Origin of the sequence: Pseudomonas sp. 21615526 (assembly GCF_013386245.1) — a bacterium.
Classification (GTDB): domain Bacteria; phylum Pseudomonadota; class Gammaproteobacteria; order Pseudomonadales; family Pseudomonadaceae; genus Aquipseudomonas.
In genome coordinates, this window is sequence record NZ_JACAOM010000029.1 from 1 (window position 1) to 230,686 (window position 230,686).

General features: G+C 61.9%; 211 protein-coding genes, 1 other RNA gene and 1 pseudogene (1 of these 213 cut by a window edge). 107 read left to right on the plus strand and 106 right to left on the minus strand.

Going from position 1 to position 230,686, the window contains the following annotated elements; translation table 11 throughout:
- The first annotated feature begins 90 nt into the window (after positions 1–90).
- The 7 genes from HX786_RS09730 to HX786_RS09760 all read left to right on the plus strand — a co-directional run bounded on the left by HX786_RS09730 (position 91) and on the right by HX786_RS09760 (position 6,168).
- On the plus strand, positions 91–429 hold the full coding sequence (locus HX786_RS09730) for a hypothetical protein (RefSeq protein ID WP_178912001.1): 339 nt from the start codon (positions 91–93) through the stop codon (positions 427–429).
- Between the two features lie 84 nt (positions 430–513).
- Positions 514–2,217: a GspE/PulE family protein gene (locus HX786_RS09735; RefSeq protein ID WP_177035320.1), complete on the plus strand. Its 1,704-nt coding sequence runs from the start codon at positions 514–516 to the stop codon at positions 2,215–2,217.
- 56 nt (positions 2,218–2,273) lie between these two features.
- On the plus strand, positions 2,274–3,194 hold the full coding sequence (locus tag HX786_RS09740) for an SPFH domain-containing protein (protein ID WP_003213925.1): 921 nt from the start codon (positions 2,274–2,276) through the stop codon (positions 3,192–3,194).
- A gap of 10 nt (positions 3,195–3,204) precedes the next feature.
- Positions 3,205–3,651, plus strand: coding sequence for an NfeD family protein (locus tag HX786_RS09745; protein WP_008438897.1), 447 nt, complete (start codon positions 3,205–3,207; stop codon positions 3,649–3,651).
- Between the two features lie 69 nt (positions 3,652–3,720).
- A complete protein-coding gene (locus HX786_RS09750) occupies positions 3,721–4,038 on the plus strand; it encodes a DUF2388 domain-containing protein (RefSeq protein ID WP_008438896.1) in 318 nt (105 codons plus the stop codon).
- Between the two features lie 160 nt (positions 4,039–4,198).
- A complete protein-coding gene (locus HX786_RS09755) occupies positions 4,199–4,870 on the plus strand; it encodes an outer membrane protein (RefSeq protein ID WP_008438895.1) in 672 nt (223 codons plus the stop codon).
- A 158-nt stretch (positions 4,871–5,028) separates the two neighbouring features.
- Positions 5,029–6,168 (plus strand): DegT/DnrJ/EryC1/StrS aminotransferase family protein, encoded by a 1,140-nt coding sequence (locus HX786_RS09760; RefSeq protein ID WP_178912002.1) that lies wholly within the window; start codon positions 5,029–5,031, stop codon positions 6,166–6,168.
- 42 nt (positions 6,169–6,210) lie between these two features.
- Here HX786_RS09760 and gcvH read toward each other — a convergent pair whose 3' ends face one another.
- From gcvH to HX786_RS09805, 9 genes are all read right to left on the minus strand, one after another.
- A complete protein-coding gene (gcvH, locus tag HX786_RS09765; protein WP_087693282.1) occupies positions 6,211–6,594 on the minus strand; it encodes a glycine cleavage system protein GcvH in 384 nt (127 codons plus the stop codon).
- 51 nt (positions 6,595–6,645) lie between these two features.
- A complete protein-coding gene (gene gcvT / locus HX786_RS09770) occupies positions 6,646–7,728 on the minus strand; it encodes a glycine cleavage system aminomethyltransferase GcvT (protein WP_003213938.1) in 1,083 nt (360 codons plus the stop codon).
- A 156-nt stretch (positions 7,729–7,884) separates the two neighbouring features.
- Entirely contained in the window at positions 7,885–9,501 is a 1,617-nt protein-coding gene (locus HX786_RS09775; protein WP_178912003.1) for an iron ABC transporter permease, read from the minus strand.
- Between the two features lie 197 nt (positions 9,502–9,698).
- Entirely contained in the window at positions 9,699–10,703 is a 1,005-nt protein-coding gene (locus HX786_RS09780) for an extracellular solute-binding protein (protein ID WP_008438892.1), read from the minus strand.
- A 95-nt stretch (positions 10,704–10,798) separates the two neighbouring features.
- Complete coding sequence (locus HX786_RS09785; RefSeq protein WP_177409842.1) at positions 10,799–12,016, minus strand: 2-octaprenyl-3-methyl-6-methoxy-1,4-benzoquinol hydroxylase; 1,218 nt, start codon at positions 12,014–12,016, stop codon at positions 10,799–10,801.
- A gap of 9 nt (positions 12,017–12,025) precedes the next feature.
- A complete protein-coding gene (locus HX786_RS09790; protein WP_003213946.1) occupies positions 12,026–12,511 on the minus strand; it encodes a DUF4442 domain-containing protein in 486 nt (161 codons plus the stop codon).
- Entirely contained in the window at positions 12,504–13,691 is a 1,188-nt protein-coding gene (gene ubiH, locus HX786_RS09795; protein WP_003213948.1) for a 2-octaprenyl-6-methoxyphenyl hydroxylase, read from the minus strand. Before ubiH ends, HX786_RS09790 begins: the two co-directional genes overlap by 8 nt.
- A complete protein-coding gene (gene pepP / locus HX786_RS09800) occupies positions 13,688–15,010 on the minus strand; it encodes a Xaa-Pro aminopeptidase (RefSeq protein ID WP_102370134.1) in 1,323 nt (440 codons plus the stop codon). The genes ubiH and pepP overlap by 4 nt, the downstream gene beginning before the upstream one ends.
- 20 nt (positions 15,011–15,030) lie before the next feature.
- Positions 15,031–15,588, minus strand: coding sequence for a YecA family protein (locus HX786_RS09805; RefSeq protein ID WP_003213952.1), 558 nt, complete (start codon positions 15,586–15,588; stop codon positions 15,031–15,033).
- 139 nt (positions 15,589–15,727) lie between these two features.
- Between HX786_RS09805 and HX786_RS09810 the strand changes: the two genes are divergently transcribed.
- The 4 genes from HX786_RS09810 to HX786_RS09825 all read left to right on the plus strand — a co-directional run bounded on the left by HX786_RS09810 (position 15,728) and on the right by HX786_RS09825 (position 17,146).
- The gene (locus tag HX786_RS09810; RefSeq protein ID WP_003213954.1) at positions 15,728–15,937 is read left to right on the plus strand and encodes a TIGR02449 family protein; all 210 of its coding nucleotides are present in this window, start codon (positions 15,728–15,730) and stop codon (positions 15,935–15,937) included.
- Entirely contained in the window at positions 15,934–16,251 is a 318-nt protein-coding gene (locus HX786_RS09815) for a cell division protein ZapA (protein ID WP_003213956.1), read from the plus strand. The genes HX786_RS09810 and HX786_RS09815 overlap by 4 nt, the downstream gene beginning before the upstream one ends.
- Positions 16,252–16,281: 30 nt before the next feature.
- Positions 16,282–16,460, plus strand: a non-coding RNA gene (ssrS, locus tag HX786_RS09820) — 6S RNA.
- Between the two features lie 56 nt (positions 16,461–16,516).
- Positions 16,517–17,146: a 5-formyltetrahydrofolate cyclo-ligase gene (locus HX786_RS09825; protein WP_102604083.1), complete on the plus strand. Its 630-nt coding sequence runs from the start codon at positions 16,517–16,519 to the stop codon at positions 17,144–17,146.
- Positions 17,147–17,153: 7 nt separating this feature from the next.
- Here HX786_RS09825 and HX786_RS09830 read toward each other — a convergent pair whose 3' ends face one another.
- Positions 17,154–17,303: a hypothetical protein gene (locus HX786_RS09830; protein ID WP_003213959.1), complete on the minus strand. Its 150-nt coding sequence runs from the start codon at positions 17,301–17,303 to the stop codon at positions 17,154–17,156.
- A 196-nt stretch (positions 17,304–17,499) separates the two neighbouring features.
- Here HX786_RS09830 and HX786_RS09835 point away from each other — a divergent pair, with 196 nt between their 5' ends.
- From HX786_RS09835 to HX786_RS09850, 4 genes are all read left to right on the plus strand, one after another.
- Positions 17,500–17,949 carry an EVE domain-containing protein gene (locus HX786_RS09835; RefSeq protein WP_178912004.1) on the plus strand — a complete coding sequence of 150 codons (450 nt, stop codon included), beginning with the start codon at positions 17,500–17,502 and terminating at the stop codon, positions 17,947–17,949.
- Positions 17,950–18,089: 140 nt separating this feature from the next.
- Complete coding sequence (locus HX786_RS09840; RefSeq protein WP_003213963.1) at positions 18,090–19,055, plus strand: HlyD family secretion protein; 966 nt, start codon at positions 18,090–18,092, stop codon at positions 19,053–19,055.
- Entirely contained in the window at positions 19,052–21,772 is a 2,721-nt protein-coding gene (gene rbbA / locus HX786_RS09845; RefSeq protein ID WP_178912005.1) for a ribosome-associated ATPase/putative transporter RbbA, read from the plus strand. Before HX786_RS09840 ends, rbbA begins: the two co-directional genes overlap by 4 nt.
- A gap of 1 nt (position 21,773) precedes the next feature.
- Complete coding sequence (locus HX786_RS09850; RefSeq protein WP_003213965.1) at positions 21,774–22,892, plus strand: ABC transporter permease; 1,119 nt, start codon at positions 21,774–21,776, stop codon at positions 22,890–22,892.
- Positions 22,893–23,010: 118 nt separating this feature from the next.
- On the opposite strand, the gene HX786_RS09855 is transcribed toward HX786_RS09850, so the two are convergent.
- Positions 23,011–23,418: a flagellar basal body-associated protein FliL gene (locus HX786_RS09855; RefSeq protein WP_003213967.1), complete on the minus strand. Its 408-nt coding sequence runs from the start codon at positions 23,416–23,418 to the stop codon at positions 23,011–23,013.
- Positions 23,419–23,567: 149 nt separating this feature from the next.
- Here HX786_RS09855 and HX786_RS09860 point away from each other — a divergent pair, with 149 nt between their 5' ends.
- The 3 genes from HX786_RS09860 (at position 23,568) to glpT (ending at position 26,797) form a co-directional block, all read left to right on the plus strand.
- Complete coding sequence (locus HX786_RS09860; protein ID WP_003213968.1) at positions 23,568–24,545, plus strand: NADPH:quinone oxidoreductase family protein; 978 nt, start codon at positions 23,568–23,570, stop codon at positions 24,543–24,545.
- Between the two features lie 76 nt (positions 24,546–24,621).
- Entirely contained in the window at positions 24,622–25,239 is a 618-nt protein-coding gene (locus tag HX786_RS09865; protein ID WP_178912006.1) for a flagellar basal body-associated protein FliL, read from the plus strand.
- 220 nt (positions 25,240–25,459) lie between these two features.
- Positions 25,460–26,797 (plus strand): glycerol-3-phosphate transporter, encoded by a 1,338-nt coding sequence (gene glpT, locus HX786_RS09870; RefSeq protein ID WP_003213972.1) that lies wholly within the window; start codon positions 25,460–25,462, stop codon positions 26,795–26,797.
- On the opposite strand, the gene HX786_RS09875 is transcribed toward glpT, so the two are convergent.
- Both HX786_RS09875 and HX786_RS09880 read right to left on the minus strand, forming a co-directional pair.
- A complete protein-coding gene (locus HX786_RS09875) occupies positions 26,794–27,447 on the minus strand; it encodes a gamma-glutamylcyclotransferase (protein ID WP_003213974.1) in 654 nt (217 codons plus the stop codon). The genes glpT and HX786_RS09875 overlap by 4 nt on opposite strands.
- Positions 27,448–27,487: 40 nt before the next feature.
- The gene (locus HX786_RS09880; RefSeq protein ID WP_178912007.1) at positions 27,488–29,881 is read right to left on the minus strand and encodes a TonB-dependent siderophore receptor; all 2,394 of its coding nucleotides are present in this window, start codon (positions 29,879–29,881) and stop codon (positions 27,488–27,490) included.
- 329 nt (positions 29,882–30,210) lie between these two features.
- On the opposite strand from HX786_RS09880, the gene HX786_RS09885 reads away from it, so the two are divergent.
- The gene (locus HX786_RS09885) at positions 30,211–30,687 is read left to right on the plus strand and encodes a sn-glycerol-3-phosphate transporter (protein ID WP_177009072.1); all 477 of its coding nucleotides are present in this window, start codon (positions 30,211–30,213) and stop codon (positions 30,685–30,687) included.
- A 150-nt stretch (positions 30,688–30,837) separates the two neighbouring features.
- On the opposite strand, the gene HX786_RS09890 is transcribed toward HX786_RS09885, so the two are convergent.
- The 6 genes from HX786_RS09890 to HX786_RS09915 all read right to left on the minus strand — a co-directional run bounded on the left by HX786_RS09890 (position 30,838) and on the right by HX786_RS09915 (position 38,144).
- Positions 30,838–31,806: a CDP-6-deoxy-delta-3,4-glucoseen reductase gene (locus HX786_RS09890; RefSeq protein ID WP_003213981.1), complete on the minus strand. Its 969-nt coding sequence runs from the start codon at positions 31,804–31,806 to the stop codon at positions 30,838–30,840.
- Positions 31,806–33,272 (minus strand): 4-hydroxy-3-polyprenylbenzoate decarboxylase, encoded by a 1,467-nt coding sequence (ubiD, locus tag HX786_RS09895; protein ID WP_134327510.1) that lies wholly within the window; start codon positions 33,270–33,272, stop codon positions 31,806–31,808. The genes HX786_RS09890 and ubiD overlap by 1 nt, the downstream gene beginning before the upstream one ends.
- Positions 33,273–33,361: 89 nt before the next feature.
- A complete protein-coding gene (locus HX786_RS09900) occupies positions 33,362–35,347 on the minus strand; it encodes an acyltransferase family protein (RefSeq protein WP_177035325.1) in 1,986 nt (661 codons plus the stop codon).
- Between the two features lie 156 nt (positions 35,348–35,503).
- Positions 35,504–36,763, minus strand: a complete 1,260-nt coding sequence (gene rho, locus HX786_RS09905; RefSeq protein ID WP_008438874.1) for a transcription termination factor Rho — start codon at positions 36,761–36,763, stop codon at positions 35,504–35,506.
- 234 nt (positions 36,764–36,997) lie between these two features.
- On the minus strand, positions 36,998–37,327 hold the full coding sequence (gene trxA / locus HX786_RS09910; protein ID WP_003213989.1) for a thioredoxin TrxA: 330 nt from the start codon (positions 37,325–37,327) through the stop codon (positions 36,998–37,000).
- A 121-nt stretch (positions 37,328–37,448) separates the two neighbouring features.
- Positions 37,449–38,144: a FadR/GntR family transcriptional regulator gene (locus HX786_RS09915; protein WP_003213991.1), complete on the minus strand. Its 696-nt coding sequence runs from the start codon at positions 38,142–38,144 to the stop codon at positions 37,449–37,451.
- Positions 38,145–38,399: 255 nt separating this feature from the next.
- Here HX786_RS09915 and HX786_RS09920 point away from each other — a divergent pair, with 255 nt between their 5' ends.
- The 4 genes from HX786_RS09920 to HX786_RS09935 are packed head-to-tail and all read left to right on the plus strand — an operon-like array spanning position 38,400 to position 41,247.
- Positions 38,400–39,185: a transporter substrate-binding domain-containing protein gene (locus tag HX786_RS09920; protein ID WP_178912008.1), complete on the plus strand. Its 786-nt coding sequence runs from the start codon at positions 38,400–38,402 to the stop codon at positions 39,183–39,185.
- 22 nt (positions 39,186–39,207) lie between these two features.
- A complete protein-coding gene (locus tag HX786_RS09925) occupies positions 39,208–39,876 on the plus strand; it encodes an amino acid ABC transporter permease (RefSeq protein ID WP_003213995.1) in 669 nt (222 codons plus the stop codon).
- Complete coding sequence (locus HX786_RS09930) at positions 39,873–40,523, plus strand: amino acid ABC transporter permease (RefSeq protein WP_003213996.1); 651 nt, start codon at positions 39,873–39,875, stop codon at positions 40,521–40,523. Before HX786_RS09925 ends, HX786_RS09930 begins: the two co-directional genes overlap by 4 nt.
- On the plus strand, positions 40,510–41,247 hold the full coding sequence (locus HX786_RS09935; protein WP_003213999.1) for an amino acid ABC transporter ATP-binding protein: 738 nt from the start codon (positions 40,510–40,512) through the stop codon (positions 41,245–41,247). The genes HX786_RS09930 and HX786_RS09935 overlap by 14 nt, the downstream gene beginning before the upstream one ends.
- 4 nt (positions 41,248–41,251) lie before the next feature.
- On the opposite strand, the gene HX786_RS09940 is transcribed toward HX786_RS09935, so the two are convergent.
- From HX786_RS09940 to HX786_RS09955, 4 genes are all read right to left on the minus strand, one after another.
- Entirely contained in the window at positions 41,252–41,842 is a 591-nt protein-coding gene (locus HX786_RS09940; protein ID WP_134327511.1) for a hypothetical protein, read from the minus strand.
- A complete protein-coding gene (locus tag HX786_RS09945; RefSeq protein ID WP_256735280.1) occupies positions 41,808–44,312 on the minus strand; it encodes a fimbria/pilus outer membrane usher protein in 2,505 nt (834 codons plus the stop codon). The genes HX786_RS09940 and HX786_RS09945 overlap by 35 nt, the downstream gene beginning before the upstream one ends.
- Before the next feature lie 7 nt (positions 44,313–44,319).
- A complete protein-coding gene (locus tag HX786_RS09950; RefSeq protein WP_207241471.1) occupies positions 44,320–45,036 on the minus strand; it encodes a fimbria/pilus chaperone family protein in 717 nt (238 codons plus the stop codon).
- A 123-nt stretch (positions 45,037–45,159) separates the two neighbouring features.
- A complete protein-coding gene (locus tag HX786_RS09955) occupies positions 45,160–45,819 on the minus strand; it encodes a DUF1120 domain-containing protein (protein WP_102604076.1) in 660 nt (219 codons plus the stop codon).
- A 472-nt stretch (positions 45,820–46,291) separates the two neighbouring features.
- Between HX786_RS09955 and ppx the strand changes: the two genes are divergently transcribed.
- Positions 46,292–47,794: an exopolyphosphatase gene (ppx, locus tag HX786_RS09960; protein ID WP_003214007.1), complete on the plus strand. Its 1,503-nt coding sequence runs from the start codon at positions 46,292–46,294 to the stop codon at positions 47,792–47,794.
- Between the two features lie 186 nt (positions 47,795–47,980).
- Here ppx and ppk1 read toward each other — a convergent pair whose 3' ends face one another.
- On the minus strand, positions 47,981–50,209 hold the full coding sequence (ppk1, locus tag HX786_RS09965) for a polyphosphate kinase 1 (protein ID WP_003214009.1): 2,229 nt from the start codon (positions 50,207–50,209) through the stop codon (positions 47,981–47,983).
- 18 nt (positions 50,210–50,227) lie between these two features.
- On the minus strand, positions 50,228–51,241 hold the full coding sequence (gene hemB / locus HX786_RS09970) for a porphobilinogen synthase (protein ID WP_003214011.1): 1,014 nt from the start codon (positions 51,239–51,241) through the stop codon (positions 50,228–50,230).
- 229 nt (positions 51,242–51,470) lie between these two features.
- Between hemB and HX786_RS09975 the strand changes: the two genes are divergently transcribed.
- Positions 51,471–52,109, plus strand: coding sequence for a DedA family protein (locus HX786_RS09975; protein ID WP_003214015.1), 639 nt, complete (start codon positions 51,471–51,473; stop codon positions 52,107–52,109).
- On the opposite strand, the gene HX786_RS09980 is transcribed toward HX786_RS09975, so the two are convergent.
- Positions 52,090–53,325 carry a sterol desaturase family protein gene (locus tag HX786_RS09980; RefSeq protein WP_008439297.1) on the minus strand — a complete coding sequence of 412 codons (1,236 nt, stop codon included), beginning with the start codon at positions 53,323–53,325 and terminating at the stop codon, positions 52,090–52,092. The two genes, HX786_RS09975 and HX786_RS09980, sit on opposite strands and share 20 nt — an antisense overlap.
- Before the next feature lie 115 nt (positions 53,326–53,440).
- Here HX786_RS09980 and elbB point away from each other — a divergent pair, with 115 nt between their 5' ends.
- A complete protein-coding gene (gene elbB, locus HX786_RS09985) occupies positions 53,441–54,106 on the plus strand; it encodes an isoprenoid biosynthesis glyoxalase ElbB (protein ID WP_003214018.1) in 666 nt (221 codons plus the stop codon).
- Here the strand turns inward: elbB and HX786_RS09990 are convergent.
- Both HX786_RS09990 and HX786_RS09995 read right to left on the minus strand, forming a co-directional pair.
- A complete protein-coding gene (locus tag HX786_RS09990; RefSeq protein ID WP_003214020.1) occupies positions 54,103–54,555 on the minus strand; it encodes a YaiI/YqxD family protein in 453 nt (150 codons plus the stop codon). The two genes, elbB and HX786_RS09990, sit on opposite strands and share 4 nt — an antisense overlap.
- A 2-nt stretch (positions 54,556–54,557) precedes the next feature.
- A complete protein-coding gene (locus HX786_RS09995) occupies positions 54,558–56,453 on the minus strand; it encodes a cytochrome c/FTR1 family iron permease (RefSeq protein ID WP_178912010.1) in 1,896 nt (631 codons plus the stop codon).
- A gap of 307 nt (positions 56,454–56,760) precedes the next feature.
- On the opposite strand from HX786_RS09995, the gene HX786_RS10000 reads away from it, so the two are divergent.
- Genes HX786_RS10000 through HX786_RS10015 form a run of 4 tightly spaced genes read left to right on the plus strand, consistent with a single transcriptional unit; the run spans position 56,761 to position 59,910 of the window.
- Positions 56,761–58,158: a COG3014 family protein gene (locus HX786_RS10000; RefSeq protein ID WP_003214023.1), complete on the plus strand. Its 1,398-nt coding sequence runs from the start codon at positions 56,761–56,763 to the stop codon at positions 58,156–58,158.
- A gap of 10 nt (positions 58,159–58,168) precedes the next feature.
- Positions 58,169–58,540, plus strand: coding sequence for a YcfL family protein (locus tag HX786_RS10005; protein WP_003214024.1), 372 nt, complete (start codon positions 58,169–58,171; stop codon positions 58,538–58,540).
- Positions 58,541–58,575: 35 nt separating this feature from the next.
- Positions 58,576–59,163: a penicillin-binding protein activator LpoB gene (gene lpoB / locus HX786_RS10010; protein WP_003214026.1), complete on the plus strand. Its 588-nt coding sequence runs from the start codon at positions 58,576–58,578 to the stop codon at positions 59,161–59,163.
- A gap of 3 nt (positions 59,164–59,166) precedes the next feature.
- A complete protein-coding gene (locus HX786_RS10015) occupies positions 59,167–59,910 on the plus strand; it encodes a penicillin-binding protein activator LpoB (RefSeq protein WP_087693297.1) in 744 nt (247 codons plus the stop codon).
- Between the two features lie 142 nt (positions 59,911–60,052).
- Here HX786_RS10015 and HX786_RS10020 read toward each other — a convergent pair whose 3' ends face one another.
- The 3 genes from HX786_RS10020 to HX786_RS10030 all read right to left on the minus strand — a co-directional run bounded on the left by HX786_RS10020 (position 60,053) and on the right by HX786_RS10030 (position 63,344).
- Positions 60,053–60,685 carry a LysE family transporter gene (locus tag HX786_RS10020; RefSeq protein WP_003208844.1) on the minus strand — a complete coding sequence of 211 codons (633 nt, stop codon included), beginning with the start codon at positions 60,683–60,685 and terminating at the stop codon, positions 60,053–60,055.
- A gap of 185 nt (positions 60,686–60,870) precedes the next feature.
- Positions 60,871–61,434: a mechanosensitive ion channel family protein gene (locus tag HX786_RS10025; RefSeq protein ID WP_178912011.1), complete on the minus strand. Its 564-nt coding sequence runs from the start codon at positions 61,432–61,434 to the stop codon at positions 60,871–60,873.
- Positions 61,434–63,344 carry an ATP-binding cassette domain-containing protein gene (locus tag HX786_RS10030; protein WP_003208841.1) on the minus strand — a complete coding sequence of 637 codons (1,911 nt, stop codon included), beginning with the start codon at positions 63,342–63,344 and terminating at the stop codon, positions 61,434–61,436. The genes HX786_RS10025 and HX786_RS10030 overlap by 1 nt, the downstream gene beginning before the upstream one ends.
- A gap of 50 nt (positions 63,345–63,394) precedes the next feature.
- Here HX786_RS10030 and HX786_RS10035 point away from each other — a divergent pair, with 50 nt between their 5' ends.
- Entirely contained in the window at positions 63,395–63,856 is a 462-nt protein-coding gene (locus HX786_RS10035) for a TIGR02444 family protein (RefSeq protein ID WP_178902704.1), read from the plus strand.
- Here the strand turns inward: HX786_RS10035 and HX786_RS10040 are convergent.
- Complete coding sequence (locus HX786_RS10040) at positions 63,853–65,148, minus strand: AlgP family protein (RefSeq protein ID WP_178912012.1); 1,296 nt, start codon at positions 65,146–65,148, stop codon at positions 63,853–63,855. The two genes, HX786_RS10035 and HX786_RS10040, sit on opposite strands and share 4 nt — an antisense overlap.
- Positions 65,149–65,340: 192 nt before the next feature.
- On the opposite strand from HX786_RS10040, the gene HX786_RS10045 reads away from it, so the two are divergent.
- On the plus strand, positions 65,341–66,006 hold the full coding sequence (locus HX786_RS10045) for an FKBP-type peptidyl-prolyl cis-trans isomerase (protein ID WP_177046819.1): 666 nt from the start codon (positions 65,341–65,343) through the stop codon (positions 66,004–66,006).
- A gap of 53 nt (positions 66,007–66,059) precedes the next feature.
- On the opposite strand, the gene HX786_RS10050 is transcribed toward HX786_RS10045, so the two are convergent.
- The 7 genes from HX786_RS10050 to HX786_RS10075 form a co-directional block, all read right to left on the minus strand.
- Complete coding sequence (locus HX786_RS10050; RefSeq protein WP_003208832.1) at positions 66,060–66,518, minus strand: Rsd/AlgQ family anti-sigma factor; 459 nt, start codon at positions 66,516–66,518, stop codon at positions 66,060–66,062.
- Between the two features lie 206 nt (positions 66,519–66,724).
- A complete protein-coding gene (locus HX786_RS10055) occupies positions 66,725–67,246 on the minus strand; it encodes a disulfide bond formation protein B (protein ID WP_003208831.1) in 522 nt (173 codons plus the stop codon).
- A 237-nt stretch (positions 67,247–67,483) separates the two neighbouring features.
- Complete coding sequence (locus HX786_RS10060) at positions 67,484–68,725, minus strand: heme biosynthesis protein HemY (RefSeq protein WP_003208828.1); 1,242 nt, start codon at positions 68,723–68,725, stop codon at positions 67,484–67,486.
- Between the two features lie 5 nt (positions 68,726–68,730).
- A complete protein-coding gene (locus HX786_RS31870) occupies positions 68,731–69,849 on the minus strand; it encodes a uroporphyrinogen-III C-methyltransferase (RefSeq protein WP_372846607.1) in 1,119 nt (372 codons plus the stop codon).
- An 18-nt stretch (positions 69,850–69,867) separates the two neighbouring features.
- On the minus strand, positions 69,868–70,635 hold the full coding sequence (locus HX786_RS31875; RefSeq protein WP_371132450.1) for a uroporphyrinogen-III synthase: 768 nt from the start codon (positions 70,633–70,635) through the stop codon (positions 69,868–69,870).
- Positions 70,632–71,573, minus strand: coding sequence for a hydroxymethylbilane synthase (gene hemC / locus HX786_RS10070; protein WP_008439333.1), 942 nt, complete (start codon positions 71,571–71,573; stop codon positions 70,632–70,634). The genes HX786_RS31875 and hemC overlap by 4 nt, the downstream gene beginning before the upstream one ends.
- Before the next feature lie 138 nt (positions 71,574–71,711).
- Complete coding sequence (locus tag HX786_RS10075) at positions 71,712–72,458, minus strand: LytTR family DNA-binding domain-containing protein (RefSeq protein WP_003208820.1); 747 nt, start codon at positions 72,456–72,458, stop codon at positions 71,712–71,714.
- Positions 72,459–73,020: 562 nt separating this feature from the next.
- Between HX786_RS10075 and argH the strand changes: the two genes are divergently transcribed.
- Positions 73,021–74,415, plus strand: coding sequence for an argininosuccinate lyase (argH, locus tag HX786_RS10080; RefSeq protein ID WP_008439335.1), 1,395 nt, complete (start codon positions 73,021–73,023; stop codon positions 74,413–74,415).
- 110 nt (positions 74,416–74,525) lie between these two features.
- Here argH and HX786_RS10085 read toward each other — a convergent pair whose 3' ends face one another.
- Entirely contained in the window at positions 74,526–75,185 is a 660-nt protein-coding gene (locus HX786_RS10085; RefSeq protein WP_178912013.1) for a glutathione S-transferase family protein, read from the minus strand.
- 125 nt (positions 75,186–75,310) lie between these two features.
- Here HX786_RS10085 and HX786_RS10090 point away from each other — a divergent pair, with 125 nt between their 5' ends.
- The 3 genes from HX786_RS10090 to HX786_RS10100 all read left to right on the plus strand — a co-directional run bounded on the left by HX786_RS10090 (position 75,311) and on the right by HX786_RS10100 (position 78,998).
- On the plus strand, positions 75,311–75,595 hold the full coding sequence (locus HX786_RS10090; RefSeq protein WP_003208814.1) for a hypothetical protein: 285 nt from the start codon (positions 75,311–75,313) through the stop codon (positions 75,593–75,595).
- Between the two features lie 148 nt (positions 75,596–75,743).
- The gene (locus HX786_RS10095; RefSeq protein ID WP_003208812.1) at positions 75,744–75,992 is read left to right on the plus strand and encodes a TIGR02647 family protein; all 249 of its coding nucleotides are present in this window, start codon (positions 75,744–75,746) and stop codon (positions 75,990–75,992) included.
- 168 nt (positions 75,993–76,160) lie between these two features.
- On the plus strand, positions 76,161–78,998 hold the full coding sequence (locus tag HX786_RS10100; protein ID WP_178912014.1) for a class I adenylate cyclase: 2,838 nt from the start codon (positions 76,161–76,163) through the stop codon (positions 78,996–78,998).
- On the opposite strand, the gene rnk is transcribed toward HX786_RS10100, so the two are convergent.
- The 3 genes from rnk to cyaY all read right to left on the minus strand — a co-directional run bounded on the left by rnk (position 78,995) and on the right by cyaY (position 80,090).
- Positions 78,995–79,405: a nucleoside diphosphate kinase regulator gene (gene rnk / locus HX786_RS10105; protein WP_003208808.1), complete on the minus strand. Its 411-nt coding sequence runs from the start codon at positions 79,403–79,405 to the stop codon at positions 78,995–78,997. The genes HX786_RS10100 and rnk overlap by 4 nt on opposite strands.
- A gap of 131 nt (positions 79,406–79,536) precedes the next feature.
- A complete protein-coding gene (locus HX786_RS10110) occupies positions 79,537–79,755 on the minus strand; it encodes a DUF1289 domain-containing protein (RefSeq protein ID WP_003208805.1) in 219 nt (72 codons plus the stop codon).
- Between the two features lie 2 nt (positions 79,756–79,757).
- Positions 79,758–80,090 carry an iron donor protein CyaY gene (gene cyaY, locus HX786_RS10115; protein ID WP_003208803.1) on the minus strand — a complete coding sequence of 111 codons (333 nt, stop codon included), beginning with the start codon at positions 80,088–80,090 and terminating at the stop codon, positions 79,758–79,760.
- Between the two features lie 239 nt (positions 80,091–80,329).
- On the opposite strand from cyaY, the gene HX786_RS10120 reads away from it, so the two are divergent.
- From HX786_RS10120 to HX786_RS10145, 6 genes are read left to right on the plus strand one after another with little or no spacing between them, the layout of a single operon-like run.
- Positions 80,330–80,491, plus strand: a complete 162-nt coding sequence (locus tag HX786_RS10120; protein WP_003208801.1) for a lipoprotein — start codon at positions 80,330–80,332, stop codon at positions 80,489–80,491.
- Between the two features lie 9 nt (positions 80,492–80,500).
- Complete coding sequence (gene lysA / locus HX786_RS10125; RefSeq protein ID WP_008439346.1) at positions 80,501–81,748, plus strand: diaminopimelate decarboxylase; 1,248 nt, start codon at positions 80,501–80,503, stop codon at positions 81,746–81,748.
- Positions 81,749–81,752: 4 nt separating this feature from the next.
- Entirely contained in the window at positions 81,753–82,583 is an 831-nt protein-coding gene (gene dapF, locus HX786_RS10130; protein ID WP_003208798.1) for a diaminopimelate epimerase, read from the plus strand.
- A gap of 13 nt (positions 82,584–82,596) precedes the next feature.
- Positions 82,597–83,313, plus strand: a complete 717-nt coding sequence (locus HX786_RS10135; protein WP_003208796.1) for a DUF484 family protein — start codon at positions 82,597–82,599, stop codon at positions 83,311–83,313.
- Between the two features lie 2 nt (positions 83,314–83,315).
- Complete coding sequence (xerC, locus tag HX786_RS10140; protein ID WP_003208794.1) at positions 83,316–84,215, plus strand: tyrosine recombinase XerC; 900 nt, start codon at positions 83,316–83,318, stop codon at positions 84,213–84,215.
- A complete protein-coding gene (locus HX786_RS10145; protein WP_008439351.1) occupies positions 84,212–84,910 on the plus strand; it encodes an HAD family hydrolase in 699 nt (232 codons plus the stop codon). Before xerC ends, HX786_RS10145 begins: the two co-directional genes overlap by 4 nt.
- 255 nt (positions 84,911–85,165) lie before the next feature.
- On the opposite strand, the gene sutA is transcribed toward HX786_RS10145, so the two are convergent.
- From sutA to glnK, 4 genes are all read right to left on the minus strand, one after another.
- Positions 85,166–85,492 (minus strand): transcriptional regulator SutA, encoded by a 327-nt coding sequence (sutA, locus tag HX786_RS10150; protein WP_003208791.1) that lies wholly within the window; start codon positions 85,490–85,492, stop codon positions 85,166–85,168.
- A gap of 103 nt (positions 85,493–85,595) precedes the next feature.
- Complete coding sequence (locus tag HX786_RS10155) at positions 85,596–86,021, minus strand: secondary thiamine-phosphate synthase enzyme YjbQ (RefSeq protein ID WP_003208787.1); 426 nt, start codon at positions 86,019–86,021, stop codon at positions 85,596–85,598.
- A gap of 209 nt (positions 86,022–86,230) precedes the next feature.
- Positions 86,231–87,571, minus strand: a complete 1,341-nt coding sequence (locus HX786_RS10160) for an ammonium transporter (RefSeq protein WP_008439352.1) — start codon at positions 87,569–87,571, stop codon at positions 86,231–86,233.
- A 34-nt stretch (positions 87,572–87,605) separates the two neighbouring features.
- Positions 87,606–87,944 (minus strand): P-II family nitrogen regulator, encoded by a 339-nt coding sequence (gene glnK, locus HX786_RS10165; protein ID WP_002555808.1) that lies wholly within the window; start codon positions 87,942–87,944, stop codon positions 87,606–87,608.
- Positions 87,945–88,417: 473 nt separating this feature from the next.
- Here glnK and HX786_RS10170 point away from each other — a divergent pair, with 473 nt between their 5' ends.
- Complete coding sequence (locus HX786_RS10170) at positions 88,418–88,627, plus strand: accessory factor UbiK family protein (RefSeq protein WP_371103568.1); 210 nt, start codon at positions 88,418–88,420, stop codon at positions 88,625–88,627.
- Positions 88,628–88,679: 52 nt separating this feature from the next.
- Here the strand turns inward: HX786_RS10170 and cfa are convergent, their stop codons facing one another.
- Positions 88,680–89,762: a cyclopropane fatty acyl phospholipid synthase gene (cfa, locus tag HX786_RS10175; RefSeq protein WP_003208781.1), complete on the minus strand. Its 1,083-nt coding sequence runs from the start codon at positions 89,760–89,762 to the stop codon at positions 88,680–88,682.
- Positions 89,763–90,025: 263 nt separating this feature from the next.
- Between cfa and HX786_RS10180 the strand changes: the two genes are divergently transcribed.
- Together HX786_RS10180 and HX786_RS10185 are read left to right on the plus strand one after the other, a co-directional pair.
- A complete protein-coding gene (locus HX786_RS10180) occupies positions 90,026–90,934 on the plus strand; it encodes a LysR family transcriptional regulator (protein ID WP_177122534.1) in 909 nt (302 codons plus the stop codon).
- A gap of 97 nt (positions 90,935–91,031) precedes the next feature.
- The gene (locus tag HX786_RS10185) at positions 91,032–92,528 is read left to right on the plus strand and encodes a YifB family Mg chelatase-like AAA ATPase (RefSeq protein WP_087693705.1); all 1,497 of its coding nucleotides are present in this window, start codon (positions 91,032–91,034) and stop codon (positions 92,526–92,528) included.
- On the opposite strand, the gene HX786_RS10190 is transcribed toward HX786_RS10185, so the two are convergent.
- Positions 92,515–93,099 carry a TetR/AcrR family transcriptional regulator gene (locus tag HX786_RS10190; RefSeq protein WP_178912015.1) on the minus strand — a complete coding sequence of 195 codons (585 nt, stop codon included), beginning with the start codon at positions 93,097–93,099 and terminating at the stop codon, positions 92,515–92,517. The two genes, HX786_RS10185 and HX786_RS10190, sit on opposite strands and share 14 nt — an antisense overlap.
- A 115-nt stretch (positions 93,100–93,214) precedes the next feature.
- Between HX786_RS10190 and HX786_RS10195 the strand changes: the two genes are divergently transcribed.
- Entirely contained in the window at positions 93,215–94,138 is a 924-nt protein-coding gene (locus HX786_RS10195) for an ABC transporter six-transmembrane domain-containing protein (protein WP_008439408.1), read from the plus strand.
- A gap of 117 nt (positions 94,139–94,255) precedes the next feature.
- Here the strand turns inward: HX786_RS10195 and HX786_RS10200 are convergent, their stop codons facing one another.
- The gene (locus HX786_RS10200; RefSeq protein ID WP_178912016.1) at positions 94,256–96,232 is read right to left on the minus strand and encodes a methyl-accepting chemotaxis protein; all 1,977 of its coding nucleotides are present in this window, start codon (positions 96,230–96,232) and stop codon (positions 94,256–94,258) included.
- A 178-nt stretch (positions 96,233–96,410) separates the two neighbouring features.
- Entirely contained in the window at positions 96,411–97,331 is a 921-nt protein-coding gene (locus HX786_RS10205) for a LysR substrate-binding domain-containing protein (RefSeq protein WP_178912017.1), read from the minus strand.
- A 152-nt stretch (positions 97,332–97,483) separates the two neighbouring features.
- Here HX786_RS10205 and HX786_RS10210 point away from each other — a divergent pair, with 152 nt between their 5' ends.
- Positions 97,484–98,887, plus strand: a complete 1,404-nt coding sequence (locus HX786_RS10210) for a NorM family multidrug efflux MATE transporter (protein WP_003208767.1) — start codon at positions 97,484–97,486, stop codon at positions 98,885–98,887.
- A 128-nt stretch (positions 98,888–99,015) separates the two neighbouring features.
- Here HX786_RS10210 and HX786_RS10215 read toward each other — a convergent pair whose 3' ends face one another.
- Positions 99,016–100,686 (minus strand): bifunctional diguanylate cyclase/phosphodiesterase, encoded by a 1,671-nt coding sequence (locus HX786_RS10215; protein ID WP_008439412.1) that lies wholly within the window; start codon positions 100,684–100,686, stop codon positions 99,016–99,018.
- Positions 100,687–100,953: 267 nt separating this feature from the next.
- On the opposite strand from HX786_RS10215, the gene rep reads away from it, so the two are divergent.
- Together rep and HX786_RS10225 are read left to right on the plus strand one after the other, a co-directional pair.
- Positions 100,954–102,963, plus strand: coding sequence for a DNA helicase Rep (rep, locus tag HX786_RS10220; protein WP_008439414.1), 2,010 nt, complete (start codon positions 100,954–100,956; stop codon positions 102,961–102,963).
- A gap of 57 nt (positions 102,964–103,020) precedes the next feature.
- Positions 103,021–103,593 carry a xanthine phosphoribosyltransferase gene (locus HX786_RS10225; protein ID WP_008439415.1) on the plus strand — a complete coding sequence of 191 codons (573 nt, stop codon included), beginning with the start codon at positions 103,021–103,023 and terminating at the stop codon, positions 103,591–103,593.
- A 130-nt stretch (positions 103,594–103,723) separates the two neighbouring features.
- Here the strand turns inward: HX786_RS10225 and HX786_RS10230 are convergent, their stop codons facing one another.
- From HX786_RS10230 to dadA, 6 genes are all read right to left on the minus strand, one after another.
- The gene (locus HX786_RS10230) at positions 103,724–105,646 is read right to left on the minus strand and encodes an acetyl-CoA hydrolase/transferase C-terminal domain-containing protein (RefSeq protein WP_003208758.1); all 1,923 of its coding nucleotides are present in this window, start codon (positions 105,644–105,646) and stop codon (positions 103,724–103,726) included.
- A 135-nt stretch (positions 105,647–105,781) separates the two neighbouring features.
- Positions 105,782–106,198 (minus strand): cytochrome c5 family protein, encoded by a 417-nt coding sequence (locus HX786_RS10235; RefSeq protein WP_003208757.1) that lies wholly within the window; start codon positions 106,196–106,198, stop codon positions 105,782–105,784.
- Positions 106,199–106,380: 182 nt separating this feature from the next.
- Positions 106,381–106,929, minus strand: coding sequence for a cupin domain-containing protein (locus HX786_RS10240; RefSeq protein WP_003208755.1), 549 nt, complete (start codon positions 106,927–106,929; stop codon positions 106,381–106,383).
- Between the two features lie 116 nt (positions 106,930–107,045).
- Positions 107,046–108,122, minus strand: a complete 1,077-nt coding sequence (gene alr / locus HX786_RS10245; protein WP_003208753.1) for an alanine racemase — start codon at positions 108,120–108,122, stop codon at positions 107,046–107,048.
- Between the two features lie 80 nt (positions 108,123–108,202).
- On the minus strand, positions 108,203–108,556 hold the full coding sequence (locus tag HX786_RS10250; protein ID WP_003208752.1) for a RidA family protein: 354 nt from the start codon (positions 108,554–108,556) through the stop codon (positions 108,203–108,205).
- Positions 108,528–109,829 (minus strand): D-amino acid dehydrogenase, encoded by a 1,302-nt coding sequence (gene dadA, locus HX786_RS10255; RefSeq protein ID WP_003208750.1) that lies wholly within the window; start codon positions 109,827–109,829, stop codon positions 108,528–108,530. Before dadA ends, HX786_RS10250 begins: the two co-directional genes overlap by 29 nt.
- A gap of 156 nt (positions 109,830–109,985) precedes the next feature.
- On the opposite strand from dadA, the gene HX786_RS10260 reads away from it, so the two are divergent.
- Complete coding sequence (locus HX786_RS10260) at positions 109,986–110,474, plus strand: Lrp/AsnC ligand binding domain-containing protein (protein ID WP_003206849.1); 489 nt, start codon at positions 109,986–109,988, stop codon at positions 110,472–110,474.
- 38 nt (positions 110,475–110,512) lie between these two features.
- On the opposite strand, the gene HX786_RS10265 is transcribed toward HX786_RS10260, so the two are convergent.
- Positions 110,513–110,866 (minus strand): YkgJ family cysteine cluster protein, encoded by a 354-nt coding sequence (locus HX786_RS10265; protein ID WP_003208747.1) that lies wholly within the window; start codon positions 110,864–110,866, stop codon positions 110,513–110,515.
- 115 nt (positions 110,867–110,981) lie between these two features.
- Here HX786_RS10265 and HX786_RS10270 point away from each other — a divergent pair, with 115 nt between their 5' ends.
- Positions 110,982–112,274, plus strand: coding sequence for an FAD-binding oxidoreductase (locus HX786_RS10270; protein ID WP_178912018.1), 1,293 nt, complete (start codon positions 110,982–110,984; stop codon positions 112,272–112,274).
- Between the two features lies 1 nt (position 112,275).
- Here HX786_RS10270 and HX786_RS10275 read toward each other — a convergent pair whose 3' ends face one another.
- A complete protein-coding gene (locus HX786_RS10275) occupies positions 112,276–112,512 on the minus strand; it encodes a DUF1127 domain-containing protein (protein WP_023659297.1) in 237 nt (78 codons plus the stop codon).
- 165 nt (positions 112,513–112,677) lie between these two features.
- Here HX786_RS10275 and HX786_RS10280 point away from each other — a divergent pair, with 165 nt between their 5' ends.
- Together HX786_RS10280 and HX786_RS10285 are read left to right on the plus strand one after the other, a co-directional pair.
- A complete protein-coding gene (locus tag HX786_RS10280; RefSeq protein WP_008439421.1) occupies positions 112,678–114,102 on the plus strand; it encodes a PLP-dependent aminotransferase family protein in 1,425 nt (474 codons plus the stop codon).
- 62 nt (positions 114,103–114,164) lie between these two features.
- Entirely contained in the window at positions 114,165–115,727 is a 1,563-nt protein-coding gene (locus HX786_RS10285; protein ID WP_003208738.1) for a phospholipase D family protein, read from the plus strand.
- 124 nt (positions 115,728–115,851) lie between these two features.
- On the opposite strand, the gene HX786_RS10290 is transcribed toward HX786_RS10285, so the two are convergent.
- The gene (locus HX786_RS10290; RefSeq protein WP_178912019.1) at positions 115,852–116,994 is read right to left on the minus strand and encodes an MFS transporter; all 1,143 of its coding nucleotides are present in this window, start codon (positions 116,992–116,994) and stop codon (positions 115,852–115,854) included.
- A gap of 156 nt (positions 116,995–117,150) precedes the next feature.
- Positions 117,151–118,644, minus strand: coding sequence for an aldehyde dehydrogenase (locus tag HX786_RS10295; protein ID WP_003213259.1), 1,494 nt, complete (start codon positions 118,642–118,644; stop codon positions 117,151–117,153).
- A gap of 230 nt (positions 118,645–118,874) precedes the next feature.
- Here HX786_RS10295 and HX786_RS10300 point away from each other — a divergent pair, with 230 nt between their 5' ends.
- Positions 118,875–119,237, plus strand: a complete 363-nt coding sequence (locus HX786_RS10300; protein WP_178912020.1) for a cupin domain-containing protein — start codon at positions 118,875–118,877, stop codon at positions 119,235–119,237.
- Positions 119,238–119,307: 70 nt separating this feature from the next.
- Here HX786_RS10300 and rpmG read toward each other — a convergent pair whose 3' ends face one another.
- On the minus strand, positions 119,308–119,463 hold the full coding sequence (gene rpmG / locus HX786_RS10305) for a 50S ribosomal protein L33 (RefSeq protein WP_003176906.1): 156 nt from the start codon (positions 119,461–119,463) through the stop codon (positions 119,308–119,310).
- Positions 119,464–119,474: 11 nt separating this feature from the next.
- On the minus strand, positions 119,475–119,708 hold the full coding sequence (rpmB, locus tag HX786_RS10310) for a 50S ribosomal protein L28 (RefSeq protein WP_003213263.1): 234 nt from the start codon (positions 119,706–119,708) through the stop codon (positions 119,475–119,477).
- A gap of 458 nt (positions 119,709–120,166) precedes the next feature.
- Here rpmB and HX786_RS10315 point away from each other — a divergent pair, with 458 nt between their 5' ends.
- Positions 120,167–121,759, plus strand: coding sequence for an ABC transporter substrate-binding protein (locus tag HX786_RS10315; protein WP_003213265.1), 1,593 nt, complete (start codon positions 120,167–120,169; stop codon positions 121,757–121,759).
- A gap of 28 nt (positions 121,760–121,787) precedes the next feature.
- Here HX786_RS10315 and radC read toward each other — a convergent pair whose 3' ends face one another.
- A complete protein-coding gene (radC, locus tag HX786_RS10320; protein WP_087693709.1) occupies positions 121,788–122,462 on the minus strand; it encodes a DNA repair protein RadC in 675 nt (224 codons plus the stop codon).
- A 130-nt stretch (positions 122,463–122,592) separates the two neighbouring features.
- Between radC and coaBC the strand changes: the two genes are divergently transcribed.
- The 4 genes and pseudogenes from coaBC to argB all read left to right on the plus strand — a co-directional run bounded on the left by coaBC (position 122,593) and on the right by argB (position 126,861).
- Entirely contained in the window at positions 122,593–123,801 is a 1,209-nt protein-coding gene (gene coaBC / locus HX786_RS10325) for a bifunctional phosphopantothenoylcysteine decarboxylase/phosphopantothenate--cysteine ligase CoaBC (RefSeq protein WP_008439425.1), read from the plus strand.
- A gap of 5 nt (positions 123,802–123,806) precedes the next feature.
- Complete coding sequence (gene dut / locus HX786_RS10330) at positions 123,807–124,262, plus strand: dUTP diphosphatase (protein ID WP_003213270.1); 456 nt, start codon at positions 123,807–123,809, stop codon at positions 124,260–124,262.
- 252 nt (positions 124,263–124,514) lie between these two features.
- Positions 124,515–125,936 (plus strand): annotated as a pseudogene (locus HX786_RS10335) (phosphomannomutase/phosphoglucomutase); the annotation flags it as partial.
- A 19-nt stretch (positions 125,937–125,955) separates the two neighbouring features.
- On the plus strand, positions 125,956–126,861 hold the full coding sequence (argB, locus tag HX786_RS10340) for an acetylglutamate kinase (protein ID WP_003213275.1): 906 nt from the start codon (positions 125,956–125,958) through the stop codon (positions 126,859–126,861).
- 168 nt (positions 126,862–127,029) lie between these two features.
- Here argB and pyrE read toward each other — a convergent pair whose 3' ends face one another.
- Complete coding sequence (pyrE, locus tag HX786_RS10345) at positions 127,030–127,674, minus strand: orotate phosphoribosyltransferase (RefSeq protein ID WP_003213276.1); 645 nt, start codon at positions 127,672–127,674, stop codon at positions 127,030–127,032.
- 82 nt (positions 127,675–127,756) lie between these two features.
- Here pyrE and HX786_RS10350 point away from each other — a divergent pair, with 82 nt between their 5' ends.
- On the plus strand, positions 127,757–128,536 hold the full coding sequence (locus tag HX786_RS10350) for an exodeoxyribonuclease III (protein ID WP_003176915.1): 780 nt from the start codon (positions 127,757–127,759) through the stop codon (positions 128,534–128,536).
- Positions 128,537–128,594: 58 nt separating this feature from the next.
- Here HX786_RS10350 and HX786_RS10355 read toward each other — a convergent pair whose 3' ends face one another.
- Both HX786_RS10355 and rph read right to left on the minus strand, forming a co-directional pair.
- On the minus strand, positions 128,595–128,963 hold the full coding sequence (locus tag HX786_RS10355) for a DUF4870 domain-containing protein (RefSeq protein ID WP_003213278.1): 369 nt from the start codon (positions 128,961–128,963) through the stop codon (positions 128,595–128,597).
- Between the two features lie 22 nt (positions 128,964–128,985).
- Positions 128,986–129,708, minus strand: a complete 723-nt coding sequence (gene rph, locus HX786_RS10360) for a ribonuclease PH (protein WP_003213280.1) — start codon at positions 129,706–129,708, stop codon at positions 128,986–128,988.
- A gap of 217 nt (positions 129,709–129,925) precedes the next feature.
- Here rph and HX786_RS10365 point away from each other — a divergent pair, with 217 nt between their 5' ends.
- The 6 genes from HX786_RS10365 (at position 129,926) to HX786_RS10390 (ending at position 135,230) form a co-directional block, all read left to right on the plus strand.
- The gene (locus tag HX786_RS10365; protein ID WP_008439430.1) at positions 129,926–130,789 is read left to right on the plus strand and encodes a YicC/YloC family endoribonuclease; all 864 of its coding nucleotides are present in this window, start codon (positions 129,926–129,928) and stop codon (positions 130,787–130,789) included.
- A gap of 11 nt (positions 130,790–130,800) precedes the next feature.
- Complete coding sequence (gene gmk / locus HX786_RS10370; protein WP_003213284.1) at positions 130,801–131,421, plus strand: guanylate kinase; 621 nt, start codon at positions 130,801–130,803, stop codon at positions 131,419–131,421.
- A 167-nt stretch (positions 131,422–131,588) separates the two neighbouring features.
- Positions 131,589–131,852 carry a DNA-directed RNA polymerase subunit omega gene (gene rpoZ / locus HX786_RS10375; RefSeq protein ID WP_003176920.1) on the plus strand — a complete coding sequence of 88 codons (264 nt, stop codon included), beginning with the start codon at positions 131,589–131,591 and terminating at the stop codon, positions 131,850–131,852.
- A 60-nt stretch (positions 131,853–131,912) separates the two neighbouring features.
- Positions 131,913–134,018 (plus strand): bifunctional GTP diphosphokinase/guanosine-3',5'-bis pyrophosphate 3'-pyrophosphohydrolase, encoded by a 2,106-nt coding sequence (gene spoT, locus HX786_RS10380; RefSeq protein WP_008439435.1) that lies wholly within the window; start codon positions 131,913–131,915, stop codon positions 134,016–134,018.
- A gap of 24 nt (positions 134,019–134,042) precedes the next feature.
- Positions 134,043–134,423, plus strand: a complete 381-nt coding sequence (locus HX786_RS10385; protein WP_003213288.1) for a RidA family protein — start codon at positions 134,043–134,045, stop codon at positions 134,421–134,423.
- A gap of 63 nt (positions 134,424–134,486) precedes the next feature.
- The gene (locus HX786_RS10390; RefSeq protein ID WP_003213290.1) at positions 134,487–135,230 is read left to right on the plus strand and encodes a hypothetical protein; all 744 of its coding nucleotides are present in this window, start codon (positions 134,487–134,489) and stop codon (positions 135,228–135,230) included.
- A gap of 43 nt (positions 135,231–135,273) precedes the next feature.
- Here HX786_RS10390 and HX786_RS10395 read toward each other — a convergent pair whose 3' ends face one another.
- Positions 135,274–136,125: an SDR family oxidoreductase gene (locus tag HX786_RS10395; protein WP_178912021.1), complete on the minus strand. Its 852-nt coding sequence runs from the start codon at positions 136,123–136,125 to the stop codon at positions 135,274–135,276.
- Positions 136,126–136,314: 189 nt separating this feature from the next.
- On the opposite strand from HX786_RS10395, the gene exbB reads away from it, so the two are divergent.
- The 9 genes from exbB (at position 136,315) to HX786_RS10440 (ending at position 144,952) form a co-directional block, all read left to right on the plus strand.
- On the plus strand, positions 136,315–137,301 hold the full coding sequence (exbB, locus tag HX786_RS10400; RefSeq protein WP_087693713.1) for a tonB-system energizer ExbB: 987 nt from the start codon (positions 136,315–136,317) through the stop codon (positions 137,299–137,301).
- 6 nt (positions 137,302–137,307) lie between these two features.
- The gene (gene exbD / locus HX786_RS10405; RefSeq protein ID WP_003213296.1) at positions 137,308–137,733 is read left to right on the plus strand and encodes a TonB system transport protein ExbD; all 426 of its coding nucleotides are present in this window, start codon (positions 137,308–137,310) and stop codon (positions 137,731–137,733) included.
- On the plus strand, positions 137,730–138,479 hold the full coding sequence (locus tag HX786_RS10410) for an energy transducer TonB (protein ID WP_003213297.1): 750 nt from the start codon (positions 137,730–137,732) through the stop codon (positions 138,477–138,479). The genes exbD and HX786_RS10410 overlap by 4 nt, the downstream gene beginning before the upstream one ends.
- Before the next feature lie 167 nt (positions 138,480–138,646).
- A complete protein-coding gene (locus HX786_RS10415) occupies positions 138,647–138,982 on the plus strand; it encodes a cupredoxin domain-containing protein (protein WP_178912022.1) in 336 nt (111 codons plus the stop codon).
- A gap of 3 nt (positions 138,983–138,985) precedes the next feature.
- Positions 138,986–139,804 (plus strand): FTR1 family protein, encoded by an 819-nt coding sequence (locus tag HX786_RS10420; RefSeq protein ID WP_008439439.1) that lies wholly within the window; start codon positions 138,986–138,988, stop codon positions 139,802–139,804.
- Positions 139,805–139,823: 19 nt separating this feature from the next.
- Positions 139,824–140,354, plus strand: a complete 531-nt coding sequence (locus tag HX786_RS10425) for an iron transporter (RefSeq protein WP_177054881.1) — start codon at positions 139,824–139,826, stop codon at positions 140,352–140,354.
- Between the two features lie 114 nt (positions 140,355–140,468).
- Positions 140,469–141,389, plus strand: a complete 921-nt coding sequence (locus HX786_RS10430) for a hydrogen peroxide-inducible genes activator (RefSeq protein WP_003213305.1) — start codon at positions 140,469–140,471, stop codon at positions 141,387–141,389.
- Positions 141,390–141,397: 8 nt separating this feature from the next.
- Complete coding sequence (gene recG, locus HX786_RS10435) at positions 141,398–143,473, plus strand: ATP-dependent DNA helicase RecG (protein ID WP_003213306.1); 2,076 nt, start codon at positions 141,398–141,400, stop codon at positions 143,471–143,473.
- A 78-nt stretch (positions 143,474–143,551) separates the two neighbouring features.
- Positions 143,552–144,952: an aminoacyl-tRNA deacylase and HDOD domain-containing protein gene (locus tag HX786_RS10440; RefSeq protein ID WP_003213308.1), complete on the plus strand. Its 1,401-nt coding sequence runs from the start codon at positions 143,552–143,554 to the stop codon at positions 144,950–144,952.
- Positions 144,953–145,086: 134 nt separating this feature from the next.
- Here the strand turns inward: HX786_RS10440 and HX786_RS10445 are convergent, their stop codons facing one another.
- From HX786_RS10445 to tagH, 13 genes are all read right to left on the minus strand, one after another.
- The gene (locus tag HX786_RS10445; RefSeq protein WP_008439448.1) at positions 145,087–145,467 is read right to left on the minus strand and encodes a hypothetical protein; all 381 of its coding nucleotides are present in this window, start codon (positions 145,465–145,467) and stop codon (positions 145,087–145,089) included.
- 125 nt (positions 145,468–145,592) lie between these two features.
- The gene (tagQ, locus tag HX786_RS10450; RefSeq protein ID WP_003213311.1) at positions 145,593–146,516 is read right to left on the minus strand and encodes a type VI secretion system-associated lipoprotein TagQ; all 924 of its coding nucleotides are present in this window, start codon (positions 146,514–146,516) and stop codon (positions 145,593–145,595) included.
- Between the two features lie 84 nt (positions 146,517–146,600).
- A complete protein-coding gene (locus tag HX786_RS10455) occupies positions 146,601–148,313 on the minus strand; it encodes an SUMF1/EgtB/PvdO family nonheme iron enzyme (protein ID WP_003213313.1) in 1,713 nt (570 codons plus the stop codon).
- On the minus strand, positions 148,306–149,490 hold the full coding sequence (locus HX786_RS10460) for an ABC transporter permease (protein WP_178912023.1): 1,185 nt from the start codon (positions 149,488–149,490) through the stop codon (positions 148,306–148,308). The genes HX786_RS10455 and HX786_RS10460 overlap by 8 nt, the downstream gene beginning before the upstream one ends.
- Complete coding sequence (locus tag HX786_RS10465) at positions 149,490–150,194, minus strand: ABC transporter ATP-binding protein (protein WP_178912024.1); 705 nt, start codon at positions 150,192–150,194, stop codon at positions 149,490–149,492. Before HX786_RS10465 ends, HX786_RS10460 begins: the two co-directional genes overlap by 1 nt.
- Complete coding sequence (locus HX786_RS10470) at positions 150,194–153,202, minus strand: serine/threonine-protein kinase (RefSeq protein WP_178912025.1); 3,009 nt, start codon at positions 153,200–153,202, stop codon at positions 150,194–150,196. The genes HX786_RS10465 and HX786_RS10470 overlap by 1 nt, the downstream gene beginning before the upstream one ends.
- A complete protein-coding gene (locus tag HX786_RS10475) occupies positions 153,199–153,918 on the minus strand; it encodes a PP2C family serine/threonine-protein phosphatase (protein WP_178912026.1) in 720 nt (239 codons plus the stop codon). Before HX786_RS10475 ends, HX786_RS10470 begins: the two co-directional genes overlap by 4 nt.
- Positions 153,919–154,572 carry a type VI secretion system-associated protein TagF gene (tagF, locus tag HX786_RS10480; protein WP_102370167.1) on the minus strand — a complete coding sequence of 218 codons (654 nt, stop codon included), beginning with the start codon at positions 154,570–154,572 and terminating at the stop codon, positions 153,919–153,921.
- Positions 154,569–158,069: a type VI secretion system membrane subunit TssM gene (gene tssM, locus HX786_RS10485; protein WP_178912027.1), complete on the minus strand. Its 3,501-nt coding sequence runs from the start codon at positions 158,067–158,069 to the stop codon at positions 154,569–154,571. The genes tagF and tssM overlap by 4 nt, the downstream gene beginning before the upstream one ends.
- Positions 158,066–159,355 (minus strand): DotU family type VI secretion system protein, encoded by a 1,290-nt coding sequence (locus HX786_RS10490; protein ID WP_178912028.1) that lies wholly within the window; start codon positions 159,353–159,355, stop codon positions 158,066–158,068. The genes tssM and HX786_RS10490 overlap by 4 nt, the downstream gene beginning before the upstream one ends.
- 6 nt (positions 159,356–159,361) lie before the next feature.
- Positions 159,362–160,696, minus strand: coding sequence for a type VI secretion system baseplate subunit TssK (gene tssK, locus HX786_RS10495; protein WP_003213330.1), 1,335 nt, complete (start codon positions 160,694–160,696; stop codon positions 159,362–159,364).
- A gap of 14 nt (positions 160,697–160,710) precedes the next feature.
- A complete protein-coding gene (gene tssJ, locus HX786_RS10500) occupies positions 160,711–161,217 on the minus strand; it encodes a type VI secretion system lipoprotein TssJ (RefSeq protein WP_003213332.1) in 507 nt (168 codons plus the stop codon).
- Positions 161,218–161,269: 52 nt separating this feature from the next.
- On the minus strand, positions 161,270–162,601 hold the full coding sequence (tagH, locus tag HX786_RS10505; protein WP_178912029.1) for a type VI secretion system-associated FHA domain protein TagH: 1,332 nt from the start codon (positions 162,599–162,601) through the stop codon (positions 161,270–161,272).
- A 403-nt stretch (positions 162,602–163,004) separates the two neighbouring features.
- Here tagH and tssA point away from each other — a divergent pair, with 403 nt between their 5' ends.
- The 12 genes from tssA (at position 163,005) to HX786_RS10565 (ending at position 180,125) form a co-directional block, all read left to right on the plus strand.
- Positions 163,005–164,024, plus strand: coding sequence for a type VI secretion system protein TssA (tssA, locus tag HX786_RS10510; RefSeq protein WP_087693721.1), 1,020 nt, complete (start codon positions 163,005–163,007; stop codon positions 164,022–164,024).
- A 54-nt stretch (positions 164,025–164,078) separates the two neighbouring features.
- Positions 164,079–164,585, plus strand: coding sequence for a type VI secretion system contractile sheath small subunit (gene tssB / locus HX786_RS10515; protein ID WP_003213340.1), 507 nt, complete (start codon positions 164,079–164,081; stop codon positions 164,583–164,585).
- 2 nt (positions 164,586–164,587) lie between these two features.
- Positions 164,588–166,084 carry a type VI secretion system contractile sheath large subunit gene (gene tssC, locus HX786_RS10520; RefSeq protein ID WP_003213343.1) on the plus strand — a complete coding sequence of 499 codons (1,497 nt, stop codon included), beginning with the start codon at positions 164,588–164,590 and terminating at the stop codon, positions 166,082–166,084.
- Positions 166,085–166,237: 153 nt separating this feature from the next.
- Positions 166,238–166,726, plus strand: coding sequence for a type VI secretion system tube protein Hcp (locus tag HX786_RS10525; protein WP_003213345.1), 489 nt, complete (start codon positions 166,238–166,240; stop codon positions 166,724–166,726).
- Positions 166,727–166,804: 78 nt separating this feature from the next.
- On the plus strand, positions 166,805–167,320 hold the full coding sequence (gene tssE / locus HX786_RS10530) for a type VI secretion system baseplate subunit TssE (protein ID WP_003213348.1): 516 nt from the start codon (positions 166,805–166,807) through the stop codon (positions 167,318–167,320).
- A complete protein-coding gene (gene tssF / locus HX786_RS10535; protein WP_063033828.1) occupies positions 167,317–169,176 on the plus strand; it encodes a type VI secretion system baseplate subunit TssF in 1,860 nt (619 codons plus the stop codon). Before tssE ends, tssF begins: the two co-directional genes overlap by 4 nt.
- Positions 169,140–170,183, plus strand: a complete 1,044-nt coding sequence (gene tssG, locus HX786_RS10540; RefSeq protein ID WP_008439466.1) for a type VI secretion system baseplate subunit TssG — start codon at positions 169,140–169,142, stop codon at positions 170,181–170,183. The genes tssF and tssG overlap by 37 nt, the downstream gene beginning before the upstream one ends.
- Entirely contained in the window at positions 170,176–172,833 is a 2,658-nt protein-coding gene (tssH, locus tag HX786_RS10545; protein WP_087693722.1) for a type VI secretion system ATPase TssH, read from the plus strand. Before tssG ends, tssH begins: the two co-directional genes overlap by 8 nt.
- 158 nt (positions 172,834–172,991) lie before the next feature.
- Positions 172,992–174,932, plus strand: coding sequence for a type VI secretion system Vgr family protein (locus HX786_RS10550; RefSeq protein ID WP_003213354.1), 1,941 nt, complete (start codon positions 172,992–172,994; stop codon positions 174,930–174,932).
- Positions 174,933–174,947: 15 nt separating this feature from the next.
- Positions 174,948–175,382, plus strand: a complete 435-nt coding sequence (locus HX786_RS10555) for a DcrB-related protein (protein WP_003213356.1) — start codon at positions 174,948–174,950, stop codon at positions 175,380–175,382.
- A gap of 12 nt (positions 175,383–175,394) precedes the next feature.
- Positions 175,395–179,702, plus strand: a complete 4,308-nt coding sequence (locus HX786_RS10560) for an RHS repeat-associated core domain-containing protein (RefSeq protein WP_178912030.1) — start codon at positions 175,395–175,397, stop codon at positions 179,700–179,702.
- A 15-nt stretch (positions 179,703–179,717) separates the two neighbouring features.
- Positions 179,718–180,125 (plus strand): hypothetical protein, encoded by a 408-nt coding sequence (locus HX786_RS10565; protein ID WP_003213360.1) that lies wholly within the window; start codon positions 179,718–179,720, stop codon positions 180,123–180,125.
- A 117-nt stretch (positions 180,126–180,242) separates the two neighbouring features.
- Here HX786_RS10565 and HX786_RS10570 read toward each other — a convergent pair whose 3' ends face one another.
- From HX786_RS10570 to HX786_RS10580, 3 genes are all read right to left on the minus strand, one after another.
- A complete protein-coding gene (locus HX786_RS10570) occupies positions 180,243–180,518 on the minus strand; it encodes an HU family DNA-binding protein (RefSeq protein WP_003213368.1) in 276 nt (91 codons plus the stop codon).
- Between the two features lie 191 nt (positions 180,519–180,709).
- Positions 180,710–181,858, minus strand: coding sequence for an NAD(P)/FAD-dependent oxidoreductase (locus tag HX786_RS10575; protein WP_178912031.1), 1,149 nt, complete (start codon positions 181,856–181,858; stop codon positions 180,710–180,712).
- A 48-nt stretch (positions 181,859–181,906) separates the two neighbouring features.
- Positions 181,907–182,074, minus strand: coding sequence for a rubredoxin (locus HX786_RS10580; RefSeq protein ID WP_003213373.1), 168 nt, complete (start codon positions 182,072–182,074; stop codon positions 181,907–181,909).
- A 195-nt stretch (positions 182,075–182,269) separates the two neighbouring features.
- Between HX786_RS10580 and HX786_RS10585 the strand changes: the two genes are divergently transcribed.
- Together HX786_RS10585 and ubiA are read left to right on the plus strand one after the other, a co-directional pair.
- The gene (locus HX786_RS10585; RefSeq protein WP_008439472.1) at positions 182,270–182,833 is read left to right on the plus strand and encodes a chorismate lyase; all 564 of its coding nucleotides are present in this window, start codon (positions 182,270–182,272) and stop codon (positions 182,831–182,833) included.
- Complete coding sequence (gene ubiA, locus HX786_RS10590; protein ID WP_177009045.1) at positions 182,833–183,723, plus strand: 4-hydroxybenzoate octaprenyltransferase; 891 nt, start codon at positions 182,833–182,835, stop codon at positions 183,721–183,723. Before HX786_RS10585 ends, ubiA begins: the two co-directional genes overlap by 1 nt.
- A 33-nt stretch (positions 183,724–183,756) precedes the next feature.
- Here the strand turns inward: ubiA and HX786_RS10595 are convergent, their stop codons facing one another.
- On the minus strand, positions 183,757–184,137 hold the full coding sequence (locus tag HX786_RS10595) for a hypothetical protein (protein WP_087693726.1): 381 nt from the start codon (positions 184,135–184,137) through the stop codon (positions 183,757–183,759).
- 152 nt (positions 184,138–184,289) lie between these two features.
- Between HX786_RS10595 and phoB the strand changes: the two genes are divergently transcribed.
- The 3 genes from phoB (at position 184,290) to HX786_RS10610 (ending at position 187,810) form a co-directional block, all read left to right on the plus strand.
- Positions 184,290–184,979, plus strand: a complete 690-nt coding sequence (phoB, locus tag HX786_RS10600; protein ID WP_003195617.1) for a phosphate regulon transcriptional regulator PhoB — start codon at positions 184,290–184,292, stop codon at positions 184,977–184,979.
- A gap of 43 nt (positions 184,980–185,022) precedes the next feature.
- Positions 185,023–186,345: a phosphate regulon sensor histidine kinase PhoR gene (gene phoR / locus HX786_RS10605; protein ID WP_008439473.1), complete on the plus strand. Its 1,323-nt coding sequence runs from the start codon at positions 185,023–185,025 to the stop codon at positions 186,343–186,345.
- Positions 186,346–186,469: 124 nt separating this feature from the next.
- Entirely contained in the window at positions 186,470–187,810 is a 1,341-nt protein-coding gene (locus HX786_RS10610; protein WP_003213385.1) for a hemolysin family protein, read from the plus strand.
- A gap of 117 nt (positions 187,811–187,927) precedes the next feature.
- Here HX786_RS10610 and HX786_RS10615 read toward each other — a convergent pair whose 3' ends face one another.
- The 8 genes from HX786_RS10615 to HX786_RS10650 all read right to left on the minus strand — a co-directional run bounded on the left by HX786_RS10615 (position 187,928) and on the right by HX786_RS10650 (position 198,403).
- Entirely contained in the window at positions 187,928–188,578 is a 651-nt protein-coding gene (locus HX786_RS10615) for a M23 family metallopeptidase (protein WP_008439474.1), read from the minus strand.
- Between the two features lie 236 nt (positions 188,579–188,814).
- Positions 188,815–189,714 (minus strand): response regulator, encoded by a 900-nt coding sequence (locus tag HX786_RS10620; RefSeq protein ID WP_003213389.1) that lies wholly within the window; start codon positions 189,712–189,714, stop codon positions 188,815–188,817.
- A gap of 124 nt (positions 189,715–189,838) precedes the next feature.
- Positions 189,839–190,600, minus strand: coding sequence for a phosphate signaling complex protein PhoU (gene phoU / locus HX786_RS10625; RefSeq protein WP_003213392.1), 762 nt, complete (start codon positions 190,598–190,600; stop codon positions 189,839–189,841).
- Between the two features lie 72 nt (positions 190,601–190,672).
- On the minus strand, positions 190,673–191,506 hold the full coding sequence (gene pstB, locus HX786_RS10630; RefSeq protein ID WP_003213395.1) for a phosphate ABC transporter ATP-binding protein PstB: 834 nt from the start codon (positions 191,504–191,506) through the stop codon (positions 190,673–190,675).
- A 139-nt stretch (positions 191,507–191,645) separates the two neighbouring features.
- Positions 191,646–193,316: a phosphate ABC transporter permease PstA gene (gene pstA / locus HX786_RS10635; protein WP_178912032.1), complete on the minus strand. Its 1,671-nt coding sequence runs from the start codon at positions 193,314–193,316 to the stop codon at positions 191,646–191,648.
- Positions 193,317–193,331: 15 nt separating this feature from the next.
- On the minus strand, positions 193,332–195,365 hold the full coding sequence (locus HX786_RS10640; RefSeq protein ID WP_372846657.1) for an ABC transporter permease subunit: 2,034 nt from the start codon (positions 195,363–195,365) through the stop codon (positions 193,332–193,334).
- Between the two features lie 429 nt (positions 195,366–195,794).
- Positions 195,795–196,784, minus strand: coding sequence for a phosphate ABC transporter substrate-binding protein PstS (locus HX786_RS10645; RefSeq protein ID WP_003213401.1), 990 nt, complete (start codon positions 196,782–196,784; stop codon positions 195,795–195,797).
- Between the two features lie 329 nt (positions 196,785–197,113).
- A complete protein-coding gene (locus HX786_RS10650) occupies positions 197,114–198,403 on the minus strand; it encodes an MFS transporter (protein WP_003213403.1) in 1,290 nt (429 codons plus the stop codon).
- 457 nt (positions 198,404–198,860) lie between these two features.
- Here HX786_RS10650 and HX786_RS10655 point away from each other — a divergent pair, with 457 nt between their 5' ends.
- Positions 198,861–199,265, plus strand: coding sequence for an acyl-CoA thioesterase (locus HX786_RS10655; protein WP_003176975.1), 405 nt, complete (start codon positions 198,861–198,863; stop codon positions 199,263–199,265).
- A 58-nt stretch (positions 199,266–199,323) separates the two neighbouring features.
- Positions 199,324–200,223, plus strand: a complete 900-nt coding sequence (locus HX786_RS10660) for a D-hexose-6-phosphate mutarotase (RefSeq protein ID WP_178912034.1) — start codon at positions 199,324–199,326, stop codon at positions 200,221–200,223.
- A 120-nt stretch (positions 200,224–200,343) separates the two neighbouring features.
- Here HX786_RS10660 and HX786_RS10665 read toward each other — a convergent pair whose 3' ends face one another.
- The 5 genes from HX786_RS10665 to HX786_RS10685 form a co-directional block, all read right to left on the minus strand.
- Positions 200,344–200,877 (minus strand): DUF3299 domain-containing protein, encoded by a 534-nt coding sequence (locus tag HX786_RS10665; RefSeq protein ID WP_023659290.1) that lies wholly within the window; start codon positions 200,875–200,877, stop codon positions 200,344–200,346.
- Between the two features lie 78 nt (positions 200,878–200,955).
- Entirely contained in the window at positions 200,956–201,201 is a 246-nt protein-coding gene (locus tag HX786_RS10670; protein WP_003213408.1) for a GlsB/YeaQ/YmgE family stress response membrane protein, read from the minus strand.
- A 103-nt stretch (positions 201,202–201,304) separates the two neighbouring features.
- Positions 201,305–202,390, minus strand: a complete 1,086-nt coding sequence (locus tag HX786_RS10675; protein WP_102370181.1) for a 5-(carboxyamino)imidazole ribonucleotide synthase — start codon at positions 202,388–202,390, stop codon at positions 201,305–201,307.
- Between the two features lie 12 nt (positions 202,391–202,402).
- Positions 202,403–202,894: a 5-(carboxyamino)imidazole ribonucleotide mutase gene (purE, locus tag HX786_RS10680; RefSeq protein WP_003213411.1), complete on the minus strand. Its 492-nt coding sequence runs from the start codon at positions 202,892–202,894 to the stop codon at positions 202,403–202,405.
- Positions 202,895–203,226: 332 nt separating this feature from the next.
- Positions 203,227–204,135, minus strand: coding sequence for a LysR substrate-binding domain-containing protein (locus tag HX786_RS10685; protein ID WP_003213413.1), 909 nt, complete (start codon positions 204,133–204,135; stop codon positions 203,227–203,229).
- A gap of 181 nt (positions 204,136–204,316) precedes the next feature.
- Here HX786_RS10685 and aspA point away from each other — a divergent pair, with 181 nt between their 5' ends.
- The 6 genes from aspA (at position 204,317) to HX786_RS10715 (ending at position 211,960) form a co-directional block, all read left to right on the plus strand.
- Complete coding sequence (aspA, locus tag HX786_RS10690) at positions 204,317–205,741, plus strand: aspartate ammonia-lyase (RefSeq protein WP_003213415.1); 1,425 nt, start codon at positions 204,317–204,319, stop codon at positions 205,739–205,741.
- Between the two features lie 392 nt (positions 205,742–206,133).
- Positions 206,134–207,585, plus strand: coding sequence for a sodium:alanine symporter family protein (locus HX786_RS10695; RefSeq protein ID WP_003213417.1), 1,452 nt, complete (start codon positions 206,134–206,136; stop codon positions 207,583–207,585).
- A gap of 77 nt (positions 207,586–207,662) precedes the next feature.
- A complete protein-coding gene (locus tag HX786_RS10700; protein ID WP_177022395.1) occupies positions 207,663–208,640 on the plus strand; it encodes an asparaginase in 978 nt (325 codons plus the stop codon).
- A gap of 50 nt (positions 208,641–208,690) precedes the next feature.
- The gene (locus tag HX786_RS10705; protein WP_178912035.1) at positions 208,691–209,683 is read left to right on the plus strand and encodes an AraC family transcriptional regulator; all 993 of its coding nucleotides are present in this window, start codon (positions 208,691–208,693) and stop codon (positions 209,681–209,683) included.
- Positions 209,684–209,837: 154 nt separating this feature from the next.
- Positions 209,838–210,872 (plus strand): histone deacetylase family protein, encoded by a 1,035-nt coding sequence (locus tag HX786_RS10710; RefSeq protein ID WP_003213423.1) that lies wholly within the window; start codon positions 209,838–209,840, stop codon positions 210,870–210,872.
- Positions 210,869–211,960, plus strand: a complete 1,092-nt coding sequence (locus tag HX786_RS10715; RefSeq protein WP_008439486.1) for a polyamine ABC transporter substrate-binding protein — start codon at positions 210,869–210,871, stop codon at positions 211,958–211,960. The genes HX786_RS10710 and HX786_RS10715 overlap by 4 nt, the downstream gene beginning before the upstream one ends.
- Positions 211,961–211,981: 21 nt before the next feature.
- Here the strand turns inward: HX786_RS10715 and HX786_RS10720 are convergent, their stop codons facing one another.
- A complete protein-coding gene (locus tag HX786_RS10720) occupies positions 211,982–213,544 on the minus strand; it encodes a PLP-dependent aminotransferase family protein (protein ID WP_023659291.1) in 1,563 nt (520 codons plus the stop codon).
- A gap of 90 nt (positions 213,545–213,634) precedes the next feature.
- On the opposite strand from HX786_RS10720, the gene HX786_RS10725 reads away from it, so the two are divergent.
- Genes HX786_RS10725 through HX786_RS10735 form a run of 3 tightly spaced genes read left to right on the plus strand, consistent with a single transcriptional unit; the run spans position 213,635 to position 215,398 of the window.
- Complete coding sequence (locus HX786_RS10725; RefSeq protein WP_003213431.1) at positions 213,635–214,270, plus strand: FMN-binding negative transcriptional regulator; 636 nt, start codon at positions 213,635–213,637, stop codon at positions 214,268–214,270.
- Positions 214,267–214,713 carry a GNAT family N-acetyltransferase gene (locus HX786_RS10730; RefSeq protein ID WP_087694598.1) on the plus strand — a complete coding sequence of 149 codons (447 nt, stop codon included), beginning with the start codon at positions 214,267–214,269 and terminating at the stop codon, positions 214,711–214,713. Before HX786_RS10725 ends, HX786_RS10730 begins: the two co-directional genes overlap by 4 nt.
- Positions 214,714–214,726: 13 nt before the next feature.
- Entirely contained in the window at positions 214,727–215,398 is a 672-nt protein-coding gene (locus tag HX786_RS10735) for a GNAT family N-acetyltransferase (protein WP_178912036.1), read from the plus strand.
- Positions 215,399–215,599: 201 nt separating this feature from the next.
- On the opposite strand, the gene HX786_RS10740 is transcribed toward HX786_RS10735, so the two are convergent.
- On the minus strand, positions 215,600–215,875 hold the full coding sequence (locus HX786_RS10740) for a helix-turn-helix domain-containing protein (protein WP_087694596.1): 276 nt from the start codon (positions 215,873–215,875) through the stop codon (positions 215,600–215,602).
- A gap of 87 nt (positions 215,876–215,962) precedes the next feature.
- Here HX786_RS10740 and HX786_RS10745 point away from each other — a divergent pair, with 87 nt between their 5' ends.
- Positions 215,963–218,935: an autotransporter domain-containing protein gene (locus tag HX786_RS10745; protein WP_178912037.1), complete on the plus strand. Its 2,973-nt coding sequence runs from the start codon at positions 215,963–215,965 to the stop codon at positions 218,933–218,935.
- 111 nt (positions 218,936–219,046) lie between these two features.
- Complete coding sequence (locus HX786_RS10750; RefSeq protein WP_178912038.1) at positions 219,047–220,375, plus strand: autotransporter domain-containing protein; 1,329 nt, start codon at positions 219,047–219,049, stop codon at positions 220,373–220,375.
- Between the two features lie 69 nt (positions 220,376–220,444).
- Here the strand turns inward: HX786_RS10750 and oadA are convergent, their stop codons facing one another.
- Together oadA and HX786_RS10760 are read right to left on the minus strand one after the other, a co-directional pair.
- Positions 220,445–222,253, minus strand: a complete 1,809-nt coding sequence (gene oadA, locus HX786_RS10755) for a sodium-extruding oxaloacetate decarboxylase subunit alpha (protein ID WP_003213440.1) — start codon at positions 222,251–222,253, stop codon at positions 220,445–220,447.
- Between the two features lie 11 nt (positions 222,254–222,264).
- Positions 222,265–223,680 carry an acetyl-CoA carboxylase biotin carboxylase subunit gene (locus tag HX786_RS10760; RefSeq protein ID WP_178912039.1) on the minus strand — a complete coding sequence of 472 codons (1,416 nt, stop codon included), beginning with the start codon at positions 223,678–223,680 and terminating at the stop codon, positions 222,265–222,267.
- A gap of 194 nt (positions 223,681–223,874) precedes the next feature.
- Between HX786_RS10760 and HX786_RS10765 the strand changes: the two genes are divergently transcribed.
- Entirely contained in the window at positions 223,875–224,849 is a 975-nt protein-coding gene (locus tag HX786_RS10765) for a LysR family transcriptional regulator (protein ID WP_003213443.1), read from the plus strand.
- On the opposite strand, the gene HX786_RS31885 is transcribed toward HX786_RS10765, so the two are convergent.
- From HX786_RS31885 to HX786_RS10775, 3 genes are all read right to left on the minus strand, one after another.
- On the minus strand, positions 224,779–224,976 hold the full coding sequence (locus tag HX786_RS31885; RefSeq protein WP_003213445.1) for a PA3496 family putative envelope integrity protein: 198 nt from the start codon (positions 224,974–224,976) through the stop codon (positions 224,779–224,781). The genes HX786_RS10765 and HX786_RS31885 overlap by 71 nt on opposite strands.
- Positions 224,977–225,198: 222 nt before the next feature.
- Positions 225,199–226,065, minus strand: a complete 867-nt coding sequence (hexR, locus tag HX786_RS10770; RefSeq protein WP_003213447.1) for a transcriptional regulator HexR — start codon at positions 226,063–226,065, stop codon at positions 225,199–225,201.
- 162 nt (positions 226,066–226,227) lie between these two features.
- Positions 226,228–229,101, minus strand: coding sequence for a GGDEF domain-containing phosphodiesterase (locus HX786_RS10775; protein WP_177022400.1), 2,874 nt, complete (start codon positions 229,099–229,101; stop codon positions 226,228–226,230).
- A gap of 279 nt (positions 229,102–229,380) precedes the next feature.
- Between HX786_RS10775 and uvrD the strand changes: the two genes are divergently transcribed.
- On the plus strand, positions 229,381–230,686 hold the 5' portion of the coding sequence (uvrD, locus tag HX786_RS10780) for a DNA helicase II (protein ID WP_003213452.1). 878 nt of this gene lie beyond the right edge of the window; the window shows 1,306 of its 2,184 coding nt (coding positions 1–1,306); its start codon is at positions 229,381–229,383; its stop codon lies beyond the right edge, outside the window.

A 230,686-nucleotide genomic window follows, 5' to 3' on the forward strand; every position in this document is an offset into this window, starting at 1 on the left:
ATTCTCTTATAAGCCAATACAGGCTGTTTTAGATAAGAAATCTCCCGCGACGAATGCAAAAATTTCTCCAGTCGAATCCGGAGAATCATCATGCACGTCGTCGAAGCCTCCCACCCCGCCCAACGCGTTGACGCCTGGGCCGTCGGCAATGCCCACTGCCAGGCGCACTATCAAATCCTCGCCGAGGCTGAACCCGACGTGTTGTGCCGGGTGCTCAACTATTTTGCCCTGCAGTTCCTGGTGCCACGTCAGGTGAGCGTGCAGCGTGAAGACGACCTGCTGGCGATCGATATCGTGATGGATGGCCTGAGCTGGCACCGGGCCCAGGTGATCGGCGAAAAACTTCGTAACCTGATCAGTGTGTGCTCGCTGGAGCTGCGCCCGGCAGATGCTGCGCGGCCTCTGGCGGTCCAGGCGGCCGCTCAGTAAAAGCCTGCAATAAACCCCGGAGGCCGAAGCGCAAAGGGTGACTAGCCTGAGGACTACGCCTAATCGTTGCCCAGGAACGTCACCATGTCCGTTGCGCCAAATCCGCAGGATCGCTGGCTGGAAATCCATCAGTTGTTGCCTGCCCTGATCGACCAGGGCCTGGTGCCCGCCGACCTGGCCCTACCGGCGAACAGTGGGCTGCATCCCCTGGAATGCATTGCCAGCCAGGGGCCGTCTCTGGAAATGCTGACCGAATGGCTCGCCCGCCACTGCGGCCAGCCCTACCTGCGTATCGACCCGTTGAAAATCGACGTCGCGGCGGTGGTGCCGCTGATGTCCTATGCCTTTGCCCAGCGCCACAAGATCCTGGCCGTTGCGGTCGACGCCCACAGCGTTACCGTCGCCAGTGCCCAGCCTTACGTGTGCAGTTGGGAAGCCGGTCTGGCTCAGGTGTTGAAGCGCTCCATCAAGCGGGTGCTGGCCAATCCCCAGGAGATCCAGCGCTGCACCGTGGAGTTTTACCGACTGGCGAAATCGGTCAGCGGCGCCATTGATCAAAAAACCTCCGGCGCGCCGAATATCGAACAACTGCTCAATCTCGGCGCCAGCGACCAGGAGCCCGACGCCAACGACGCGCACATCGTCAACATCGTCGACTGGCTGTTGCAGTACGCCTTTGGCCAGCGGGCCAGTGATATCCATATCGAACCCGGACGCGATCAGGGGCGCGTGCGTTTTCGCATCGACGGGCTGCTGCATGATGTCTATCAATTCCCGTCCCAGGTGACGATGGCGGTGGTCAGCCGCCTGAAAAGCCTGGGCCGGATGAACGTGGCGGAAAAACGCAAACCCCAGGACGGCCGGGTGAAGACCAAAAGCCCCACGGGCGGGGAAGTGGAACTGCGCCTGTCGACCTTGCCCATAGCCTTCGGCGAAAAGCTGGTGATGCGAATTTTTGACCCGCAGGTGCTGCACAAGGATTTCCAGCAACTGGGACTTTCCAGCGACGACCTGCAACGCTGGCAATCCATGACCGGCCAGGCCAACGGCATCATCCTGGTCACCGGCCCTACCGGTTCCGGCAAGACCAGCACGCTGTACACCACGCTCAAGCAATTGGCCACTCGCGAGGTCAACCTGTGCACCGTCGAAGACCCGATCGAGATGGTGGAGCCGGCCTTCAACCAGATGCAGGTGCAGCACAACATCGACCTGACCTTCGCCAGCGGCATCCGCGCCCTGATGCGCCAGGACCCTGACATCATCATGATCGGCGAGATTCGCGACCTGGAAACCGCAGAAATGGCGATCCAGGCCGCCCTGACCGGGCATCTGGTGCTGTCGACGCTGCACACCAACGATGCGCCCGGCGCCATCAGCCGCTTGCTGGAACTGGGCATTCCCCATTACCTGATCAATGCCACGCTGCTGGGGGTGATGGCCCAGCGCCTGGTCAGGCTGTTGTGCCCACACTGCAAGCGGCAAGCCGGGCAGGTCCATCAGGCAGTGGGTTGCGGCGAGTGCCGGGAAAGTGGCTATCGGGGCCGAGCCGGGGTCTACGAGATCATGCTGATGAACGATCGCCTCAAGGCCCTGGTCAGCCCGGGCACCGACCTCCAGGCCCTGCGTCTGGCGGCCCTTGACCAAGGAATGTGCAGCTTGCGGTCCGCCGGTATGCGCAAGGTAATGGCAGGACTGACAACACTTGAAGAGGTACTGCGAGTGACGCCTGGGGATTCAGAAACAAATCCTTTGATCGATGGCGCGGTAATCCGTCCTTATCCGTGACAACACCGTTACAATCGGAAAAACCTCGCTTCACCGTCACCAGACAAGGAATCGTTATGCAGATCGGAACCGTACTGCTTCTTTTTGTAGGCTTGGCCGTCGCCATCCTCTTCATGGGTTTCAAGGTGGTCCCGCAGGGTTACCAGTGGACAGTCGAGCGCTTCGGCCGCTACACCAACACCCTCAAGCCCGGCCTGAACATCATCATTCCGGTCATGGACCGCATCGGTCGCAAGATCAACGTGATGGAAAGCGTGCTGGATATCCCACCCCAGGAAGTCATCACCGCTGACAACGCCACGGTGCAGATCGACGCCGTGTGCTTCTTCCAGGTGGTCAATACCGCCCAGGCTGCCTACGAGGTGAACAACCTCGAACACGCCATCCGCAACCTGCTGCAAACCAACATCCGTACCGTGCTCGGCTCCATGGAGCTGGATGCGATGCTCAGCCAGCGTGACGGCATCAACGAAAAACTGCTGCGCACCGTCGACGAAGCCACCGCACCGTGGGGCATCAAGATCACCCGGATCGAGATCAAGGACATCAGCCCGCCTGCCGACCTGATGGCCGCCATGTCCGGCCAGATGAAGGCCGAGCGGATCAAGCGTGCGCAGATCCTCGAGGCCGAAGGCCTGCGAGCCTCCGCGATCCTGACCGCCGAAGGCAAGAAGCAGGCGCAGATCCTGGAGGCCGAAGGTGGTCGTCAGGCCGCCTTCCTGGAATCCGAAGCCCGCGAACGTCAGGCCGAGGCCGAAGCCCGCGCCACTCAAGTGGTATCGGAAGCCATCGCCACCGGTAACGTGCAGGCCATCAACTACTTCGTCGCCCAGAAATACATCGACGCACTGGGCAAGCTGGCCTCGGCCAACAACAGCAAGGTGATCCTGATGCCGCTGGAAGCCAGCCAGGTGATTGGCGCAGTCGGCGGCATCGGCGAAATCGTCAAGGCAACCTTCGACAACAAGAAAGCCTGAGGCACGCACCATGTGGGAATTCCTGCAGCACCTGTCGTTTTGGGACTGGCTGGCACTGGGCACGGTGCTGTTGATCCTTGAAGTGTTCGGTGCCGGTGGTTATCTGCTGTGGATGGGCATCGCCGCGGCAGCCGTGGGCGTGATCAAGTTCCTGGTGCCGAGCCTGGGGCTGGAGTGGCAACTGCTGCTGTTCGCCGTGTTGTCGATCCTCACGGCGGTGTACTGGTGGCGACGCCAGCGCAGCAGCGCCAAGGTCAGCGACCAGCCGGGGCTGAACATGCGCGGCTCCGAGTTGATCGGTCGCACCTTTGTGGTGCATCAGGCCATCGTCGAGGGCCGTGGCAAGATCAAGGTGGGTGACGGTGTGTGGATGGCATCCGGGCCGGACGCGCCGGCTGGGGCACACGTACGTGTCATTGGTCAGGAAGGCGTGATTTTGCAGGTTGAAACTGTTTAGTCATCCATGGAACTCGGCTGGGCTATCTACAATCAAACTGTTCAGATAACCCAGTCGGAGTCACCCATCATGCGTCTAAAATATGCTGTCGCAACCCTCGCTGTGCTCTCCCTTCCTGTCGGTTCAGCCATGGCCGACAGCTTCTGGCGTAATGTCATCTCATCGGGTGCCACGACCGGCTCGACGTACCTGACCTTCAAGGACCACAAAATGGTAGTCGCCGCCCAGGACGACGCCGGTAGCTTCGTCGCCAGTGACGGCAACATCCGTGGCCCATACCTGGAAGCTGCGATGCAGAAAGTCCGCGCCGATAACCCTGGCCTCAAGGCCACGGATATGGACCTGGCGAACGCAATCCTGGCAAAAAACGCCATTGCTTCCGAGTAATACCGCCGCATAAAAAATGCCGTTCCTCGAGAGCGGCATTTTTTTGCCCTGATTTCCTACGCCAGACGCTGGCGATTCCGCATCTGAACAGGAAAAGTCCTGTCGAGTTGCAGGCGCGCCCGGCAACAAGCTATCGATTCCCTTCAGACTGAGTGAATCGATGACCATGCAAAAACTCTCCTACGCCCTGCTGCTCGCCGCGGTTGCCACGCCTTATGCCCAGGCAGAAAGCTGGTACGGGTCGGCAAAGCTCAACAGCGCCCGGCAGAATCTCTCAAGCTCACTGCTGACCAGCCCACGCGTAACCCACCGGGTAGAAGCCCCCGACAGCAGCAAGACGTTCACCGGCTCATTCGCCGTGGGCTATGCCTTTGCCGATGGCTGGCGCCTGGAGGGGGAATACACGATGCCCAGCCACTCGACCTTCAAATCCCATTGGGCACCGTTCAATGCCAACGTCAACAGCCTGCGCACCGACAGCCAGCGCCTGATGCTCAACGGTTATAAAAACATCCCGATCAATGAATGGCTGTCGTTCTACGGTATGGCGGGAGTCGGCGTGGCCCAGGTTGACGCCGAGGGTTACCAGACCAACGACACCCGCCGTTTCGCCAGCAATCGCCAATACAACTTCGCCTACAGCGTTGGCCTGGGGCTGGATGCCAAGGTCAGCGAAACCCTGACCCTGGGTACCGGCTGGCGTTACGTGGACATGGGCGGGATCGAGACCGGCTACAACACGTTCGCCAATCGGATAAACGCCCGGGACGAACAGCTCAAAGGCAAGCTCAAAGAGCAGAACGTGTTTCTTGAGGCACGCGTTGCCTTCTGACACCGATGCTGAAATGCCGCTCCCGAGGCGGCATTTTTTGTTTCAGGCGGGACGATTCATTCACAGACGACAGGCTATATTCAGTCGAGCCGTGCAACCATGCCCGGCATTGATATGCTTTTTTCTCATCGCCTTCTGAAACGGATGCCTTCAACGTCATGAGCCAACTGCCCTTTCTGCCGTTCTCCAAGCCCACCATTGATGAAGCCACCATCTCGGCGGTAGGCGACGTACTGCGCTCCGGCTGGATCACCAGCGGGCCGAAAGTGCAGGCGTTCGAGGCGCAGTTGTCGGAATATTTTGGGGGGCGCCCGGTGCGTACCTTCAACTCGGGCACCTGCACCATGGAGATTGCCTTGCGCATCGCCGGTATCGGGCCTGGTGACGAAGTCATCACCACCCCGATTTCGTGGGTAGCCACGGCCAACGTGATTCTGGAAGTCGGTGCCACGCCGGTGTTCGCCGACATCGACCCGGTGACCCGCAATATCGACCTGGCCAAGGTGGAAGCCGCGATCACACCGCGCACCAAGGCAATCATCCCGGTATACCTGGCGGGCCTGCCGTTGGACATGCCATTGCTCTACGCGCTGGCCAACAAGTACAACCTGCGCATCGTCGAAGATGCAGCCCAGGCCCTGGGTTCCAGCTGGGATGGCCAACGCATTGGCGCTACCGGCGATTTCGTATCGTTCAGCTTCCAGGCGAACAAGAACATCACCTCGTCCGAAGGCGGCTGCCTGGTATTGAACAACGCTGAAGAAGCACGCCTGGCCGAGAAATATCGCCTGCAGGGCGTGACCCGCACCGGCTTCGATGGCCTGGACGTGGATGTGTTGGGCGGCAAGTTCAACATGACCGACATCGCAGCAGCCATCGGCCTGGGCCAGTTTGCCCATATCGAGAAGATCACTGCCCACCGCCAGGAACTGGCACGGCACTATTTCGAATGCTTCGGCAGTGATTTCGAAGAAAAGTACGGCGCGCAATTGCCACCGGCAGACTTCGAAAACAGCAACTGGCACCTGTTCCAGCTGGTACTGCCGGAGCGTCAGGACGGCCTGCCCGCACGCGCCACGTTCATGGAGCAGATGCAGGCCCATGGCGTCGGCATTGGCTATCACTACCCACCGATCCACCTGCTGAGCTTGTACAAGGCACAGGGATTCAAGGAAGGCATGTTCCCGGTAGCGGAAAAAGTGGGGCGTTTGATTGTGTCGTTGCCGATGTTCACGGCGATGACGAAAGCGGACGTAGAGCGTTCGGTAGCGGCGGTAAAAGCGGTGTTGAAGCGCTGACAAAACCTTTGCGGGAGCCGGTTGCCGGCTCCCGCAGCGGGATCACTCGCCGATGGCAGCCTTGTAGCCGGCAGCGTCCAGCAATTTTTTCAGTTCATCCGGGTTGCTTGGCTTGAGCTTGAAGATCCAGGCGCCGTAAGGGTCGGAGTTCAACAGCTCTGGCTCACCGCTCAAGGCGTCGTTCACCGCGATCACTTCGCCAGCAATTGGCGAGTAGATATCCGAAGCGGCCTTCACCGATTCAACCACGCCGGCCTGGTCAGCCGCCTTGAACACGTTGCCGACTTCGGTCAACTCAACGAACACTACATCCCCCAATGCTTCCTGGGCATGGTCCGAGATCCCGACGGTCACGGTGCCGTCAGCTTCCAGACGGGCCCATTCGTGACTTTCGGCAAAACGCAGGTCGGCAGGGATATCGCTCATAGTCTGTGTCCTCAAGGAAAAATGTCAGCGGCCATTGGCCCGCCGGAAAAGTTAGATCAATGTTTTGCCATGGCGCACGAACGTCGGTTTGACCACCCGAACCGGGTACCACTTGCCGCGGATTTCCACCTCGGCCCGGTCAGCAGTCGCCGACGGCACACGCGCCAGGGCAATGGATTTGCTTAGCGTAGGAGAGAAACTACCACTGGTGATCTCTCCTTCGCCAACATTGGCGATACGAACCACCTGGTGAGCGCGTAAAACCCCGCGCTCTTCCAGCACCAGGCCGACCAGCTTGGACTTCACACCCGCAGCCTTTTCGGCTTCCAGGGCGGCGCGGCCGATGAAATCCCGCTCGGCCGGCTCCCAGGCGATGCTCCAGGCCATGTTGGCTGCCAGGGGCGAAACGTCCTGATGAATATCCTGACCGTAGAGGTTCATGCCGGCCTCAAGGCGCAGCGTGTCGCGGGCGCCGAGGCCGATGGGCGAAATGCCTGCGCCTACCAGGTCGTTGAAGAACGCCGGGGCCTGATCGGCCGGCAGGACAATTTCAAGACCGTCTTCGCCGGTGTAACCGGTGCGCGCGATAAACCAGTCGCCGTCAGCCAGGCCTTCAAAGGGCTTGAGCTGATGGATCAGGGTGGCGCGGGACTGGGTCACCAGTTCAGCGATCTTTTGCCGGGCATGGGGGCCTTGAATGGCGAGCATGGCCAATTCGGGCCGCTCGCGGAGCTGGGCCTGATAGCTGCCGAGCCGAGCCTGCATCCAGGCCATGTCCTGGTCACGGGTGGCGGCGTTGACCACCAGCCGGTAACCGCCCTCGGTACGGTAGACGATCATGTCGTCCACCACGCCGCCCTGCTCGTTGAGCATGGCGCTGTATAACGCGCGGCCGCAGCCGTGCAATCGGTCAACATCATTGGCCAGCAAATGCTGGAGCCATTCCTTGGCCTGGGGGCCTGTGATATCGATCACGGTCATATGGGATACATCGAACACCCCGCAGTCGCGTCGCACCTGATGGTGCTCCTCAACCTGCGAGCCGTAGTGCAAAGGCATATCCCAACCGCCAAAATCGACCATTTTCGCGCCAAGGGCGAGATGCAGGTCATACAGAGGCGTGCGCTGTCCCATGGGTTTCTCCTTCCGGGCGTGGCGAAGGTGCGGACGGTCGCCGTTCGGGCCGCACGCCTTGAAATACAAGGCCTGTAGCCGCGTTCAGCAACCCGATCTGAAAGATCGACCGCACCGAATGCCGCGCATTGTAGCCTCAAGCCGTAGGACTGGCACCTAACCGATTCGTCGCGCCGAACGTCGGATCAACCCGATGACCGGTAACAGCCCCACCAATACCAGGGTCAGGGCCGGCAGCGAAGCCCGCGCCCACTCCCCTTCGCTGGTCATCTCGAAAATCCGCACCGCCAGCGTGTCCCAGCCGAACGGGCGCATCAGCAGGGTCGCCGGCATTTCCTTGAGCACATCGACAAACACCAGCAGCGCCGCGCTCAGGGTGCCCGGCAGCAAAAGTGGCAGATACACTTTGCAAAACAGTCGCGGCCCGCTGACCCCAAGACTGCGGGCGGCTTCCGGCAAGGACGGACGGATTCGCGCCAGGCTGTTTTCCAGCGGCCCGAAGGCCACTGCGATGAAGCGCACCAGATACGCCAGCAGCAAGGCCGACAAACTGCCCAGTAACAGCGGTTTGCCGGCGCCCCCCAGCCAGCCTGACACCGGAATCACCAGTTCCCGATCCAGGTAGCTGAACGCCAACATGATCGACACCGCCAGTACCGAGCCCGGCAGCGCGTAACCCACGTTGGCCAGGCTGATGCCGGAGCGGATGGCGCGGGTGGGCGCCAGGCGATGGGCGAACGCCAGCACCAGGGCCACGCTGACGGTGATCAGGGCAGCCATACCGCCCAGGTAGAGGGTATGGACGATCAAACCGGCGTAGCGCTCGTCCAGGTCGAAACGGCCACGCTGCCAGAACCAGGCCACCAGTTGCAGCATCGGTATCACGAACGCGCAGGCGAACACCAATCCGCACCAACCACTGGCCGCCGCCGCCTTGAACCCGCGCAGATGGTAAAGCGCCTTGCCGCGAGGCCGCTCGTTGCTCGGCCGGCTGGCGCCCCGGGCGCGGCGCTCGCCGTACAGCACCAGCATCACCACCAACAGCAACAGGCTGGCCAGTTGCGCGGCACTGGAGAGGCTGAAAAAGCCGTACCAGGTCTTGTAGATGGCGGTGGTAAAGGTGTCGAAGTTGAACACCGAGACGGCACCGAAATCCGCCAGGGTTTCCATCAGCGCGAGGGCCACGCCCGCACCGATGGCGGGACGCGCCATGGGCAGGGCCACCCGCCAGAACGCTTGCCACGGCGACTGCCCCAAGACACGCGCCGCTTCCATCAGGCCTTTGCCCTGGGCGAGAAACGCGGTGCGCGCCAGCAGATAAACGTAGGGGTAGAACACCAGCACCAGCACGATGATCACACCGCTGGTCGAGCGCACACGCGGCAGGCGCAGGCCTGTACCAAACCATTCGCGCAGCAGGGTTTGCACCGGGCCGGAGAAATCCAGCAGGCCGACGAAGACGAAGGCGAGCACATAGGCGGGAATCGCGAAGGGCAGCATCAACGCCCAGTCCAGCCAGCGCCGGCCGGGGAATTCGCAGAGGCTGGTCAGCCAGGCCAGGCTGACGCCCAGCAGCGTAACGCCCACACCGACGCCCAGCACCAGGGTCAAGGTGTTGCCCAGCAGACGTGGCATCTGGGTTTCCCACAGGTGGGACCAGATTTGATGGTCGATGGTCTGCCACGACAGCAACAGCACGCTCAACGGCAGCAGCACCAGGGCGGCGACGGTGAAGACCGGCAGGTACCAGCGGCGTTGGGCGGGATGGGCCAAAGGTTAATTCTCAGAGAATGAATAGCTTGAAGCCAGCGCTAACCAATGTGGGAGCGGGCTTGTGTGGGAGCGGGCTTGCTCGCGAAAGCGGCGTGTCAGTCAACGCCTATGTGACTGATACACCCTCTTCGCGAGCAAGCCCGCTCCCACACAAACCCGCCCCCACATTTAGATCGGCGGCGCCTTGCAAATTGTATCTAGTTCCAGCCAGCGCGATCCATCAAGCGAATAGCCTCAGCCTGGCGCTTGCCCGCCACTTCCACCGGCAATGTATCGGCCACAAACTTGCCCCAGGTCGCCACTTCCGCCGACGGCGGCACCGCCGGGTTGGCCGGGAACTCCTGATTCACATCCGCAAAGATCTTCTGCGCTTCCGGCGTGGTCATCCACTCCACCAGCGCCTTGGCTGCTTCCGGGTGCGGTGCATGCTTGGTCAGGCCGATGCCCGACAGGTTGACGTGCACCCCGCGGTCGCCCTGGTTCGGCCAGAACAACTTCACCGCCAGGTCCGGCTTCTGCTTATGCAGGCGGCCGTAGTAGTAGGTGTTCACGATGCCCACGTCACACTGCCCGGCGTTGATCGCTTCCAGCACGGCAATGTCATCGGAGAACACGTCGGTGGACAGGTTGTTGACCCAGCCCTTGACGATTTCCTCGGTCTTGGCCGCGCCGTGGGTTTCGATCAGGGTGGCGGTCAGCGACTGGTTGTAGACCTTCTTCGCGGTGCGCAGGCACAGGCGGCCTTCCCACTGTTTGTCGGCCAGGGCTTCGTAGGTGGTCAGGTCGCCCGGCTTCACGCGATCCGTCGAGTAGGCGATGGTCCGCGCTCGCAGGCTCAGGCCGGTCCAGGCATGGGCCGAAGAACGGTATTGAAGGGGAATATTCTTGTCGATCACCGCAGAGGTGAACGGCTGCAGGATGCCCATCTGCTCGGCCTGCCAGAGGTTGCCGGCGTCGACGGTGAGCAGCAGGTCGGCGGTGGCGTTTTCACCTTCCGCCTTGATGCGCTGCATCAGCGGCGCTTCCTTGTCGGTGATGAACTTCACCTGCACGCCGGTCTTCTTGGTGTAGGCGTCGAACACCGGCTTGATCAGTTCGTCGATGCGCGAGGAGTAGACCACGACCTCATCGGCCGCCTGCACGGTGGTGCTGCCGATAAGAGTGAGTGCCAGGGCAGTCAGGAGGCGCTTGGGTGCCAACATGGGTGCGGTCTCTCATTTGCAAAAAGAGCGCAAATGATAAGGACTCACATTTGGTAACGCTCAACGGAGCCGTTACCAGATGTTGCACAGCACCCTCAGGCCTTGGCCAGCTCCGGCAAATCCCCGGTCAAACCCAATGCCTGACGCACAAACAACGCCTTGGCCTCCGGCATCTGCTCAACCACCTTCAGCCCTGCATTACGCAGCCAGCGCAACGGCAGTTGATCGGCCTGGAACAACCGCTCAAAGCCTTCCATCGCCGCCATCAGCGCCAGGTTGTGCGGCATGCGCCGACGCTCGTAACGGCTGAGCACCTTCACATCCGCCAGGCGCTCGCCGCGCTCGTTGGCCGCCAGCAGGACTTCGGCGAGCACCGCCGCATCGAGGAAGCCCAGGTTCACACCCTGCCCCGCCAGCGGATGAATGACGTGGGCCGCGTCGCCAATCAATGCCAGGCCTTCGGCCACGTAACGTTTGGCGTGGCGCTGACGCAACGGCACGCACAGCCGTGGATCGGCGCTTATCACGCTGCCCAGGCGGCCTTCGAAGGCATTTTCCAGTTCACGGCAGAAGCTTTCATCGTCCAGCGCCATCAAGCGCTCGGACTCACTCGGGGTGGTCGACCAGACGATCGAACACCAGTCTTCCTGCTCGTCCCGCACCAGCGGCAGGAACGCCAGCGGGCCATTGTCGGTAAAACGCTGCCAGGCCGTCTTTTGATGCACCTGGCTGCTGCGCACACTGGTGACGATGGCGTTGTGCAAATAATCCCACTCACGGGTAGCGGTGCCGGTCAGGCGACGTACTGCCGAGTTGGCACCGTCCGCCGCGACCACCAGTGGCGCGCGCAAGGTGCGGCCATCGGCCAGGGTCAGCAGCCAGTCATCGCCGGAGCGGCGCATCTGTTCCAGGCGCGCATTGGCCAGCAGGCCGAGGTCGCAGTCGTGCAGGCGGTCGAGCAAGGCGTCCTGGACCACACGGTTTTCAACGATATGCCCCAGCACCTCGGCATGCACGCTGGCCGCCGAGAAGTGGATCTGCCCGGTGCCGCTGCCGTCCCACACCTGCATCTCGCCGTACGGGCTGGCACGTCGCTCGACAATCCCGTCCCACACGCCAAGGCGCTCGAGGATGCGCTGGCTGGCGGCCGACAAGGCGCTCACCCGCGGTTCGAACGCAGCATGAGGGTCGAACGGCTTGACGCTCAGCGGGCTGCCGTCGAGCAGCAGCACCTGCAGGCCACTGCCCTGCAACGCCAGCGCCAGGGCGCTTCCGACCATTCCGGCCCCGACAATCAGCACATCTGCGCGCATGTCCATGCTTTAAGCCTGTCTCGATTGCAGCTTGCGCCGCACGTAAAGGGTTTTGTCGACCCGCGCCACCAGGGTGCCGGAGCCGTCATGAATCTGTACCTTGAGCTGCGGTAAATACTTGTCGCCGCTGGCGGTGTGCTGGCGAATCTCGTCCAGCAACGCTTGGTCGATGGAAAATTCGGCGAACACCGGGCCTTTGCCCGGCGAGATAAAGTCGATAGCGGCAGCCTTGTCCCAGACAATGTAGTCGCGGCCCAGGTTCTCCATCAGCATCAGCATGTAGAACGGGTCGACCATCGAATACAGGCTGCCGCCAAACTGCGTGCCGACGTAGTTGCGGTTGTACCAGCCCAGGCCCATGCGCACCTTGACCTCGCGGAAATCGCTGCCGATGTGCAACACCCGAACTCCGGCCCCGAGGTACGGCGGGTACAGGGTCATGATCCAGCGCAACAGCCGCGCCTTGCCCAGGCGTCGGGTCAGCCACTCACGCATCGGGACGGGTACCCAGGCCCATGGCCTGGCGCGCGAACCAGCGCTTGGCCGGCGGCAGCAAGTCGAGGCCCAGCAAGCCCATGTTGCGGCCCAGCGCGACCAACGGTTGCGCACTGCCAAACAGGCGGGTGACCTGATCGGAGAAGCCGACGGTGAGTTTCTGGTCCATGCGCTGACGCTCGCGGTACGCCTGCAGTGTCGCCAGGTCGCCCGGAATCGCCGGCCCGGCCAGCAGCGCCTCGGCCAACGCGTAGGCATCCCGCAGGGACAGGTTGAAGCCCTGACCGGCAATCGGGTGCAGGCTGTGGGCGGCATTGCCAAGTACGGCCAGATGAGAGCGCACTTGTTCTTCCGCTTCCACGAGCGTCAGCGGGTACAGGTGGCGCGCACCGACTTGCTTGAGGGTGCCCAGGCGGTAGCCGAACACGCCCTGCAGTTCACTCAGGAAGCTGCGTTCGTCCAGCTCGGCCAGGCGCTTGGCGTCCATGCCGATGCGGGTCCAGACCAGCGCGCAACGGTTGTCCGGCAACGGCAGCAAGGCCATCGGGCCTTCGTCGGTGAACCGCTCGAACGCCTCGCCGTTGTGGGCCTCGCTTGGGGTGATGTTGGCGATCAGGGCGCTCTGGTTGTACGGCCGCTTTTTAACGCCGATGCCCAGTTGCTCGCGCAAACCTGAGCGACCGCCATCGGCCAGCACCGCGAGGTCGCACTCCAGCACGGTTTCGTCATTGAGGGTCAGGCGGTAGCCATCGGCAAGCGGCTCCATGCGCGTAACTTCCGCCGGGCAACGCCAACTGACCACGTCCTTGTCCAGGCCTTGCCACAGGCATTGGCCCAGCCAGGCGTTTTCCACCACGTAGCCAAGCGCCGGCACACCCTCTTCCATGGCCGACAGGCGCGCGGTAGAGAAGCGGCCACGGTCCGACACATGAATCTGTTTGATCGGCTCGGCGCGGCGAGAGATTTCCTGCCACACGCCCAACCGTTGATAGATCTGCCGCGCGCCAAAGGACAGCGCTGAAGAACGCGCGTCATAGCTCGGCTGGTAGCTGTCGCCGGGGGCAAACGGCTCGATCAGCACGATCTTCCAGCCCCGGGCCTTGGCTCCGGCCTGCAAGGCCAATGCGAGGCTGGCACCCACCAGGCCGCCGCCGATAATCGCCAGGTTGACCCGGCTCATCGGGCGCTCGCCATCAATGCTTCGATCTCGGCGACGGACTTGGGCACGCCACCGGTCAGAATTTCACAGCCTTGCTTGGTCACCACCACGTCGTCCTCGATGCGTACGCCAATGCCACGCCATTTCTTCGCCACGTTCTGGTTGTCCGGCGAGATGTAAATCCCCGGCTCCACGGTCAGTGCCATGCCGACTTCCAGCACCCGCCACTCGCCGCCGACCTTGTATTCGCCGACATCGTGCACATCCATCCCCAGCCAGTGGCCGGCGCGGTGCATGTAGAAGGCTTTATAGGCTTCACTGGCGATCAGTTCGTCGACATCACCCTGCAACAATCCCAGCTTCACCAGCCCGGCAGTGATCACTTGCACCGTCGCCTCGTGGGCCTGGTTCCAATGCTTGTTCGGGGCGATTTCAGCAAAGGCGGCCTCCTGGGAAGCCAGCACGATTTCATAAATCGCCTTCTGCTCGGCGGAAAACTTGCCGCTCACCGGCCAAGTGCGGGTGATGTCGCTGGCGTAGCAGTCGATCTCGCAACCGGCGTCGATCAGCACCAGGTCACCATCCTTGAGCACCGCGTCATTCTGCTGGTAGTGCAGGATGCAGCTGTTGCGCCCGGAGGCGACGATGGAACCATAGGCCGGCATCTTCGCCCCGCCCTTGCGAAACTCGTAGTCGAGCTCCGCTTCCAGGCTGAACTCATGCAACCCGGCGCGGCTGGCCTGCATCGCCCGTACATGGGCCGCGCAGGAAATCCGTGCCGCCTCGCGCATCACCTTCACTTCTGCCGCCGATTTATACAGGCGCATGTCGTGAAGCAGATGATCCAGGGCAACAAATTCGTTCGGTGGCTGGGCGCCGAGGTGCGCTTTGGAGCGGATCACGTTGATCCACTCCATCAGGTGCCGGTCGAATTCGGCATTGCTGCCCATGGCCGAATACACCCGGTCGCGGCCTTCGATCAGGCCGGGCAGGATGTCGTCGATATCGGTAATCGGGAAGGCGTCATCCGCGCCAAAATCGCGAATCGCGCCTTCGGTGCCCGCTCGCAGGCCGTCCCACAGTTCGCGCTCGGCATTGCGCTCGCGGCAGAACAGCACGTACTCGCCGTGCTGGCGGCCGGGCATCAGCACGATCACCGCTTCCGGTTCCGGGAAGCCGCTCAGGTACTGGAAGTCGCTGTCCTGGCGGTAGACGTGCTCGACGTCACGGTTGCGGATGGCTACCGCGGCCGCCGGCAGGATGGCGATGCTGTTGGGTTCCATCTGCGCCATGAGCGCCTTGCGGCGCCGGGTGTATTCCGCTTTGGGGATATGGATCATGGGCAGATGGGCTTCCTTTCTTAGTGCAGCGACGGCTTGGGTGCAGCGGGCTCAGCCGATTTACGGGTCTCGGTGAACAGCAGCAGCGGCGCGACGCGCAGGTATTCCATGACTTCCATGTAGTCGCTTTCGCCGTCTTCGGACTCTTCCAGGGCGTCTTGCACCTGGGAGATGGCGGCCAGGTCCTGCAGCACTTCCTGGGCATCGGTGCTCAGGTCGAGGCCGCCGGCGTTCACGCCGAAACCGTGGAGGAAGCCTTGGCACCATTGGCCCAACGCGGCGGCGCGCTCGGTGAGCGGCGCGTCATCGGTAGGCAGCAGCAAGACGACGGTGACGTCATCACCGGTCAGCTCGCCTTTAACCATCTCTTGCAGGCCGATGAGCGCATTGCGCACGTTTTCGGTAGGCTCGGTTTCCAGCAGCTCGGCGACGTCGGCCAGCCAGTTGTCGGCATCAAAGCCGACACCGGTGCAGCTGCGGCCCAGCAGCACGCCGTGCAGTTCGGCAGGCGAGCAAGGATGACCGCTGGAACTCAGCAGTTTGGAAAAAGCATCGTACGGGGAGTTCTGAATGGGCATGGTGAGCTAGGCGCCAGACGGCGCAATGTCTAGAATGAAGCGCTGTATCCTAGCATCGGCAGACGCACCAAGACTATCGAGGGCGTCAGATCGTTTATCCAGCAGTTGCCATTCATCAGACAAAATCCAGTGGAACCCAATGGAAGACACCGACCTGCAAGCGCTGATGGCCAGACTCGAGCTGCTAATTAACCGGGTCGAGCAACTTAAGAGCCAAAACGGACTCCTATTAGCTCAGGAAAAGACCTGGCGCGAGGAACGCGCTCACCTCATTGAAAAAAACGAAATCGCCCGGCGTAAGGTCGAATCGATGATTTCGCGCCTGAAGGCCCTGGAGCAAGACTCATGAGTTCAAGCAATAGCGTCACCGTGCAGATTCTCGACAAAGAATATTCGATCATCTGCCCCCAGGAAGAACGCAGCAACCTGGTGAGCGCTGCCCGCTACCTGGACGGCAAGATGCGCGAAATCCGCAGCAGCGGCAAAGTCATCGGCGCCGATCGCATCGCCGTGATGGCCGCCCTGAACATTACCCACGATCTGCTGCATAAGCAGGAACGGCCTGACGTGCAGGCCAGCGGCTCGACGCGCGAGCAGGTGCGCGACCTGCTGGAGCGGGTCGATCTGGTACTTTCTACCGATCCAGAGCCACCCAAGGGCTGATTGCGGCGTCGGTTTCGGGTATACTCGCCCCACTCCCTGGCGTGCTTGCCAGTCGGCGATGTCCCTGAGCCGATTCGCACTACCCTGGAAGTTACACGTTGGGCTGGTGTGCATGTCCGCTAGACGGAAAGCCTTAAAGCCTACTGTTTCTTCCACCTTGAACTTTCGGGTTCAAGGGCTAAGTCGACAGCGGTTCTGTCGGGGAGCCTGATTCCCAAATCCAATGCCAGTCCCAGGACTGGCATTGTTTTATGAGCCGAAAACCATGACCGAACCTGCGCCGCTTTCCCGCCCGCAACTTCGACGCATGCTGCGCAAAGCCCGCCGCGCCCTGACGCCAAGCGAGCAACGCCAGGCCGCCCTGGGCCTGTATCGGCAACTGGCACAGCACCCGCTGTTTCGCCGGGCCAAACACCTATCCTTATATCTACCGACGGACGGTGAAATCGATCCGCGCCTGCTGCTGCGCGCTGCACAGCGCCGGGGCAAGGCGACGTACCTGCCGGTGCTCAGTGCATGGCCGCGAACCAAGATGGTATTCCAGCGAGTGCGCCCCGGCGAAAAGCTGAGGCCCAACCGTTTTCGCATCCTCGAGCCCCAGGTAAATGCCAGCCGGCAACGCAAGGTCTGGGCGCTGGACCTGGTGCTGCTGCCACTGGTTGGTTTTGATGATGTGGGCGGACGGTTGGGCATGGGCGGCGGGTTTTATGACCGCAGCCTGGCCTACATGGCCCGCCGGAAATCCTGGCGCAAGCCGACGCTGTTGGGCCTGGCCCATGAATGCCAGAAGGTCGAACGATTGGCACAGGCAAGCTGGGATGTACCGCTTGAGGGCACAGTCACCGATAAGGATTGGTATATAGCAGAGACGCTACTGGAATCAGCAGCGCCTTGAAGACGGGTCAGCGTTTGAACGGTTGCGGCTGTTGCTGTGCGAGTTCAATCGGTGCGTCAGTCTTGTTCGACCACAAGCTCTGCGCATAGCCGGTGGTCACAACGCCCAGGCCGAACAAAATAACCAAAATCCATAGTAAATCCGGTTTGCGTTTCATCGATTGCCCCCCTTCAGGCATCTTGCACACGATGACAGCAACGTTCCATTAGTAGTCCGTGCCAGCTGCGTCAAGCTCAAAACCCCGGCATTCTGCGTTAACGTGAACCAACACGCAAACCTTGACGCCAACCGACTGTCGGTTTGTCATAAAATTGCAGGACAACTTTCCCAATCGACTTTTGAGGAGCGAAAACATGGCCTATTGGCTGATGAAATCCGAGCCCGATGAACTGTCCATCAAGGGCCTGGAAAAGCTCGGCGAGGCCCGGTGGGACGGGGTGCGCAACTACCAGGCGCGGAACTTCCTGCGGGCGATGGCGGTGGGTGACCAGTTCTTCTTCTACCACTCCAGCTGCCCGGAACCGGGGATTGCCGGCATCGGTAAAATCGTCGAGACAGCCTACCCGGACCCGACCGCGCTGGAGCCCGACAGTCATTATTTCGACGCCAAGGCCAGCCCTGAAAAAAACCCGTGGAGCGCGATCAATGTTGCCCACGTCGAGACCTTTGCGAAGGTCCTGGGGCTGGGCTATCTGAAACAGCAAACCGCCCTCGCCGAGTTGCCCCTGGTGCAAAAAGGCAGCCGCCTTTCGGTGATGCCGGTCACCGCCGAGCAATGGGCCGCCGTACTCGGCCTGCGCTGAAACAGCAGAACCCTGCGGTCACGCCCATGGCGCATGCATCTGCGCGCCAACCGGGTTAGGCTGGCGCTTCATTTGACCCGCATCAAGGGCCTCCGGGCAGGATCGGTCAAACTAGGACGCTAACGCCGCAGGATGCACCCATGTCGACGAACCACCGTACCTCCCATCTTTTCGCCATTCCATTGATTGTCTTGCTGCTGGCCGCCGGCGGCTTCGGCTATTGGCAATCCACCCAGGACCGCCTGCCCGAAGGCTTGAGCATGGGCAATGGCCGGCTGGAATCGACTGAAGTGCAGATCGCCGCCAAGATCCCCGGGCGCCTCGCCGAAGTGCGGGTGGACGAAGGCGACAAGGTGCTCAAGGGCCAACTGCTGGCGCGCATGGACACCCGCACCCTGGAAGCCCAGCGCGCCCAGGCCGAAGCTGAAGTGCTGCGGGCCAGGGAGAATTTCGCTGCTGCCGAAGCCAATGTGCAACTGCGCCGGAGCGAACAACTGCTGGCCAGCCAGGAACTCAAGCGCACCCAGGAGCTGTACAAGCGCGGCTTCGCCAGCGGCCAGCTGATCGACCAGCAGCAGGCCCGGCAAAACACCGGCAACGCTGCCGTGGTCGCCGCCCAGGCCCAGGTCAATTCGGTAAAGGCCGCCATCGGCGCCGCCCAGGCTCAGGTCGCCCAGCTCACCAGTGAAATCGAAGACAGCAGCCTGCGGGCGCCTATCGACGGCATCATCCAGCTACGCCTGGCCGAACCCGGCGAAGTGCTCGGCGCGGGTGGTCGCGTGTTACTGCTGATCGACCCCAACGACCAATACATGAACCTGTATCTGCCCGCTTCAGTCACAGGCGCTTTGACCGTGGGCAGCGAAGCGCGGATCGTCCTCGACGCCCTGCCGAAGCAACCGCTGCCGGCGAAAATCAGCTTCGTCGCCGCCAAGTCGCAGTTCACCCCCAAGGAAGTGGAAACCCGCGACGAACGCCAGAAGCTGGTGTTCCGGGTCAAGCTGCGCCTGACCCAACCAAGCGCCGTGCCCCAAGCCAAACCGGGCATGCCCGGCGCCGGCTATGTGCGCACCGCTGACCTGGACTGGCCGGCCAACCTGCAATGAACGGCCTGGCGCTGCACGCCACGGGGATCAACCATCGCTACGGCAAGCAACAGGCGCTGATCGACATCGCCTTCAGCCTGCCCGCCGGCACACGCTGCGGCCTGATCGGCCCGGACGGCGCCGGCAAGTCGAGCCTGCTGGGCTTGATCGCCGGGGTCAAAAAGCTTCAACAAGGCGAACTGCAAGTACTCGGCGGCTCCATCGAAGACCGCCGCCACCGCAACAGCCTGTACCCGCGCATCGCCTTCATGCCTCAAGGCCTGGGCGGTAACCTCTACCCCGAGCTGTCCATCAGCGAAAACATCCGGTTCTTTGCCACGCTGTTCGGCCTGTCAAAAGCCGATTGCGACCAGCGCATGCACAACCTGCTGCTGGCCACCGACCTCGCACGCTTCGCCGAGCGCCCTGCCGGCAAGCTCTCCGGCGGCATGAAGCAGAAACTCGGCCTGTGCTGTGCACTGATCCACGACCCGGACCTGTTGATCCTCGACGAACCCACCACCGGCGTCGACCCGCTGTCCCGTCGACGCTTCTGGGAACTGGTGGAAACCGTACGCAGCGAACGCCCGCAGCTCACACTGCTGGTGGCCACCGCCTACATGGAAGAAGCCGAGCAGTTTGAACACTGCCTGATGCTCGACCGCGGCAAGCTGATCGCCGACGGCCTGAGCAGCGAACTCGCCGCCGCGACGCCCAGCGGCAAACTGGATGAAGCCTTCACCCATTTCCAGGGCGACAGTGCCCATAACAATGAACCGCTGGTGATTCCGCCCCGGCAAAGCGACAACACCGACATCGCCATCGAAGCCCACGACCTGACCTTGCGATTCGGCGACTTCACGGCAGTCAACAAGGTCAGCTTCGCCATAGGCCGGGGCGAGATCTTTGGTTTCCTCGGCTCCAACGGCTGCGGCAAGACCACCACCATGAAAGTCCTCACCGGGTTGATGCCCGCCACCGAGGGCACCGCCACGCTGCTGGGCAACCCGGTCAACGCCAAGGACCTGGCCACCCGCAAGCGCGTGGGTTTCATGTCGCAAAGCTTCTCGCTGTACGGCGAACTCAGCGTGCGCCAGAACCTGGTGCTGCATGCGCAGTTGTTCGACCTGCCCAAGGCCGAGAGCGGCCAGCGCATCGACGAATTGATCAAGCGTTTTGACCTGGGCGACGTTGCCGAGCAGCCGTCCGGCGCGTTGCCGCTGGGCCTGCGCCAGCGCTTGTCCCTGGCGGTGGCGGTGCTGCACCGCCCGGAAGTGCTGATCCTCGATGAGCCGACCTCGGGCGTCGACCCGGCCGCGCGGGATGACTTCTGGCGGCTGCTGATCGAACTGTCCCGGGAACAGGGCGTGACGATCTTCCTGTCCACCCACTTCATGAACGAAGCCCAGCGCTGCGACCGCATCTCGCTGATGCACGCGGGCAAGGTGCTGGCCTGCGACACGCCGGACGCGCTGCAACAGCAGTTCCACGGCGAAACCCTGGAAGCGGCGTTCGTCACCTGCCTCGAACAGGCCCAAGGCGCGCCCGAAGCGACCACCGCGCCCACCGAAACCGTCAGCGAACCCATGGCCCCACCCGTCAGCAAACGCGGGTTCAGCGTCGCCCGCCTGTTGGCCGTCGCCAGCCGCGAAGGCAAGGAACTGCTGAGGGACAAAGTGCGCATGGCCTTCGCCCTGTTGGGGGCGATTTTCATGATGGTGATCTTCGGCTACGGCATTTCCCTGGACGTGGAGAAGCTCGCCTTCGCCGTCTACGACCAGGACCAGACGCCGCAAAGCCGCGCCTATCTGGAGGCCTTTCGCAGTTCGCGCTATTTCGCCGAACAGTCGCCGATCACTGACTCCAACGAACTGCACAAACGCCTGCAGCGCTCGGAGATCAAACTGGCGCTGGAGATTCCGCCAGGATTCGGCCGCGATCTCTACGCCGGCCGCCAACCCGCCGTGGCCGCCTGGCTCGATGGCGGCATGCCGTTCCGTGCGGAAACCAGCCGCAATTATGTCGAGGCCGTGCACCAGGCCAACCTCCAACAACTGGCCGAACTGAACAGCACACCATTGAATCAGCAAGCCGCCGTCAAACTGGAAACCCGCTTTCGCTACAACCAGGACGTGATCAGCGTGAACGCTATCGGCCCCGGCGTGATGGCGCTGATCCTCGCCTTCATCCCGGCAATGCTCACGGCCCTGGGGATTGTGCGCGAGAAGGAACTGGGCTCCATCACCAACTTCTACGCCACCCCCCTGACCCGCCTGGAATTCCTGTTAGGCAAGCAGGCGCCGTACCTGGCCGTGAGCCTGATCAACCTGGGCCTGCTGGTGGCGATGAACCGCTGGCTGTTCGGCGTGCCGTTCAAGGGCAGCGGCGTGACCCTGGCTTTCGGCGGCCTGCTGTATGTGCTGGCCACCACCAGCATGGGCCTGCTGATTTCCGCGTTCACCCGCACCCAGATCGCAGCGATCCTCGGCACCATGATCATCACCAGCCTGCCGACCATCCAGTTCTCCGGGCTGATCGTGCCGCGCTCGTCCCTGGAAGGCGCCGCCGCGTTGATGGGCATGTTGTTTCCGGCGGGCTACTTCCTCGACATTGCGGTGGGCACCTTTACCAAGGCCCTGGACCTGCGTCAGCTATGGCCACAGTGCCTGGCGCTGTTCGGGTTTTTCCTGGGGTTCACCGGGCTGAGCCTGATCATGCTCAAGAAGCAGGAGGCCTGAGATGCACAAGTTCGCCCATATCCTGCGCCTCGGCATCAAGGAACTGACCAGCCTGCGCCACGACAGCGTGTTGCTGCTGTTCCTGTTCTACGCCTTTACCGTCGCCATCTATATGCCCGCCGCCGGCTCGGTGATCGGCGTGCACAACGCCAGCGTGGCCTTTGTGGATGAAGACCACAGCGCGCTTTCCCGGCAACTGGCCGAAGCGCTGCAACCGCCGGAATTCCAGGCGGCGGTGCCGTTGCCGTACGACCAACTGGACAAGGTGATGGACAGCGGCCAGTACACCTTCGTGATCAACGTGCCGGCGAATTTCCAGGCCGACCTGTTGGCCGGGCGCCAGCCGGGGGTGCAGGTCAACGTCGATGCCACGGCCATGAGCCAGGCATTCATGGGTGCCGGGTATATCGGGCGGATTTTCCAGCGGGAATTGCTGACCTATGGCAACCAGGCCGATGCCGCCCAAAAGGCGCCGGCGCTGCTGACCACCCGGGCGCTGTTCAATACCAACCTGGAAGGCGGCTGGTTTCTGGCGGTGATCCAGATCGTCAACAACATCACCATCCTCGCCATCGTGCTGACCGGCACCGCGCTGCTGCGTGAGCGCGAACACGGCACCCTCGACCATTTGCTGGTGCTGCCGCTGACTGCGCTGGAAATCATGCTGGCGAAAATCTGGAGCAACATGCTGGTGGTGGTGCTGTGCACCTGGCTGTCGCTGGAAGTGGTGGTGAAAGGCTTGCTCGGCGTGCCGCTGGCCGGGTCGCTGACTTTGTTTTTGCTGGTGACGGCGCTGTACCTGTTTGCCAGTACTGCCCTCGGCATCTTCCTCGCCACCCTCGCCCGCTCGACGCCGCAGTTTGGCCTGCTGGCGATCCCGGTGATTATCCCGATGCTGCTGTTGTCCGGCGGCAGCACGCCGCTGGACAGCATGCCGCAGTGGTTGCAATGGGTGATGCAGGGCTCGCCGTCGACGCACTTTGTGAGCCTGAGTGCGGCGATTCTGTTCCGGGATGCGGGTGTGAATGTGGTGTGGCCGGACTTGCTGGCGCTGGCGGGGATCGGGTTGCTGTTCTTTGCGGTGGCGTTGGCGCGGTTCAGGAAGAGCCTGGCTTCCTGAGGTGTCTGTCAGGGCCTCTTCGCGAGCAAGCCCGCTCCCACACTTGACCGAGTTCTAACATGAGAATGCGGTTAAATGTGGGAGCGGGCTTGCTCGCGAAGGGCGCGAAGCGACCGGCTTACTGGATGATCAGGTTGTTGAACAACAGATCCTCAACCTGCGGCTTGCCGGTTTCGTCGTTCATCACTTGCTGGGTCTGCTTCAGGGCTTCCTGGCGCAGTTTTTCCTTCCCATCAACGCTGCTCATGGTGTCGTTGGTCTGCTGGGTAAACAGCGCCACCAACTGGTTGCGAATCAGCGCGTCGTTGGCTTTCACAGCAGCGGCTGCCTCGGGACCGGTGACCCGCAGGGCGATATCCGCCTTGAACACCCGCAGCTTCGCGGTGCCATCCAGGCCGTAGTTACCGACAAACGGCGGGCTCAGGCTGATATAGCTGACCTTCGGCGCTTCGCCTTCTTTGGCTTCTTCGGCCAGGGCTGCCGTCGGCAGTGTCAGGGCCAGCATCAACAGGATCCACGCTTTCACAGTTCATTCCTCAATTCGGTTGCCCAGTAGCATAACGCTAGCAGCCCTGAGCACAAGCTTATGGCGACTTATCAGGCCGGGGCATGCTCGTTGACCCGTCGCCCTGCCCACCTACACTTATCGGCCAACACGCCAAAAGGAATAGTCCGATGAAAGCTGTGCTGTGCAAAGCCTTCGGCCCCGCCGAAAACCTGGTGCTGGAAGACGTCGAAAGCCCGGCGATCAAGAAGAACGAAATCCTGTTGGACGTGCATGCGGCCGGGGTCAATTTCCCGGACACCCTGATCATCGAGGGCAAGTACCAGTTCAAGCCGCCCTTCCCGTTTTCGCCGGGCGGTGAAGCGGCAGGCGTGATCAGCCAAGTCGGTGAGAACGTCAGCCACCTGAAGGTCGGTGACCGGGTGATGGCCCTGACCGGCTGGGGCAGCTTCGCCGAGCAGGTCGCGGTGCCGGGCTACAACGTGCTGCCGATCCCGCCGAGCATGGACTTCAACACCGCCGCCGCCTTCAGCATGACCTACGGCACGTCGATGCACGCCCTGAAGCAGCGGGCCAACCTGCAACCCGGGGAAACCCTGCTGGTGCTCGGTGCCTCCGGCGGCGTCGGCCTGGCTGCGGTGGAAATCGGCAAGGCCATGGGCGCCCGAGTGATCGCCGCGGCCAGCAGCGCCGACAAGCTGGCGGTGGCCAAGGCTGCCGGTGCCGATGAGTTGATCAACTACAGCGAAGCCAGCCTCAAGGACGAGATCAAACGCCTTACCGGCGGCAACGGCGTGGATGTGATCTACGATCCGGTGGGCGGCGACCTGTTTGACCAGGCCATTCGCGGCATCGCCTGGAATGGCCGGCTGCTGGTGGTGGGCTTTGCCAGCGGGCGCATTCCCGAGTTGCCGGTGAACCTGGCGCTGCTCAAGGGCGCGGCGGTGGTCGGGGTGTTCTGGGGGTCGTTCGCCCAGCGCCAGCCGCAGGACAATGCCGCCAACTTCCAGCAACTGTTCGGCTGGTTCGCCGAGGGCAAGTTGAAGCCGCTGGTGTCCCAGGTGTACCCGCTGGAGCAGGCGGCGCAGGCGATCAACGACCTCGGCCAGCGCAAGGCTGTGGGCAAGGTCGTGGTGCAGCTACGCTGACTATTGTTTCATTTTGTCCGCGGAGTGCCTGGGCCCATGATCGGCCGAGGCACTCACTCACTGGCAGGAATGAATAATGGTCACACCGCTGCGCGCGCTGTTTCTGGGGTTGTTGATGATGGTGTCGGCTCACGCCTTTGCCCATAAAGAGGGCAAGGATGTACGCGGGCTGAACAACGTGACGGTGCTGATCGTGCGCCATGCGGAAAAACCCGATGAAGGTCCGTTGCTGAGCCCCAACGGCGAACAGCGGGCGGCGGCCTACGCCAGCTATTTCGACCCGCTGCTGTTGAACGGCATCTCCGTGGTGCCCCAGCGGCTGATCGCTACCAGCGACAGCAAGGAAAGCTCTCGCCCGCGCCTGACCCTGACACCTCTGGCCCAGCGCCTGCAGCTCCCGCTTGAAACCCCCTACTCAGATGATCAAGTCGGCAAGCTGGTGAAGTCCCTGCGCAAGTCCAACCAGGCGCAGACCGTGTTGATCGCCTGGCATCACGGGCATATCGACAAGTTGATCGAGGCCTTCGGCGGTGACGGCGCGGCGCTGACCGGCATGAAGAAATGGCCGGAAAATGTGTATGACTGGCTGATCGTGTTGCGCTTCGACGACCAGGGTCAACTGGTGGAATCCCGCAGCCAGAAGATCCAGGAACACCTGCTTCCAGGTGATATCGCAGCCGCCAACGGCAACTGAACCGAATCACTGCCTGTGGTAAGGGAGCTTGCTCCCTCACCACAGCTTCTTGGCATCCCCTCCTGAAAACGTCCCTCACTTGCCTCTAAGCGACATGTTCGTAAAAGAACATGCAATTGCACTCAATTCCTATGCCCGCAGATAAGAGGCGGTGCTATTTTCGGTAACGAAACTGTAACATTCGCATCCGCAGTCAAAACAAGAAATCTGGAGCTCTTGAATGTTTGCTTTCTTCCGTCCTGCCGCACATCAGGCGCCCCTGCCTGAAGAAAAAATAGACAGCACGTACCGACGCCTGCGCTGGCAGATCTTCGCCGGTATTTTCTTCGGTTACGCCGGGTACTACCTGCTGCGCAAGAACTTCTCCCTGGCCATGCCGTACCTGATCGACGAGGGTTACACCCGTGGCCAGCTGGGCCTGGCAATGTCGGCGATCGCAATTGCCTACGGCCTGTCCAAGTTCCTCATGGGCCTGGTGTCCGACCGCTCCAACCCGCGCTACTTCCTGCCCTTCGGCCTGTTGGTGTCCGCCGGGGTGATGTTCATTTTCGGTTTCGCACCTTGGGCTACCTCCAGCGTGACCATGATGTTCATTCTGCTGTTCATCAACGGTTGGGCCCAGGGCATGGGCTGGCCGCCAAGTGGGCGAACCATGGTGCACTGGTGGTCGCAGAAAGAACGTGGCGGTGTGGTTTCCGTATGGAACGTGGCGCATAACGTCGGCGGCGGCTTGATCGGCCCGCTGTTCCTGCTGGGCATGGCCTGGTTCAACGACTGGCACGCGGCGTTCTACGTCCCGGCCACCGTGGCCCTGCTGGTGGCGGCGTTTGCCTTCATCACCATGCGCGACACCCCGCAATCGGTGGGCCTGCCGCCCATCGAGCAATACAAGAACGATTACCCGGAAGGCTACGACGCCAGCCACGAGGACGAATTCAGCGCCAAGGAAATCTTCGTCAAGTACGTGCTGCGCAACAAAATGCTCTGGTACATCGCCTTCGCCAACGTCTTCGTCTACCTGCTGCGCTACGGCGTGCTGGACTGGGCACCGACGTACCTCAAGGAAGCCAAGCACTTTGACGTGGATAAAACCTCGTGGGCGTACTTCTTCTACGAGTGGGCGGGCATTCCGGGCACGCTGCTGTGCGGCTGGATGTCGGACAAGATCTTCCGTGGCAACCGTGGCCTGACGGGCATCGTGTTCATGGGCCTGGTCACCGTGGCGACCCTGGTTTACTGGCTCAACCCGCCGGGCAACCCGATGATCGACATGATCGCGCTGTTCTCCATCGGCTTCCTGATCTACGGCCCGGTGATGCTGATCGGCCTGCAGGCGCTGGAGCTGGCACCGAAGAAAGCCGCCGGCACTGCAGCGGGCTTCACGGGCCTGTTCGGTTACCTGGGTGGTTCAGTGGCAGCGAGTGCGGCCATGGGCTACACCGTTGACCATTTCGGTTGGGACGGTGGTTTCGTGCTGCTGATCGGCGCGTGCCTGCTGGCCATCGCGTTCCTGATCCCCACCTTGTGGCACACCAATAGCGTCAGTGCCGCACGTTAATCGTCGGAACAGCCTTTGGAACACCGCTTGAGCCGCGCCTCCAGATTCTTGTCTGGCATGGCGTGGCTACGCAGGGCGTTGACGGTCTGCTCGACATAATCGCGCGTAGTGCCGTAACGCCCGCAAGCGCTTTGCAACACGTGATTCAGCACGATGTCGGGCAAATTGCCGGCATAACTGGGCAGGTGCCGCTCCAGGACAAATCCCAACGCCTGCACCTGGCTGCCATCTTCCAGACGACAGCTGAGCCAGTGCGGCCGGTACGAGGGATACGGCATCTCGCGCTGCCACAGGGCATACAGCGAGGCCTCCAGTTGATCTTCCGGCAAGCGGTAGGCAAACCCGCTGCACGAGCCGCCGCGATCCAGGCCAAACACCAGCCCCGGTATTTCCGGCGTGCCCCGGTGCTCATGGGACCACAGGTACAAGCCCCGGTGATAACCGTGGACCCGCGCCCGCATCCGCTGTGTCGACGAACATTCAGGCCGCCAGATCAGCGAACCGTAAGCGAATAGCCAGACCGGCCCACCCTTGTGCAGCGCCATGGTGGCTTGCATCGAGCTCATCAACTGTTCGTGAGTGAGTTGCGGCCCCAGATCGAGCCGCGGAGGGTAAGCCAATTGCAAAAGATCAGATTCAATGGCGGTCATGGCAGATCGCTTAGGTCTCCTTTGTTGTTACGAGAAGCTGTTACCAGTTGTAAGCAACTTTACCGTAATAGAACGCGCCGCTGTAACCGTACGGCGAAAAAGTGCTATAGGCCAAATTGCCACCACTGCTGGCGTAGGCATTGAGTTTTTCCGGGTATTTGTCGGTGACGTTGTCGCCGCCAACGGTGAAGGTCCAGTTTTTCAGCTTGTAGTCGGCTGACAGATCCAACAGCCAGGCGGCCTTGAAGCGCTGGTCGTTGGTCGGGTCGGCCTGGTAGCTGGTGAATGAACCATAGCGCACCAAATTACTGTGCAGCGCCCAGTTGCCGAAACTCAGGTCGTTGCCCAGGCTCAGCTTGTGCTGTGGCGTGGTATCGCCCAGCAGGCCGATGCGCTCGCGACGGTCCACCCGAACCAGGCTCGCGCCCAGGCTATCCAGTACGGACGGGTTGGCTTTTACGTCGGTGACCTTGGTGTGGTTGTAGTTGTAGCCCACGGTGCTGTTCCAGCGCACACCGTTGTCCAGTTGGTAGCGATAGTTGGCCACCAGGTCGACGCCATTGGTGGTGGTGTCGGTGGCGTTGGTGAAGTAGCGCACCGTGGTGTAGTTGATGTTGCCGACGCCATTGGCCTGCAGATACGCGAGCGCAGCCGGGTTCTTGCTCAGGTCCAGGTTGGAGGACAGGCTGATGCGGTCGCTGATGTCGATACGGTAGACATCGGCGGTCACGGTCAGGTTGTCGGTCGGCTCCAGCACCAGGCCGAGACTGTAGTTGCGGGACTTCTCGGCTTTCAGGTCTTCAGCGCCGAGCAGGCGCGCCACCTGGCTGTTGGCCGGGAAGGTGCCGGCTTCCTGGATGGTGTTGCCGATCAGTTGCGACGAGGTGTAGGCGAAGTTTTGCTGTGCCAGGGACGGCGCACGGAAACCGTTGGAAACACTGCCGCGCAAGGCCACTTGCGGGGTGAAGTCGTAACGGGCGGAGAGCGAGCCGCTGACGTTGGAGCCAAAATCACTGTAGTCCTCGTGGCGCACGGCGGCGGAGGCACTGAGTTTTTCGGTGAAGTTGGTTTCCAGGTCCAGGTACTGCGCCCAGTTGTGGCGCGTGCTGGTGCCGGCGTCGGAATCACGGAAGCCGCCCAGGCCCGAGCTGCCGGTCTGGTAGTAGGACGCCGGGTCGCCCGCCTTGATCTGGTGACCCTGGTCCAGGTATTCGCCGCCAAACGCCACCGACACTGGATACGGCAACCAGCCCAGGCTGAATTCCCGCGACAGGTCCAGGCTGAGTTGCTTCTGGTCATTGACCAACGTGCCGTTGTCGAACTTGCGCGGCGTGGCCAGGCCCAGCGAGGTGTTGATGGTTTCGGTACCGATCTGGTACTGGTTCTTGCCGTAGTTGACCGACACATCGTAGTGCCAGTCATAGGCCAACAACCCGCGCAGGCCGACCGCCAGGGACGTGTCTTCCACGTCACCGCGAATCAACGGCAGGTAACCATTGGGGTTGAGCGCAGGAATGTTGTTGCTCGCGTTGCTGGCCCGGTAGAACGCCGCCGTCTCGCCGCGGGTCTTGCTGTAGCCGCCAAACGCATAGAACTCGGCCGCATCGCCGAAGGAATATTCCGAGTTGAGAAACAGCTTGCCCTGGTCAGTGGCCGGCTCGCCCTGGCGGAACACCCGCTGGCCGTAGGTCGTCGAACCAACGCTGCCCGGACGCAGGTCCTTGCCGGCGCGGTTGGTGTAATCGTTGTCGGCGCCTTCGGCAGAGATGTTGATAAACCCGTTATCGCCCAGCGCCACACCGGTGTTGCCGCTGAGGTTGCGCTGGATACCGTCGCCCTTCTTGTACTCACCAAACTTGCTGGTGATCGAGCCGCCGTGGTCGTCATGCTTGAGGATCACGTTGATCACCCCGGCAATCGCATCGGAGCCGTAGCGGGCCGATGCGCCGTCACGCAGCACCTCGATATGGTCGACCGCCGACAACGGGATCGCATTCAAATCCGCCGGCGCCGAGCCACGCCCAACCGTACCGCCGAGATTGACGAAGGCACTGGTGTGGCGGCGCTTGCCGTTGACCAGCACCAACACCTGGTCCGGTGACAGGCCACGCAGCTGCGCCGGGCGCACCAGTTCGGCACCGTCTACCAGGCTCGGGCGTGGAAAGTTGATGGAAGGAATCAATCGGGCCAACACCGCGCCCAACTCATCAGAGCCGGTGCTGCGCAAGGTGTCGCCGGAAATCACATCGATAGGTGACAACGAGGCACTGGCGGTGCGCTCTTGGGCGCGGGTGCCGGTGACAATGACTGTATCGAGTTTGGGTACATCGGCAGTGGCCGTTTCGGCGGATGCCACTGGACTGAATCCCACAGCGGTCAGCAAATTAGCCGACAAAATCGCCGTGTACAGCAGGTGCTGCTTGTTGCTCCCCATACCGCTCCCCTTGGAATCAAAAGCCAGAACGTCAATGCTCTGAGCTCGTACGATCGATCCGTGTGGCGGACGGTGGCGGTCATTTATTGGTTATTGGCAGAAAGTCGGTAGTCCGTTGGCATATAGCTTAATGATATTTATGTAACAAATTAAATACCTTTAAAGAATAAGCGAATGCATAAGCCCAGGCCGCTCCGCTCATCAGGATTGGCTGCCTCAATCCCTGTAGTTTCAGCGCAGGTTCAGCCTGGGGGCACGCTGAGCCTTCAAAATAGGCGCCTGTCACGACCCACCTGGCCGCCAACCGAATCGACTACCGAGGTCACTCCATGAAATACCGACTGCCCAGCCTGTTGTTCCTGGCACAGGCCACCACCGCCCTGGCGGCGGAAGTGCCGACCCAGGACGAAAAAGGCTTCTGGTATGCCCAGACGAGCGTCTACACCCGGCATTTTGCGCCGGACAAGGACCACAACAACAACCAGGACCTGATCGGCCTGGAGCGCAATGAAGCGTCAGGCCTGGTGTATGGCGGGGCGACGTTTCGCAACTCGTTCAGCCAGCGTTCGTACTACGCCTATGCCGGCAAACGCTACGACATGCCCGATTACCCGGTGTACTTGAAGCTGACAGGGGGTTTGATCCAGGGCTATCGCGGCAAGTACCGCGACAAGATTCCGCTGAATGGACTGGGGGTAGCGCCGGTGATCATCCCCTCGGTGGGCACCCACTACGGGCCGGTCGCCGCCGAGCTGGTGTTGCTCGGGTTCAATGCGGCGATGGTGACCACGGGCGTTCGTTTCTGATCAAGCCGCTGAAAGGCTTCTGTGGCGAGGGAGCTTGCTCCCGCTGGGTCGCGAAGCGGCCCTGAAGTTCATGCGATCTTAAAGATAGAACCCAGCGACTGTTTCGGGGCTGCTGCGCAGCCCAGCGGGAGCAAGCTCCCTCGCCACATGTTACGGGCGGGGTGCGTAGGCAAATACGTCAGCACGCATCTGGTGTGCATCCATGCCGGCCTCGACAAGCGCATCCAGGGTGCCGTAGATCATCGCCGGTGAACCACTGGCGTAGACATGCACGGCCTTGAGGTCGCTGATGTCTTCGCACACCGCTTCATGCAACAGCCCGCAGCGCCCTTCCCAGCCACACAGGTCGCTGACCACTTTGTGCAGGAACAGGTTGGGCAGTTGCAGCCACTGGTCCCAGTGCTCGATGTCGTAGAAGTCTTCCGGTCGACGTACCCCCCAATACAGATGCACCGGGTGCTTGAAGCCACTGGCGCGACAGTGTTCGATCAGGCTATGCATCTGGGCCATGCCGGTGCCGGCGGCGATCAGCACCAGCGGCCCGTCGGGCAGTTCCGCCAGGTGGGTGTCGCCAAACGGCATTTCGATGCGGGCCATCTGGTTGCGCTGCAACTGCTCCAGCAGGCTGCGGGCGCTGTCTTCCCGGGCCAGCACGTGCAATTCCAGCTCGCGCCCGGCGTGGGGCGCCGAGGCCAGGGAGAATGCCGACTTCTCGCCGTTTTCCCGCTCGATCATCAGGTATTGCCCGGCGTGGTAGCGTACCGCCTTGCCGGCCGGAGCCCGCAGGCGCACGCGCCAGACGTCACCGCCCACCTCGACGCATTCACTCAGTTGGCAAGACAGTTTGCGCACCGGCAATTCTCCCGGCGCCAGCACGCCATCCCACAACACAATGCAATCTTCCAGCGGTTCGGCAATGCAGGTATAGAACTCGCCATGGTCACGCACCTCACCGGCTTGCTGCACCCGGCCTTCCACCAGCAGCGCCGCGCACACGTGGCACACGCCATTGCGGCAGGCCTGGGGGCAATCGTAGCCCAGGCGGCGCGCGCCCTCGAGGATCCGCTCGCCGGGCGTCAGTTCAAGTACCGCACCGGAAGGCTGCAGGGTTACACGCATCAATCTATTCCTAATTCTTTCCAGAGCGCATCGACACGGGCAGTGACCGCTTCGTCCTTGACGATCACGCGGCCCCATTCGCGGGTGGTTTCACCCGGCCATTTATGGGTGGCGTCCAGGCCCATTTTCGAGCCGAGGCCCGATACCGGGGAAGCAAAGTCGAGGTAGTCGATCGGCGTGTTGTCGATCATCACCGTGTCGCGCTTGGGGTCCATACGCGTGGTGATGGCCCAGATCACGTCGTTCCAGTCCCGGGCGTTGATGTCGTCGTCGGTGACAATAACGAACTTGGTGTACATGAACTGTCGCAAAAACGACCACACACCCAGCATTACCCGCTTGGCGTGGCCGGGGTACGACTTCTTCATCGTCACGATGGCCATGCGGTACGAGCAGCCTTCGGGCGGCAGGTAGAAATCAGTGATTTCCGGAAACTGCTTTTGCAGGATCGGCACAAACACTTCGTTCAACGCCACGCCGAGGATCGCCGGCTCATCCGGCGGGCGGCCGGTGTAGGTGCTGTGGTAGATCGGCTTGACCCGGTGGGTGATGCGCTCGACGGTGAACACCGGGAAGCTGTCGACTTCGTTGTAGTAGCCGGTGTGGTCGCCGTAGGGGCCTTCATCGGCCATCTCGCCCGGGTGAATCACGCCTTCGAGGATGATTTCGGCGGTGGCCGGCACTTGCAGGTCGTTACCGCGGCATTTCACCAGCTCAGTGCGATTGCCGCGCAACAGGCCCGCGAAAGCGTACTCGGACAGGCTGTCGGGCACCGGAGTGACGGCGCCGAGGATGGTCGCCGGGTCGGCGCCCAGGGCCACGGAAACAGGGAATGGCTGGCCGGGGTGCTTTTCGCACCACTCACGGAAATCCAGGGCGCCGCCACGGTGGCTCAGCCAGCGCATGATGACCTTGTTGCGGCCGATCACTTGCTGACGGTAGATGCCGAGGTTCTGGCGGTCCTTGTTCGGGCCCTTGGTGACGGTCAGGCCCCAGGTGATCAGCGGGCCGACGTCGCCAGGCCAGCAGGTCTGCACGGGGAGCATGCCGAGGTCGACATCCTCGCCTTCGATCACCACTTCCTGGCAAACCGCGTCTTTCACGACCTTGGGGGCCATGGCGATGATCTTGCGGAAGATGGGCAGCTTCGACCAGGCGTCCTTGAGCCCCTTGGGTGGCTCGGGTTCCTTGAGGAAGGCCAGCAGCTTGCCGATCTCGCGCAGTTCGCTGACCGACTCGGCGCCCATGCCAAACGCCACGCGGTCGGGGGTGCCGAACAGGTTGCCGAGCACCGGAATATCAAAGCCCACCGGGTTTTCGAACAGCAGCGCCGGGCCCTTGTTGCGCAAGGTGCGGTCGCAAATCTCAGTCATCTCCAGGACCGGGGAAATCGGCACCTGGATACGTTTCAACTCTCCGCGCTGCTCAAGTTGCTGCACGAAATCCCGAAGATCCTTGAATTTCATTAACCATGCCACCCGTAAAATAGGCGTACATCCTACCTGCTCTTACGGTCGCTGGCAGCTTATTGAGCAGCATTGCCGACGACACAGACTCAAAGAGCCGATGCCTGGGTTTCATCGCGCAAGGCTTTGAACAAGGGTTCAAGAAACGCCTCGACATACCGCGAACCAACCGCCGAGAGGTGATTGTCGTCGGTGTACAGCGACTGACCGTCCAGTTCCACCCGGCACCAGTCATTCGCACTGCATAACTTGGGCGCCGGATCCATTACCTTTACCCCGGGATCAGCCGCCGCCATGCGCTCGAATACGCTGCTGATATAGGCCTGGCGCTGGAGGTGCTCATCCAGGGGCATGCCTTCTTTGTCGGTGGGCCGGCCGAGCATCGCCAGGCGACTCAGGCGGTAAGGCGGACTGAATTCCTGCAGGGGGACTTCCTTGACCAGCCACACCCGATGACCGCTGGCGCGCAATTGCTGCACAAGGGCGCCCAGACTTTCAGCGAAGCGCCGCTCGGCGAAGGCGCGGTCATAGGTTCCGGTCGCCGGGTCCAGCAACGAAGCCTCGGTATCACCATCGCGCTGCCCATAGACATACAGGCTCCAGCGCGCCACCAGCACCACGTCGCTAAAGGTTTCCTTGCCGAGCAGTTGCGTGACCTGCTGGTTAAAGGTCAAGCAGCCCGGAACGCTTTCCTTGCGATTAAACGGCAGGCAACCGGCATAACCTGCCTGGGTGACGCTGACACCGTACTTGCTGGCGCCGTCTCGCAACGCCGGAACCAGCGCCGTGGCATGGCTATCGCCCCAGACCAGCGCGCGCGTCGGCGCGGACTGAGGCCCGAAATGACAAAATCCATGGTGGCGATTTTTCCCACCATCCACCAGGCAGGCCATAAGGTCCGGGCTCCACTCGCGCGCCTGGGCAAATTGCAGCGCCTCGGGCGACAGGCGCCAAGGCAAGCCCTTCGTCATGACCAGGCCTTTGCCGAGCAGTCCCACCCCAAGCAGCGCGATACCCGCCGCCACCAGGATTTGCTTGCGCCCTGCCAACAGCCGACGTTCACGGAACGGCGCCTCGACAAACCGCCAGGACGCATAACCCAGCACCAGGCTCAACACAAACAGTGCACCAAGCTCCCACGGGCCCAGCCCGTCGACACTGGCGTACTTGCCAAACACGTACACCGGCCAGTGCCACAGGTACCAGGAGTAGGAGATCAGGCCAATCCCCACCAGCAAGCGGCTACCCAGCAGCTTGCTGGTCAGGGTAGTTTGCTGGCCGTTGGCCCAAATCAGGCAGACCACGCCCACCACCGGCAACAGCGCTGCGGCGCCGGGAAACGGCGTGCTCGGGTCATACGCGAAGACCGCCAGCAGGATCAGGCCGAGGCCGGCAAGGCTGACGGCCTGCGCCAACGCCGGGCTGGCGCGGTACTCGCGTACCGGCATTACCGCCAGCATTGCGCCCGCCAACAGCTCCCAGGCACGCATCTGCAGCAGGAAAAAGGCTCTTTCCGGAGCGTGGGCCACCGCCCATGTACTCATGCCGAATGACACCAGCAACAATACGAACAGCGCCGTGCGCCAATATTTGAGCCGGCTCGACAGCAGTGTCAGCAGCAGTGGGAAGAGGATGTAGAACTGTTCTTCAACCGACAATGACCAGGTATGCAGCAACGGTTTGATATCGGAGGCCACATCAAAGTAACCGTCCTGACGCATGAAAAACAGGTTGGAGATAAACACCACCTGGTTATGTATCGAGCGCCCCAACTCGCTGTAATCCTTGGGCGCCAGCAGGAACCAGCCCACCACCAGCGCGCCGAGCATCATCACGAACAGTGCCGGCAGGATACGCCGCGCTCGCCTGGCCCAGAAGCTGACAAAACTGAAACGGCCGGCCTCACGCTCGCGCCAGATGATCGAGGTGATCAAGTAGCCGGAGATCACGAAAAACACGTCGACGCCGACAAAGCCGCCGGTAAAGCCCGGTACACCAAAATGAAACAGCACAACAGCGAGCACAGCTATGGCACGCAGGCCGTCAATGTCCCTGCGATAAGCGAGAATGGTCATAAAATCTTGTAATTTGCCTGATCGGATGGACAGCGAGTGTAGTCACACACGCGAATTTGTTTCTAAACAGACACACACTAAAGCCAAAACTCCTTTTCCAGAAACAAAAAAAATGGCGCCCCATGGGGCGCCATCCTTTTTGACCGAAGCGTCGTGTTACTTGCGCTTCATCGACAGGAAGAACTCGTCGTTGGTCTTGGTGGTTTTCAGCTTGTCGATCAGGAACTCGATGGCCGCAACTTCGTCCATCGGGTGCAGCAGCTTGCGCAGGATCCACATGCGCTGCAGTTCGTCATCGGCGGTCAGCAACTCTTCGCGGCGCGTGCCGGAACGGTTGATGTTGATGGCCGGGAACACCCGCTTCTCGGCGATACGACGGTCCAAAGGCAGTTCCATGTTGCCGGTACCTTTGAACTCTTCGTAGATCACTTCATCCATCTTCGAACCGGTTTCAACCAGTGCGGTGGCGATGATGGTCAGCGAGCCGCCTTCTTCGATGTTCCGCGCAGCGCCGAAGAAACGTTTCGGCTTCTCCAGGGCGTGGGCATCGACACCACCGGTGAGCACCTTGCCGGAGCTTGGGATCACGGTGTTGTAGGCACGGGCCAGACGGGTGATGGAGTCGAGCAGGATCACCACGTCTTTCTTGTGTTCGACCAGGCGCTTGGCCTTCTCGATCACCATTTCGGCAACCTGCACGTGGCGGGTTGGCGGCTCATCGAACGTCGAGGCAACCACTTCGCCGCGCACGGTGCGCTGCATTTCGGTTACTTCTTCCGGACGCTCATCGATCAGCAACACGATCAGGTGAACTTCAGGGTTATTACGGGCGATGTTCGCTGCGATGTTCTGCAGCATGATGGTCTTGCCGGCTTTCGGCGGGGCCACGATCAGGCCGCGCTGGCCTTTGCCGATCGGGGCACACAGGTCGATGACACGACCGGTCAAGTCTTCGGTGGAACCGTTGCCGGCTTCCATCTTCATGCGCACGGTCGGGAACAGCGGCGTCAGGTTCTCGAAGAGAATCTTGTTTTTCGCGTTCTCGGGACGATCGTAGTTGATCGTGTCGACCTTGAGCAGGGCGAAATAACGCTCGCCTTCCTTTGGAGGGCGGATCTTGCCAACGATGGTGTCACCGGTGCGCAAGTTGAAGCGACGGATCTGGCTCGGCGAGACGTAGATATCGTCTGGGCCGGCGAGATAGGAAGCGTCTGCAGAGCGGAGGAAGCCGAAGCCGTCCTGGAGAATCTCCAGCACGCCATCACCGGAGATTTCCTCGCCGCTTTTCGCGTGCTTTTTCAGCAGGGAGAAAATCACGTCCTGCTTGCGCGAACGGGCCATATTTTCTATGCCCATCTGTTCGGCCAATTCGAGCAGTTCGGTAATCGGCTTTTGCTTGAGTTCAGTCAGATTCATATAGGAATGACGTAATCATTTATGGAGGGGGGGAAATTAAGCTTTTGGCTTAATGAGGCCGCGCCGCAGAGAAGGCGACAGGATCGCGTACTAATCGAAAAGGAGAGCGTCGGCGACGGCTTGCAGGGGGCAGTGGAGAAACCAGTGCGGGGCCGAATGTACCACCTGAGTTTCAGAGCGTCTAGCCCTGTTTCACGAAAAAGCCCCGCAAATTGCGGGGCTTTTTGAGGACGCTTAGATATTGGCGTCGAGGAAAGCCTGCAGCTGGGACTTCGACAGCGCGCCGACCTTGGTGGCCTCGACGTTGCCGTTCTTGAACAGCATCAGGGTCGGGATACCACGCACGCCGTGCTTGGCCGGAGTTTCCTGGTTGTCGTCGATGTTCAGCTTGGCAATGGTCAACTTGCCTTCGTAAGTGGTGGCAATGTCGTCCAGGACCGGAGCGATCATTTTGCAAGGACCGCACCACTCAGCCCAGTAGTCAACCAGCACCGGGCCCTGGGCCTTCAGTACTTCGGCCTCGAAGGTCGCGTCGGTGACGTGCTTGATAAGATCGTTGCTCATGGATGTCTCCGGGTTGTAAGCAAAAAAAACGTTGCCCATCATAGCCGCCCTTCCCGCGTTCAGGAAGCTGCAGCTGATTGACTCTTCCTATGATGGCGCATGAGTTTGGGTATAGCCCAACTCATGGGGTTACGGGAGTGATGAAGGCAATCCCTGTACGCAACGCCGCGTTACGCACATGTTCCTGCATGCTTTTCTGCGCCGCCCCGCTGGCGCGTCGGGCCAGGGCACGGAGGACCTTGCGGTGCTCCTGCCAGGTCTCCATGGCCCGCTCCGGCCGGATGAACGGTAGTTTCTGGCTCTCCAGGAACACCTCGGCACTGGCGCTGAGGATGCTCACCATCGCCTGATTGCCGCTGGCCAGCAGGATGCGCCGGTGGAATTCGAAGTCCAGCCGGGCGGCTGCCTCGAAATCACCGGCCTTCAGCTCCTTGCGCATCGCCTCGACGTTATCTTCCAGGATGTCCAACTCCCCGGTGGTCAGCGTCACCGCCGCCAGCCCCGCCGCAAAACCTTCCAGGGCGTAGCGCAGTTGAAAGATATCCAGCGGCGTCGCCTGTGCCGTAAACGGCCAGGCCAACCCCGGCAGCTCTTCGGCCGCTTGCACGAACACGCCTTTGCCCGGCTGCACACTTACCACGCCCAAGGCACTGAGGGACGACAAGGCTTCACGCAAAGAGGCCCGGCTCACGCCCAATTGCAGCGCCAGGTCGCGCTGGGAGGGCAACGCATCACCCGGCCCGAAGCCCTCGTCAGCGATCAATTTGCGGATGGCCTGTAGCGCCACTTCCGGTACGGCTTGGGCGATGGAATTCATAAGAAACTCAGGTTTCCAGTCAACTGAGCGGCTAGTTGTAAAGCTATTCGCAGCGCCCGGCAAGCCACGCCCCAAAGGGGCTCGCGCGGTTTTGACGGCGCTCGAAAAGGGTGCAGAAAACCCAGTAACTGTTCAGACCAGTAAGACCGCCAAGACTCAACAGCCACCGGCTCTGGCGCGAAATACGGCGGTGCTGGCATGGGCTGTGCACTGGCAAAAACCGGAAAATCCTTTCGTCCTTTTCGGAGAGTCGCCATGACCAAGCGTTGCAGCGCCCTGCTCACTGCCCTGTTTGCCAGCCTGATGCTGAGCCAGGCGCCCGCCCAGGCCAACGGTCTGGACGATATCGTCGCCCGTGGCACCCTCAAGGTGGCCGTGCCCCAGGATTTCCCGCCGTTCGGCTCGGTCGGCCCGGACATGAAGCCCCGCGGCCTGGACATCGACACCGCAAAGCTTTTGGCCGACCAGCTCAAGGTCAAGCTTGAACTGACCCCAGTCAACAGCACCAACCGCATCCCGTTCCTCACCACCGGCAAGGTCGACCTGGTGATTTCCAGCCTGGGCAAGAACGCCGAGCGCGAGAAGGTCATCGACTTCTCCAAGGCTTACGCGCCCTTCTACCTCGCCGTATTCGGCCCTCCCGATGCGCCGATCAGCACCGTTGACGACCTCAAGGGCAAAACCATCAGCGTGACCCGTGGCGCCATCGAAGACATCGAGCTGACCGCCGTGGCGCCAAAAGAGGCGACGATCAAGCGCTTTGAAGACAACAACTCGACCATCGCCGCCTACCTCGCCGGCCAGGTGGACCTGATCGCCAGCGGCAACGTGGTGATGGTGGCCATCAGCGAACGCAACCCCAAGCGCGTGCCGGGACTGAAAGTGAAGCTCAAGGACTCGCCGGTGTACGTGGGCGTGAACAAGAACGAGCCGGCGCTGCTGGACAAGGTGAACCAGATCCTGGTCGCGGCCAAGGCCGACGGCAGCCTGGAAAAGAATGCATTGCAGTGGCTCAAAGAGCCGCTGCCGGCTGATCTCTGAGCGCGGTAACGAGGGTTAGCCTATGGCCTATCAATTCGACTTTGTGCCGGTCCTGGCCAATACCGATCTGCTGCTGCGCGGCGCGCTGTTCACACTTGAACTGACCGCCATCGGTGCAGTACTGGGCGTGGCGCTGGGAATCGTCGGCGCCGTGGTGCGGGCGTGGAAGATCCAGCCGTTCAGTTGGATCTTCGGCGTGTACGTCGAGTTGATCCGCAACACGCCGTTCCTGGTGCAGTTGTTTTTCATCTTCTTCGGCCTGCCGTCCCTCGGCCTGAAAATCACCGAATGGCAGGCGGCAGTGCTGGCGATGGTGATCAACCTGGGGGCGTACTCCACCGAGATCATCCGCGCCGGGATCCAGGCGATCCCCCGCGGGCAACTGGAAGCGGCGGCCGCGCTGGCGATGACACGTTTCGAGGCGTTCCGCCATGTGGTGTTGCTGCCCGCGCTGGGCAAGGTCTGGCCGGCCCTGAGCAGCCAGATCATCATCGTGATGCTCGGCTCGGCGGTCTGCTCGCAGATCGCCACCGAGGAACTGAGCTTTGCCGCCAATTTTATCCAGTCGCGCAACTTCCGCGCCTTTGAAACCTATGCGCTGACAACCCTGGTCTACCTGTGCATGGCGTTGATGATCCGCCAATTGCTGAACTGGATCGGCCGGCGCTATGTCATGAGGAACGCCCGATGAGTGATTTTTCGTTCTGGGACATCGTGCGCAACCTGCTCACCGGTTTGCAGTGGACCTTGCTGCTGTCGCTGGTGGCGTTCATCGGCGGCGGCGTGATCGGCTTGCTGGTGATGACTATGCGCATCAGCACCAAGGCGTTCCCGCGCAATGTCGCCCGCACCTATATCGAACTGTTCCAGGGCACGCCGCTGTTGATGCAACTGTTCCTGGTGTTCTTCGGCATCGCCTTGCTCGGCGTGGACATTTCGCCCTGGCTGGCGGCGGCGATTGCCTTGACCCTGTTCACCAGCGCCTACCTGGCCGAAATCTGGCGTGGCTGCGTCGACTCCATCGCCCACGGCCAATGGGAGGCGTCCGCGAGCCTGGCCCTGAACCCGCTGGAGCAATTGCGCTACGTGATCCTGCCCCAGGCCCTGCGCATTGCCGTGGCGCCAACCGTGGGTTTCTCGGTGCAAGTGGTCAAGGGCACCGCCGTGACCTCGATCATCGGTTTCACCGAGCTGACCAAGACCGGCGGCATGCTCGCCAACGCTACCTTCGAACCCTTCATGGTCTATGGCCTGGTGGCGCTGGGTTACTTCCTGCTCTGCTACCCCTTGTCCCTCAGTGCGCGCTACCTGGAAAGGAGACTGCATGCCTCTGCTTAGAATTTCCGCCCTGCATAAATATTACGGCGATCACCACGTACTCAAGGGCATCGACCTGAGTGTCGAAGAAGGCCAGGTGGTGGCGATCATCGGTCGCAGCGGCTCGGGCAAATCCACCCTGCTGCGCACCCTCAATGGCCTGGAGTCGATCAACGACGGCGTGATTGAAGTCGACGGCGAATACCTCGACGCCGCCCGCGCCGACCTGCGCACCCTGCGGCAGAAAGTCGGCATGGTGTTCCAGCAGTTCAACCTGTTCCCACACCTGACGGTGGGCGAAAACGTCATGCTTGCGCCGCAAGTGGTGCAGAAAGTGCCGAAAGCCAAGGCCGCACAATTGGCGCGACAGATGCTCGAGCGCGTTGGGCTGGGGGAGAAGTTCGACGCGTTCCCCGATCGTTTGTCCGGCGGCCAGCAGCAGCGGGTAGCAATCGCCCGGGCTCTGGCGATGTCGCCCAAAGTGCTGCTGTGCGATGAAATCACCTCGGCCCTGGACCCGGAGCTGGTCAACGAAGTGCTCAGCGTAGTGCGCCAACTGGCCAAGGATGGCATGACACTGATCATGGTCACCCATGAGATGCGTTTTGCCCGGGAAGTGGGTGACAAGCTGGTGTTCATGCACCAGGGCAAGGTGCATGAAGTGGGCGACCCGAAAATCCTGTTTGCCAATCCGCAGACCGCCGAGCTGGCCAACTTCATCGGTTCGGTGGAGCGCACGGACTGAGGCATCAGGCCCCGGGCGCCCACTCAAAACCGCCCTGCCCCTCAAATGTCGTTTCATCCCTGACGGCCAGCAAAGCCGCAGGCAGGAAGGTCTCGACGTTGACCAGGGCGGTGAAGCGGCGCCCATGCACCGGCATACCCGCTACGTGTGCAACAAGCCTATGGCCCGGCAGCAATCGTCCGGTCGCCGGCTCTTCAGACAGGTGCGGCATTACCAGCTCAACGGATTTTCCATCGACTTGAGCGGACTGCAGGCTCAGGGTGAAATGCCCCTGGCGCCCAAACCGAAAGCCCTCCAGGCCTGCGGGTACGCCCGTAAAGCGCAGCGCCATGGATACAGGCGCCTCACAGGCCATGTTCAGGCGAAGCGTGCGCTTGCCCAGCGCGATCTGTGGGTGGCCCCGCTCGGCTTGGCGAACCAAACCGTAATCAACCCGGGGCTGGCTCAAGGACACCTGGCAGTTATCTGCCCGCGCCTCATTGGCCAACACCACGACAAACAGCAGCAGGTAAAGGATAAGCCCATGACGCAGGCGTACACCGTCAAAAGGCCCCACCGGCTCAGAGGGTACGGCAGACCGCCGAACCTGTTTCATAGAATTTGTCGTCATTGGATTCTGGCTCAAGGTTCAGTTGCAACAAGCAGGTGCTTGAATCTGGCAAGGAGATGTTCAGCGCTCGCGACTCATCCAGGCTGTTAAGGAAGACCATGCCCTCGCCCACGACGCTGGTCAGGAAAGCATTGTTGCTGTCGAAAACCGAGGCTCCCTGGGGCAAGGGTTGGCCGTGCGCGTCACGGACCTCAAGCAATACACGGCGCACTTTCACTACTTCGAAATCGATCGTGTTGAAAGAACCGCGTCCGGCCGCAAGGACCTTGGTGCCGTTTTTCAGATCGATGCGCTTGGGCAGGGATTGGGTTTGCACCTCGACATTGCTGCTGCGGTAGGCAGGCAGGCTGGCGATCACCGCCTGCCCGCGGTAGTCAGTCCAGACCGGCCCCTGCGGCGTCGAAACCTTGGCTGCCCCGACATTACCCACCGAGACAATTCCAAAGGTGTCCTGGACGGCATAGGGCGAGAACGTCATGCCTCTGTCGTGGGCCACCACGCCGCCCTGCAATTGGCCGGTATACCCGGTGCTCAATGAATCATGTCGCACACCCAACCCTATCTGGGTGTAACGCGGCATGGCATTCACGCGGGCGTGAACAGCCTGTGTACGGCTCGCCTGCTCACGCGCAACCCCCACTTCATAGTTCACATAGTCGTTGACCCGATCGCTGAAGGCGGTCCCAAGATCGAACCTGTCGCCCCGCCGACTGGCATACGAGGTGACGCGGCGATCCCCACCGAACGGCACGGTGACCTGCAACCGAAGCGAAAGCCCCTTATCCGACACATCGCTGCGCTCGTCTCGAACGGTGTTCTTGACCTTGCGCGGTCGAGAGCCGCCCACCCGGGAATCCGCAATCAAAGCCACCTGGGTGCCATTGAACTGCTGGTTCCATGAGGCAAAGACGTGTTCGGCGGAGCGATCATCAAATTGCGAGCTGCGGGAATAACTGACGGAAAAGCCTCCCAGGGACGGGGCGACCCAACTCAAACCTACCGTGTATTGGTCCTTGAAGCGGGCATCCCGCTGGTCACGCCGCGTCGACTGCCCCACTTCCAGTACTTCGCGATAATCCCGCGTCTGGGTAGTGGCACTCGACGTCATTTCAATGCCGGCGAACAGCGGACTTCCCACGGTGACTGAGCTGCGAGCCCCGGTAACTTCGTCCCGGCCATCGCGAGACAGGTTCTGGCGCACGCCAACCGAAAGGTGCTGGAAAAAAACACTGCTCCACACGCCACCCGCCGCCTGGTATTCGTCGGTACTCAACAGGCCGAATCCCAGTGACGAGTTGCGCCCCAATCCCCAGGTCCCACTGCCCATCGCCACGACCGGAGGCTCCCCGGCACCCGGATTTGCCCCGCGCACCTTGCCCAGGGAGAAGTAATAACCGGGCTCTATCGGTACCGCCCCCGCAAAGGACGCGGCAGGGACGGTGAACCCATGCCTGCCACCGCGAGTGCCAATGACACTGACCTCAAGATCGCTGGTGCCATTGAGTATGGGTAATCCGGTCAACGTGAACGGGCCTTCCGGTACCAGTGTGGTATGGATCAACACCCCGGCCTGGCGCACCTCGACCCGGGATGGGCTCTGGGCCAAACCTTCGACCACCACGCTGCTGCCACCCGGGCTGCGCGATTGGCCATCCGGCGAAAGCTGGAAACCCGACAGCTGTAACCCACCGAACACCGGGTTGTTGCTGGAAATCTGCCCGACCTGGAAGGTCGACTTCAGGGGCGCGAAATCGCGCTGGGCGTAGGCATTCACATGCTCGCTGCTGCGCTTGCCGTTATCGGAGACAAAGAATTGGCGGCTTCGGACGATCCAGTTGCCGATATTGAATCCCGCCTCGGTGTAGGCCGAAACCGAGCGGGAAGAGCCGCTGTTGAAGCGCTCTTCGAATCCCTGCACATCGTAATTGAACAAGGCTGCCGTGCCGCCCTGGGAGAAACTGCCGACATCCCATTCGGCCTCGCGCATTGACTGAGTAGGCACCACCAGCGATACCTCATCGCTGCCGGGGCGCAACTTGACGATGGTCGCGGGGTAAGCACCGAGAAAGTCATGACACGCCTGGTCGGGCGCGATACCCGGCCGAATAATCGCGGCTGGCAACCGCAACCCGGCCTTGTCCAGCAGGACCGGGGTAAAACACAACTGCCCCTGGTAGTCGAAGCGTGCCTCCACCAGGCCCAATGAGGTGCCGTTGACCTGCAGCCCCACCACGTGCACGCCCTCGCGGAATCGCGCAGCACTGCGAAAATAATGGGCAACCTTCGGGTCGATCCCGTTCGCCGACAAGACCGCCAGATCAAAACCCGATCCGAGCTCCAGCGCGTAGGCGGGAAGGCTCCACAGCGTTGCCAGGCCGATACAAGTCCGGGAAACCGAGGTTCGAATGGGTCGTACAGAGAGGCTCCAATCGTTTGCATGGGTAGCATTTCTCATAGACCGCTCAACCCGCCTCGACAACAACGGAGGCTTCGTAGGCGGTTGCCGAATACCCGTAGACCGTCGCCGGTTGAATCTCGACACCACTGACCTGGGCCACCGCCTCTTCGATGCGGGTCGATAACACTTCGCCAGGCAGGATATAGGTGCGCGGCAATATCGCCGGGTGCCTCGACGGCAGCAAGTGTACCTCCAGCCCCATCCGGACCACGTAGGCACTGTCGTTATGAACCGTCAGCCGATTTCCCCGCAGCTTCCACTTCAGCAACTTCCATGGCTCCTGATGCCGCGGCAAGCCCTGGGGATGCAGGATCAGCGGTAAGTCCTGTCGAATGGTCACTCCAATGGTCGAGCGCCCTTCGGCGCGCGCCTGCGGAATACCTTCAAAGGTGACACGCTTCAATCGCTGGGTCTTGAGCGGCTGCTTCAAGGTACTGATAAACCGCACAAGTTGTGTTTCGCCCGGTTCGACACGGGCGATAGGAGGCGTAACGATCAAGAGTGTCTCCGGATCTTCCGGGACGTTTTGAATGACTGTGTGAAGTAAAGCAGGGCCAGCGTCCGTATTTTTTACGTTGATCGTCGCTTCACCGTTCTCTTCATAAAGAATAACAACGGATGTTTCCGGCTCCATTCCATCCGCTCTTACACTGCCAGAAACTAAAAAATAAAGATTCGCACACCAGAACAGAGCATTAACTGTATTTAAAAGACGACTCATCGAACTCTACCCGCAACCAGATAACGCACCGTTGACAATCACGAAATACCTATACGCATATAAAGAGCCAGCACGAAGCCACGGTGCGCGACCGCCTGCTAAATGCTGGCCATGTTTATAGAGTTAGATTCGAGTTACTACCAAAGTAGCAGCTCCATTCAATTGAATATCCCTGCTGAGATCCAGTGCATCGCCGCGATTGATCACAGCCTTGACTACGAGAGTGCCGGTAACGGAAGAGACCGCGGCTGGAGTTGTGTTGTTATTACGGCTCCAGGAGTGCTGGTAAGGAGATTTTTCGACCTTGCCGTCACTGGTGCTCCAGGCACCGCCGGAGCTTGTCCTTCTAAGCGGGTACAGCGTAGCGCCGACAGTGGTCAAGGTGGCGAGCCTGATCGAATAGCCACCGGTATTCCTGGTTCCGACCGCGCCAAGGCCAAAGTTGTGGTTGTCGGTGAAGCCGGTTCCCAGGATCCCCCTTACGACACTGTTTGTTTGTGAGTCAGTAACGGACAGTGCCATCTGGGCAGCCGCCGCACCACAGTTGACGTTTAACGGCAGCGACTTTTCCGGCAGAGGATAGAAAGAGGTCAGCGGAATGCTCGACGCATTGATCGTACCGTAATCAACGGTGCCGCCTGTGGCGCCGAGGTTTACCGTGCATGCAGCTGGTTTAATGGTTCCGGTGACTCTCAGGTTCCCGGCACCACTTGTATTTGCTTGAGCACCCATGCTTACCGCCAGGCCAACGACCACTATTGCCAAACCAAATGTTCTGTTCATGTTCATCCTGTCACTGAAGTTCTCAGGTGCATGTGGTTCGCCGGGCTATTCCATGCCCAACTGCTATCAACCTTGATAGGCAAACTACAAATAGTTAACACCACGGCTTAATTGCCGAGTGACAGTCTCTCTCGTAAACACCCGAAGAAAGAATGAGACGACGCCTGAACTAGTGTCAGAGCGGTAAAAAAACAATGTCCCCTTAGATCATCCTTGCAGTAGTCCTGACTTAATTATCGACTGGAACAAATAACCCAGCCATGTAGGCATATTCAGGAAGCCTATTAAAGCTGGAGATTTCCGTTACTCCACTTGCCCTACGGAACAATCGCCAGGCGCATCAAGAATCCCCCTACATATCCTGCAGATTTTCCTCCAAGACACCGATGAGCGAATTCCGGAAGCACTACGCGTTGGCGTCAGCGGTTGATCGTGGCACGATGGCGAGGTTATCGACCGAGACCCCTTAACCATGCCGCAATCCCAAGCCAAGAATCTGTCCCTGATCGCCGCCATCGACCTGGGCTCCAACAGCTTTCACATGGTCGTGGCCAAGGCCCAGAACGGCGAAATCCGCATCCTTGAGCGGCTCGGCGAGAAAGTGCAACTGGCTGCCGGGATCGACGACGAGCGTCAGCTCAATGAAGAATCCATGCAGCGCGGGCTCGATTGCCTGAAGCGCTTTGCCCAACTGATCAACGGCATGCCCCCGGGCGCCGTGCGGATCGTCGGCACCAACGCCCTGCGCGAAGCCCGCAACCGGGGCGAGTTCATCCGCCGCGCCGAGGAGATCCTCGGGCACCCGGTAGAGGTCATCTCCGGCCGCGAGGAAGCGCGCCTGATCTACCTCGGCGTGTCCCACACCCTGGCCGACACTCCGGGCAAGCGCCTGGTGGCCGACATCGGCGGTGGCAGTACCGAATTCATTATTGGCCAGCGCTTCGAGCCGCTGCTGCGCGAAAGCCTGCAAATGGGCTGCGTCAGCTACACCCAGCGCTATTTCAAGGACGGCAAGATCACCCCGGCCCGCTACGCCCAGGCTTATACGGCGGCGCGGCTGGAGATCATGAGCATCGAGCACGCCCTGCACCGCCTGACCTGGGATGAGGCCATCGGTTCGTCCGGCACCATCCGCGCCATCGGCCTGGCCCTCAAGGCCGGCGGCCATGGCACTGGCGAGGTCAACGCCGAAGGCCTGGCCTGGCTCAAGCGCAAGCTGTTCAAGCTGGGGGATGCCGAGAAGATCGACTTCGAAGGCATCAAGCCTGATCGCCGCACCATTTTCCCGGCGGGCCTGGCGATTCTCGAAGCGATTTTCGACGCCCTCGAACTGCAACGCATGGACCACTGCGATGGCGCCCTGCGTGAAGGGGTGCTCTACGACCTGCTGGGCCGTCATCATCATGAAGACGTCCGTGAGCGCACCCTCAGCTCGTTGATGGAGCGTTACCACGTCGACCTGGAACAGGCGGCGCGGGTTGAACGCAAGGCGCTGCATGCTTTCGACCAGGTCGCAGCGGATTGGGACCTGGAAGACGGCGTGTGGCGTGAACTGCTGGGCTGGGCGGCCAAGGTCCATGAAGTGGGGCTGGACATCGCCCACTACCATTACCACAAGCACGGCGCCTACCTGATTGAGCACTCGGACCTGGCGGGTTTCTCCCGTGAAGACCAGCAGATGCTCGCGCTGCTGGTACGCGGCCACCGCCGCAACATCCCCCGGGACAAGTTTGCCGAGTTCGGTGCCGAGGGCATCAAGCTGATTCGCCTGTGCGCGCTGCTGCGGTTTGCGATCCTGTTCCACCACATCCGTGGTACCCAGGAAATGCCGCAAGTGGTCCTGCGGGCCAATGCCGACAGCCTGGACGTGGTATTCCCGAAGAACTGGCTGGATGAAAACCAGCTGACCCAGGCGGATTTCGCCCAGGAAGCCGAGTGGCTGACGCGGGTTGGGTTCACGCTGAACGTGCGCTGATATGAGTGAGTGACGCGGAGCGTCACAGGATGTATTCCCACGCAGAGCGTGGGAACAATCCAACGCCACAAAACAAATGTGGGAGCGGGCTTGCTCGCGAAGGCGGAGTGTCAGTCAACAGATTCATCGACTGATCCACCGCTTTCGCGAGCAAGCCCGCTCCCACATTTTTGACCGCGTCGGTTTTTAGTTCACCGTCAGAATCGGGCTGCCCAGCTTCTCCAGCAACGTCGCCTGGGCGCTGCGCGGGTTCTGGTTGCCGGTCGGGGTGTTGCGCACGTAGCGCCCGTCCGACTGCAGGCTCCAGCTGTGGGTGTTATCGGTGAGATAACTTTCCAGCTCCTTCTTGACCCGCATGATCAGTTTCTTGCCTTCCACCGGGAAGCAGGTCTCCACGCGTTTGTCGAGGTTGCGCTCCATCCAGTCGGCACTGGAGAGGAACATCTGCTCCTCGCCGCCATTGAGGAAGTAGAACACCCGCGTGTGCTCCAGGAAGCGCCCGATGATCGAACGCACGTGGATGTTATGGGATACCCCGGCGATGCCCGGCCGCAGGCAGCACATGCCACGCACCACCAAATCGATACGCACACCCGACTGGCTGGCCTTGTACAGCGCGCGGATGATCTTCGGATCGGTCAGCGAGTTGAACTTGGCGATGATGTGCGCCGGCTTGCCTTCGAGGGCGAACTGGGTCTCGCGGGCAATCATGTCGAGCATGCCCTTCTTCAGGGTGAACGGCGCGTGCAGCAGTTTCTTCATGCGCAGGGTCTTGCCCATGCCGATCAACTGGCTGAACAGCTTGCCGACGTCTTCACACAAGGCGTCGTCGGAGGTCAGGAGGCTGTAGTCGGTGTAGAGCTTGGCGTTGCCGGCGTGGTAGTTGCCGGTGCCCAAGTGGGCGTAGCGCACGATCTCACCGGCTTCGCGGCGCAGAATCAGCATCATCTTGGCGTGGGTCTTGAAGCCGACCACGCCGTAGATCACCACCGCACCGGCCGCCTGCAGGCGGCTGGCCAGTTGCAGGTTGGACTCTTCGTCGAACCGCGCCCGCAGTTCGATCACCGCCGTCACTTCCTTGCCGTTACGCGCGGCGTCTACCAGCGCATCGACGATTTCGGAGTTGGCGCCGGAGCGGTACAGGGTTTGGCGCACAGCCAGCACGTGCGGGTCCTTGGCGGCCTGGCGCAGCAGGTCGACCACCGGGGTGAAGGACTCGAACGGGTGCAGCAGCAGAATGTCCTGCTTGCTCACCACACTGAAGATGTTCTCGCTGTTTTGCAGCAGTTTCGGGATCTGCGGGGTGAACGGCGTGTATTGCAGCTCCGGGTGGCTGTCCAGGCCAGTAATGCTGAACAGGCGCGTCAGGTTCACCGGGCCATTGACCTGGTACAGCTCGGTCTCGCTCAGGTTGAACTGCTTGAGCAGGTAGTCGGACAGGTGTTTCGGACAAGTGTCCGCCACTTCCAGGCGCACCGCATCACCGTAGCGACGGGAGAACAGCTCGCCGCGCAGGGCGCGGGCCAAGTCTTCGACGTCTTCGGAGTCCAGCGCCAGGTCGGCGTTACGGGTCAGGCGGAACTGGTAGCAGCCCTTGACCTTCATGCCCTGGAACAGGTCATCGGCGTGGGCGTGGATCATCGACGAAAGGAATACATAGTTATCGCCAGCGCCCCCCACCTCTTCCGGTACCTTGATGATCCGTGGCAACAGGCGCGGTGCCGGAATGATCGCAAGGCCCGAGTCGCGACCGAAGGCATCGATACCTTCCAGCTCGACGATGAAGTTCAGGCTCTTGTTCACCAGCAGCGGGAACGGGTGCGTCGGGTCGAGGCCGATGGGGGTGATGATCGGCGAGATTTCGTCGCGGAAGTAGCGGCGCACCCAGGTCTTGATCTTGGTGGTCCAGTGCCGGCGCCGGATGAAGCGCACGTGATGCTTTTCCAGTTCCGGCAGCAGGATGTCATTGAGGATCGCGTATTGGCGGTCCACGTGGCCGTGTACCAGCTCGCTGATGCGGGCCAGGGCCTGATGCGGTTGCAGGCCGTCGGCACCGGCTTGTTCACGGGCGAACGTGATCTGCTTCTTCAGGCCGGCGACACGGATCTCGAAGAACTCGTCCAGGTTGCTGGAGAAGATCAGCAGGAATTTCAGCCGCTCCAGCAACGGATAGGACTCATCCAGTGCCTGTTCCAGCACGCGGATGTTGAATTGCAGTTGTGACAGCTCGCGATGGATGTACAGGCTGCTGTCATCCAGGTTGGTAACCGCAACCACCGGTACCGGCGCGGCAGCGGGCGCTTCGGCCACCACGGCAGGCGGGGCCGGCTCCAGCTCCGGCGGGGTCTCGGTAGCTTGTTCGACCACCGGGTGAGCGTCTTTTACGGCAACTTCTGTGAGTCCTTCGGTATTCATCGAGTGTTCCTGTGAGGGCTAGTGTTGCTCTCTAAGCAATTGGGCAGCGCGGGCGGCGAAGTAAGTCAGGATGCCATCGGCACCCGCGCGTTTAAAGGCAGTCAGGGATTCAAGGATCACCCCTTCACTCAACCAACCATTCTGGATCGCGGCCATGTGCATGGCGTATTCACCGCTGACCTGATAGACAAAGGTCGGCACCTTGAATTCCTCTTTGACCCGATAAAGGATGTCGAGGTACGGCATCCCGGGCTTGACCATCACCATGTCGGCGCCTTCGGCCAGGTCCGCGGCCACTTCGTGCAGGGCTTCGTGGCTGTTGGCCGGGTCCATCTGGTACGAGGCCTTGTTGGCCTTGCCCAGGTTCAGCGCCGAACCCACCGCATCGCGGAACGGGCCGTAATAGGCGCTGGCGTACTTGGCCGAGTAGGCCATGATGCGCACGTTGACGTGGCCGGCCAGCTCCAGGGCTTCGCGAATCGCCTGGATGCGACCGTCCATCATGTCCGAGGGGGCCACCACCTGGGCGCCCGCTGCGGCGTGGGACAAGGCCTGTTTTACCAGCGCATCAACGGTGATGTCGTTCTGAACATAGCCTTCTTCGTCGAGAATGCCATCCTGCCCGTGGGTGGTGAACGGGTCCAGCGCCACATCGGTAATCACCCCCAGCTCCGGAAAGCGTTCACGCAAGGCGCGGGTGGCGCGCTGGGCGATGCCGTCGGGGTTCCAGGCTTCGGCGGCGTCCAGGGACTTGAGCCCGGACGGCGTGACCGGGAACAGCGCCAGCGCCGGAATCCCCAGTTCAACCCAGCTCGCGGCCTCTTCGAGCAGCAAATCAATGGTCAAGCGCTCCACACCCGGCATCGACGCCACCGCTTCCCGACGATTTTCACCGTCCAGCACAAACACCGGCAGGATCAGATCATTCACCGTCAGCACGTTTTCACGCACCAGGCGCCGGGAAAAATCATCACGACGGTTGCGACGCAGACGAGTGGCGGGAAACAGGCGGTTGGCGGGGGTAAAGCTCACGGCAGACTCCTGAGCCCGGCTTGACGGGCGAGCGTGACAGTTATAAGCGGCCATTATGACGAAGGAATTACAGTTGTGGTTAGCTCATGCGCCGTAAGGCAACCGGCGTGCGACCTGTAGTCGCATTCGTCGTTTATGTAGGAATTGTTCACTTCGTGACACATCTCGATACTTTCATGAATGTTCACGAAGGCGTAGGCTGCGCGTTCATTTCGCCAGCACCCAGACCATGCTTCAACAATTTCTGCATGACTTCGGCTACTTTGCGCTGTTCCTAGGCACCTTCTTCGAAGGCGAAACCATCCTGGTTCTCGCAGGCTTCCTGGCGTTCCGTGGATACATGGATATCAACCTGGTGGTGGTCGTTGCCTTTTTCGGCAGCTACGCCGGCGACCAGTTGTGGTACTTCCTGGGACGCAAGCACGGCCGCAAACTGTTGGCGCGCAAGCCGCGCTGGCAACTGCTGGGCGACAAGGCCCTGGAGCATATTCGCAAGCACCCGGACATCTGGGTGCTGAGCTTCCGGTTTGTCTACGGTTTGCGCACGGTGATGCCAGTGGCCATTGGTTTGTCGGGCTACCCGCCGGGTCGCTACCTGTTGCTCAACGGGATTGGCGCCGCCGTGTGGGCCGCTGCGCTGGGCGCTGCGGCTTACCATTTCGGCGCGGTACTGGAAGGCATGCTGGGCAGCGTCAAGAAATACGAGCTGTGGGTGCTGGGCGCACTGCTGGTGCTGGGCCTGGGCTTGTGGATTCGCCGGCGCGTCAAGAACGCCCGCCTGACCCGCGAAGCCTGTGCCGCCGAGAAGGTTCGCCTGGCGGCCGGCGAACCTGAAAAAGCCGAAAAGCCTACGACGCCAGTCGAGTAAGCCGGTCTCTGCAACAGTAGAGGCCGATGCCGCTGAGCAAGCTGTAACTGACCAGGCCCAGCCAGCCCAACGCGCTGGCCGGCCACAGCCCCACCAGCGGCGCCAGCCACACCAAAGGCACATTCAGTGCCAGGCGCAGCAGTTCAGCCTTCAACGCCCACGGGCGGTTCTCCAGCGCCACCCCCAGGGTAAACAACCCCAATGCCATCGCGCTCCAGCCCAACACCAGGGCAGCGGTCGGCAAGCCCTCGCCGAAATTCATCAGGTAGCTGCCAAAACCCACGTACGCGGCAAACTGCAGCGCGATGTAAATCTGTTGGCGCCCATCCAGCGGCACCTCGAACTTGCGAAACTGGCTCAAGTCCGGCTTGGCCATCGGGTACTTTGCCGCCACATCCGCCGGGCGCCAACCGGTGCGCATGAACCAGATCCGCAGCTTGTCCCACCCACTTTCGGTGCGCCGTGCATCACTCCACAGCTGCGCATAAAACTGCAGGTTGGCCCACAGCGGGTTCCAGCTGGCCAAGGGCGTGGTCACGCCAAAGATTACCGGCTCGTTATCGTCTTCTTCCTGGAAGGAGCCAAACAGGCGGTCCCAAATAATGAACACCCCGCCGTAGTTGCGATCCATGTAGAGAGCGTTCTGTGCATGGTGGGCCCGATGATTGGATGGCGTGACGAAGAACCACTCGTACCAGCCGAGCTTCGGCACATGCCGCGTATGCACCCAGAATTGATACAACAGGTTGAGGGACGCCACGCTGATAAACACCACCAGCGGCACGCCCAACACGGCCAGCGGCAAGTAGAAGATCCAGCTCAGCAGGAAGCCGGTGCTGGTCTGGCGCAAGGCGGTGCTGAGGTTGTAGTCCTCGCTCTGGTGGTGCACGGAATGCGCGGCCCAGAGGATGTTGCGCTCATGGCCCATGCGATGCAGCCAGTAGTAGCAGAAGTCATAGAACACAAAGGCGAACACCCAGGTCCAGACGCTCTGGGCCGACAGCTCGATGATCGCCAGGTGCTTGAGGGCGAAGGCGTAGGTGAGGATGCCCACCCCTTTGGTCAGCAGCCCTGTGGTGGTGGACAGCACGCCGGTGCTGAGGCTGTTGATGGCGTCGGCCACCCGGTAGTTGCGTTGGCCGCGCCGGTAGTCGGCCAGCAGCTCGACCACGATCAAGGCAATGAAAAACGGTACCGCGTAAGGGACGAAGTCCATGGGCAAGTCCGGTCAATTATTGTTACATCTAGAGTAGGTGTAGCGGCTGGATATCCCATTGGCAATGAGTGACAAATGAGTAGACATTTAACGCCATGAATCAGGAGAAATGCCCATGAGCAAAAAGATTGCAGTGATCCTTTCCGGCTGTGGCGTGTACGACGGTGCCGAGGTTCATGAAAGCGTGATCACCCTGCTGCGCCTGGACCAGCGCGGCGCCGAGGTGCAGTGTTTTGCGCCGAACATTGCCCAGTTGCATGTGATCAACCACCTGACGGGGGAGGAGATGCCCGAGTCGCGCAATGTGCTGGTGGAGTCGGCGCGCATTGCCCGTGGCGAGGTGAAGGACATTCGTGAGGCCAACGCCGAGGATTTCGACGCACTGATCGTGCCCGGGGGGTTTGGCGCGGCGAAGAACCTGTCGAACTTTGCCGTGGAAGGCGCCGGGTGCAGCGTCAACCCGCAGGTGCTGGAACTGGCCGAGGCGTTTGCCGAAGCGGGCAAGCCCGTCGGGCTGATCTGCATCTCGCCGGCGCTGGCAGCGAAGATCTATGGCCCAGGCGTGACCTGCACCATCGGCAATGACGCCGACACCGCAGCCGCCATGGACAAGATGGGCGCCACCCACCAGGAATGCGCGGTCGACGACATCGTCGAAGACAAGGCGCGCAAGCTGGTGAGTACCCCGGCCTACATGCTGGGCAAACGCATCAGCGAAGTGGCGTCAGGCATCAACAAGCTGGTGGACCGGGTGCTGGAACTGACCCACGAGAACGATTAGGCCTTCATCAGCCGGGTCAGAATCCGATCCAGCGAATTGGCAAACGCCTGCTTGTCCTTGTCCCCATGGGGCGGCGGGCCACCGCCCATCTGCCCCTGCTCCCGCAGATCGGTGAACAGGTTACGCACCGCCAGCCGCTCGCTCATGTTCTGCGGGCTGAACTCCTTGCCTCGTGGGTCGAGCGCAGCCACGCCATTCTTCACCAAGCGGTCGGCCAACGGCACATCGCTGCAGATCACCAGGTCACCGGGCACGGCGTGCTCCACCAGGTAGTCATCGGCCGCGTCCGGGCCGCTGGGCACCACGATCAACTTCACGCACGAGAAGCTCGGCTTGATCTGGCTCTGCCCGGCCACCAGCACCACTTCGAACTGGCGCTTGAGGGCGAACTTCACCACCTGATCCTTGGCCGCCCGGGGGCAGGCGTCTGCATCGATCCACACGCGCATGGTTAAGCCACCACCCGGCGCTTTTCAGCGAGCCGGCTGCGACCGTACAGCACCACAATCGCCAGGATCGCCACAGCCTGGGCGCTCAGGGAATAGGCATCGGCGTGAATGCCCAGCCAGTCGAAGTCAAAGAACGCGACCGGCCGGGTGCCGAAGATCCCGGCTTCCTGCAACGCCTTGACGCCATGCCCGGCGAATACCACCGACAGCGCGCACAGCAACGCCGCGTTTATGCCGAAGAACAGCGCCAGCGGCAGTTTCGCCGAGCCCCGCAGAATCACCCAGGCCAGGCCCACCAACAGCACCAGCGCCGTGGCGCCACCGGCCAATACCGCGTTGTGCCCGGCAGGGCCGGCCTGCAACCACAGGGTTTCGTAGAACAGGATCACTTCGAACAGCTCGCGGTACACCGAGAAGAACGCCAGCATCGCAAAACCGAAGCGCCCGCCACCGCCTACCAGACTGCTCTTGATGTAGTCCTGCCAGGCGGCCGCGTGACGGCGGTCGTGCATCCACACCCCGAGCCACAGCACCATCACGCTGGCAAACAGCGCCGTGCAGCCTTCCAGCAACTCGCGCTGGGCGCCGCTGACGTCGATCACATAAGCCGCCAACGCCCACGTCGCCAAGCCGGCCAACAGCGCCAGGCCCCAGCCGACGTTGACGCTGCGCACCGCCGATTGCTGGCCGGTGTTACGCAGGAACGCGAGAATCGCCGCCAGCACCAGGATCGCTTCCAGGCCTTCGCGCAGCAGGATCAGCAAACCGGAGATGTAGCTCAGGGACCAGCTCAAGCCATCGCTGCCCAGCAGGCCGGCGGACTCGGTGAGCTTGCCCTTGGCCACATCCAGGCGCTGCTGCACTTGCTCGATCGGCAAGCCGTCCTGCAATGACTGCCGGTAGGCCATCAGGGCCTTTTCGGTTTCCTTGCGCACGTTGGCATCAACGTTATCGAGGGAGCTTTCAACCAGCTCGAAACCTTCCAGGTAGGCGGCTACCGACAGGTCGTAGGCCTGCTCGTGCTCGCCATTGCGGAACGCGGCGAGGCTTTTGTCGAGGGTGGCCGCGGTGTAATCAAGCAACTGCGCCGGGCCACGCTTGACCTGCGGCGGTTGGGCGCGCTGGGCGCGGAAGGTGGCAACTGCGCCGGGACCTTCGGCAGCCAGCACTTCGTTGGGGGTCTGGCGCGCGAGGTCGGCGAGGTTGAAGGACTTTTCACTGTTCGCGGCAGCCGGGTCGGCGGTGAAGCCGGCGATATAGGTCGCCAGGTCCCAGCGCTGGCGGTCGTCCAGTTGATCGGCAAACGACGGCATGTCGGTGCCTTCCACGCCCAGACCCAGGGTGTTGTAGATCGCGTAGAGGCTCAAGCGATCGAGGCGTGCAGCGTCCCGCAGGTTGGCGGGCGGCGGCGTCATGCCCACGCTTGCGGGGCCATCGCCGGCGCCTGTGGCGCCGTGGCACACCGAGCAGTTCTGCGCGTACAGCGGCGCACCGCGCGTCGGATCGGGGGTAATGGCCGGGGCCTGGCTGACTTCATAGGCCACTGCCAACTTGGCGCCCAATTGCCGGGCCTGGTGCGCAACCACCGCGCCGTCCTGATGGGCCGTTACGGCGGCCAGCAGTTCATCCACGCCTTTGATCAGTTCGGCGCGCTCGGGCTTTTCCGGTAGATCGGCCACAAGCCCCTGCAACACCCCGAGAAACTCTACCTGTTCACGGTATTCGGAATCATCGATAACCTTGCCCGCCTCCACCGTCGGCGGGTAGTCCGCACCGATGTAATCCAGTAAATGCAGGGCCTGCGGGGCGCCCTCGGCAGTCGCAGCCAGCAGGTTGAAGCTGCACGACATCAACGCCGGCAGCACCAGCCAGGCAAGAAAACGGAAGGGGGCAATCATGAATGAATCTCAAAGGGAAATACGAAGTAACACATTGTCAAACCTTAAGGGGTTTGACTCAAGGCGTTAGTGATTCGGGGATGGGGATAACGACACTGAGGTAGTGGCATCCGAGCTAAAAATCGGATCCAAAAGGCCATTGTTTTGCCAGTAATGCAGCTTATAATGCCGCGCCTTCGTTATTTCGAAATGGCATTTCAGCTCCTCTTTTTATGAGGAATTGGCCGGATCGCAACTCGTTCCTGCCATTGGTGATTCGGCCCGACCAGCACATTCGGCCGATTACGTTCAGGGAAGAAGCTCTTCGATGGCATCTCGCGCCTTTACCTCGCTCGCGCTCGCGGCAGTGACCTTGCTGTCCGGTTGTTCGATGTTTCGCAGCTACGACACCGAGCTGCAAGCCACCAATCAGCAGTTGGCCACCGGCAACGTCGACGCCGCGCTGACGCTGCTTGAGAAGAACAACACCGGCGACGACAAGGACCTTCTCTACTACTTCGAAAAGGGTGAGTTGCTGCGCGCCAAGGGCGACCTGACCGGCAGCCAGGTCGCCTGGCGCAGCGCCGACCTGCAAGTCTACAAGTGGGAAGAGTCGGTCAAGTTCGACACCGACAAGTACCTCGCGCAGTTCGGCGCCTTCCTGGTCAATGACAAGGTCCGCCGTTACGAAGGCTACGACTACGAAAAGGTCATGCTAACCACCCAGATGGCCCTCAACCTGCTGGCGCTGAATGACTTCGACGGTGCCCGCACCGAGATCAAGAAGACCCACGAACGCGAAGCGGTGATTGCGGACCTGCGGGACAAGGAATACCTCAAGAGCGAAAACGAGGCCGAGCGCCAGGGCATCGCGACCCAGTTCAAGGACCTGCGCGGCTACCCGGTGGAAAGCCTCAACGCCCCTGAAGTGGTAGGCCTGAAGAACAGCTACCAGAGCGCTTTCAGCCACTACCTGGCCGGCTTCGTCTACGAAGCCCTGGGCGAAAAAGACCTGGCCGCACCGGGTTATCGCAAGGCCGCCGAACTGCGCCCCAACACACCGCTGCTGGAACAGGCCCTGCTCGACCTGGACAAATCCAAGGTCGGTGCGGACGAGACTGACGTGCTGATCGTGGTGCAAAGCGGCCTGGCGCCGGCCCGCGACTCGATTCGCCTGCCGTTGCCGATCCCCATCGACGGCCACCTGGTGATCACGCCACTGTCGTTCCCGGTGATCAAGCCCGACACCTCGACCGCGCCCTTCGCCCAGATCGGTGTCGACGGCCGGCAACAGAACCTCACTGCCCTCAACAGCACCACCGCCATGTCCCGCCGCGCCCTGCGGGATGACATGCCGGGGATCATCCTGCGCACCACCGTGCGCGCCGTCACTCGCGGCATCACCCAGAACAACCTGAACAAGACCAACCCGATGGCGGGCCTGGTACTCGGTATTGCCTCGGCCGTCACCGAAGGCGCCGACACCCGCACCTGGCGCACCCTGCCGGACATGACCCAGGTGACACGCCTGCGCCTCAAGCACGGCGAGCACCAGGTCAGCCTGCCCAACGCCCTGGGCGGCACGCTGGTGACGGTCAAGGCCGATCAGCGCTACCAGGTGATCACCCTGCGCGTGGTCGGCAACCAGGTCTTCGCCGGCGGTCTTGCAGCCCACGTGGTGCAGAACAATCCGCCCCAGGCCGTCGCCACTCTCAAACAACCTTAAGGAGCACGCTATGCGTCATTTCATCCTCGGCGCCCTGGCGCTGATCCTGCTGGCCGGTTGCGCCACCCCGCCACCGCCGGAACCCGGAAGCGCCGCGAGCAAGATCGTGGTGATGGGCAAATTCAAGGGCATCGCCGTCGGCGCCATCCGGGTCGCCCGGGAAAACGGCTTCCTGACCGCCAAGGTGCAGTTGAGCAACATCACCAGCAGCAACCAGATGATGTATTACCGCTTCGCCTGGCTGGGTGCCGACGGTTTCCCGGTGGGTGATGAAGAGACCTGGAAGGTGCTGAACCTCTACGCAAACCAGGCGACCTTCCTGCCGGCCATCGCCAACCTGCCCCAGGCTGCCGACTTCCGCCTTGAAGTGAAGACGCCTTGATCCACCCACTCATTCAGTTTCAGAGAGACATCCCCATGTTTGCACGCTTCTCGTTCCTCGCCGTGGTGGCCGTCCTGGCCAGCGGCTGCGCCAACACCTCGCCAGTCCTGGGCGGTAAAAACATCAGCTACGGCGACAGCAAGGCCGTGGAACTGGTGACCAACGAGTTCGGCTCCACCGACCTGCAGATGATCGCCGAAAGCATGACCCGCTCCCTGGCCCAGTCCGGCATCCTGCAAGGCCGCCCGGTGGTGCAGGTGTATGACGTGAAGAACAAGACCAGCGAGTACATCGATACCCGCGAGATCACCACGTCGATCAAGACCCAGCTGATGAAGACCGGCACCGCCCGCTTCGCCAGCGACAACACTGACATGCAAAGCCAGGTCGACCAGCTGAAGCTGCAGAACCAGAGCGGCCTGTACAAGAAGTCGACCGTCAGCAAGACCGGCAACATGGTCGCCGCCAAGTACCGCCTGGAAGGCTCCATCAGCTCCATCGTCAAGCGCAGCTCGGACTACAAGGACGTGTTCTACAAGTTCAGCCTGCAACTGGTCGACGTCGAAAGCGGCCTGGCCGAATGGATGGACGAAAAAGAAATCCGCAAGACCACGGAGCGCTAAGCAATGCGTGCATGGATCGGCATGATCGGCCTGCTGTGCGCCTTTGGCGCCTCGGCCGCACCGAAGATCGCGGTAACCGACCTGGCCTACGAGGCTCGCGTGGAGGAGTACATCCACCAGGTCGCGGCCAGCAATAATTTCCAGGCCAGCGCCTACAACGCCAGCGGCGCCTCGAGCTACAGCGAATACGAAAGTCGTACCAGCTACATCGAGCAGACTGAGCTGCGCAAGTTCAGCGGCGACATCAAGGGGGAAATCCTCAAGTCGCGGCAGTTCCAGCTGGTGCAGGGCACGCCTTACACCGCGGACGCCAAGGGCGATGTGTATGACGTGATCAAGCGGATCAAGGCCGGTAACTTCAAGGGTGCGGACTACGTGCTGTTCGGCACCTTGTCGGACATCGACTTCACCCAGGACATCAACGCGCTGGACCACACCAACAGCTACTCGGCGGTGCTGGGCCTGACGCTGGTGGCGGATTTCAGCCTGATCAACACCCGCACCTTTGAGATCACCTCGGCGTTTACCGCCATGGGCGAAGGCCAGGACACCAAGCTGGTGAACAACCGTGACGTGCGCGTGAGCCTGAACCGGCCTCGCGTGGTGCGGGAAGTGTCGAAGGCATTGGGCGAGGATGTGGCGCGGCAGTTGGCCGAACAACTCGGCGGTGGTTATCAGGAAGCACCTGGACAGCCTGCATTGCGCAATAACCTGCCACGGGATGAAGCGCCGAAGATCCTGCGCTGAACGAAAATCCCGCTACCGACATAAAACCAATGTGGGAGCGGGCTTGCTCGCGAATGCGGTGGATCAGTCAATACATCTGGTGACTGACACTGCGCATTCGCGAGCAAGCCCGCTCCCACATTTTTTGATCCGGTTTCGTCAGTTACGCCGTTGCGCGATGCAGACTTGCGAGAAAGCCCGCCGCACCAACAAACAACCCGGCAAACGTACGGTTCATGCGTTTCTGCTGCTTCGGTGTGCGCAACAGGCGCAACACTTTCGACGCCAGCCCGGTGTAGCCGGCCATCACGATCATGTCCACGCAGATCATGGTCGCGCCCAGGATCAGGTATTGGTTCAGCAGCGGCGCCTGCGGGTTCACGAACTGCGGCAGCACCGCCAGCATGAACACCAGGGCCTTGGGGTTGCTGGCGTTGACCAGGAACCCGCGGAACATCATCGCCATCGGCTTGCCGATCGGGCGAATCGCCGCGTCATCGCTCAGGTCGGTTGGCAGCGCGCGCCATTGCTTGATGGCCAGGTACACCAGGTACGCTACGCCAAACCATTTGATCGCATAAAACGCGGTGGAGGATGCGGCAAGAATCGCCCCCAGGCCGCCAGCGACCACGGCGATTTGCATCGCCAGGCCCAATTGCAGGCCCAGGGCATTCCAGTAACCACGCAGGAAACCGTATTGCAGGCCGCTGGACATCGACGCAATGGCACCGGCGCCAGGGGAAAGACTGATGATCCAACTGGCCAGGAAAAAGGCCAGCCATGTGTCGAGCGCCATTACACACCTCAGAGCTTAGTTTGCTGAATGTTTCTAAACTAACGCTGCCGGCTGAGAAATGGCTAGAAAAATTTTGGGGTGCGCCTTTGTGGCGAGGGAGCTTGCTCCCGCTGGAGTGCGTAGCGCTCCCGGCTTTTTTTGGGGCTGCTACGCAGCCCAGCGGGAGCAAGCTCCCTCGCCACAGGTTAAGGCAGCACGTCGCTGCCGCGCCAACGGCGCACCGAGCGCTGGAAGAACAGGCTGTTGGGCACTTGCACCATGACACTGCCGGTACCGGCCTCTTCCACTTCGATCAGCGTGGTGTAGAGCAGGTTGATCGCCACCACCCGGCCTTTGACGCCGGGCTTGTCGACGGTGTCCACCAACTCGACCACATCGCCCAGGCGGAACGGCCCGACGGTGAAGATCAGGATGGCGCACAGCAGGTTGGACAACACCGACCACATGGCGAAGAACGCCACCGCGGCCACCGCCACAAAACCCGACAACGCTGTCCACAACACCGTGGCAGAGACGCCCAGGCGCTCCAGCACGAAGATCAGCGCGCTGCCCATGATCAGCCAGCGCAGGCCGCCGCGCAGCGGCATCAGCAACTGCGGCGGGAACGGATAACGTTCCCCCAGGCGGTTCAGGCATTTGGCGACGAAACGCTGGGCGAGATAGCCGGCCAGCAGGATCAGCAGAATCTGTACGGCCACCCAGACCGGCGCGATCCATTGGGCCGGCAGCGGCAGTTGCAGCGCTTCCATCAGGACAGCGCCTCCAGCTCCGCTTGCAAGGATTCCAGCAGTTCGAGGGCTTCCATCCAGGTCTCCTCCAACTGCGCTTCACGTACCTTGAGCTTGGCCTGTTCGGCCAGCAGGTCGCGCAATTCATCCTTGCGGGCCGGCTCGTAGACGGCGCTGTCACCCAGGCTGGTTTCGATCTTCGCCAGCTTCTCGTGGATCTTGCCCAATTCGGCTTCCAGCTTGTCCGCTTCACGCTTGTGCGGGGCCAGTTGCTGACGCAATGCAGCCGCGGCCTGGCGCTGGGCCTTCTTGTCGGTCTTGTCCGGGTTGACCGGCGTGTTGCTGACCGGCGCGTTGCGCAGGCGGTAGTCCGACAGCCAACGGGCATAGTCTTCCAGGTCGCCGTCGAATTCCTCGACCTTGCCGTCAGCCACCAGCAGGAAGTTATCCGTGGTGCTCTTGAGCAGGTGGCGATCGTGAGACACCACCAGTACCGCGCCGCTGAATTCCTGCAGGGCCATGGTCAACGCCAGGCGCATTTCCAGGTCGAGGTGGTTGGTCGGTTCGTCGAGCAGCAACAGGTTTGGCCGGTCCCAGGCGATCAGGGCCAGGGCCAGGCGGGCCTTTTCGCCACCGGAGAAATTCAGCACCGGCTCGTCAATGCGCGCACCACGGAAGTCGAAACCACCGAGGAAGTCCCGCAGGGTCTGTTCGCGTTCGGTCGGCGCCAGGCGCTGCAGGTGCAGCAGCGGGCTGGCCTTGGCGTCGAGGGAATCCAGCTGGTGCTGGGCGAAGTAGCCCACCACCAGGTTCTCACCGCGCACCAGGCGGCCGGCCAGGGGCTGCAATTCGCCCGAGAGGTTTTTGATCAATGTCGACTTGCCCGCGCCGTTGGGGCCGAGCAGGCCGATCCGCGCGCCAGGGGTGAGCTGCAACTTGACCTTCTCGAGGATGGTCTTGTCGCCATAGCCCAGGCGGGCATCGGAAAGGTCCAGCAACGGGCTGGAGATTTTCACCGACTCGCGGAACACAAAGTCGAACGGTGAATCGACGTGGGCCGCCGACAGTTCTTCCATGCGCTCCAGGGCCTTGATCCGGCTCTGGGCCTGACGGGCCTTGGTGGCCTGGGCCTTGAACCGGGCGATGTAGCTTTCCATGTGCGCGCGCTGCGCCTGCTGCTTCTCGTAGGCCTGCTGTTGCTGGGCCAGGCGTTCGGCACGGGCGCGTTCGAAGGCGCTGTAGCCACCGCGGTACAGGGTGATTTTCTTCTGGTCGACGTGGGCAATGTTGTCCACCACGGCGTCGAGGAAATCCCGGTCGTGGGAAATCAGCAGCAAGGTACCCGGGTAGCTTTTCAGGAAGTCTTCCAGCCACAGGATCGCATCGAGGTCCAAGTGGTTGGTCGGTTCATCGAGCAGCAACAGGTCCGAGGGGCACATCAGCGCCTGGGCCAGGTTCAGGCGCATGCGCCAGCCACCGGAGAAGTCGGCGACCGGGCGGTCCATCTGTTCGTTGGTAAAGCCAAGGCCGGCAAGCATCTTGCGCGCACGCGCGTCGGCGGTGTAGCCGTCGGCGCTGTCCAGTTCCGAGTGCAGGCGGGCCTGTGCGGCGCCGTCCTGGGCTTTCTCGGCCTCGGCGAGGTCGTGTTGCACCTGGCGCAGGCGCAGGTCGCCATCGAGCACGTAGTCGATCGCAATGCGGTCGAGGGTGTCGATCTCCTGGCGCATATGGGCGATGCGCCAGTCGGCCGGCAGCAGACAATCCCCGGAGTCGGGAGTCAGCTCACCCAGCAGCAAGGCGAACAACGTGGATTTGCCGGCGCCGTTGGCACCGATCAGGCCGGCTTTGTGACCGGCGTGCAGGGTCAGCTCGGCGTCTTCGAGAAGACGTTGCGGGCCACGCTGTAATGTTAGGCTTTGAAGTCGGATCATAATGGCGGCGGAGTCTACCAGCTTCGTTGGCCGCTGGCTTGGGTGTGAATATGTGCGCTGACCTGTGGAGCTTTGCCCTCTCGACTTACGCCCGCCCGGGCGTCGAGGACGCGTGCCTGCGCTTGCAGGCGCAAGGGGCTGATGTGTGCCTGGTGTTGTGCGGGTTGTGGCTGGAGCAGCGGGGTGTGGCGCCGGAAACGTCGCGCTTGCAGGCACTGCGGCAGATCGCCGGGCCGTGGCAGGCGGAGGTGGTCGGGCCGCTGCGGCAAGTACGCACGCAATGGCGGGCCATGGCGCAGCAGGATGCTGAGCTGGGAGCGTTACGGGAGCGGGTCAAGGCTTTGGAATTGGATGCAGAAAGGCTGCTGCTATCACGCCTGGAAGGTGTGGCGCAGCATTGGCCGATGGCCGAGGTGAATCATCAAGCATGGGTTGAAGGACTGGCGGCCGAAGCCGCCAACCTTGACCACGACGCGCTGCATCAACTGCGCGCCGCGGTTACCGGCACTTAGGAAGCGCTGGTTGGGGTGACGCTTGGCGCTGCCGGTGCAGGCGTGCTGCTGGCCGGAGCAGTTGGCGCTGTGGTGCTGGCAGCAGGTGCAGCCGGGGTCGCAGGCTTTGCAGCTGGAGTAGCTGGTTTGGCTGGTGCTGGCTTGGCGGCGGCTGGTTTGGCAGCTGGTTTGGCAGCAGCAGGTTTGGCGGCCGGCTTGGCAGCTGGTTTTGCTGCAGCAGGTTTAGCGGCCGGCTTGGCAGCTGGTTTTGCAGCAGCAGGTTTAGCGGCTGGCTTCGCAGCTGGTTTTGCAGCAGCTGGTTTAGTGGCTGGCTTCGCAGCTGGTTTTGCAGCAGCTGGTTTAGTGGCTGGCTTCGCAGCTGGTTTTGCAGCAGCAGTTTTAGCAGCTGGCTTCGCGGCAGGTTTTGCAGCAGCAGGTTTAGCGGCTGGTTTCGCAGCAGCGGTTTTAGCAGCTGGCTTCGCGGCTGGTTTCGCAGCAGCAGGTTTAGCGGCTGCCTTGGTAGCTGGTTTCGCAGCAGCAGTTTTAGCAGCTGGCTTCGCGGCTGGTTTCGCAGCAGCAGTTTTAGCCGCTGGCTTGGTAGCTGGTTTCGCAGCAGCAGTTTTAGCAGCTGGCTTCGCGGCTGGTTTCGCAGCAGCAGTTTTAGCCGCTGGCTTGGCAGCTGGTTTCGCAGCAGCAGTTTTAGCCGCTGGCTTGGCAGCTGGTTTCGCAGCAGCAGTTTTAGCGGCTGGCTTGGCAGCTGGTTTTGCAGCAGCAGTTTTAGCCGCCGGTTTGGCAGCCGATTTAGCCGGTGCTTTTGCCGCAGGCTTGGCCGCAGCTTTTGCAGGTGCCTTGGCAGCGACGGCCTTGCTGGCTGGTTTTTTCGCCGCGCTGGCTGCAACAGCTTTAGCCGGAGCACGGGTGCTCAGCACTTTGCCTACAGCTTCCTTCACACGACCAACACCCTGGGCCAATTTCAGGCTCTCGGAAGCATCACGCTTGAGTTGGGAAATGTAGGTGCGGGTTTCGGATTGACGATCCTTGAGGGCGTCGAGCAAGTCCTCAAGTTCTTTGACGGCGTCCTTGGCCTTGGCTTGTGCCTTGGCTTTGCCAGCGGTCGCTGCGCCTTGCAGTTTGGTGCGGGATTTGTGCAGTTTTTCCTGAGCTTTGCCGCGTTGTTTTTCAAGCTTGGCGAGCAACTTCTCAGCATCAGCCAAGGCTTGTGAACAGGCGCTTTCCAAATGTTCGAGCAGGCTGCCCGAAAGTTGTTGGAGCAAATGCAACGGGGTATTTACAGGCTTCTGTTTGGCCGACATGGTTTACCTCCTGGCTGACGTGGGTGCGGCTCATACTAGCCCTCTGCTCTTACCGCCGCTAGGGCATGTTGACAGTATCGATTGGCTTGCGTTGCACCGCACGAAAATTCTTATTGATATAACGAAAATCCACGCCACTTTTTAAGCATTCACACTGGCATAATCCATCGCACTTTCGGCTGGAGAACGCCCATGTCGCGTTACCTTTTTTTAGTGTTGAGCGTGGTGCTTTGCGTGGCCAACGCAAGCGAGAAATCCCCCTCCAAAGATGACCACGACCTGGCCTACAGCCTGGGCGCGAGCCTGGGTGAGCGCCTGCGCCAGGAGATGCCTGGGTTGCAGGTAGAGGCGCTGATCGACGGACTCAAACAGGCCTATCAAGGTAAGCCACTGGCCCTGGACGACACACGCATCGAACAGATCCTTGCCCAGCACGAAGCACAAAACGCGCCGGACAATCGAGCACCACAAAGTGAAAAGGCACTCGCTGCCGAGCAACAATTTTTAGCCAGTGAGAAATCCAAAAGTGGTGTGCGTGAATTGGCAGACGGCATCCTGCTGACCGAACTGACCCCTGGCAGCGGGAAGAAACCGGCGGCCGATGATCGCGTGCAAGTGAATTATGTTGGGCGGTTACCCGACGGGACCGTCTTCGACAAGAGCACACAACCTCAGTGGTTTCGCCTGGACAGTGTGATCAATGGCTGGCGCAGTGCGTTGCAACAGATGCCGGTGGGCGCGAAGTGGCGCCTGGTGATTCCATCCGACCAAGCCTATGGCGCTGATGGCGCAGGCGAACTGATCCCGCCTTATACGCCGCTGGTATTCGAGATCGAATTGCTCAACGCGGGCGCCTGAGCCCAAACGAAAAACGGTGCGCAATGCGCACCGTTTTCTTGTGTCGGGGGGAGTCAGGCCTTAGCCGTCAACTCTTCCTTGTGAGCGTTGTGCAGCACTTCGATCAGGCAATCTTCCAGCTCGAAACGCTCGTGAAGCAAACCACCCAGCTCTTTGAATTTTTCTGCAACGCACTGGCCGGCATCACACAGGTCGTTGAACGCCAGCAGCTTCTCGGTGATGACATCGATACGCGGGTAAATCGTCTCCGCCAAATCGAGGCCACGTTGATCGTCGAAAGCCTCGGCCTCTCTGGTCAACTGCTCGTAGATACCGAAGTGCCCCGCTGATACGTAGTCCACCAATACGCCGCAGAATTCCTGCAACGGCTTGCGGTTCTCGCTGAGCGCTTCGGGCTTGGCACCGAGAGCATCAAAGGCCCGAACCAGTTCGTGACGCGCTTTCAACCAACCATCGATCAGTTTGTGCACCCCACCCCAGCGTTCCTGAGCATTCTGACAACGTTCCAGCATGATGATCTCTCTTCCCTATAGGGGCGCCGCACGCTGCCCGCGCAACACTTCAAGGTTAAAGCGGCAACCGGGCAAAGGTGCATCGAACAGTCTGTTTCAATAACGCGTGCGGGCCAGATTATGCCCGCACGACTATGGCATCAAGGTACGCAGGAGAGAAAGTTCATACAAGTGTTTAATCCCTTCCTACAACCTGCGGTTACCTGTCAGTGCCGTGCAAGGCCAAAACGCTGGCTCAGCAGCAACCGCGAGAACTGCGCGATGCCAAGGATCAGCATCGCCACGAAGAACAGCAGGCTCCACTCGGGAATACTCAAGTCGAACAGCGTCCAGTTGATTTCCACGCAGTCGACGGTGCCCTTGAAGATCAAGGCCAACGTCTCTCTCAGCGACAGGTTCTCGATCATGGATTGAAGGCCGGGCCAACAGGCAGGCAACTGTTCCGGCGGCGTATTTTGCAGCAGCACCTGGCGTACGGCGGTAATGGCGCCCAGCACTGCACACCCCATGCTCGCCGCCCAATACAGGTAGATCCCGGACCGCTTCGGCCCATGAATCGCTGCCACGAGATTGATCAGCGTGAAGGCAGCCACAAGAATTCGTTGCACCTGGCACAGGAAACAAGGCCGCAAAAGCGCGGCGTATTCCAGGTAAAAGGACGCGCCCAGCGTCAGCGCACCAGCCAGGAACGCCAGGAGGAACAGGGAGCGTGAGGGGGCCAAAGACATTGTTTATCCGCAACGCAAGAGATAGGTAGTTACGGTAGAGGAAAGACCTTACCCCTTTCAATACGCGCCAGAGCAGACGATTCCGCGAGAGCGTAGGGATATCCCGTCAGAAGGCGAGCGATTAAACGCGCGTCTACGTAGGAGTTTACTACAAGCCGTATTGACTACAGCTATTGGGCGTTATTGAAGGGTTGGCCACCAGACAATTCTGAGGCAACCCTTACTCTGTTTCCTACTTCAAACCCGTGCCGGCACCGGCAGCGGTGACGCCAGCAAACGCTTGTCCAGCAAGCCCAGGCCTTCCTGGAACAACTGGTTGCTGCGCTCGGTGTCGCCCAACTGCGCCAGCAGGCGTGCCAGCTCGGCGCAGGCCTCAGGGTTGCGCTGCACCTGAAGGCTGCTTTCAAGGTAATCCCGCGCCTTGCCCCACAAGCTGTTTTGCAGGCACAGGCGCCCCAGGGTCAGCAGCAGGCTGGCATCGCCTGGATGGTCCTTGAGCCAGCCTTCGGCGAACTTCAACTGCTTCGCCGGATCGCTGCCACGCAGCAGCCCGTAGAGCCGGATCAGATGACTGTCGTACTCGCGCTTGAGGGCACCGCGCAGCACTTCTTCGGCCTTGGCGTCCGCGCCCAACTGGCGCAGTTGTTCGGCGTACGCCAGCACCAGTTGCGGCTCCTGGCGCTGGGCCGAAGTCAGTTGTTGCCAGGCCAGCTCCAGGGATTGCTGCCCGGCCTCGCCCTGCTCTTCGCGCTGGGCAGCCAGGGTCAGGTTCTCGCCCCAGGCGCGTCGCTCCAGGTCGGCCAACTCGGCAGGCGGCAACACCTTGTCCTTGCGCAACTCCGGCAACAGCCGGATTACCGAAGACCAATCGCCACGCTGTTGATACAGCCGCTGCAGTTGGCGCAATACCTGGACGTTATGCGGATGACGCTCATGCATGGCCTGCAGGGTGACCAGGGCGCCATCGGTGTCACCGCGGTCCATCTGCAACTGCGCATGACTCAAGGCTACCGCGAGTTCGGCCTGGGGCTGGCGCTCAAGCGCGCGTTCCAGCAGGCCATCCGCTTCCTCATAACGGCCCTGTTCGTTGGCCGCACGGGCCGCGCCGAGGTAGTAGAGCAATGGCTGGCGTTCGGCTTCGGCCGCACGGTGCAAGTGGCGCTCGGCACTGGCCCAGCGCCCTTCGGCGAGGTCCATCTGGCCCTGCTCGATGGCAACCTGGACCCGACGGCTGCGGTTGCGCCGCGACCACGGATTGACCACGCCACCCGAGGTCAGCACCAGGCCCAGCAGCACCCTGGCCAAATAGATCACCAGGCCGATGGCAAACAACGCCACCAGCGTCGACCACAGCCCCGACTCGTAATGCAGCACATGGGGATAGGTAATCAGCACGTAGCCGGTATGTTTCGAAATGCCCACGGCCAGTGCCAGGGCGATCGCAATCGCCAGCACCAGGATCACATAGAAGCGCTTCATCGGCTTTACTCCTGGGTCGCCGGCTTGCCAGCGGAAGCCTTGGCTTCCTCGGCAGACAGGTGGCGACGGTCAAGGTAAGCCTGCACGGCAGCCAGGCTCGCGGCCAGGTCCGGCGTGACCACCGAGACGGCCTTGGGCTCAAGCTCGGCAATACGGGCCAGCATGGCTTTGCTTTGCGGGTTGTCTTGATTGAAGTTGTCCTGCAACACGCTGCGAGCCTCGCCCAGGGATCGGCTGTACACCGCCGGCTCGCCGTTGAGCGCCGCCCATTGCGCCTGCTCAAGTGCAAGGCTCAGGGCCAGGCGCACCTGGTTCAGGCCTTGCCCTGCCAGGAGCGGGCGAATGTTGTCATCAGGATTGAAGTCGATGCGGAAATACCGCGAGATCTGCGCCCACCACTGACTCCAACGGCTGTCCGTGTCGGTGGTCGGACGCCCATCATTGGCCGCTTCAGGGAGTTGGTATTCCGGCGCGATGGCCGCCAACTGCACGACCTGATCGCGCAATGCCGCCAGTTGCAGGTACAGCCCGGTACGGTCGGGCTGTTCGATATTGCGCAACGCGGCGAGGCTCTTGGCCAACTGCTCACGGGCGGCGTAGGAGCCAGGGTCACTTTGTTCGCGGAGGATTTCGTCAGCGCCCTGGACCAGTGCCTGGGCACTGTTGATGTCCTGCAAGGCGGAAAGACGCAGGCTGGCCAGGCGGATCAAGTGCTCGGCCTCGGCCAGGCGCCAGTCCTGGCGGCTGGCCCCCAGCACGGTTTCCAGGCGCTGGCTCAGGTGTTGTTGATCACCCTGCAATTGCGCCACCAGCCGGCGACGCTCTTCCAGCTCATCGGCGCCGGGCAGTTGCCCCAGACGGGCCGACAGCTGCTGCTGGCTCTGCTTGAGGCTCTGGGATTGGTCGTCCAGGGTTTGCACTTGGCCCAGCTGTTGCTGGCTGCTCGCCTGCAGTGCGCGGACCTGCCAGATCCCCCAGCCACCGGCGGCAACGCCGGCGGCGCCGAGCAACAAGGCCACGATGGCCAGGCCGTTGCCACGGCGCGGGGCGGTGGTGACCGGTGTCTCAACAGGCGCATCAAGCGCGGGCTGAGCTTCATCTTTAGGCAAGGCTGTTTCGCTCACGTATCCATCCTTTGCGTATTAGAGAGTGGGAACGGAAACACTCCGTAACGCCACTAACAAAGCCGCGGCACTGGCGCCACGACAATCCACAACTTCTTTCGCGCCAGCGGCACGCGCCATCTCGGCGACTCGCGGGCTGGGCACGAACAACGGCAGCTGTGCCACCTGGGGCCAATCTGTACCGGCCAGCGCTTGCAGGTGTAAAAAACCCTGCCCACTGCTGACCACCACGCCGTTCAAGCGTTCCACGTTTATGCGCTGGGTCAGCGTTGCACGGTCGTAGTCCGGCAGGAAACGGCGATACAACTCCAGATAGTCGACACTAGCACCTTGCTCGCGTAAACGCTCAGCCAGCAGCTCTCGCCCGCCCTCGCCCCGCAGGATCAGCACCCGGGCGCAGGGCTTCGAGATAGCCTCGCGCAAGGCGACCAGTTCAAGCAAGGCTTCACTGTCGTCGCCGTCGTGGGGATAACTGACATCAAGGCCATGCTCGGCCAACACCTGCGCCGTAGCAGCGCCGACACTGAACCACGGTAACGCCGGCGGTTGCGGCCAGTGTTGAGCCAACAACTGCAAGCCCAGGCGCGCGGCCGGCTTGCTCACCACGATCACCGCGCAATAGCGGTCCAGCTCGCGAAAAACAGTCTGTTGTTCAGGCGTGACAGGCAGCGCTTCAATCTCCAGCAACGGCAGGCTGCTGCTGAAAACACCTTCTTCGGATAACGTCGCCGCCAGGGCCGCCGACTCCTCGGCAGGCCGCGTCAGCAGCACACGCCATTGCATCACTGCGGCCCGGCCTCGCCGTACACCGCTTGCAGAATGGCACCTGCGCCTTTTTCCAGCAGTTCCTCGGCGACCTTGATACCCAGGCTGGTGGCCTCGCTTTGCGGCCCGCGAATCTCTGCGGTGAGCAATAACCCACCACTCGGGTCGCCCACCAGGCCACGCAGCCAGAGGTTCTCGCCCTCAAGCACGGCGTAACAGGCGATCGGTACCTGGCAGCCACCGTTGAGGTGCTTGTTCAGGGCACGTTCGGCGGTGACGCGAATTTCGGTGTCCTGGTGATCCAGCGGCTTGAGCAGCGCATGAATTTCGCTGTCGGCGGTGCGGCATTCAATGCCCACAGCGCCCTGCCCGCCGGCCGGCAAGCTGTCTTCGACGCTGATGGCCGAGGTGATGCGGTCTTCAAAGCCCAAGCGGATCAAGCCGGCTGCCGCGAGAATGATCGCGTCATATTCACCGGCGTCGAGCTTGGCCAGGCGAGTATTGACGTTGCCCCGCAGGAAGCGGATTTGCAGGTCCGGGCGGCGGGTCAGCAACTGCGCCTGGCGACGCAGGCTGGAGGTGCCGACGACGCTGCCCAGCGGCAGCTCATCCAGGGAGGCGTAGGTATTGGAAACGAAGGCATCGCGGGGGTCTTCGCGCTCGCAGATGCAAAAAAGGCCCAGGCCTTCGGGGAAGTCCATGGGCACATCTTTCATAGAATGCACGGCGATGTCGGCTTCGTTCTCCAGCAGCGCGGTTTCCAGTTCCTTGACGAACAGGCCCTTGCCGCCGATTTTCGACAATGGCGAATCAAGCAGCTTGTCGCCGCGACTGACCATGGGCACCAGGGACACCTTCAGGCCAGGATGAGCCTGCTCAAGGCGTGCTTTGACGTATTCGGCCTGCCATAAGGCCAGGGCGCTTTTACGGGTGGCGATGCGGATTTCGCGAGAGGACATGGATCAATCCGTACTGAATAGATACGGCAGATAATAACAGCTCAGGCAAATGCGCTTTGATTTGAATCAGCAAGTGCGGGGCCTCCCTGGCCGCGTCGCACCGGGATATGGGCGGTGAAGCTCGCGTCAGCCCTCGGGCTAAAGCTGCTGCATCATCTTGCGCACGCCGGCGACATGGCGCCGGCTGACGATCAGGGCGTCGCCATTGAGGCCCTTCAGGAACAGCTGAAAGTGCCCAAGCGGCGTGCGCTGCAGACGCTCGATTCGCTCGCGGGCCACCAGCGCATTGCGGTGGATGCGCACAAAGCGGTCGCCAAATTCATCTTCCAACGCCTTGAGTGGCTCATCGAGCAGCACTTCACCAGCCTCGTGACGCAAGGTCACGTACTTGTGATCGGCGATGAAGTAGACCACCTGGTCCAGGGGAATCAACTCGATGCCCTTGCGGGTACGGGCGCTGATATGGCTACGCGGCCCGTTGCCGCCCTGGGCTGCGGGCTGGGTCAAGGCTGCCAGTTGGACACGATTGGGACGCTCGGCCTTTTTCAAGGCGCGAAGCAACGCATCGGCATTGATCGGCTTGACCAGGAAACTGGCGCCGCTGGCATCCAGGGCCTCGGAAGAGAACTCATCCTGGGAGGCGCACAGCACCACCGAAGGCGGCGATTCTCGCTCGCTCAGGCGGGCAGCCACCTGCAAGCCATCAAGGCCCGGCATGCGGATGTCGAGCAACACGACGTCCGGCTTGAGGCTGTCAATAAGGGCCAAGGCTTCCTCGCCACTGGTGGCGCTCGGCTCAAGGACATTGTAACCCTCGAGTTCACTGACCAAACGGCTCAGTCGCTCGCGGGCTTGGGGTTCGTCATCAACGATCAGGACATTCATATTGCGCTGGATTCCTGCGTGAGTCTCGCACAAGGATAGCGTAGACAGGTGCGGTGACTTCCGTCACGGCGATCCACGCTAAGACTAGCGCGAGCGGCAAAAAGTGCCCCGAGAGTGGCACCAATATTTACCCGGACCTGTTCAATCGCGCCCAAAGCCTGCTGCCTTCGGGCATCGTCGTAGGGTTTGCTGATACACAATACGAACACCCCCTCTCTAATGGATAGCCTGGAGTTCGACCTCATCGCCCGGCATTGGTGCAGTGCACCTTCTGTCAGCGCGAAGCTCTATCAGTGCAACTGTAGACGCTGGCGAAGACGATATTGCTCAATCGTCAAATATCGTTTCAATAAACACGCTTTGTTTGACCAAGGACCGCAAGTTTCCCCCCCGATCGGTCCTGGCTCCAGTCTCGTCCTGCGCGAGTCCGGGGGCAAGGCACTTAGCCATCTTGGAAACAAATAAAAATGCCCCGCCCCGGCATCGTCGCCTCCGGGGGCAACCCTGTTATTATCGGCGCCACACTTTCATGCCCTCTTTCCAGCAGATCACGAGCGAATCCATGAGCACCGACAAGACCAACCAGTCCTGGGGCGGCCGCTTCAGTGAACCCGTCGACGCCTTCGTCGCGCGCTTCACCGCCTCCGTCACTTTCGACCAGCGCCTCTACCGCCACGACATCATGGGCTCGATCGCCCACGCCACGATGCTGGCCAAGGTCGGCGTGCTGACCGACGCCGAGCGCGACAGCATCATCGACGGCCTGACCACCATCCGTGGCGAGATCGAAGCCGGCACCTTCGACTGGCGCGTCGACCTGGAAGACGTGCACATGAACATCGAGGCCCGCCTCACCGACCGCATCGGTGTGACCGGCAAGAAACTGCACACCGGTCGCAGCCGTAACGACCAGGTGGCTACCGATATCCGCCTGTGGCTGCGGGACGAGATCGACCTGATCCTGGCAGAAATCACCCGCCTGCAAAAAGGCCTGCTGGAGCAGGCAGAGCGTGAGTCCGGCACCATCATGCCCGGCTTCACCCACCTGCAGACCGCACAGCCTGTGACGTTCGGCCACCACCTGCTGGCCTGGTTCGAAATGCTCAGCCGCGACTACGAGCGCCTGGTGGACTGCCGCAAGCGCGCCAACCGCATGCCTCTGGGCAGCGCTGCACTGGCTGGCACCACCTACCCGATCGACCGCGAATACACCGCGCAGCTGCTGGGTTTCGACGCCGTGGGCGGCAACTCCCTGGACGGCGTGTCGGACCGTGACTTCGCCATCGAATTCTGCGCCGCGGCCAGCATTGCGATGATGCACTTGTCGCGCTTCTCCGAAGAGCTGGTGCTGTGGACCAGCGCGCAATTCCAGTTCATTGACCTGCCGGACCGCTTCTGCACCGGCAGCTCGATCATGCCGCAAAAGAAAAACCCCGACGTGCCGGAGCTGGTACGCGGCAAGAGCGGCCGTGTATTCGGTGCGCTGATGGGCCTGTTGACCCTGATGAAAGGCCAACCGCTGGCCTACAACAAGGACAACCAGGAAGACAAGGAACCGCTGTTCGACGCCGCCGATACCCTGCGCGACTCGTTGCGTGCCTTTGCCGACATGATCCCGGCGATCAAGCCCAAGCACGCCATCATGCGTGAAGCGGCCCTGCGCGGTTTCTCCACCGCCACAGACCTGGCGGATTACCTGGTACGCCGTGGCCTGCCGTTCCGCGACTGCCACGAGATCGTCGGGCATGCCGTGAAGTACGGCGTGGACACCGGCAAGGACCTGGCGGAAATGAGCCTGGAAGAACTGCGCCAGTTCAGCGACCAGATCGAGCAGGACGTGTTTGCGGTGCTGACCCTGGAAGGCTCGGTGAATGCCCGTAACCATGTCGGCGGGACTGCGCCGGCGCAGGTGAAGGCTGCCGTGGTTCGCGGCCAGGCATTGCTCGCCAGCCGCTAAAAGCTTCGCGAGCAAGCCCGCTCCCACATTCGACTGCATTCCAAAGGTGGAACTCGGTCAAATGTGGGAGCGGGCTTGCTCGCGAAAGCCTCATCACAAACACCCAAGATCTATTTCTTGGCAGCAATCATCGCCATAAACGCCGGCATCGCCGCTTCCTTGTCCGCCGCCACCCGCTGGGCATTCGGCAGCGCCTGCAAGCGCTCCATCAACGCCTTGGCCTTCGGCAACTCAGCCAACAGATCCAGCCCGAACAGCTTCCCGGCCACGGCACAGGCCAGGTCCACGCTGTACACAAAATACAAATCCGCAATCGTGAAGCTGTCTCCTGCCACATACGGCGCAAACTTCCCGTGCCGCCCCAGCGATGCGATCCCCAGCAATAACTCCGCCCTGGACTTTTCCTTGATCGCCTCCGGCACCGGCATTCCGAAAAACGCCTCGGCAAAACACGCCCGGGCCGGCAACTCGATGTACAGCTCGATTTCCCTGCACAACGCCAGCACCTGGGCGCGCTGGAACGGCTCGCTCGGCAGCAGCGATCGCCCGCCCTGGGTCTGTTCGAGGTATTCGAGGATCACGCTGGTTTCGTTGATAAACCCTTGCTCGACACCAAGCACCGGCACCTTGCCCCGGGGGCTCACGGCCAAGGCTTCAGGGGTCTGGCCTGCGTAGAACGGCACCTCTTCGAAGGGCAGCCCTTTCTCCAGCAGCGCCAGTTTGACCATGTTGTAGTAGTTGCTGACCGAAAATCCATAAAGCTTGAGCATCACAAAGCCTCCAGGCCGTGTACGGGGTTGGCAGCAGTGGTTATAGATCGGGAGGCCGCGCCTGGCCAGCAGCATCAGCCGAGTGAATGGGGGTAGACTGGCGCCCTTTCCTCCAGGAGCCTGCCATGAGCGAGCCAACCGATATCGACAACGACGAAGAAGAGTTCGCCGAGACCACCTTGATTGAAGCGATCGAAAACCAGATCGAAAGCGACAACCCGCCCGCCGCCAAGGCCACGTTCAACAAGCTGACCCTGGTGGGCTACGAGCGCGAAGACATCCTGCAAATGATGGCCCACGTCCTCGCCATCGAAATTGACGCGCTGCTCGAAGAAGATCGCGCCTTCAATACCGAATGGTATGAAACTGCGTTGCGTGCGCTGCCGGAGCTGCCGCCCGAGAAGCAATAAGCCTCACACCGCGCTGGCCAGCAAACTCTTGCTGGCCACAATCCTGCCCCACATCAACACCGCATGAGTTCCGACTGGACAGCTCGCCCAAGTGCGTTCACCTTATGGCTGCTAACGTCTAAAAATTCCTAGAAAGTCTGGAGTCCTTATGTCGTATACCCCTGAGTTGGTTGCCGAACTGGAAATCCTTGCACTCTTCAACCTGGGCAGCTCCCAGGAAGGTCTGAAAGTTCATCAGACTGCCGCTCCCACTGCCATTGCCGCCGCCCGGCGCCTGTTTGATAAAGACCTGATCGACCAGCCAGACGGTGGTTACCTCACCAGCCTCGGCCGGGACGCTGCCGAACACGCACAAAGCCTGCTGACTATTCTGACGACCGCCAAAGAAGCCGCCTGACACCTCGTATCGCCCACGGGATCCTCTCTTCACGGATTCCGCGGGCATTCCCGCGCCCGGGATAAAATTCCGGCGTCAAAAACAAATTCCCTCTAAACCTCCTACGCTACTGGCTGTAAACTCCCACACGGCCGCCCACGTCGGGCCCTGCGAGCCACCGAGTTCGACATGACCCGCACCCACGAAATCCGCCCCGACCTGGACGAAGGCATCGACCGCAAGGTGCTGGCCCAGTTACGCGCGCGGTTTCTGGCCCTGAATGAAGGCCGCATGGCCCGGGCCGTCGAAGGGCTGACGCCACGCCAGCAAAGCGTGTTGACCCTGCTGCCGCTGTTTTTCCACGTGAATCACCCGCTGTTGCCGGGCTATGTGTCGGGCAGCACGCCGGCCGGCCTGTCGAATTTTGAACCCGACGCGCAAGCCTTGGCCGAGGCCCAGCGCCTGACCCGCACGTTTTCCTACAAGCCCCGCCACGGCAACCCACCGCGGCCGATTCATGGCCTGTTCCTGATGGGCAGCCTGGGCACCCTGGCCCAGGCCGATCAAAGTGATATGGACGTGTGGGTCTGCCATGCGGCCGATCTCAGCGAGAACGAGCTGGCCGAGTTGCGCAAGAAATGCCAACTGCTCGAAACCTGGGCCCTGAGCATGGGCGCCGAGGCGCACTTCTTCCTGATCGAGCCGACGCGGTTTATCCAGGGCGAGCGCGACACCCAACTGAGTTCAGAAGACTGCGGCACCAGCCAGCATTACCTGCTGCTGGACGAGTTCTACCGCACCGCCATCTGGCTGGCCGGGCGCACGCCGATCTGGTGGCTGGTGCCGGTGTACGAAGAAACCCGCTATGCCGACTTCACCCACGCGCTGATTTCCAAACGCTTTATTCGCGCCGATGAAACCCTCGACCTGGGCCACCTGGCGCACATCCCGCCGGGTGAATTTATCGGTGCCGGCTTGTGGCAGTTGTTCAAGGGCATCGAATCGCCCTACAAATCAGTACTGAAACTCCTGCTGACCGAGGTCTACGCCAGCGAGCACCCGAAGGTGCAGTGCCTGAGCCTGCGCTTCAAGCGCGCTGTGTTTGCCAATCAGCTGGACCTGGACGAACTGGACCCGTACATCGTCGTCTACCGCCGGATCGAGGAGTACCTCAAGGCCCGTAATGAGCCGGAGCGCCTGGAACTGGTGCGGCGCAGCCTGTACCTGAAGGTCAACCGCAAGCTCAGCGCGGGCCAGCGCACCGGGTGGCAGCGTTTGCTGCTGGAGCGCCTGGCCAGCGAATGGGGTTGGGACCAGCGCCAACTGGCCCTGCTGGACAGCCGCAGCCAATGGAAAGTCCGCCAGGTGGCCTCCGAACGCCGGGCGCTGGTCAACGAGCTGAACTACAGCTATCGCTTCCTGACCCAGTTTGCCCGCACCGAACAGACCGTCAGCCTGATCAACAAGCGCGACCTCAATGTGCTGGGCCGGCGCCTGTACGCCGCCTTCGAGCGCAAGGCCGGCAAGGTCGAATTCATCAACCCCGGCATTGCGCCCGATCTTGCCGAAGACACCCTGACCCTGGTGCAGTCGCCCAACCGCAAAGAGCCCGGCCAGCATCATTGGGGCTTGTACAACGGCAGCCTGACCGCTCTGGAATGGGAGCACTTCGCGCCGATCAAGCGCAGCCGCGATTTGCTGGAAATGCTCACCTGGTGCCACCGCAACGGCGTGATCGACAGCAGTACCCGCCTGGCGCTGCATCCCGGCAGCAGTGACATGACCGAATTCGAGCTGTTCAACCTGCTGGGCAGCCTGCAACAAACCGTCGTCCTGCCCCTGGCCAGCGTCGATGAAGACCGCCTGCTGCGCTCGGCAGTGCCCGAGGAAGTGCTGCTGCTGATCAACGTCGGCGTCGACCCGCTCAAGCATCATCGCGACCTGAACATCCTGATGACCACCGAGCGCACCGACTCCCTGAGTTACGCGGGCGTACGGGAAAACCTGGTGCTGACCCTGGACCAGGTCACGCTCAACAGTTGGAACGAGGTGATGGTCAGCCGCTATGACGGCCCCCACGCGCTGCTCGATTGCCTGCGCGACTACCTCAATCAGCTACCGCCCAATCACTTGCCGCGCTTGCGGGTGCGCTGTTTCTGCCACAACCGCGCGCAGTTCATTGCCCAGCGCGTGGAAGAAATCTTCGACACTGCGCAAAACCTGATGCTGAGTCAGGAAAACCACCGCTACCTGGTGCAGGTGCAGCAGCACTACCACGTGATGGAACTGACACCCGGCCAGGCCAACCATGTGTCACTGGCGACCCAGGACGCGCTGATCGCCTACCTGAGTGAGGAACTGGCCAGCTACAGCCCGCTGCACCTGGACACCATGGCCCTGGAAGACCACGACCTGGCGCTGCTGCTGCCCATGGGCCTGCCCGACTGTGTGCAGGTGTTCTACCGGATCAACGACGGAGTTGCCGAGCTGTACGTGCTGGATGAGTTCAACGCGCTCTGGCAGCAGCGCCTGCCGTTCCACGACGAGCAAAGCCTGTTGGTGCCATTGCAACGCTTCCTGCAGTCGATCATTTATCGCCGCGACGCGCTGCTGCCGCTGGACCCGCAACAGCCCTTCGGCGCGGTGCAAATCCTGTATTACCAGCTGTTGCCGTCAGGCAGCGGCCGTGCACGGCGGGCCGAACCGCGCCCAGCGCCGCAAACCCCGGCCAACAAGCCGTTCTACGACGTGCAGGCGATTATCGGCAAGGCAGCACCGGGCCAGGTGGGGATCACCTTGTACTGCAATCAACGGGAGTTTTCCGAGCTGGAATTTGGCGACCAACTGTTTGCGGTGGTCGCCCAGCAAATCGTCGGGCAACGCCGGGAAGCCGAGCGTTACCGCTGCTACATCACCGATCTGGACCTGTCCGGCCTGCTCGGTGATGTTCAAAGCCCGAGCAATCTGTACCTGCGCTACAAGGCTGATCTGGAACTGGCGCTCAATGAAGCGCTGAACCAGGTTTAGAGAGGAAAGGCGCCACCGTCTTTCGGCTGGCCTTCGACGCCGAGCAATTCAAGCTTGAGGGTCTTGCCACCCGGTGCTGGCCAGTCGATGTGCTGGCCGACTTGCAGGCCCAGCAATGCACTGCCCACCGGCGCCAGGATCGAGATTTTGCCTTCGTCGGCGTTCGCGTCCTTGGGGTAGACCAGGGTCAGGTGATAGTCCTTGCCACTGCCTTGTTCACGGCAATGCACGCTGGAGTTCATGGTCACGACAGATGCAGGCACTTCATCGTGGCCAACCACTTCTTCGGCGCGGTCGAGTTCGTGTTGCAGGGCTTCAACGCCCGGCGACGCCTCGCCGACACGGTCGATCAGTTGCTCAAGACGCTGCACGTCAAGACGGGTGAGGATGATGGAAGGTGCGGTCATGATTCAGGCAGACTCCTTTTTTCTGCACAAAAAAGCAAAACCCCGCCAGGAAAAGGCGGGGTTCTCACGGACCTCGATGAGTTGAGGTGTATCCGGACACTACCACAGCACAATAAATAAACAAGACGGCCTCAGGCGCAGGTCCTGCGCTGCTCGGCCTGGGCGACGATCACGCGGCGTCGCGCATCGTCGGCGGAGCGCCATTCGCGGATGTCTTCCACATGACGGAAGCAACCGAGGCAGACTTTGTGCTCATCCAGCCGACATAAACTGATACAAGGTGACGGCACCGCCGGGCTGACATTGCTGAACAGCGGCTTGGGCGGGCGTACGGGAACGGGCTGCGTCACGATCAGATCTCGTCGAAGTCCAGCTCGACGCCGGCTTGTTCCTGGGTGAGGCGCGCGAGCATTTCGCTCAGCAGCTCATCGGTGGTGTCGTGGGTCCAGCGTTTTTCTTCTTCATCGTAATCGAAGTGAAAGCCACCGGAACGCGCCGCCAGCCATAGCTGACGCAGGGGCTCCTGGCGGCTGAAAATCAATTGGGTGCCATTTTCAAACTTGACGGTGAGCACACCGGCCGAGTTCTCCAGGTCCACATCCAGACCGCTGTCGTCGAAAATATCCTCCAGCGCTTGCTGGGTCGCATCCACCAGGTCGTGAAAACGCGCTTCGGTCAAACTCATTGTGGGAACCTCGAAAAGTGTCTGGTCTCGCTCAAGCGCCGCACAATACGGACGCGCCATCATGATTGCAAAGGATACCGATTTCATTACCCACAGCCGTGTGAATTATCCTCGATTGGTGTAAGCACAATCGCGACAAACTCGGCAAAGCCCCGCCGGACGGGTATTTCGGCGCATAGGCAATCCGGCGGGTGGTCGGTATACTCGGGCGCAATTAATGCATATTCAAGGATTTCGCCATGAAGCGCCTGATCTCTTCCCTTGCTGCGCTCGTCGCGGTCGCTTGCCTCGTTAGTGCCTGTGGTCAAAAAGGCCCGCTGTATCTGCCCGATGACAGCAAAGACCCGAATGAACAGGCGCAATCGTCGCAAACCAAAGCGCACAAGCACGACACCTACTAAGGGAACATCATGGACGCTTTTAACTACCGGGACGGCGAGCTGTTCGCGGAAGGTGTCGCGCTGTCCGCCATCGCCGAGCGCTTTGGTACCCCGACCTACGTGTACTCCCGTGCCCACATCGAAGCGCAATACCGCTCCTTTGCCGATGCGCTGGAAGGCACGCCGAGCCTGGTGTGCTTCGCCGTAAAAGCCAACTCCAACCTGGGTGTACTCAATGTCCTGGCGCGCCTGGGCGCCGGTTTCGACATCGTGTCCCGGGGCGAGCTTGAGCGTGTACTGGCCGCCGGCGGCAAGGCTGACAAAATTGTGTTCTCCGGTGTCGGCAAGAGCCGCGAAGACATGCGCCGCGCCCTGGAAGTTGGCGTGCACTGCTTCAACGTCGAATCCACCGACGAGCTGGAGCGCCTGCAAGTGGTGGCCGCCGAGATGGGCGTTCGCGCGCCGATCTCCCTGCGGGTCAACCCGGACGTCGACGCCGGCACTCACCCGTACATTTCCACCGGTCTCAAAGAGAACAAGTTCGGCATCGCCATTGCCGACGCCGAGGACGTGTACATCCGCGCCGCGCAGTTGCCGAACCTGGAAGTCTTGGGTGTCGACTGCCATATCGGCTCGCAACTGACCAGCCTGCCACCGTTCCTCGACGCCCTCGACCGCCTGCTGGCGCTGGTCGACCGCCTCGGCGAGTGCGGCATCTACCTGCACCACATCGACCTCGGTGGCGGCGTGGGTGTGCGTTATCGCGATGAAGAGCCGCCGCTGGTGTCCGACTACATCAAGGCCGTGCGCGAGCGCCTCGAAGGCCGCGACCTGACGCTGATGTTCGAGCCGGGCCGCTACATCGTCGCCAACGCCGGCCTGCTGCTGACCCAGGTCGAGTACCTCAAGCACACCGAGCACAAGGATTTCGCCATCGTCGACGCGGCGATGAACGACCTGATCCGTCCGGCGCTGTACCAGGCCTGGATGAATGTGACGGCCGTCAAGCCACGCGCAGGCGAAGGCCGCAGCTACGATATCGTCGGCCCGATCTGCGAGACCGGCGACTTCCTGGCCAAGGAACGTCAGCTGGCCCTGGAAGAAGGCGACCTGCTGGCCGTGCATTCGGCCGGTGCCTATGGGTTTGTCATGAGCTCCAACTACAACACCCGCGGGCGTACCGCCGAGGTGCTGGTGGACGGTGATCAAGCGTTTGAAGTGCGTCGCCGCGAGACGGTAGCCGAGTTGTTTGCTGGCGAAAGCCTGCTGCCGGAGTAAGGTCATGTTGCTGCGTTTTACCAAGATGCACGGGCTGGGCAATGACTTCATGGTCCTCGACCTGGTCAGCCAGCACGCGCACATCCTGCCCAAGCACGCCAAGCTGTGGGGCGACCGGCACACCGGTGTCGGCTTCGACCAATTGTTGCTGGTGGAAGCGCCGAGTAACCCGGAAGTGGATTTCCGTTACCGGATCTTCAACTCCGATGGCTCCGAAGTGGAACAGTGCGGCAATGGTGCCCGCTGTTTCGCCCGTTTTGTCCTGGACAAGCGCCTGACCGCCAAGCGGCAGATTCGCGTCGAGACCAAAAGCGGCATCATCGAGCTGGATATTCGCAGCGACGGCCAGATCGGCGTCAACATGGGCGCGCCACGGCTGGTGCCGGCGGACATTCCGTTCCAGGCCACCGAGCAAGCCCTGAGCTATGCGGTGGATGTGGACGGCAAGACCGTCAACCTGGCTGCCGTGTCCATGGGCAACCCCCATGCCGTGCTGCGGGTGGATGACATCAACAGCGCACCGGTTCACGAACTGGGGCCGAAGATCGAAAACCACCCGCGCTTTCCGGCGCGGGTTAACGTGGGTTTCCTGCAGGTCATCGACCGTTCCCGTGCGCTCTTGCGCGTCTGGGAACGCGGTGCCGGCGAAACCCAGGCTTGCGGTACCGGCGCCTGCGCCGCTGCCGTGGCCGCGATCAGCCAGGGGTGGATGGATTCGCCGCTGCTGATCGACCTGCCCGGTGGACGCCTGTCCATCGAATGGGCAGGCCCCGGCCAACCGGTGAAAATGACCGGCCCGGCCACCCGCGTCTACGAAGGACAGGTCCGTCTATGAGTGAGCAAATCTAATGACTGATAAGCCTCAAGTACCCGCGCAAGCATCCCCAAGCGAAAGTCTGGAGGCCGCAGCCGTTGCGGCGTATCTGGAGGCTAACCCGGACTTCTTCGTCGAACACGAAGAACTGCTGCCGGCCCTGCGTATTCCCCACCAGCGCGGCGATACCGTGTCGCTGGTGGAGCGGCAGATGAAGATCCTGCGCGAGCGCAATATCGAAATGCGCCATCGGCTCTCGCAGCTGATGGATGTGGCCCGCGACAACGACCGCCTGTTCGACAAGACTCGCCGCCTGGTCCTGACCCTGATGGACGCCGCCAGCCTGGAAGAAGCGGTGATCGCCGTCGAAGACAGCCTGCGCCAGGATTTCCAGGTGCCCTTTGTCAGCCTGATCCTGTTCAGCGACAACCCGATGCCGGTGGGTCGCTGGGTCAGCGGCAGCGATGCCCAGACCGCGATTGGCGGCCTGCTGTCCGAAGGCAAGACCATCAGCGGCACCTTGCGCGAGCATGAGCTGGACTTCCTGTTTGGCGCCGAGCAGCGCCAGCAGATCGGCTCCACCGCCGTGGTTGCCCTCAGTCATCAAGGTTTGCATGGCGTGCTGGCCATCGCCAGCCGTGATCCACAGCATTACAAAAGCTCGGTGGGCACGCTGTTCCTGAGCTACATCGCCGAAGTGCTGGGCCGCGTCCTGCCACGCTTCACCAGCGCATTGCGCGCGGTGCGCTAGCCATGGAACGACAACTGGACGCCTACTGCGCTCACCTGCGCAGCGAGCGCCAGGTGTCGCCGCATACCCTGGAAGCCTACCGGCGGGACTTGAACAAGGTCCTGGCGTTCTGCGAGAAACAACACATCGGCAGCTGGAAGGCCCTGGACATCCAGGGTCTGCGCAGCCTGATCGCCCGCCTGCACCAGCAAGGCCAATCCTCCCGCAGCCTGGCGCGCCTGTTATCGGCGGTACGCGGCCTCTATCAGTACCTGAACCGCGAAGGCCTGTGCGACCACGACCCGGCCAACGGCCTGGCGCCGCCCAAGGGTGAACGCCGCCTGCCCAAGACCCTCGACACGGATCGCGCCCTGCAATTGCTCGATGGCGCCGTGGAGGACGACTTCCTGGCCCATCGCGACCAGGCAATCCTCGAACTCTTCTACTCCTCGGGCCTGCGCCTGTCGGAACTGACCGGGCTTAACCTCGATCAACTGGACCTGGCGGATGGCCTGGTGCAAGTGCTCGGCAAAGGCAGCAAGACCCGCGTATTACCCGTGGGCAAGAAGGCCCGCGAAGCCTTGCTGCTATGGCTGCCGCTGCGCGCCCTGGCCAACCCGGCGGACGACGCGGTGTTTATCAGCCAGCAAGGCCGGCGTCTCGGGCCCCGGGCCATACAAGTGCGGGTCAAGGCCGCCGGCGAGCGCGAGCTGGGGCAGAACCTGCACCCGCACATGCTCCGGCACTCCTTTGCCAGCCACTTGCTGGAGTCCTCCCAAGACCTGCGTGCGGTGCAGGAACTGCTGGGCCACTCCGACATCAAGACCACCCAGATCTACACCCACCTGGACTTCCAGCACCTGGCAACGGTGTACGACAGCGCCCATCCACGGGCCAAACGCATTAAGGGCAGTGACTCATGAGCATCAAGCTGATCACCTTCGACCTGGACGATACGCTCTGGGATAACGTGCCGGTCATCATCAGCGCCGAGGCATCGATGCGCGAGTGGCTGGCGACCCACGCCACCAAGGTGGGCGACTTGCCCCTGGAGAAGTTTGCCAGCCTGCGCCAGCAGGTGCTGGAGCGTCATCCCGAGCTGAAATATCGCATCAGCGTGTTGCGTCACAAGGTGCTGCAATACGCCTTCGAGGAAGCCGGGTACCCGCTGCCGGAAGCGGCGCAAATGGCGGATGTGTGCTTTGAAGCGTTCATCCATGCCCGGCATCAACTCACCGTATTCCCCGAAGCGGAACCGATGCTGCAAGCACTGCGCCGCGACTATCTGCTGGGGGTGATTACCAACGGTAATGCCGATGTGCAACGTGTGGGGTTGGCGGACTACTTCCACTTTGCACTCCGGGCTGAAGACATTGGTATTGCCAAGCCGGATGCGCGGTTGTTTCAGGAAGCCTTGCAGCGCGGTGGCGTAGCGCCGGGCGCGGCAGTGCATGTGGGTGACCATCCAGGGGATGACATTGCCGGTGCGCAGCAGGCGGGGCTGCGGGCGGTGTGGTTCAACCCGGCAGGCAAGGCCTGGGAGGCCGAGAAATTGCCGGATGCCGAGATTCGCAGCCTGACCGAGCTACCCGACGTGCTAGCCCGCTGGAACGCATAACCTGATGATGAAGGGCTTTTGTGGCGAGGGAGCTTGCTCCCGCTGGGCTGCGAAGCGGCCCCTGAACCAGCCACGACGGCCTTTCTGAAAGACCGCGTCGACCCAACCAGGGGCCGCTTCGCGCCCCAACGGGAGCAAGCTCCCTCGCCACACACGCTCTTCATCCTTGGATGGGTGTTGGCCCTGACCATTTTGTAGCGCCCATGAAAAAGCCCGCAGCGACGGCGGGCTTTTTCAGCAAGCAGACAGCAGGCCTTAGATAGGCCGGCTGCCGTACTTGTTATCCGGCTTCTTCGGTGGATCTGCCACCACGTTAGCCTCGACTTCCTGCACTTTGCCGCCTTTGGCGAGGAATTCTTCCATCGCCCGGGCCAGCGCATCGCGCTCTTTGTTCTTGGCTTCTACGCTCGGCAACTCGTCAACCGACACTGCAGCCTTGGCCTTGCCCTTGGCTGCCGGGACCGGTGCATCATCGCCACCGTCGTCGTCAGCCACGTCTTCGGCAGCCGCCTCAAGACCTTCCTCGGTTTCGTCGTCGTCGCCTACTTCGAGGTCGTCGTTTTCCAGATCATCGTCGCTCATGTTCTACCTCATGACTTGCGAAAAGCAGATTAGTTATAGCCCAGCTTCGCCGCCTGTCGACGGCCGCCGGAAAAAAATCAACATCCACCGGTTAACCAGTGGCTTATGCCCCATCACCGTGCAAGGTGGCGAGGACTTTACGAGCACCGCCATGATCACGGTGCTCGCCCAGATAAACACCTTGCCAGGTCCCCATCGCCAAGCGGCCGGCCCTTACCGGCAAACTCAGCTGACAGCCCAGCAGACTGGCCTTGAAGTGCGCCGGCAGATCATCCGGACCCTCGTCGTTGTGTTCATATCCCGCCGTGCCTTGCGGCACCAGCGCATTGAAAAAACGCTCGAAGTCACGGCGAACCGCCGGGTCGGCATTCTCGTTGACCGTCAACGAGGCCGAGGTGTGCTGCAGCCACAAATGCAACAGTCCCACCCGACAGGCCTTCAATTCAGGCAGGCCGGCGAGCAACTCGTCCGTCACCAGATGAAAGCCCCGGGGCTTGGCCCGCAGGGTTATCAGGGTCTGTTGCCACATACAGTTCTCCGCCTATCGGCGCGCATTCTAGCGCGCTCAGGGAAAAAACAAAGTGCCGAATACGCCTACATGCCTGTAAGACATTCGCACACTGAAAAGTGCAGTGCGGATCCCATCACAAAGTCGCAAAAAAACCCATACACCTTTAGCCACAGACAAACCCAAGGCAAAAAAATGCCCGGCAAGCCGGGCATCTTTTTTTCGCGTACTTACAAGTTGTAGCCGCGCTCGTTGTGTTGCGCCAGATCGAGGCCAACCGCCTCTTCTTCTTCGGTCACCCGCAGGCCCATCACCACGTCCAGCACCTTGAGGATGATGTACGTCACGATAGCGGTGTAGATGACGGTGAAGCCGACGCCTTTGGCCTGAACCCAGACCTGTGCGGCAATGTCGGTAGTAGCGGCGTTGAAGCCACCCATCGACGGTGCGGCGAACACGCCGGTCAGGATCGCGCCGAGGATACCGCCGATACCATGCACGCCGAAGGCGTCCAGGGAGTCGTCGTAGCCCAGTTTGCGTTTCAGGGTAGTGGCGCAGAAGAAGCACACCACACCGGCAGCCAGGCCGATCACCAGGGCACCCATCGGGCCCACGGTGCCAGCGGCTGGGGTGATTGCCACCAGGCCCGCAACCACACCCGAGGCGATGCCCAGTGCGCTTGGCTTACCGTGGGTGACCCACTCGGCGAACATCCAGCCCAGGGCCGCAGCAGCGGTAGCGATCTGGGTCACCAGCATCGCCATGCCGGCAGTGCCGTTGGCCGCAGCAGCGGAGCCCGCGTTGAAGCCGAACCAGCCGACCCACAGCATCGCCGCGCCCACCAGGGTGTAACCGAGGTTGTGCGGGGCCATTGGGGTGGTTGGGAAGCCTTTACGCTTGCCGAGTACCAGGCACGCTACCAGGCCGGCCACACCGGCGTTGATGTGCACCACGGTGCCGCCTGCGAAGTCGAGCACGCCCCAGTCGCCCAGCAACGAACCCGGACCGCCCCATACCATGTGGGCGATCGGTGCGTAGACCAGGGTGAACCAGACGCCCATGAAGATCAGCATCGCGGAGAACTTCATCCGCTCGGCGAATGCACCGACGATCAGCGCCGGGGTGATGATCGCGAAGGTCATCTGGAAGGTCACGAACACGGCCTCAGGGAACAACGCCGCCGGGCCGGTGATGCTGGCCGGGGTCACACCCGAGAGGAACAGTTTGGACAAGCCACCCACAAACGAGTTGAGGTTGACGACGCCTGCTTCCATACCGGTGGTGTCGAACGCCATGCTGTAGCCGTACACGAACCACAGGATGGTGATCAGGCCGGTGATGGCAAAGCACTGCATCATCACGGAAAGAATGTTTTTGGAGCGAACCATGCCGCCGTAGAACAGCGCGAGGCCTGGAATGGTCATGAACAGCACCAGCGCGGTGGACGTGAGCATCCACGCGGTGTCGCCGGAATTGAGGACTGGAGCAGGTACTGGGTCCGCCGCCATGGCCAGGGCCGGCATTACGAGGGACAACAGGGCTCCTAGCCCTGCGAATTTACGCAGAGTCATATTGTTTTCTCCTGGGGCGTTGGGGTTTGGCGGCTTAGATTGCGTCGGTATCGGTTTCGCCGGTACGGATGCGAATAGCCTGTTCCAGATTGACCACGAAGATCTTGCCGTCACCGATCTTGCCGGTGTTGGCGGCCTTGGTTATCGCCTCGATAACCCGGTCAAGATCCTTGTCGTCAATGGCGACATCAATCTTCACCTTTGGCAGGAAATCGACCACGTATTCCGCGCCGCGATACAGCTCGGTGTGACCCTTCTGCCGACCGAAGCCTTTGACCTCAGTAACGGTAATGCCCTGCACGCCGATCTCGGACAGTGACTCGCGTACATCGTCCAACTTGAACGGCTTGATGATGGCAGTGACTAGCTTCATGAAAACTCTCTCCCGAATTGGTGGACTTGCCCCAGGAAAACAAACCCGTCTCAAGTCTAAGCGCAGTGCCTGGCTTTGTAACGCTTCGTCGCCCTGGCATTTGCCATTGCGACGCTCGCTAACCACTGGTGACGAAACATGTACCGCTGGTCCGTCGGCGCACTGCATCGTCACAGCGACTGCATCAGTGCATGGGTCATGATCGTCTAAGCAGAAAGCTTGCCAGCTCCGTAAAAATCACTGAAATCAGTCCTTTGTTCGCCTGTGCCCACCTACCGGGCGCCACGACAGCGAAGATACGCACGAAAACGGTGCGCGACCGCCCGTCCTCATGCGCGAAAAGCGTGCGCCGCAGGGGCTGGAAAAGACTATAGACGCTGCGTGATACACTGCCGGCCAACAGATTTTCCGGACTATTTCCCATGCTCGCGCCCAAAGACCTCCTCGACGCCCTGAGCGGCCACGCCTCCCGCCTGTTCAGCAGCGACACGCCGCTGCCACGCAATGAAATTGAAAGCCAGTTCAAGGCACTGCTGCAAAGCGGTTTCAGCAAGCTGGACCTGGTAAGCCGGGAAGAGTTTGATAGCCAGATGGTGGTGCTGGCGCGCACTCGGGCGCGGTTGGAAAGCCTTGAGGCCAAGGTGGCGGAGCTGGAAGCGCGATTGACGCCTGCCGCCGAATAAGCCGGCCCAACCGGGGCAGGTTTCGCCTGTCCCCGTTAAACCGTTGCAACCCTCAGCTCACCCGCTGATACCCGCCGACAACCCCCTTCTTCGACAATACCCACTGCCACAGCTGGATATCCCGCGCGCGAAACGCCCCTGCACACGACAGCAGGTAATAGCGCCACATCCGGTAGAAACGCTGGCCAAAGGTGTCTGCGAAATCCGGCCACGCCAGTTCGAAGTTTTCGCACCAGGCCATCAGCGTCTTGTCGTAGTCGGCGCCAAAGTTGTGCAAATCCTCGGCAACAAATAACCCGTCCATGGCGTCGCCGATCTGCCCGATCGAAGGCAAATCACCGTTGGGAAAGATGTATTTGTCGATCCACGGATCCGGCGTGCTGTTGCGTTGGTTCTTGCCGATAGTGTGTAGCAGGAACAACCCATCGTCTTTCAGGCAGCGGTTGGCGACCTCCATATACGCCCGATGGTTCTTGCGCCCCACATGCTCGAACATGCCGACACTGGCGATATGGTCGAACTGCTCGTCGATATCCCGATAGTCCTGCAGACGAAACTCGATCGGCAGATGTGAATACTTGGCCCGCCCCCACTCCGCCTGCTCCTTGGAGATGGTCACGCCGACACACTCGACCCCGTAGTGCTCGGCCGCATGGCTCATGAAACTGCCCCAGCCACAGCCGATATCCAGCACGCGCATGCCCGGCTTGAGCCCCAGTTTTTTACAGATCAGGTCCAGCTTGGCGAACTGCGCCTGCTCCAGGGTGGTGGCATCTTTCCAGTAGCCACAGGTGTAGGTCATGCGCGAGTCGAGCATGCGCGCGTAGAAGTCATTGCCGAGGTCGTAATGTGCTTCGCCGACTTGCCAGGCGCGTTTCTTGTTTTGCAGGTTCAGCCAGCGGGAGCTGAACGCGTGAAACAACAAGGTGGCCGGGTTGGCCTGGTCGATCACGCCGGAGCGCATGAGGCGGAAAAAAAACTCATCCAGCGCCTCGGCGTCCCAGCCGCCATCCATGTAGTCTTCGCCAAGGCCCAGATTGCCCTTGGCCAGGGCGAGATCAAATGTGGCACTGTGGTGCAGTTGCATATCGGCAGCCGATGGCCCGTTGACCTCGATCTGCGCCTGCGCCAGCAACTCCTTAACGAAGCGCGCTCCCTGAGACATCTCATCAGAACCGGAAAAAGAATGACGCGTTTTGTTAAGCACAGTTGCTCTCCAGAAATAGCGTTGCCTTTGATTCATACACTGCGAGAAATCTGGCCATGGAAGCGTCTGGCAAGGCCCTTAAGGCGTCATGGAAGCGCTGGCTGGGAACAGATGTAACAAATCTTATCCAGCCATTTTTTAAAGATATAATGAATTAATATTATGAAAACCATGCAAAATTGGAATGCAAGATGGACATCCGGGCGCTCCGTTATTTCGTAGAAGTCGTCGACCAGCAGAGCTTTACCAAAGCCGCTGTGAAGCTGCACCTGACCCAGCCAACAGTCAGCAAGATGGTGCAGCAATTGGAGTCGAGCCTTGGCCTGAAGCTGCTCGACCGCATGGGAAAACGCTTCACCCTGACGGACGCCGGGGAAATTGTGCTCAAGCGCGCCAAGGAAATGATCGCGCTGCACGATGAAATGACGGTAGAGCTGCAAGACTTGCAGCATGTCGGGCGCGGCGCCCTGCGCATGGGGCTTTCGCCCTCTACCCACCTCGCACTGGCGCCGATTTTTGCGGAGTATCACGCCCGTTACCCGAAGATCGAACTGAAACTGTTCGAAAGCGGCGGCAATATCACCATCCAGGATCTGCGCCAGGGCACGCTGGAGTTCGGCACCATCCTGGACTCGCCGCGCGTGGCGGACATCTGGTCCGAATTCGAATCCATGCCCCTGTTCGAATCGCCACTGTGCCTGCTCGCGCCCCATGACTCTCCCTGGCAGGGACGCAGCTCGGTAGAGCTGAGCGAACTGCAAGCCTGCGAATTCATCTTTTACGATGACACCTTCACCCTGAACCAATTCGTACTTGATGCCTGTGCACAAGCCGGTTTTGAGCCGCGGATCAGTGGCCGCAGCAGCCAATGGGACTTTATCGCCTCCCTGGTACGACTGGGCGTGGGCATCACCCTGCTACCCCGGGCATTCTGCGAAACCCTTGATGCGAGCCAGTTCAGCATCGCGGAAATACAGTCGCCGGCCCTGAACTGGCGACTGATGCTGGCGTGGCGTCGGCAGTGCAAGTTGTCGTTTGCGGCGCAGGCGTGGTTGACGTTGGCGAAGGAGTTTCTGTGTGTGCCGCCGTCGAACCGTTAGCGCGATACGTTCTGTAAAACCTCGCCGCCGCGCGCCGCCATCACTCGACTACCCTTGAAAAACCGCAGGAAGCGGCCACTCATTTCAAGGAACCAGCATGTCACTCGCCATCGTCCACAGCCGCGCCCAGATAGGCGTCGAAGCGCCCGCCGTCACTGTCGAGGTGCACATGGCCAACGGCTTGCCGTCGCTGACGCTGGTGGGCCTGCCGGAAACCGCCGTCAAGGAAAGCAAAGACCGCGTGCGCAGCGCCATTCTCAATTCTGCGCTGCAATACCCGTCCCGCCGCATCACCCTCAACCTCGCGCCCGCCGACCTGCCCAAGGACGGCGGGCGTTTTGATTTGGCGATTGCCCTGGGGATTCTCGCCGCCAGCGTGCAGGTACCGGCGCTGACCCTCGATAACGTGGAATGCCTGGGCGAGTTGGCGCTGTCCGGCGAGGTGCGGCCGGTGAAAGGTGTGTTGCCGGCAGCCCTGGCGGCGCGCAAGGTCGGGCGCACCTTGATCGTGCCACGGGCCAATGCCGAGGAAGCCTGCCTGGCTTCGGGGTTGAAGGTGATTGCCGTGGATCACCTGCTGCAAGTGGTGGCGCACCTGAACGGTCACGTGCCGATCGAGCCCTTCGTCTCCAGCGGCCTGATGTACTTGAACAAACCCTACCCCGACCTGAGTGAAGTGCAGGGCCAACTGGCGGCCAAGCGTGCGCTGTTGATCGCTGCGGCGGGCGCCCACAACCTGTTGCTCAGCGGGCCACCGGGCACCGGCAAGACCTTGCTCGCCAGCCGTCTACCAGGGTTGTTGCCGCCCTTGAGTGAACAGGAAGCGCTGGAGGTGGCGGCGATTCAATCGGTGGTCAGCCTGGCACCGCTGAGCCATTGGCCACACCGGCCATTTCGCCAGCCGCATCATTCGGCATCCGGCCCGGCGCTGGTGGGCGGCGGCTCGAAACCGCAGCCGGGGGAAATAACCCTGGCCCATCACGGCGTGTTGTTTCTCGACGAGTTGCCGGAGTTTGATCGCAAAGTCCTGGAGGTGCTGCGTGAGCCGCTGGAGTCCGGGCATATCGTGATTTCCCGCGCCCGCGACCGGGTGCGTTTCCCGGCGCGCTTTCAGTTGGTGGCGGCGATGAACCCCTGCCCTTGCGGCTATGTGGGCGAGCCCAGTGGGCGCTGTCGCTGCACGCCGGAGCAGATCCAGCGCTATCGCAACAAACTCTCGGGGCCGCTGCTGGACCGGATCGACCTGCACGTGACCGTCGCCCGGGAAAGCACCGCGCTGAACCCGGGCATACAGTCCGGTGATGACACCGCCAGCGCCTCCGTCCTCGTCGCCGATGCCCGGGACCGCCAACAACGGCGCCAGGGCTGCGCCAATGCATTTCTCGATCTGCCGGGGCTACGCCAGCACTGCAAACTGAAAAAGGCTGATGAAGGCTGGCTGGAAAGCGCCTGCGAACGGCTGACGCTGTCGTTGCGGGCAGCCCATCGCCTGCTCAAGGTCGCCCGCACCCTGGCCGATCTGGAACAGGTGGAAGCCATCGCCCGCCATCATCTGGCGGAGGCCTTGCAGTACCGCCCTGCTAGCGCGTCCTAGGCAACGCCAGGAGCAGCCCCGCCACTTCCATCACCTCATCCATCACCGCTTCAGCTGACTTAACGGAGGGTTTGAGCAACAAGTCATCGGCATAGCCCATCGCTACGGCAAAGAGTTGTCGCGCAGCGCGCTTGGGCGACTCACAGCGAAACACCTTGGATGCCACACCGTGCTCGATGATCTCGGCGAGCATGGCTTGCCATTGGGCGTTGATCACCAGGTAGGCCTGGGCCAATGGCTCGTCATGCATGGCTTCGTCCCAGGCATCCAGCCACAGCGCCCAACCGGCGTCTGCCGTGGAGGGCAGGCAGTCACGCAGGAAACCTTCGAGGGCTTCCAATGGTGGCAGATCCACCAGCGGCGCCCTCACCTCGTCCAGCTGCTCGTTGGCGAACCGCACGAACGCTTCGCGGCGCAGTTCTTTCCAGTCGCTGAAGTAGTGATAGACGTGGCTGCGGGACAGCCCGGCATGCTCCGCCAGGTCGCGGGTGGAAACATCGGCAAACCCTTTGCTGCGAAACAGCTCCAGGGCGGCGGCGATGATCTGGTCTTTACGGTCGATACGCGACATGAGGCTTTTCCTTCAGGCACCGGCAGATCGACGGCGCTTGCTTTTTGAGCGGTCGCTCAATGATACTTGAGCAGTCGCTCAATAATAGCGTTTATCTCACTCTCGGTGCACCCCCATGTCATCCGTAACACCCCAGATCCTGATCGAAGAAAGCAAAAAGATCGGGCAACAATCCGCCAGCCAAACCCTCAAGGCGATCGCCAAGGCCTATCCCGGCAAGTTGTTCTGCACCTTGTCGCTGGTGGCCCTGGAGAACGCATTGCTGCTGGCCTACCCACTGTTTGCGGGGTTCGCGGTGGACTCGATCATCCGCGGCGATGCCGGCAGCGCGCTGTTCTACGCCGCCGTGGTGCTGGCGTTCTGGGTGGTCGGGGCGGCGCGACGGGCGCTGGATACGCGCACCTTCACCCGTATCTACGCGGACCTGGCGGTGCCGGTGATTCTCAACCAGCGCCTGCAAAACCACAGCACCTCACGGGCGGCTGCGCGGGTGGTGTTGGCGCGGGACTTTGTGGATTTCTTCGAAAAACACGTGCCGATCATCGCGACGGCGCTGGTTTCCATCGTCGGTGCGGCAGTGATGCTGTTGGTGATCGAGCCGTGGATCGGCCTGGCGTGCCTGACCGCGCTGGTGCTGTGCACAACCTTGTTGCCACGTTTCGCCCGGCGCAATCAGGAACTGCATGAGCGCTTGAATGACCGCCTGGAAAAGGAAATCGGCCTGGTGGAAAAGGTCGGCGCACAGACCTTGCAGCGCCACTACCAGGTGCTGTCACGCCTGCGCATCTGGCTGTCGGACCGCGAGGCCGCAGCGTTCCTGTTTATCGGCACGCTGGCGGCGCTGTTGTTTGTGGTCGCCATCAGCCAGTTGGCGCTGTCGCCGGCGGTCAAGGCCGGCCATGTGTATGCGGTGATGACTTACCTGTGGACCTTTGTCAGCAGCCTGGATGAAGCGCCAGGGATGGTTGATCAACTGGCGCGACTCAAGGACATTGGCAAGCGTGTGGACCCGGGGCTGGGCGACCGATCCGACGTTTGACGCGTCGAATCGGCCGTCATCGCGGGCAAGCCCGGCTCCCACAGTGGACCGCGTACTCCAGAACAACACGGTCAACTGTGGGAGCGGGCTTGCCCGCGATGAGGCCCGAACAGTCAATCAACGAAACCGGTCAACCTCATGCCGCAAGCCCGCCGCCAGGGTCTCCAGTTCCTTGGCGGTGATCGCAAGGTTGGACACCACTTCACGCTGCTCGCTGTTGGCCAGGGCGATGCTCTGCAAGTTGCTGCTCAGCAGGGTCGCCGTGCTGCTCTGCTCCTGGGTCGCCGTGGTAATGGCCGCAAACTGCTGGCCCGCCGAGCGGCTTTGCTCGTCGATCCGCGCCAGCGCAGAGGCGACGTCAGCGTTGCGAGCCAGGCCTTCCTGCATCAGCACGTTGCCTTGCTCCATGGTGCTGATGGCGTTGCCGGTTTCCTGCTGGATACTCTGGATCATCCCGGAAATCTCATCCGTGGCCTGACGAGTGCGCGATGCGAGGTTGCGCACTTCATCGGCCACCACCGCAAACCCGCGCCCCTGCTCACCGGCCCGCGCCGCTTCGATGGCTGCGTTGAGCGCCAGCAGGTTGGTCTGTTCGGCAATCGCGGTGATCACTCCGACGATCCCGCCGATTTCCTGGGAGCGCTGACCCAGGGTGTTGATCACCGTGGCCGTGCTGTTCAGCGCGGTGGCGATGTGTTCCAGGGACGACGACGCTTCCTGCATCGAGGTGCGGCCGATCCTGGTTTGCTGGGCGTTGTCCTGGGCCAGGCGCTCGGTGCTGCCCATGTTGTCGGCAATATTCAGCGAGGTGGCGCTGAACTCTTCCACCGCGCCGGCCATGCTGGTGATCTCGCCGGACTGTTGCTCCATGCCTTCGTACGCACCGCCGGACAACCCCGACAGTGCCTGGGCGCGGCTGTTCACGTCTTCAGCCGCCTTGCGGATATGCGACACCATGGTCGACAGCGCTTCGCCCATCTGGTTGAAACTGCGGGCTAGTTGGCCGATTTCATCATGGCTGGAAACGTTCAGCCGTGCGCTCAAATCACCGGCGCCCAGGGCTTCGGCCTGACGCACCAGGTCGCCCAATGGCTGCAACTTGCTGCGCAGCAACCAGACCGCCGCGCCCACCGCCAGCAGCATCGCGAGCAAGCTGCCGATCGCCAGGCGAATCCCCACCGACCAGGTCACCGCGCGAATTTCGGCTTTCGGCATGCTCGCCACCACCGACCACGGGCCGCCTTCAAACGGCACGGCAACGCTGTAGAAATCTTCGTTCTTGTCGCTCCAGAAACGGCCTTTTCCAGGTTTGGCGGCCAGGTCGAGCATCACCGGAATCGACTGATCCAGCGCCTGCACGCCAGCGGGCGGTACCAGCCAGTGCTTCTGTTCGTCCAGCAGCGCCAGGGAACCGGTCTGGCCGATGCGGAAACGCTTGAGGTTGTCGAACTGGGCGTTCTGCGCATCGGTGTAGTCGAAGCCGACAAACAGCACCGCAATCACTTTGCCGCTGGCGTCCCGCACCGGGCTGTACTGGGTCATGTAGGAGCGATCGAACAATACCGCACGGCCAACGTAGCCCTGCCCGCCCAGCAAGCGTTGATAGGCCGGATGCTGGTGATCCAGCGCCGTACCGATGGCGCGGCTGCCATCCTGCTTGGTCAGGGAGGTGCTGACGCGGATAAAGTCCTCGCCGCTGCGTACGAACAAGGTCGCCACGCCGCCGGACATCTGCTTGAACTCATCGACTTCAGCGAAGTTGTTGTTGAGCACTTCCTCGCCCAGGTACAGGCCCGGCGTCTGCACGCCCGCCACCGTCACCGGTTGCTCAGGGCGCGTACTCAAGCCGGCGCTGAAGCGCTTTTCAAACAGCCCGCTCAAACGCTGGGTACTTTCGCGCAAGGTGCTGTGGAAGGTATTGAGCTGGTCGGCCAGCAAGCGGGCCTCGCTGGCCAGGTGCTCCTCGCGGGTGTCGAGGTTGGCGGAATCCAGCGAACGCAACGCGAATACCGTGCTGCCGCTGATGACGACAGCCAGTATCACGGCGAGGGCAAGCCCCAGTTGAGAGGCAATCCGGGCGCGAGGTTGAGACATGAAGGCTCCTGGCCGAGGCCAGGATCATCCTGATCTCATAGCGCTGCTCGGCAAAATTCTAATAGGGGAAACGTTGCAGAACGGTAGTTCCAACAACCCTACTTCGGCGGGTAGGCTCAATACTTGAGCGAATCACAGGGGTATCGCGCAAACGATTGCTGGCCGGTGCGCAATCCACTCAGTCGAGGCGCTCGACCTGGGGCAATTCCATGGCCTGCACTTCGCCCTGGAGAAAGTCACCCAGCCGTCGCAAACGCTCGCCACCCGGCCGGGTCTTCGGCCACACCAGATAGTAATTTTCCCCACTGGCCACAGCGGTGGGCCATGGCAGGCTCAGGCGGCCCTGGGCCACGTCTTCGGCCACCATCAGCAAGTCGCCCATGGACACGCCGTACCCTCGGGCGGCGGCGATCATGCCCAACTCCAAGGTGTCGAACACCTGCCCGCCCTTGAGCGAAACCTGGGATGACAGCCCCATGCGCTCCAGCCAGTTGCGCCAGTCACGCCGGTCCGGCGTCGGGTGGAGCAGCTCGGCAGAGGCCAGGCGTGCAACGTTCCAGGGTCCGTCGCTCAACAGGTTCGGCGCGCCCACCGGAATCAGCAACTCCGGAAACAGGTAGCTGGCTTCCCAGTCCGGCGGGAAATGCCCGTTGCTCAGCAACACCGCGCAATCGAATGGTTCCTGGTTGAAATCCACCTCATCGACGCTCATCCAGGCGCTGGTCAGTTGCACTTCATTGCCCGGCTGCAGGTGCCGGAAGCGACTGAGCCGCGCCAGCAGCCAGCGCATGGTCAGCGTGGACGGCGCCTTCATGCGCAGGATGTCGTCCTCGGCATTCAAGGTATGGCAGGCGCGCTCCAGGGCCGCAAAGCCTTCACGCACGCCCGGCAGCAACAGGCGCGCTGCCTCGGTGAGTTGCAAGGTGCGGCCGCTGCGCTGGAACAGGCGGCAGGCGAAATGCTCTTCCAGGGTACGAATGTGCCGGCTCACCGCACTTTGGGTGATCGACAACTCTTCCGCCGCCCGGGTGAACGAGTTGTAGCGGGACGCAGCTTCAAACGCGCGCAAGGCGTAAAGAGGAGGAAGACGACGAGACATGGCGAAAACTCCGACGGCGCAATATCGAAACCCTACCAGAATCATTCAGGCATGAGTTTTAATCATGCGAACCATCGGATTTATCCCTTTGTGCAATGCGCTGTGAGCGCCGAGAATCAACCCTTCCACCCTTCCCTGACTTTTTGAGCGTGATGATCATGCAGCATCCGGCACGTACCGAACTCTGGGCCATTCTGCGGCTGTCAGGGCCGCTGATTGCCTCACAGTTGGCCCACATGCTGATGGTGCTGACCGACACCCTGATGATGGCCCGCCTGAGCCCCGAGGCCCTGGCCGGCGGCGGCCTGGGGGCGGCGAGCTATTCGTTCGTGTCGATTTTCTGCATCGGCGTGATCGCTGCCGTGGGCACGCTGGTCGCGATCCGCCAGGGCGCCGGCGACATCGAAGGCGCCACCCGCCTGACCCAGGCCGGGCTATGGCTGGCCTGGTTGATGGCGCTGGTGGCTGGTTTGCTGCTATGGAACCTCAAGCCAGTGCTGCTGATGTTCGGCCAGACCGAAACCAACGTCGCGTCCGCCGGCCAGTTCCTGACCATCCTGCCGTTCGCCCTGCCCGGCTACCTGACGTTCATGGCGCTACGCGGCTTCACCAGCGCTATCGGCAAGGCCACGCCGGTGATGGTGATCAGCCTGTGCGGCACGGTGATCAACTACCTGCTCAACCACGCGTTGATCGAAGGCATGTTCGGCCTGCCGAAACTCGGGCTGGTGGGCATTGGCCTGGTCACCGCCATCGTTGCCAACTGCATGGCGTTGGCGTTGATCTGGTACATCAAATACAACCGTGCGTACGATGCCTACCCGCTGCGCAAGGGTCTGCTGCGGCCCAACCTGCATTACCTGCGGGAACTGTGGCGCCTGGGCCTGCCGATTGGTGGCACCTATGCGGTGGAAGTCGGGCTGTTTGCGTTCGCCGCGCTGTGCATGGGCACCATGGGCAGCACGCAGTTGGCTGCGCACCAGATCGCCCTGCAGATCGTGTCGGTGGCGTTCATGGTGCCGGCGGGCATGTCGTACGCGATCACCATGCGTATCGGCCAGCATTATGGTGCCGGGCAGTTGCTGGAAGCGCGGCTGGCCGGGCGAGTTGGCATAGGCTTTGGCGCAGTGGTGATGCTGGGCTTTGCAGCGGTGCTGTGGTTGTTCTCGCACCAACTGATCAGCCTGTTCCTCGACCAGCATGACCCGGCGTTTCGCGACGTGATCAACCTCGCCGTCAGCCTGCTGGCGGTGGCCGCATGGTTTGAGCTGTTCGACGGCGTGCAGACCATCGCCATGGGCTGCATTCGCGGACTCAAGGATGCCAAGACCACCTTCCTGGTCGGGCTGGGTTGCTACTGGCTGATCGGCGCACCGGCCGCATGGTTGATGGCGTTCAATCTCGGCTGGGGGCCGACGGGCGTTTGGTGGGGCCTGGCCCTGGGCCTGGCGTGCGCGGCAGTCAGCCTGACCTGGGCGTTTGAACGGAAGATGAAGCGGATGATTCGCCAGGAGCCTGAAACCCACCAAGGATTTCAAGCCGCGCAGCCGGAGTAACGGCTGTACTCGGTCAAATGTGGGAGCGGGCTTGCTCGCGAATGCGGTGGGTCAGCCATGCATTGGTTGGCTGAAATACCGCATTCGCGAGCAAGCCCGCTCCCACATTTTTGATCGGGTTCACAACATCAGATCACGCCGCCCACCAGTTCCTGGCTGTCACCAAACGTCAGGTAGTCCACCAGTTCCGCCAACGGCAACGGCTTGCTGATCAGGTAACCCTGGGCCTGATCGCAGCCGAACAACCGCAGCAACGCCAGTTGCTCGGCGGTTTCCACGCCCTCGGCGACCACTTCCAGGTTCAGGTTATGAGCCAGGTTGATCATGGCGTGCACCAGCTTGCGATTCTCTTCGCGCTCTTCCATGCCGCCGACAAAGCTCTTGTCGATCTTCAGCAAGGCAATCGGCAGGCTGTTGAGGTGCACGAACGACGAAAAGCCGGTGCCAAAGTCATCCAGGGAAAAGCGCACACCCAGGCGGCCCAGCGCATCCATGGTCTGCTTGACCAGGTCGCTGCGGCGCATCACGGCGGTTTCCGTCAGCTCAAATTCCAGCCACTGGGCTTCCACGCCGCGCTCGGCAATCAGCCGGCTGAGGGTGCTGAGCAGTTGGCTGTCCTGAAACTGGCGGAACGACAGGTTGACCGCCATGTGCAACGGCGCAATCCCGCGTTCGCGCAGGTCCTGCATGTCGCGCAGGGCCCGGGAAATCACCCAGTAGCCCAGCGGCACGATCAAGCCGCTCTGCTCGGCCAGCGGCACGAACTCGCTCGGCGGCAACAGGCCGCGCTCACCGTGGCGCCAGCGCACCAGTGCTTCCAGGCCGACGATATGCCCATCGTCGAGGTCCAGGCGGGGCTGGTAATGCAGCTCCAGTTCGTCACGGCGCAACGCCCGGCGCAGCTCGCTTTCAAGGTCGGCGAGGCTGCGGGCATTGCGGTTGATGCGTTCGTTGAAGATATGAAAGGTGCAGCCCTGGGTGCTTTTGGCTTGCTGCATGGCGATGTGGGCGTGCCACATCAACGGGTCGGCGCCAGCCTTGGCGCGGGCATGGGCCACGCCGAGGCTGCAACCGATCAGCAGGCTTTCGCCATCGACCCAATAGGGTTCGGCCATGGCTTCGACGATGCGCTCGGCCATCCATTCGGCGCGCTGGGGCGCACGGCGGGTATCGATCAGCAGGGCAAATTCGTCGCTGCCCAGGCGCGCCAGTTGATCGCCGGCCTCCAGCTGGCTCTTGAGCCGCGAGACCACTTGCAGGATCAGCCGGTCGCCGGCCTGGTGGCCGAGGGCGTCGTTGGCGTGACGGAAGTTGTCCAGGTCGAGGTGGCCGAGGGCAACGCCACGGCCTTCGTTTTCCGCCAGGCGGGCGGTCAACAGCGTCTGGAAGCCCTGGCGGTTGGCGATACCGGTCAGCGGGTCCTGTTCGGCCAGGCGTTGCAGGGTGTTTTCCAGCACACCGCGCTCGCGCACATGCCGCAGGCAACGGCGCAATGTATCGACATCCAATGCATTCAGGATCAGCCAGTCGCTGACGCCGAGGGGCGAAACCAGGGGTTCCTCTTCCAACAGCAATACCGTTGGCAAGCTGCAGCGACCGGGGCCGGGCTGAAGGTTGGCCGTGGTCAACAGCACCGCGCTGTGATCGTCGTCGAACAGGTTGCTCACAGACTCCCAGTTTGGCGCGCTGATCAGCACAGCTCCGTCGCCCATCGGCGCCAGGCACTCGCGCAATAACGCTGCCCACGCTGGCTCATCGGCCAGTAGCAGCAAACGCAAGGGTTCGACAGGCGTAGACAAGCTAGCTCCCTAGACTCTGCAAAATTTCGTTGGCGGCGGGCATTATGACGTGCGCCCCGATAATGACCAATGATATGGGTTATCAAATGCGCACTGTGCAGCTCTAGACCGAACAATAGTCCTAAATACCCTGCACATCCTGCGGCAAAGTAACAAAACCGGCAAATTTAGATCGAGTGGTACGTCACACTGTCGTTCAGAGGCAGCAGAATCTTGCCAGCCTGTTAAAATGCCCGCCCTTTTGATCAATGACCTCCTGAATTTCGTATGTCCCGACTCAATCCCCGGCAGCAAGAAGCCGTGAACTACGTCGGCGGCCCTCTATTGGTGCTCGCCGGTGCCGGTTCCGGCAAGACCAGCGTGATCACCCGCAAGATCGCGCACCTGATCCAGAGCTGTGGCATCCGTGCCCAGTACATCGTCGCCATGACCTTTACCAACAAGGCGGCGCGGGAAATGAAAGAGCGCGTCGGCACCCTGCTCAAGGGTGGCGAAGGCCGTGGCCTCACCGTGTGTACCTTCCACAACCTGGGGCTGAACATCATCCGCAAGGAGCACGTGCGGTTGGGCTACAAGCCGGGCTTCTCGATCTTTGACGAGACAGACGTCAAGGCGCTGATGACCGACATCATGCAGAAGGAATACGCGGGCGACGACGGCGTCGACGAGATCAAGAACATGATCGGCTCGTGGAAAAACGACCTGATCCTGCCCGCCGAAGCCCTGGAAGCTGCGCGCAACCCCAAGGAGCAGACTGCCGCCATTGTCTACACCCACTACCAGCGCACGCTCAAGGCGTTCAACGCAGTGGACTTCGACGACCTGATCCTGCTGCCGGTGAAGCTGTTCCAGGAACATGCCGACATCCTCGAAAAGTGGCAGAACAAAGTCCGCTACCTGCTGGTGGACGAATACCAGGACACCAACGCCAGCCAATACCTGCTGGTGAAGCTGCTGATCGGCAAGCGCAACCAGTTCACCGTGGTGGGCGATGACGACCAGTCGATCTACGCCTGGCGCGGCGCCCGCCCGGAAAACCTGATGTTGCTCAAGGACGACTACCCGTCCCTGAAAGTCGTGATGCTGGAGCAGAACTACCGCTCCACCAGCCGCATCCTGCGTTGCGCCAACGTGCTGATCTCCAACAACCCCCACGAGTTTGAAAAGCAACTGTGGAGCGAGATGGGCCACGGCGACGAGATCCGCGTGATCCGCTGCCGCAACGAAGACGCCGAAGCCGAGCGCGTGGCCGTCGAACTGCTCACGCTGCACCTGCGCACCGACCGGCCCTACAGCGATTTCGCGATCCTGTACCGCGGCAACTACCAGGCCAAGCTGATCGAGCTGAAGCTGCAGCACCACCAGATTCCTTATCGCCTGTCGGGCGGCAACAGCTTTTTCGGACGCCAGGAAGTGAAAGACCTGATGGCCTACTTCCGGCTGATCGTGAACCCGGACGACGACAACGCCTTCCTGCGGGTGATCAACGTCCCACGCCGGGAAATCGGTTCGACTACCCTGGAAAAGCTCGGCAACTACGCCACCGAACGCAAGATCTCGATGTACGCCGCCACCGACGAAATCGGCCTGGGCGAGCACCTCGACACTCGTTTCACCGACCGCCTGGCGCGCTTCAAGCGCTTCATGGACAAGGTGCGCGAGCAGTGCGCCGGCGAAGACCCGATCAGCGCCCTGCGCAGCATGGTCATGGACATCGACTACGAGAACTGGCTGCGCACCAACAGCTCCAGCGACAAGGCTGCCGATTACCGCATGGGCAACGTGTGGTTCCTGATCGAGGCGTTGAAAAATACCCTGGAGAAGGACGAAGAAGGCGAGATGACCGTCGAGGACGCCATCGGCAAGCTGGTGCTGCGGGACATGCTTGAACGCCAGCAGGAAGAGGAAGACGGCGCCGAAGGCGTGCAGATGATGACCTTGCATGCGTCCAAGGGCCTGGAATTCCCCTACGTGTTCATCATGGGCATGGAAGAGGAAATCCTCCCGCACCGCTCCAGCATCGAAGCCGACACCATCGAGGAAGAACGGCGCCTGGCCTACGTGGGCATTACCCGCGCGCGTCAGACATTGGCCTTCACCTTTGCCGCCAAGCGCAAGCAGTACGGCGAGATCATCGATTGTGCCCCCAGCCGGTTCCTCGACGAACTGCCGCCGGACGACCTGGCCTGGGAAGGCAACGACGACACACCGACCGAAGTCAAAGCCGTTCGCGGCAACACCGCCCTGGCGGATATACGCGCGATGTTAAAGCGCTAGAATCGACTACTTTTTAATCTACTTTCGGCGCGTGTTGCGCCAACAGAGGAAGCTTTCGTGGAAGCACTGCACAAGAAAATTCGCGAAGAAGGCATCGTGCTTTCCGATCAGGTACTCAAGGTCGACGCCTTTCTGAACCACCAGATCGACCCGGCGCTGATGAAACTGATCGGTGACGAGTTCGCTGCGTTGTTCAAGGATTCGGGGATCACCAAGATCGTCACCATCGAAGCCTCGGGCATTGCACCGGCGATCATGACCGGCCTGAACCTCGGCGTGCCGGTGATTTTCGCCCGCAAGCAACAGTCCCTGACCCTGACCGAAAACCTGCTGTCGGCGACGGTGTATTCCTTCACCAAGAAAACCGAAAGCACCGTGGCGATTTCCCCGCGCCACCTGACCAGCAGCGACCGCGTGCTGATCATCGATGACTTCCTGGCCAACGGTAAGGCGTCCCAGGCGCTGATCTCGATCATCAAACAGGCCGGCGCGACCGTTGCAGGTTTGGGGATTGTGATCGAGAAGTCGTTCCAGGGCGGCCGTGCGGAGCTGGATGCCCAGGGTTACCGGGTTGAGTCGCTGGCGCGGGTGCAGTCGTTGGCGGGTGGGGTTGTGACCTTTATCGAGTAATCGGTGCGGGCACGGTTAAACATGTGGGAGCGGGCTTGCTCGCGAAAGCGGTGTGTCAGTCACCGGATAGGTCGACTGATCCACCGCTTTCGCGAGCAAGCCCGCTCCCACATTTGATCTCCTGTGTTTGTTAGTGCGCGGTAGCTTGTAGGCCCGCTAGCAACAGGCGCTGATACAAGTCCTCCTTCAACCCCTCCGGCTTATCCAGTCGCATCCGTACCAAATGCTCGGGAAACGCTTCCGGCTCCGGTGCATCCAGCGCCGCCTTGCCCAGCTCCAGAATCTCCGTCAGCTTGAATTTGCTCTTGAGCCAGTTCAACGCCCGCAACAAATCCCGCTCTTCATCGGTGAAGTCACTGCCCAGCGGATACTCCGGGAACAGCCGTGGATGCCGCGCCTGAATCCCCTGCAGACGCTCCGGCGTGTTGTCGGCAAACCGCGGATCCAGCTGGAAATCCTTCGGCAACTTCCCGGCCTTCTGCGCCTGTTCGATCAAATCTTCCTGGAACCGTGAGTCGGTGATATTCAGCAGCGCCTCGATCACCCTGGCATCAGTCTGCCCGCGTAAATCCGCGATGCCGTATTCGGTGATGACGATGTCTCGCAGGTGCCGGGGAATCGTGCAGTGCCCGTATTCCCAGACGATATTGGAACTGACCTCGCCGCCCGATTCGCGCCAGCTGCGCAGGATCAGGATCGAGCGCGCGCCTTCCAGCGCATGGCCCTGGGCGACAAAGTTGTATTGCCCGCCAACACCGCTGAGCACGCGGCCGTCTTCCAACTGGTCGGCCACGCCCGCGCCCAACAGGGTCACGGTAAACGCGCTGTTGATGAAGCGCGCATCCAGGCGCTGCAAACGCTTGAGTTCTTCCTGGCCGTACAGCTCGTTGATGTAGCTGATGCGGGTCATGTTGAATTCCAGGCGCTTGCTCTGTGGCAAGTCCCGCAAACGCTCGTAAAAGCTACGAGGCCCGAGGAAGAAGCCGCCATGCACCGAGATGCCGTCGGTCTGTGCCGCTTCGTCCAGGGTGCCGGCGTTGGCCCGCTCCTGGGTCGCGACGTCCGGGTATACCTTGCGCCGCACAATCCCGGCATCGGCCAGCACCAGCAGGCCGTTGACGAACATTTCGCTGCAACCGTACAGCCCACGGGCGAAAGGCGCGACGCCGCCTTCGTGGCTGATCAGCGGTGCCCATTGGTACACATCCAGGTCGGTGAGCAACAGGCGATACGCCTCGTTATCGGCCTGGCGCGCCAGCAAGGCCGCAGTCAGTGCATCGCCCATGGAGCCGATGCCGATCTGCAAGGTGCCGCCGTCGCGCACCAGGGTGCTGGCGTGCAAACCGATAAAGTGATCCTGGAAACCCACCGGCATGTTCGGGGTGGAGAACAGCGTGGTGCTGTCCTTCTCGTCGATCAGGAAGTCGAACTCATCCATGCCCAGCTCGGCGTCGCCGGGCATGTAGGGCAAATCACTGTGAACCTGGCCCACCACCAGGATGGTTTCACCGGCTTCGCGGCGCTTGGCGATCATCGGCAACAGGTCGAGGGTGATGTCGGGGTTGCAGCTCAGGCTCAGGCGATCCGGATGTTCAGCGCTGCTGGCCACCAATTGCGCGACGAGGTTCAGGCCGGCGGCATTGATATCACGGGCAGCGTGGCTGTAGTTGCTGCTGACGTAATCCTGCTGCGCCGAAAGGCTGTGAAGCAAACTGCCGGGCTGCATGAAGAACTGCTGCACGTGAATGTTCGACGGCAGGCTGTCCTTGCGCAGTGCGGCGAGGAAGTCCAGCTCGGGATAGTCACCGAAGACCCGTTCGATAAAGGGCTCGAGAAAGCGCTTCTGCAAACCATCGCCCAAGGTAGGGCGACCCAGGGCCAGGGCTGTGTAGATGGTCAGCGCCCGGTCCGGCAACTTGGCGATACGCCGGTACAGCGCGTTGACGAACAGGTTGGGTTTGCCCAGGCCCAGGGGCATGCCCATGTGAATATGCGCCGGCAGCCGTGCCAGTACGTCGTCGACTGCTTGCTCGATTGAACACAACTGCACCATCCGACTTCTCCCGAACATTCCATGAATTGGGGTTGGACCGAGCTTGCCGGGTCTTTGCTGCAAAGAACAGCCTCAAAAGGCAAATCGCGGGCACAAAAAAGCCGCTGGTCAGCGGCTCTTTTGGCGAAGATCGGTTTATTTCAGACCCGACATCTTCTCGATCGCGCCTTTAAGCTCGGCATCCGAGCAATCGGCGCAGGTGCCTTTTGGCGGCATGGCGTTCAGACCGGTAATGGCCTTGGCCAGCAGGCCATCGAGGCCACCCTGATGGTCCGCGCGGTCTTTCCAGGCGGCGGTGTCACCGATTTTCGGTGCGCCCAACAGGCCGGTACCGTGGCAAGCGTTGCAGTGCTTGGCGATTACGTCATCCGGCGATTTCGCACCGCCGCCGCCGCCCGCAGCCACTGCCACTTCCATCCCCTTGCACTCTTGCCCCTGGACGCACACCTGGCCTACAGGCTCCAGGCGCTTGGCAATTTCATCATTGGTCGCAGCTTGAGCGCTGACAGCCCATAGGGCCAGTACGGTTGCTGGTGCAGCCAGCATTTTCATAATTAGGTTCACGCGTTCACCCTCAATGGTGGCTATTCACGCCTGCGGCCACGGTTTCGCAGGCGGCGAAAGTATAACGGTTAGCCCGCCCCGCCGAAACAACCCTATTAACCAAGGGGAGATTCAGCAAGACAGAATGCTGCTACGGGCGTCTCTGCGACATAGGCAGGACGCCTCTTTTCTTAAAAGTTCGCGGGTGTGGCTGCGCTGATTAGTCGCGCCGGCACTTCGAACGGATTGCGAAAACGGTGCGGCTTGGTGCTTTCAAAGTAGTAGCTATCGCCGGCTTCGAGCACAAAAGTTTCAAGGCCGACCACCAGCTCCAGGCGACCTTCCACCAGGATCCCGGTTTCCTCGCCCTCATGGGTGAGCATCTCTTCGCCGGTATCAGCACCTGGCGGGTAGATCTCGTTGAGGAACGCAATCGCCCGGCTCGGATGCGCGCGGCCCACCAGTTTCATGGTGACGGCGCCGTCGGAGATATCGATCAGCTCATTGGCTTTATAGACGATCTGGGTCGGTTTTTCCTGGAGGATCTCCTCGGAAAAGAACTCCACCATCGACATGGGAATGCCGCCCAGCACCTTGCGCAAGGAGCTGATGGAGGGGCTGACACTGTTTTTTTCGATCATCGAAATGGTGCTGTTGGTGACGCCCGCGCGCTTGGCTAGCTCACGCTGGGAAAGACCTTTCAGTTTACGGATGGATTGCAGTCGTTCGCCGACGTCCAATGCAGGAGCCTCCTAGGATTCAGGCGTTGTTGTAATTGAGCGTTATCATGGCGACAGCGTTCAGTATTTACAACACTTTGGCCTAAATCCCGGGATCTGCCATTCGTGGGTGCCGCTCAAGCGCCGGAATAGAGCCGTGGCACTCGGCGCAGGTTGCAGAAGATCTGGTACGGAATGGTGTCGGCGGCGGTGGCAACGTCACTGGCGAGGATGTTTTTGCCCCACAATTCGACGGTGGAACCGAGCCCGGCCTGGGGCACGTCGGTCAGGTCGACACACAGCATGTCCATCGACACACGGCCCAGCAACTGGCTGCGCTGGCCGGCCACCAGCACCGGGGTTCCGGTGGGTGCGTGGCGCGGGTAGCCGTCGGCGTAGCCCATGGCAACTACCCCGATGCGCATCGGTTTCGGGGTAATGAACCTGGCGCCGTAGCCCACAGGTTCGCCGGCCGGCAGTTCACGTACGCAGATGACTTTCGATTCGAGGGTCATCACCGGCTGCAAACGCGCGGCGATGGCCTGGCCTTCGCCAAACGGCGTGGCGCCGTAGAGCATGATGCCCGGGCGTACCCAGTCACTGGAAACGTTCGGCCAGCCCAGCACCGACGGCGAGTTGCGCAGGCTGACCTGGGCCGACAAGCCCTGGCGCGCCGCTTCAAACACCGCTACTTGCTCTTCGCTGCTGGTGCTGTCCAGCTCATCGGCGCGGGCGAAGTGGCTCATCAGCACGATCTTCGCGACTTTGCCGCTGGCCAGCAGGCGCTGGTAAGCGTCGTGATAATCCTTGGGGTGCAAGCCAACGCGGTGCATGCCCGAATCAAGCTTGAGCCAGACGGTCAGCGGCTTGCTGAGTTGCGCCTGTTCAATCGCGTCCAGCTGCCACAGCGAATGCACCACGCACCAGAAATCATGCTCGATGATCAGCGGCAGCTCGTCGGCTTCGAAAAAACCTTCGAGCAACAGCACCGGCCCGCGAATCCCGGCGGCCCGCAGCTCCAGCGCTTCCTCGATGCAGGCCACGGCAAACCCGTCCGCCTCGGCTTCCAGCGCCTGGGCAACACGCACGGCACCGTGGCCGTAGGCATCCGCCTTGATCACGGCGAGGGCCTTGGCCCCACCCGTGACTTCACGGGCCAGTTGGTAGTTATGGCGCAGGGCTTGGAGGTCGATCAGGGCACGGGCAGGACGCATGGCGGCAGGCTTCTAGGCGGCGGTGGGAAGAAAAAACCGGTACCCGCTGACAACGCAGGCACCGGGAGAGGATTTTTTGCTTACGGCAGAGCGGCCACAACCGACAGCTCCACCAGGATTTCCGGTTCGCAGAGTTTCGCTTCAACCGTGGCACGGGCCGGCGCGACGCCTTTTGGCAGCCACTTGTCCCATACCGCGTTCATCCCGGCGAAATCGGCGTCAATGTCTTTCAGGTAGATGGTCACCGACAGCAGCTTGGTCTTGTCGGTACCGGCCAGGTCCAGCAAACGCTCGATATTGACGAGGGTTTCGCGGGTCTGCTGTTCAATCCCGGCACTCATGTCGTCGCCGACCTGCCCTGCCAGATACACGGTACCGCTGTGAACAACGATCTGGCTCATGCGCTCATTGGTGAGCTGGCGCTGGATTGACATGTTTTGCGGACTCCTGGTGGTTGCCATAACGGGAAATATCGAGGCCTTCGGCACTGATTTGCGGAGTTTTCTTCGCCATCAAATCGGCCAGCAAACGACCAGAGCCACAGGCCATGGTCCAACCGAGGGTACCGTGGCCGGTGTTCAGGAACAGGTTTTTGAACGGGGTTGCACCCACGATCGGCGTGCCGTCCGGGGTGGTCGGGCGCAGGCCGGTCCAGAAACTGGCCTGGCTCAAATCACCGCCCTGAGGATAAAGGTCGTTGACGATCATCTCCAGGGTTTCCCGCCGACGCGGGTTCAGCGACAGGTCAAAACCGGCTATCTCGGCCATGCCACCGACGCGGATACGGTTGTCGAAACGGGTGATCGCGACCTTGTAGGTCTCATCGAGAATGGTCGAGGTCGGGGCCATCGCCGGGTTGGTGATCGGCACGGTCATCGAGTAACCCTTGAGCGGGTACACCGGCGCCTTGATTCCCAGCGGCTTGAGCAATTTCGGCGAGTAGCTGCCGAGGGCCAGTACGTAGCGGTCGGCAGTTTCCAGCTTGCCGTCGATCCACACGCCGTTGATCCGGTCACCGGCGTAGTCCAGGCGCTGGATATCTTGCTCGAAGCGGAATTCGACACCCAGTTGCTTGCACATGTCGGCAAGGCGGGTGGTAAACATCTGACAGTCGCCGGTTTGGTCGTTCGGCAGGCGCAGGGCACCGGCGAGGATATCGGTGACGCTCGCCAGGGCTGGTTCAACCCGGGCAATCCCGGCGCGGTCCAGCAGCTCGTAAGGCACACCGGACTCTTTCAATACCGCGATGTCCTTGGCAGCACCGTCCAGCTGGGCCTGGGTACGGAACAGCTGGGTAGTCCCCAAGGTGCGCCCTTCGTAGGCGATGCCGGTCTCGGCACGCAGCTCGTCAATGCAGTCGCGGCTGTATTCGGACAGGCGCACCATGCGCTCCTTGTTCACCGCATAACGGCTGGCGGTGCAGTTACGCAGCATTTGCGCCATCCACAGGTACTGATCGATATCGGCGGTGGCCTTGATCGCCAGGGGCGCATGGCGCTCCAGCAGCCATTTGATAGCCTTGAGCGGCACACCCGGCGCAGCCCATGGCGAGGCGTAGCCTGGCGAGATCTGCCCGGCGTTGGCGAAACTGGTCTCCATGGCCACAGCCGGCTGACGGTCGACCACGACCACTTCAAAACCAGCTCGTGCCAAATAGTAGGCACTGGCCACGCCAATGACACCGCTACCCAAGACCAGAACGCGCATTTTTATTCCCTCATCACGGCTTGACCGCTGACGTTTGTTGTTCAGCACAAAGATGTGGGCAGTATAAAAAGCAATCACCAGTGCATTTCACTATATAACTGCCTATATTTGGCGACAATTCTCGGCAAAAACCCTTTTCACGGAGGAGCATCCCCTATGCGGACCAACACTCAGACCAAGCGGGAGCTGGACAAGATCGACCGCAACATCCTGCGCATCCTGCAGGCCGACGGGCGAATTTCGTTTACTGAACTGGGGGAAAAGGTCGGGCTGTCGACCACGCCGTGCACCGAGCGGGTCCGGCGCCTGGAGCGCGAAGGGATCATCATGGGCTACAACGCCCGGCTCAACCCGCAGCATTTGAAGGGCAGCCTCCTGGTGTTTGTCGAGATCAGCCTCGACTACAAGTCCGGCGACACCTTTGAAGAATTCCGACGCGCCGTGCTGAAACTGCCCCACGTGCTGGAGTGCCACCTGGTGTCGGGGGATTTCGACTACCTGGTGAAGGCGCGCATTTCGGAGATGGCGTCGTACCGCAAATTGCTCGGCGATATCCTGCTCAAGCTGCCCCACGTTCGGGAGTCCAAGAGCTATATCGTGATGGAAGAGGTGAAAGAGAGCCTGAACCTGCCGATCCCGGATTAAGACAGCACCACAGGCCAATGTGGGAGCGGGGACATCCGCTAGACCAATACCTGACGCGTCGACGCCATGTACGCATGAATCTGCTTTTCCACCCGTGGGTGGATCAACTCCACCGGGCGGCGGTCGTTGGGGCATGGCAAGGTCGGCGTGGTGCCGAACAAGCGGCAAATCAGCGGGCGCTCGTCGTACACGGTGCAGCCATTGGGGCCAAGGTGCACGCAGTTGAGTTCGTCCATCGCCGCTTCCTGCTCGGCAGCGGTCTTGCGCGGCAGGCGCGACATTTCCTCGGGGGACGTGGTCACCGGCCCACAGCAGTCGTGGCAACCCGGGACACACTCGAACGAGGGAATCTGCCGGCGCAGCGCGTTGACTTTCTGACTGTTGCAACTCATCGACACAGGGACCGAACGGCGAATAGGCGTGGATTCTGCCCTAAAAGCCCCCGGTGAGACAGCTTCGCCCGACCGCTGTATCCTGCGTCAAATTTTCCAAACAGGGATGCTCCCCATGACCGCCAGCGCCCGGCACGCCAATTCCTACTACGCCGCCAGCAGTTTCCCGCAGCCTGATTATCCGGTGCTGACAGGTGAAATCGTGGCCGATGTGTGCGTGATCGGCGGCGGCTTTTCGGGGCTCAACACCGCTCTGGAACTGGCTGAACGGGGTTTCAGCGTGGTCCTGCTGGAAGCCCGCAAGATTGCCTGGGGCGCCAGCGGGCGCAATGGCGGGCAACTGATTCGTGGCGTCGGTCATGGCCTGGATCAGTTCACCAACGTCATCGGCACCGAGGGCGTGCGCCAGATGAAATTGATGGGCCTGGAAGCCGTGGAAATCGTGCGCCAGCGGGTCGAGCGTTCGCAGATCGCCTGCGACCTGACCTGGGGCTACTGCGACCTGGCCAACAAACCCCGCGACCTGGAACACCTGGCCGCCGACGCCGAAGAGCTGCAAGGCCTTGGCTATCGCCATGAAGTGCGCCTGCTGCAAGCCAGCGAGATGCGCAGTGTGATCGGCTCCAACCGCTATGTTGGCGGCATGATCGACATGGGCTCCGGCCACCTGCACCCGCTGAACCTGGCCCTCGGCGAGGCAGCCGCTGCACAGCAGTTGGGCGTCCAGTTGTTCGAGCATTCCGAGGCGGTGCGGATCGATTACGGCCCGGAGGTCAACGTACACACCGCCCAGGGCAATGTGCGCGCCAAGACCCTGGTGCTGGGCTGCAATGCTTATTTGAACGGCCTCAACCCGCATCTGAGCGGCAAGGTGCTGCCCGCCGGCAGCTACATCATCGCCACCGAGCCCTTGAGCGAAGCCCAGGCAGCCGAGTTGCTGCCGCAAAACATGGCGGTGTGTGACCAGCGGGTGACGGTGGATTACTTCCGGCTGTCAGCCGACCGACGCTTGCTGTTCGGCGGTGCCTGCCATTACTCCGGACGGGATCCGAAGGACATCGGTGCCTATATGCGTCCGAAAATGCTGCAGGTGTTCCCACAACTGGCCAACGTGAAAATCGACTACCAGTGGGGTGGGATGATCGGCATTGGCGCCAACCGCCTGCCGCAGATTGGCCGGCTGGCCGACCAGCCCAATGTGTATTTCGCCCAGGCCTATGCCGGCCATGGCCTCAACGCCACCCACCTGGCAGGCAAACTGTTGGGCGAAGCCATCAGCGGCCAGCAAAGCGGGCGCTTTGATCTGTTTGCCAAGGTGCCGCACATCACTTTCCCGGGCGGCAAGCATTTGCGCTCGCCGCTGCTGGCGCTGGGAATGCTCTGGCACCGATTGAAAGAACTGGTCTGAATCAGCCGCGCCAGAAGGGCTTCAAGCCTTCCCGGCGCGCCTGCTCGGCACTCAAGCCCACGTCTCGCAGTTGCTCGGGGGTCAGCTCCAGCAAGGTTTTGCGCGTATGCATGCGGTGCCAGAACAACGCCCATGAACTGAGTGTGGGGGCCTTGGTACGCGCCGCCATGCGCCGCTCCTGCCCGGCTTCCAGTTCCTGACTGTGTAACGCCAACCGCACATCGCTCATACCGCTCATTTTCCTGCCCCTCATTAACGTGTTGCCATGAGTACGTAGGATGAGCCGGCGCGTAAAACCATGACAGATTCAACCACCCTGCATTAAATCCATACAGATACTGCCTATCGGCCGCTGAATCCTGTATTTTCAGCCTATCTGTACTGGTAACCGGGAAGCACCGCCATGACCCTATACGTCAACCTCGCCGAACTGTTGGGCACGCGCATCGAGCAGGGCTTCTATCGCCCGGGCGACAGATTGCCGTCAGTTCGGGCCTTGAGTGTGGAGCATGGGGTCAGCCTGAGCACCGTGCAGCAGGCCTACCGCGTACTGGAAGACAACGGCCTGGCGATGCCCAAACCCAAATCCGGCTACTTCGTACCGGTGGGCCGCGACTTGCCGGCATTGCCCGCCGTAGGCCGCCCGGCCCAGCGCCCGGTGGAAATTTCCCAGTGGGACCAAGTGCTGGAGCTGATCCGCGCGGTGCCACGCAAAGACGCCATACAGTTGGGCCGGGGCATGCCGGATGTATTGTCGCCGACCATGAAACCCCTGCTACGCAGCCTCGCCCGGATCAGTCGGCGCCAGGACATGCCGGGGCTGTATTACGACACTATCCACGGCAACCTGGACCTGCGTGAACAGATTGCCCGCCTGATGCTCGATTCAGGCTGCCAACTGACGCCCCAGGACCTGGTGATCACCACCGGCTGCCACGAGGCCCTGTCCGCCAGCATCCACGCCATTTGCGAGCCCGGCGACATCGTTGCCGTCGACTCGCCAAGCTTCCACGGCGCCATGCAAACCCTGAAGGGCCTGGGCATGAAAGCCCTGGAAATCCCCACCGACCCACTCACCGGTATCAGCCTGGAAGCGCTGGAACTGGCACTGGAACAATGGCCGATCAAAGTCATACAGTTGACCCCCAACTGCAACAACCCACTGGGCTACATCATGCCGGAGTCGCGCAAACGCGCACTGCTGACCCTGGCCCAGCGCTTTGACGTGGCGATCATCGAAGACGACGTGTATGGCGAACTGGCCTACAGCTACCCGCGGCCACGCACCATCAAGTCCTTCGACGAAGATGGCCGCGTCGTACTGTGCAGCTCTTTCTCGAAGACCCTCGCACCCGGCCTGCGGATTGGCTGGGTCGCACCCGGTCGCTATCTGGAGCGTGTGCTGCACATGAAATACATCAGCACCGGCTCCACCGCGACCCAGCCGCAGATCGCAATTGCCGAGTTTCTGAAAGGTGGACATTTCGAGCCACATTTGCGGCGGATGCGCACGCAATACCAGCGCAATCGCGACCTGATGCTCGATTGGGTCAGCCGCTATTTCCCGGCGGGCACCCGCGCCAGCCGCCCCCAGGGCAGTTTCATGCTGTGGGTGGAACTGCCGGAAGGCTTCGATACCCTGAAACTCAACCGGCTGCTGGTGGATGAAGGTGTACAGATTGCCGTGGGAAGTATCTTTTCCGCCTCCGGCAAGTACAGGAACTGCCTGCGCATGAACTACGCTGCCAAACCAACGCCGCAGATTGAAGAGGCTGTACGCAAGGTCGGCGCGACCGCCATCCGGTTGCTGGCCGAAGCGATGGACTGACCTTTTACGGGAAATAGCCGTCATATGCCGACAATCGCCCTGATTCGGAACCCATGTCATTGATGACCCACCGGCTATTACCGTTTTTCCTGCTGGGCATCCTGGCCCTGGGCGGCTGCGCCACCATCGACGCGCCACGCACACCCAGCGAGGCGCTGCCGGCCAGCGAATCTTCCTTCGGCCGCTCGATCCAGGCCCAGGCCGCACCCTACAAAGGCCGCTCCGGGTTCCGCCTGCTGCCCAACAGCAGCGAAGCCTTCATGGCCCGCGCCGAACTGATCCGCAACGCCCAGACCAGCCTCGACTTGCAGTACTACATCGTCCACGACGGCATCAGCACCCGCATGCTCGTGGATGAACTGCTCAAGGCCGCCGACCGTGGCGTGCGCGTGCGCATCCTGCTGGACGACACCACGAGTGACGGCCTGGACCAGATCATCGCCACCCTCGCCGCCCACCCGCAGATCCAGATTCGCCTGTTCAACCCGCTGCACCTGGGCCGCAGCACCGGCGTGACGCGGGCCATGGCGCGGCTGTTCGACCTGTCGCTGCAACACCGGCGCATGCACAACAAGCTGTGGCTGGCAGACAACAGCGTGGCCATCGTTGGCGGGCGCAACCTGGGGGATGAGTATTTCGACGCCGAGCCCAACCTCAACTTCACCGATATCGACATGCTCAGCGTGGGCCCGGTGGCCGAGCAACTGGGCCACAGTTTCGATCAGTACTGGAACAGTGCCCTGAGCAAACCCATTGGTGACTTCGTCAGCAGCGCTTCCAAAGGCGACCTGGCCAGTGCCCGCGTACGCCTGGAAGATTCCCTTGCCGAGTCTCGCCAACAAAACCATGCCCTGTACAACCGCCTGCGCACCTACAAGACCCAGCCGCGCATGGACATCTGGCGCCGTGAGCTGATCTGGGCCTGGAACCAGGCACTGTGGGATGCGCCGAGCAAGGTGCTGGCCAAGGCCGATCCGGATCCACGGCTGCTGCTGACGACCCAACTGGCGCCGGAGTTGGAAGGTGTCAGCCATGAGCTGATGATGATTTCGGCTTACTTCGTGCCCGGGCAGCCCGGGCTGGTGTACCTGACCGGGCGTGCGGACGCCGGCGTATCGGTAAGCCTGCTGACCAATTCCCTGGAAGCCACCGACGTACCGGCCGTGCACGGCGGTTATGCGCCCTATCGCAAGGCGCTGCTGGAACACGGGGTGAAGCTATACGAGTTGCGCCGCCAGCCGGGAGACGGTGGCGGCAGCGGCCCTCATCTGTTCCGCAAAGGTACATTCCACGGTTCGGATTCCAGCCTGCACAGCAAGGCGATCATCTTTGATCGGGAGAAATCCTTCATCGGCTCATTCAACTTCGACCCGCGCTCGGTGCTGTGGAACACCGAAGTCGGGGTGCTGGTGGACAGTCCCGAACTGGCGGAACACGTGCGCAACCTGGCACTGGAGGGCATGGCGCCCCCGTTGAGCTACCAGGCGAAGCTGCAGGATGGCCAGGTGGTATGGGTGACCGAAGACAACGGCCAACTGCACACCCTGACCCGCGAACCCGGCAGTTGGTGGCGCCGGTTCAATGCCTGGTTTGCCACATCCGTCGGGCTGGAACGCATGCTTTAAGAACAGCGACGGGACCTGTGGGAGCTGGCTTGCCTGCGATGGCGGAGTGTCAGTTTACGTACCCGGTGCTGACACTCCGCCATCGCGGGCAAGCCCGGCTCCCACAGGTGATCGCATTTCAAGTTCAGGCGGGTTGTGCGGCGCCGAACGCACCTTGGCGCAGCAACAGGATCACCAACCCCAACGCCCCCGCCGCCATCAACAACGGCAACGCATGCCCGCTGATCCACTGGCTGCCGGCACCGGCCACCAGCGGGCCGATCAGGCAGCCAATGCCCCACAGCTGCGCGATATGCGCATTGGCGCGCACCAGCGCGTCGTCGCGGTAGCGCTCGCCAATCAGGATCAGCGACAGGGTGAACAACCCGCCGGCGCTGGCCCCGAACAGCACCCACACCGGCCAGATCAGCAGCGTATCGAGCAACAGCGGAATCGCCAGGCTCGTCACCAGCAGCATCAGCGCGCAGCCGAGAAACAGCATGCGCCGAGGCAGGTAGTCCGCCAGCGCGCCAATCGGCAGTTGCAGCAACGCATCACCGACCACCACCGTGCTGACCATCGCCAGGGCAATCTCGGCGGTGAAACCCTGTTGCAGGCAATACACCGGCAACAACGTAAGAATCATCGCCTCGAATGCGGCGAACAACGCCACCGCCCAGGCAATCGCCGGCAAGCCCTGGCAGAAGCGCAGCAGGTCGCCAAAGGTCACGCTGAAAGACTCGGCAGTCGGCGCACCGGAACGGCCCAGCAGCAGGATCGGCGAGCACGTCAGCAGGCCGACACCCACCCAGAAGCCAATATCGTTGTCCGTACCCAGCGCGCCCAGCAGCAACGGGCCCGATAGCTGGCTCAAGGCATAGCTGCAGCCATACAGCGCCACCAGACGGCCGCGCCAGCGTTCGATCACCAGTTGGTTGATCCAGCTTTCGCCGAGGATAAACACGATGGTCAGGATCACCCCGATCATCAGCCGCAACACCAGCCATACCGGGTAGCTGGGCAATACCGCCAGCAAGCCGATGGAAATCGCCCCCGCCCACAGGCACAGGCGCATCAGGTTCGCCGTGCCCAGGCGCGAGGCCAGGCCGCTGGAGACCTTGGCACCCAGTAGCACACCGAAGGCCGGCATCGCCGCCATGACTCCGATGGCGAAGCTGCCATAGCCCCAGCTTTCCAGGCGCAGGGACACCAGCGGCATGCTCACGCCCAAGGCCAGGCCCACGCTCAAGACCGACGCCAACACGGCGAAATAGGTCGCCCAACGCATTTCCACGCTCCTGTGGATTACTTGGAGATCATACAAAACAGTGTGGGAGCGGGCTTGCTCGCGAATGCGGTGTACCAGTCAATACATCAGCGACTGTGATACCTCATTCGCGAGCAAGCCCGCTCCCACATTTTTTACAGCGGTGTTCCTGGAGGCTTACAACTTGATCCAGGTCGCCTTCAGCTCGGTGTACTTGTCGAACGCGTGCAGCGACTTGTCGCGGCCGTTACCCGACTGCTTGAAACCACCGAACGGTGCGGTCATGTCGCCGCCATCGTACTGGTTGACCCATACGCTGCCGGCACGCAGGGCCTTGGCAGTCAGGTGCGCCTTGGAGATGTTCGACGTCCACACCGCAGCGGCCAGGCCGTATTGGGTGTCGTTGGCGATCGCAATGGCTTCTTCCACGCTGTCGAAGGCAATCACCGACAGCACCGGGCCGAAGATTTCTTCCTGGGCGATCTTCATGGCGTTGGTCACGCCGTCGAAAATCGTCGGCTCGACATAGGTGCCACCGCTTTCCTGCAGCGTGCGCTTGCCGCCGGCCACCAGCTTGGCGCCATCGGCATGCCCGGCTTCGATGTACGACAGCACGGTGTTCATCTGCTGGGTGTCCACCAGCGCACCGACCGTGGTGGCCGGGTCCAGCGGGTTGCCCGGCTTCCAGGCCTTGAGGGCCTCGATCACCAGCGGCAGGAATTTATCCTTGATCGAACGCTCCACCAGCAGGCGCGAACCGGCGGTGCACACTTCGCCCTGGTTGAAGGCGATGGCGCCAGCCGCGGATTCGGCGGCGGCTTGCAGGTCCGGGGCATCGGCAAACACGATGTTCGGGCTCTTGCCGCCAGCTTCCAGCCAGACGCGCTTCATGTTCGACTCGCCGGAGCGAATCAGCAGTTGCTTGGCGATCTTGGTGGAACCGGTGAACACCAGGGTGTCGACGTCCATGTGCAGCGCCAGGGCGTTGCCCACGGTATGGCCATAACCCGGCAGCACATTGAACACGCCTTTCGGGATGCCGGCTTCAACCGCGAGGGCAGCGATGCGGATGGCGGTCAGTGGTGATTTTTCAGACGGCTTGAGGATCACCGAGTTACCGGTGGACAACGCCGGCCCAAGTTTCCAGCAGGCCATCATCAGCGGGAAGTTCCACGGCACGATGGCCGCAACAACGCCGACGGGCTCACGGGTCACCAGGCCAAGCTGGTCGTGAGGGGTGGCTGCGACTTCATCGTAGATCTTGTCGATGGCCTCGCCGCTCCAGCTCAGCGCTTGCGCCGCGCCTGGGACGTCGATGTTCAGGGAGTCGCTGATCGGCTTGCCCATGTCCAGGGTTTCAAGCAGTGCCAGCTCTTCGGCGTTGGCCTTGAGCAGGCCGGCGAAACGGATCATGGTGGCTTTGCGCTTGGCTGGCGCCAGGCGCGACCAGGCACCGGAATTGAACGTGGCACGGGCGTTTTCTACGGCACGCTGGGCGTCGGCGACGTCACAGCTGGCAACGGTTGCCAGCAGGCGGCCATCGACTGGGCTCAGGCATTCGAACGTGTCGCCGGAAACGGCGGCGGTGTATTCGCCATTGATGTAGGCGCGGCCTTCGATCTTCAGATCCTTGGCGCGTTGTTCCCAGTCGGCACGGGTCAGGGTGGTCATGCGAGTGTCCTCCTCTTATTGAATACAAGGGCCGGGCGATGTACCCAGGCACCTTCGAAGAATTCTTGCCCGGCCAGCCAGCTGTTCGGCTCAAGGCAGCTGCCACCCTAAACCAGCGGCGATGGATGTTTCAATATATTTGACATAACGGCAGCAAACGCCCTTGCGATGTTCATTTTAATAAACATAGACTTTGAGCTCTCCAACCGCAGGCCAGACGGGACACGCCCATGAACATCCAGAATATCGTCGACTTCAGCCAGGCCAGGACCGAGCCTGATCGCTACCGTCCGGCTGCGGAGAAAATCCTCAAGGGCGACCCGGAGCAAACCGTCTACAACCACTACAACAGTCCGTGCGGCCAGATGAGCGCCGGGGTCTGGGAAGGTGAAGTCGGACAGTGGAAGGTCAACTACACCGAGCATGAGTATTGCGAGATCGTGCAGGGTGTTTCGGTGTTGCGCGATGCCGACGGCAACGCCAAGACCTTGCGGGCCGGTGATCGCTTCGTCATTCCGGCCGGCTTCAGCGGCACCTGGGAAGTGCTGGAACACTGCCGCAAGATCTACGTGGTGTTCGAAGAAAAGGCCTGATCATTTATCAGGCACAAAAAAAAGCCCGCATCGTGAGATACGGGCTTTTTTTCACAAGAAAGAAAACCAATTACTTGATTTTGCCTTCTTTGTAGATCACGTGCTTGCGAACGCGCGGGTCGAACATTTTCTTTTCGAGCTTGTCCGGGGTAGTACGCTTGTTCTTGTCGGTAGTGTAGAAGTGACCAGTACCGGCGCTAGAGATCATTCGAATCAATTCACGCATGATTTAGCTCCTTAGATTTTGCCGTCGCGGCGCAGTTCGGCCAGCACGACAGTGATGCCGCGCTTGTCGATAACACGCATGCCTTTGGCAGATACGCGCAGACGAACAAAACGTTTCTCTTCTTCAACCCAAAAGCGGTGATGCTGCAGGTTTGGCAGGAAACGACGACGGGTTTTGTTGTTTGCGTGGGAAATGTTATTCCCAGTCACCGGACCCTTACCGGTAACTTGACAGACTCTCGACATGCCTCAGCCCTCTAAAACCACATGCCCAACCCGGCATGGGTTGGCCGCTTAATCTCTCAGTCATTTGGCGCCAGGCGCCGCGTTTCTTTAGGGTCTTACCGGCTACACCTACTAGCGAAGGAACCGGGCCCCTAGAAAAGAGCGCTGCTTTATACCAGAAAGACCCCAGTGCAACAACAGGCCGTGTACTTTTATACGCGTAAATCCAGGCCATGGACGCCTGAACCGTTGCCAGGGTGGGCCGCTATAGAAGCTAACCGCTCGTCGCACAGAATGATTTACAGCGCCCGCGCGCACTGCAAAGTGCTCGGCAAAACGACCTGAGGCGCCATCAAAACAGTATTTGCGGCAAAAGCACAGGCAAAAATGGGCTAGTCATTTGTCAATCAGCCCACTACGGTAGGACTTTTCCAGACTGCACTCGCAGATGGGCCTTCGATCTGCAAAGGAAACCGAATATGCGCCTCGCTGCCCTACCGCTATTGCTAGCCCCTCTTTTTATTGCTGCACACGCCCAGGCGGCCACTACCCTGAGCGTCTGCACCGAAGCCAGCCCCGAAGGCTTCGACGTGGTGCAATACAACTCGCTGACCACCACCAACGCCTCGGCAGACGTATTGATGAACCGCCTGGTGGACTTCGACGCCACCAGCGGCAAGCTGGTCCCGAGCCTCGCGGACAGCTGGGAAGTGTCGCCGGACGGCCTCACCTACACCTTCAAGCTGCACCCGGACGTTAAATTCCACCGCACTGACTACTTCACGCCAAGCCGCAGCCTGACCGCCGAAGACGTGCGCTTCAGCTTCGAGCGCATGCTCGACCCGGCCAACCCCTGGCACAAGATCGCCCAGAGCGGCTTCCCCCACGCCCAGTCGCTGCAGTTGCCCACGCTGATCAAGAAGATCGACGCCCTCGACCCGCTGACCGTGCGCTTCACCCTGGACCACGCCGATTCGACCTTCCTCGCCGCCTTGAGCATGGGCTTTGCCTCGATCTACCCGGCGGAATATGCCGACAAACTGCTCAAGGCCGGCACCCCGGAGAAGCTCAACAGCCAGCCTATCGGCACCGGGCCGTTCATTTTCGGGCGTTTCCAGAAGGACGCGACGATTCGCTACAAGGCCAACCCGGATTACTTCGCCGGCAAGCCTGCGGTGGATAACCTGATCTTTGCGATCACCCCGGACGCCAACGTGCGCCTGCAGAGACTGCGTCGCGACGAGTGCCAGATCGCCTTGTCGCCCAAGCCCCTGGATATTGATGCCGCCCAGAAAGACGCCGACCTGAAGGTCGAGAAAACCGCGGCCTTCATGACCGCGTTTGTCGCCATCAACAGCCAGCATCCGCCACTGGACAAGCCGGAAGTTCGCCAGGCGATCAACCTGGCCTTCGACAAGGCCAGCTATCTGAAGGCCGTATTCGAAGGCACCGCCGAAGCCGCCAACGGCCCTTACCCACCCAATACCTGGAGCTATGCCAAGGACCTGCCGGGCTATCCGCAGGACATTGCCAAGGCCAAGCAACTGCTGGATCGCGCCGGGCTCAAGGATGGCTTCAAGACCACGATCTGGACTCGGCCGTCGGGCAGCCTGCTGAACCCCAACCCCAGCCTGGGCGCACAACTGCTGCAGGCGGACCTGGCCAAGGTCGGCATCCAGGCTGAAATCCGTGTGATCGAGTGGGGCGAACTGATCCGCCGCGCCAAGGCCGGCGAGCACGACTTGCTGTTCATGGGCTGGGCCGGTGACAACGGCGACCCGGATAACTTCCTGACGCCGCAGTTCTCCTGCGCGGCCGTGAAGTCCGGCACCAACTTCGCCCGCTACTGCGACCCGGCGCTGGACAAGCTGATCAGCGCCGGCAAGACCACCAGCGAACAAGGCGTGCGCAGCAAGCTGTACCAGCAGGCCCAGGCGCAGATCCAGCAACAGGCGCTCTGGCTGCCACTGGCGCACCCGACCGCGTTTGCGCTGACCCGCAAGAATGTCGAGGGGTATCAGGTGAGCCCGTTCGGGCGCCAGGATTACTCCAAGGTCAGCGTCAAGCCCTGACCCCTGCCAGGGGCTGGCATGCCAGCCCCTACATCCACCCAAATTCCGCCATCGACAGCGGGTCACCCTCCCCCACAATGATGTGGTCCAGCACACGCACGTCCACCATCTCCAGCGCCTTTTGCAGCACCTTGGTCAATTTTCGATCAGCGATGCTGGGCTCGGGGCTGCCGGAAGGATGGTTGTGGCACAGGATCAGCGCCGCGGCGTTGTAGTCCAGCGCGCGCTTCACCACTTGTCGCGGGTAGACGATGGCGTTGTCGATGGTGCCTTGAAACAGCTTTTCGAAGCCCAGCACTCGATGCTTGGCGTCGAGAAACAGGCAGCCGAATATCTCGTGAGGCTCGTGGCGCAGCAGTGCCTTGAGGTAGTCGCGCACGGCCTCCGGGCTTTCCAGCACCGAATCGTTGCGCAGGCGTTCAGCCAAATGGCGGCGCGCCATCTCCAGTACGGCTTGAAGCTGGGCGAACTTCGCCGGCCCCAACCCCAAATGCTGGCTGAACACCGGCTGCCTCGCCTCCATCAGCGCCCGAAGGCTGCCAAATTGCGCCAGCAGATGGCGCGCCAGGTCCACGGCACTTTTGCCTGACACCCCGGTGCGCAGGAAAATCGCCAGCAATTCCGCGTCGGAAAGGTTCTCCGCTCCCAGCTCCAACAGCTTCTCCCGCGGACGCTCTGCCGCAGGCCAATCGCGAATACTCATGGCACCTCCGTGTGCATGTGCGCCGCTGTTGCATGGCGGACGCTGTGGTATCTTAGGCCATCTTTTTGCGTGCGATTTCACCTGGGGAGGGGGCATCGCAACGCCATCACTGAACTGGAAAGGCAAGCCAATGCAGCGTCTGTATCGGAAACGCATCGTTCTCGGCGTCGGCGGCGGCATTGCCGCCTACAAGAGCGCAGAGCTGGTTCGCAGGCTTCTCGACCAAGGCGCCGAAGTGCGCGTGGTCATGACCCGTGGCGGCAGTGAATTCATCACCCCGTTGACCATGCAGGCCTTGTCCGGCCACCCGGTTCACCTCGACCTGCTGGACCCTGCGGCCGAAGCCGCCATGGGCCACATCGAGCTGGCCAAGTGGGCCGACCTGGTGCTGATCGCCCCGGCCACCGCCGACCTGATCGCCCGCCTGGCCCAAGGCATTGCCGACGACCTGCTGACCACCCTGGTACTGGCCACCGACGCCACCGTCGCGATCGCCCCGGCCATGAACCAGGCCATGTGGCGCGACCCGGCCACCCAGGCCAACACCCAACTCCTGCAAAGCCGCGGCCTCAAGGTTTTCGGCCCGGCCTCCGGCAGCCAGGCCTGCGGCGACGTGGGCATGGGCCGCATGCTCGAAGCCACCGACCTGGCCCACTGCGCCGCCGACTGCTTCCAGCACCTGGCCCTGACCGGCAAGCACGTGCTGATCACCGCCGGCCCGACCCAGGAAAACATCGACCCGGTGCGCTACATCACCAACCATAGCTCAGGAAAAATGGGCTTTGCCCTGGCGGAAGCGGCGGTCGAGGCAGGCGCCCGTGTGACGTTGATCACCGGCCCGGTGCATCTGCCGACCCCGGATCGCGTCACCCGAATCGACGTAGTCAGCGCCCGCGACATGCTGGCGGCCTGTGAAGCGGCGATTCCCTGCGACCTGTTCATCGCTTCGGCTGCGGTAGCGGACTACCGCCCCGAGGTGGTTGCGCCGCAGAAACTCAAGAAAGACCCTACAAGCGGCGACGGCCTGCTCCTGCAAATGGTCCGTAACCCGGACATCCTGGCGACCATCGCCACCCGTGAGGACCGCCCGTTCAGCGTCGGTTTTGCTGCCGAAACCGAGCATTTGCTGGACTATGCCGCACGCAAATTGAAAGACAAAAACCTCGACCTGATTGTCGCCAACGATGTCGCCAACCCGAGCATCGGCTTCAACAGCGAGGAAAATGCCATCAGCGTGATCGACCGCGAGTTGCACGCTACCGTTTTCGCCCAGACCAGCAAGGGCAAGATTGCCCGCCAACTGATCTCTTTTATCGCCCAACGGCTGAACCAGGTTTAATTTCCATGCACGCTTTGCAAGCCAAGATCCTCGACCCCCGCATCGGCAACGAATTCCCGCTGCCGGCCTACGCCACACCAGGCTCCGCCGGCCTCGACCTGCGCGCCATGCTCAAGCAGGACACCGTGCTTGAGCCAGGCCAGACCATTCTGATTCCGACCGGCCTGTCGATCTACGTGGGCGACCCGGGCCTGGCGGCGCTGATCCTGCCGCGCTCCGGCCTGGGCCACAAACACGGCATCGTCCTCGGCAACCTGGTGGGGCTGATCGACTCGGACTACCAGGGCGAGTTGATGGTGTCCTGCTGGAACCGTGGCCAGACCGCGTTCAATATCGCCGTCGGCGAGCGCATTGCCCAACTCGTACTGGTACCGGTGGTGCAGGCGCACTTCGAGCTGGTCGAAGAGTTCGACGAAACACAACGCGGCGCAGGTGGCTTCGGGCATTCCGGCAGCCACTGACTAAGCTGAATTGACTTAGCCGAACAAGCCGGGTGCCTCACCCGGCCTGATGCCAACGCATGGCCTTTCAGGATGAAGAATGCGCGGAACTTACCAGCAAGGTTTCCCCAGTGAAATCAGGGCATTAAGGGGGCAAAAGGGCGGAGCTTCGGCGCCGATGGCACTTTTGCACCACGAACTCTATGCCAAAAACGCCGTCTTACCCTTCAGTTTGAGCCTGCCGGTCAGCACCCTTGAGGCCAGCCCAGCCCCTTATCGATGGAGTTCCCCCCCGCAATGAGCAACCCAGCCCGAGTCGCCCCGACATTTCCCGACAGCATTTTCCGCGCCTATGACATTCGTGGCGTGGTCCCCAAGACCCTGACCGCCGAGACCGCCTACTGGATCGGCCGCGCCATTGGCTCCCAGAGCCTGGCACAGGGCGAGCCCAACGTTTCCGTAGGCCGTGATGGCCGCCTGTCCGGCCCCGAACTCGTCGAGCAACTGATCCAGGGCCTGGCCGACAGCGGTTGCCACGTCAGCGACGTGGGCCTGGTGCCGACGCCTGCGCTGTACTACGCAGCCAACGTACTGGCCGGCAAGTCGGGCGTGATGCTCACCGGCAGCCATAACCCGTCGGACTACAACGGCTTCAAGATCGTCATCGCTGGCGATACCCTCGCCAACGAACAGATCCAGGCCCTGCACACCCGCCTGAAGACCAACGACCTGACCAGCGGCGAAGGCAGCGTCACCAAAGTCGACATCCTGCAGCGCTACTCTGACCAAATCACCGGCGACGTCAAACTCGCGCGCCGCCTCAAAGTGGTGGTGGACTGCGGCAATGGCGCGGCCGGCGTGATCGCCCCGCAACTGCTCGAAGCCCTGAACTGCGAAGTGATCCCGCTGTTCTGTGACGTCGACGGCAACTTCCCGAACCATCACCCGGATCCAGGCAAGCCCGAGAACCTGGTAGACCTGATCGCCAAGGTCAAGGAGACCGGGGCTGACGTCGGCCTGGCCTTCGACGGTGACGGCGACCGCGTTGGCGTGGTGACGGACACCGGCGAAAACGTGTTTGCGGACCGCCTGCTGATGCTGTTTGCCCGCGACGTGGTTGCGCGCAACCCAGGTGCCGAAATTATCTTCGACGTGAAGTGCACCCGCCGCCTCACACCGCTGATCAAGGAATACGGCGGTCGCCCGCTAATGTGGAAGACTGGCCACTCGTTGATCAAAAAGAAAATGAAAGAAACCGGCGCGCTGTTGGCCGGCGAAATGAGCGGCCATGTGTTCTTCAAGGAGCGCTGGTTCGGCTTTGACGACGGCATTTACAGCGCCGCTCGTCTGCTGGAGATCCTCAGCAAGGAAAAATCGACCGCGCAGGAGCTGTTCCAGACCTTCCCGAATGATATTTCTACGCCAGAGATCAATATCCATGTGACCGAGGAGAGCAAATTCAGCATCATTGACGCACTGCACGATGCGCAATGGGGCGAAGGCGCCGACCTGACCAGCATTGATGGTGTGCGAGTCGATTACGCCAAAGGCTGGGGCCTGGTTCGCGCATCCAACACCACACCGGTGCTGGTGCTGCGTTTCGAGGCGGATACCGAGGCTGAGTTGCAGCGCATCAAGGACGTGTTCCACGCCCAGTTGAAACGTGTTGCCCCTGATCTCCAATTACCGTTCTGATTTTTTACCGGAGCCCTGAATGACCCTCGAACGCGAAGCCGCCGCCAATACTGCCAAGGTCCTTTCCGAAGCGTTGCCTTACATTCGACGCTACGTCGGCAAGACGCTGGTGATCAAGTACGGCGGCAATGCCATGGAAAGCGACGAGCTGAAAACCGGCTTTGCCCGCGACATCGTGTTGATGAAAGCCGTCGGGATCAACCCGGTGGTGGTGCACGGTGGCGGCCCGCAAATCGGTGACCTGCTCAAGCGCCTGTCCATCGAGAGTCACTTCATCGACGGCATGCGTGTGACCGACGCCCAGACCATGGACGTGGTAGAGATGGTCCTGGGCGGCCAGGTGAACAAAGACATCGTCAACCTGATCAACCGCCATGGCGGCAGCGCCATCGGCCTGACCGGCAAGGACGCCGAACTGATCCGGGCGAAGAAGCTCACCGTGACCCGCAAGACCCCGGAGATGACCCAGCCGGAAATCATCGACATCGGCCAGGTGGGCGAAGTGATCGGCATCAACACCGACCTGCTGAACCTGCTGGTGAAAGGCGATTTCATTCCGGTGATCGCGCCGATCGGTGTCGGTGCCAACGGTGAGTCCTACAACATCAACGCCGACCTGGTGGCCGGCAAGGTGGCCGAGGCGCTGAAGGCCGAGAAGCTGATGCTGCTCACCAACATCGCCGGCTTGATGGACAAGGAAGGCAAGGTCTTGACCGGCCTGACGACCCAGCAAGTGGACGACCTGATCGCCGACGGCACCATCTACGGCGGCATGCTGCCGAAGATCCGCTGCGCGCTGGAAGCGGTGCAAGGCGGCGTTGGCAGCTCGTTGATCCTGGATGGCCGGGTGCCGAATGCGATCCTGCTGGAAATCTTCACCGATACCGGTGTGGGTACCCTGATCAGCAACCGCAAGCGCCCCTAAGCGCTGGTAAACAAAAAGGCCCCGTTCAATTCGATTGAACGGGGCCTTTTCTATGTACTCGGTCTAAAAATGTGGGAGCGGGCTTGCTCGCGAAAGCGGCGGGTCAGTCGACACATATATCAACTGACAAGCCGTATTCGCGAGCAAGCCCGCTCCCACATGGATCTTCTAAACGCCGAACTGCTCGCGATAGGCCTTGACCGCCGGCAAATGCTGCTTGAGCTGCGGGTCATCTTCCAGGAACTGCAACACCTGGTTCAGGGACACGATGCTCACCACCGGAATCGCGAAATCACGTTCCACTTCCTGGATCGCCGACAATTCACCGTTGCCGCGCTCCTGGCGGTTCAGCGCGATCAACACGCCGGCCGCCTTGGCGCCGTCCTGGGAAGCGATGATCTGCATCACTTCGCGAATCGCCGTACCGGCAGTGATCACGTCGTCGATGATCAGCACGTCGCCCTTGAGCGGCGCACCCACCAGGCTACCGCCTTCGCCGTGGGCCTTGGCTTCCTTGCGGTTGAAGCACCAAGGCAAATCCAGCTCGTGATGTTCAGCCAACGCCACGGCGGTCGCGGCCGCCAGGGGGATGCCTTTGTAGGCAGGGCCGAACAGCACGTCGAAGGAAATGCCGCTTTCAACGATGGCGGCCGCATAGAAACGACCCAGCTGCGCCAGGGCAGAACCCGAGTTGAAAAGGCCGGCATTGAAGAAGTAAGGGCTGGTGCGCCCGGACTTCAAAGTGAACTCACCGAAGCGCAATACGCCGCGATCGATGGCAAAACGAATAAAATCGCGTTGATACGCCTGCATGAAAAAAGCCTCAGATACCACGGATTTAGCTAATTAGGTAGACGGCGTGTATCATACACGCACGCGATTTTTGGGGCCATTTATGCGGATCATCAGTGTGAACGTCAATGGTATTCAGGCTGCAGTCGAGCGTGGTTTGCTCAGTTGGCTGCAAGCCCAGAATGCCGACGTCATCTGCCTGCAGGACACCCGCGCCTCCGCCTTTGAACTGGACGACCCAGCCTTCCAACTGGATGGCTACTTCCTTTATGCCTGTGATGCCGAAGTTCCCGCCCAAGGCGGCGTGGCTTTGTATTCGCGGTTGCAACCCAAGGCGGTCATCAGCGGCCTCGGCTTCGAGACAGCCGACCGCTACGGGCGCTACCTGCAAGCCGATTTCGATAAGGTCAGCATTGCGACCTTGCTGCTTCCATCAGGGCAGAATGGCGATGAAGACTTGAACCAGAAGTTCAAGCTAATGGACGACTTCGCCCGTTATCTGGATAAACAGCGGCGCAAACGTCGCGAGTACATTTACTGTGGCTCGCTGTACGTGGCGCAACAGAAGCTGGATATCAAGAACTGGCGCGACAGCCAGCAATCCCCGGGCTTCCTGGCGCCGGAACGGGCCTGGATGGACGAGATTGTCGGCAACATGGGCTATGTCGATGCCCTGCGGGAAGTCAGCCGCGAAGGCGACCAGTACAGCTGGTGGCCGGATAACGAACAGGCCGAGATGCTCAACCTCGGCTGGCGTTTTGACTACCAGCTGCTGACGCCAGGCTTGCGTCGCTTCGTGCGCAGCGCACGTCTGCCACGCCAGCCGCGCTTCTCGCAGCACGCGCCGCTGATCGTGGACTACGACTGGACCTTGACCATCTAAGGTCTTTTTCCAGGCACAAAAAAACCGACATCACTGTCGGTTTTTTTGTGGGCGGTGGTTATTTGATCAACCGCAATGTCCACGGATAACGATAAGCCACGCCCTTGTTGGCCTTGATGCCCGCAATGATCGTCATCACCACCGCGCCGATCACCAGCACGGTCATCAACACGAAGCCGATCACGATAAAACCCAGCAGGAAGCAGACCGCCCAGGCAATGCCCACGGTGATCTGGAAATTCAGCGCTTCCTTGCCCTGGTCATCAATGAACGGGTCTGCATCCTTCTTCACCTGCCAGAGAATCAAGGGCCCCAGCAGGCTGCCGAACGGGAACATCAGCCCGAAGAACGCCGCAAAATGACAGAGCATCGCCCACTGGCGAACTTCCTTGGACGGTGTCGGCAGTGGAAGTTGGCTGTCACTCATGGCGTAGCTCCTTGGGATTGAATCAGTCGGCCAATGCGGCGTTCTGCAGTTCGAAGATTTCGGTCATGCCCTTCTGGGCCAGGGCCAGCATGGCATTCAGGTCCGCCGGCTGGAATGGCGCGCCTTCGGCGGTGCCCTGCACTTCGATGAAACCACCGGTGCTGGTCATCACCACGTTCAGGTCGGTCTCGGCAGCCGAATCTTCAAGATAGTCCAGATCCAGCACCGGCTCGCCCTGATACATGCCGACCGATACAGCCGCGATCATCTGCTTGAGCGGATCGCCGCCTTTCAGGCCGCCACGTTTCTTGATGACTTTGAGCGCGTCGACCAGGGCAACCATGGCGCCGGTGATGGAGGCAGTACGGGTGCCACCGTCGGCCTGGATCACGTCGCAGTCGACGTACAGGGTCACGTCGCCCAGCTTGGACATGTCCAGGGCTGCACGCAGGGAGCGACCGATCAGGCGCTGGATTTCCAGGGTGCGGCCGCCTTGCTTGCCACGGCTGGCTTCACGCTGGTTACGCTCGCCGGTGGCGCGCGGCAGCATGCCGTATTCGGCGGTCAACCAACCCTGGCCCTGGCCCTTGAGGAAACGCGGCACGCCGTTTTCGACGCTGACGGTGCAGATAACCTTGGTATCGCCAAACTCGACCAGTACAGATCCCTCGGCGTGTTTGGTGTAGTTGCGGGTGATGCGGATCGAGCGGAGCTGATCGGCAGCGCGACCACTTGGACGTTTCATAGGGGATACCTGTACGGAGGACGAAAAACTGCCGAGCATTATAGAGCCGCCAGCCCTGATCGGCACGGCTAAAAAATCCTGTTACAAACCCGGGCACCGAAGCCACTGTTTGGGGCCACCCGTCCCCTTGAGCTACAATCCTGCGCCTTCGCAGCCTGTCGGCTTCAATCTACCCATCAGCCCGCCTGTTTGCGGGACTGCATCGCGAGGTACCTCCATGGTGCACAGCATGACCGCCTTCGCCCGCGTCGAAAAAGCCGGCGTCCAAGGCACCCTGAGCTGGGAATTGCGCTCGGTCAACAGCCGCTACCTGGAGCCGCACCTGCGCCTGCCGGAATCGTTTCGCGACCTCGAAGGCGCGGTTCGTGAGGCACTGCGCCAGGGCATCTCCCGCGGCAAGCTGGAATGCACCCTGCGCTTTACCGAGGAAACCACCGGCAAGCCGTTGCAGGTGGATCGCGAGCGCGCCGCCCAATTGGTCGCCGCCGCCGAAACCATCGCCGGCCTGATCAAGCAGCCTGCCGCCATCAACCCGCTGGAAGTCCTGGCCTGGCCCGGCGTGCTGGTGGCCGACGCCACTGACCCACAGGCGTTGAACGCCGAGGCGCTGGCCCTGTTCAACCAGGGCTTGAAAGAACTCAAGGCCGGCCGCGAGCGTGAAGGGGCCGAACTGGCCCGCCTGATCAGCGACCGCCTGACCTCCATTGAAGAAGACGTGGTGACCCTGCGCGAACTGGTGCCGCAGATGCTTGCCACCCAGCGCCAGAAGGTCCTGGACCGCTTCGCCGACATGCAGGCCGAACTGGATCCGGTGCGCCTGGAGCAAGAGATGGTCCTGCTGGCGCAAAAAAGCGACGTGGCCGAAGAACTCGACCGCCTGAGCACCCACATCCTGGAAGTGCGCCGCGTGCTCAAGTCCGCCGGTGCCGCCGGTCGGCGCCTGGACTTCCTGATGCAGGAACTCAACCGCGAAGCCAATACACTGGGCTCCAAAGCCTTTGATCCGCGCAGCACCCAGGCGGCGGTCAACCTCAAAGTGTTGATCGAGCAAATGCGCGAACAAGTACAGAATATCGAGTAAGGCACCCTGACATGACCCACAGCACCGGCACCCTTTACATCATTTCCGCCCCATCGGGCGCGGGCAAAAGCAGCCTGGTCAAGGCCCTGACCGACGCTGACGAGCAGATCCGCATCTCGGTGTCCCACACCACCCGCGCCATGCGCCCGGGTGAAGTGAACGGCGTGCACTACCACTTCGTCGAGCGCACCGAGTTCGTCAAGATGATCGAGCACGGTGATTTCCTGGAGCGCGCCGAGGTCTTCGGCAACCTCTACGGCACCTCCCAAAGCCACCTGCAGCAGACCCTGGACGAAGGCCACGACCTGATCCTGGAAATCGACTGGCAGGGCGCCGAGCAAGTGCGCCAGCTGATGCCCAAAGCTCGCTCGATCTTCATCCTGCCGCCTTCGCTGGAAGCGTTGCACCAGCGCCTGACCAATCGTGGCCAGGACAGCGACGAGATCATCGAAGGTCGCATGCGTGAAGCCGTCAGTGAAATGAGCCACTACGTCGACTACGACTACCTGATCATCAACGACGATTTCGCTCACGCGCTGGACGATCTGAAAGCGATTTTCCGCGCCAATCAGCTCCAGCAAAAGCGTCAGCAGCAGCGTTTCGGCAAATTATTGGCCGAACTGCTCGGCTGATTGGCTCTTCCCAAAACCGCTGCAGGGGCTTTACATTGGCACTTGTAGCGCGTTTGCGATGGCCTGCGAAAAATCAGCGCTTCCCTAAACGCTGGTGATTTTTTAAACTGTTCAGTCCGCTCGCCCAACCGGGCAGCGCGCATATTGCATTCGCTCCGAGGAATACCATGGCCCGCGTAACCGTTGAAGACTGCCTAGAACACGTGGATAACCGCTTTGAGCTGGTCATGCTCTCTACCAAGCGTGCCCGTCAACTGGCCACTGGCGGCAAAGAGCCCCTGGTCCAGTGGGAAAACGACAAGCCTACCGTTGTAGCCCTGCGTGAAATCGCTGAAGGCCTGATGAGCTACGAGTTCATCGCCAACGCCGAAATCGTTGAAGACGAACCGCTGTTTGCAGCGTTCGAGGACGAGTCCAACGAGGCCGTCTAAGCCTATGCCTGGTCGACGTAGCACGGCGCGGGGTCACAGCCAACGGCAGGAGTTAATACTTTGCCGAGCATAGACGCCCTCGCCGATCGCTTATCGACCTACCTCGGCCCAGACCAGGTCAACCTGGTCCGCCGAGCGTATTTCTACGCCGAACAAGCCCACGACGGCCAACGCCGCCGCAGTGGCGAGGCGTATGTCACGCATCCTCTTGCCGTGGCCAATATTCTTGCCGACATGCACATGGACCATCAGAGCCTGATGGCCGCGATGCTGCATGACGTGATCGAAGACACCGGCATTGCCAAGGAAGCGCTCAGTGCGCAATTTGGCGAAACCGTGGCCGAACTGGTCGACGGGGTCAGCAAACTGACCCAGATGAACTTCGAGACCAAGGCCGAAGCCCAGGCGGAAAACTTCCAGAAGATGGCCATGGCCATGGCCCGGGACATCCGGGTGATCCTGGTCAAGCTGGCCGACCGGCTGCACAACATGCGCACGCTGGAAGTGCTGTCCGGTGAAAAACGCCGGCGCATCGCCAAGGAAACCCTGGAAATCTACGCGCCCATCGCCAACCGGCTGGGCATGCACGCCATTCGTATCGAGTTCGAAGACCTCGGCTTCAAGGCCATGCACCCGATGCGTTCCGCGCGCATCTACCAGGCAGTGAAACGCGCCCGGGGCAATCGCAAGGAAATCGTCAACAAGATCGAAGAATCCCTGAGCCATTGCCTGGCGATCGATGAGATCGAGGGCGAAGTCAGCGGCCGGCAGAAACACATCTACGGCATCTACAAGAAGATGCGCGGCAAGCGCCGGGCCTTCAACGAGATCATGGACGTGTACGCGTTCCGGATCATCGTCGACAAGGTCGATACCTGCTACCGCGTGCTGGGTGCTGTACATAATTTGTACAAGCCCCTGCCGGGACGCTTCAAGGATTACATCGCGATTCCCAAGGCCAACGGCTATCAGTCGCTGCATACCACGCTGTTCGGTATGCACGGGGTGCCGATCGAGATCCAGATCCGCACCCGCGAAATGGAAGAGATGGCCAACAACGGCATCGCCGCCCATTGGCTGTACAAATCCACCGGCGACGAGCAGCCAAAAGGCACCCATGCCCGCGCCCGCCAGTGGGTCAAGGGCGTGCTGGAAATGCAGCAACGTGCCGGCAACTCCCTGGAATTTATCGAAAGCGTGAAGATCGACCTGTTCCCGGACGAGGTCTACGTGTTCACGCCCAAAGGCCGGATCATGGAGCTGCCAAAAGGCTCCACGGCGGTCGACTTTGCCTACGCGGTGCACACCGACGTGGGTAACAGCTGCATAGCCTGTCGGATCAATCGTCGACTGGCCCCGCTGTCGGAACCGCTGCAAAGCGGCTCCACGGTGGAGATCGTCAGCGCACCGGGCGCGCGCCCGAACCCGGCCTGGCTCAACTTTGTGGTCACCGGCAAGGCTCGCACCCACATCCGTCATGCCCTGAAACTGCAACGCCGTTCCGAGTCCATCAGCCTGGGCGAACGCCTGCTGAACAAGGTGCTCAACGGCTTCGACAGCTCACTGGACAAGATCCCGGCCGAACGCGTGCAGGCGATGTTGCACGAGTACCGCCAGGAACTGATCGAAGACTTGCTGGAAGACATCGGCCTGGGCAACCGCATGGCCTATGTGGTCGCGCGCCGCCTGCTGGGCGAAGGCGAACAGTTGCCAAGCCCCGAAGGCCCGCTGGCGATTCGCGGCACCGAAGGCCTGGTGCTCAGCTACGCCAAGTGCTGCACGCCGATCCCGGGCGACCCGATTGTCGGCCACCTGTCCGCCGGCAAAGGCATGGTGGTGCACCTGGACAACTGCCGCAATATCAGTGAAATCCGCCACAACCCCGAGAAATGCATCCAGCTTTCGTGGGCAAAGGATGTCACCGGCGAATTCAACGTCGAGCTGCGAGTCGAGCTGGAACACCAGCGCGGCCTGATCGCCCTGCTGGCCAGCAGCGTGAACGCGGCCGACGGCAATATCGAGAAAATCAGCATGGACGAACGCGATGGCCGCATCAGCGTGGTCCAACTGGTGGTCAGCGTGCACGACCGCGTGCACCTGGCCCGCGTGATCAAGAAACTGCGCGCCCTGACCGGGGTCATCCGCATCACCCGCATGCGCGCCTAGCCCATCCATTACAAGGAGTCATTCATGACCAAGACTGTTATCACCAGCGACAAGGCACCAGCAGCAATCGGTACTTATTCCCAGGCGATCAAGGCGGGCAATACCGTCTACATGTCCGGCCAGATTCCACTGGACCCAAAAACCATGGAGCTGGTTGAAGGCTTTGAAGCCCAGACCATCCAGGTCTTCGAAAACCTGAAGTCGGTTGCCGAAGCTGCGGGCGGTTCGTTCAAGGACATCGTCAAACTGAACATCTTCCTCACCGACCTGAGCCACTTCGCCAAGGTCAACGAGATCATGGGCAAGTACTTCGAACAGCCGTACCCAGCCCGCGCCGCCATCGGCGTTGCCGCCCTGCCAAAGGGCGCGCAGGTTGAGATGGACGCCATTCTGGTCATCGAGTAAAACATCCGGCGCAGCGCTTCCACGGGAAGGCTGCGCCGAATTGGTTCTTGGAAGGATTTCGTAATGCGCAAAGCGCTCGTTGCCTCTTCGTTGCTCGCCCTGTTGCTCGGCGGCTGCGCCAGCAATCCCGCCGACCTGGATGTGAGCGGCACCTGGATCAACCAGGCCGCCATCGACGCGGCAGCCAAGGGCGGCCCTTTGCGTGAAGCCCTGCAGAGCTATGGTCCGAACCTCGAATGGGAGGTGAACACCAAAGCGTCCCAGGCCCGCTACTACAACGGTTTTGAAGTAGCTGAAGGCAAGTTGCTGGGTGAAAAATCCGGCGCCTGGAGCGTCGACTTCTACGGCAGCTCCGCCACTGAACTCAAGCGTAAAGGCAAACTACTGTTGCAAGGGGCCAATGATAACGAGCCCGAGCAACTGTTCGCCCGTGCCAAGGATCCAGCCCCCGAAGGCGCGCCACTGGGTGCCAACTTCGAACGCACCCTGTACGCCGCCTACATGGGCGGCACCTGGAAAATCAGCAGCGGCACTGGCGAAGGCGCCACCGTACAGTTCCAGGCCAATGGCCAGGTGACCGGCTTGCCCGGCGCCGATCAGTACTCGCTGTGCCTGGCGGGCGATTGCGCCTCCATGAGCGGCGGCTACGACAGTATCTGGCTACAGTTGAACGGCCAGGGCAACCCGTGGATCTTTGCGCGCAAGGGCAAGCAACTGGAGATCTTCCAGGCGATCAACACCGCCCAGGCCGACGAGGTACCCTCGTTTACCCCCGGGCCACGACAGTGGTTGCTGGAAAAACAGTGACGCAAAAAAGGAGCCCTCAGGCTCCTTTTTCTTCACGCCGCGATCAACCCTCCAGGATCGCCGCATACCCTTCGCGATAACTCGGATAACGCGGCACCCAGCCCAACGCCTTGGCCCGGGCGTTGCTGCACTGCTTGCTACCGGCGCGTCGCACGCTGGCGTTCTCGGCCCATTCGGTCACGCCAAGGTACTCGCGCAACCAGGCAACCACCTCGGCCAGCGGGGCCGGAGTATCGTCAACGCCGATGTAGCACTTATCCAGCACACCCCCCTGCTCCACGTGCTGCAGCAAAAACGCCAGCAAACCCGCCGCGTCATCCGCGTGAATCCGGTTGCCATATAAAGGCGGATCAATCGCCACGCGATAGCCCTGGCGCACTTGGCTCAACAACCACTCCCGACCTGGACCATAAATCCCGGTAAGGCGCACGACACTGGCGGGAATGCCGCTATCCAACGCCACTTGCTCGGCTTCCAGCATGACTTGGCCGGAATAACCGCCTGCCTTGGTCTCGGAGCTTTCGTCGACCCACTCACCGTTCTGCTGCCCATACACACTGCTGCTGGACACAAACAGCAGGTGCCTGGGCTCCTGGCCGTAGTCGTTCAGCCACTCCAGCACATGCCGCAACCCTTGCACGTATGCCGCACGATAACCCGCCTCGTCGTGATCGGTGGCGGCCGCGCAATACACCAGGTAATCCACCCCGCCCACCGGCCAGGTATCGGGGCAGTCTTCATTGAACAGATCGCCGGTAATCCCGATAACACCCTTGGGAAGGCGCGAAATATCCCGCCGCAGGCCATGAACCTCCCAGCCCTGGGCCAGCAATTGGGTGGCCAGACGGCTACCGACATCGCCGCAACCGGCAATCACCACAGAAGGCGCAGACATCACAAAACTCCGTTCTTAAAGGTCAAGGTTAGCCCCCGCAGATGACCATCGGCCAGCAAAACGACAAATAAAGTAACTGTATTACTTCTGTTAACAAGAATTACTTGCAATAATAACCGCCCATTTGTCCTCGACCCGTTACGGTCTGGAAGGACGCTCACTCATTTTTTTCTCTCAGGTCCGGCCAGCATGACACGCAATACATCCCCCGCTTCGCCAACCAAGCCTCACAGCCCATCCCGCGCCTGGCGTGCGATTGCTGCAGTGCTGTTCAGCGTCCTGCTGGCACCGACCGCCGCGTTCGCCGACAACACCGCGCCGGCCGCCCCGCCTGCAGCGAGTGCGCCAGCTACAGAGCAAAACGCTCCTGCGCCAGCCGCTGCACCGGCCGCGACCGACCCGGCCCTGGCCGCCGAAGGCGCACCGGCTGACGAATCCGGCGTCGTGCTGGAAGAAGACAACAGCCTGGGCATGGCACACGACCTGTCGCCCTGGGGCATGTACCAGAACGCTGACATCATCGTGAAGATCGTGATGATCGGCCTGGCCATCGCTTCGATCATCACCTGGACCATCTGGATCGCCAAGGGCTTCGAACTGCTGGGCGCCAAGCGTCGCCTGCGCACTGAAATCGTCCACCTGAAAAAAGCCACCACCCTGAAAGAAGCCAGCGAAAGCGCGGCGAAGAAGGGCACCCTGGCGCACCTGCTGGTTCACGACGCACTCGAAGAGATGCGCCTGTCGGCCAACACCCGTGAAAAGGAAGGCATCAAGGAACGCGTCAGTTTCCGTCTTGAGCGCCTGGTTGCCGCCTGCGGTCGCAACATGAGCAACGGCACCGGCGTGCTGGCCACCATCGGTTCCACCGCGCCCTTCGTCGGCCTGTTCGGTACCGTGTGGGGCATCATGAACAGCTTCATCGGCATCGCCAAAACCCAGACCACCAACCTCGCCGTCGTGGCGCCCGGCATCGCCGAAGCCCTGCTGGCAACCGCACTGGGCCTGGTTGCCGCGATTCCTGCGGTGGTGATCTACAACGTCTTCGCCCGTTCGATCGCCGGCTACAAGGCGCAGGTGTCGGACGCTTCGGCAGAAGTCCTGTTGCTGGTCAGCCGTGACCTCGATCACCTGCCTTCCGAGCGCAGCTCGCAACCGCACATGGTGAAAGTGGGGTAATCGGCCATGGGCCTGCATTTGAATCAAGGCGACGACGAGCTCGTCGAGAACCACGAAATCAACGTCACGCCGTTTATCGACGTGATGCTGGTGCTGCTGATCATCTTCATGGTGGCAGCACCGTTGGCCACCGTGGATATCAAGGTCGACCTGCCCGCTTCCAGCGCGAAACCTGCGCCGCGGCCGGAGAAACCGATATTCCTCAGCGTGAAGGCGGACCAGCGTCTGTTCCTGGGCGAAGAAGAAGTCAAATCCGACACCCTGGGCGCGGTGCTCGACGCCAAGACCCAGGGCAAGAAAGACACGACCATCTTCTTCCAGGCCGACAAGGGCGTGGACTACGGCGACCTGATGAGCGTGATGGATGCCCTGCGGGCGGCCGGCTACCTCAAGGTAGGCCTGGTCGGACTTGAGACGGCAGCCAAGAAATGATCACGACGCGCCACAAACTGACGCGTTATGGCACCAGCCTTGCCGTCGTGCTGGGCGTCCACGCCGTCGCGATCATCATCGCGCTCCAGTGGTCGGCGCCACATATGGTCCAGCTGCCTCCGGCCGCCATGGTCATCGACCTGGCACCGATGCCGGCGCCACCACCTCCGGCCCCGCCGAAGGTGATCACGCCGCCACAGCCGCCTGCGCCGGTCGAAGAGCTGCCATTGCCGAAACTGGCCGAGGCACCTAAGCCGACGATCCAGGTGCCAAAGCCGGTCAAGCCCAAGCCAAAACCACAGCCGCCCAAGCCTGTGGAGAAGAAGCCCGATCCGCCCAAGGAAAAACCTTCCGAAGAGCCGCCGAGCGAAACTCCGCAGAACAACGCGCCTACGGAAAAATCCGCCCAGCCACAACCGGGCCCTTCACCGCAGCAGATCGCGGCCAAGGCCACCTGGGAAAGTACCCTGCTGGGCCACCTGCAGAAGTACAAGAAGTACCCGCCGGGCGCCCAGGCGCGTGGCAAGGAAGGCCTGAACCGCCTGCGTTTCGTGGTGGATGCCGATGGCAACGTGCTGTCCTACGAACTGGTGGGCCGCTCCGGCAACGCCGACCTGGACCGCGCCACCCTCGACATGATCCGTCGTGCCCAGCCGCTGCCCAAGCCGCCGGCCGACATGTTGAAAGGCGGGAGCATCGAGATCGTTGCACCGTTCGTTTACAACATCGAAAAACGTCGCCGCTAACCCCCACCGTGGGCACTCTCGGGTGCCCACGGCTGCTGTTCCCTCCCCGCGCATCACCGCAACCTGAACCAGGCTTGAACGAGTCGGCACCTAACTCGATCTTCACTTGTAACACTTAAAGACAACGCTAATTATCCGCGAATAGTTCTCATTAGCGGACATTCGGCATGCCCAACCCCGCCCGGCTGGCTCTCCTCCTACTGGCTTTACCCGTCGCTGCACAGGCGGATCAGCTGGTCACCCTGGTCATTCAGAACCACACCTTCAGCCCCTCGACGTTCGAGGTGCCGGCCGGTGAGCGCTTTCGCATCCAGCTCACCAGCCACGACGAAAGCGTCGACGAGTTCGAAAGCTACGACATGAAATTCGAAAAAATCATCGTCCCCGGCAACACCATCACGGTGTTTGCCGGCCCGCTGCATCCCGGCACCTTCACCTTCTTCGATGACTACCACCCCGACCAGGCCAAAGGCACGGTCACCGCCGTCGCGGTCAAGGAGTAAGCCATGCTGGCCTGTCTGTTGATCGTGTTTCGAGAAGTGCTGGAAGCCGGGATTGTGGTGGGCATCGTGATGGCCGCCACCCAGGGCCTGGCAAGACGTGGGCTGTTCATTGGCGGCGGAATCGCAGCCGGCGTGCTCGGTGCCGGCATCTTGGCGCTGTTTACCGGCGCAATCACCCAGGCGCTGCAAGGCTTCGGCCAGGAAATTTTCAACGCGGCCATCCTGGTGGTCGCCGTGGTCATGCTGGGCTGGCACAACCTGTGGATGGCCAGTCATGGTCGCGAGCTGGCGACCCAACTGCGCAGCGCCGGCAATTCAGTACTCAAGGGTGAAAAATCACTCTGGGCCCTGGCCGTGGTCATCACCGTGGCCGTGCTGCGCGAAGGCTCGGAAATCGTGCTGTTCCTCTATGGCATCGCCGCATCCAGCCAGACAGACCCACTGTCGATGCTGGCCGGCGGCGTGCTCGGCATCGTCGCCGGCGCCGCGCTGTCCTGGCTGATGTACCGCGGCCTGGTCGCCATCAGCCTCAAGCGCCTGTTCTCGATTACCGGCTGGATGATCGCCTTGCTTGCCGCCGGCATGGCTGGCCGGGCCGCCGCGATCCTCGCCGGTATCGACCTGATTCCCGCCTGGGGCTACCAGCTCTGGGACACCTCCTGGCTGGTCTCCGATGGCAGCCTCACCGGCCGCGCATTGACCGCGCTGGTGGGCTACACCGACCGACCTCTGGGCGTTCAATTGGTGGCGTGGCTCGTCACCCTCTCGCTCCTGGTGCTGGGTAACCGTTTACTGCATTCACGCCCGACACAATCACATTAACCGCCCCAGGAGCCCCACCATGAAACACCTGCGCAACCCCTTCGCCGCCGCACTGCTGCTCGTCAGCGCCGTGGCCGCTTCCGCCCTCGCCCAAGCCCGCGAATACCCGATTGGCGGACCGGTGCAGATCAATGACATGGAGATCGCCTCCTCGTACTTGGTGGGCATCGAAATGGCGCCCATGCCGCCAGGCATGGTGATGAGCAAGGACTCGGTACACCTTGAGACCGATGTGCACGCCACCGCCGACAACAAATACGGCCTGTCCAACGGTGAGTGGGTGCCCTACCTGACCATCAGCTACTCACTGGTCAAGGAGGGCTCGCCCGACTACAAGGAAATCGGCACGCTGTTGCCGATGGTGGCCAAAGACGGCGCCCACTACGCCAACAACGTGAAAATGGACGGCCCCGGCACCTACACCGTGGTGTTGCGCTATGAAAGCCCACAGATCAAGGGCTTCTTCCACCATGTAGACAAGGAAACCGGCGTGCCTGAATGGTGGGCTCCCTTCACCGAAACCTTCACCTTCAAGTACCCGCAAAAGTGAAATACGGGGCGGCGATACCCGATTAACCGGTGTCGCGGCCCCTACGCTGTCTGATAACGTGCGTCTATCGATTGCAGCCGGTATGCTTGGCCCGCAACCTCATGGACGCCCGCTATGACTCTTACAGAATTACGCTACATCGTTACCCTCGCCCAAGAGCAGCACTTCGGCCACGCGGCCGAGCGTTGCCACGTCAGCCAGCCGACGCTGTCGGTGGGTGTGAAGAAGCTTGAAGACGAACTCGGTGTGCTGATTTTCGAGCGCAGCAAAAGCGCTGTGCGCCTGACGCCCGTCGGCGAAGGCATCGTCGCCCAGGCCCAGAAGGTTCTGGAACAGGCCCAAAGCATTCGCGAGCTGGCCCAGGCCGGCAAGAACCAGCTGACCGCCCCGCTGAAAGTCGGCGCCATCTACACCGTCGGCCCGTACCTGTTCCCGCACTTGATTCCGCAACTGCACCGCGTCGCGCCGCAGATGCCGCTGTATATCGAAGAAAACTTCACCCACGTGCTGCGCGACAAACTGCGCAACGGCGAGCTGGACGCGATCATCATCGCCCTGCCGTTCAACGAGGCGGATGTGCTGACGCTGCCGCTCTACGATGAGCCGTTCTACGTGCTGATGCCAGCGTCCCACCCATGGACGCAGAAAGACACCATCGACGCGGGCCTGCTCAACGACAAGAGCCTGCTGTTGCTGGGCGAAGGCCATTGCTTCCGCGACCAGGTGCTGGAAGCCTGCCCGACCCTGACCAAGGGCAACGACGGCGCCAAGCACACCACCGTGGAGTCCAGCTCCCTGGAAACCATTCGCCATATGGTCGCCTCCGGCCTGGGTATCTCGATCCTGCCGCTGTCGGCGGTCGACAGCCATCACTACGCCCCCGGCGTGATCGCCGTGCGCCCACTGACGCCGCCGGTACCGTTCCGCACCGTGGCGATTGCCTGGCGTGCGAGCTTCCCGCGTCCGAAAGCGATTGAAATCCTCGCCGACTCGATCCGCCTGTGTTCGGTGGCCAAGCCGCCTGCTGCGAGCTAAGTAACGGTATGACTGAGCTGTCGCAGGTATCGGTGACGGCACTCAAGGGTGTCGGGGAGGCCATGGCCGAGAAGTTGGCCAAGGTCGGGCTGGAAAATCTCCAGGACGTGCTGTTCCACCTGCCCCTGCGTTACCAGGACCGCACCCGCGTGGTGCCCATCGGCCACTTGCGCCCTGGGCAGGACGCCGTGGTTGAAGGCACCGTCAGCGGCGCCGACGTGGTCATGGGCAAGCGCCGCAGTTTGGTCGTGCGCCTGCAAGACGGCACCGGCGGCCTGAGCCTGCGCTTCTACCACTTCAGCAACGCCCAGAAGGAAGGCCTCAAGCGTGGTACCCGCGTGCGCTGCTACGGCGAAGCCCGGCCCGGTGCTTCGGGGCTGGAAATCTATCACCCGGAATACCGCGCGATTACCGGCGACGAACCGCCGCCGGTAGACACCACCCTCACGCCAATTTACCCGCTCACCGAAGGCCTGACCCAGCAGCGCTTGCGCCAACTGTGCATGCAGACTCTGACGATGCTCGGGCCAAAAAGCCTGCCCGACTGGCTGCCCCAGGAACTGGCGCGCGACTATCAACTGGCGCCGCTGGATGATGCGATCCGCTACCTGCATCACCCACCCGCCGATGCCGACGTCGACGAGTTGGCTCTCGGGCATCACTGGGCCCAGCATCGCCTGGCGTTCGAAGAACTGCTGACCCATCAACTGTCCCAGCAGCGCCTGCGCGAGAGCATGCGTTCGCTGCGCGCGCCGGCCATGCCCAAGGCCAAGCGCCTGCCTGCGCAATACCTGGCCAACCTGGGGTTTGCACCGACGGGCGCCCAGCAACGGGTCGGCAACGAAATTGCCTACGACCTGAGCCAGAAAGAACCGATGCTGCGGCTGATCCAGGGCGACGTGGGCGCGGGTAAAACCGTGGTCGCCGCCCTCGCCGCGTTGCAGGCCCTCGAAGCCGGCTATCAGGTGGCGCTGATGGCGCCCACCGAGATTCTCGCCGAGCAGCACTTCATCACCTTCAAGCGCTGGCTCGAACCGCTGGGCCTGGAAGTCGCGTGGCTGGCCGGCAAGCTCAAGGGCAAGAACCGCGTAGCCGCCCTGGAGCAGATCGCCGCCGGCGCCCCGATGGTGGTGGGCACCCACGCGTTGTTCCAGGACGAAGTGAAGTTCAAGAATCTGGCGCTGGTGATCATCGACGAACAGCACCGCTTCGGTGTGCAGCAGCGCCTGGCCCTGCGCCAGAAAGGCGTGGGTGGCCGCATGAGCCCGCACCAGTTGATCATGACCGCCACACCGATCCCGCGCACCCTGGCCATGAGCGCCTACGCCGACCTCGACACTTCGATCCTCGACGAACTGCCGCCGGGCCGAACGCCGGTCAACACCGTGCTGGTCACCGACACCCGCCGCGTCGAAGTCATCGAACGGGTACGCGGCGCCTGCGCCGAAGGCCGTCAGGCGTATTGGGTGTGCACGCTGATCGAAGAATCCGAAGAGCTGACCTGCCAGGCCGCCGAAACCACCTATGAAGACCTCACCAGCGCCTTGGGTGAACTCAAGGTCGGGCTGATTCACGGTCGCATGAAGCCGGTGGAAAAGGCCGCGGTAATGGCCGAGTTCAAGGCCGGCAACCTGCAATTGCTGGTGGCGACCACGGTGATCGAAGTCGGCGTCGACGTCCCCAACGCCAGCCTGATGATCATCGAGAACCCCGAGCGCCTGGGCCTGGCGCAACTGCATCAATTGCGCGGCCGCGTCGGCCGGGGCAGCGCCGCCAGCCACTGTGTGCTGCTGTACCACCCGCCGCTGTCGCAGATCGGTCGCCAGCGCCTGGGGATCATGCGCGAAACCAACGACGGCTTCGTGATCGCCGAAAAAGACCTCGAACTGCGCGGCCCCGGCGAGATGCTCGGCACCCGCCAGACCGGCCTGCTGCAATTCAAGGTCGCCGACCTGATGCGCGATGCCGACTTGCTGCCCGCCGTGCGCGACGCGGCCCAGGCGTTACTGGAGCGTTGGCCGGAACACGTCAGCCCGCTGCTGGATCGCTGGCTGAGACATGGGCAGCAATACGGCCAAGTGTGACGGCTGACTCACTTAGACAACCCTCACTTGTATCAAGCTGGTTATACTCCAATGACTGTAGGAAATTGGATTCAGGCCATGTCAGAAGTTGCCCTCGCCACAGCCCCACCGACTGCACCCTCGGTGATTCGGACGCTGCTTGCAAAGCTCGCCATCAGCTACACGGAAGTTACCGAACGCCCCGGCCTGAACCCGGCGCAGAAGGTTCAAGCCGTACTGCTCGATGATGCCGTGGGTGCGCTCATGGTGCTGTTTCCACAGAACCAGTTGCTGGACCTTAATCGCCTCGCCGAGCTCACCGGTCGGCGCCTCAAGGCCGTGTCGCCGGAGCGCCTGGAGCGCATGCTCGGCAAGCACAGCCTGAGCCTGCTGCCCGGCCTGCCGCCGCTGACCAGTTCTCCCTGCCTGTACGAAGAAAGCCTGTTGCGTGAGCCGACCGTGCTGGTGCACTCGGGCGAAGCCGGGCTGCTGCTGGAGATTTCCAGCGACGCGTTCAAGAGCATGCTGACCAAGGCCAGCGCCGCGCATTTCGGCGAGCCGCTGAGCAACATCCGGCCAAACCTGGATCGCCCCAATGACGACCGCGAGGAAATCACCCAGGCGATGCAGGCGTTCACCGCCCGCCGTATCCAGCAGCGCCTGGAAGCCACCATCGAAATTCCACCGCTGGCCGATACCGCGCAAAAGATCATCAAGCTGCGGGTCGACCCCAACGCCACCATCGACGACATCACCGGCGTGGTCGAAACCGACCCGGCCCTGGCCGCCCAGGTGGTGAGTTGGGCCGCGTCGCCCTACTACGCCTCGCCGGGCAAGATCCGCTCGGTGGAAGACGCCATCGTGCGCGTGCTGGGCTTTGACCTGGTGATCAACCTCGCACTCGGCCTGGCCCTGGGCAAGACCTTGAGCCTGCCCAAGGACCACCCGCAACAGGCCACGCCGTACTGGCACCAGTCGATCTACACCGCCGCCGTCATCGAAGGCCTGACCCGCGCCATGCCCCGCGCCCAGCGCCCGGAAGCCGGGCTGACGTACCTCGCCGGCCTGCTGCACAATTTCGGCTACCTGTTGCTGGCCCACGTCTTCCCGCCGCACTTCTCACTGATCTGCCGGCACCTGGAGGTCAACCCGCACCTGTGCCACAGCTACATCGAGCAGCATCTGCTGGGCATCAGCCGCGAGCAGATTGGTGCGTGGTTGATGCGCTACTGGGACATGCCGGACGAACTGTCCACCGCCCTGCGCTTCCAGCACGACCCGACCTACGACGGCCAATATGCGGAATACCCGAACCTGGTGTGCCTGGCGGTGCGCTTGTTGCGCAGCCGCGGCATCGGCTCCGGGCCGGATGAATCCATCCCGGACGAACTGCTTGAGCGCCTGGGGCTGACCAGGGACAAGGCAGAGGATGTGGTGAGCAAGGTGCTGGACGCGGAAACGTTGTTGCGCGAGTTGGCTTCGCAGTTCAGCCAGGGATAAATCGGGCGCCTGTTACACCGTATTCGCGAGCAAGCCCGCTCCCACATTCGACCGAGTTCCAACTTTGGAATGGGATTGAATGTGGGAGCGGGCTTGCTCGCGAATGCAGGCGACGCAGTATTGCTGAAGAACCCCTAGCCTTTGGGCTTTTTCTTCGGCTTCAAATACTTGGTCAACCCCTGGAACCAGATCACCAGCGCCGGGTTGCCCTTGATCTGGATCGACTTGTCCTGAATCCCCGTCATGAACGCCAGTTGCTTGTTCTTCGCCTGCATCGTGGCGAAGCCGTAGGCGGCATCCTTGAAGGCAATAGCAAACGCAGGCGCGGGATGAACACCCGAGCGGCTGGTAATGCGCTGGTCTTTGACGATGAAGTGACGGGCAACCTTGCCGTCGAGGGTCTGCAACTGGAACGCCAGGTCCTTGTCACCCAACTGCTGCTGGAACGCAGGGTTGGTGCGGCTGGCTTTGCCCATCAACAGGCCAAGCATCCAGAGAAGAAAACGAAATTTCATGCACACGGCCTCAGTGTAATTATTGGGTGGCCGCAGCAGTTTAACGATTTGTGCAAATAACGCTACCGATCTCCCGTTTTAGCAGGAGATCGGCTGGCGTTTAACGCTTATAGCAACAACTTTCCTCAGACGTTAGGGCAAGGAACCGGTGCCCAATCCGCCAGGTTCGGATCACGGCAAGTACCTTCGATCTGCGCTTTACCGGCGCTGGCAACCTGCTTGCTTTCAGCTTGTTTGGTCTGGGCGGTCTGGATGGTTTTCTCGGTGGCTACGGCTTCTTTCGGCACGGTTGGCAGTACCGGCTTTTTCGCGACTTTTACCGGCTTCTTGCCTTTGGCTGGCGTCACCACCGGCGTGGTATCGGCAGTCGCAACAGTGACCACGTCAGCACGTTGTACGCCCACTTGTTGCAGATCCTGCTCGTACGCCTGGGTGTAGTTGTTCAGGTCTTCGCTGGCCTTGCCGTTCACCGCGACGATCAGGTCGTTGGACTCTTTCAGGCCCGAGACGATTTCTGCCAGGCGCTTGCGGCCTTCAACGTCGTTGACGGTCTTGGCCTTGCGGTCGGCCACCAGCTTGGTGAACGCGCTCTGGTAGCACTGCTGGGACGCCTTGGCGTACGCGGTGCTGCGGTCGATGTCGGAGGCACGCTTGTTGACGTCGGTGGCGTAGGAGGCGATGCGCTGGTTGTCATCGGTGATCTGCTTCTGGCGCTCGGTGTAGTAACCCGCTGCACCACCGGCCAGGGCGCCGCCCGCTGCACCGATGGCAGCGTTGCGGCCGCGCTTGTCGGAGTCGCCGGTCAAGGCGCCCAGCAATGCACCACCGGCCGCACCCAGGGCGGCACCGGTGACCACCGACTTGGTCAGGTCCGAATCGGTAGCACGCAGGTGCTGCACCGGCTCGTAGCAGTTCGGGTAGTACTCGACCTTGGTGGTCGAGGCGACCTTGTTGGTCGGCGACGTTGCGCAACCGGTCAGCACCGTGCTGAAGCCTGCGGCAATCAGCAGCAGATGACGCTTGGAAACCGCCTTACGGGAAAAAATCATCGTTGTGTTCTCTTTTAAGTTTGACTTGCCCAGCACGGCCCACCGCCGCCTGAGTCCCTTCCAAGCTCGCTGTACAACCAGCGGTCAAGACCGCTGACCGCTCGCTGCGAGCAATTCCTTCAAAATCGTCGCCGGGTCGGCCCGCTGTTGCTTGCGGTAGTTGCCCACATGGCGAACGAATAACGTCGCACGCGTCACCAGGCTCTTGCCCAGTACCGGCTTGCGATCCAACTCTTCCTTGATCCGTTGAAACTGCGCCTGGATCACCGCATCTGTGTAGCGCGTGCCGGTGGCCAGGTTGTCGATGTAGATCGCCACCGCGCCGTCCAGCGCACTGCGCCCATTGGTGATCGCCGTGGCGAACAGCTGCGCGCTGGCCTCGTCCTTGGCGTCGATGGCCTGCTGGCGGCTCTTCTGCAAATTGATCAGGCGGATGTTGTAGTTGTTGATGGTCTCGGCCACCAGGGCCGCGGACTGAATCAGGTTGCCGGCCGCTTCTTCGCGCTGCTGGGCGATCAGCGAGACGTTGCGCTTGAGCTCTTCGTTGACCAGGCCGAGCTCCGCTTGCAGGCGCGGGTCGACGCTGGCGGCGATGATGCTGTCCAGGCGCTTGGTCGGGTCCTGGGCGTCGTCGATGGCATCGGTCAGCGAGGCCAGGCGACCTTCCTTCTGCCACTGGGCGAACAGTTCCTTGTAGCGCGAACGCGGTGCCGACAAGGCGCCAATCGCCACGCGAAAGCCGGTGGTCTCGTTGCTTTGTTCGGTACCGTCGGCGGCGAACAACGGGTACTCGCGGCGCATGCCGGTGAACAGCGTGCCCTCGCCTTCCAGATAGTTGCCGCCCTTGACCACGAACCCGCCGTAGGTGCCCTGACGACGCCCGGCGTGCACCAGTTGAAAGGATTCCTGGACCATTTCCGCCGCGTTGCCGATCACATCGAACATGCCGATCGGGTTGGGCAGCTTGGTGCCGATGGGCATCAGCCGTGCGGCCTGGCCGGTGCCACCCGCGACCTGATTGAACACCGCGTAATCGGCAAGGGGACCATCGCTTTCGCTGCCCTCGGTACGCCGTGGAAACAGCCGGCCTTCCAGGTCCTGACGGCTGACCGCCTGGCCACCGCGCGCGGCAAACTCCCACTCCACTTCGGTAGGCAGGCGCACAAAGCCCAGCCCGCCGTCATCTGCCGAAGCACCGCGACCACTCACCGGCAACAGCTCGCGGTGATATTTCATCAACCAGGCGCTGTACACCGCCGAGAAACGTTCGGCTTCAAAGCGCGACAGCTTGACCTTGGGCAAGCGCGCCGCCATCCCGGTAGGTACATCGCACGCCGGGGCGGGTTCGCCACTGGCCAGGGATTGCGCCTGGGACATGACCTGCGCATATTGCCGCGCGGTGACTTCGTACTTGCCGATGAAGTACAGCATGGGCTTGAGCGGGGTCTTGGCGTCGGTCTTCGGCATCAGCGGCGCGATGACCTTGTTCCAGTCCTTGGGCAGGTCCTTGAGGGTGAACTGGCCGTTGATGAAGTCGCGGCGATAACCGGAAATGAACGACTGCTGATAGCCCGCTTCACCTTCGCTGAACGGGTAGCCGAGGCTGATCTCGCGGTCATCCAGGGTGCCCTGGGCCAGCACGTAGGCATAGCGGAACACCATGTTGCCTTCGCAGGGCAGCGGCAGGCTGACGTCATCCGGCAACGGCTTGGGGTTGTCCAGCTTGTCGCTCGCCTCATCGGCCCAGGCCACACAGGACAGGGTCAGCGCCATGGCGGCGCCCAGTAACTTATACATCTCTGATTCCTTCAGAAGCCTGGATACGCGCCACACGCCAACCACCACACGCCGCCGCCACGGCGCTGACGCCGAGGACAGCTGCCAGGGCCAGGCCGTAGTGACGCGCCAGCAGGTGGCTGGCGTATTCGCCCGGCACCTGCACGAATAATTGGTTCAGGCCGGACTCTGCCAAGCCACATAAAAGCCCACTCAATGCAGCGGCAAACCCCGCGCTGTAGAGCGCCTGCAACACCACAAACAGCAACAACCCGGCGGTGGAAAACCCCAACAACCGCAATACCGACAGCTCCCGGCGCTTGCGTGCAACCGACGCCAGCGCCGCGGCAAAGATCGCGGCAAACGCGCCCGCCAACGCCAGCCCGGCGATGATCCAGAACACGATCGACAGGTTGCGGCTCAACGACTGCACCTGGGCGATGGTCTGGGCCTGGGTCGACACCAACAGATTCTGCCCGGCGAAATACACCCGCAGCGGCTCCACATCCACCAGGCGCCGCGCATACAAACGGAACGCCGGGTATACCCGTTGCTCGCTGACGCCCACCGCATCGCCGTCCCAGCCAAACGCCGGCACCGCGCGGCCATCGCGATAATCTTCCGCTGCTTCCAGCAAGCCCAAGGGTGCAAACAATCCATCCCGGGCGAAGGCTTCCAGCGGCGCTACCTGCAGCACTTGAACCCGTAGGCGTTGCGACTCGACGCGCCCCGCCACCTGGCGCCCAAAACTCGCCTCCAGCCAATCCCCGGCCTTTGCCCCGAGCTTTTCGGCAGCGGTGTGGCTCAGCACGATCTGATCCAGGCCCTTGGGCATCGGCAGGCCGGCCAGCAATGGGTCGTTGGCGGCGGTCGGCAGCATCTCCAACGTCACCGTCCCCAACTGCGCCGTCGCCGCAATCTGCCGGGTGCGCGGCAAGGCGAACGCCACGTCGCTGCGCTGGCGGAGCTGCTCGACAAATTCACTGCTGAATCGACCACCGCCCAACGGAATAATTTCCCGGGTGGCCGGGTCGTTCTCCAAACGTTCGGTCAAACTGCTAACCAGTCCAAATTTCAGGCCGAACAACACCAGCAACGGCGCGATCACCGCCACCAGCGCCAGCACCGAACACACCGACAGCCACGCATCGTTGCGGTAATCCTGCCAGGCCAGGGAAGCCACCAGGGCGATACGCATCAGCACGCCTCCCCAAGGGTGGCGGTGACGCCGCCGTCGGCGTCGCGACGGCAACTGATGCGCCGCACCTGCAAGCCGCTGGCCCGGGCCAGGGGTTCATCATGGGTGGCGATCACGCAGCACGCGCCGTTATGCCGGGCCTGGGCCAACAGCGCCTGCATCACCCGCTCGGCGTTCAACGGGTCGAGCGCAGCGGTGGGCTCATCCGCCAGCAACAGCTGCGGACCGTGGGCCAGGGCTCTTGCGCAACTGACCCGCTGACGCTGGCCGACGGACAACGCCGCCGGCTTCTTGTCCAACTGATCAGTGATTTCCAACTGCTCGGCCAACCGCGCCACGCTGCCGTCGTCTTTCAAACCCAGGAGTTGCCGCGACAACGCGATGTTGCCGCGCACATCGAGAAAGCCCAGCAGGCCGCCGGTTTGCAGCACGTAACCCAGGTGCCGACTGCGTAGCTCCGCCAGCGTGCTTTGCTGGTCACCACGCCAAAGCCCGGCAATGTCGACGCGGTTGAAATCGAACTGCCCGACCTGGTCCGGCGCCAACACCAGCGCGAGCAAATCCAGCAAGGTGCTCTTGCCACAGCCACTCGGCCCGACCACCGCCAACTGTTCACCCGCACGCAGTTGCAAGCCCGGTATCACCAGGCTGTAGCGCTGGGCACCAACGCCCCGGCTCTTGTGCACTGCGCTCAAGTTCAGCATTACGGCAGCGTCGACAGCGGCACGCGGTACAACGCATCACCCGGCTCGGCATCGCCGAAACGGACCCAGTTGGCCACATCGTTATGGAAGGTTTCGTAGAGGCGGATCTTCGAATCCAGCTCGTCGATAAAGTCTTCCTGCTCGGCCACGCTCAACGACAGCCACAAATCCTGGGTCATGTTCAGCGACTTGCTGCGGTACGGCAGGCCTTCCAGGTATTCGCCAAGGATGCCGCCGTCCGCCAGGTTGCCGCCCTTTTTCAAGGCCTGTGGATCACGGCTCATATAGGCCGAGGCGCTGGCGATTTCCTGGAAGAAATCCTTCGGTGAGGTCTGGGTTTTGCGCGCGGCGTCGACGATCAGTTTCAAGGACTGCTGCAAATCGTTGAGCTGCAATTTGGTCAGCATCACGCACACCTGAAAGGCCGGCAGCGCGGTATTGGTCAGGTCGCGATCGGCGGTCCAGGCACTCACCAGTTGCGGTGCCTGGCTCGCGGTTTTGCGGCCAAGGAAATCCATGTGCATCGCGTAACCGACGGCGGCGGATTTGTCCGCCAGGGTCGGCGCGGCACTGAGCAGCGGCACCGGCTGCGGCGTGTTGCTGCGCACCTGATGCACCAGGTTGGCGAACACCGTGCCGATCTCGTCGACCCGCTCGCCGAACTTGCGCACATCGCCACCGGGCACCGGCGTGTACAGGTCGCCGATCTGCGGGTTGGCGTCGGCGGTCAGGGTGCGGTACTGGGTTTCGGCGCCGCTGTGGGTTTTCTTCCCGGCGTCGGTGCGCAGGTGCAAGGCATAGATCTTGATCTGCTTGCCCAGCGCCGCCTGGCGCACTTCGGCTTCGTTCATCTGGGTGGTGGCAAACGGGTCGTTCTTGCGCAACGCACCGGCGTCGGTCACCAGCAGGATCAAGCGCCCGCCGTAGCCGGACCAGTCCATGCCTTCCACCGCCTGCATGACACCGGCGAACGCGTCTTCGTTGAACGAGTGGCTGGACACCGTCGACGCTTTGACCTGCCGCGCCATGTCGAGGAAGCGCTGCGGGTCGCGCCCTTGGTCGAGGGTGATCAGGGTCTTGGCCACATACTCCAGGCCCGGGGTTTTCTTGATGCTGTTGCGAAAACCCACCAGGCCAAAGCTCACGCTGTCCAGTTCGCCACGCTCGGCGATGCGGGTTTGCAGCTCGTGGACCACGTCGCGAACCTGGTCGATGTAGGGCTGCATCGACACCGTGGTGTCGACCACCAGCACCACGGCGGTGCGAAAGGCGTCGGCGTTGGCATCGGTCACCGGCGTTCGGCCGACAGCCTTGGCGATGACATTAGGCGTGTTGCCCGGGTCGATGGAGGCAACGTTGAGCAACTGCACCGGCTGGCCGTTTTCGTCGAAGCTCTCCTTGGAGTCGAAGATCGGCAGCAAATAGAACTGGTTCTGCGGGACGGCGCTGGCGGTCGGCTCCAGGGCCAGAACCTGCTGGTTGTCCTCGGTGTTTTTCTGCACCTTGAGCAGCAGGTTTTTCGCCGCTGCGGGATCGGCTAAAAGCTTCTCCACTTCAGCGGACTGACGCAGGAACATCACCGGCGCCCGGCCCGAACGCTCGGTGAACTTGAGCACCAGGCTCTGCTTCCAGTCGCTGGCTTGCGCCGCCGGCAGCCAACCGTCGCTGCGCCCGCCGGTGGCGGCGCCAACCCGCAGCCAGGGGCTGCCGTCGACGTCCTTGCGTTGGTAGACATAGAGCACGGAAAACGCCGGCAAACCTTCGCCAGGCGCCCCGCCCGCTTCGTGGGAAAGCTTGGCGCCAGGCTTGCTCAGTACCCGCTGGAACAGGGTTTTCTTGCCGGCCATCAGCAACGGGCGTTGACCGCCGTCAACCTGCGCCGCTACCGGTTGCGCGGCAGGCGGCGTGACGGCCTTGGCCGCCTCGACAACCGGCGGCGCGGCGGCTGGCGCGTCATCTTTCAACCACCAGTAACCTGCGCCCGCAATTGCCAGCGCGACCGCCACGGCAACTGCCGCCAACGCCAGCACCGGCCCACGGTTTTGTCCGGACACGGCCGAGTGTTGCGTCGGCGTCACCACCGGTTGCCGCACGGGTTGTGGCTGCGGCTTTTCGGTCGGGATTTCGATGGAAACCGGCGTGAGTCCGGCCAGGTCATTGGCGACCGCAACCGGAATCGGCAGGGGCCGAATCAACGTCGCCTCTACCTGCTCCTCCTTCGGCAACTGATCCAGCGCCCGCAACAACGCCGCCGCATCCGGGAAGCGCTCCGCTGGGTCCTTGGCCAGCAGCTTGCGCAGCACCTCCTGATAGCGCCCGTGGTGCACCGGCAATTCCGGCAGCGGTTCAGTCAGGTGTGCCAGTGCTGTGGAAAGCGCATCGGTGCCGTTGTAAGGCAACTTGCCCACGAGGATTTCATAGAGCACCACGCCCAGCGCATACAGGTCGGCGCGCCCGTCAATTTCCTGGCCTCGCGCCTGTTCGGGGCTCATGTAGCTCGGCGTGCCAACGGCAAATCCGGCCTGGGTGAACTGCGTGCGGTCATCCAGGGACTTGGCGATGCCAAAGTCCGACAGCACCGCCGTGCCATCCGCGCGGAACAGAATGTTCGCCGGCTTCACGTCTCGGTGTACCAGGCCCTGGGCGTGGGCATAACCCAGCGCCGACGCGATCTGGCGGATATACGTCAGCCCTTGCTCCGGCGTCAGGCCCGCGGCGATGCGCTCCTTGAGCGTGCCATTGGGCAGGTATTCCATGGCCATGTAGTACAGCTCACCGACATTGCCGATGTCATGGATGGTCACGGTGTGCGGGTGGGACAGGCGCGCCAGGGTCTTGCCTTCGCGCAGGAAGCGCTCGCAGAAACTCGGGTCGGCCGCCAGCGCCGCCGCCATGATCTTCAGCGCCACCTTGCGCTCCAGGGAACGCTGGGTCGCCAGGTACACGCTGGCCATGGCGCCAACGCCGATTTCGCCTTCGATGTCGTAGCCGGGAATGATGATGTTCATGTCGACACCTTCACAACGATGGCGGTGATGTTGTCCGGCGCGCCGCGATTGAGCCCCAGGTGCACCAGGCTGCGGACGATTTCGTCCGGCTCGGCATGGCTCAGTACTTCACGGATCTCGTAGTCTTCGACGGTCTTGTTCAGGCCGTCGCTGCACAGCAGGTAGCTGTCGCCGGGGGCGATCAACAGGTCGACCGACGACAACGCCAACTGTGCTTCCACGCCAATCGCGCGGGTGACGATATTCGCCCGTGGATGCACCCGCGCATCGGCTTCGCTGAGCAGGCCGCTGTCCTGCAAGTCCTGCACGTAGCTGTGGTCGCGGGAAATGCTTTCCAGCAGGCCGTCGCGCAGGCGATACAGGCGGCTGTCGCCGGCCCACAGGCACACGCCGCGCAAGCCTCGGGTGGCGAGCAACACCACGGTGCTGCCCATCATGGTCACGCCACGGTGGGCGGTTTCTTCGCGCACCGCGCCGTTGACTCGCAACAGGTCGCTGCGCAACGCCGCCGTGTATTCCTCAAGAGAACGGCCCACGGGAATGCTGCGCAGGCTGTCGACAATCAGGCTGCTGACGTAATCCCCCGCCGCGTGCCCGCCCATGCCGTCGGCCACCACCCACAGGCCGTTTTCCGGCAGGTCGAGGCAAGCGTCTTCATTGACTTGGCGAACCATGCCGACGTGGCTTTTGCTGGCGGATTTGAACGTGGACCGCATCTACACAACACCTTCTTGGCCGAGCAAAAATTGCGCAAAATCGTCGGCGGCAGGCAAGCCCTGACACCGCATTAAACCGGGAGAAATCTGTTGCGAACCACGGCCCCACCACAGGCTCGCGCCTTCGCAGGCCTGTTCGGCAAGCGCAGTCATCCGCGCCTGCGGGTCTGTGGCGTTTACACGCTGCAAGCCCGCAAAGCGACTACCCAAGGTGCGAGGTTGGCAGGCTGGAGCGCCGAGGGATTCGATCCCGCCGCTGAAACCTTCGAAGCTGGCGCCGGCGTCCAGCGTGCTCAGCAACAACTCTTCCACCTGTTCAAACCAGGCGTCCGGGCCGCCAACGACGGAGGCCGGGTCGGTGTCGTGATCCAACAGCGCAGCCACCGTCAGCGGGAAATAGCGCCCCACCCGGTCGATGCTCGGCATCACCACGCCCACCGCCGCGTCCGGCCCGCACACGCCCGGCGCCAACACGAAGCGCCACAATGGGCTGACCAGGTAAGCATTCAGCCAGTCAGCCCCGAGGCGGGTCTGGCTGGCGAGCAATCCGGACGCCAGCCAACTGTCCCAAGGGCCGATAAAACTCTGGGGCAGCGCGCGGCTGACAAAGTCGCCGCGGCACGCCAACTTGCCGTAGAAACCCAGCGTGGTCATAGCCGCTCCGGCAGGCTGAAGCCGTTAAGCACGCGGCTCTTGAACGGGTTGAAGGCACTGTTGGCCCGCAACTCGTAGGAGATGCTCGCGCCGTCGACCCGCAGACGCAGGTTGAAGCGGTCCGGCGAATTGCCGGCGGTCAGGTCCGATTGCTCCAGCAGGCGAAACCAGGCCCACGGGCCGTCCAGCGTTACACCGGAGCGCCCGCTGGCTGACGGCGGCATGATGGAAATGCGCACCACGCCAATGCTGCCGGGATTCGGCCACTGCATCGCGACCGGGCGGCTCGGGCCGTGGTCGTAGCTCAGTTGCTGGCCGTCCAGGTCCAGCAGGAACTGGGTGATGGTCGCGTCCATCGCCACCGGCTTGAGTTCAAAGCGCACGATCGGCTGGGTGCCACCGGCACGGAAAAACGCATCACGAATGGTCGCCGCACGCTGGAACGTTTGCAGCACGCCCGGCGCGATGCCGAGCTTCTGCGCCGCGCCCGGCTGCCAGCGCCAGGTTTGCGTGGAGGTGTCGACGTAAGGTTGCAGGTACTTGCGGAAGTAATTGTCCATCACCCCGCCCACCCCGAAGAACTGCCCGAAGTCATCCAGGGTCGCGTCCCGCGCACTGCCAGGCGACATCGGATAACGCCCGGCCAGGGACTGGCGATACACGTTCACCACTTCACTGACCCACGCCGCATTCAACTGGTTACGCACCCCGCCCATCATGCTGTTGGTGGTGGAGTTGACCACCGACTTGACCATGCCCTGCACCAGCGGCGGCTGGCGTTCGGCATTCAGGCTGACCCGCGTGGCCGCAGCCGCCGCCTGGTTTTTCGCTTCGCCGAGCAATGCATCGCCGCTGGCGCCGACCATGGCGCTGACCTGCACATACAACGCATTCATGTCCGCCAGCAGGCCATCAATGGCCGCCGGTTCGCCTTCGTTCTTGCTGACGATGCTGTTGAGTTCGGCGAAGTGCGCCGTCACCGGATCTTCACTGGCCGCTGGTGCATTCGCAGTTGGCTGGTCCTGGCCAAGCAGGCTGCCGAGGCGTTCCTTGAGCTTGTCCACGCCACCTTCCACCGGCGCGCCCTTGGCGGCCAGCAAGCGTTCTTCCGCCTGCAGATCGGTCTCCTTGGAGACTGCCACCAGCAGCTTCTTCAGCGGCGAGGTCGGCCCGGAAATCACCCGCAAAACGTCGGCCGCCTGGGCCACGCTGGTGATCGGCACAAAGTCGATGTCCGCCAGCAAGGCGTCCCACTGGCGTTGATAGTCCTGGAAGTACAGGCGACGCACGTCCGCCGCGAGGCTGACCACGTTCTGTTGATCGGCCGGCTCGTGGCCCAGTACCCATTGCTCTTCAGCGAGGGTGCCAGTCTGGTTCAGGCTGGCCAGCAGGAAGCCCTGGCGATAACCCTTGGCGGTGAAGAAGCCGCTCAACGGCTCACCCAACGGCTTGCCACTTTTGCGACTGAACACCAGCGCGGCATCGCGGCCCGCCGCTTCGTTGATGCGAAAGTCCGGCACGCCTTCCGGCAGTTTCTGGCGCTTGATGCGGTCGTAGACGCGCTGGGCCACCGGCAGTTGCTGCAGTTGCCGGCGCAGGTCGTCGATCAAGCGCGGGTCAAGCCGGGCGCTGGGCGGATGCCGCTCGAACAAGGCCTGCAAGTGCCCGATCAATGCCTGGCGTTGGTCCGCCGGCAGGTCGCGCGGCAGGTTGCGGTCCCAGTCGAGGGCGATCCAGGCCTTGATGAAGTCCGGGTCGTAATGCTCGCTGTCGGCGAGCATCAGGTAGGCCTTCAAACCTTCGTAGAGGAAGTCGGAATTGCCGCCGCCGTGCAGTTGCTCTTCGATGCGCGTCACCAAACGGGGTGCGAACACGGCGATCAACAGCTTGCGGTAGACGCTGGCGGATTCGGCTTCGAGCATGTCGCCCTGATACAGGCCCAAGCCTTCGGACCAGCTCGGCGAGTCGCCCGCGAGGTTCTTCACGGCGTTAAGCAGGGGCAGCACCGCGAGTACTTCGCGCTGTGCCGGGCTGAGGTTCTGCACGGTCTGGCCCAACGGCGCGACCTTCTGGTCAACCTGGGCGATGTAGGCCTGGTTGGCGCGATAACTCACCCACCACAACGTGCTGACGACCAGTACCAGCGCCACGGTTGCGGCCAGCACACCCCGGGCAATCCACTTGCGACGGCGCTCGACCTTCGGGTTGACGCCCACCAGGCCACGCTCGGCAAACGCCACGGCGGTGAACAGTTTTTCGATGAAGTAACTGCGCCCGGTGCCGGTCTGGCGCGCCAGGTGCTGGCGGTCCAGGTTCATGCTCTGGGCCATGGCGCCGATCAAGCGGTCAATCGGGCTGCCTTCCTGGGTGCCGCTGGTGAAGTACACACCGCGCAGCAAGACGCGCTCTTCAAAGGCGTTGGGTTTGAACACGCCTTCGAGGAAGCCTTGCAGGCAATCCTTCAACGCGCCGAACTGCTGCGGGAAACCGTAGATCAGGTCGCGCCGCGCCGGGTCGCGTTCCTGTTGCAGGCGCTCCACCAGGCGCTCGTTGAGGCGCTGTTCCAGGCCGGCGAACTCGCTTTGCAGATGGGCCAGCGGGCTGTCGCTGTTCTTGCCGTCGTCCAGGGCGAAGGTCATGCCCCACACCTGGGCGCGCTCTTCCTTGCTCAGGTTGTCGAAGAACTCCATGAAGCCCGGCACCAGGTCGAGCTTGGTGAGCATCAGGTAGATCGGGAAGCGCACGCCCAGTTGGGTGTACAGCTCCTGGATACGCAGGCGGATCGCGGCGGCATGGGCGGCACGCTCGGCGTCGCTGCCCAGCAGCAGGTCCGAGAGGCTGATGGCGATAAACGCACCGTCAATCGGGCGCCGGGATCGCTGCTTTTTCAGCAGGTCGAGAAAGCCCAGCCAGGCGGCTTTATCCACCGTGGAGTTGCTGTCCTGGGTGGTGTAGCGGCCAGCGGTGTCGAGCAATACGGCCTGGTCGGTAAACCACCAATCGCAATTGCGCGTACCGCCCACGCCCCGTACCGCACCGGCACCCAACTGCGCCGCCAAGGGAAAGTGCAGCCCGGAATTGACCAGCGCGGTGGTCTTGCCCGAGCCCGGTGGGCCGATGATCACATACCACGGCAGCTCATACAGGTTGCGGCGCTCGTCACCGCCCAGCTTGGCCTTTTTCAACAGGGCCAGGGCTTCGTCCATGCGCTGGCGCAGGGTCGCCAGCTCTTCGGCGGTGGCGACGCTGGCAGGGTCTGGCGGGGTTTCCGCCGCGAGGCTGCGCATCACTTCGGCAGCCTGGCGCCGGGCCTGGATAATCCGGAACACGCGGTAGGCAATCCACACCGCGAACACCAGGATGATCAGCGCCCAGCGGCGCCCTTCCGGCACCAGCACATCGAGCAACGGGCCCACAAACCAGATGATCAGGCTCAAGGCAATCAGGCCCAGCAGCGGGATCACCCAGCGAATCACAAAACTGAAAAACGCCTTCACTCGACGCCCTCCGCCAATACGGTGATTTCTACCCGGCGATTGCGCGCACGGCCTTCGGCTGTGGCGTTGGTCGCCACCGGCTCGGTGTCGCTGCGGCCTTCGGCGCTGAAGCGTTCCGGCTGGCCGGTCTTGGCCGCGAGAATCTCCAGCACCGACTTTGCCCGCGCTTCGGACAGCGCCCAGTTGGACGGGAAGCGCAGGGTCGCAATCGGACGGTTATCGCTGTGGCCGGTGACCCGCACCTGGCCCTTGACCTTGCGGATGGCGTCGGCAATACGCAGCATCAGCGGCTGGAAGTCATCGACGATGCTGGAGCTGGCCGAGGCGAACAGTTCATCACCACGGATGGTCACCACGGAGCGGTCGACGGCATCTTCCACGGCTACACGACCGGCCTTGATGTCTTCCACCAGGAAGCCCGCCAGACGCGGTCGCTCAATGATTTTCGGCTGGGCCACCGGACGGTCGATGGCCTGCACCGGGATCTCGCCCAGGGCATGAATATTCTTGAACACCGGCTCGGCATCCGACGCCAGTTTCATCCGCAACCCGAACAGCAATGCCAACAGCAGTGCCACGCCGATGGCCACCGCGATCCACGGCGGCATGAACTGCGCCAGGCGATCACGGGCCACGGTCACGCCGCGCCAATGGGGTGACAGCTCGCGCTCATGCTCGCCACGGGCACTGCGAATCGCCGCCGCGGTACGCTCGCGCAAGGCTTCCAGCTGGCTACGGCCGTCGTTCATCACGCGGTAGCGACCTTCGAAACCCAGGCACAGGCACAGGTACAGCAGTTCCAGCAGGTACAGGCGTTCCCGCGGGCTTTGCAGGCAGTGATCCAGCAATTGGAAGACCTTTTCGCCGCCCCAGGCTTCGTTGTGCACGGTGATCAGCAGGCTCTGCTTGCCCCAGTCACTGGCACTGCCCCACGGCGTACTCAGCACGGCTTCATCGAGGGCGGTGCACAGCGCGTAACGCGCCAGCAGCACGTCATTGCGGGCCACGCCGGCCGCCTCGGCACGCTCTTCAAACTGGCGCAGGTAGGCCAACAATTGTGCGCGCAGGCTCGACGGCGCCGGGTGAGAAATCGTGTTGCGCAGGCGCGTCAGCAGCGCCAACAACGGGCCGGCGGCGCTTTCCAGCGGGTTCAGGCCCTGGGCCTTGCCGGTCAGGATCGGCGCAGCGGGCATCGACAGCGGCGCCGGCTCTGCGCGAACAGGCTCCGGCGCGCGGCCACCGGGACGCGGCATGAACTGGGTGCGGTCATCGTCATTCGGATGCATCGCGGATTACCCTCGGATGGCCCAGAAAGCCAGGTTCAACCCCGGGAACTGGCCGGCGATGTGGAACGCAAAGCCACCGGAATTACCCAGTTGCTGCCAGTGCTCGCTGCCCCGGTCCAGCTCGTAGTAGGTGGAGCCTGCGTGGTACGGAATCTGCCGTGGCGCCACCGGCAGCGGCAGCAGGCCGATGCCCGGCAGTTGCAGGTTGACCAGGTCGCGGATGTGTTCCACCGAGCCGACTTTGCTTTGCTGGCCGAAGCGTGCGCGCAGGGTTTCGCCCGGCACATCGGCGCGCACCACCAGGATGAAACTGGCGCTGTCGATCAGGGTTTTGTCGGCCAGCATCGCCACGTGCACGCCGTAGGCTTTCTCGACAATCGGGATCGGCGTGGCCTTGCTGTCGATCAGCATCGACAGCGCCTCGCGCAGGGCCTGCATCACCGGGGTGAAGCTCAAGGCCAGGTCGTCATGCTGGTATTGCGGGTATTCGTGGGGGCGGCGACCCGTGGTGGAGAAGGTCGAGAACTCGCCGGCCAGGCTCACCAATTCACTGAAGAAACGCTCCGGGTGCAGCGGGCTCAACTGACTCAGGTGCTGGATCAGCGGCTGGGCGCGGTTGACCAGTTGCAGCAGCATGAAGTCGGCAATCTCCGAAGCACCACCGGCGCCCGAAGCCACCACGCGCCCGGCCAACGCTTCGCCGCGCTGGTGCAGCAGGCCCAGCAGTTCGCTGCGAAACGCGGTCAGCGGTTTGCTGGCCGTCACGTCGAGGACCGGCGGGATGTAGCTCTCGTCCAGCACCAGGGCGCGATCGGCGCGTTTTTCCTTGATGCGCACCAGGCCGATAGCCGCGTAATCGCTGATGCCATCCTGGGCGGTCAACAGGCGCAAGGCGCGGGAGCCGACCGCCACCGGCGCACGGTTTTCGAAGGGCGCGTTGTCGTCGCGCACTTCACGCACCTGGCTGACATAGCGCGCGGCTTCCAGGGCCTCGCCTTCGTCGACGGTGTCGCGGGCGCCGGCACGCTTGAGGGGCAACGCCAGGTACACCAGGCCATCGCGCAAGTTGTCGTCGATATTCAGCGGGCTCGGCGCCAGGTCGTCCTGGGGGATATTGAACGGCGTGCCATCCGGTAACAGGCCACGTGCCGAGACGATCGCCAGCTTGCCCTGGGCCAGCAGGCCCTGGTCGATCAACAGTTCGGAAAAGCCCCAGGCCCCCGCCGACAACGGGCGGCTGCGCGCATCGATCAGGTTTTCCAGGTAACGGTCATGCTGCTGGAAGTGCTGCGTTCCGATGAACATGCCTTCCGACCAGACCACGCGATTGTTCCAGGACATGGGGGCTCCGATTCTTATTGGGCAGGGCTGGATGGGGGGACCACGACGTCGGCACGCACGGCATGCACATCGAGGCTGATCTGGTATTCGGTGTATTGGCGTGCCGGCACGTTGAGCACCGTGCGCCACTCGGCACGGTCCAGTTCGCGATAGCCCACCAGCAGGCCGATCTGGCGGGTGGACGGGTCGAGGTCGCGCTGGATGCTCAATTGCTGGCCGGGCAGGATCACCACTTCGTCCTGGTCGAGCAGGTCGAGGCCGAGGGTCGACTGGGCGCGATCGGCCAGGGCGAAGTAGTCGGATCGGCTGAAGGTGGCGGCGTTTTTCAGTTCGAAAATCCGCACCCGTACCGGGGCTGCCTGGCCATTGGCGCCGGGGTTGAGCCCGGCGATGGCATGGAAATGCAGCTCGACGGCGGCGGTGTCTGCCTCAGCTTCGGCGGCCTCGGGCTTGGCCGCATCCTTGGCACACGCCGTCAGCAGAAGCGCGGTGGCGACTGCGAGTAAAAACCTGGGAATCATCCTGCGTCCTCAATGACGTACTTAGCTATCCGTTGTTCCATGTACTGCGTTGTTAGTGACGCTGTCGGCTGCTGTGCGCTTCGTAGGCACGGCTGAATTCACGCCCGAACAGGTCCTGGAAATCTTCCTGGGCCTCGCGGGAAATATTGCTGTAGAGCTCGGTGAACTGCTGCCAGTACTGGGCCTGGCGCGAGCCGTTGAAAATGCTCGATAGCCCGCCGGGCTTGCCCATGCGCTCTTCGAGCTGCGCCGGTTCAAAGCGCGTCAGCAGGTGCTTGATGGCGGCTTCGACCCCGGCCATGACGGCCAGTTGGTGGGCGCGCAGATCGTCGAAACTGTCGCGCACGGCCAAGTCCGGTGCCATAAACGCCTGATTGCTGTGGCGTAGGAGCAGCAGTAGCGCTTCATCGGCATTCGGGGCGAATTTCAACGGATTGTTTTCCACCGGTTGAATCACCGTCTGCTGCATGCGGAACTCGCCCTTGAGGCTGCTGCGGGCACGCAACACGTCGATCAGGCCTTCGACCATCAGCCGGTAACTGCGGCCGATGCTTTCCATCTGGGCTTCGGCCTGGGCCTTGTCCAGGCGCAACTGATCGAGGCCCGCACCGCGCAGGAAGGCTTGCAACAGGTCGGGCTGGCTGGCATCAGCCCCCGGGAGCGGGCGCTCGACCTTGGGCGGCTCGATGACCGGCGGCTGTGGCGGTGCTGGCGGCGGCGGTGCAACAGACCTGGGTGCCGGGGCATCGCCGAACAGATCCCAGTCTTCGGGGATTACTGAGCCCGAGACCACCGGCGCAGGCGGCTCAGCCACGGGCAGCGGTGTCGGCGGGCGGAAGTCGTGCTGCTCGGCCGGCACGTGATCGTGCACGGTGGCCGGCGGTACGCTGGTGGGCGCGAGGAAGTCGAACAGGTCCGGCAGGGTGTCCATCGACGAGGCGCCCTGGAACTGCGGCGCGATCACCGGAGGTGGCGTCGGGGCCTTCACGGCGGCGCCCATCAGGGCTTCGAAACTGTTGGAAGCGTCACCGGTGAAAGACGGGGTATCTGTCACTTTCAGGTTGAAATCGATACGCGCCTGGATCTCGTAATCGCCGATGCGGATCAGTTCGCCGTCCTGCAATGGCTCGCTGCTTCCCCGCCGCAAACGAATACCGGCATGCACTAACTCAACTCCATTAGTGCTGTTATCAGTTAAGTAGTAACGACCATCTTTGTACTGAATAACGCAATGTTGCGTGGAAACAAGACGTTCTGGATCAGGCAGTACCCAGTCATTTTCGGAACCGCGGCCAATAGCCATCACTCCCTGGTCCAGGGACTTTTCAGAACACTGGCCAGGGGTAATCTTGTGATAACTAGTGATAGTCAAGCACAGCGACATCTTGCCTCCTTGCTGATACTTCGCGCGCGGCCGTTCCCTGGGAGAAATGCTCCGAGAGATCCACGACAGATCCTTTCAAAACCTTGAAAGCCTGCTTCAACCCGCGTAATTGCTGATCTTAACCGGCCTGTATGACAAAAATCCTGCCTCGGCACCTGCTTCGACTGATCAGTCGCACAAGATGTTAAGCACCGCACATCTGTCATAGAGGGCGAATAGCTTACCTTGACAAGGCATAAGTACTACACCAAAAATGCACAACTTCTTGAACACCAATGATGGCACTTTGAAATCAGCATGATGTCAAAGCGCTAAATAAGACCAAGAAAACATGCAAAGTTCCTCGCGCAACTAATGCATGAGTTGCCCGTCATCTAACGGGCTGATAGGGAGATCGAATTTAGTGGATGTGCCTCTGCTGCTCGCCGCCGTTTCCGCGACTTCGCCCTGTGGCGAAGACTTGGAATATGACGCCGATTACTTGCATCTTGAGCGTGCCGCACAGGGTCAACCCGAGCGCAGCATGGGCGACTCGATCCTGCCTGCCGAACCTCCGGAATGGCGCAGCATCCAGCAGCAAAGTCTCGACCTCCTGCAACGCAGCAAAGACCTGCGCATCACCCATTTCCTGTTGCAAGCCGCCCTCGCCCTCCAGGGCATTGCAGGGCTTGCCGACGCACTCGCACTGATCAACGCGCTGCTGCGCGAATACTGGGCCGACCTGCATCCGCGCCTGGATGCCGATGACGACAACGACCCCACCGTGCGCATCAACGCCCTCAGCGGCGTGGCCAGCGACGCGAACATCCGCCTGCTGCGTGAGGCCATTCTCACCCGTTCGCGCACCTTCGGGCCCGTCAGCCTGCGCGCCGCGCTGAATGCCAGCGGGCTACAGAGTTTCCCCGGCGAAAACCTCGGTGCCGAACAGCTTAACGGCGCATTCCTCGACAGCGATGCCGAGCAACTGCAAGCCACCCGCGACGCGCTGAACGCCGCCCGCGACGCCTGTGAGGCCATCGAACAATACGTCAGCGACCAGGTAGGTTCCGCCCAGGGCGTGGACCTCGGCCCCTTGAAGCAACTGCTCAAGCAGGCCGTGCAGATACTTAACCAATACGCCCCGCACAGCGGCGCCGCCAGCGAGCCCGAGGTTGTCAGTGACGACAATGCCCCCTCGGTTGAATACGCCGCCGCGCCCGTTGCAGCACGCCCGACCGGCGACATCGCAAGCCGCGATGAAGTGCTGCGCAGCCTCGACAAGATCCTTGCGTACTACACCCGGCACGAGCCTTCGAGCCCGCTGCCGGTGCTGTTGAACCGGGCGAAGAATCTGGTGCACGCCGACTTTGCGGCCATCGTGCGCAACCTGATTCCCGACGGCATGTCCCAATTTGAAAATCTGCGCGGGCCGGACAGCGAATAAGCGTACGGATCGCGCAGTTACAACACCGTCGCTCAAGCGACCAGGAGCAGCAACGTGGCGAAGCAAAGTTCTCAGAAATTCATCGCGCGCAACCGTGCGCCTCGGGTGCAGATCGAGTACGACGTCGAGCTCTACGGCGCCGAGAAAAAGGTCCAGCTGCCCTTCGTCATGGGCGTGATGGCCGATCTCGCCGGCAAGCCCGCCGAACCTCTGGCGCCTGTGGCCGACCGCAAGTTCCTTGAAGTGGACGTCGACAACTTCGACTCGCGCCTCAAGGCCATGCAGCCACGCGTCGCGTTCCACGTGCCCAACGAGCTGACCGGCGAAGGCAACCTGAGCCTGGACATCACCTTCGAAAGCATGGACGACTTCAGCCCCGCCGCTGTGGCGCGCAAGGTCGATTCGCTCAAGCAACTGCTCGAAGCCCGCACCCAACTGGCCAACCTGCTGACCTACATGGACGGCAAGACCGGCGCTGAAGAAATCATCATGAAGGCGATCAAGGACCCGGCACTGCTTCAGGCACTTGCCAGCGCGCCCAAGCCTGCAGGGGAGCAGTAATCATGACTGACAATACCGCCCGCGAAGGCACCCAGATCCTGGGTACCACCGAAGAAGCCAGCGAGTTCGCGAACCTGCTGCTGCAAGAATTCAAACCCAAGACCGAGCGTGCCCGCGAAGCCGTGGAAACCGCTGTGCGCACCCTGGCCGAGCAGGCTCTGGCCCAGACCGACCTGGTGTCCAACGACGCGATCAAGTCGATCGAATCGATCATCGCCGCCATCGACGCCAAGCTCACCGCCCAGGTCAACCAGATCATCCATCACCAGGATTTCCAGCAGCTGGAAAGCGCCTGGCGTGGCCTGCACTACCTGGTGAACAACACCGAGAGCGATGAGCAGCTGAAGATTCGCGTGCTCAACATCTCCAAGCCGGACCTGCACAAGACCCTGAAGAAATTCAAGGGCACCGCGTGGGACCAGAGCCCGATCTTCAAGAAGATGTACGAAGAAGAATACGGCCAGTTCGGCGGCGAACCCTACGGTTGCCTGGTGGGCGACTACTACTTCGACCAGTCGCCTCCCGACGTGGAGCTGCTGGGGGAGCTGTCGAAAGTCTGCGCCGCCATGCACGCACCGTTCATTGCCGCCGCTTCGCCAACCGTGATGGGCATGGGCTCGTGGCAGGAACTGTCGAACCCGCGCGACCTGACCAAGATCTTCACCACCCCGGAATACGCCGGCTGGCGCTCGCTGCGTGAATCGGAAGACTCGCGCTACATCGGCCTGACCATGCCCCGCTTCCTGGCGCGCCTGCCGTACGGTGCCAAGACCGATCCGGTGGAAGCCTTCGCCTTCGAAGAAAACACCGACGGTGCCGACAGCTCCAAGTACACCTGGGCCAACGCCGCTTACGCGATGGCGGTGAACATCAACCGTTCGTTCAAACACTTCGGCTGGTGCTCGCGCATCCGTGGCGTGGAGTCGGGCGGTGAAGTCGAGAACCTGCCGGCCCACACCTTCCCGACGGATGACGGTGGCGTGGACATGAAGTGCCCGACCGAAATCGCTATCAGCGACCGCCGCGAAGCGGAACTGGCGAAGAACGGTTTCATGCCGCTGCTGCACAAGAAAAACACCGACTTTGCCGCCTTCATCGGCGCCCAGTCGTTGCAGAAACCGGCCGAATACGATGACCCAGACGCCACCGCCAACGCCAACCTGGCCGCGCGCCTGCCGTACCTGTTCGCCACCTGCCGTTTCGCTCACTACTTGAAGTGCATCGTGCGCGACAAGATCGGTTCCTTCAAAGAGAAGGACGAGATGCAACGCTGGTTGCAGGACTGGATCCTCAACTACGTCGACGGTGACCCGGCGCACTCCACCGAAACCACCAAGGCCCAGCATCCATTGGCTGCCGCCGAAGTGATCGTGGAAGACGTCGAAGGCAACCCGGGGTACTACAACTCCAGGTTCTACCTGCGCCCGCACTACCAACTCGAAGGGCTGACCGTGTCGCTGCGCCTGGTATCGAAACTGCCTTCGGCGAAAGGCGCGTAACACCGCCGCTCGTTCCCACGCTCCGCGTGGGAATGCCGCCCGGGACGCTCCGCGTCCCAGTGACGCAGAGCGTCACAAGATGCGTTACCACGCAGAGCGTGGGAACGATCAGCGTTAACAAATTCTGTGGCTGAGACCACACAGGGAGAAAACATGGCTGTTGATATTTTCATCAAGATCGGCGACATCAAGGGCGAGTCCATGGACAAGGCCCACAAGGACGAAATCGACGTGTTGAACTGGAGCTGGGGCATGGCCCAGTCCGGCAACATGCACGTGGGCGGTGGCGGCGGTGCGGGCAAGGTGAACATCCAGGACCTGTCGCTGACCAAGTACGTCGACAAGGCCTCGCCCAACCTGATGATGCACTGCGCGAGCGGCAAGCACATCGACAAGGTCACGCTGACCGTGCGCAAGGCCGGCGGTGAAAGCCAGGTCGAGTACATGATCATCAACCTGGAAGAAGTGCTGGTCACCTCCCTGAGCACCGGTGGTTCGGGCAGCGATGATCGCCTGACCGAAAACGTGACCCTGAACTTTGCCCAGGTGATGGTGGACTACCAGCCACAGAAAGCCGACGGCACCAAAGACGGCGGCGCGATCAAGTTTGGCTGGAACATTCGCTCCAACACCAAACGCTGATTGCCCCTGTAGCCGCCACCCCAAGTGGCGGCTGCAAGCCCCCTGTTCCTCTCGCAACCCGTCCGTGGAGCTGCTTTGGTGGTAACTGAAATTGCTTCCCGCGATCGCCTGCAACCGTCCCTGCTGGACCGGTTGACCGACGATGACCCGACCAATCCCAAGGAAAGCGCCGACAAACGCGTGCTGTCCCTGAGCCAATTGAAAGCCTCGGTGCTGCGTGACCTGACGTGGCTGCTCAACACCACTTCACTGCTCAACGCCGATGCCACGCTGCACACGCCTGCCGGTACATCGGTGGTCAATTACGGGCTGCCGGCGCTGGCGGGCAACAGTGTCTCCAGTGTCGACATCAGCGCCCTGGAGGCCTTGATTCGACAAGCCATCGCCACCTTCGAGCCGCGCATCCTGCGCCACACCTTGCGGGTCAAGGCACGCGTCGGCCACGGTGAGATGAACCACAACGCCCTGAGTTTCGAGATCGAAGGCGACCTGTGGGCGCAGCCGGTGCCGTTGCGCCTGTTGCTGCAAACCGACCTGGACCTGGAGTCCGGCCATGTGCGTGTGGTCAATGCCGACCAGCGGAGACGCCCATGAACCCGCGCTTGCTGGAGCTGTATAACCAGGAACTGCACCACGTGCGCGAAAGCGCCGCCGAGTTCGCCAAGGAATACCCGAAGATCGCCAGTCGGCTGACCCTGTCCGGCATGGACTGCGCCGACCCGTACGTCGAACGCTTGCTCGAAGGCTTTGCGTATCTCACGGCCCGGGTCCAGCTCAAGCTCGACGCCGAGTACCCGACCTTCACCAACAACCTGCTGGAGATCGCCTACCCGCACTACCTGGCGCCGACCCCGTCGATGACCGTGGTGCAGTTGCAGGCCGATCCCGATGAAGGCTCCCTGGCCAGTGGTTTTCCACTGCCCCGCGACACCGTCCTGCGCGCCGCCTTGGGCCGCGAAACCCAGACCTGCTGCGAGTACCGCACCGCGCACCCGGTGACGCTGTGGCCGTTGCAGGTCGCCCAGGCCGAGTACTTCGGCAACCCGTCCGCCGTGCTCGGGCGTTTGGCTGCCAGCGAACCCAAGGCCAAGGCCGGCCTGCGCCTGACCTTGCGTACCGGCGCCGAGCTGCCGTTCAACAGCCTGGCGCTGGATAATTTGCCGCTGTACCTCAGCGGTGCCGACGAACAACCGTTCCGCCTCTACGAACAACTGCTGGGCAATGCCTGCGCGGTGTTCGCGCGCAAGCCCGGTGGTGACTGGGTTGAGCGCCTGCCGCCGGATGCCTTGCGCTCCCGGGGTTTCGACGACGCCGATGCGGCAATGCCGGTGGTGCCTCGGGCATTCCAGGGCTATCGCTTGCTTCAGGAATACTTCGCCCTGCCCCACCGTTTTCTGTTCGTTGAATTCGCTGAACTGAGCCGCGCCGTCAAGCGCTGCGACGGCCAGGAGCTGGAACTGATCGTGCTGTTCGACCGCCACGATCCGAGCCTGGAAGGCAGCGTCGGCAAGGCGCAATTCGTGCCGTTCTGCACCCCGGCAATCAACCTGTTTCCCAAGCGCGTGGACCGGATTCACTTGTCCGAGCGGGTCAACGAACACCATGTGATCGCCGACCGCACGCGGCCGATGGATTTCGAGATTCACTCCTTGAGCGGCATCACGGGCCACGGCACCGGGCCCGAGCAACCGTTCTTGCCGTTCTACGCAGTACGCGATCCGTCGCGCTATGGCCGTGACCAGGCTTACTACACGGTGCGCCGCGAACCCCGCGTGTTGTCCAGCGACCAGCGCCGCAACGGGCCGCGCTCCACCTATGTGGGCAGCGAAACCTTCGTCAGCCTGGTGGACACCCAGCAAGCCCCGTACCGCCATGACCTGCGCCAACTGGGCGTGACCGCACTGTGCACTAACCGCGACTTGCCGCTGTTCATGAGCGTGGGCAACGGCAAGACCGACTTCACCCTGGCCGACAGTGCGCCGGTATTGGCCGTGCGCTGCGTCGCCGGGCCAAGCCGCCCGCGCGCCAGCCATGCCCATGACGCCAAGGCCTGGCGCCTGATCAGCCAGTTGTCGTTGAACTACCTGTCGCTGAGCGAGCAAGGCCAGGGCGCCGCCGCGCTGCGTGAACTGCTGCGCCTGTATGGCGACAGCAACGACGCCGCCCTGCAATTGCAGATCGAAGGCCTGCGGGAAGTCAGCAGCAAGGCGGTGACCCGGCGCCTGCCGATGCCCGGCCCGATCGTGTTTGGCCGCGGCCTTGAGATCACTCTGGAATTTGATGAAAACGCGTTCCGCGGCACCGGCGTGTTCCTGCTCGGTGCGGTGTTTGAACGGTTCCTGGCACGCTACGTGTCGATCAACAGTTTTACCGAGACGGTGATCCGTACCACCGAACGCGGCGAGATCATGCGATGGAAAGCCAAGCCCGGACGCCGTCCGACCCTGTGAGTACCCTGGATGCAATGCATCAGGAGCCCTGGGAATATGACTTCTTCCAGGCGCTGCGGCGTATCGAGTGCGAATCGCCGGACCTGCCACGCCTGGGGCACTCCCTGCGCCTGGCGGATGACCCGCTGCGTCTCGGGCAGCAGGCCGATTGCACCTTTGCGCCGGCCACACTGGCCTCGGTCGAACCTGGGGCCGAAGGCCAGCCGGCACGGCTGGAGCAGTTCTTCTTCGGCCTCGGCGGCCCCAACGGCCCGCTGCCGCTGCACATCACCGAGTACGTGCGTGAGCGCCAACGCAACAACGCCGACAGCACCAGCAAGCGCTTCCTGGATGTGTTCCACCATCGCCTGCTGACCCTGTTTTATCGTGCCTGGGCCGAGGCACGGCCGACCGTCAGCCATGACCGCCCGGACGATGACTACTGGTCGGCGCGCCTCGCCGCATTGAGCGGTCGCGGCACCCCGAGCCTGCTCAACCAGGGCCTGATCCCCGACACCGCGAAGCTGCATTACAGCGGCCACCTGTCGGCACAAACCCGCTATCCGGACGGCCTGAAGGCGATTCTCGGCGAGTACTTCGGCCTGCCGGTGGAGATCGAAGAATACGTCGGCCAATGGCTGGAGCTGCCCGAGCGCAGCCGCGTGAGTGTCAGCGCCAACCAGCTGGGCGTGGACTTTTGCCTGGGCAGCCACGTGTGGGACCGCCAGCATAAATTCCGCATCCGCCTGGGCCCGCTGAAGCTCGATGACTACATGGGCATGCTGCCCGGCAGCCAGCCGTTCAACGAGCTGGTGGCGTGGGTCGCCGAGTACCTGGGCCACGAACTGGACTGGGACCTGAACCTGATCCTGCAACAACCGGAAGTGCCGGCCCTGCAACTCAACGGCCAGTTCCGCCTGGGCTTCAACACCTGGCTCGGCCAACCCGAGCATGACGCCAACGACCTAATCCTGGCCCGGCATTACGCCGAACACGCCAACACCTCAAGGAATCCAGAGCATGGGTGAAATCAGTCGCGCCGCACTGTTCGGCAAACTCAACAGCGTGGCCTACAAGGCCATCGAAGCCGCCACCGTGTTCTGCAAGCTGCGGGGCAACCCGTACGTGGAACTGGCCCACTGGTTTCACCAGTTGCTGCAACTGCAGGACTCTGACCTGCACCGCATCATTCGACAGTTCAATGTCGAGCCGGCGCGTCTGGCCCGCGACCTGACCGAAGCCCTGGACCGCCTGCCCCGTGGCTCGACGTCGATCACTGACTTGTCGTCCCATGTGGAAGAAGCGGTCGAGCGTGGCTGGGTCTATGGCAGCCTGATGTTTGGCGAAAGCCAGGTACGCACCGGCTACCTGGTGCTGGGAATTCTCAAGACGCCGAGCCTGCGCCATGCGCTGTTGGGCTTATCCGGTGAGTTCGACAAGATCAAGGCCGAAGCCCTGAGCGAACGCTTTGACGAATACGTCGGCGACTCGCCCGAAAATGCACTGAGTGCCAGCGACGGTTTCAATGCCGGTGCAGTACCGGGCGAAGCCAGCGGCGCCATGGCCCCGAGCGCGATGGGCAAGCAGGAAGCCCTCAAGCGCTTCACCGTCGACCTGACCGAACAGGCCCGCAGCGGCAAGCTCGACCCGATCGTCGGGCGTGACGAAGAGATCCGCCAACTGGTGGACATCCTCATGCGTCGCCGCCAGAACAACCCGATCCTTACCGGTGAAGCCGGCGTCGGCAAGACCGCCGTGGTCGAAGGCTTCGCCCTGCGCATCGTCGCCGGCGACGTACCACCCGCGCTGAAAGATGTGGAACTGCGCAGCCTCGATGTCGGCCTGCTGCAAGCCGGCGCGAGCATGAAAGGCGAGTTCGAACAACGCCTGCGACAGGTCATCGAAGACGTCCAGGCTTCGCCGAAACCGATCATCCTGTTTATCGACGAAGCCCACACCCTGGTAGGTGCCGGTGGCGCCGCCGGGACCGGTGACGCGGCCAACCTGCTCAAGCCTGCCCTGGCCCGCGGCACCTTGCGTACCGTGGCCGCCACCACCTGGGCCGAGTACAAGAAGCACATCGAAAAAGACCCGGCCCTGACCCGTCGCTTCCAGGTGGTGCAAGTGGCCGAGCCGTCTGAAGAAAAGGCGTTGCTGATGATGCGCGGCGTGGCCTCGACCATGGAAAAACACCATCAGGTGCAGATCCTCGACGAAGCGCTGGAAGCGTCAGTGAAGCTGTCCCACCGCTACATTCCGGCGCGTCAATTGCCGGACAAATCCGTGAGCCTGCTGGACACCGCCTGCGCCCGCGTCGCCATCAGCCTGCACGCGGTGCCGGCAGAAGTCGACGACAGCCGCCGCCGTATCGAGGCACTGGAAACCGAGCTGCAAATCATCGCCCGCGAGCACGCGATCGGCATCGCCATCGGTGCGCGCCAGACCAACAGCGAAGCGCTGCTGAGCGCCGAACGCGAGCGCCTGGCCACCCTGGAAAGCCGTTGGGCCGAAGAGAAAACCCTGGTGGATGAGTTGCTCGCCACCCGTGCGACGTTGCGCGAAAAATCCGGTGTCGTGGACAGCGGCGATGATCAATTGCGTGCCCAATTGGTAGACCTGCAACAACGCCTTAGCACCCTGCAAGGTGAAACTCCGCTGATCCTGCCGACCGTGGATTACCAGGCCGTGGCCTCGGTGGTCGCCGACTGGACCGGCATCCCGGTGGGCCGCATGGCCCGCAACGAACTGGAGACAGTGCTCAACCTCGACCAGCACCTGAAGAAACGCATCATCGGCCAGGACCACGCCTTGCAGATGATCGCCAAGCGCATCCAGACCTCCCGCGCCGGCCTCGACAACCCGAGCAAGCCGATTGGCGTGTTCATGCTCGCCGGCACCTCCGGTGTGGGCAAGACCGAAACCGCCCTGGCCCTGGCCGAAGCCATGTACGGCGGTGAGCAGAACGTGATCACCATCAACATGAGCGAGTTCCAGGAAGCCCATACCGTGTCCACCCTCAAGGGTGCGCCACCGGGCTACATCGGCTATGGCGAAGGTGGCGTGCTGACCGAAGCCGTGCGGCGCAAACCCTACAGCGTGGTGCTGCTGGACGAGGTGGAAAAAGCCCACCCGGACGTGCATGAAATCTTCTTCCAGGTGTTCGACAAGGGCGTAATGGAAGACGGCGAAGGCCGGGTGATCGACTTCAAGAACACCTTGATCCTGCTGACCACCAACGCCGGTACCGAGCTGATTTCCCAGGTCTGCAAAGACCCGGCGAACATCCCCGAGCCCGAGGAAATCGCCAAGGCCCTGCGCCAGCCGCTGCTGGAGATTTTCCCGCCGGCGCTGCTCGGCCGCTTGGTGACCATTCCGTACTACCCGCTGAGCGACGAGATGCTGAAAGCGATCACCCGCCTGCAACTCAACCGCATCAAGAAGCGCGTGGAGAACACTCACAAAGTCGCCTTCGATTACGACGACGACGTGGTCGACCTGATCGTGTCCCGCTGCACCGAAACCGAAAGCGGCGGGCGGATGATCGACACCATCCTCACCAACAGCCTGCTGCCGGACATGAGCCGCGAATTCCTCACCCGCATGCTCGAAGGCAAGGCGCTGGCGGGGGTGCGGATCAGCACGCGGGATAACGAATTGCACTACGACTTCAACGATTGACCTGACGGAATGCGATCAAAACTGTGGGAGCGGGCTTGCTCGCGAAGACGGCGTATCAGTTGATGCATCCGGTGACTGATTCACCGCGTTCGCGAGCAAGCCCGCTCCCATAGTTGGAGCCGGTTCCTACAGTTATTACGCTATTTACGGGTTAACCGATGTTATTCAACCAAGCCTCACGCCTGGCCAAGATCACCAGCCCCCTGGGGCCGGATGTGCTGCTGCTCAATGAAATGGGTGGCGGCGAAGAGCTGGGTCGGCTGTTCAATTTCGAACTGCAGCTGACCTCGCTGGACGCCAACATCGACCTCAACCAGTTGCTGGGCAAGCCCATGAGCCTGAACCTGCAACTGGCGGACGGTGGCGAGCGGCACTTCCACGGCATCGTCGCCCGCTGCAGCCAGAACATCGACCAGGGCCAGTTCGCCAGCTATCAGGTGACTTTGCGCCCGTGGTTATGGCTGCTGAGCCGCACCTCCGACTGCCGGATTTTCCAGAACCTGAGCATCCCGCAGATCATCAAGCAGGTGTTTCGCGACCTGGGTTTTTCCGACTTCGAAGACGCCTTGAGCCGCCCGTACCGCGAGTGGGAATACTGCGTGCAGTACCGCGAGACCAGCTTCGATTTCGTCAGCCGCCTGATGGAACAGGAAGGCATCTACTACTTCTTCCGCCACGAGCAGGACCGCCACGTGCTGGTGCTGGCCGATGCCTACGGTGCCCACGCCAACGTGCCCGGCTACGCCTCGGTGCCTTACTACCCCAAGGACGAGCAGCAGCGCGAACGCGACCATATGCACAACTGGCACCTGGCACAGGAAGTACAGCCCGGCTCCCTTGAGCTCAACGACTACGACTTCCAGCGCCCCAGCGCGAGCATCGACGTGCGCTCGGCCATGCCGCGCCCGCACACCGCCGGCGACTACCCGCTGTACGACTACCCCGGCACCTACGTCAAAAGCGAAGACGGCGAACACTACGCCCGCACCCGCATCGAAGCCCTGCAAACCCTGCACGAACAAGTGGAGTTCAGCGGCAACGCCCGGGGCCTGGGTTCCGGCCACCTGTTCAGCCTCACCGGCTTCAGTCGCCGCGACCAGAACCGCGAATACCTGATCGTCGGCGCCCGCTACTACATCTCCCAGGAAAGCCTCGAAAGCGGCGGTGGCGCGCCTTCGGCGCAGTTCGAAAGCACCCTCACCTGCATCGACGCACAACAGAGTTTCCGCCCGCTGGCCAACACCTACCGGCCCATCGTCAAAGGCCCGCAGACCGCGCTGGTAGTGGGCCCCAAGGGCGAAGAAATCTGGACCGACCAATATGGCCGGGTCAAGGTGCATTTCTATTGGGACCGCCACGACCAGTCCAACGAAAACAGCTCATGCTGGATTCGCGTATCGCAGTCCTGGGCCGGAAAAAACTGGGGCTCGATGCAGATCCCGCGGATCGGCCAGGAAGTGATTGTGAGCTTCCTGGAAGGCGATCCCGACCGGCCGATCATCACCGGCCGGGTGTACAACGCCGAGCAGACCGTGCCTTACGACCTGCCGGAAAACGCCACCCAAAGCGGGATGAAAAGCCGCTCCAGCAAAGGCGGCACGCCGGCCAACTTCAATGAAATCCGCATGGAGGACAAGAAGGGGTTGGAGCAGCTGTACATCCATGCCGAGCGTAATCAGGACATCGTGGTGGAGGTGGATGAAAGCCATTCGGTGGGGCATGACCGGAACAAGAGTATTGGGCATAACGAGACGGTGACGATTGGGAACAATCGAGTGCGCATCGTCAAGCATCAAGACATCCTCTCGGTGGGCCAGAGAAAGACCGACAGCATCAGCCAGAGCTACGTGATTGAAGTGGGCGAAAACCTGCGATTGGTCTGCGGTAAAAGCATCCTAGAGTTGAACGCCAGCGGGCAGATCAACCTGAGTGGCGTAAATATCAGCTTCCACGCCAGCGGCGATGCCGAATTCAATACCGGCGGCGTCCTGCACCTGAACAACGGCGGCGGCCCCGGCGCAACACCCGATGGTCAGGGCATGAAAGCCAGCATCGACGCCAATATCAAAGCCGCGTTCCCCGCGCCTAAAAGCTCCTGACGAGACCTGTTTTCCATGACGTACCGAATTAACGAATTTCAGTTCCAACTGCCGGCCGGCGAGCTGCAGGACGCTACGATCAATATCCTCAAGTTCCCCGAGCTGGGCACTTCCTTGATCATCAGCCGCAGCTTCCTCACCGATGGCGAAACCCTGCACAGCAACTTCGACGAACAGCTCAAACGCCTGGAAAAACAGGTGCAGGATTTGCGCTATCAACCGGGCGTCGGTGTCCGTCTAGGTGCAACAAAGGAAGTAGAAGGCATAGAGCTCCGCAGCCAGTTCAGCAAGGGCAGTGACAAGGTGTTCCAGTACCAACTGGCTCTGGTAATCCCGGGCACACGCAAGATGCTCGCCTTGAGTTATGTGAAGGCAGACAAGCTGGGCGATGCCGAGGCGGCGCACTGGGCGACGATCAAAAACTCATTGTCGTTCGACGCGATTTCCTGATGGGCACCATGCATGTCTGATGCTCTATGGGCCGCTCGCATGGGCGACGCGCTCTCCCACACCTCAATGATGGCCGACATCCTCGGCGGTGTGTTGGAGGTGGCGGCCAATATCGCGATCACTGCAGTAGCGACTGCTGCCGTGGTGGCTGCTACCGGTATCACCGTCGCTACCGGCGGACTCGGATGCGTCCTGCTCGGCGCAGTGGTGGGCACAGTTGTCGGCCTTCTCATGAGCAAGAGCGGGGCGGACAAAGGCCTCACCAATTTATGCGACAGCTTCAGCAACGCCCTGTTTCCGCCCACGGTACAGGCGAATATTCTCACCGGTGCCACCGATACCCTGACCAACAACCTTCCCGCCGCACGTGCCGCGGGGGCGATCAGCTCGCATGTCGCGCCAGCCGGAACCGAACTGGAAGAACCCGCACCCGAACCAGAAGCCAGTTATCTGGATATGGCCGAGAGCTTCTTCTCCCAAATGTGGCGCCCCACGGTGGCTACTCCCACACCAGGAGCCGTGCCCAAGCCTCTGGACTTGGTCACCTGCATGAAGCATCCACCGATGCCTCCGCAGTTCCTGGCCGAGGGTTCGGATAAGGTCACGATCAATGGCCAGCCTGCGGTGCGCAGTGGTGATCGTAGTACCTGCGATGCAACAGTGGTGTCGTCCGGGTTGATTTCATCGAACGTGACCATTGGCGGCGGGTCAGTGGTGGTGCGGGAAATACGCAGTGGCAAGACGCCGGGCGTGGGGTTGGCGGTCACCGCGTTACTGATGCTCAAGGGCGGCAAGGGCAAGTTCTTCAGCAAGTTGCCGTGCATGCTGATTGGCGGGGCTACTTCGATGGCCGTCAGCAGCGCGATGGACGCGATGACCAACGCTGCCATGGGCTCGTCGAATCCGGTGCATGCTGCAACGGGAGCGAAGGTGCTGGGCGGCACCGATGAACTGGATTTTGTACTGCCCGCCATCCTGCCGATTGACTGGCAACGCTTCTACAACAGCCGCGACGAACGCCCAGGCACACTGTTCGGTACAGGCTGGAGTGTGGCTTATGAAGTATGCGTCGAAATCCAACCTCATCCAGAAGGCGGTGAAGCGCTGGTCTACACCGACGAGCAGGGGCGCCCTATCGACATGGGCTCGATCCCGTTGGGGGGGGCGGTGTTCAGCCCCGGCGAAGGGCTCTCTGTGCGTCGGCACCTCAACGGGCAGGTGCTGATTGAAAGTGACGACGGCCTATATCGTTTGTTTGAGCCCACAGCCAACCCGTCGCTGCTGCGCCTGATTCAACTTGGCGACCGCAACGACAACCGCATTCATCTCGACTACGACCAGGCCGGACGCCTGGTACGCCTGCGCGATACCTTCGACTTGGTGCAGGTCGAGTTGATACGCGAACATGAGCACGTCACTCGCGTCGAACGCCTATTCCCAGATCAACGTCGCGAAGTGCTCGTCAGCTACGGCTATGACGCCAGGGCCAATCTGGCAGAGGTGCGCGATGCCTCTGGCCAGGTGCAGCGGCGCTTCACGTACGATGCCGGGCACCGAATGGTGGAGCATCAGTTACCCACCGGGTTGCGGTGCTTCTATGAATGGGCACTGATTGAAAACTCAGAGTGGCGAGTCGTCCGACACTGGACCGATGAAGGTGACTCCTACCAGTTCGACTATGACTTGAAGGCGGGCCTCACCCGTATCATCGACGGCTTACAGCGCGTCAGCACCCGACATTGGAATACTCAGCACCAGATCATTCAATACAGCGATAAGCTGGGGCAAACCTGGCTGTTCGAGTGGAATGACGAACGCCAACTTCTCAGCGCCACCGACCCGCAAGGTGGACGCTATGAATACAAGCATGATGACGCCGGCAACCTGATCGGCGAAACGGACCCGTTGGGCCGCAGCGATTCAACGTTGTGGCTTGAACACTGGGCGTTACCCCTGGTGGAGACCGACGCCGCCGGCAACAGTTGGCAGTATCGCTATGATCCTCGCGGCAATTGCGTTGCCGAAACCGACCCGCTGGGCCACATCACCCGCTATCGCTATGACGCCCACGGCCAGGTCGTGGAAATCATCGACGCCTCCGGTAAAAGCAAAAAACTGCGTTGGAATCCGTTCGGGCAATTGGTCGAACACATTGATTGCTCGGGTTATCCCACGCGTTTCAGCTACGACGAGCGCGGCTATCTGCAGGTGATCACCGACGCGCTTGGCGAGCGCACTCAATTCAGCTACGACCTCCAGGGGCGCTTACTCAGCAACCAACTGCCGGACGGTCGCATCGAGCTGTTTCAACGCGATGTCAGCGGCCAACTCGTGGGGTACACCGACCCTGCCGGACATACCACGCTCTACCAGCACAATCGACGTGGCCAGATAAGCCTGCGCACCGACGCTCATGGCCGGCAGGTGAAGTTCGGCTATGACAGCTATGGGCGCCTGCAAGCACTGACCAACGAGAACGGCGAACGTTATCTCTTTGCCTGGGACGCCGGGGATCGGCTGACTGAGCAGCAAGACCTCGATGGCAGTGCCAAAAGCTACACCTACAATCCACTGGACCATATCACCACGGTGACCGCCACTCCGGCCCCCTACGGCAACGGGCTAGGCCTGGTTCCCGAGACGCCGCCAGCGCCCATTGTCCATCAAATGGAACGTGACGCAGTAGGTCGGCTGATCGCCAAAACCACCGACGATGGGCGCACCGACTACGCCTACGACCCGCTGGACCAGCTCACCGCCGTCACCTTCACCGACCTGCTGGGCAATACCCAAGCCCTTGGTTTCGCTTACGACGCCCTCGGCCAAATGCTTGCCGAACAGAGTTCTATGGGCACCCTGCAGCACCACTACGACGAACTCGGTAATCTTATCCAGACCCAGATACCCGACGGACGCTGGCTCAATCGCCTGTACTACGGCAGCGGTCACTTGCATCAGGTCAATCTCGACGGCCAGGTCATCAGCGACTTTGAACGCGACCGCCTGCACCGCGAAGTACTGCGCACCCAAGGCCGACTCAGCACCCGCAGTGAGTATGACCGCAGCGGCCGTCTACGCTCACGCCAACACCGCCTTACAGGCCTGCCATCGTTGATGCCAGCGACAGCGCAAAAGCAGTTCGAGTATGACCCTGCCGACAACTTGGTCGGCAAGTTCGACCAGCAATCTGCCATACAACATCGCCAACTGCTGCACTACGATGCCACTGGCCGCATCATCGCCAGCCAGGACAGCCTGCACGGCCAGCGCGAAACGTTTGCCTACGATGCCGCCGCCAACCTGCTGGATGGCCCGCAGTCAGGCGCTGGGCTGGTCGTGCATAACAAAGTGCTGACCTATCAGGACAAGCGTTATCGCTATGACGCGTTCGGTCGGATGATCGAAAAACGCAGCGCAGCGCGTGGCTTGCAACGCTTCGCCTACGATGCAGAAAGCCGGCTGATTGAAGTGCGCAATGAAAACGGCAGCGTAGTCAGGATGATCTACGACCCGTTGGGCCGACGCATTGAGAAAACCGAACATGGCAACGACGGCTATCCCCTGGGGGAAACCCGGTTTACCTGGGATGGGCTGCGGTTATTGCAGGAGCATAAACACAGCCAGACCAGTCTTTACATCTATGAAGATGAAGGCAGCGAACCCTTGGCTCGCGTTGACGGCACCGGGCCGCTGCAGAAAATCCGCTACTACCACAACGACCTCAACGGACTGCCGGAGCAACTGACTGAAGCTGACGGGCATAATGTCTGGCGCGCGACATATCGTGTGTGGGGCAATACGGTTGAGGAAGTGCGCGAGCCGTACTACATCGAAGAACAGAACCTGCGCTTTCAGGGGCAGTATCTGGACCGGGAGACGGGGCTGCATTTCAATACTTTCAGGTTTTATGATCCGGACGTGGGACGGTTTACGACACCGGATCCGATTGAGTTTGACGGCGGGCTCAATTTTTATCAGTACGCCCCCAATCCAATATCCTGGATTGATCCATGGGGACTGGCCCCCGAGCTTTATTACCTGATTGCGAAAAAGGACGGCTTTTATGACGAGATGGCATGGGGCCATAAAAAGCCAATAGGCCAAGTCTATTTGAAAAAAGGTGAAGTTTGGAAAGTCGGTGAAACCGTCAATCCGAATCGGCGATATACCCAAAAGTGGCTGAAATCCAAAAATCTTGCCTACAAAAGGGTTATGGCAGCACCGACGAAGGGCAATATGCAGGTATGGGAAAGATTAAAAATCGGAAAATATTTTAAACGCCGAGGAAAACTACCCCCGGGCAACAAATGCAGGCACTGACATAAGGAATACTTTATGCGAGTCGATACGACATCGGACTCACCGAGTTGGACAAAGGTCTTTGAAATCACCGACGAGCTAAATGGCCTGAGTGAGATTCTTGAAAAAAAGTATCCCACCCTCGACTGGGAACTGGCGGTCTGCATGCGATGCCTGCCGAAGAACCTGGAACGAAAAACATTTTGCCGTTATTACGCAAAAGACAAAATGTTCGGTCTGGATATCGCCATGGACGAGGAAGATTTTGTTCCACTGAAAAAAGACATAGCTGCTCAGCGCAAATTAATAGGTGCGGCATTCATTACATTTTTTGTTGAAAGTATTAAGAAATACGAGAAAAAACTCCCCAATCTGCAACCGGTATCGGCGCAACTAATTGCGGATGTACAGCAATGGTGTATTGAGAACGAGTGGACAGCTTGAAGCTCAACGATTGAGCAAGGATTGCCCACCCACAAAAAATGGGCACCCGACCCAGTCGGCGTGCCCATTTTTCATCCCGCGCTCACACTCGCATGTGCGTAGCGCGTTCTACATGACTTACGGATTGACGCTGTCTTTAAGCGACTTGCCTGGCTTGAACGCAACGGTGTTGCTCGCCTTGATTTTCACCGGCTCGCCGGTTTGCGGGTTTTTGCCGGTGCGGGCGCCGCGGTGGCGCTGCAGGAAGGTGCCGAAGCCTACCAGGGTGACGCTGTCCTTGCGATGCAGCGCGCCGGTGATTTCTTCGAGTACGGCGTTGAGTACGCGGTTGGCCTGTTCTTTGGTCAGGTCTGCTTTTTCTGCAATAGCGGCTGCGAGTTCTGGTTTACGCATAAGTGAAGCCTCTTTGACGGTTTTTTGTTGTTATGTCCGTGCTGCTCTCTATCGGAGCAGCGCCCAAGGCGCCGCAGGCTCTACTCTGCGGCAGACGGGAGTGAGGATGGCATGCCATCGGGGCCTGCGCCAGTCTCACGGCGACCTTTCTACGGTCAAAATGATGCTTATTCCGACAGAACGACCAGCATTTACGCCAGCAGCGGCGGAAGTTCTTTGTTGAGGGCCAGTTTTTCCATCACGGCCGTGCCGGTCAGGGCGTAGCCCAGCAGTCGGCCGCTGGCGTCGCGGCACAGGGCCTTGATGTCGCCGCCCTGCCCTTCGACGCTCCACAAACCTTCGGTGCCCCGTGGCGGTGGCGAGACGACCAGCGGGCAGACCGGGGTTTTTACTGTGACAGGCATCGGCCCGTAGCTGACGGCCGTCGCGTTACCCGCCAGGGTCTGGGCCAGGGCGCGGGCGCAGCTCATCAGGGGCATCACGTACAGCAGGTTCAGGCCATCGACCTCGGCGCAGTCGCCCAGGGCGTAGATGTTGGCGTGGGAGGTCTTGAGGTGGCGGTCGACCATGATCCCGCGGTTGATCTGCAACCCGGCGGCGGCGGCCAGGTCGACACGCGGGCGCAGGCCGATAGCAGACACCACCAGGTCACACTGGATCACTTCGCCATCAGACAAGTGGGCTTCCAGGCCGTCAGCGGTGCGCTGCAGGCGATTGAGCACCGGGCCCAGGTGGAAACGCGCCCCCAGGCCTTCCAGACCGGCCTGCACCGCTGCGGCGGCTGCCGGGTGCAGCAGGGTCGGCATGACTTGCTCGCACGGCGCCACCAGGTCGATCTCGTAGCCGCCGAGGATCAGGTCGTTGGCGAACTCGCAGCCGATCAGCCCGGCCCCCAGCAACAGCACCCGGCGTTTTCCGGCCGCAGCGGCACGAAAGCGTGCGTAGTCTTCGAGGTCGTTGATCGGGAAAATCAGCTCGGCGGCGTCGCCCTGTACCGGCACCCGCACGGTTTCTGCACCCCAGGCCAGGATCAGGTCGCGATAGCCCACCGCTTCCTCACCGATCCACAAGCGCTTGTGGCCCGGGTCGATGCCACTGATGCGGGTGTGGGTACGCACTTCGGCCTTCAGTTGCTCGGCCATGGCGCCCGGTTCAGCCATGCTCAGGCCATCGGCTTCCTTGTTCTTGCCAAAGCCTGTGGAGAGCATGGGCTTGGAGTAGGAGCGCCCGTCATCTGCGGTGATCAGCAACAGCGGGGTTTCGCTATCGAGCTTGCGAAACTCCCGAGCCAGGTTGTAACCGGCCAACCCCGTGCCGACGATCACGACAGGTGCGTTCATTCCTTTCTCCTTGTAGTACGTTTCTTGAATTGCGATTTAAATCAGCAATCAGCCGATTTCGATCATTTCGAAATCCATTTTGCCCACGCCGCAGTCCGGGCACAGCCAGTCTTCGGGGACGTCCTGCCACAGGGTGCCCGGCGCGATGCCGTCATCCGGCCATCCGTCTTTCTCGTCGTAGATCAGGCCACAGACGACACATTGCCACTTCTTCATTGCTTGTTTCCTCAGGTCCAGGCGCGTTGGCCGACGGTCGATAGATGTAACCTTGCCGTGCGGCTCAGGGCGTTTTGTACTGATCAGCAGGCGCAGATGCAAGCATGATCGACGCATGGGCCTGGCGCACTCCGGCAAAAGTCCAGGGCACCATGGTAAGCTCGCCGCCTCATTAACTGCCAATAATGACCCTCCGTGCCGCATTCAAACGCCCTTCCCGATGCTTGCCGATGGCTGACCCAGAGCCTTCTGAGCCCACTGCCCGCGCCGCTGACACTCAACTGGCTGTTCGATGAAGGTTCGCTGACCCGGCGCCTGACGCGCCTGTCCGACGATGGCTTCAGCGTGACGCCGTTGTTCGAAGGCTGGCAACCGCTGCGAGACGACGAATGCGCCACCCTGGACTTGCCCGCCGCCAGCATCGGCTGGGTGCGCGAGGTGTATTTGCGTGGCCATGGCCAGCCGTGGGTGTTTGCCCGCAGCGTGGCGGCCCGCAGCGCCTTGCAGGGCGACGGCTTGCACATGGATGAGTTGGGCAGCCGGTCTCTCGGGGAATTGCTGTTTTGTGACCACGCCTTCACGCGCCAGGCCATCGAGGTACGCCGCTACCCACGGGAATGGCTGCCCCCGGCGGACCAGGCCGATCACCTGTGGGCACGCCGCTCGCGCTTCGACCGCGGGCCGCTGAGCGTGCTGGTGGCCGAGATCTTCCTGCCCACCCTGTGGCAAGCCGTGCACGACCATCCGGAGCGTTTCTGATGTACCAGCGCCTGCTCAAATCCCTGAATCACCTGAACCCAAGGGCCTGGGACTTCATCCAGTTGACCCGCATGGACAAGCCCATCGGCATTTACCTGCTGCTGTGGCCCACGCTGTGGGCGCTGTGGATTGCCGGCAAGGGTTCGCCATCGCTGCTCAATATCCTGATCTTCGTGCTCGGCGTGATACTCACTCGGGCCGGCGGTTGCGTCATCAATGACTGGGCCGACCGCAAGGTCGACGGCCATGTGAAGCGCACCGAACAGCGCCCGCTGGTCAGCGGCAGGATCAGCTCGAAAGAGGCCCTGGTGTTCTTCGCGGTGCTGATGGTCATCAGTTTCCTGCTGGTGCTGCTGACCAACTCCATGACGATCTGGCTGTCTCTGGGCGGCCTCGCGCTGGCGGCCAGCTACCCGTTCATGAAGCGCTACACCTATTACCCGCAGGTGGTATTGGGCGCGGCGTTCTCGTGGGGCATGCCGATGGCGTTCACCGCCGAGACGGGCAGCCTGCCCGCCGCGGCATGGCTGTTGTACATCGCCAACCTGTTGTGGACGGTGGGATACGACACGTACTACGCCATGACCGATCGCGACGATGACCTGAAAATCGGGGTCAAATCCACCGCGATTCTGTTCGGCGATGCCGACCGGGTGATCATCCTGACCCTGCAGGGCCTGGCACTGGTGTGCCTGTGGCTGGCGGGGATGCGTTTTGAGCTGGGCGGCTGGTTCCACCTGGGCTTGCTGGCGGCGGCCGGGTGTTTTGCCTGGGAGTTCTGGTACACCCGGGACAAGGACCGGCTCAAATGCTTCAAGGCGTTTTTGCACAACCACTGGGCCGGGTTGGCGATTTTTGTCGGGATTGTCGCGGACTACGGATTTCGGTGAGAGGCCAGGCCCCTCACCCTTACACGGCTCACATCAAGGCTTGGCGACCTTCCAGGCCCCGTCCATTTTGCCTTCGCCGGTCATGTCACCGGCCTTCTTGTCCATGACGAAGGTGTAGAGCGGCTTGCCGCTGTAGGCCCACTGGCTTTTCTGGTCGTCACGGGTGATCACGGTCCACTTGCCCATGGGCTTGTCGGTGGATTCGGCCATCAATGGCGGCCAGTTGGTGGCGCACTTGTCGTTGCACATGGATTTGCCATCAGCGTCCTTGGCAAAGGTGTAGAGGGTCATGCCGTTGTGGTCCACCAGCATCCCGTCCTTGGTCATCGCCGGGTCTGCCGCAAACGCCAGTGTCGGCAGCGTTAACGCGGCCGTTACCAGCAGGGCTTTCCAGGAAAAAGTACTGTGAGTCATGGGAACCTTCCTTTTGTGGTTGTCAGGATTCGGACCCAAAGCGTAGTCCAGAGAGGCAAGGATTGCCCAGGCGACTAAATTACTGTCACACGACTGCAATAATTCCGTTATCTAATGCGGCGCAAGACAGTTAAATGACAAGAGGATTTAGCATGGTTGGCAGGAGCATTCTGATCGTTGACGACGAAGCGCCCATTCGCGAGATGATCGCCGTTGCGTTGGAAATGGCCGGCTATGACTGCCTGGAGGCGGAGAACTCCCAGCAGGCCCATGCCATTATCGTCGACCGCAAGCCGGACCTGATCCTGCTGGACTGGATGCTGCCCGGCACCTCCGGCATCGAACTGGCCCGCCGCCTCAAGCGTGACGAGCTGACCGGGGATATCCCGATCATCATGCTCACCGCCAAGGGCGAAGAGGACAACAAGATCCAGGGCCTGGAAGTCGGCGCCGATGATTACATCACCAAGCCCTTTTCCCCACGGGAACTAGTCGCCCGTCTGAAAGCCGTTCTGCGCCGTGCCGGCCCCACCGATGGTGAAGCGCCGATCGAAGTCGACGGCCTGATCCTTGACCCTATCAGCCACCGCGTGACCATCGACGGCAAACCCGCCGAGATGGGCCCCACCGAATACCGCCTGCTGCAATTCTTCATGACCCACCAGGAGCGCGCCTACACCCGCGGCCAACTGCTGGACCAGGTCTGGGGCGGCAACGTATATGTGGAGGAGCGCACCGTCGACGTGCATATCCGCCGCCTGCGCAAAGCCTTGGGCGACGCTTACGAGAATCTGGTACAAACCGTGCGCGGCACCGGCTACCGGTTTTCCACCAAAGGCTGAGCCAGCCCGAACTGCCCAGACAGCTGAAAGGACGCGTGTTTAAGTGAACCAAAACTGGCATGGCACCCTGATCCGCCACATGCTCCTGTTGATCACCGGCTGCCTGCTGGTGGGCCTGGTCAGCGGCTATTACGGCTGGAGCCTGGCCGTCGGCCTGGGCCTTTACCTGGGCTGGACCCTCAAGCAACTGCTGCGCCTGCACGAATGGCTGCGCCAGCACAAACCCGACGAAGCACCACCCGACGGCTACGGCCTGTGGGGCGAGGTGTTCGACAGCATCTACCACTTGCAACGCCGCGACCAGCGTGTACGCGGGCGCCTGCAAGCGGTGATCGACCGGGTGCAGGAGTCCACCGCCGCACTGAAAGACGCGGTGATCATGCTCGACAGCGACGGCAACCTGGAATGGTGGAACCGCGCCGCAGAGACCTTGCTGGGTCTCAAGACGCCCCAGGACAGCGGCCAGCCGGTGACCAACCTGGTGCGCCACCCGCGTTTCAAGGAGTATTTCGAGCAGGACAACTACGAAGAAGCCCTGGAAATCCCGTCACCGACCAACGACCGCGTGCGTATCCAGCTGTACCTGACGCGCTACGGCAATAACGAACATTTGATGCTGGTGCGCGATGTCACACGCATCCATCAGCTGGAACAGATGCGCAAGGACTTCGTCGCCAACGTCTCCCACGAACTGCGCACACCGCTGACGGTGATCTGCGGTTATCTGGAGACGCTGCTCGATAACGTCGAAGACGTGAACCCGCGCTGGACCCGTGCCCTGCAACAGATGCAGCAGCAAGGCTCGCGCATGCAAACCCTGCTCAACGACCTGCTGTTGCTGGCCAAGCTGGAAGCCACCGATTACCCCTCGGACAACCATCCGGTGCCGGTGCAAAGCCTGTTGCAGACGATCAAGAGCGACGCCCAGGCATTGTCCGGGCAGCGTGAACAGCAGATCACCCTTGAAGCCGACCCATCGATACTGCTCAAGGGCAGCGAGGGCGAGTTGCGCAGCGCGTTTTCCAACCTGGTGTTCAACGCCGTCAAATACACCCAGGACAAAGGCAACATCCGCATCCGCTGGTGGGCCGACGACCAGGGCGCACACCTCAGCGTGCAGGACTCCGGGATGGGCATCGACGCCAAGCATTTGCCGCGCCTCACCGAGCGTTTCTACCGCGTCGACTCCAGCCGCAACTCCAACACCGGCGGCACCGGACTCGGCCTGGCCATCGTCAAACATGTGCTGCTGCGCCATCGCGCGCGGCTGGAAATCAGTAGCGTGCTCGGCCACGGCAGTACCTTTACCTGCCATTTCCCGCCGGCCCAGGTGACACGTTCCCGGGTCCTTCATCAGGACGAGTGACCCTCCGCCCGGCAGCCGCCACTAGGCAAGCGCCCCGTCAGCCGCTACATTGGCGGACTTGCGCCTGCCTTTCAGGCCCACCTGCTCACCCTTTTCGATTAGACGGAACCCGCAAAACCCCATCATGGACCCTTCCCCTGGCATCACCCTCGCGACACTCTTCGCCGACTTCGGCATGATTCTTTTTGCACTGATCCTGGTACTGCTCAACGGCTTTTTCGTTGCGGCGGAATTTGCCATGGTCAAACTGCGCTCGACCCGGGTCGAGGCCATCGCCCACAAGAACGGCTGGCGCGGGCAGATCCTGCGCACCGTACACAGCCAGCTCGACGCCTATCTGTCGGCCTGCCAGTTGGGTATCACCCTCGCCTCCCTGGGCCTGGGCTGGGTCGGTGAGCCGGCCTTCGCGCACATCCTCGAGCCGTTGCTGGGGGCGATCGGTGTGCAGTCGCCGGAAGTGATCAAGGGCGTGTCGTTCTTTGCCGCCTTCTTCGTGATCTCGTACCTGCACATCGTGGTTGGTGAACTGGCGCCCAAGTCCTGGGCCATTCGCAAGCCCGAGTTGCTGTCGCTGTGGACCGCCGTGCCGCTGTACCTGTTCTACTGGGCCATGTACCCGGCGATCTACCTGCTCAACGCCAGTGCCAACGCCATCCTGCGCATCGCCGGCCAAGGCGAGCCTGGCCCGCACCACGAGCACCATTACAGCCGTGAAGAACTGAAACTGATCCTGCACTCCAGCCGTGGCCAGGACCCGAGCGACCAAGGCATGCGCGTGTTGGCCTCCGCCGTGGAAATGGGCGAGCTGGAAGTGGTGGACTGGGCCAACTCCCGGGAAGACCTGGTGACCCTGGACTTCAACGCACCGCTCAAGGAAATCCTGGCGCTGTTCCGTCGCCACAAGTTCAGCCGTTACCCGGTGTACGACGCCGTGCGCAACGAGTTCGTCGGCCTGCTGCACATCAAGGACCTGCTGCTGGAACTGGCGGCCCTGGACCACATTCCCGAGTCGTTCAACCTGGCCGAGCTGACCCGCCCGCTGGAACGCGTATCGCGCCATATGCCGCTGTCGCAACTGCTCGAGCAGTTCCGTAAAGGCGGCGCGCACTTCGCCCTGGTGGAAGAGGCCGACGGCAAGGTCATCGGCTACCTGACCATGGAAGACGTGCTGGAAGTACTGGTAGGCGACATCCAGGACGAACACCGCAAGGCCGAGCGCGGCATCCTCGCTTACCAGCCGGGCAAATTGCTGGTGCGTGGCGACACGCCGCTGTTCAAGGTGGAGCGCCTGCTGGGCGTCGACCTGGACCACATCGAGGCCGAAACCCTGGCCGGGCTGATCTACGACACCCTGAAACGGGTGCCGGAAGAGGAAGAAGTGCTGGAAGTCGAAGGCCTGCGCATCATCATCAAGAAGATGAAAGGGCCGAAGATCGTGTTGGCCAAGGTGCTGTTGCTCGACTAGGGCACACCCCCTGTAGGAGCGAGCTTGCTCGCGAAGGACGTTAACGATAACGCTGGGATCCTGACACCCGGCAGCGCCCTCAGGTTTTTCGCGAGCAAGCTCGCTCCTACAAAAGCCTTACCGCGTGCCCAACGCAAAGTTGGGCAACGCCTGCACCGGCTGGTTGAATTCATAGGGAATCGACACCAGCCCCGACGCCGTCGTGCGCTGCACCACAAAATGCAGATGCGGCCCGCTGCTGTTGCCGGTATTGCCCGACAGCGCCAGCGGGCTGCCCACCGCCACGCGCTGCCCTTCCCTGACGCTGACCGACCCTTGCTTGAGGTGCAGGTACACGCCTTGCGTGCCGTCATCGTGCTGCACCCGCACGAAATTGCCCGATGGATCGCTGCCGCGCCCGCTCTGCTCGTTCTCGGTTTTCAGTACGACACCGCCACGTGCCGCGATGATTGGCGTGCCTTCAGGCATGGCAATGTCCATCGCATAACGGCTTTTGAGCTCGGAGTGGCTGAAGGTACCGTTGGGGCCTTGGGTGAGACGGAACGGCCCGCCACGCCAGGGCAAGGGATAACGATAGGAAGCGGGTTGCGACGGATATACAGGCTTGGGAATCACCCGTTCCTGATACACAAACGCCTGCGCCCCAGGCGTGTACCGGTCGCTGAAGACCACAGCGCCGTCGGCGTCGATGGATTTGTAGAGGGTCATGGACATCGCCGGCATGACAACGGCGAACAGTCCACACAACAGCAGTGAGCGCACGAGCATCGGGTTGGCCTGCCAGGGACGACTGGATGGCAGGCTAACAAGGGATCATGACAGTGCTATGTGAACCAAACACTAACCCTGTGGCGAGGGGGCTTGTCCCCCGTTGGGCTGCGCAGCGGCCCCAGTAGAGTTATCGCGCAGGGTCAGGCAGAACTCAATTACAGGGTTTGGGGCCGCTACGCAGCCCAACGGGGGACAAGCCCCCTCGCCACAGGTTTTTTGGAGACCCCATCAAGTCACGCACCCGGCACAAAATGCTTCTGTGCGGTCCCGCGGGCGATCAGCCGCGAAATGTAGTCAAGCTTCTGCGCATCCTGGTCGATAAACCGGAAGGTCAGTTGCAGCCAGTCACTGTCGGGCTTGGGCTCGTAGGCCACCACGGCATGCAGGTAGCCATTCAGACGCGCCACTTCTGCGTTCTCACCCTGCTCCAGGTCGAGCACGGCGCTTTCCAGTACCTGAGGCAGGATTTCACCACGACGCACCACCAGCAGCGCCTCCTTGATACTCAGGGCCTTGATCACACACTGCTGGGTGCCACTGGACAGGCGCAACTGGCCCTGGCCACGACCGCTGGCAGGCGACGCTGCCGCAGCCACCTGCACCGGCGGGCTGTTGAGCAGGCCTTTGCTGGGCGCGGCCACCGGGGCCGGCTTGACTGCGTCAGGCTTGCCACCAGTGAGGGCGCTGAGGGAATCGTTACCGAACGCCGAGTTCATCTTGGTCGGTGCGCTGGCGATCAGCGCGTCGAGGCGGCCAATCTTGTTCAGTGCCTGCTTGACCTTGTTCAGCAACTGCTCGTTGGTGAATGGCTTGCTGACGTAGCCGGAAACCCCGGCCTGGATCGCCTGCACCACGTTTTCCTTGTCGCCACGGCTGGTCACCATGACGAAAGGCATGGCTTTGAGATGAGGCTGTTCACGGCACCAGGTCAACAGTTCCAGGCCGGACATTTCCGGCATTTCCCAGTCGCACAGCACCATGTCGAAGGTTTCGCGCATCAGGATGGCCTGGGCCTTTTTGCCGTTCACCGCATCTTCGATCTTGATCCCCGGGAAGTAGTTACGCAGGCACTTCTTCACCAGGTCGCGAATAAACGAGGCGTCATCCACCACCAATACACTGACTTTGCTCATCGACCCTTCATCCTATAAAAACCCCGGCAAGCATAACGCTTCGCTGATGGCGTTTTGCCAAAAATTCCAACACCACAAACGAAAACGCCCGACCAAAGGCCGGGCGTTTATTTCTCGGGCAATCTTACTTATCGTCAGGAACGCCCGGAACATTAGGGATTTGATCGGTCGTACCTTCAACTTCTGCTTTCATCCGCTTGAGGCCCATGTGCCGCACGTCAGTACCCCGCACCAGGTAAATCACCAGTTCCGAGATGTTGCGTGCGTGGTCGCCGATGCGTTCCAGCGAACGCAGTACCCAGATGATGCTCAGTACCCGCGAGATAGAGCGCGGGTCTTCCATCATGTAGGTCGCCAGTTCGCGCAGCGCCGTCTTGTATTCGCGGTCGATGGTCTTGTCGTATTGAGCCACCGACAACGCCAGCTCGGCGTCGAAACGGGCAAACGCGTCGAGGGCGTCGCGAACCATGTTGCGCACCTGGTCACCGATGTGGCGCACTTCGACATAACCACGCGGCGCTTCGCCTTCCTCACACAACTGGATGGCGCGGCGGGCGATCTTGGTGGCTTCGTCACCGATGCGCTCCAGGTCGATCACCGACTTGGAGATGCTGATGATCAAACGCAGGTCGGACGCCGCCGGCTGACGACGGGCCAGGATGCGCAGGCATTCTTCGTCGATGTTGCGTTCCATCTGGTTGATCTGGTCATCGATCTCGCGCACTTGCTGGGCCAGGCCCGAGTCGGCCTCGATCAGCGCGGTGACGGCGTCGTTGACTTGCTTCTCCACCAGCCCGCCCATGGCCAGGAGGTGGCTGCGCACCTCCTCAAGCTCGGCGTTGAACTGCGCGGAGATGTGATGGGTAAGGCCTTCTTTGCTAATCATGTTGGCGTCCTTGGAACGTCCAGTAAGGTGCGGTCGACCGCAGCATCAGTTCAGTGAGCAACCAGCCACCTGCTAGCCGTAGCGACCGGTGATGTAGTCTTCGGTCTGCTTCTTCGCCGGGTTGGTGAACAGGGTATCGGTGTCGCCAAATTCCACCAGCTTGCCCATGTACATGAACGCGGTGTAGTCGGAAACCCGCGCCGCCTGTTGCATGTTGTGGGTCACGATGACGATGGTGAACTTGGATTTGAGTTCGTAGATCAGCTCTTCGACTTTCAACGTGGAGATGGGGTCGAGTGCCGAGCACGGTTCATCGAGCAGCAGCACTTCCGGCTCCACGGCGATGGTGCGGGCGATCACCAGACGTTGCTGCTGGCCGCCGGACAAACCGAGGGCCGACTCGTGCAGGCGGTCCTTGACCTCGTCCCACAGCGCCGCGCCTTTCAGTGCCCACTCAACGGCTTCGTCGAGGACGCGCTTTTTGTTGATGCCCTGGATGCGCAGGCCGTAGACCACGTTTTCGTAGATGGTCTTGGGAAACGGGTTGGGCTTCTGGAACACCATGCCCACCCGGCGCCGCAGCTCGGCTACGTCTTCGCCCTTGCGGTAGATGTTGGTGCCGTACAGGTTGATCGCGCCCTCGACGCGGCAGCCGTCCACCAGATCGTTCATCCGGTTGAAGGTGCGCAGCAGGGTCGACTTGCCGCAACCGGACGGGCCGATGAAGGCGGTCACGCGCTGCTTCGGAATGTTCATGCTGACGTCGTACAGCGCCTGCTTGTCGCCGTAGTACAGGCTCAGGCCCGGGACTTCGATGGCCACGGTTTCCTGGGCCAGGCTCAGGCTCTGCTTGTCGCGACCCAGGGCTGACATGTTGATGCCGTGGGAATGGGTTTCATGTTGCATGGGATGCTCCCTGTGCTACCAATTCGTTTTGTGGGAGCGGGCTTGCTCGCGAAGGCGTCAGGTCAGTTGACCCATGTATGACTGATACACCGCATTCGCGAGCAAGCCCGCTCCCACATTTAGTCCGCGTTCACTTCAATTAACTGTCCAGCGCTTTGTATTTTTCGCGCAGGTGGTTACGAATCCACACCGCCGACAAGTTGAGCGTGGCGATCACCAGCACCAGCAGCAAGGCGGTGGCGTACACCAGCGGCCGCGCGGCTTCGACGTTGGGGCTCTGGAAGCCGACGTCATAGATATGGAAGCCCAGGTGCATGATCTTCTGGTCCAGATGCAGGTACGGGTAGTTGCCGTCCACCGGCAGCGACGGCGCCAGTTTCACCACACCCACCAGCATCAGCGGCGCCACTTCACCCGCGGCGCGGGCCACGGCGAGGATCATGCCGGTCATCATTGCCGGGCTGGCCATCGGCAGCACGATCTTCCACAGCGTTTCCGCCTTGGTAGCGCCCAGTGCCAAAGAACCTTCACGTACGGTGCGAGGAATCCGCGCCAGGCCTTCTTCAGTGGCCACGATCACCACCGGTACCGCCAGCAGCGCCAGGGTCAGGGACGCCCAGAGCAGGCCAGGCGTACCGAAGGTCGGTGCCGGCAAGGCCTCGGCGAAGAACAGCCGGTCAACCGAGCCGCCCAGTACGTACACAAAGAAGCCAAGGCCGAACACGCCGTAAACGATGGCGGGTACACCGGCCAGGTTGTTCACCGCGATGCGGATGATCCGCGTCAGGGTGTTCTGCTTGGCGTATTCACGCAGGTACACCGCCGCCAGCACGCCGAACGGGGTCACGATCATCGCCATGATCAGGGTCATCATCACGGTGCCGAAGATCGCCGGGAAAATCCCGCCTTCGGTGTTGGCTTCCCGTGGATCGTCGCTGAGGAATTCCCAGACCTTGCTGAAGTAGAAACCAACCTTGGTCATGTAGCCCATGGCGTTCGGCTGGTAAGCGTGCACCACCTTGCCAATGCCGATTTCGATTTCTTTGCCGTTGGCATCGCGGGCGGTCAGGCTGTCGCGGTTGAACTGGGTGTGCAGGTCGGCCAGGCGGGCTTCGATATCCTTGTAGCGGTTGTTCAGTTCGGCGCGGCCGCTGTCCATGTCGGCCTGGGCGGTGGCGTCCAGCTTGCCTTCCAGCTCCAGCTTGCGACCGTGCAGGCGGATGCGTTCGAGGCCGGAGTTGATGGCGCCGATGTCGGACTTCTCGAGGGTCTTGAGCTGGGCCGCGAGCTTGTTGACGCGGTCCACGCGGGCTTGCAGTTCCGGCCAGGCCGCCTCGCCTTCGGCGATCACCTTGCCGTCCTGCTTGACGTTGACCAGGGTGCCGTAGAAGTTGCCCCACTCACGACGCTCGATGGCCATCAACTCGACCGGCTTGGTCTGGTTGGTCAGCCACTCGCCGACGATCCAGGTGAAGTCATTGCCGTTCAAGTCACGGTTGCCGACCTTGATCAGCTCGCGGGTCATGAACTCCGGGCCTTGGTCCGGCACCGGCAAGCCAGCGCTTTTCAGGCGCTCGCGGGGCACTTCTTCTTTCTGCACCACTTCGCCGACGACGATGTGATTTTCCTGGCCCGGCACGTTGTAGTTGGCCTGGATCAGGTCGGCCGGCCAGAAGTGGCCCAGGCCACGCACGGCAATCACGGCCAGCAAACCAATGGTCATGATGACCGCGATGGACACCGCGCCACCGCTGATCCAGACGCCCGGGGCGCCGCTCTTGAACCATCCATTCAGGGAGTTCTGTTTCACAGACTTCTACCTTTCTTAAAGCGACGAGTATTTCTTGCGCAGACGCTGACGAATCAGCTCGGCGAGGGTGTTCATGATGAAGGTGAACAGCAGCAGCACCAGCGCCGAGAGGAACAGCACGCGGTAGTGGCTGCCGCCGACTTCCGATTCGGGCATTTCCACCGCGACGTTCGCTGCCAGGGTGCGCAGGCCTTCAAACAGGTTCATCTCCATCACCGGCGTGTTGCCGGTGGCCATCAGCACGATCATGGTTTCACCGACCGCGCGGCCCATGCCGATCATCAGCGCCGAGAAGATGCCCGGGCTGGCGGTCAGGATCACGACGCGGGTCATGGTCTGCCATGGCGTGGCGCCCAGGGCCAGGGAGCCCAGGGTCAGGCCGCGCGGCACGCTGAACACGGCGTCTTCGGCGATGGAGTAGATGTTCGGGATCACCGCGAAACCCATGGCCAGGCCGACTACCAGGGCGTTGCGCTGGTCGTAGGTGATGCCCAGGTCGTGGGAGATCCACATGCGCATGTCGCCGCCGAAGAACCAGGTTTCCAGGTACGGGCTCATGTACAACGAGAGCCAGCCCACAAACAGGATGACCGGGATCAGGATCGCGCTTTCCCAGCCATCCGGGACCCGCAGGCGGATCGACTCAGGCAGGCGGCTGAAGACGAAGCCGGCCACCAGGATGCCAATCGGCAGCAACATCAGCAGGCTGAAAATCCCCGGCAGGTGCCCTTCGACATACGGCGCCAGGAACAGGCCGGCGAAGAAACCGAGGATCACCGTCGGCATCGCTTCCATCAACTCGATCACCGGCTTGACCTTGCGGCGCAGGCTCGGGGCCATGAAGTAAGCGGTGTAGATCGCAGCGGCAACGGCCAGTGGTGCGGCCAGCAGCATGGCGTAGAACGCGGCCTTCAGGGTACCGAAGGTCAGGGGCGCCAGGCTCATCTTGGGTTCGAAATCGGTGTTGGCGGCGGTCGATTGCCAGACGTATTTAGGTTCGTCGTAGTTTTCGTACCAGACCTTGCTCCACAGCGCGCTCCAGGAAACTTCCGGGTGCGGGTTGTCCAGCAGCAGCGGTTGCAGCTTGCCGCCGGCCTCGACGATCACACGGTTGGCCCGTGGCGACATGCCGAAGATACCGTTGCCGTCGACCACCTGGTCCACCAGCAACGTACGGTGGGCAGTGCTGTGGAACACACCGAACTTGCCGGAAGCGTCGAGGGCGGTGAAGCCTTTGCGACGTTCTTCAGCAGTGATTTCAACGATAGGCGCGGTGCCCATCTGGAAGGTACGGATCTGCTTCAGGCGTTGTTCGCCGTCCGGGTCGCGGGCCATGAACCACTGCGCCAGGCCACCGCTGGAGTTACCGATGATCAGCGAGATGCCGCCCACCAGTTGGGTGCTGGCCGTGACTTGCGCCACGCCGTCTTCCAACAATTTGTAGCGACCGTTGAGGCTGTTGTCCCGCAGGCTGAAAACGTCGGCCTGGGCGCGACCGTTGATCACGTACAGCCACTGCTGGCGCGGATCAACGAAGATGGCTTTGACCGGCTCGGTCATTTGCGGCAGCTCGATGCGTTTCTGCTCGGTGGTGACTTCCTCGGTCATCATGTTTTCTTCACGGCTGATGGACAGCACGTTCAGATGGGCACCACTGGAACCAGCCACCACCAGCGTCGAGTCGGTCGCATTCAAGGCGACATGCTCAAGGGAGCGGCCCTGTTCGTCGAGGACGATCGGTGTTTCGCCGTAAGGGTATTCAACGGCGGGCGAGATGGTCTTCTTGCCGCCCGGGTACGACACTTTATAGGTGTGGCGGAACACCAGGGACTGGCCGTTGGACAGGCCGAGGATCACCAGCGGGCTGCCGGGCTGGTCTTCACCAATGGAGGCGACTGTCACGCCCGCCGGCAACGGCAGGTCAACGCGCTTGAGTTCGGCACCCGTGTCAACGTTGAAGAACAGCGCCTGGCCCTTGTCGGAAACCCGCATGGCGACCTGGTTCTGTTCTTCCATGGAGATCATCAGCGGCTTGCCGGCGTCCTGCAGCCAGGCAGGCGCGAGGGCCTCTTCCTTGGTCAGGTTGGCGCCGTGGAACAGCGGCGCGACCACGTAGGCGAGGAAGAAGAAGATCAAGGTGATAGCGCCCAGGACGGCAAGGCCGCCCACCAGCACGTACCAACGGGTCAGGCGATCCTTGAGCGCGCGGATGCGGCGCTTGCGTTGCAGCTCAGGCGTATTGAAATCAATGCGCTTGGGGGGAGAAGTCGTCGTCATGGTGGAATTGGCCAGATCATTCATGCGCACACCCTAGCGATCCTGTATGACAGAAAGATGACAATGCAGTGACGCAAGAAATCCGCCGCGTAGCAGGGCTGGCAGCGGATTAAAAATGGGAGGCGAGGTCCAGGTCTTACAGACCCCGCCCAGGCCTTGAACCGTGGGTAAACCGCGGTTCCAGGCAGGTTTACCGGCGGCTTATTTGCCACCTTCTTTCAGGCCCAGGTCAGCCAGTGCCTTGGCGGCAACTTTGGCTGGCAGCGGGATGTAGCCGTCTTTCACTACCACTTCCTGGCCCTGTTTGGACAGAACCAGCTTCACGAACTCGGCTTCCAGCGGGGCCAGAGGCTTGTTCGGGGCTTTGTTGACGTAGACGTAGAGGAAGCGCGACAGCGGGTATTTGCCGTTCAGGGCGTTTTCTTCGCTGTCTTCGATGAAGTCAGTGCTGCCTTTCTTGGCCAGGGCCACGGTTTTCACGCTGGCGGTTTTGTAACCGATGCCCGAGTAACCGATGCCGTTCAGCGAGGAGCTGATGGACTGCACAACCGACGCCGAACCAGGTTGTTCGTTCACGTTAGGCTTGTAGTCGCCTTTGCACAGGGCTTCTTCCTTGAAGTAGCCGTAGGTGCCGGATACCGAGTTGCGACCGAACAGTTGCACTGGCTTGTTGGCCAGGTCGCCGGTCACGCCCAGGTCGCCCCAGGTCTTGACGTCAGCCTTGGCGCCGCACAGACGAGTCGAGGAGAAGATCGCGTCGACTTGTTCCATGGTCAGGTGCTGGATCGGGTTGTCCTTGTGCACGAACACGGCCAGGGCATCCACGGCAACCGGGATCGCGGTTGGCTTGTAGCCGTACTTCTGCTCGAAGGCAGCCAGTTCGGTGTCCTTCATCTTGCGGCTCATCGGGCCCAGGTTGGAGGTGCCTTCAGTCAGTGCAGGAGGTGCAGTGGCGGAGCCGGCGGCCTGAATCTGGATGTTGACGTTCGGGTATTCCTTTTTGTAACCCTCAGCCCACAGGGTCATCAGGTTTGCCAGGGTATCGGAACCAACGCTGGACAGGTTGCCCGACACACCAGTGGTCTTCACGTAAGCCGGAATCGCCGGGTCAACACCAGCGGCTACCGCGTTAGCGGTCGCAACGCCAGCAGCGACAAAAGTCATTGCCGCCATCAAACGTTTCAGTTTCATGCCTTGCTCCTAGCAGATAGGGATAGTTGGATCGGGGCCAAGTATCGGTAGGCCGTGTGAACACTCTATGTCTGGAATATGACAATTAGATGAAAGGCCAGCATTTATGAAAAAGCTGACAGGAAGGAGAAACGCCAATAAATCCGGGTCTTGCGAGGAGGTTGGAGCGATTTCGTGGAAACAATCTGTAATCGTTGTAAGGCAAAATCTGTGGCGAGGGAGCTTGCTCCCGTTGGGTCGTGTAGCGGCCCCCAGAATGGAACGGCTGCGCAGTTCAACGGGAGCAAGCTCCCTCGCCACAAGGTTGTCCGGCAGTTTTCAAAAACGTGTCAGCGCCCGCGCTTCCACAGGTACCCACCCACGGCCATCCCCATCACGCACAGGGCCGCCACGTAGTAAGCAGGGCCCATCGGGCTTTCCTTCATCAGCAGCGACACCGCTAACGGCGTCAGGCCACCGAATACGGCGTAGGCGACGTTGTAGGAGAACGACAAACCGCTGAAACGCACCACCGGCGGGAACGCTTTCACCATGACATAGGGCACCACGCCAATGGTGCCTACAAACAGGCCGGTCAAGGCGTACAGCGGGAACAGCCAGTCCGGGTGAGCCATCAGGCTGTGATAGAGCGTCCAGGACGTTGCCAGCAACAAGGCACAACCGATGATCAGCACGCGCCCGGCACCAAAACGGTCGGCCAGGGCGCCGGAAGCAATACACCCCAGGCTCAGGGTGACGATGGCCAGGCTATTGGCCTGCAGCGCCACCGTTGGGCTGAAGTGGTAGATCGTTTGCAGCACGGTCGGCGTCATCAGGATAACCACGACCACACCGGCCGACAGCAGCCAGGTCAACAGCATCGACAGTACGATGGCGCCACGATGGTCACGCAACACCGCGCGCAACGGCAGCTCGGCCGCCAGGGTCTTGCGCTGCTGCATCTCGGCGAAGATCGGGGTTTCGTGCAGCCAGCGACGCAGGTACACCGACAACAGGCCGAACACGCCACCCAGCAGGAACGGAATGCGCCAGGCGTAATCCGACACCTGTTCCGGGCTGTAGAGCGTGTTGATGGCGGTGGCCACCAGCGAACCCAACAGGATGCCGGCCGTCAGGCCGCTGGTCAGGGTGCCGCAGGCATAACCGATGTGACGGGGCGGCACGTGCTCGGATACGAACACCCACGCGCCCGGCACTTCACCGCCAATCGCCGCGCCCTGGATCACGCGCATCAGCAGCAACAGGATCGGCGCCCACAGGCCGATCTGCGCGTAGGTCGGCAGCAGGCCCATGATCAGGGTCGGCACGGCCATCATGAAGATGCTCAGGGTGAACATCTTCTTGCGCCCCAGCAGGTCGCCGAAGTGCGCCATGATGATCCCGCCCAGCGGCCGCGCCAGGTAGCCGGCGGCGAAGATGCCGAAGGTCTGCATCATGCGCAGCCATTCGGGCATGTCCGCCGGGAAGAACAGCTTCCCGACTACCGTCGCAAAAAATACGAAGATGATGAAGTCGTAGAACTCCAGCGCCCCGCCCAAGGCAGACAGCGACAGGGTTTTGTAGTCGTTGCGGGTCAGCGGGCGCGAAGGTTGCGCACTGCTTGCGGGCACGGAGGACATGGCAAGGCTTCTCTTATAGTAGTCAGGACGGCAAGCCCGGGACTTGCGGCAGGCTTGGCAAGATAGCAAATCGCTTGAAAAAGCACAGCGTTGAGCCGTTAACAGTTCAGATCCGCGAAATATTTCCGCAGCAGACGTGCAATTAATATGAGCAGGAGCACAGTTGCCGGAAAAAGCCGCGATACAGCGTCTATTTACCGACCAAATGAGCGTAGGGAGGTCGTCGTGGCGCCGACGGCTCGATATACTCGGCCCTTGCAAGCGCCAGACCCGCATCCTTGAGGGGCTGCTGTGCCAAAACGCCGTTGGTTATACACCAGCCGATTTGGCAGAGTTTCCCTTTAGTACGCCTTACGAGAAACGCATCGAGCGGTGTATGTTGGTGCTGAAACGTTTTTCCAGAAGACGGCTATCCACTTGAAATACCCATGAAGCGTCACGGGTCAGAGGCACCGGCATGATCGAACTCGAACAAGAAGATCCTATCCCGCAAGGCGATCTCGCCCTGCAAATCACCGCACTCCCGCGTGAAACCAACGGTTTCGGCGACATCTTCGGCGGCTGGCTGGTCGCGCAGATGGACCTGGCCGGCACCGCCATGGCGAGCAAGGTTGCCGGTGGCCGCGTAGCCACCGTGGCGATTGATCGCATGGCATTCCTGGTGCCCGTGGCCGTCGGCGCACAGTTGTCCTTCTATACCCAGGCCCTGGAAATCGGCCGCAGCTCGATCCAGATGATGGTCGAAGTGTGGAGCGACGACCCGCTGTCCAGCGAATGGCGCAAGGTGACCGAGGCGGTGTTTGTGTTCGTTGCCATCGACGGCAGCGGCCGCACCCGCTCGGTTCCGTCGCGGGCGCGTTAAACATCGCGACGTTTTGACGGTCCATTGCCCCATTGTCTGCCATTGAGAGCGCGCGCCTATGTCTACGCCCAACGTTGAAACCGTAAAACTGGATGAGCTGAACGCTTGGCGCATCCGCCACAACGGCGCCGAATTGGTGGTGGCCCAGCAAGGTGCGCATATCGTCAGCTACCAGCGCGCTGGCGAGAAGCCAATCATCTGGCCCAACGATCAGGTGGTGTTCAAGAAAGGCAAAGGCATTCGTACCGGCGTGCCGGTGTGCTGGCCGTGGTTTGGTGTGTTCGACCGCAACCCGCAGAGCGTCAAGGCCATGTACCAGGGCGCCGAGCCGGCCGGTGCCCATGGTTTCGTGCGGACCGCTGACTGGACGTTGGCTGGCGTTGAGGCTGAAGGTACAGCGCTGAGGGTTGAGCTGGAACTGCCGGTGCCTGAAGGTGGCTTCCCGGGTTGGCCGCATCAGGTCGACCTGAAGATGAGCATCCTGCTGGATGATCAACTGCACATCCGCCTGACCAGCCACAACCACGGCGCCGAGACCGTCAGCCTCAGCCAGGCGCTGCACAGCTATTTTGCGGTCAGCGATGTACGCAACGTGCAGGTCGACGGCCTGGACGGGCGGGACTATATCGATACCGCCGACGGCTGGAACCAAAAGCAGCAATCCGGGCTGCTGCACTTCACCGCCGAGACCGACCGCATCTACCTCGACACCCCGGCTCAAGTGAACATCGTCGATAAAGACTGGCAGCGCCGCGTTCAGCTCACCAGCACAGGCTCGCGCTCGACGGTGATCTGGAACCCGTGGACCGAACGTGCCAAGGCCTTCAGTGACATGGCCGACGACGGCTGGCAGGGCATGTTGTGCATCGAGACCGCGAATGTGCTGGACGATGTGGTGACGCTGGCGCCGGGTGAAAGCCATACCCTGGGCGTGAGCATCAGCGGTATCGCCCTGTAACCCCAATCAAAAATGTGGGAGCGGGCTTGCTCGCGAATGCGGTGTTCCAGTTAGTGCATGTGCTGACTGACACACCGCATTCGCGAGCAAGCCCGCTCCCACATTAGGTTCTGCATCAGATCAGAGATCCGATTCCTTGACCGCCCGCACCTTCCCCGCATCCAACGCATACGCCGCATCGGCCAGGTCATTGTTGACCTTCTCCACCTTCAGCGTGCCCGTCACCCACAGCGGCGTGTAGATGTCATCCAGCTTCAAGCCCTTGGGATAACGCACCAGCACCAACTGGTTGGGCGGCGGTGGCGGCACGTGGATGCAGGCGCCCGGATAAGGCACCAGGAAGAACAGCGTGCTGCGGCCCTTGGCGTCGGTTTCCAGCGGCACGGGGTAGCCGCCAATGCGAATATTCTTGCCGTTCATGGCAGCCACCGTCTTGGTGGAATACATAACCGCCGGCAAACCCTTGCTCTGCTTCAGGCCACCCTTTGCGGTGAACGTGCCTTGGGCTTCCGGGGAGTTGTGGTCGATTTCCGGCATTTCTTCGAGGGCTTTCTGGTCCGACTTGGGCATCAGTTCCAGCCAGTCGGTTTCCGGCAGTTCGCCAGCGTGGGCCAACCCGGTGCATAGAAGAAGGGATAACAGAAGACGGCGCATGGAGAGGCTCGGCAAGGATTACAGTGCCGGCATTCTAGCCCTCTGCGCCTGCGCAGCGCAGAGGGCTTGGTCGCTAAATTACTTCTTTTTCAGCAGACCGTAGATCACCAGCAGCACCACAGCACCCACCAGCGCACCAATGAAGCCTGCGCCCTGGCCCGCCTGATAGATACCCAGTGCCTGGCCACCATAGGTCGCAACCAGCGAACCGGCGATACCCAGCAGGATGGTCATGATCCAGCCCATGCTGTCGTCGCCTGGCTTCAGGAAACGCGCCAGCAGGCCGACGATCAAACCGATAAAGATGGTCCCAATGATACCCATGGCATTTCCCTCTGATTGAAGTGAATTCAGTCAAAGCCTAGTCAGACTTTGGCTTCCTGCAATCAGAGGGTGGCGGGTACCAATGGTTCCGCCCGGCCTTGGGTTATTGCTCGGCGATCAGCGCTTCGACCTTGAGGATCTGCGCTTGCAGCGTCGCGCGATCCTTGCAGCGCAGGTTGGCGTGGCCGACCTTGCGCCCGGCCTTGAACGCCTTGCCGTAGTGATGCAGATGGCAGTCATCAATCGCGATCACGCGATCAACCGGCGGCACCACGCCGATGAAGTTGAGCATGGCGCTCTCGCCGACTTTTGCCGTGGAGCCCAATGGCAAGCCCGCTACCGCCCGCAGGTGGTTTTCGAACTGGCTGCACTCGGCGCCTTCGGTGGTCCAGTGCCCGGAGTTGTGCACGCGCGGGGCGATTTCGTTGGCTTTGAGGCCACCGTCGACTTCAAAGAACTCGAACGCCATCACGCCGACGTAATCCAGTTGCTTCAGCACACGGCTCGAATAATCTTCGGCCAGGGCTTGCAGCGGGTGGTCAGTGCTGGCCACGGACAGCTTGAGGATGCCGCTGTCGTGGGTGTTGTGCACCAGCGGGTAGAAACGCGTTTCGCCATCGCGGGCACGCACGGCAATCAGCGAGACTTCACCGGTGAACGGCACGAAGCCTTCCAGCAGGCAGCCGACGCTGCCCAGTTCGGCGAAGGTACCGACCACGTCGGCGGCGGTGCGCAGGACTTTCTGGCCCTTGCCGTCGTAACCCAGGGTGCGGGTCTTCAACACGGCCGGCAGGCCGATGGAGGCGACCGCGGCGTCCAGGTCAGCCTGGGACTGGATGTCGGCGAAAGCCGGTGTCGGGATGCCCAGGTCCTTGAACATGCTCTTCTCGAACCAGCGGTCACGAGCGATGCGCAAGGCTTCGGCGCTCGGGTATACCGGCACGAACTGCGACAGGAAGGCCACGGTTTCAGCCGGGACGCTTTCAAACTCGAAGGTCACCAGATCGACTTCATCGGCCAGTTGGCGCAGGTGATCCGGGTCGCTGTAGTCCGCACGCAGGTGTTCACCCAGGGCAGCTGCACAGGCATCTGGTGCCGGATCCAGGAAAGCGAAGTTCATCCCCAGCGGCGTACCCGCCAGGGCCAGCATGCGGCCCAGTTGGCCGCCACCGATTACACCGATTTTCATCAATCAACCACCTCAGGCAATGCGTGGGTCTGGATTGTCCAGGACGCTGTCTGTCTGCTCAGCACGGAATTTTTTCAGCGCCGCGTGGAACTGCGGGTGCTTGGCGCCGAGGATGCTGGCGGACAACAAGGCAGCGTTGATCGCGCCGGCCTTGCCGATCGCCAGGGTGGCCACCGGAATACCGGCGGGCATCTGCACGATGGACAACAGCGAATCCACGCCCGAGAGCATCGACGACTGCACCGGTACGCCCAGCACTGGCAGGTGAGTCTTGGCTGCACACATGCCTGGCAGGTGAGCTGCGCCGCCGGCGCCGGCGATGATTACCTCGATGCCACGGGATTCTGCTTCATCGGCATACTGGAACAGCAAATCCGGAGTGCGGTGGGCGGAAACCACCTTCACTTCGTAGGGAATGCCGAGTTTTTCCAGCATATCGGCGGTGTGGCTAAGGGTGGACCAATCGGACTTGGAGCCCATGATCACGCCAACCAATGCACTCATCGTCGTGCCTCTTCTCTCTGGGCGCCCGCAGGCGCGTCAAAAAACAACAAGCCACGCGGGAAATCCAGCGTGGCTTGTTGTACGAATTAAGGCCGGTTGGACCGGCCGAAGGCCGCGCAGTATACCGTAATAACGCAGATAAACAGCCCCTGGAATGACCATCTGTCTTACACCTCAAACAGGCGGTTTTATTGACTTCCAGGTCAGCGAACACACCAGAAAACTAATGTGGGAGCGGGCTTGCTCGCGAATGCGGTGGATCAGCCACAGATGGGTTGACTGACACTACGCTTTCGCGAGCAAGCCCGCTCCCACATTTGATCTGTGTGGGCTCAGGTATTCTGCGCCGCGCCGCCTTCCAGCTTGCGCCACAACAACCGCACGTTCGCCTTGCGCACCAACGCACAGCGATACAACCGGATCTCCAGCGGCACATGCCATTGCGGGCCGCCGCACACCACCAGCTCACCCCGGGCCAGCTCGGCGCGCACGCTCAACTGCGGCACCCAGGCAATGCCCAAGCCCTCAAGGGCCATGCTTTTCAGGCTGTCGGCCATGGCCGTTTCGTAAATCGTGGTAAAGCGCAGCGCCCGCTGGCGCAGCAGCAGGTTTACCGAGCGCCCCAGGAAAGCTCCGGCGCTGTAGGCCAGCAGCGGCACGCTGCCCTCGCCTTCCAGGTCGAACAGCGGCTTGCCGTCGGCATCGGCGGCGCACACCGGCAGCATCTCGGTGTTGCCCAGGTGCAGCGACGGGAAGATCTCCGGGTCCATCTGCATCGCCGCATCCGGGTCGTAGAACGCCAGCATCAAATCGCAACCGCCTTCACGCAGCGCATGCACGGCGTCGCCCACGTTGGTGGCGACCAACCGCGTGGCGATGTTCAGCCCTTCGTTTCGCAACTGCGCGATCCAGCGCGGGAAGAAACCCAGGGCCAGGGAGTGCGCCGCCGCCACTTGCATGACTTCACCCTGCCCGCCTTCCAGGTGATGCAGGTGGCGCAGCACCTCGCCGAGCTGCTCGACCACGGTCCGCGCGGTGACCAGGAACAACTGCCCCGCCGCCGTCAGTTCGACCGGCGTGCGCGAGCGATTGACCAAGGTCAGCCCCAGCGCCGCCTCCAGGCTGCGGATGCGCCGACTGAACGCCGGCTGGGTGACGAAGCGCCGCTCAGCCGCCTGGGAGAAGCTGCGGGTGGCAGCCAGGGCGCTAAAGTCTTCCAGCCATTTGCTTTCAAGGTTCATCACATCCTCCCGGGGCACGCACCATTTTGGCACACACGTCCGTCATGGTAACGGGGTCACACCGACATTATGCCGTTTATGCATAGGCCAGTGTTTAACAGCATTGGCCCAAAATCTCCTGCAAGCCTAGCATTCACAGCGTTCCGGCCTAGCCCGGGTCCATATCGAGATGATTTCCGTCATGTCCTCCGCTGCATCTTTCCGCACAGAAAAAGACCTGCTTGGCGTACTCGAAGTACCCGCTCAAGCGTATTACGGCATCCAGACCCTGCGAGCGGTGAACAACTTCCGTCTCTCGGGCGTTCCGATTTCGCATTACCCGAAATTGGTGGTCGGCCTGGCAATGGTCAAGCAGGCAGCTGCTGACGCCAACCGCGAGCTGGGCCAACTCAGCGAAGCCAAGCACGCTGCCATCAGCGAAGCCTGTGCCCGTCTGATCCGCGGCGATTTCCACGAAGAGTTCGTGGTGGACATGATTCAAGGCGGCGCTGGCACTTCAACCAACATGAATGCCAACGAAGTCATCGCCAACATCGCGCTGGAGGCCATGGGCCACAGCAAGGGCGAATACCAATACCTGCACCCCAACAACGACGTGAACATGGCGCAGTCGACCAACGACGCCTACCCGACCGCGATCCGCCTGGGTCTGCTGCTGGGCCACGACGCGCTGTTGGCCAGCCTCGACAGCCTGATCCAGGCGTTCGCTGCCAAGGGTGAAGAATTCAGCCACGTCCTGAAAATGGGCCGTACCCAGCTGCAAGACGCCGTGCCGATGACCCTCGGCCAGGAATTCCGTGCCTTCGCCACCACCCTCGGTGAAGACCTGGCCCGCCTGAAGACCCTGGCGCCTGAGCTGCTGACCGAAGTGAACCTGGGCGGCACCGCCATCGGTACCGGCATCAACGCCGACCCGCGTTACCAGGCCCTGGCCGTCCAGCGCCTGGCGACCATCAGCGGCCAGCCGCTGGTACCGGCTGCCGACCTGATCGAAGCCACCTCCGACATGGGCGCTTTCGTGCTGTTCTCCGGCATGCTCAAGCGTACCGCGGTGAAGCTGTCGAAGATCTGCAACGACCTGCGCCTGCTGTCCAGCGGCCCACGCACCGGCATCAACGAAATCAACCTGCCGGCGCGTCAGCCAGGCAGCTCGATCATGCCCGGCAAGGTCAACCCGGTGATCCCGGAAGCCGTGAACCAGGTGGCGTTCCAAATCATCGGTAACGATTTGGCGCTGACCATCGCGGCCGAAGGCGGCCAGCTGCAACTGAACGTGATGGAGCCGCTGATCGCCTACAAGATCTTCGACTCGATCCGCCTGCTGCAACGCGCCATGGACATGCTGCGCGAGCACTGCATCGTCGGCATCACTGCCAACGAAGCCCGCTGCCGCGAGCTGGTGGAACACTCCATCGGCCTGGTCACCGCGCTGAACCCGTACATCGGCTATGAAAACGCCACCCGCATCGCCCGTATCGCCCTTGAAAGCGGCCGCGGCGTGCTGGAACTGGTGCGCGAAGAAGGCTTGCTCGACGACGCCATGCTCGACGACATCCTGCGCCCCGAAAACATGATTGCCCCACGCTTGGTGCCTCTGAAGGCCTAAGCGTTTGTTGCACCGCTCACCAGGTTGAGGGACTAGACACCTCTCACCTTTTGAGGGCCTGAAGGCTCGTTCTTCAGGCCCTTTTTTTTGCCTCAAGGTTGTGAAATGACGCCAATAAAAACTCCAAGATCGCCCAACAAACCCGCCTTGCCCGTAACGCCTTGGCTGAAACCTTTAATCGCCTCGTGCAGACGGATCACCCACTCCTAGGTATAGTGCCGCCCCTCTTCGCGTCAGCGGTCGTCGGTAACGAGACCCTGGGAAGCGCGAAACCGCATGAATAACAACACCCGCAAAAGGATTGGGGTCGAAGCGTCGTGCACTGCCTGGTGCCGAGCGATGCGTCGGACCGTCCTGCGTTTGCCATTAGAAAAATCAGCGAGGAACACTCCATGCTAGAAGTCATCAACGACTTCCTCTCAGGGAAAGTATTGATCGTGCTCATTGTCGGGCTCGGTGGTTACTTCACGATCCGCTCGCGTTTCGTTCAGTTGCGTCACTTTTTCCACATGTTTTCGGTGTTTCGCGACAGCCTGAAAAGCAGCGCCGGCCAGCTCAGTTCGTTCCAGGCGCTGATGCTCAGCCTCGCCGGGCGCGTGGGTGCCGGCAACATCGCAGGCGTCGGCATTGCCGTGACCCTGGGTGGCCCGGGCGCCGTGTTCTGGATGTGGGTCACCGCACTGGTGGGCATGTCTTCGAGCTTTATCGAGTGCTCCCTCGGCCAACTGTACAAACGCACCGACGCTGAAGGCACCTACCGTGGTGGCCCGGCGTATTACATCCAGCACGGCCTGCACAAACGCTGGTTGGGCATGGTGATGGCGTTCCTGCTGCTGGTGACTTTCGGCTTCGCCTTCAATGGCCTGCAAGCCCATGCCGTCACCCACTCGCTGAACAACGCGTTTGGCCTCGACACCACCTACACCGGCCTGGCCCTGGCGGTGTTGCTGGGCCTGGTGTTCATCGGCGGGATCAAGCGTATCGCCTCGATCGCCGACCTGCTGGTGCCGGTCAAGACCCTGGTCTACATCGCGGTGACCCTGTACGTGATCGTGCTGCAATTCGACCACGTGCCGGCCATGCTCGCGACCATCGTCAAGAGCGCTTTCGGCCTCGACCAGGCCTTCGGTGGCCTGGTGGGCAGCGCGATCATCATGGGTGTGAAACGCGGCGTGTTCGCCAACGAAGCCGGCCTGGGCAGTGCGCCTAACGTGGCGGCAGTCGCCTCGGTTGAACACCCGATCGCCCAAGGCGTGGTTCAGGCGTTCAGCGTGTTCCTCGACACCTTCGTGATCTGCACCTGCACCGCGCTGCTGATCCTGCTCTCGGGCTTCTACACCCCGGGCTTTGAAGGCGACGGCATTGCCCTGACCCAGAACTCCCTGGCGGCGGTGGTGGGTGACTGGGGCCGGATGTTCATCTCGGTGGCCCTGGCGTTGTTCGTGTTCACCTCGATCATGTACAACTACTACCTCGGCGAGAGCAACCTGCGCTTCATCGTGGGCGACAACCGCAAGGTGCTGATGGGCTACCGCGCGCTGGTGCTGGTGCTGATTTTCTGGGGTTCCATCGAGAACCTGAGCACCGTGTTTGCCTTCGCCGACATCACCATGACCATGCTGGCGTTCGTCAACCTGTTCGCCCTGGCGTTCCTGTTCAAGATCGCCATGCGCATCCTGAATGACTACGACGGCCAGCGTGCTGCGGGCATCAAGACCCCGGTGTTTGATTCCAGCAAGTTCCCGGACCTGGACCTGGACCGCAAGGCCTGGCCGGCAAATCCGGTGAAGCCTGAGCCAGCCGCTCAAGCGACCGCAGAACTGAACGCTCAAGCGCAACGCTAAACCTAGATAGATGACACGCCGCCCGGCCTTGGGCATGCTCTGGGCCCGGCGGCGTTTTTCGTTCAGGAGATTCTTCAATGCAACCAGCCAACAACGTCATGGTGCTCTACACCGGCGGCACCATCGGCATGCAGGCCAGCGCCAACGGCCTGGCCCCCGCTTCGGGGTTTGAAGCGCGCATGAGCGAAGCCCTCGCCCAACTGAATATGCCAGCCTGGCGCTTTCGGGAAATGTCCCCGCTGATCGACAGTGCGAACATGACCCCCGCCTATTGGCAGCGCCTGCGCGTCGCCGTGATCGAGGCGGTGGACGAGGGTTGCGACGCCGTACTGGTGCTGCACGGCACCGACACCCTGGCCTACAGCGCTGCGGCCATGAGTTTCCAACTGCTGGGCCTGCCCGCGCCGGTGCTGTTTACCGGCTCGATGCTGCCGGCCGGTGTGCCCGACAGCGATGCCTGGGAAAACGTCAGCGGCGCGCTGGCAGCCCTGGGCGCTGGCCTGGCGCCGGGGGTGCAACTGTACTTCCACGGTGCACTGATGGCCCCGACCCGCTGCGCGAAGATCCGCAGTTTTGGTCGCCATCCGTTTGCCGCATTGCAGCGTAACGGCGGCGTCGCCAAGGCGGACATGATTCCGGCGGCGCTGCATTACCGCCAGCCCAAGGCGCTGGTCAATGTGGGCGTGCTGCCACTGGTGCCGGGCATCGCCGCCGCGCAATTGGACGCGTTGATCGACAGCGGCATCCAGGCGCTGGTGCTGGAATGCTTCGGCAGCGGCACCGGGCCGAGCGACAACCCGCAGTTCCTCGCCAGCCTGCAGCGCGCGCAGGATAACGGCGTGGTCGTGGTGGCAATCACCCAATGCCATGAAGGCGGTGTGGAGCTGGACGTGTACGAGGCCGGCAGCCGCTTGCGGGGCGTCGGGGTGTTGTCAGGTGGCGGGATGACCCGTGAAGCCGCGTTCGGCAAGCTCAATGCGTTGATCGGCGCCGGGCTGGACACCGCCGAAATCCGCCGCCTGGTCGAACTCGACCTGTGCGGCGAACTGAGCTGACCGGCATATAACTTGCTCCTCTTCCAGCCATCCCCTGGCTGGAAGCACCCATGTTGCACTCCCACCTCACCACCCTCAATGCCGTCTCGTTGGTGCTCAATACCTTCAAGGCCGAAGGCCAACCCGCCGAGGCCTTGCTGGCCGGCAGCGGTATCTGCGCGGCGGACTTGAGCCGCGCCGACACCCGCATCACCACCAACCAGGAGATGCGCGTGTGCGCCAACGCCGTGGCCCTGCGCAGGGATATCGGCCTGGAGCTGGGCCGGCAAATGCACGTTTCTTCCTATGGCATGCTCGGTTACGCACTGCTCACCAGTGCCACCTTCGGTGACGCTTTGCGCCTGGCGCTGCGGTATCCGGCGCTGCTGGGAACACTTTTCGAGCTGGACCTTGAGGAAGACGGCACGCGCATCTGGTTCAGCGCCGCGGATTACCGGGAAAATCCGGCGCTGGAAATGTTCAACGTCGAACTCTGCCTGGCCTCGTTGAAGGTGATCTGCGACGACCTGCTGGGGCATGCCCTGCCGCTGTTGGGGGCGCGCTTTGAACACGACGCCCCGGATTACCGCGCACGGTACGCCGAAATCTTTGCCTGCCCGCTGCAATTCGGCGCCATCGCCAACGCGTTTGCCTTCGACCGAAGCTGGCTGGACCAGCCCCTGCCATTAGCCGACGCCGTCACCCACCAGGCCATGGCCGAGCGCTGCCGCAAGCAAAACACCGAGTTCACCGGGCGCCAGGCCTGGCTGGGCAAGATTCGCCACCTGCTCGCCAGCCAACTCAGCGCCGCGCCGGGCGTCGACGGCCTGGCCGAGCAGATGAACTGCTCCCCGCGCACGCTACGCCGGCACCTGCATGACTTGGGCTGCAGCTATCAGGAGTTACTGGACGAGCTACGCTTCGAGCGGGCCAAGCGATTGCTGGGCGAGGATGAGCTGCCCATTTACCGAATTGCCGAGGCGCTGGGCTTCAGCGAAACCGCGAGTTTCCGTCACGCCTTTGTCCGCTGGAGCGGCGTCGCACCCAGCCAGTTCCGCCCCTGAAGCCACTTGCTGGGGCACGGCCGCGCCATTTCGGGGCGAATTGCGGTCACACACTTTGGCCATATTTATCCCCTTTTGGCCGCTCCTGCCATTCTCATTAATCCCACCCGCCGCAAGACTGGACTCACCGATTCAGCCTGCGGAGAACAACAATATGCTGACGATCTACTCGGACGATCACCACCTGCACCATGGCCGGTGCGAGTTGATGGACGGGCAACTGATGCCCTGTTTTGAAATGCCCTCGCGCGCCGACCATGTGTTGCAACGGGTCAAGGACCGCGAACTGGGCCCGGTGCAAGCGCCTGAGGATTTTGGCCTGGCGCCGCTGCAACGTATTCACAGCCCCGCGTACCTGGACTTCTTCAAAGGCGCCTGGCAACGCTGGACGGCATTTGGCCAGGACGGAGACTTGCTGCCCTACACCTGGCCCGCCCGCACCTTGCGCCGGGTCATCCCCACCAGCCTGCACGGCCAGCTCGGCTATTACAGTTTCGACGGCGGCGCGCCGATCACCGCCGGCACCTGGCAAGCGGCCTACAGCGCGGCGCAAGTCGCTCTCACCGCGCAACAGGCGATCCAGCAAGGCGCCCGCAGTGCCTTCGCCCTGTGCCGTCCGCCCGGGCACCACGCCGCCAGCGACTTGATGGGCGGATATTGCTACCTCAACAACGCGGCCATCGCAGCCCAGGCGTTTCTCGACCAGGGCCACACAAAGGTGGCCATCCTCGACGTGGACTACCACCACGGCAACGGTACCCAGTCGATTTTCTACGAGCGCGACGATGTGCTGTTCACCTCGATCCACGGCCATCCGGAGGCGGAATTTCCGTTCTTCCTGGGCTACGCCGACGAGTTGGGCAAAGGCGCCGGTGAGGGTTTCAACTTCAACTATCCGTTGCCCGCAGGTTCTGGCTGGGACCGCTGGAGCGCCGCACTGGAGCAGGCCTGCGGGGATATCGAGCGCTACGGCGCCGACATCATCGTGGTCTCGCTGGGCGTCGACACCTTCAAGGACGACCCTATCTCCCAGTTCAAGCTCGATAGCCCCGACTACCTGGCGATGGGCGCGCGAATCGCCCGCCTCGGCAAACCGACGCTGTTTGTGATGGAAGGCGGCTACGCCGTGGAAGAAATCGGCATCAATGCCGTCAACGTTCTCGAAGGTTTTGAGGGATTCGCCCAATGAACATGCTCAAGCATCTCGTCCTCTGCGCCGCCGTGCTGAGCGGGGCTGCGCACGCCGAAGAAAGAACCCTGCGGGTCTACAACTGGTTCGACTACATCACGCCCAAGGCCCTGGAAGATTTCAAGGCGCAGAACCCCAGCGTCAAGCTGGTCTACGACATCTTCGACACCAACGAAGCCCTCGAGGCCAAGCTGCTGACCGGCAACTCCGGCTATGACGTGGTCGTGCCCTCCAACGTGTTCCTGGCCAAGCAGATCGAAGCCTCGGTGTTCCAGCCGCTGGACCGCAGCAAACTGCCCAACTGGAACCACCTCGATCCCAAGTTGATGAAGCTGATCGAGGCCAACGACCCCGGCAATAAATTCGCCGTGCCCTACATGTACGGCACCATCCTGATCGGCTTCAACCCGGACAAGGTCAAGGCCGCGCTGGGGGCCAACGCCCCCGTGGACAGCTGGGACCTGATCTTCAACGTCGAGAACATCAGCAAGCTCAAGCAATGCGGCGTGGCGCTCCTGGATTCGCCGTCGGAAATCCTGCCGCTGGCCCTGCAACACCTGGGCCTGGACCCCAACAGCAGCAACCCGGCGGACTATGTCAAAGCCGAAGCACTGCTGATGAAGATCCGCCCGTACATCACCTATTTCCATTCGTCCAAGTACATGGCCGACATTGCCAACGGCGACATCTGCGTGGCGGTCGGCTATTCCGGCAGCTTCTCCCAGGCCGCCAACCGCGCCAAGGAAGCCAGGAACGGTGTGACCGTGGACATGCGGCTACCCAAAGAAGGCGCGCCGATCTGGTTCGACATGCTCGCGATCCCCAAAGGCGCCAAGGACCCGGAAGACGCCTACGCCTTTATCAACTACCTGCTGCAACCGGGCGTGATCGCGCCGATCAGCGATTTTGTCGGTTACCCCAACCCCAACAAGGACGCCACCGGGTTGGTGGATCCGGCGATTCGCAACAACCCCAACCTGTACCCGACAGAGGCGGCCATGGCCACGCTGTATACCCTCAAGCCCCTGGGACGTGACGCCGAACGAGCCAGGACCCGCGCCTGGACCAAGATCAAGTCCGGCACCTGATCGGTTGCCGCCGGTTGCGCCTCAGTGCGCAACCGGCGCGCGCCAAACCTGGCCCAAGCGCTTCAACGCCTGGCTGATCTGTGCCTCGGGCACGGCAGCAAACCCCAATACCAATCCGGCACGCTGATCCTGCGGCGTGAGTGAGTCCGGCAACCAATAGTTGCTCAAGCCATTGATCTCCACACCCACCGCCGCCGCCTGTTGGATCAGCGCCTGTTCCCGCGCCAGGCTGTCGACCCGCACGGTCAGGTGCAGCCCGGCCGCCACCGACGGCAGGCGGCCAACACCTTCAACGCCGGCGGGCCATTCGGCCAAAAGCGCATTGAGCCGGCTCTGCGCGGCGCGGCGCATGCGGCGTACATGGCGCTGGAAATGCCCGGTCGCCATGAACTCCGCCATCACCGCCTGAGTGCTGACTTCCGAGTGGCGCACGTCCACCGCACGGCGCCGGGCAAAGGCCTGGACCAGGCCGGCCGGCAACACCAGGTAGCCCAGGCGCAGCGCCGGAAAGGCCACCTTGCCGAAGGTCCCGACATACAGCACCCGCCCCGTACGATCGAGGGCCGCCAGTGGCGCCAGGGGCGCGCCGCTGTAGCGGTACTCACCGTCGTAGTCATCCTCGACGATCCAGCCGCCCGTACGCTCGGCCCAGGCCAGCAGTTCCAGGCGCCGGGCCAGGCTCATCACCACGCCGGTGGGGTATTGATGGGACGGGGTGACGTAGGCCAGGCGGCAACCGCCGAGGCGGTTCAAGGCAGCGCAGTCGATGCCCTCGCTGTCCACCGTCACGCCATGCAATTGGCCGCCCGCCACCGCGAACGCATGGCCTGCTGCCCGATACCCCGGATTCTCGATGGCAACCTCATCGCCGGGCTCCACCAGCAGCTGTGCACAAAGGCTGATTGCCTGCTGCGCGCCACTGGTGATCACTATTTGCTCAGCCGTGCACTGCATGCCGCGAGAACTGCGTAGATAGGCCGCAATCAATCCACGCAGGCGCGCGTCGCCCGCCGGGTCGCCGTAACACAACTGCTGCAAGTCCGGCTTGCGCCAGAAAGCCGCATTCAGCTTGGCCCACACGTCAAACGGGAACAGATCGAAAGCCGGTACGCCCACCCGGAAGGCCCTCGGCGGACCGCTGGGCGGAAGCGCCAAATGGTTGTTTTCCACCCGCGCCAGCGCACCGCTGTGGATAACTTGACTGGACGAAATCACAGGTAACTCCGGCCGTTTTGTGGATAAACCTGGGGATAAGCCTGTTGATAACCCTGTGGACACTTTTGTGGATAGTTTTTTTGCGGGCGTCGGCGTCTGCGGCAATTGCGCCACATAGGTGCCATCACCCACGCGGCCTTCGATAAATCCTTCGGCATACAGTTGGTCGTAGGCGCGAACCACACTGTTGCGCGAGATCGACAGTGCCGCCGCCAGGTCACGGCTGGCGGGGAGCCGGGTGCCACTGACTAACCGGCCATCCAGTACCCGCTGGCGCAGCGCCTGATAGAGCTGGCGGGTGAGTCCCTGGCGGCGGTCCAACTCGATACCCGCCGGGTTGAACGAGAGCGGTGGTTCTAACGCAGGCATGGAATTGGACCTATAAAATTGACTGTAGATGGCTCTTACAACGAACCAATAGCCTGCCTAGGATGCAAGCATTCGCCAAGGAAAATCTTCATGTACACACCACGCGCCTTTGCCCTCGATGACTTGCCCGAAATCCAGCAACTGATCCAGCACACGCGCCTGGCGCAACTGGTGACCTTGGGCGAACAAGGCCTGCAAGCCAGCCATTTGCCGCTGCTGCTCAACCCGGATGAAGGGCCCAACGGCACCCTTTACGGGCACATGGCCAAGGCCAATCGCCAATGGCAGGACCTGCAAAATGGCGGCGAGGCCCTGGTGATTTTTGCCGGGGCCGAGGCCTACGTCAGTCCGTCGTTCTACCCGGCCAAGGCCGAACACGGCAAAGTGGTGCCGACCTGGAATTACATCGCGGTACACGCCTACGGCACCGGCGAAGTGTTCACCGAAGCCGAGCGCCTGCTCGAACTGGTCAGCGCCCTCACCGACCGCCATGAAGGCAATCGCGCCCAACCCTGGAAAGTCAGCGACGCCCCGGCCGACTACATCGACGGCATGCTCAAGGCCATTGTCGGCTTTGCCCTGCCGATCCAGCGCCTGGAAGGCAAACGCAAACTCAGCCAGAACCGCAGCCCGGCGGACATCGCCGGTGTTCGCGACGGCCTGGCCGCCAGCACCGACGTACGCGACCAGACCCTCGCCCGCTTTATTCCCAAGGAGCCATCATGAGCCAGATCGAAATCCGCCAGGTCAGCGCCGCCGACCACGCCGCTTGGTTGCCCCTGTGGCAAGCCTACCTGCGCTTCTACAACACCGAGCTGCCCGACGCCGTCAGCCAGAACACCTGGCAACGCTTGATCGACGCCAATGAGCCGACCCACTCGGCCCTGGCCTGGCAAGACGGCAAGGCCATAGGCATGGTCAATTTCATCTACCACCGGTCCAACTGGAGCATCGAGAACTCCTGCTACCTGCAGGATTTGCTGGTAGACCCGGCCCAACGTGGCACCGGCGTCGGCCGCAAGCTGATCGAATTCGTCTACGCCACCGCCAAGGCCGACGGTTGCTGCAAGGTCCACTGGCTGACCCACGAGACCAACGCCACCGCCATCCAGCTGTACGAACGCATCGCCGAACGCCCCGGTTTTATCCAGTTTCGCAAAGGTCTTTAAGGAGAAGCACAGCATGACGACATCATTGGCCGACTGGAAAGGTGTCCCGGCGCCCACCGTCACCCTTATCGAAGGGCGCTTCGTGCGCCTGGAAAAACTCGACCCGGCCCGCCACGGCGATGACCTGTTCAACGCCCTGCAAGGCCCCGGCGCGGATCCGAAGCTGTGGGACTATTTGCCTTACGGCCCATTCCCCGAGCGCGCCGCCTTCGACGCCTGGCTGAACAACCACGCGTCCCACAGCGACCCGTACTTCTTCAGTGTGATCGACAAGGCCAGCGGCGAGGTGCAAGGCATCCTCAGCCTGATGTCCATCGTGCCCGAGCAAGGCCGCATTGAAATCGGCCACGTGACCTTCGGCGCCCCGATGCAACGTTCACCGAAAAGCACCGAGGCGGTGTACCTGCTGGCCAGGCACTCGTTTGAGCTGGGCAATCGCCGCCTGGAGTGGAAGTGCAACAACGCCAACGCCCGCTCCAAAAACGCCGCCGAGCGTTTGGGTTTCAGTTTTGAAGGGGTGTTTCGCCAGCACACCGTGGTCAAGGGCCGCAACCGGGATACGGCGTGGTACTCGATCCTGGATGGGGAATGGCCGGCGATTGGGGCCGGGTTTGAAGCGTGGCTGTCGGATGCAAACCAGACCGGTTCGGGACAGTTGAAAACGCTGGTGGAGTGCCGCACCTAAGCCACCCTGCCACCCCCTGACAAATGTGGGAGCGGGCTTGCTCGCGAAAGCGGTGTATCAGTCACAAATGCATTAACTGACACACCGTCATCGCGGGCAAGCCCGGCTCCCACATTATATCTTCAGCGTATCCGGGCCTTGTGCTCAGCCGAGGTGAATAGGCGAGCATCTATAGATCAAACACCACGCCATCGCCTTTTCCTACAAGCTTCTGCGAACCTTCACCACTCCCATCTTCAACCCAAACGGCCTGAACACTGCGTTCAACGACTTCAGCGTCTGATTGCCCTCGCCATGTTCGATATGCACCAGCGTGCGTACGGAGATTTTGCACATCTTGGCAAACTGGCTCTGATGCAGCCCAGTGACTTCCGTTCGCAGCCGGCGTACCGCCTCGGCTATTTCCAGCGTTCCCTCGGCCAATGCATCCTGAATGCTTTCGATCAACCGGGTTCGTTCTTCAACCGTCAGGCTCATTTCAATCCCCGTCACCTCCTCGCCATCATTCTGTAAAAAACCTCCGCTATACAGGTCGACTCTTTTCCAAAAACAAGGTCGCCCGCCATGCCCCCTTCGCCCCAGCGCCTTGCGCTCACTCTCGGCCTGCTGGTCAGCAGCGGTTTTGCCGATGCGGCGCCCGCGCCAACCAAGACGCTGCAGATCGACACGCCCACCACCACCGGGCAAACCCTGGGCGGTAGCGACTCGCTGACGATTTCGGCACCGGGCAGTATCACCACCTCCAAAGTCGCGGTGACCTTGAAGGACGGCACCACCGGTAATGGCGTGGTGATCGACAACTCCGGCAGCATTACCTCCACGGGTGGCCGGGCCATCGACAGCAGCGGCGATCTCACCGCCGCGCGCAACTACAGCATCTACAACCGCGCCGGTGGCGTGATCCAGGGCGCCAACGACGCGCTGCGCATCGACAGCAACTTCGCCAGCGGCAGCCTGCTGATCGACAACAGCGGCACCATTCGCTCTGCCACCGGCCAAGGGCTGGACCTGGATGCGATCCGCAGCTCCAACGTCACCACCACTATCATCAACCGCCAGGGCGGGCTGATTCGCGGCGACGCCAGCGACGGCATGAAAACCGGCGGTAATGCCACCCTCACCAACTACGGCGAGATTTCCACCGGCGACACCCACTCGCGCGATGACAAATTCGACGGCGTCGACATCGACTCCGCTACTGGCGTGACCGTCACCAACTACGGCCTCATCTCCGGCGGCCGCCACGGCATCACCACCGACCTGGGCGCCACGCTGACCAACTACGGCACGGTAATCGGCCGCAACGGCTCGGGCTTTGGTTCCGACGGCGATGGCACGGTGATCAACCACGGCACTATTACCGGCGCATTCTCCGGACTGCAGCCGGACGGCGATGGTGACGGCGTGGACATCGACAAGATTGCCCACATCGAAAACTACGGAGTCATCCAGGGCGTCGGCGCCGGTGGTGTCGACAAGAACGGCTTTGCCAACGGCAGCGAAGGCATCGCCCTCGGTGGTGGCTATGTGTTCAACGGCGTGGGTGCATTGGTAAGCGGTGCCAACAACGCGGTGCTGGTGGACGACGGCAGCGACGGCCCGGGACTTGCTGCAACCACCCTGATCAACCATGGCACCATTCAGGGCCTGAACGGCTTCGGCGTGAAGTTCGTCGGCGAGTTTGCCGACACGGTGGTCAACGCCGGCTTGATCAGCGGCAGCAACGGCCTGGCCCTGGATTTGGGCGGCGGCGATGACACGCTGACCCTGCTCGGCGGCAGCCGCTTTGTCGGCGTGGTGGATGGTGGCACCGGATATGACCGCGTGATCATGGACGACGCCGCCGGCGGCAGTTTCGGCGACAGCCGCAACTTCGAATGGCTGGACGTGAAGCAAGGCACCTGGACCCTCACCGGCAGCGGCGACTTCAGCGACGGCGGCGAGATTTTCAGCGGCGCCAAGCTGATCAACCAGGGTGGGATCGCTGGCAACCTGACCGTCGATGAAGGCGGTATCTATGCCGGTGGCGGCAGTGTCGGCAGCCTGTTGGTCAAAGGCACCTTGCAGACCAGCACCGCCCTCGGCACCGCCAGCATCACCCGCGACCTGACGATGACCAGCGGCTCGACCCTGGCCTATGGCGTGAACGCCGACGGCAGCAGCGCACCGGTCCAGGTCGGCGGCACCGCGTACCTGAATGGCGCGACCCTGGCGGTCAATCCCGGCACCGGCACCTACCCGTGGCAGAGCCACTACACGGTACTGCAGGCCGGCAGCATCAATGGCACGTTCGGCAAGGTCACCAGCGACTATGCCTTCCTCACCCCCACCCTGGATTACAGCCCTACCCAGGTCGGCCTGACCTATTCCCGCAATGACGTGGCGTTCAATCAGTTCGCCAACACCGGCAACGGCACCCGCGCCGCCAACGCCCTGGCGAGCCTGGGCAAGAACAACGCGTTGTACAACGCCTTGCTCAACACCACCAACAGCAGCGCCGGTGCCGCCATTGAGCAATTGGCCGGCAGCAGCACCGCCAACCTGACCAGTGCCACCCTCGGCGCCAGCGCCCAGGTCGGTAACAGCATGTTGAACGCCATGCACCAACTGGGCGGCGGTGCCGGACTGCTGGTGGGCCTTGATCAAAAAGACACCCCCGTACTGGCCGCCACCGGCGTACCCGCCGAAGCCCGTAACCTCAACGACCCCAATGCCCGGGGCCGCCTGTGGCTGCAAGGTATCGGCAGCTACGGCAAGCTCGACGGCGACCACGGCAGCAATGGCCTGACCCAGCGCACCAAAGGCAGCGTGCTGGGGGCCGATTGGGCGCTAGATTCGGACTGGCGCGTGGGCGTGCTGGGCGGTTATTCGAAGACCGACTTGGACACCACCGGCGTCGACGGCAGCGTCGACAGCTGGCACGCCGGCGTCTACGCCATGCGCCAGAGCGGACCGCTGGCCTTGCGCCTGGGTGCTGCGTACAGCGGGCACCAGGGAGACAGTAAACGTACGGTGGCCTTTGACGGTTTCAACGATCGGCCCAAAGGTGACTACGACGCCGACAGCCAACAAGCCTTCGCCGAACTGGGTTATGCCATGGGCAGCGGGCGCCTGAGCGCCGAGCCGTTCGCCAACCTCGGCTACCAGCGCTACCACCGCGACAGCTACAACGAAAAAGGCGGCGCCGCCGCCCTGCATGTCGAAGGGCAAACCCAGGACAATTTCAGCAGCACCTTCGGCCTGCGCCTGGCGCACTTGAGCCAGCTGGACAACGGCATCAGTCTCACACCGCGGGTCAGCGCCGGCTGGAAACATACCTACGGCGACGTGGACAGCAGCACCCGCCAGGCCTTCCTGATGGGCGGCACCGCGTTCAACGTCGAAGGCAGCGCCCTGGACCGCGACAGCCTGTTGCTGGAAGCCGGGCTGGATATAGGCCTGTCGGCACGCCATACCCTCGGCGTGGGCTACAGCGGCGAAATAGGCAGTAACAGCCGCAATCACGGGCTGATCGGGCAATGGCAGATGAGTTTTTAATCGCGGCCCACTAGAGACATCTCTGGCAGGCAAAGGGTGGATGGCCTGACATTTATCCGCCCTTTACCCCGCTAGATTTCCCGACCTCATACATCAAGAGGTCGGACCTGCATGCCACTCCTTCAGAAACAACTCGCACTCGCCATCACCTTCGCGCTGGGTGCCACCAACGCTCAATTCGTCCAGGCGCGAGGGGACATCGATCCAGACAGCGAGTGGTTCATCCCGGCGCCAGAGGCCGGCCAGCAAGGCCACCAGCGCCCCAAGCCACCCAAGCCCACTCCCGACTTTAACTTTACCGACCACGCCACCACCCGTAACGGCCAGCAGGTTGCCCGCGTACTGGACTCTGCCGTGGACACCCTCATCAAGTCGGGCGAACTCAATGAGTGGCAAGAGTACGAACTGGACAATATCGCCCGGGAACTTGGCAGGCTGGCACCGGGCCGTGTGGGTGCAGTTCTGGAGCAACTGGCAGGCAGCCAGAACGCCAACCTTGGCGCCGCCACTCAAGACAGCATGAAACAGCTCAACAGCAGCCTGCTTTCAGTCATGCGCCGGACAGGCGACGAACGCAACCTTACGGATGCCGAAGGCAATGGCCACGTATGGTTCCAGGCCCTGGGCAACGCTGGCAAGCTTGAAGGACAGCACGGTAGCGTGGGCCTGCAGCAACACACCCGAGGCCTGATGCTGGGCGGCGACTGGGCAGTGGACGATGCCTGGCGGGTGGGTGTGATGGGCGCCAAGTCCGCCAGCGACCTGAACGCCAAACGCTTCAAGGGCGAATTGGACAGCTGGCACCTCGGCGGTTACGCCGTGCGTCAGGACGGCCCCCTTGCATTGCGCCTGGGGGCGATCTACAGCAGCCATGCCGGCCAAACCCAACGCACCGTAGACTTTGATTTCGTTGAGCGCCGCGAGCAGTCCAAAGGCAAATACAACGCCCAAAGCCAGAACGCTTTCGCCGAGCTGGGCTATCAACTGGACAAGGGCAGTTTCAGCGTCGAACCCTATGCGGGGATCGGCTACCAGCGCTATCACCGCGACCGCTACAAGGAAAAAGGCGGCTTTACAGCGCTGAATGTCGGCGCCCAGACCCAGGAAAACCTCAGCAGCACCTTCGGCTTGCGCCTGGCCAGTGCCTTTACGCTGGACAACCAGATGGCCCTCAAGCCGCACCTGAGCACAGGCTGGAAGCACCTCTACGGTGACGTGAGCAGCACCGTGCGCCAGTCCTCCGCGTGGGTAAAACGGCCGGGCTTCAACAGTGACTTCACCATCGAAGGCACCTCCCTGGACCGCGACAGCCTGGCGCTGCACACCGGGGTAGACCTGGCGCTGTCGACCCGGCACACCGTGGGCCTGGCCTATACCGCCGAGGTCGGCACCCACAGCCGTAACCAGGGTTTGCTGGGCCAGTGGACCCTGGCGTTCTGATTATTGCGGGCAAAAAAAAGGGGGCACATGCCCCCCCGAGGTTTAAGCGGTAGTTTCGAAGGCTGTTGATCAGCCTTCGATTTCAATCAGGATTTCACCCGGGTTGACCCGGTCGCCCTTGGCCACGTGTACGGCGGTGACCTTGCCGGCGATCGACGCCTGTACTTCGGTCTCCATCTTCATCGCTTCGGTGATCAACACAGCCTGGCCGGCCTTCACCACGTCGCCTTCCTTGACCAGCACGTCGACGATGTTGCCCGGCATCGCCGTGCTGACATGGCCTGGCGCGGTGGCGTGCTTGCGCTTGCTGCCGCCACTGCTGACAAACTCGTTGAGCGGTTCGAACACCACTTCTTCCGGCATGCCGTCGATGGACAGATAGAAGTGGCGCTTGCCTTCGGCCTTGACGCCCACCCCGGTGATGTCCACGCGATAGCTTTCGCCGTGCACGTCGATCACGAACTCGGTCGGCACACCTTCACCACCGGCACGGGCCACGCCGCCGGCTTCAGGAATCGGCAACAGCACTTCAGGGCTCAAGGTGCCAGCGTCGCGCTCTTCAAGGAATTTGCGCCCGATGTCCGGGAACATCGCGTAGGTCAGTACGTCTTCTTCGGACTTGGCCAACGCGCCGATTTCGCCGCGCAACTTGGTCATTTCCGGCTTCAGCAGGTCTGCCGGGCGATGGTCGATCACCTCTTCGCTGCCGATGGCCTGGCGCCGCAGTTTTTCATTCACGATGCCCGGCGCCTTGCCGTAGCCGCCTTGCAGGTACAACTTCACTTCGTTGGTGATGGTCTTGTAGCGCTCGCCGGCCAGGACGTTGAAGAACGCCTGGGTACCGACGATCTGCGAAGTCGGGGTGACCAGCGGCGGGAAGCCAAGGTCTTCACGAACCCGCGGGATTTCGGCCAGCACTTCGCTCATGCGGTTCAGCGCGCCCTGCTCTTTCAGCTGGTTGGCCAGGTTGGAAATCATCCCGCCCGGTACCTGGTTGACTTGCACGCGGGTGTCGACGGCGGTGAATTCGCTTTCGAACTGGTGGTACTTCTTGCGCACAGCGTAGAAGTACAAACCGATTTCCTGCAGCAGTTCCAGGCTGAGGCCGGTGTCGAATTCGCTGCCTTTGAGGGCCGCGACCATCGACTCGGTACCCGGGTGGCTGGTGCCCCAGGCGAAGCTGGAGATGGCGGTGTCGATATGGTCGGCACCGTTTTCGATGGCCTTGAGTTGGCACATCGAAGCCAGGCCCGCAGTGTCGTGGGAGTGGATGAAGATCGGCAGGCTCTGCTCGGCCTTCAGCGCCTTGACCAGCTCGCCGGTGGCGTATGGTGTCAGCAGGCCGGCCATGTCCTTGATCGCCACCGAGTCGCAACCCATGGCTTCCATTTGCTTGGCCTGGGCCACGAACGCCTCGATGGTGTGCACCGGGCTGGTGGTGTAGGCGATGGTGCCCTGGGCATGTTTGCCGGCGGCTTTTACCGCTTCGATGGCCACTCGCAGGTTACGCACGTCGTTCATCGCGTCGAAGATGCGGAACACGTCGATACCGTTGACAGCGGCCTTGGCGACGAAGGCTTTGACCACGTCGTCGCTGTAGTGGCGGTAGCCCAACAGGTTCTGGCCACGCAGCAGCATTTGCAGGCGCGTGTTGGGCAACGCCGCGCGCAGTTTGCGCAGGCGCTCCCACGGGTCTTCTTTCAGGAAGCGTACGCAGGCGTCGAAGGTCGCGCCGCCCCAGACTTCCAGGGACCAGTAGCCGACTTTGTCGAGCTTGTCGCAGATCGGCAGCATGTCGTCGGTGCGCATGCGGGTCGCCAGCAACGATTGGTGGGCGTCGCGCAGGATGGTGTCGGTTACGAAGATCTTCTTGCTCATTCTTATATTCCTCACAGGCCTGCGTGGGCGGCGATGGCGGCGGCGATGGCCAGGGCCAGCTCTTCGGGTTTGCGCTTGATCGAGTAGTTGGTCAGCTCAGGGTGGCTTTCCACAAAACTGGTGTTGAACTGGCCGCTGCGGAATTCCGGGTTGCGCAGGATTTCCTGGTAATAGGCGGCGGTGGTCTTCACGCCTTGCAGGCGCATGTCGTCCAGGGCGCGCAGGCCGCGGTCCATGGCTTCTTCCCAGGTCAACGCCCACACCACCAGCTTCAGGCACATCGAGTCGTAGAACGGTGGGATGGTGTAGCCGGTGTAGATCGCCGTGTCGGTACGCACGCCGGGACCGCCGGGTGCGTAGTAACGGGTGATCTTGCCGAAGCTGGGCAGGAAGTTGTTCTTCGGGTCTTCGGCGTTGATGCGGAACTGCAACGCAAAACCCCGGTGCTGAATGTCTTCCTGCTTGACCGACAGCGGCAGGCCCGACGCAATGCGGATCTGCTCACGCACAATGTCGATGCCGGTGATTTCTTCGGTAATGGTGTGTTCCACCTGCACCCGGGTGTTCATCTCCATGAAGTACACCTCGCCCTCGGCGAGCAGGAACTCCACGGTGCCAGCGTTCTCGTAGCCCACGGCCTTGGCCGCGCGCACCGACAGGTCGCCGATGTAGGCACGCTGTTCAGGGGTCAGCTGGGGGCTAGGGGCGATCTCGATCAGCTTCTGGTTACGGCGCTGGATCGAGCAATCGCGCTCGAACAGATGCACCACATTGCCGAAGCTGTCACCGAGGATCTGCGCCTCGATGTGCTTGGGATTGACGATGCATTTTTCCAGGAACACTTCCGCCGAACCGAAGGCCTTGGTGGCTTCGGAAATTACCCGGGGGAAGGCTTGTTCGAGTTCTTCACGGCTGTTGCAGCGACGGATACCGCGACCGCCACCACCGGAGGTGGCCTTGAGCATCACCGGGTAACCAATGCGGTCGCCTTCGGTGAGGGCTTCGGCGATGTCGGCAACGTTGCCTTCGGTGCCCGGGGTGACCGGCACACCGGCCTTGATCATGCTGCGGCGGGCTTCGGTCTTGTCGCCCATGCGGCGAATCACTTCGGCCGATGGGCCGATGAACTTGATCCCACGTTCGGCGCAAATATCTGCCAGCTCGGCGTTTTCCGAGAGGAAGCCGTAGCCGGGGTGCAGCGCGTCGCAACCGGTTTCCACCGCCAGGTTCACCAGCTTGCGCGGGTTCAGGTAACCGGCCAATGGCTCGGTACCGATGCTGTGGGCTTCATCTGCACGCTTTACATGCAGGGCATGGCGATCGGCATCGGAATAGACCGCGACCGAACGAATGCCCATCTCGGCGCAGGCACGCACGATACGTACGGCAATCTCACCACGGTTGGCGATCAGGATCTTTTTTATCACTTGGAAATTCCCTTGAGCCGATTGCTACCTACTTCGACCCTGGAAGCGGGTCGGCGCGTGACCAAATGTTTCATGGCAGTCGCGTGACACACACTATGCCCCTGCAGGAATTAACAAAAATCAATAATTATTGGGTTGTGTATAAGCAAAGACTTATAGTCGTCGCATCAAGGGTCGGCGGGAGTGCTTGAACTATGCGTAAGTCATTGATGCGTATGACATTGCGTCAATTGCAGATTTTCAATGAAGTCTGTGATTTGCGTTCCTACAGCCGCGCAGCCGAGGAAATGTCCCTCACGCAACCGGCCGTTAGCCTACAAATCAAGCAGCTGGAAGAGCTGCTGGGCCAGCCATTGTTCGATTACGTCGGCAAAAAGCTCTATATGACTGAAGCTGCTGAAGCCTTGCAACGGGCCAGCCGGGACATTTTCGGCCGCCTGGAAAACCTCGATATGCAACTCTCCGACATGCAGGGCTCATTGCAGGGCCAGCTGAAACTGGCGGTGGAATCCAGCGCCAAGTACTTCGTGCCGCACCTGTTTGCCGCCTTCAAGCGCCAGCATCCGGAGGTCAACCTGCACCTGACGGTGGTCAACCGCGCCCAGGTGATTCGCCGGCTTTCAGACAACCGCGACGACCTGGTGATCATGTCGATGGTGCCCCAGGACATGGGCCTGGAATTCCTGCCGTTCCTGAACAACCCGATTGTCGCGGTGGCGCCCCACGATCATCCGCTGAGCCATCAAGGGCCGTTGCGCCTGCAGGACCTTGAGCCTTACACGCTGCTGTTGCGCGAGCCGGGGTCCGGGACGCGGATGGCGTGCGAAGAGTATTTCAAGGAGAAGCGCGTGCACTTCACCCAGACGGTGGAAGTGTCTTCGGCCGAGGCGCAGCGCGAGTGCGTGACCGCCGGGTTGGGCGTGGCGCTGCTGACGCGCCACGCGGTCAACCTGGAACTGGCCACCGGCGGGCTCAGGGAGCTGCCGGTGGAAGAACTGCCGCTGTACCGCAGTTGGTGCCTGGTGCAGGCCAAGGCCAAGCGCCTGTCACCGGTGGCCCATGCATTCCTGGGCTTTATCCGCAGCGAGCGACTGCAGATCAGCGCGCTGGCTGAACGCTTCGCTGGGCAGCCGCGGGTGCCTGCCAGTGGAGTTCCGGATAGTCACTGATGCTCTGTTGCAATTGACGCTGATCGCAGCGGTCTTCAATTGCGCGACGGAAGGCCATGCGGCGCTGGTCTTCCTGCTGGCGGCGGGTCTTGACGGTGCTGTTGCTTTCTTCGTATTGCCGAGCCATTTCGAGTCTCCCAATGCGAGTAAGGGGAGTTCAGGATGGGCTCGGGCAATGACGGTTTAGCGGCATGGGGATGACAGGACGATGAATCTTGCGGGGCAGGACCCAATCAAAATGTGGGAGCGGGCTTGCTCGCGAATGCGGTGGGCCAGCCAGCATATTCAGTGACTGACACTCCGCATTCGCGAGCAAGCCCGCTCCCACAATGGGTCCGCGTACAAACTATCAGTCGTCGAGGGCTTTTACGGACTTGGGTGACAACCGAAGGCTGCGCAAGCTGCGCTTCACGCTCTTGAGGTGGTTGACCAGGCTCGGGCCGCGCGCCATGGCCACGCCCATCGCCAGCACGTCGATCACCACCAGGTGGGCGATACGCGAGGTCAGCGGCGTGTAGATCTCGGTGTCCTCGTGCACATCGATCGCCAGGTTGACGGTCGACAGCTCTGCCAATGGCGTCTGGCTCGGGCACAGGGTAATCAGGGTCGCGCCGCTTTCACGCACCAGGTTGGCGGTGATCAGCAAATCCTTGGAGCGGCCGGATTGGGAAATGCAGATCGCCACGTCGCTGGGCTTCAACGTCACCGCCGACATCGCCTGCATGTGCGGGTCGCTGTAGGCCGCCGCCGTCAGCAGCAAACGGAAGAACTTGTGCTGGGCATCCGCCGCCACCGCGCCGGACGCGCCGAAACCATAGAACTCCACGCGCTGGGCCTGGGACATGGCGGTCACGGCTTTTTGCAGCTCCACCGGGTCGAGCTTTTCGCGCACTTCCATCAGGGTGTGCAGGGTGGTGTCGAAGATTTTCAGGCTGTAGTCGGCGACGGAATCGTCTTCGTGGATCGCAAACTGGCCAAAGCTCGCACCGGCTGCCAGGCTCTGGGCCAGCTTGAGCTTCAAGTCCTGGAAACCGGAGCAACCGATGGCGCGGCAGAAGCGCACGATGGTCGGCTCGCTGATGCCCACGCTGTGGGCCAGGTCGGCCATGGAACTGTGCATCACGGCCGCAGGGTCAAGCAGCACGTGATCGGCAACCTTGAGTTCCGATTTGCGTAACAGGTGGCGCGACTGGGCGATATGTTGCAACAGGTTCAAAGGGCTGGACTCTTGTTATTGGCAGACGCCAGGGATGTAGCAAGCTTGTAGTTATACTACAAGAATTAACGATTTGCCCGTTCGATGCATCACTTAATCACGCTGCTGCCCGCTGATTCAGCGGGCAGGCTCGATGTAGCCCCGCGTGCGGCTTGGGCTCAACTATGGAAAATCGGCATTTTTTCGTAACAAATCCGCCAAGCCATCCGCTTCCACCGGCCGACTGATCAAATAGCCTTGCACCTCGTCGCATTGCTCATCCCGCAAAAAGTCCAGCTGCTGCTGATCTTCCACACCCTCGGCCACCACCTTGAGCGACAGCCCGTGGGCCATGGCAATGATTGCGCGGGTGATCGAGGCATCTTCGCGTCCCTGGCCCAGGCCACGAATGAACGTCTGGTCGATCTTCACGTAGTCCACGGGGATGCGCTTGAGGTAACTGAGGGATGAGTAACCGGTGCCAAAATCATCAATCGCCAGCTTCACTCCCAGGTCGCGCAGTTGCTGGAAGGTCGAGATGATGTGCTCGACGCTGTCGAGCAGCTGGCTTTCGGTCAGTTCCAGCTCCAGGTATTGCGGATCGAGCCCGGTTTCTTCCAGCACCTGGCGCACCAGGCTGATCAGCTTGCCCTGGCGCAGTTGGTGCACCGACAGGTTGACCGACACCCGAATCGGCGCCAGCCCCTGGCGTTGCCATTCACAAGCCTGCCAGCACGCCTGGCGCAACACGAACTCCCCCAGCGGCACGATCAGGCCGGTTTCTTCGGCCAGCCCGATAAAGTCGCCGGGCGGCACCATGCCCCACTGCGGATGTTCCCAACGAATCAATGCTTCGGCCGCATTCAGCTTGCCACTGGCCAGGCACAGTTTGGGTTGGTAGAACACCGTAAGCTGGCGCTCATCAATCGCCTTGCGCAGCTGGTTTTCCAGCTGCAAACGTTCCAGGGTGCTGGCCTGCAGGCTGTCGGTGTAGAACTGGAAGTTATTACCGCCCAGGTGCTTGGCGTGCTGCATGGCCATGTTCGACTGGCTGACCAGCGCGGATATTTCCCGCGCATTGTCGGGCAACAGGCTGACGCCCATTGAGGCACTGACCACCAGCTCGTGCCCTTCCACCGTCACCGGCACCCGCAACTTGGCCAGCAACCGCGTGGCCACCCGCGCCAGGCTCGACAGGTTGCCGTAGGCGTCGAACAGCACGGCGAATTCATCGCCAGAGAGCCGCGCTATGGTGTCGGCTTCGGGCAAGGCGTTGATCAAGCGGCGGGCCATTTTCTGCAACAACTGGTCGGCCACTTCATGCCCGAGGCTGTCGTTGAGCAGCTTGAAACGGTCCAGGTTGATATGCAGTAAAGCCAGGCTGCGGCCACCCTGGCGCACCCGCTGATGGGCTTCGCGCAACCGCTCGCGGAACAGCGAGCGGTTGGCCAGCCCGGTCAATTCGTCGTAGTGCGTGAGGTAGCGCATGCGCTCCTCGGATTCGCGCCGCGCGGACAGATCAGCGAAGAAACCCACGATATGGCTGACATTTCCCCGAATATCCCGGACTACATTCAGTTGTAGCCATTGCGGGTAGAGTTCGCCGTTCTTGCGGGTTTCCACGAGCTCGCCCTGCCAGGTGCCGTGGCTGAGCAACGCCTGGCGGATCACCGGGAAGTGGCGCCGTGCGTCGCGGCTGCTGGGCAGCTCCACGACATTGCGCCCGATCATGTCGTCGATGTCGAAGCCGGTGACGCGGCTGAATGCCTGGTTGACGGCTATCAGCACGTAGTCCGGATCGAGGATCACAATGCCTTCGCTGGCCGCCTCAAACACCGTCGATGCCAGGCGCTGCTGTTCTTCCAGGACCTTGCCGGCGCTGATGTCGCGGCGGGTGCCGAGCATCCGCGTGACGCGCCCGCCTGCCGAGCGCTCCACGGCGCGGCCACGGTCCTGGATCCATACCCAATGGCCATCGCCATGGCGCACCCGGTATTCCACCAGGTAGTCCTCGCTGCGGCCTTTAAGGTGCTCCACCAGCGCGCGCTTGAGCAGCGGCAAGTCGTCCGGATGCAGGCGTGGCTTGAGGTGGCTGAGCATCGCCGTGACGTATTCCGGCTCCAGGCCGAACAACTCCTTGAGCTGGGTATGGTGGACCTCATCGGTTTGCAGGTTCCAGTCCCACAGACCCAGTTCGCTGGCCTGCAACGCCATGGCCAGACGCGCCTCGCTTTTGCTCAGGGCCAGGCTCGCCGCGTCCAGTTCCTGACTGCGCTGATCGACGCGTTGCTGCAGGCCGATCTGTGCTTCGCGCAACTCTTGTTCGACCTGGCGCCGCTGCTCCACCTCACGCACCAGTTCCTGGTTCAGTTGCTCGCTGCGTTGCTGCGCTTGCTGCAGATGCTCGATCAACGCCTGGTTCTGGAAGCGCCTGAGCAGCCCGCGCTGGATCAGGCGATTGACCTGCCATGCCACCAGGCTCAGGGATGCCAGCAGAATCAGGCCCAGGCAACCCCAGCCTTGCTGTTGCGGGTCGCCGCTCCAGAATAAATAGAGGATGGCCGGCACCAGGCAGGGCACGGCAAACGACAGGAAAGCCGGCAGACTGACGGCATAGGCCACACTGGCGGACAAGGTCGCCGCGCCGAGCAGGCCGAACACCCAGGCCTGTTGCGCAAAGCTGTCCACCGGTACCAGGGCGATGGCAGCACTGGCCAGCGTCAAGCCGCTGACGGCCGAGCCCAGCATGAACATGCGTCGCCAGATCGGCTGCGCCTGGCGGCTGGGCATGGCGGAATCGAACGCCGCCACCTGAATTACCCGCAAGGCCACCAGCGCCAGCAGCCATACCAGCCAAATGCTGTCCAGCAGATAGCGCTGCGGGCTCCAGAGCAACCAGGCGCAGACCAGTCCATTCACCAGCATTAATAAAGTAGGCAGCAGGGAGCCTTGGTAAAGCAGGCGCGTGCGCTCCACCGCCATCTCCATGGCGTAGTGCTTGCGGATAACCTGCGCCGGTGCCACGGAGGGTCCCGCCAGGTCAATGCTAAGGGTCATAGGCAGTGTTCTTATAATGGTGAGCCCGAAACGTCGACGGAGCATACACAAGCAAACGCTCGGGCCAAACTGCCCCAAGTCATAAAAACAGCGCGACAATCAGGCGCAAACCTTGGAGCCAGACAGCTTGAGTGAGACAGGGCGCGGGCTGTGGGCGATGACCGACCGGTCATCACCGTGAATAGATTGTTGCCTTATCCTGTGTCGACGCAGAAGTTTTCCCGTGACCACCCGGCATTGGGATTTGCCCGACTCCCCCGGGCACCCTAGAATGCGCCGATGCGCGATGATCTCTCTCTTTTGCTGAACTCCCTCAACGATGCCCAACGCCAGGCCGTAGCGGCCCCCGTTGGCCGTCAGTTGGTCCTGGCCGGTGCTGGCTCCGGTAAAACCCGAGTGCTGGTGCACCGTATCGCCTGGTTGATCCAGGTCGAGAACGCCTCACCGCATTCCATCCTGTCGGTGACCTTCACCAACAAGGCCGCTGCCGAGATGCGTCATCGCATCGAGCAGTTGATGGGCATCAGCCCGGCCGGCATGTGGGTGGGCACCTTCCACGGCCTGGCGCACCGCCTGTTGCGGGCGCATTGGCAGGAAGCCGGCCTGAGCCAGACCTTCCAGATTCTCGACAGCGACGACCAGCAACGCCTGGTCAAGCGGGTGATCCGCGAGCTGGGCCTGGATGAACAACGCTGGCCGGTCCGTCAGGCCCAGTGGTTCATCAATGGCCAGAAAGATGAAGGCCTGCGCCCGCAACATATCCAGGCCAGCGGCGACCTGTTCCTGGCCACCATGCGCAGCATTTATGAAGCCTATGAAGTGGCCTGCCAGCGCGCTGGCGTCATCGACTTCTCCGAACTGCTGCTGCGCGCCCTCGACTTGTGGCGCGACAACCCGGGCTTGCTGGCGCACTACCAGAAACGCTTCCGCCACATCCTGGTGGACGAGTTCCAGGACACCAACGCCGTGCAGTACGCCTGGTTGCGCCTGCTGGCCAAGGGCGGCGACAGCCTGATGGTGGTGGGCGACGACGACCAGTCGATCTACGGCTGGCGTGGCGCGAAAATCGAGAACATCTACCAGTACAGCGACGACTTCCCGGACGCCGAAACCATCCGCCTGGAACAGAACTACCGCTCCACCGCCGGGATCCTCAAGGCCGCCAACGCCTTGATCGCCAACAACACCGGGCGCCTGGGCAAAGAACTGTGGACCGACGGCGGCGAAGGCGAAGCGATCAACCTGTACGCCGCCTTCAACGAACACGATGAAGCGCGCTACGTGGTGGAAACCATCGAAAGCGCCCTGAAAACCGGCCTGGCCCGCAGCGATATCGCGATTCTCTACCGCTCCAACGCCCAATCACGGGTATTGGAAGAGGCCCTGCTGCGCGAGCGCATTCCGTATCGCATCTATGGTGGCCAGCGCTTCTTCGAACGTGCCGAAATCAAGAACGCCATGGCCTACCTGCGCTTGCTGGAAGGTCGCGGCAACGATGCGGCGCTGGAACGGGTGATCAACATTCCGGCCCGTGGCATCGGCGAGAAGACTGTCGAGGCGATTCGCGACCACGCACGCCACAGCG

Bases quoted from the DNA above. Each gene is read 5' to 3' on its own strand.
- HX786_RS09730 (WP_178912001.1), top strand. From the start codon at position 91: ATGCACGTCGTCGAAGCCTCCCACCCCGCCCAACGCGTTGACGCCTGG.
- HX786_RS09735 (WP_177035320.1), top strand. From the start codon at position 514: ATGTCCGTTGCGCCAAATCCGCAGGATCGCTGGCTGGAAATCCATCAG.
- HX786_RS09740 (WP_003213925.1), top strand. From the start codon at position 2,274: ATGCAGATCGGAACCGTACTGCTTCTTTTTGTAGGCTTGGCCGTCGCC.
- HX786_RS09745 (WP_008438897.1), top strand. From the start codon at position 3,205: ATGTGGGAATTCCTGCAGCACCTGTCGTTTTGGGACTGGCTGGCACTG.
- HX786_RS09750 (WP_008438896.1), top strand. From the start codon at position 3,721: ATGCGTCTAAAATATGCTGTCGCAACCCTCGCTGTGCTCTCCCTTCCT.
- HX786_RS09755 (WP_008438895.1), top strand. From the start codon at position 4,199: ATGACCATGCAAAAACTCTCCTACGCCCTGCTGCTCGCCGCGGTTGCC.
- HX786_RS09760 (WP_178912002.1), top strand. From the start codon at position 5,029: ATGAGCCAACTGCCCTTTCTGCCGTTCTCCAAGCCCACCATTGATGAA.
- gcvH (WP_087693282.1), bottom strand. From the start codon at position 6,594: ATGAGCGATATCCCTGCCGACCTGCGTTTTGCCGAAAGTCACGAATGG.
- gcvT (WP_003213938.1), bottom strand. From the start codon at position 7,728: ATGGGACAGCGCACGCCTCTGTATGACCTGCATCTCGCCCTTGGCGCG.
- HX786_RS09780 (WP_008438892.1), bottom strand. From the start codon at position 10,703: ATGTTGGCACCCAAGCGCCTCCTGACTGCCCTGGCACTCACTCTTATC.
- HX786_RS09785 (WP_177409842.1), bottom strand. From the start codon at position 12,016: ATGCGCGCAGATGTGCTGATTGTCGGGGCCGGAATGGTCGGAAGCGCC.
- HX786_RS09790 (WP_003213946.1), bottom strand. From the start codon at position 12,511: ATGCGTGAGTGGCTGACCCGACGCCTGGGCAAGGCGCGGCTGTTGCGC.
- ubiH (WP_003213948.1), bottom strand. From the start codon at position 13,691: ATGAGCCGGGTCAACCTGGCGATTATCGGCGGCGGCCTGGTGGGTGCC.
- pepP (WP_102370134.1), bottom strand. From the start codon at position 15,010: ATGATCCATATCCCCAAAGCGGAATACACCCGGCGCCGCAAGGCGCTC.
- HX786_RS09805 (WP_003213952.1), bottom strand. From the start codon at position 15,588: ATGCCCATTCAGAACTCCCCGTACGATGCTTTTTCCAAACTGCTGAGT.
- HX786_RS09810 (WP_003213954.1), top strand. From the start codon at position 15,728: ATGGAAGACACCGACCTGCAAGCGCTGATGGCCAGACTCGAGCTGCTA.
- HX786_RS09815 (WP_003213956.1), top strand. From the start codon at position 15,934: ATGAGTTCAAGCAATAGCGTCACCGTGCAGATTCTCGACAAAGAATAT.
- HX786_RS09825 (WP_102604083.1), top strand. From the start codon at position 16,517: ATGACCGAACCTGCGCCGCTTTCCCGCCCGCAACTTCGACGCATGCTG.
- HX786_RS09830 (WP_003213959.1), bottom strand. From the start codon at position 17,303: ATGAAACGCAAACCGGATTTACTATGGATTTTGGTTATTTTGTTCGGC.
- HX786_RS09835 (WP_178912004.1), top strand. From the start codon at position 17,500: ATGGCCTATTGGCTGATGAAATCCGAGCCCGATGAACTGTCCATCAAG.
- HX786_RS09840 (WP_003213963.1), top strand. From the start codon at position 18,090: ATGTCGACGAACCACCGTACCTCCCATCTTTTCGCCATTCCATTGATT.
- rbbA (WP_178912005.1), top strand. From the start codon at position 19,052: ATGAACGGCCTGGCGCTGCACGCCACGGGGATCAACCATCGCTACGGC.
- HX786_RS09850 (WP_003213965.1), top strand. From the start codon at position 21,774: ATGCACAAGTTCGCCCATATCCTGCGCCTCGGCATCAAGGAACTGACC.
- HX786_RS09860 (WP_003213968.1), top strand. From the start codon at position 23,568: ATGAAAGCTGTGCTGTGCAAAGCCTTCGGCCCCGCCGAAAACCTGGTG.
- HX786_RS09865 (WP_178912006.1), top strand. From the start codon at position 24,622: ATGGTCACACCGCTGCGCGCGCTGTTTCTGGGGTTGTTGATGATGGTG.
- glpT (WP_003213972.1), top strand. From the start codon at position 25,460: ATGTTTGCTTTCTTCCGTCCTGCCGCACATCAGGCGCCCCTGCCTGAA.
- HX786_RS09875 (WP_003213974.1), bottom strand. From the start codon at position 27,447: ATGACCGCCATTGAATCTGATCTTTTGCAATTGGCTTACCCTCCGCGG.
- HX786_RS09880 (WP_178912007.1), bottom strand. From the start codon at position 29,881: ATGGGGAGCAACAAGCAGCACCTGCTGTACACGGCGATTTTGTCGGCT.
- HX786_RS09885 (WP_177009072.1), top strand. From the start codon at position 30,211: ATGAAATACCGACTGCCCAGCCTGTTGTTCCTGGCACAGGCCACCACC.
- HX786_RS09890 (WP_003213981.1), bottom strand. From the start codon at position 31,806: ATGCGTGTAACCCTGCAGCCTTCCGGTGCGGTACTTGAACTGACGCCC.
- ubiD (WP_134327510.1), bottom strand. From the start codon at position 33,272: ATGAAATTCAAGGATCTTCGGGATTTCGTGCAGCAACTTGAGCAGCGC.
- HX786_RS09900 (WP_177035325.1), bottom strand. From the start codon at position 35,347: ATGACCATTCTCGCTTATCGCAGGGACATTGACGGCCTGCGTGCCATA.
- rho (WP_008438874.1), bottom strand. From the start codon at position 36,763: ATGAATCTGACTGAACTCAAGCAAAAGCCGATTACCGAACTGCTCGAA.
- trxA (WP_003213989.1), bottom strand. From the start codon at position 37,327: ATGAGCAACGATCTTATCAAGCACGTCACCGACGCGACCTTCGAGGCC.
- HX786_RS09915 (WP_003213991.1), bottom strand. From the start codon at position 38,144: ATGAATTCCATCGCCCAAGCCGTACCGGAAGTGGCGCTACAGGCCATC.
- HX786_RS09920 (WP_178912008.1), top strand. From the start codon at position 38,400: ATGACCAAGCGTTGCAGCGCCCTGCTCACTGCCCTGTTTGCCAGCCTG.
- HX786_RS09925 (WP_003213995.1), top strand. From the start codon at position 39,208: ATGGCCTATCAATTCGACTTTGTGCCGGTCCTGGCCAATACCGATCTG.
- HX786_RS09930 (WP_003213996.1), top strand. From the start codon at position 39,873: ATGAGTGATTTTTCGTTCTGGGACATCGTGCGCAACCTGCTCACCGGT.
- HX786_RS09935 (WP_003213999.1), top strand. From the start codon at position 40,510: ATGCCTCTGCTTAGAATTTCCGCCCTGCATAAATATTACGGCGATCAC.
- HX786_RS09940 (WP_134327511.1), bottom strand. From the start codon at position 41,842: ATGAAACAGGTTCGGCGGTCTGCCGTACCCTCTGAGCCGGTGGGGCCT.
- HX786_RS09945 (WP_256735280.1), bottom strand. From the start codon at position 44,312: ATGAGAAATGCTACCCATGCAAACGATTGGAGCCTCTCTGTACGACCC.
- HX786_RS09950 (WP_207241471.1), bottom strand. From the start codon at position 45,036: ATGAGTCGTCTTTTAAATACAGTTAATGCTCTGTTCTGGTGTGCGAAT.
- HX786_RS09955 (WP_102604076.1), bottom strand. From the start codon at position 45,819: ATGAACAGAACATTTGGTTTGGCAATAGTGGTCGTTGGCCTGGCGGTA.
- ppx (WP_003214007.1), top strand. From the start codon at position 46,292: ATGCCGCAATCCCAAGCCAAGAATCTGTCCCTGATCGCCGCCATCGAC.
- ppk1 (WP_003214009.1), bottom strand. From the start codon at position 50,209: ATGAATACCGAAGGACTCACAGAAGTTGCCGTAAAAGACGCTCACCCG.
- HX786_RS09975 (WP_003214015.1), top strand. From the start codon at position 51,471: ATGCTTCAACAATTTCTGCATGACTTCGGCTACTTTGCGCTGTTCCTA.
- HX786_RS09980 (WP_008439297.1), bottom strand. From the start codon at position 53,325: ATGGACTTCGTCCCTTACGCGGTACCGTTTTTCATTGCCTTGATCGTG.
- elbB (WP_003214018.1), top strand. From the start codon at position 53,441: ATGAGCAAAAAGATTGCAGTGATCCTTTCCGGCTGTGGCGTGTACGAC.
- HX786_RS09990 (WP_003214020.1), bottom strand. From the start codon at position 54,555: ATGCGCGTGTGGATCGATGCAGACGCCTGCCCCCGGGCGGCCAAGGAT.
- HX786_RS09995 (WP_178912010.1), bottom strand. From the start codon at position 56,453: ATGATTGCCCCCTTCCGTTTTCTTGCCTGGCTGGTGCTGCCGGCGTTG.
- HX786_RS10000 (WP_003214023.1), top strand. From the start codon at position 56,761: ATGGCATCTCGCGCCTTTACCTCGCTCGCGCTCGCGGCAGTGACCTTG.
- HX786_RS10005 (WP_003214024.1), top strand. From the start codon at position 58,169: ATGCGTCATTTCATCCTCGGCGCCCTGGCGCTGATCCTGCTGGCCGGT.
- lpoB (WP_003214026.1), top strand. From the start codon at position 58,576: ATGTTTGCACGCTTCTCGTTCCTCGCCGTGGTGGCCGTCCTGGCCAGC.
- HX786_RS10015 (WP_087693297.1), top strand. From the start codon at position 59,167: ATGCGTGCATGGATCGGCATGATCGGCCTGCTGTGCGCCTTTGGCGCC.
- HX786_RS10020 (WP_003208844.1), bottom strand. From the start codon at position 60,685: ATGGCGCTCGACACATGGCTGGCCTTTTTCCTGGCCAGTTGGATCATC.
- HX786_RS10025 (WP_178912011.1), bottom strand. From the start codon at position 61,434: ATGGAAGCGCTGCAACTGCCGCTGCCGGCCCAATGGATCGCGCCGGTC.
- HX786_RS10030 (WP_003208841.1), bottom strand. From the start codon at position 63,344: ATGATCCGACTTCAAAGCCTAACATTACAGCGTGGCCCGCAACGTCTT.
- HX786_RS10035 (WP_178902704.1), top strand. From the start codon at position 63,395: ATGTGCGCTGACCTGTGGAGCTTTGCCCTCTCGACTTACGCCCGCCCG.
- HX786_RS10040 (WP_178912012.1), bottom strand. From the start codon at position 65,148: ATGTCGGCCAAACAGAAGCCTGTAAATACCCCGTTGCATTTGCTCCAA.
- HX786_RS10045 (WP_177046819.1), top strand. From the start codon at position 65,341: ATGTCGCGTTACCTTTTTTTAGTGTTGAGCGTGGTGCTTTGCGTGGCC.
- HX786_RS10050 (WP_003208832.1), bottom strand. From the start codon at position 66,518: ATGCTGGAACGTTGTCAGAATGCTCAGGAACGCTGGGGTGGGGTGCAC.
- HX786_RS10055 (WP_003208831.1), bottom strand. From the start codon at position 67,246: ATGTCTTTGGCCCCCTCACGCTCCCTGTTCCTCCTGGCGTTCCTGGCT.
- HX786_RS10060 (WP_003208828.1), bottom strand. From the start codon at position 68,725: ATGAAGCGCTTCTATGTGATCCTGGTGCTGGCGATTGCGATCGCCCTG.
- hemC (WP_008439333.1), bottom strand. From the start codon at position 71,573: ATGTCCTCTCGCGAAATCCGCATCGCCACCCGTAAAAGCGCCCTGGCC.
- HX786_RS10075 (WP_003208820.1), bottom strand. From the start codon at position 72,458: ATGAATGTCCTGATCGTTGATGACGAACCCCAAGCCCGCGAGCGACTG.
- argH (WP_008439335.1), top strand. From the start codon at position 73,021: ATGAGCACCGACAAGACCAACCAGTCCTGGGGCGGCCGCTTCAGTGAA.
- HX786_RS10085 (WP_178912013.1), bottom strand. From the start codon at position 75,185: ATGCTCAAGCTTTATGGATTTTCGGTCAGCAACTACTACAACATGGTC.
- HX786_RS10090 (WP_003208814.1), top strand. From the start codon at position 75,311: ATGAGCGAGCCAACCGATATCGACAACGACGAAGAAGAGTTCGCCGAG.
- HX786_RS10095 (WP_003208812.1), top strand. From the start codon at position 75,744: ATGTCGTATACCCCTGAGTTGGTTGCCGAACTGGAAATCCTTGCACTC.
- HX786_RS10100 (WP_178912014.1), top strand. From the start codon at position 76,161: ATGACCCGCACCCACGAAATCCGCCCCGACCTGGACGAAGGCATCGAC.
- rnk (WP_003208808.1), bottom strand. From the start codon at position 79,405: ATGACCGCACCTTCCATCATCCTCACCCGTCTTGACGTGCAGCGTCTT.
- cyaY (WP_003208803.1), bottom strand. From the start codon at position 80,090: ATGAGTTTGACCGAAGCGCGTTTTCACGACCTGGTGGATGCGACCCAG.
- HX786_RS10120 (WP_003208801.1), top strand. From the start codon at position 80,330: ATGAAGCGCCTGATCTCTTCCCTTGCTGCGCTCGTCGCGGTCGCTTGC.
- lysA (WP_008439346.1), top strand. From the start codon at position 80,501: ATGGACGCTTTTAACTACCGGGACGGCGAGCTGTTCGCGGAAGGTGTC.
- dapF (WP_003208798.1), top strand. From the start codon at position 81,753: ATGTTGCTGCGTTTTACCAAGATGCACGGGCTGGGCAATGACTTCATG.
- HX786_RS10135 (WP_003208796.1), top strand. From the start codon at position 82,597: ATGACTGATAAGCCTCAAGTACCCGCGCAAGCATCCCCAAGCGAAAGT.
- xerC (WP_003208794.1), top strand. From the start codon at position 83,316: ATGGAACGACAACTGGACGCCTACTGCGCTCACCTGCGCAGCGAGCGC.
- HX786_RS10145 (WP_008439351.1), top strand. From the start codon at position 84,212: ATGAGCATCAAGCTGATCACCTTCGACCTGGACGATACGCTCTGGGAT.
- sutA (WP_003208791.1), bottom strand. From the start codon at position 85,492: ATGAGCGACGATGATCTGGAAAACGACGACCTCGAAGTAGGCGACGAC.
- HX786_RS10155 (WP_003208787.1), bottom strand. From the start codon at position 86,021: ATGTGGCAACAGACCCTGATAACCCTGCGGGCCAAGCCCCGGGGCTTT.
- HX786_RS10160 (WP_008439352.1), bottom strand. From the start codon at position 87,571: ATGACTCTGCGTAAATTCGCAGGGCTAGGAGCCCTGTTGTCCCTCGTA.
- glnK (WP_002555808.1), bottom strand. From the start codon at position 87,944: ATGAAGCTAGTCACTGCCATCATCAAGCCGTTCAAGTTGGACGATGTA.
- HX786_RS10180 (WP_177122534.1), top strand. From the start codon at position 90,026: ATGGACATCCGGGCGCTCCGTTATTTCGTAGAAGTCGTCGACCAGCAG.
- HX786_RS10185 (WP_087693705.1), top strand. From the start codon at position 91,032: ATGTCACTCGCCATCGTCCACAGCCGCGCCCAGATAGGCGTCGAAGCG.
- HX786_RS10190 (WP_178912015.1), bottom strand. From the start codon at position 93,099: ATGTCGCGTATCGACCGTAAAGACCAGATCATCGCCGCCGCCCTGGAG.
- HX786_RS10195 (WP_008439408.1), top strand. From the start codon at position 93,215: ATGTCATCCGTAACACCCCAGATCCTGATCGAAGAAAGCAAAAAGATC.
- HX786_RS10200 (WP_178912016.1), bottom strand. From the start codon at position 96,232: ATGTCTCAACCTCGCGCCCGGATTGCCTCTCAACTGGGGCTTGCCCTC.
- HX786_RS10205 (WP_178912017.1), bottom strand. From the start codon at position 97,331: ATGTCTCGTCGTCTTCCTCCTCTTTACGCCTTGCGCGCGTTTGAAGCT.
- HX786_RS10210 (WP_003208767.1), top strand. From the start codon at position 97,484: ATGATCATGCAGCATCCGGCACGTACCGAACTCTGGGCCATTCTGCGG.
- rep (WP_008439414.1), top strand. From the start codon at position 100,954: ATGTCCCGACTCAATCCCCGGCAGCAAGAAGCCGTGAACTACGTCGGC.
- HX786_RS10230 (WP_003208758.1), bottom strand. From the start codon at position 105,646: ATGGTGCAGTTGTGTTCAATCGAGCAAGCAGTCGACGACGTACTGGCA.
- HX786_RS10235 (WP_003208757.1), bottom strand. From the start codon at position 106,198: ATGAAAATGCTGGCTGCACCAGCAACCGTACTGGCCCTATGGGCTGTC.
- alr (WP_003208753.1), bottom strand. From the start codon at position 108,122: ATGCGTCCTGCCCGTGCCCTGATCGACCTCCAAGCCCTGCGCCATAAC.
- HX786_RS10250 (WP_003208752.1), bottom strand. From the start codon at position 108,556: ATGTCAATCCAGCGCCAGCTCACCAATGAGCGCATGAGCCAGATCGTT.
- dadA (WP_003208750.1), bottom strand. From the start codon at position 109,829: ATGCGCGTTCTGGTCTTGGGTAGCGGTGTCATTGGCGTGGCCAGTGCC.
- HX786_RS10260 (WP_003206849.1), top strand. From the start codon at position 109,986: ATGCGGACCAACACTCAGACCAAGCGGGAGCTGGACAAGATCGACCGC.
- HX786_RS10265 (WP_003208747.1), bottom strand. From the start codon at position 110,866: ATGAGTTGCAACAGTCAGAAAGTCAACGCGCTGCGCCGGCAGATTCCC.
- HX786_RS10270 (WP_178912018.1), top strand. From the start codon at position 110,982: ATGACCGCCAGCGCCCGGCACGCCAATTCCTACTACGCCGCCAGCAGT.
- HX786_RS10275 (WP_023659297.1), bottom strand. From the start codon at position 112,512: ATGAGCGGTATGAGCGATGTGCGGTTGGCGTTACACAGTCAGGAACTG.
- HX786_RS10280 (WP_008439421.1), top strand. From the start codon at position 112,678: ATGACCCTATACGTCAACCTCGCCGAACTGTTGGGCACGCGCATCGAG.
- HX786_RS10285 (WP_003208738.1), top strand. From the start codon at position 114,165: ATGACCCACCGGCTATTACCGTTTTTCCTGCTGGGCATCCTGGCCCTG.
- HX786_RS10290 (WP_178912019.1), bottom strand. From the start codon at position 116,994: ATGCGTTGGGCGACCTATTTCGCCGTGTTGGCGTCGGTCTTGAGCGTG.
- HX786_RS10295 (WP_003213259.1), bottom strand. From the start codon at position 118,644: ATGACCACCCTGACCCGTGCCGACTGGGAACAACGCGCCAAGGATCTG.
- HX786_RS10300 (WP_178912020.1), top strand. From the start codon at position 118,875: ATGAACATCCAGAATATCGTCGACTTCAGCCAGGCCAGGACCGAGCCT.
- rpmG (WP_003176906.1), bottom strand. From the start codon at position 119,463: ATGCGTGAATTGATTCGAATGATCTCTAGCGCCGGTACTGGTCACTTC.
- rpmB (WP_003213263.1), bottom strand. From the start codon at position 119,708: ATGTCGAGAGTCTGTCAAGTTACCGGTAAGGGTCCGGTGACTGGGAAT.
- HX786_RS10315 (WP_003213265.1), top strand. From the start codon at position 120,167: ATGCGCCTCGCTGCCCTACCGCTATTGCTAGCCCCTCTTTTTATTGCT.
- radC (WP_087693709.1), bottom strand. From the start codon at position 122,462: ATGAGTATTCGCGATTGGCCTGCGGCAGAGCGTCCGCGGGAGAAGCTG.
- coaBC (WP_008439425.1), top strand. From the start codon at position 122,593: ATGCAGCGTCTGTATCGGAAACGCATCGTTCTCGGCGTCGGCGGCGGC.
- dut (WP_003213270.1), top strand. From the start codon at position 123,807: ATGCACGCTTTGCAAGCCAAGATCCTCGACCCCCGCATCGGCAACGAA.
- argB (WP_003213275.1), top strand. From the start codon at position 125,956: ATGACCCTCGAACGCGAAGCCGCCGCCAATACTGCCAAGGTCCTTTCC.
- pyrE (WP_003213276.1), bottom strand. From the start codon at position 127,674: ATGCAGGCGTATCAACGCGATTTTATTCGTTTTGCCATCGATCGCGGC.
- HX786_RS10350 (WP_003176915.1), top strand. From the start codon at position 127,757: ATGCGGATCATCAGTGTGAACGTCAATGGTATTCAGGCTGCAGTCGAG.
- HX786_RS10355 (WP_003213278.1), bottom strand. From the start codon at position 128,963: ATGAGTGACAGCCAACTTCCACTGCCGACACCGTCCAAGGAAGTTCGC.
- rph (WP_003213280.1), bottom strand. From the start codon at position 129,708: ATGAAACGTCCAAGTGGTCGCGCTGCCGATCAGCTCCGCTCGATCCGC.
- HX786_RS10365 (WP_008439430.1), top strand. From the start codon at position 129,926: ATGGTGCACAGCATGACCGCCTTCGCCCGCGTCGAAAAAGCCGGCGTC.
- gmk (WP_003213284.1), top strand. From the start codon at position 130,801: ATGACCCACAGCACCGGCACCCTTTACATCATTTCCGCCCCATCGGGC.
- rpoZ (WP_003176920.1), top strand. From the start codon at position 131,589: ATGGCCCGCGTAACCGTTGAAGACTGCCTAGAACACGTGGATAACCGC.
- HX786_RS10385 (WP_003213288.1), top strand. From the start codon at position 134,043: ATGACCAAGACTGTTATCACCAGCGACAAGGCACCAGCAGCAATCGGT.
- HX786_RS10390 (WP_003213290.1), top strand. From the start codon at position 134,487: ATGCGCAAAGCGCTCGTTGCCTCTTCGTTGCTCGCCCTGTTGCTCGGC.
- HX786_RS10395 (WP_178912021.1), bottom strand. From the start codon at position 136,125: ATGTCTGCGCCTTCTGTGGTGATTGCCGGTTGCGGCGATGTCGGTAGC.
- exbB (WP_087693713.1), top strand. From the start codon at position 136,315: ATGACACGCAATACATCCCCCGCTTCGCCAACCAAGCCTCACAGCCCA.
- exbD (WP_003213296.1), top strand. From the start codon at position 137,308: ATGGGCCTGCATTTGAATCAAGGCGACGACGAGCTCGTCGAGAACCAC.
- HX786_RS10410 (WP_003213297.1), top strand. From the start codon at position 137,730: ATGATCACGACGCGCCACAAACTGACGCGTTATGGCACCAGCCTTGCC.
- HX786_RS10415 (WP_178912022.1), top strand. From the start codon at position 138,647: ATGCCCAACCCCGCCCGGCTGGCTCTCCTCCTACTGGCTTTACCCGTC.
- HX786_RS10420 (WP_008439439.1), top strand. From the start codon at position 138,986: ATGCTGGCCTGTCTGTTGATCGTGTTTCGAGAAGTGCTGGAAGCCGGG.
- HX786_RS10425 (WP_177054881.1), top strand. From the start codon at position 139,824: ATGAAACACCTGCGCAACCCCTTCGCCGCCGCACTGCTGCTCGTCAGC.
- HX786_RS10430 (WP_003213305.1), top strand. From the start codon at position 140,469: ATGACTCTTACAGAATTACGCTACATCGTTACCCTCGCCCAAGAGCAG.
- recG (WP_003213306.1), top strand. From the start codon at position 141,398: ATGACTGAGCTGTCGCAGGTATCGGTGACGGCACTCAAGGGTGTCGGG.
- HX786_RS10440 (WP_003213308.1), top strand. From the start codon at position 143,552: ATGTCAGAAGTTGCCCTCGCCACAGCCCCACCGACTGCACCCTCGGTG.
- HX786_RS10445 (WP_008439448.1), bottom strand. From the start codon at position 145,467: ATGAAATTTCGTTTTCTTCTCTGGATGCTTGGCCTGTTGATGGGCAAA.
- tagQ (WP_003213311.1), bottom strand. From the start codon at position 146,516: ATGATTTTTTCCCGTAAGGCGGTTTCCAAGCGTCATCTGCTGCTGATT.
- HX786_RS10455 (WP_003213313.1), bottom strand. From the start codon at position 148,313: ATGTATAAGTTACTGGGCGCCGCCATGGCGCTGACCCTGTCCTGTGTG.
- HX786_RS10460 (WP_178912023.1), bottom strand. From the start codon at position 149,490: ATGCGTATCGCCCTGGTGGCTTCCCTGGCCTGGCAGGATTACCGCAAC.
- HX786_RS10465 (WP_178912024.1), bottom strand. From the start codon at position 150,194: ATGCTGAACTTGAGCGCAGTGCACAAGAGCCGGGGCGTTGGTGCCCAG.
- HX786_RS10470 (WP_178912025.1), bottom strand. From the start codon at position 153,202: ATGAACATCATCATTCCCGGCTACGACATCGAAGGCGAAATCGGCGTT.
- HX786_RS10475 (WP_178912026.1), bottom strand. From the start codon at position 153,918: ATGCGGTCCACGTTCAAATCCGCCAGCAAAAGCCACGTCGGCATGGTT.
- tagF (WP_102370167.1), bottom strand. From the start codon at position 154,572: ATGACCACGCTGGGTTTCTACGGCAAGTTGGCGTGCCGCGGCGACTTT.
- HX786_RS10490 (WP_178912028.1), bottom strand. From the start codon at position 159,355: ATGCATCCGAATGACGATGACCGCACCCAGTTCATGCCGCGTCCCGGT.
- tssK (WP_003213330.1), bottom strand. From the start codon at position 160,696: ATGTCCTGGAACAATCGCGTGGTCTGGTCGGAAGGCATGTTCATCGGA.
- tssJ (WP_003213332.1), bottom strand. From the start codon at position 161,217: ATGATTCCCAGGTTTTTACTCGCAGTCGCCACCGCGCTTCTGCTGACG.
- tagH (WP_178912029.1), bottom strand. From the start codon at position 162,601: ATGTCGCTGTGCTTGACTATCACTAGTTATCACAAGATTACCCCTGGC.
- tssC (WP_003213343.1), top strand. From the start codon at position 164,588: ATGACTGACAATACCGCCCGCGAAGGCACCCAGATCCTGGGTACCACC.
- HX786_RS10525 (WP_003213345.1), top strand. From the start codon at position 166,238: ATGGCTGTTGATATTTTCATCAAGATCGGCGACATCAAGGGCGAGTCC.
- tssF (WP_063033828.1), top strand. From the start codon at position 167,317: ATGAACCCGCGCTTGCTGGAGCTGTATAACCAGGAACTGCACCACGTG.
- tssG (WP_008439466.1), top strand. From the start codon at position 169,140: ATGGAAAGCCAAGCCCGGACGCCGTCCGACCCTGTGAGTACCCTGGAT.
- tssH (WP_087693722.1), top strand. From the start codon at position 170,176: ATGGGTGAAATCAGTCGCGCCGCACTGTTCGGCAAACTCAACAGCGTG.
- HX786_RS10550 (WP_003213354.1), top strand. From the start codon at position 172,992: ATGTTATTCAACCAAGCCTCACGCCTGGCCAAGATCACCAGCCCCCTG.
- HX786_RS10555 (WP_003213356.1), top strand. From the start codon at position 174,948: ATGACGTACCGAATTAACGAATTTCAGTTCCAACTGCCGGCCGGCGAG.
- HX786_RS10560 (WP_178912030.1), top strand. From the start codon at position 175,395: ATGTCTGATGCTCTATGGGCCGCTCGCATGGGCGACGCGCTCTCCCAC.
- HX786_RS10565 (WP_003213360.1), top strand. From the start codon at position 179,718: ATGCGAGTCGATACGACATCGGACTCACCGAGTTGGACAAAGGTCTTT.
- HX786_RS10570 (WP_003213368.1), bottom strand. From the start codon at position 180,518: ATGCGTAAACCAGAACTCGCAGCCGCTATTGCAGAAAAAGCAGACCTG.
- HX786_RS10575 (WP_178912031.1), bottom strand. From the start codon at position 181,858: ATGAACGCACCTGTCGTGATCGTCGGCACGGGGTTGGCCGGTTACAAC.
- HX786_RS10580 (WP_003213373.1), bottom strand. From the start codon at position 182,074: ATGAAGAAGTGGCAATGTGTCGTCTGTGGCCTGATCTACGACGAGAAA.
- ubiA (WP_177009045.1), top strand. From the start codon at position 182,833: ATGTACCAGCGCCTGCTCAAATCCCTGAATCACCTGAACCCAAGGGCC.
- HX786_RS10595 (WP_087693726.1), bottom strand. From the start codon at position 184,137: ATGACTCACAGTACTTTTTCCTGGAAAGCCCTGCTGGTAACGGCCGCG.
- phoB (WP_003195617.1), top strand. From the start codon at position 184,290: ATGGTTGGCAGGAGCATTCTGATCGTTGACGACGAAGCGCCCATTCGC.
- HX786_RS10610 (WP_003213385.1), top strand. From the start codon at position 186,470: ATGGACCCTTCCCCTGGCATCACCCTCGCGACACTCTTCGCCGACTTC.
- HX786_RS10615 (WP_008439474.1), bottom strand. From the start codon at position 188,578: ATGCTCGTGCGCTCACTGCTGTTGTGTGGACTGTTCGCCGTTGTCATG.
- HX786_RS10620 (WP_003213389.1), bottom strand. From the start codon at position 189,714: ATGAGCAAAGTCAGTGTATTGGTGGTGGATGACGCCTCGTTTATTCGC.
- phoU (WP_003213392.1), bottom strand. From the start codon at position 190,600: ATGATTAGCAAAGAAGGCCTTACCCATCACATCTCCGCGCAGTTCAAC.
- pstB (WP_003213395.1), bottom strand. From the start codon at position 191,506: ATGCAACATGAAACCCATTCCCACGGCATCAACATGTCAGCCCTGGGT.
- HX786_RS10645 (WP_003213401.1), bottom strand. From the start codon at position 196,784: ATGAAACTGAAACGTTTGATGGCGGCAATGACTTTTGTCGCTGCTGGC.
- HX786_RS10650 (WP_003213403.1), bottom strand. From the start codon at position 198,403: ATGTCCTCCGTGCCCGCAAGCAGTGCGCAACCTTCGCGCCCGCTGACC.
- HX786_RS10655 (WP_003176975.1), top strand. From the start codon at position 198,861: ATGATCGAACTCGAACAAGAAGATCCTATCCCGCAAGGCGATCTCGCC.
- HX786_RS10660 (WP_178912034.1), top strand. From the start codon at position 199,324: ATGTCTACGCCCAACGTTGAAACCGTAAAACTGGATGAGCTGAACGCT.
- HX786_RS10665 (WP_023659290.1), bottom strand. From the start codon at position 200,877: ATGCGCCGTCTTCTGTTATCCCTTCTTCTATGCACCGGGTTGGCCCAC.
- HX786_RS10670 (WP_003213408.1), bottom strand. From the start codon at position 201,201: ATGGGTATCATTGGGACCATCTTTATCGGTTTGATCGTCGGCCTGCTG.
- HX786_RS10675 (WP_102370181.1), bottom strand. From the start codon at position 202,390: ATGAAAATCGGTGTAATCGGTGGCGGCCAACTGGGCCGCATGCTGGCC.
- purE (WP_003213411.1), bottom strand. From the start codon at position 202,894: ATGAGTGCATTGGTTGGCGTGATCATGGGCTCCAAGTCCGATTGGTCC.
- HX786_RS10685 (WP_003213413.1), bottom strand. From the start codon at position 204,135: ATGAACCTTGAAAGCAAATGGCTGGAAGACTTTAGCGCCCTGGCTGCC.
- aspA (WP_003213415.1), top strand. From the start codon at position 204,317: ATGTCCTCCGCTGCATCTTTCCGCACAGAAAAAGACCTGCTTGGCGTA.
- HX786_RS10695 (WP_003213417.1), top strand. From the start codon at position 206,134: ATGCTAGAAGTCATCAACGACTTCCTCTCAGGGAAAGTATTGATCGTG.
- HX786_RS10700 (WP_177022395.1), top strand. From the start codon at position 207,663: ATGCAACCAGCCAACAACGTCATGGTGCTCTACACCGGCGGCACCATC.
- HX786_RS10705 (WP_178912035.1), top strand. From the start codon at position 208,691: ATGTTGCACTCCCACCTCACCACCCTCAATGCCGTCTCGTTGGTGCTC.
- HX786_RS10710 (WP_003213423.1), top strand. From the start codon at position 209,838: ATGCTGACGATCTACTCGGACGATCACCACCTGCACCATGGCCGGTGC.
- HX786_RS10715 (WP_008439486.1), top strand. From the start codon at position 210,869: ATGAACATGCTCAAGCATCTCGTCCTCTGCGCCGCCGTGCTGAGCGGG.
- HX786_RS10720 (WP_023659291.1), bottom strand. From the start codon at position 213,544: ATGCCTGCGTTAGAACCACCGCTCTCGTTCAACCCGGCGGGTATCGAG.
- HX786_RS10725 (WP_003213431.1), top strand. From the start codon at position 213,635: ATGTACACACCACGCGCCTTTGCCCTCGATGACTTGCCCGAAATCCAG.
- HX786_RS10730 (WP_087694598.1), top strand. From the start codon at position 214,267: ATGAGCCAGATCGAAATCCGCCAGGTCAGCGCCGCCGACCACGCCGCT.
- HX786_RS10735 (WP_178912036.1), top strand. From the start codon at position 214,727: ATGACGACATCATTGGCCGACTGGAAAGGTGTCCCGGCGCCCACCGTC.
- HX786_RS10740 (WP_087694596.1), bottom strand. From the start codon at position 215,875: ATGAGCCTGACGGTTGAAGAACGAACCCGGTTGATCGAAAGCATTCAG.
- HX786_RS10745 (WP_178912037.1), top strand. From the start codon at position 215,963: ATGCCCCCTTCGCCCCAGCGCCTTGCGCTCACTCTCGGCCTGCTGGTC.
- HX786_RS10750 (WP_178912038.1), top strand. From the start codon at position 219,047: ATGCCACTCCTTCAGAAACAACTCGCACTCGCCATCACCTTCGCGCTG.
- oadA (WP_003213440.1), bottom strand. From the start codon at position 222,253: ATGAGCAAGAAGATCTTCGTAACCGACACCATCCTGCGCGACGCCCAC.
- HX786_RS10765 (WP_003213443.1), top strand. From the start codon at position 223,875: ATGCGTAAGTCATTGATGCGTATGACATTGCGTCAATTGCAGATTTTC.
- HX786_RS31885 (WP_003213445.1), bottom strand. From the start codon at position 224,976: ATGGCTCGGCAATACGAAGAAAGCAACAGCACCGTCAAGACCCGCCGC.
- HX786_RS10775 (WP_177022400.1), bottom strand. From the start codon at position 229,101: ATGACCCTTAGCATTGACCTGGCGGGACCCTCCGTGGCACCGGCGCAG.